We start from the raw sequence: 179810 nt of genomic DNA on the forward strand, positions 1-179810 counted from the left end.
CAGGGTGATGGCGCCCAGCTTGTCGTCATTGAGGCTGACGTTGAGTAGCGCGATGTTGCCGGTGTTCTTGACGGAGTAGCTGTAGACGATGGTGTCGCCGGCATCGGGCCCATTGCCGTCGCCGTCGACCACGCCGGCATTGGTCTTCACCACGTCGATATGCGGCGTGCGGGCGATCGTCACTGTGTTGGTATCGGTGTCGGTCACCGTCGTGCCGTTGGTGCCGGTGCCGGTGCCCGTGGCGATGTTGGTCAGCGACCCCGCATCGACCTGCGCCTGGGTGAGCGTCGCCGTCTTGGTGCCGGTCGCGGTGGCGCCGACGGCGAGGTCGTCGGCCGTGCCGTCGGCATCGAGATCGGTCAGCCCGGTCAGGGCGATGGCGCCCAGCTTGTCGTCGTTGAGGCTGACGTTGAGCAGCGACACATTGCCGGTGTTCTTGACGGAGTAGCTGTAGACGATGGTGTCGCCGGCATCGGGCCCATTGTTGTCGCCGTCGACCACGCCGGCATTCGTCTTGGTCACGTCGATCGCCGGGCTACGGGCGATCGGCACTGTGTTGGTATCGGTGTCGGTCACCGTCGTGCCGTTGGTGCCGGTGCCGGTACCGGTGGCGATGTTGGTCAGCGACCCCGCGTCGACCTGCGCCTGGGTCAGGGTGGCCGTCTTGGTGCCGGTCGCGGTGGCGCCGGCGGCAAGGTCGTCGGCCTGGCCGTCGCCGTCGACGTCGGTCAGCCCGGTTGTCAGGGTGATGCTGCCCAGCTTGTCGTCGCTGACGCTGACGTTGAGCAGCGAGATGTTGCCGGTGTTCTTGACGGAGTAGCTGTAGACGATGGTGTCGCCGGCATCCGGCCCGTTGTTGTCGCCGTCCACCACGCCGGCATTGGTCTTGGTCACGTCGATCGCCGGCGCGCCCAGGAACTTGTCATTGAAGGTCAGCGTCCACTTGTCCGCTTCAGCCAGCGTGACGGTCGTCTGATCCCCCGCGGGATTGCTGATGGTGCCGTTCGTCGTCGCGTTGTTGATGTCGACCCGCTGCGTCCCGATGCTGGTCAGGTCCCAGACGCTCGGAACGATCTCCTTCACGGTGTAGCCGGCGAAATCGGTGAGGCCGCCGAAAGTCTTGGATTGATTGTCAGTGAGAGAGAAGGCTACGACCCCGGTGCCGGTGAGATCGGTGAACTTGTCGAGGCTGGTGACGGCATTGTCGCCGTTGATGTCGAGCTTGCCGCCAACGATGTTGAAGCCGTTGATCTTGCCGTCGCCGGTGCCGGATAGCTTGACGATACTCCCGCCTCCCGTGATCGAGTAGACCTCGCCGTCGCTGGTGTCTGTGAACCGCCCGGTGTCGCTGACGTCGATGACGTTGTCGCCGCTGAGGTCCACCGAACCGGCCACCACGTCCACGGTGTTGGCCGGGCGCGTGAGCTCGAAATTGAAGCTCTGGCTGCTGCCATCGGGGTCGGTCTGCTTGACCAAGGTGATCGAGCCCGGGAAGACCACCGCCGCGCTCGAGAGCGACCGGTCCTGGTTGCCGACGCTCTCCGAGGTGCTCGGGTCGTTGTCGGTGAAGCCGATCAACCGCATGTGGTAGGGCGAGCCGGAGATGGCGGCGGCTGAGAGGCCGTTCCCCCATTCGTCCCGCGCCGCGATGTGGCCGCCCCAGGCGAGAACGGCGGTGCCCGCCTCGTTGTTGTCGGTGCCGTCGCCGTTATACGTGAAGGTCACGGTGATGGCGGTGGAACTGTCCCCGCTGTACGCGCCGGTCAGCGCGTAGCTGCTGACATTCAAGATCGTCGCACCGCCGAGCAGGGTGAACTGGCCCGCAATCTGCGCGATGTCGTCCGCGGTCCCCGCCAAGCCGTCGGGTCCTCTCGCGACCGCGGCGTCGACAGGAATCGCGAAGTTCGTCACGCCCAGCGCATCGCTCTGTATGCCCGTCACGCCGAGCAGCGGGTTGGGAAGGGTCTCGTTGCGGCTACCCGGGAAGCTCGTGTCGTAGCTGCCGATGTAGTCGAGCGCGTGCTTGCCGCCCTTGGTGGTGTCCCACTGGATCGTCAGCGTGTAGACATTGCCTTCGGTCAGCTGGGACAGGACCGCGCGGTAGGGGACGAACTGGTCCTCGGCGTAATGCGCCTGCGATGATCCGAGATTGCCGTTCTGCCACTGGTCCGCCTGCGAGCCGGAGGACACCGGGAGGTCCGGCGCCGCGCCATCGGCCCATTGGTCGAGGTTGACGGCCGGCTTCGGCGCGGAGCCGCCGGTCGGCGCGGCCTGCACGACCGCGCCGGTGCTGAGCGCCGTTGCATCCGCGGTCCCGGTGCTAGCGGTCGCCGTTATCTTTGTCGTGGTGGACGGCGCTGTCGCGGTCGCCGGATCGGCGAAGGTAGCGCCGGACGAGGTGAGCTGGAGGAACGCGCTGTTGAGAGCGGTGTCGTTGCTCGCGTCGAGCAGCGAGAGGTCCGTCGCGCCAGCCGGCGCGCCGGGAACCCGTGACGTGGTGATGGACATTCCATTCTCCCCATGGTTCGTTTGTTTGTTCCGGCATGTGCACGCTCAGTTCGGACGCGATGCGGCACGCATCCGTCGTTCAGGACCGGTGAACCGGTTCTGCTTGGCCAGCGCACGGAACAGCGTTTCCCTTCGGCATGGCCGGCGGGCCGTCCGTCGTAGCTGGGCAGGATGTCGAGGAGCGCTGGCGATAGGTGCCGCGCTTCGGGCGGCATCAAGGCGCAGCGGACAGGATTTCCGGGGTCTAGGCCCCTGCTACCATCAGAGCCTCCTGATCCGACGGGGGTCGGCAGTCACCTCAGAGCGAGGCGCAGCCGCAAGCAACAGCGCCTGCGAAGCTGCAAGTGCACTCAGACTGGAACGGAAACAGGGCCTGCGAGGGCGCGTGCCCGATGGCGTGCCGAAGTCTGGCAAAGGCCGGCGTCATTCGCCAAGCGAATCTGTCACAAACGGGAAGATTTCGGGCGCAACTATTTGCGATAATGGCGGTTACAACTAATCATACCTGCCAAATCTTGCGCTGCAACCATCGCCCAGTAATCGGAGGTGGGCAGACCAGGCAGCGATCGCATTGGTGTCCCTCGCAGGCCGGGCACGCTCGGAAAAGTTTCAAAACCGATGCAAATACAACTGTGTCCTAGCGCGTCTGCTCCGTGTGCCAGAGCAAAGGCTCGAATGCGGTGCTGGCCGTGCCTCAGCCCAGGATCCGCCTCAGCCACGCCCCGCCTTCCGCCGCTGCCTCGCGCGCGGCAGTCACGTGGTTCGCCCCGCGCAGGAAGCCATGCGCGGTGCCGGGGAAGACGCGGCTTTCGACCGCGACCCCGGCTTCGCGCAGCTTCGCGGCCATCGCGTGGTTCTCGGCCGCGAGCACGTCGAGCTCGGCGATGTGCAGTAGCACCGGCGGCAGGCCGCGCAGATCGCCGCGCAGCGGGCTCGCCAGCGGGTTCAGGCGGTCGGCGCCGCGCGGGCAGTAGCAGTCCCAGTAGAAGCGCATCTTCTCCCGCGTCAGGAAGTAGCCGTCGGCGAATTCGCGGTAGCTCGCGGTGTCGAAATCCGCGTCGAAGACGCCGTAGTTCAGCAGCAGGCCGCGCAGCGTCAGGCCCGGATCGGTCTCGCGCAGCAGCAGCGCGACACCCATCGCGAGGTTTGCGCCGGCGCTGTCGCCGCCGATGACGATGCGCCGGGGATCGAGGCCCCATGCCGCGCCGCGCTGCGCGATCCAGCGCACCACGCCGGCGCATTCCTCGAGCGCCTGCGGGAACGGGGCCTCGGGGCTCAGCGCGTAGTCCGGCCCGATGACGGCGCAGCCGCCGCCCGCGGCATAGTCGCGCATCAACCGGTCATGCGTGTCGATGCTGTTCCAGACGAAGCCACCGCCATGGATGTAGACCAGGACGGCGCGCGCGTCGGGCGTCGGGCGATGGAAGCGGCACTGGATGCGGCGGCCGCGGACCGGCAGCCAGCGGTCGCCGGTCTCCGCCATCGCGGGGCCGCCGGCACAGAGGGGGATGTTCATGGCCTCCGTCGTCGCGCGGGACGCGTCCAGGGGCAGCGCCAGCGTCACCGGCGGATGCCGCGTCGCGATCTCCTCCATCATGGCGCTGAAGGCGAGCATCTCGGGGTCCCAGCGCGGGTCTTGGGCGGGCATGGCGGCGTCTCCTCGCTGCGGGCATGGGACGATGGCGCGGGGTGGGGTGCAAGGGGTGGGGGTTCGAGGATCAGGGCTGCGCCGGACGAAGCGCCCCCACCCTGACCCTCCCCCGCGAGCGGGGGAGGGAAAGCAAAGGCGGCGGAGGGAGGTGCTGAAGGGGGGAAAGGGCGGGAGCGAGGGCCGCAATTCACCCCACGCGCGCGATTGCCGCGTTGGTGCCGGCAGGCGCATGCTGCACCGCGTCATGGCGAAGCCGCTGCTCACCCTCGGCTCGCGCGGGAAGATGCGCGAGGACGCGCTGTATCGCCCGCGCCACGTCGTGCTCGTCGCCGATCCCGCCGAGCCCATCGCGGCGCTGCTGGCGCGCAACCTGGCCGCGGGCGGCTTCCACGGCAGGCTGTCCGTCGTCGGCATGGCGCATGAGGGCTTCGTCGAGGCGGCGGGGATCGCCGCGCTGGAGGAGGTGCCCGACCTCGGCGTGCTGGCGCTGCCGGCCGAGCGCGTGGAGGCCGCGATGGCCGAACTTGGCGCGCGGGGCTGCAACGCCGTCGTCGTGCCCGGCGCGGCGCCCGACCTCGCGGCGATCGCGAAGCGCACGGGCGTCAACGCGCTGGGCCAGGGCAGCTTCGGGATCTGCGTGCCGGCGATCGGCCTGAACGCCTCGCTCGCGCACGTCGCGCCTCGCAAGGGCAGGCTCGCGCTGGTCTGCCAGTCCTCGGCGCTGGCGCGCGCGGTGCTGGACTGGGCGGAAAGCCAGGCCGTCGGCTTCAGCCATGTCATCGGGATCGGCGGCAATGCGGATCTCGGATTTGCGCATGCCCTCGACTGGCTGTCGCGCGATCCCGCGACGGGGGCGATCCTGCTGGACCTCAGGCGGATCAAGGACCGCCGCGCCTTCGTCTCGGCGGCGCGGGCGGCGGCGCGCACGCGGCCCGTGGTCGCGGTGCGGGCGGGCGGGCGGCTTGCGGACCCCTCGGGCACCACGGATGCCGTGATGGAGGCCGTGCTGCGCCGCGCCGGCGTGCTGCGGGTGGAGGGGCTGGACGACCTGCTCTCCGCCGCGGAGACGCTGGCGCGGGTGAAGCTCTCGCCTCGCGGCGGCCCGGGCGACCGCATCGCGATCGTGGCGAATGCGACGGGGCTCGGCCAGATGGCCGCCGATGCGGTGCTGGCGGGCGGCGCGCGGCTCGCGCACTTCGGGCCGGAGGTGCTGGCGAGCCTGGCGGTCTGCCTCGGTTCGGTCTGGCATGGCGGCAATCCCATCATCCTCGGGCCGGTGGCGGGGACGGGGCTCGGCGAGGCCGCGGCGATGCTGGCGGGGCTGGGGGAGGTGGACGCGGTCGTCGCGCTGCACGCGCCGGTCGCCGGCGAGAACGCGGAGACCGTGGCGCAGGGCCTGGTCGCGGCGGCGAAGGCCACGCGCGCGGCGCCGGTGCTGGTCTGCTGGGCTGGCCAGGCGACGGCCGGCCCGCAACGCGCCGCGCTCGCGCAGGCCGGGCTCGCGGTCTTCCCGACGCCGGAGGCCGCGGTGCGCGGCGCGCTCCATCTCTGGCAGGACCGGCGCAACCGGCTGGCGGCGGCGGAACTGCCGGGGCGCGAGGTGCTGGCGCTGACGCCGGACCGCGACGCCGTGCGCGCGATCGTGGCGACGCTGCGCGCCGAAGGCCGGCTCGAGCTGACGGAGGACGAGGCGCTGGCGGTGCTGGCGGCCTATGGCATGCCGGTGGTGCAGGGGCGCGTCGCGCCGACGGCAGAGCATGCCGTCGCCGCCGCCGGCGCGCTGGGCTGGCCCGTGGTGCTCAAGCTCCGCAGCCGCGACATCCCGCGCAAGACCGAGGTCGGCGGCGTCGCGTTGGGGCTCCGCAGCGCCGATGCGCTGCGCCAGGCCGCGGCGGCGATGATCGCGACGGCGAAGCGGGTGCGGCCCGATGCAAGGCTCGAGGGCTTCGTCGTGCAGCGCGAGGCCGCGCGGGGCGAGGAGGTGCGGCTGCGCCTGGCGGAGGACCGCATGTTCGGGCCCTTCATCGGCTTCGGCCTCGGCGGCACCGCGGCCGACGTGCTGGGCGACGAGGCCTTCGACCTGCCGCCGCTGAACGACGCGCTGGCGAAGGCGCTGATCGCACGGAGCCGCGCGGCGAAGCTGCTGGGCGGCTACCGCGACCATCCCGCGGCGAACCTGGATGCCGTGGAGGACGCGCTGGTGCGGCTGTCCCAGGTCGCGGTGGATTTCCCGGAATTCGAGGCGTTCCGCGTCAACCCGCTGGTCGCGCGCGCGGACGGCGTGCTGGCGCTCGACGCGCATGCCAGGCTGCGGCCGGTCGGCCAGCGCGCGCTGCTGGCGATCCCGCCCTACCCCGAGGAATGGGTGACGCGCTGGACCGCGCGGTCGGGCGAGGTGCTGACGATCCGCCCGATCCGCCCCGAGGACGCCGAGGCGCATGCCGCCTTCTTCCGGCGCCTGACGCCGGAGGACATACGCTGGCGCTTCTTCAGCCACCTCCGCGAGCTGCCGCCGCAGCAGATCGCGCGGATGACGCAGCTCGACTACGACCGGGAGATGGCCTTCGTCGCGGTGCGCCGATCCGGCACGGCGGAGGAGGAGCTGCTCGGCGTCTCGCGCCTGATCCGCGAGCATGACGGCGTCACCGGCGAGTTCGCGGTGATCGTGGACCGGCAGATGAAGGGGCAGGGGCTCGGGCGGCACCTGATGGAGCGGCTCTTCGACTGGGCGAAGGCGACCGGCATCAAGGTGATCGCGGGGCAGGTGCTGGCGGACAACGCGCCGATGCTCGGCTTCATCAAGGGGCTGGGCTTCACCGCGAGTCGCAGCCCGGAGGACGAGGAGGTCTTCGACGTCCGCCGGCCCGTGTGAGCGCATGGTCGAGCCGGATTGAAGGCGGAACCCGCCGCGCCCGCGCTACCATGGCACCCAACGAGGCGAGGGAGGCCGGGCGCCGGCTCATCCCGGGGCCGGGACCGTTGCGCGCGCAGCGCCGCGCGAACCGGTCCGCACGGGCGTCGTTGGCGGGGGATGGCAGAGCCTCCCCCGCCGCGCCCGCGTGCCCTGTCCAGGACCCGCTCCCTCGGCGCCCCGGCACGACACGGATGCGCGGCGCTGATGGTGGGCGGCATGGCCGCGCTGCCGCTTCTAGGCCTGCCGGTCGCGGCGGACGGGCGGCCCTTCCTGCTGGTGATGCCGATCCTGGCGGCGGCGGTGCTGTTCGGGCGGGCCGCGGCGCTCGTCGCGGCGGTGACGGCGACGGCGGCGATGGCGCCCTTCATGCAGGCGCCCGACGCGGCGATGCGCGCGGGGCTGTCGCTGCTCTCCTTCCTGGTCGTCGGCTTCGGATTCGCCGCGGCGGCGGAGGCGATGCGGTCGGTCTTCGCGCTGATGGACGTCGCGGACGGGCGCCGCGCGGCGGGCGTCGTGGCGCCGGAGCGGGAGAGGGTGCGGCCCGCCGGGCTCAGTCCGCGGCCTTGATGAGTTCGCGCACGCGGGCGGCGGCGGCGGCGCCCTTCAGCGCGTCGCGCCAGGCGGCCTCGGCGACGCGCTGGTGGGCGTTCACCGCTTCCTCCGCCGCGGTGATCGAGGCGACGCCGATGCCGGATTGCGCCGGCGTGTCGGGCGAGAAGGGCGAGGCCACGACATGCGCGCGGTCGCGGCCGCGCAGCACCATGAAGGGCCCGGCGGGCTCGATGCCGGACGCCAGGCCGATCTGCAGCCCGATGGGGACGGATTCCATCATCGCCGCGATCGCCTCGGCTTCCGACCGCGCGGCGGCCAGGCAGCGCTGGCGCGTGCGCTCCGGCACGCCGAGGCCGGGGGCGACGCCCTCGGCCAGCATGCGCGCGATCGCGGCTTCGCCGAGGACGGCGATGATGGTGGGGCGGCGGCCGGCGTGCAGCTTCTTGCGGGCGGTCAGCAGGCCCAGCATCTGGTCGGTGGTGGCGCGCGCGATGCCGCGCTCCGACGCGGCATCGGCGGCCTCGGTCCAGGCCTCGGCCACCGCGCCGTCGAAGGCGTCGGTCGTGGTCTGGTAGACCAGGGCGCCGCCGATGATCAGGATCTGGTCGGCCAGTTCCTCGACCTGGCGCAGGCGTTCCTGGAAGGCGATGGGGCGGGAGAAATACTCGACCCCGATTCCTAGCAGCGACAGCGGCGATATCTTCAGCAGCTCCGCCAGGCGGCGGATGGTGTCGAGCTTGATGACCTCGCCCTTCTCGTAGCGGTAGAGCGCGGCGCGGGAGACGCCGAGGCGGGCGGCGATCTCCTCGGCGCGCAGCCCGCTTTCGAGGCGGTAGGCCCGCAACTGCTGCCCGATATCGGCGAAGCGCATGCAATCCCTCGGCGTGACATGGGCTGAGACAGACGCCCGGCAGGAGACGTTTTCTCACGAGCTGCCGACGCGATCCGAATAACGGGACGCGGGTGCCTTTTGCAAGGCCGTATCGCCGGCGAGGGCGTTTCGCGCCTCCCATGGGATTCCTCCCGCCGGACGGCACCGTTGCTTCAGGCCTGGGGGCGGCAGCGCACCAACAGGGCGGCGCGCAGCCGCGCATAGACCCGCTCCTGCTCGGCCGTCACGGGCGCCAGCACGGGGCTGGCGGACCACGGGACGATCTGGAAGGTGCCGACCTGCTGCCGCGGCATCCAGCCGCGCTGCACCGCCGGGTCATCCAGCGGACCGAGGATGCGGTTCGGGACGGCGGGGCTGGTGCTGCCAAGCGTGAAGCGGACCGCGCTCCCCGACCGCAGGTCCAGGCCGGGCGGGGCGATTGCGTCGGTGACGAAGGGCTCGTCATCGGCCAGCGCGCAGCGCAGCCTTACGGCCCGCCCCTCTCGGACGGCCTGGGCAAAGCCGCTGCTCTCCATGGCGGAGCGTTCGGGCTCGGGCGAGGCCGCGACGTTGCGCGCCATGTCGGCGGAGTCGTGCCGGAACAGCACCTCGGCGCGGAGTTCCTCGCCGGGACGGGGCGGCGGCGTCGCGCAGGCCGCGAGCGCCAGCAGCCCCGCAAGGACGGCGCCCCGCATCAGGCGTCGGGGGCGACCTTGTGGGCCGCCATCGCCTCGAGCGCCTTGACCATGCCGGAGTGGTCCCAGCCCTTGCCGCCGAGTGCCGCGCAGGCCGCGAAGATCTGCTGGGTCGAGGCGGTGTTGGGCAGCGGCACGCCGAGCTCCCTGCCGGATTGCAGCGCCAGGTTCAGGTCCTTCTGGTGCAGCTCGATCCGGAAGCCCGGGTTGAAGGTGCGCTTGATCATGCGCTCGCCATGCAGTTCCAGGATGCGCGACGTCGCGAGGCCGCCCATCAGGGCCTGGCGGACCTTGGCGGGATCGGCGCCGGCCTTGGAGGCGAAGACGAGCGCCTCGGCCACCGCTTCGATCGTCAGGGCCACGATGATCTGGTTGGCGACCTTGCAGGTCTGTCCCGCCCCGTTCTCGGTGCCGACGAGGGTGATGTTCTTGCCCATCTTCTCGAAGACCGGGAGCGCGCGGTCGAAGGCTGCCTGCGGCCCGCCGACCATGATCGTCAGCGCCGCGTTCTTCGCGCCGACCTCGCCGCCCGAGACCGGTGCGTCGAGGTAGTCGCAGCCGAGCGCGTTGATCCGCTTCGCGAAGTCCTTGGTGGCGGTCGGGCTGATCGAGGACATGTCGATGACGAGCTTGCCCTTCGACAGGCCCTCGGCGATGCCGTCCTTGCCGAACAGCACGGCTTCGACGTCGGGGGTGTCGGGCACCATCGTGATGACGATGTCGGCGGCCTCGGCGACGGCCCTGGCCGAGGGGACGACGGCGAAGGCGGCGCGGTCGTCCGCGGTCAGCGAGGCGCGCTCGACCACCGTGACGTCGTGGCCGGCGGCCTTGAGGTGGCCGGCCATGGGGCGGCCCATGATGCCGAGGCCGATGAAGCCGATCTTGGACATGGTTTGCGGGTTCCTCGAGAGGTTTCGCGGGATGGGCCCCCACCCCGACCCTCCCCCGCTTCGCGGGAGAGGGAGTTGTTGCGCGGGATGGGGGAGGAGCGCGCCTACTTGTACGGGGCGAACCAGCCGAGGCCGGCGGTCGTCTCGGCGGCTGGCTTGTATTCGCAGCCGATCCAGCCGCGGAAGCCGAGCTCGTCGATGCGCCTGAAGACGAAGGGCCAGTTGACCTCGCCGGTGCCCGGCTCGTTGCGGCCGGGATTGTCGGCGACCTGCATGTGCGCGATCAGCGGCAGGTGCTTCTCGACGCGCTTGACGATGTCGCCCTCCGTGATCTGGCAGTGATAGAGGTCGAATTGCAGGCCGACGCGCTCCGGCCCGATGGCGTTGATGATCGCGGCGGCCTGGTCGGTGGTGTTGACGAAGAAGCCCGGGATGTCGCGGTGATTGATCGGCTCGATGATCGGCTTCACGCCGACGGGATGCGCCTGCTCGGCGGCCCAGGCCAGGTTCTCGGCGAGCACCGCCGTCATGGTGTCGTGCGGCACGCCGGCGGGCGCGAGCCCGGCCATCACATGGATGCGCGGGCAGGACAGCTCGGCAGCGTAGTGCAGCGCCTTGCGGAAGCCGTCGCGGAACTCTGCCTGGCGGCCGGGCAGGGCGGCCTGCCCGCGCTCGCCCTTCGTCCAGTCGCCCGGCGGCGCGTTGAACAGAACCTGCTGCAGCCCCGCGCCGTTCAGCCGCGCCGCGACCTCCCTGGCCGGGAAGTCGTAGGGAAAGAGGAACTCCACGGCCTTGAAGCCGGCCTTCGCCGCCGCGTCGAATCGGTCGAGGAAAGGCACCTCGTTGAACATCATGGACAGGTTGGCGGCGAAGCGCGGCATGGTCGTTCCCTCCGGGGCGGGCGCAAGCCTTGCCCCGCGGACAGCCCGGCGGCAAGGGCGGCGCCAAGGGAGGCGGATGCGCGTCGGGCCGAGTTCGGCTAAGCCCGCCTGATGGACCAGGATCCGCTCCGCCCCGCCCGCATCCTCGGCCTGGTCGCGCTCGGCCTGTTGGGCGCCGGCTGCTTCCTGGTGCTGCGGCCCTTCGTCTCCGCGCTGCTCTGGGCGGCGATCCTGGCCTACACGACCTGGCCGGCCTTCCGCTTCCTGCGCGAGCGCCTGGGCCTGTCGCCGGGCTGGGCGGCGCTGGCGATGGTGATGGCGGGCTTCCTGCTGATCGGCCTGCCCATCGTGCTGGCGGCCCCGACCAGCCGCGAGGAGGTGGAGGCGCTGCGCCAGGGCGCCGAACGCGTGCTGACCCAGGGCGTGCCCTCCCTCGTGAACCTGCTGACGGGGCTGCCCTTCGTCGGCGGCTATATCGGGACCTGGCTCGAGGGCTGGGACGCCACCCTGGCCGGGCTGTTCGAGCCGCTGAAGCCCTATGCCGGCACCATCGCGCAGAACGGGCTGTCCGTCCTGCTCGCGGTGCTGTCGGGCATCGCGGAGCTGCTGCTGGCGATCGGGCTGGCCTTCTTCTTCTTCCGCGACGGACCCGCCATGGCCGAGAAGGTCCAGGCGATGATGGAGAAGCTCGGCGGGGCGAAGACGCGCCACCTGTTCCAGCTGACGGCCGACGTGACGCAGGGCGTGGTCTATGGGCTGCTCGGCACGGCGGTGGCGCAGGGCGTGCTGACCACGGTCGGCTTCTGGATCGCGGGGGTGCCGCAGCCCGTGCTGCTCGGCGTCATCACCGGGGTGATCTCCATCCTGCCGGTCGGCGCGCCGCTGGTCTGGATCCCGGCCGCGATCTGGCTCTTCGCGCAGGGCAGCTGGGGCTGGGGGCTCTTCATGCTGGCCTATGGCGGGGGCGTCATCTCCTCGGTGGACAACGTGATCCGGCCCTGGCTGATCAGCCGCGGCGCGGACCTGCCGCTGCTGCTGACCCTGCTCGGCGCGATCGGGGGGGTGCTGGCCTTCGGCTTCCTCGGGCTGTTCCTGGGGCCGGTGCTGCTCGCGGTGGGGTTCACGCTGCTCAAGGACTGGGCGGGCGAGGGCGGGACGCGGCCGGAACCGGGGCGTCCGACCTGACTCCGGGCTTTCCCGGGGGGCCGGGACGCGATATTGCGCGCGCCTGCTTGCCACCGCGGACGTGACGAGCCGCGGAACAACCGGGGGTATTCGAGGGATGCGACGGTGGGGATTGGCGGCCGCGGCCGCCGTGATGGCGCTGGGCATGGGCCTGGCCGAGGCGCGCACGGTGCGCTGGTCGGCCTCGGGCGATCCGAACACGATGGATCCGCACAGCCAGAATGTCGGCACGGTCACGATGGTGATCCAGCAGATCTACGATCCGCTGATCCACCGCAACGCCGACCTGTCGCTGCGGCCCGGCCTGGCGCTGTCCTGGACGCAGGTGGAGCCCACGCGCTGGCGCTTCGTGCTGCGCCAGGGCGTGCGCTTCCACGAAGGCGAGGCGTTCAACGCCGACGACGTCGTCTTCTCGATCGGCCGCGCGCTGCAGCCGACTTCGAACTTCGGGATCTACGTGGACACGGTGGACCGCGTGGAGAAGGTGGACGAGTTCACCGTTGATATCGTGACGAAGGTCGCCGACCCGATCCTGCCGAACAAGCTGGCCAGCATCTACATGATGTCGAAGGCCTGGTCGGAGCGCAACAACGCGACGCGCCCGCAGAACACGCGCAACCGCGAGGAGATGGCGACGGTCCGCCAGACCAACGGCACCGGCGCCTTCCGGCTTTCCGTGCGCGAGCCCGACGTCCGCACCGTGTTGGTCCGCAACGACGCCTGGTTCGGCTGGAACGAGCCGGGCCAGACGCCTGGCAACGTGACGGAGATCATCTACCGTCCGATCGCCTCCGACGCGACGCGGGTCGCGGCGCTGCTGTCGGGCGAGGTGGATTTCGTGCTCGATCCGCCGCTGCAGGACCTCAACCGCCTGCGCAGCGCCGGCAACATCCGCGTGCTGGAGGGGCCGGAGGTCCGGACGATCTTCATCGCGATGGACGTCAACCGCGACGAGCTGCTCTACAGCGACGTGCGCGGGCGCAATCCCTTCAAGGATCTGCGCGTGCGCCAGGCGCTGTACCACGCGATCGACATCCAGGCGATCCACCGCACGACGATGCGGAGCCAGTCCGTCGTGACCGGCACCTTCTTCCCCGAGCAGGTCAACGGCTATGTGCGGGAGGAGGATGTGCGCCTTCCCTACGACCCGAACCGCGCCCGCGCGCTGCTGGCGGAAGCGGGCTTCCCCAACGGCTTCTCCGTCACGCTGGACTGCCCGAACAACCGCTACATCAATGACGAGCAGATCTGCCAGGCGATCGCGGCGATGTGGACGCGCGTCGGCGTGCGCACCCAGGTGAAGGCGCAGCCGCTCGCGCCCTTTTTCGCGCAGATCCAGCGCGACGACACCAGCATCTACCTCCTGGGCTGGGGCGTGCCGACGCTGGATGCGCTCTATTCCTTCCAGTCGCTGCTGGCGACGCGCAACGGCGCGCAGGGCGACGGCATCTGGAACTACGGCCGCTATTCCAGCCCGCGCATGGATGCGCTGATCGAGCGGATGAAGACGCAGTCCGGCGGCGACCGCGCCGAGGCGATCCGCGAGGCGCTGCGCCTGTATCGGGAGGACGTGCCGCACATCCCGCTGCACCACCAGATGATCCCCTGGGCGATGCGGTCGAACTTCACCATCCCGCACGCCGCGAACAACCAGCCTTATTTCAGGTGGATGGTGGTGAACTGAGCTAGCGTTCGGAGAAGCAAGAGGCCCCCTCCGAACCCTCTCCCGCAACCGCGGGGGAGGGTCGTCCGCTCCCTCCCCCGCGGTTGCGGGGGAGGGGTGGGGAGGGGGCTTCTTCGAGCCAGGACAACAGAAGACTTGCCAGCCTTCATCATCTCCCGCGTGCTCCAGGCCCTGCCCGTGATGCTCGCGGTCGCGCTGATCTCCTTCGCGATGTTCGCCTATGTCGGCGATCCCGTCGCGATCATGCTCGGCCAGGACTACACCCAGGCGCAGCGCGATGCGCTGATCCGCGACCTCGGGCTCGACCAGCCCTTCGTCGTGCAGTTCGCGAAATTCGTCTGGAATGCCGCGCAGGGCGAGTTCGGCCTGTCCTACCGCCTGTCGCGCCCGGTGATGGACCTCATCGCGGAACGCGCGCCGGCGACGCTGGAGCTTGCGCTGACAGCCGCCTTCCTCGCGCTGCTCGTCGGCGTGCCGATGGGGATCTACACCGGCCTCTACCGCCACTCCTGGCTGAGCCGCTTCTTCCTGACCTTCAGCCTGGTCGGCGTGTCGCTGCCGACCTTCCTGATCGGCATCCTGCTGATCCTCTGCTTCTCCGTCTGGCTGGGCTGGCTGCCGAGCTTCGGCCGCGGCGACACGGTGAAGCTGGGCTGGTGGAGCACCGGCTTCCTGACCTGGTCGGGACTGAAGGCGCTGATCCTCCCCTCCATCACGCTCGGCCTGTTCCAGATGACGCTGATCATGCGCCTGGTGCGCGCCGAGATGCTGGAGGTGCTGCGCACCGACTACATCAAGTTCGCCCGGGCGCGGGGCCTGACCAACCGCGCCGTCCATTTTGGCCATGCGCTGAAGAACACGCTGGTGCCGGTGATCACCATCACCGGGCTGCAGCTCGGCGCGATCATCGCCTTCGCGATCGTCACCGAGACCGTCTTCCAGTGGCCGGGGATGGGGTTGCTCTTCATCCAGTCCGTGGGCGCGGCCGACATCCCCGTCATGGCGGCCTACCTGATGCTGATCGCGGCGCTGTTCGTGACGATCAACCTGGTGGTCGATCTGCTCTACTTCGCCGTGGACCCGCGCCTGCGCATCGGCGGCGGCAAGGGAGGCCACTGAGATGCAGGCCGTCCGCAACTTCTTCGACAGCGACATCTGGTGGAGCTTCACCCGCAACCCGATCACGGTGGTCTCGGCGATCGTGGCCGCGATCTGCATCGGCGGCGCGGTGCTCGCGCCCTGGATCGCGCCGCACAACCCCTTCGACCTGGCGTCGCTGCAGCTGCTCGATGCCTTCAAGCCGCCGGCCTGGGAGGAAGAGGGCGAGCGGCTCTATCTGCTCGGCACCGATGACCAGGGGCGCGACGTGCTGTCGGCCATTATGTACGGGGCGCGGGTGTCGCTGCTGGTCGGCTTCTGCGCGGTGGTGATGTCGGTCGTGCTCGGCGTATCGGCGGGGCTGGCGGCGGGCTACATGGGCGGCACGGTGGATGCCGTGCTGATGCGCATCGCCGACATCAAGCTGACCTTCCCGACCATCCTGATCGCGCTGCTCATCGACGGCGTCGTCCGCGCCGCCCTACCGCGGGAGGTGCATGACCAGATCGCGCTCTACGTCGTGATCTTCGCCATCGGCTTCTCCAACTGGCCGTCCTTCGCGCGGACGGTGCGGGGTTCGACGATGGTGGAGCGCAACAAGGAATACGTGCAGGCCGCGCGCGTCATCGGATTGGGCCGCGGCAAGATCATGGTGAGCCATGTGCTGCCCAACGTGCTGGGGCCGGTGCTGGTGATCGCGACCCTGCAATTGGGCTTCGCGATCCTGGCGGAGGCGACGCTGTCCTTCCTCGGCGTCGGCGTGCCGCCGACGCAGCCCTCGCTCGGCACGCTGATCAGGATCGGCAACGACTTCCTGTTCTCGGGCGAGTGGTGGATCACGATCTTCCCGGGCGTCGCGCTGATCGTGCTGGTGCTGAGCGTGAACCTGCTCGGCGACTGGCTGCGCGATGCGCTGAACCCGAAGCTGCGGTGATGGGCATGGCGTCCTTCAGCTTGCGCACCCCCGCTCTCGGCCGGCGCTGCAGAAGCCCTCTCCCCCCTGTGGGGGGAGAGGGCTTTCCCATCGGCGTGACCATGTCCAACACCCAACCCCTTCTCGAGGTCCGCAATCTCCGCGTCGAATTCCCGACGCGGCGCGGCACGCTCGTGGCCCTGGACGACGTCTCCTTCGACATCTTCCCCGGCGAGGTGCTGGGCGTGGTCGGCGAGTCCGGCGCGGGCAAGTCCATGACGGGTGCCGCGATCATCGGCCTGCTGGAGCCGCCGGGCCGCATCGCAGGCGGCCAGATCCTTCTGAACGGCCGCCGCATCGACAACCTGCCGTACAAGGAGATGCGGACCGTCCGCGGCCGCGAGATCGGCGCGATCTTCCAGGATCCGCTGACCACGCTGAACCCGCTCTACACCGTCGGCCGGCAGCTGGTGGAGACCATGACCACGCATCTGCCGATCGGCCCGGGCGAGGCGCGCCGCAAGGCGATCGAGTGGCTGGAGCTGGTCGGCATCCCCGCCGCCGCGCAGCGCATCGACAGCTACCCCCATGAATTCTCCGGCGGCATGCGCCAGCGCGTCGTCATCGCGCTGGCCCTCTGTGCCGAGCCGAAGCTGATCGTCGCGGACGAGCCGACGACGGCGCTCGACGTCTCGATCCAGGCGCAGGTCATCGCGCTGCTGAAGACGCTGGCGCGGGAGAAGGGCACCTCGATGATGCTCGTGACGCACGACATGGGCGTGATCGCAGAGACCGCGGACCGCGTCGCCGTGATGTATGCCGGGCGCGTCGCGGAGATCGGCGCGGTGCGCCGGGTCGTGAAGCATCCCTCGCACCCCTACACGATCGGGCTGATGGGCTCGATCCCGCCGATCAGCCACCGCATGGAGCGGATGCAGCAGATCGAGGGCGCGATGCCGCGGCTGTCGGCGATCCCGCGGGGCTGCGCCTACAACCCGCGCTGCCCGCAGGTCTTCGACCGCTGCCGCGTGGACCGGCCCGACCTGATCCCTGCCGGGGAGACGCGCGCGGCCTGCTGGCTCTACGACGCCGCGAGCGAACAGGGCGTGCTGAAGGCGGCCCAGGATGCCTGAGGCGCCGATGAACTCGACCATGCTCGAGACGCGCGACGTCGCGCGGTTCTTCGACGTCTCCCGCCCGCTGATCCAGCGCGCGCTGTCCGGCGAGGGCAGGCGGATGCTGCGCGCGGTGGACGGCGTCAGCTTCGCGATCCCGAAGGGCACGACACTGTCCCTCGTCGGCGAGTCCGGCTGCGGCAAGTCCACCGTCGCGCGGCTCGTCGTCGGGCTCTATGGGCCCACGCGGGGCGAAGTGATGTTCGACGGGCGCCCGCTGAAGGAAGCCCGCGCCGATCCCACGCAGCGCCAGCGCATGCAGATGATCTTCCAGGATCCCTATGCCTCGCTGAACCCGCGCTGGCGCGTGCGCGACATCATCGCCGAGCCGATCCGCGCCTTCGGCCTGCTGTCTGAGACCGCGCAGATCGAGGCGCGGGTTGGCGAATTGCTGACCCAGGTCGGGCTGTCGCCGCTGGATGGCCAGAAGTTCCCGCATGAATTCTCGGGCGGCCAGCGCCAGCGCATCTCGATCGCGCGGGCGCTGTCGTCGAACCCCGACTTCCTGGTCTGCGACGAGCCTACCAGCGCGCTCGACGTCTCGGTGCAGGCGCAGATCCTGAACCTGATGAAGGACCTGCAGAAGCAGCTCGGCCTGACCTATCTCTTCATCAGCCACAACCTGGCCGTCGTCCGCCAGGTCAGCGACCGCGTCGGCGTGATGTATCTCGGCCGCCTGGTGGAGGTCGCGCCGGCGGAGACGCTCTTCACCACGCCGCGCCACCCCTATACGCGCGCGCTGATGGACGCGATCCCCGACCTCGAGATGACGGGGCGCCAGCGCATCCCCGTCGGCGGCGAGGTGCCGAGCCCGATCAGCCCGCCCTCGGGCTGTCCCTTCCATCCGCGCTGCCCCCTGGCGAACGATCGCTGCAAGGCGGAGCGGCCGGACCTGGTGGTCGCGCGCGGCACGCCGCAGACCGAGGTCGCCTGCCACGCGGTCGAGGAAGGCCGCGACGGCGGGCCGCAGCGGCAGGAAGCGGTGGCGGCGGGCTGATGCGCGGCGGGATCGGGCGATGCGTTCGCCTGATCGCCGTCCTGCTGCTCGCCATTGGCCCGCTCGCTGCCTGCGACGAGCCGTTCCGGCCGCCCGAGGTGGACCGCGCGGCGGTCGCCGCGGCCTCGCGCGAGATCGCCGCGACCTCCGTCCCGCGCCCCGTCACGCGCCCGCGGGAGGAAGAGGTCGCGATGCTCCGTCGCGTGGCGGAGCGCGTGGCCGCGGCCGCGCAGCCCTTCTGCCGGCAGGAGCTCCGCCGCGACTGCCGCTTCGACGTCGTGCTGGCCGAGGCGGGGCCGGCCAATGCCTATGCCTCGGGGCGCGACCGCATCACCGTCACCGCCGCGATGCTGCGCCTGATCGCCAATGACGACGAGCTGGCCGCGATCATGGCGCACGAGATGGCGCACCATATCCTCGGCCATATCGGCGAGACCGGGACGCGGATGCAGATCGGCGCGCTGATCGGGTCGGTGCTGGGCGGCGTCGTCGCCGACCTCACCGGCGTGGACCTCGGCTTCCGGCGCCTCGGCGCGCAAGCCGGCGCCTATGCCGGCGACATCGGCTTCTCCAAGGCGCAGGAGAGGGAGGCCGACTACCTCGGCGCCTGGATCGCATCGCGGGCGGGCTTCGACCTGGATCGCGCGGGGGCGATCTGGGCGAAGCTGACGCATCTGTCGCGCAGCCGCGAGACCTCGATCCTGGACAGCCACCCCGCGGGGCCGGAGCGGCTGGCGCTGTGGCGGCGCACGATGGACCAGATCGCGCGCGACCCCGCTCGCGGGCCGCGGCGGGGGTGACCTTTCATGGACCTGCGATCCAAGCGCGCGCTGGCGGCGCGCCCGCGAAGGCCGATCGCAGGCTAGCGGATCGGCACCACCGCCACCGCGTTGAACGGGCTGCCATCCACGAGCTTCGTGGACCAGGCGAGATACACCACCGCATTGCGCTGCTCGTCGATGAAGCGGTGCACGCGCGTCTCCTTGAAAAACAGGCTCGTGCTGGCCTCGTAGACCTGCTCGCCGCGCTCGCCGCGGCGGGCGCCGGGGGCGACCTCGACCGGCCCGGTCGCGGCGCAGGCCAGGCCGAAGCGCGCGGGATCCTCGGCCAGGCCCACCATGCCGGTGACGCCGCCGGTGCGCGCCTGGCTGATCCAGCAGGAGACGTTGCGGACCTCCGGGTCGTCGAAACGCTCCACCACGACGCGGTGGCTGCGCGTCAGGCCGAGATTGGTGATGGCGGTGTTGACGTAGCCGACCTCCCGCGCGTCCTGCGCGGAAGCGGGCAGCGTCAGCAGCAGCAGAACAAGGGCGGGGCGTAGGCGGCGCATTGGAACCTCCGGCAATGACAACTCAGGACGGTGGAAGCGCCTTGCGGATGAAGGCGTCCACCTTCGCGAAGGGGCGCGCGATCACATCCCCGTCGCCGGGCGAGCCCAGCCATTCGAACAGCGCCCCGCCATCGTCGGGGTCGTAGCGGCCGGCGGCCTGCTGGAAGCTGTTCGGCGCAAGCGGCTCGCCCTCCGCGACGAAGCCCGCGAGGACGCCGTCGTCCGTCGCGTACCAGCGCCAGGTGCGGCGGTGGATGCGGCCCGAGCGATACCAATCCTCCCAGCGCGGATCGTCGGCGACGGAGGAGAGGTCGAGATAAAGCGTGCGTCCCGCATCGGCGGCGCAGACATGGATCACGCCGTGCTCGTGCTCGACGAACCAGTGGGCGGCGTCGCGTTCCAGCGTGAAGCGGCTTACCTGCCCGCCGGCGAGGGTGGCCTTCAGCGCGGCCGCGGCGCCCTGGCGCGCGCGGGCGGCGCGGATCTCGCCACCGACCGACAGCACCGCCACCGGCACCAGCATCAGCGACGCGCCGATGATGAGCACCAGCCAGCCCGCACGGTCCATGATGCCGAAGAGCAGGTCGAGGAGCCCGATCGCGCCGAAGACGATCGCGACGACGAGGCCGAGGCCCGCGAGGCGCTGCGCCGCGATGCGCCAGGCCGGCATCGCCGCCTGGTCCGCGGCCCGGGCGAGAAGGGCCGCGACCTCCGGCGGCGGCGCGACGCGCTCGACCGTCAGCATCAGTCGCCGAGCGCCACGCCCTCGCGCCGCGGATCGGCGGCGCCGAGCATGCCCTCGGGCGTGACCCGGATCACGGTCAGGCCCGAGAGATTCTCCCTGACCTCGACGCGGTGCCCGCGCGCGCGCAGCGCTTCCTCGAGGTTCGCGGCCGATGTCCCGGCCTCGAGCTCGATGGCGGAGACGCCGGCGACGCCGATGCGGGGCAGCGCCACCGCCTCGGGCGGCGGCAGGTTCCAGTCGAGCAGCCCGACCAGGGTCTGCGCGACATGGCCGATGATGCGCGCGCCGCCCGCCGAGCCCAGCAGGATCTCCGGCCTGCCATCGGCGCCGAGCACGATGGTCGGCGAGGTGGAGCTTCGCGGGCGCTTGCGCGGCTCGACGCGGTTGGCGACCTGGCGCGACTCCACCTCCGGCGCGAAGGCGAAATCGGTCAGCTGGTTGTTCAGCACGAAGCCACGCACGAAGATCCGCGATCCCAGCGTCGCCTCGATCGTCGGCGTCAGCGAGACGGCGTTGCCCGCGGCATCGCGCGCGACGATGTGGCTGGTGCCGGCCTCCGTCTCCTCAGACTGGGGCGCCAGCGCGCCGGACTGGAAGGGCGGGCTGCCGGGCTGCACGGACTGCATCGCGCGCGACGGCTGGATCAGCGCGCCGCGCATCGCGATGTAGCCGGGCTCCATCAGGCCGCGCACGGGCACGCGCACGAAGTCGCTATCGGCGAGGTAGAGGTTGCGGTCGGCGAAGGCGAGCCGCCCGGCCTCGCCGAGCAGATGCGCGGCCTCGCCGCCGCGGGGATCGAGCCGCGCGAGGTCGAAGCGCGCGAGCATGCCGAGGATCTGCGCCACCGCGATGCCGCCCGAGGTCGGCGGGCCCATGCCGCAGACGCGGTGGCCGCGATAGGGCAGGCAGACGACCTCCCGCATGGCGGGCCGATACGCCGCGAGGTCGGCCGCCGTCATCCCGCCGCGATTCGCGTGCCCCTGCACGGCGGCGGCGATGTCGGCGGCGATCGGCCCCTCATGCAGGGCGTCCGCGCCGCCGAACGCGACCTGGCGCAGCGTGTCGGCCAGCGCGGGGTTGCGCAGGATGGTGCCGGGCGGCCAGGGATTGCCCTGCGGGTCGAGGAAATAGGCGCGCGCGGCGGGATTGCGGCGCAGCGCCTCGATCGCGCCGCCTGCGGCCGCGGCCATGCGCTGCGGCACGGGGAAGCCGCCATCCGCGGCGTCGATGCTGGGCTGCATCAGCCGCGCCCAGGGCAGCCTGCCCAGCGCGCGATGCGCGGCTTCCAGCATGCGCAGCAGGCCCGGCACGCCGACACTGCGGCCGCCCTCCACCGCATCGGAGAACGACATCGGCTGGCCGTCCGGGCGAAGGAAGAGACGCGGCGTGGCCGCGGCGGGCGCGACCTCCCGGCCGTCCCAGGCCTCGATCACGCGGGTCGCTTCCGTCCAGGTGAGCATCAATCCGCCGCCGCCGATGCCGCTGGACTGCGGCTCCACCAGGGTCAGCATGACCGCGGCGGCGATGGCGGCGTCGGTGGCGCTGCCGCCTTCGCGCAGCATCGCGAGTCCCGCCTCGGCCGCCATGGGATGCGGGGCGACGATCATGTGCCGGCGCGCCGCCCCTGGGGCCGCCCCCGGGGCGGGCTGCGCCGCGGCGGCGCCGGCGAGCAGCAGCAAGGCGGCGAGCAGGGCGGTCAGGCGCATGTTGCGGTGCTGTCCGGTGTGCGAGGGTGCCACCATGCAGCGCATGCCGGAGTTGCGGAAGGCCGCCGACCGACGCGGCCGCTTCGCCGAGGAGCGGGCCGCCGCGGCGCTGGCCGCGGAAGGCTGGCAGGTCCTCGCGCGGCGCGTACGGACGGCGGGCGGGGAGATCGACCTGGTCGCGGAACGCGAGGGGCTGCTGGCCTTCGTGGAGGTGAAGGCCCGCCCGACGCTGGCCGAGGCGGCGCTGTCGCTCGGCAAGGCGCAGCGGCGGCGCCTGGTAGCGGCAGCGGAGATCTGGATGGCGGGCAACCCCGGCCATGGCGAGGCCGGCGTACGGTTCGACGTCATCGTGGTGGACGCGGAAGGCCAGGTGCGGCGGATCGCGGATGCGTTCCGCCTTGGCGACTAGACCCCGCCTCGCGAACCGGGCGCCGGGCCCGGCACCGCAGGAAGGCTTCGGGACGCGTCCGCAACGGGCGCGGAACTGTGACCAGGGGCGCATCCTGCGTTGTTTGATTGCGCCGCGCGGCGGTGCAGCCTGCCCGCGTGTTCCGCCGTGCCGGCGGCGGCAATGCGGGAGGCCACCATGGTCCAGCGCACATGCCGTTCCGTGCGCGGCAGACTGTTGCCTGCCGTCGCCGCTCTTGTCTTCGCCTTCGGCGCCGCCGCCCAGCCCCCCGGCAGCACCGAGCCCAGCGAGCCCCGTGCCGGTACCTGGCGCACCTGGGTGCTGACCTCCGGCAGCCAGTTCCGCCTGCCGCCGCCACCCGACCAGGACGTGACGCGCGGGGAGATCGGCCAGCTCCGCGCCCTGGCGGCGGACCGCAGTCCGGCGGCGCGCGAGCGCATCGCGTGGTGGGAGACCGTCGCGCCGGCCTATCGCTGGAACCAGGTGATGCTGGAGGAGGCGATCAACGCCGGCCTGCCGGCCAATCTCGGCTGGCGCAACCTCGCGGTGCTGCAGACCGCACTGGCCGATGCGATGGTCGCGGCCTGGGACAGCAAACATGCCTACAACCGGCCGCGGCCCGCGACGGTGGAACCGGGCCTCGAGGTGGTCGGCACGACCCCGCCGAGCCCCTCCTACCCCGAGGAGCACGCGGTGGCCGCCGCGGTCGCGGCGGAGGTGCTGACCTACGTCTTCCCGCAGCGCGCGGCACGCTTCGCGCAGATGGCCGACGAGGCCGCGCGGATGCGCCTGCTCGCCGGCGTCGCCTTCCCGAGCGACGTCGCCGCCGGTGCGGCGCTCGGCCGTCAGGTCGCCGCGGCGGCGATCGAGCGCGCCAGGCGCGACCGGTCCGACCAGCCCTGGACAGGCAGCATCCCGCCAGGACCGGGGCTGTGGAACGGGACCAACCCGGTCTTCCCGCAGGCCGCAACCTGGACGACCTGGATCCTGGCCTCGCCCGACGAGTTCCGCCCCCCGCCGCCGCCCGCGCATGACTCGGCCGAGCATGCCGCGGAGATGGCGGCGCTGCGCGCCTACCAGCGGACGCCGCGCAGCAACGCCGCGGCGATGTACTGGGAGGTCGCGGTGGGCGGGCTGCGCAACTACGAATACTGGAACAACCAGGCCGCCAGGCTGCTGCTGGAATACGGCCAGGCCGCCAACGCCCCGCAGGCCGCGCGCGTGCTCGGGCTGCTCAACGCGTCGCTCGCCGATGCCGGCATCGCCTGCTGGGACGCGAAATACACGTATTGGCGCATCCGCCCCTTCCAGTTCGACAGCGAGTTCCGCACGGTCGTGCCGACACCCAACCACCCGAGCTACCCCGCCGCCCATGCCTGCTATTCCATGACGGCGGCGTTGCTGCTGGCGGATCTCTTCCCGCGCGACGCGGAGCGGCTGCAGGCGCTCGGCCGGGAATCCGGGGATTCGCGGATCTGGGCCGGCATCCACTATCCCAGCGACGTCGCGGCCGGCCAGGCGCTGGCGGCGCGCGTCGCCGCGCGCGCGATCGAGCGGGCGCGGGCGGATGTCGCACCGGTGCAGCGGCAGTAGCCCGCGATCGCTCTGAGTGTGCACGCCACGGGCGGGCATACGAAGAGCGTGAATCGCCGGGCCAGAGCAAGCCAGACCAGGATCGGCCTGACGACAGTCAGGACGATTGAGGTCTGGCTCAGCCGCGTCCGGGCACGCGGTGGCGGAAGGCCAGCGCCTCCGCGACATGGATGCGCGCGACGCGCTCCGACGCCGCGAGGTCGGCGATGGTCCGCGCGACGCGCAGCGCGCGGACCTGGCCGCGGGTGGACAGCCGCAGCCGTGTGGCCGCGGTTTCGAGCAGGGTGAGCGCCTCGGCGTCGAGCATCGACTGCAATTCGTCCCAGCCGGCTTCCGCATTGGCGCGGGCGCCGCCGCGGGCGCGGGCGCGCTCGCGCGCGGCGGCGACGCGGGCGGCGACCACGGCCGATCGCTCGCCTATCGGCGCGCGCGCGAGCTCGGCGGGCGCGATGGGCTGCACCTCGATCACGATGTCCATGCGGTCGAGCAGCGGGCCGGAGAGCTTCATCTGGTAGTCCTGCCCGCAGCCCGGCGCCCGCGCGCATTCGCGGCCGGCATCGCCGAGATGGCCGCAGCGGCAGGGGTTCATCGCGGCGACGCACTGGAAGCGCGCGGGGTAGGAGACATGCGCGTTGGCGCGGCTGATGGTGGTGCGCCCGGTCTCCATGGGCTGGCGCAGCGCCTCCAGCGCGGCGCGGGGAAATTCCGGCCATTCGTCGAGGAACAGCACGCCGAGATGCGACAGGCTGATCTCGCCGGGCCTGGCGCGGTGCCCGCCGCCGACCAGCGCTGGGACGGAGGCGGAGTGGTGCGGGTCGCGGAAGGGCGGGCGGCGGATCAGGCGGCCGCCCTGCAGCATGCCGGCGACGGAATGGACCAGCGAGACATCCAGCGCCTCGGCCGGCGTCAGGTCGGGCAGCAGGCCCGGCAGGCGCGCGGCCAGCATGGACTTGCCCGCGCCGGGCGGGCCGACCATCAGCAGGTTGTGCGCGCCGGCGGCGGCGATCTCGATCGCGCGCTTGGCCGATTCCTGGCCGCGCACCTCGGCCAGGTCGGGGCCGCGCCAGGACTCGGGCTCCATCGGCGGCAGCTGCGGCGGCGACAGCAGCTGACGCCCCGTGAGGTGGTTGATCAGGGACGGCAGGTCGGGGGGGGCGAGGACCTCCACCGTGCCGGCCCAGGCGGCTTCCGGCCCCTGCGCGGCGGGGCAGACCAGGCCGAGCTCCCGCGCGCCGGCGGCGATGGCGGCGGGCAGCACGCCGGCGACGGGCGCGAGCGTGCCGTCGAGCGCGAGTTCGCCGAGGGCGGCGAATTCCGCGACCGCGTCGCGCGGCACGATCTCCATCGCGGCGAGCAGGCCGAGCACGAGCGGCAGGTCGAAATGGCTGCCTTCCTTCAGCAGGTCGGCCGGGGCGAGGTTCACGATGACCCGCTTCGGCGGCAGCGACAGGCCGATCGCGGTGAGCGCCGCGCGCACGCGTTCGCGGGATTCGCCCACGGCCTTGTCGGGAAGCCCGACGATGAGGAAGGCCGGCAGCCCCGGCGCGACCTGGACCTGGACCTCGACCGGCACGGCCTCGATGCCGGAGAAGGCGAAGGTCTGGACGCGGGCGATGGCGCTCATCGAACCAAGGGTTGAGGGTTCGGGAAGGAAGCGCAACCCGGAATCTAGCGTGGGCCGTCCAGGACCATCACGTGGCTCGCCGCCGTCTCCCCCACCGCGCGCAGGAAGCCGCGGGCCTCGTAGAAGGCGAAGGCGGCGGCCGGCGCGCGGACGCGCAGCCGCGGCCAGCCCGCGGCCGCCGCGGCGGCGGCGATCGCCCCGACCAGCGCCCCGCCCACGCCATGCCGGCGGGAGGCGCGGCGGACATAGAGCCGCCGCACGCGCCCCGCACGGTCATCGGCGAGGTAGGGATCGCGCGTGAGGCCGCCGATGCCGACCAGCGCGCCGCCGGCAACCGCGACGAACAGCGCTTCGCCCGCGCCGTCGAAGCGCACCGCGCCGCTCTCCCAATCTTCGCGCAGGACCTCGAGCAGGCGTTGGCCGTCCGCCAGCGCATCGGCCGCCAGTTCCTCGAAGCCCGAGGGCAGCCCGGCGACGCGATGGACCAGGAGGGACGGCACGATGCCCATCAGCCGGTCCGTCGGTTGTCGCCGGGGCGCAGCCGCAGGCCCGGGCGGAGGTGGCGGAAGGGCAGCACGGCGGGATCGGCGACGACGGGGCCCGGGGCGGCGGCGATGACGACGGCGGAGGAGATCGGCTGGAAATCCGCGCGGAAATGCACGGACGACTTCAGCGCGAGGATGCGCTGCGAAGCGGGCTCTATCCCGACATGGCGGAACAGGGCCTGGTCATAGGCCTGGGTCTTGCGCGAGGTCACGATCACCGCGACGCCGCCGATGCCGATCAGCGCGGAGGGGCCGAGGTCGCACCAGTTGCCGCCCACCATCGGCCCCGTGCACATGAAGCGCCCGTCGGTCAGCTTCAGCACGCGCGCCTCGACCGACAGCGGCACGCCGTCGGACTTGCCGCCGAGGCTGAGCGACAGCGTGGCGCCTTCGCCGGCGGCGTGGCAGGCCGCCGCGCTCTCGGCATCGTTGATGAGACCGAGCACCGCGCCTTCCGCGCGCTGCGCGATCAGTTCCTTCAGCAGCCCCGTGGTGTCGCCATGGCCGCCGCCGCCGGGATTGTCCTGGGTGTCGGCGATCAGCACGGGGCCGGCGCCGCCGGCGCGCCGCAGCGCCTCTGCGACCGCCTGGTCCGCCGGCAGGATGGGCTGCGCGAAATCCACCTCGCGCAGCTTGAGCTCGCGCAGCAGCGCGTCGGCGGCGGCATCGGCGGCGTCCTGCGTCACGCCATAGGCCGCGAGCGCGCAGCCGCAATCCGCGAAATCGGCGTAGGGAAAGCCGAAGCAGAGCGCGAGCTCGGTCGCGCCGAGCTTCGCCGAGATGGTCTGGCGCGCCGCCATCACCTCCGACATCGGCGGCACCAGCGTGCACTGGCTGGTCAGCGGGATCAGGAAGTCCAGCTGGCGATAGGCCTTCGCGAAGGGCGCGCCGCGCGCGATGCGCGAGAGCAGCAGTTGCATCGCCCGCGCGCCGGCTTCCTTCATGTCGACATGGGGATAGGCGCGGAAGGGCGTGACGAGGTCCGAGTGCTTCACCATCGCAAGCGTCAGGTTGCAATGCGGATCGAGGCTGACGGCGATCGGGAGATCGGGCCCGACGATGGCGCGCAGGCGGCGCAGCAACTCGCCCTCGGCATCGGGGTGGTGCAGCGTCAGCATCGCGCCATGCAGGTCGAGATAGACGCCGTCGAGCCTGCCACCTTCCATCGCGGCCTGGAGATCGGCCAGGATCAGCGCGGAAAGCCGCTCGAAGGCCTCGGCGCTGACGGGACCGGCGGGGTTGGCGAAGGCCCAGGAGAGCGGCAGCAGCGTGACGCCGACGTCTTCGGCCACCTTGATCGCGCCGGCGGACGGCACTGCGGTGTGGCGCAGTTCCTCGATCAGCGTCGCCGGGCGCTGCAGGCGCGGCCAGCCCGAGGGGTCGACGAATTCCGGCCATTCCGTCGTGCGGGGCGCGAAGGAATGCGTCTCGTGGAACATCCCGGCGATGGCGATTCGCATTGTCTAGTCCCTGACGAGGCCCGCGGAGGCAAGCACCGCGTCAGCCAACACCATCAGCCCCGCCTCTGCCCAGCCCGGGGTGATGCTCTCCTCCTCGTTGTGGCTGAGGCCGCCATGGCAGGGCACGAAGAGCATCGCCGCGGGCAGGTGGCGCGCGACATAGACGGCGTCGTGGCCGATCGCCGTCGGCATGTCCCGGTGCGGGATGCCGCGCGCCTTCGCGGCGTCGCGGAGGTTGCCGACCAGCGTGGCGTCGAAGGGCGTCGCCGGTGATATCCAGAAATCCTCGAAGTGGACCTGCACGCCGCGGCGCGCGCCGATCGCCGCGGCCTCGCCGCGCAGGGTGGCTGCCAGCGCTGCCAGCAGGTCCTCGTGGTCGTGGCGGGTGTCGAGGCTGAACCAGACACGGCCCGGCACGACGTTTCGGCTGTCGGGTGAGAGCGTCATGCGGCCGATGGTGGCGCGCGCTCCGGCGGCGAGCGCCGCACGCTCGATCATGGTGGCGCATTCCGCGGCGGCCATCAGCGCGTCGCGGCGGCCTTCCATGCGGCTGCCGCCATGCGCGTCCTCGCCGGTGACGGTGACGTCGAACCAGTGCTGGGCGAGGGCGTGGGTGACGATGCCGCAGTCCAGGCCCTCGCGTTCGAGGATCGGGCCCTGCTCGATGTGGAGCTCGTAATAGGCGCCGAGGCCTTGCAGCAGCGCGGGGTCGGCATCGCCCTTCCAGCCGATGCGCGCGATCTCGTCCCCGAACACCGCGCCGGCGGCGTCGGTCTTGGCGAGGATCTCGGCCTCCGTGAAGATGCCCATGGCAGCGCCGGAGCCCATCATGGGGGGCGAGAAGCGCGCGCCTTCCTCGTTGGTCCAGTTCACCAGCACGACGGGCGCTTCGGTCTGCACGCCGGCCTCGTGCAGCGCGCGCAGGATCTCAAGGCCGGCAAGCACGCCGAGGACGCCGTCGAATTTGCCGCCCGTGGGCTGCGTGTCGAGGTGGCTGCCGATGGCGACGGGCCTGCGGGATGCGTCGCGGCCGGGCCGCACCAGCATCATGTTGCCGAGCCGGTCGAGGGTCAGCGTGGCGCCCGCGGCCTCGGCATGGCGCTGCAGCAGCGCGCGGGCCTGGCCGTCGAGGTCGGTCAGGGTCTGCCGGTTGCAGCCGCCCTTCGGCGTGCCGCCGATCCGCGCATACTCCATCAGGCTGTCCCAGAGCCGCGCGCCGGAGAGCGGGATGTTCGTGGCGGTCATGCCTTCTCGACCCCGCACCACTCCGCCATGCACAGCGCGATGGACTTCGTGATGTCGTGCATGCTGTCGAGCCCGACGCTCTCGTCGATGCCGTGGATCTCCTGCGCGTCGGGGCCGAAGCAGGCAACCGGCGTGCCTTGGTAGAGCGTGAAGAAGCGCCCGTCCGTCAGCCCCGTCGCGGGATATTTCCGAAGCTCCACGCCCGCGACCTCGGCGTAGCTCCGCATCGCCAGCTTCGCGACAGGCGCTTCCATGTCGAAGACGCAGGGATCGGCGTGGAAGCCGCGGAACTCGACCTTCACCTTCGCTCCCCTCAACGCGGCGTCGTCGCGCGCGGTATCCGCGATGCGCAGGATGTCCGCGCGGACCTGGTCCGCGGTGTTGCCCATCATCACGCCAACGCGTAGGCCCAGCGTGGCCCGCGTCGCGACGGAGCTGTTCCACTCCCCGCCCTGGAAGGTTCCGAGATTGACGTTGACCGGATGGTTAACGCCTCGGAAGGACGCGTGGATGTGTTCCGCGCGGTTCATCTCGCGCTCATAGGCCTCGAAGCGCTGCCAGATGGCCATCGCGGCCTCCACCGCGTTGACGCCGGCCTGCTTGTCGCGGACATGGGCGGGCCGGCCGGTGACGGTGACGAAGGCCCAGACCACGCCGACCTCGGCCGAGTAGATCGCGGGCAGGCCGGGGCCGGGCTCAGGGATGATCACGGCGTCCGCCTTCGGCATCGCGACCATGCAGGCCAGGGCGCCGTTGCCGCTGCATTCCTCCTCGATGACCGAGTGCATCTGCACCTCCGCCGCGGGCTGCAGGCCGGCGGCCTTCAGCGCGCGGAAGGCCGTGACGTAGCTCACGATGCCGGCCTTCATGTCGCCGGCGCCGCGGCCATACAGCCGCCCGCCGCGGATCGCGGGCTCGTAGGGCGGCGTGGTCCATTCGTCCTCTGCGCCCTCGGGCACGACGTCCACATGGCCCTGCAGGACGAGCGACCTGCCGGTGGCGTTGCGCGGGCGGTGGACGGCGACCACGTTGTCGCGGCCGGCATAGGGGATCAGCTGGGGCGAGAGGCCGGGGTGGTCCTTCAGCGCGGCCATGTCCACGGGGATACGGCGCGGCGCGAGGCCGAGGCCCTCGTAGATCCGCGCCATCTCGTCCAGCGCCGAGCCCTCGTTGCCGAGGGTGGAGGGGCAGCGCACCAGGCGTTCCAGCGTGGTCAGGCCGTCGGCGCGCAGCGCGTCGCAAGCCTCGAGGATGGCGCGCTTCGCGCCGGGGTCCACGCCCGCCGTCATGACCTGCCTCAGCCCAGTTGCGGCGGGGTCCAGCCCCGGCCGGGGATGCTGTCGAGAAGCTGCTGCGTATAGGGATGCGCGGGGGAACGGAAGACCTGCCCGGTCGGGCCCTGCTCGACGATCGCGCCCTTCTGCATGACCGCGATGCGGTCGCAGACCTGCGCCGCCACCCGCAGGTCATGCGTGATGAAGAGCATGGTGAGCCCGAGCCGCGCCCGGATCTCCGCCAGCAGCGCCAGGACCTGCGCCTGGACCGAGACGTCGAGTGCGCTGACGGGCTCGTCCGCGATCAGCAGTTCGGGCTCCATGGCGAGCGCGCGGGCGATGCCGATGCGCTGGCGCTGCCCGCCGGAGAACTCGTGCGGGAAGCGGTCCATGGCGCCGGGGTCGAGCTGCACCAGGCGCAGCAGGTCCCGCGCGCGGGCCAGCGCGGCCTCGCGCGGGGTGCCGTGGGTGACCGGGCCTTCCGCGATGATCTCGCCGACCTTCCGGCGCGGGTTCAGGGACGCATAGGGGTCCTGGAAGATCATTTGGATGCGCTTGCGATACGGCTTCCAGGCCCCGCGCGAGAGCGGGCGCAGATCCTCGTCATGGAAGCGGATCTCGCCGGCCTCGGGCTGCACCAGGCGGACGACGCAGCGCGCCAGCGTGGACTTGCCGGAGCCGGACTCGCCGACCAGGCCGAGCGTCTCGCCCTTGCGCAGCACGAAGTCGGCGTCGTGGACGGCGGGGATGGTCCTGGACCCGAACCATCCGCCGCGGCGATAGGTCTTGGCCACGCCCCGGGCTTCCAGGACCGTCTCGGTGGTGAGTTGCGCGCGACCGTCCGGCGCGCCATGCGGGACGGCGGCGATCAGTCCCTTGGTGTAGGGGTGGCGGGGGTCGTTCAGGATCTCGCCGGCCGGGCCCTGCTCCACGATGCGGCCGTGCTGCATCACCGCGACGCGGTCGGCGATCTCCGCCACCACGCCGAAATCATGGGTGATGAACATCACGCCGGTGCCGCGGCGCGACTGGATCTCCCGGATCAGGCGCAGGATCTGCATCTGGGTCGTGACGTCCAGCGCCGTCGTCGGCTCGTCCGCGATCAGCAGCCGGGGCTCGAGCGCGAGGGCCGTGGCGATCATCACGCGCTGGCGCTGGCCGCCGGAGAGGCGGAATGGATGCATACGCGCGATCGCCGGGGGGTCGGGCAGGTTCACGGCTTCCAGCAGTTCCGGCACGCGGTCGCGCGCGCGCCGCGCCTCGCCATGGACGGCGAGCGCCTCCGCGATCTGGTCGCCGACGCGCATCAGCGGGTTCAGCGCGGTCATCGGTTCCTGGAAGATCATCGCCATCCGCGCGCCGCGCAGCTTCCGCAGCGCCTCGGGCGAGAGGGCCGTCAGCTCCGTGCCTTCCAGCGCGATGCGGCCGGCACGGCGGGGCAGACCGGGGGGCAGCAGGCCCATCACGGCATTGGCGGTGATCGACTTTCCCGATCCGGACTCGCCGACGACGCAGAGAATCTCGCCGGGGGCGACATGCAGCGTGACGTCCTCGACGGCGTGGCGGCGATCCGCGCCTTCGGGCAGGGCGACGGTCAGGCCCTCGACGGAGAGCAGCGTCATGGCGCGGCACCCCCGCGCTGGCGGGCGAGGCGCGGGTTCAGCGCGTCGGATAGGCCTTCACCGACCAGGTTCAGCGCGAGCACCGTGAGGAAGATCGCGATGCCGGGAAAGACGCTCATCCACCAGGCCAGGCGGATCACGCTGCGGCCGGCGCCGATCAGGAAGCCCCAGGTCATGAGGTTGGGATCGCCGAGGCCGAGGAAGCTCAGCGCGCTTTCCAGCAGGATCGCGGTCGCGACCATCAGCGACGACAGCACGATGATGGGCGACAGCGCGTTGGGCAGGATGTCGCCGACGACGATGGAGAGGCGCGACTTGCCCAGCACCTCGGCGGCCTGGACGAATTCGCGGGACCGCAGCGAGAGGAACTCCGCGCGCACGACGCGCGCGACCGGCGGCCAGGAGACGATTGCGATGGCGAAGACCACTGACGACAGCGTCGGCGTGAAGATCGCGACCAGCAGGATGGCGAGGACGAAGCTCGGGATGGTCTGGAAGAACTCGGTGAAGCGCATGACGAGGTCGTCGGCGATGCCGCCGAGATAGCCCGCGACCGCGCCGAGGGTGACGCCGAGCAGCAGCGCGGCTGCGGTGGAGACCGCGCCGACCAGCAGCGAGATCCGCGCGCCATGCGCGATGCCCGCCGCGACGTCGCGGCCGAGGCTGTCGGATCCCAGCAGCAGCTCCATCTCGCCCGGCGGCATGAAGGGCGCGGCGACCATGTCCCAGGGGCTGCCGGGGAAGAGGATGGGCGCGGTCGCCGCCATCAGCAGGACAAGCACGAGGATGACGAGCCCGACCACGGCCCCCTTGTTGCGCGCGAACCGCTTCCAGAAATCCTTCACCCCGCGACCTCGACGCGCGGATCCACCACGGCATAGAGCAGGTCGGTCACCAGGTTGAACGCGACCACCATCACCGACGTCACGAAGAACACCCCCATCAGCACGGGATAGTCGCGCGCCAGCAGCGCCTCGAAGGCGAGCCGCCCGATGCCGGGCCAGGCGAAGACCGTCTCGACCAGGATCGCGCCGCCGATCAGCTGGCCCGCCTGGATGCCCGCGAAGGTGATCACCGGCAGTAGCGCGTTGCGCAGCACGTGGCGGCGGACCACCTGGCCTTCCGGCACGCCCTTCGCGCGCGCCGTCTTCACGAAATCCTGGTCGGCGACCTCCAGCATCGTCGCCCGCGTCAGCCGCGCATAGACCGCCATGTAGAACAGGCCGAGCGTGAGGGACGGCAGAAGCAGGTGCTTCCCGATGTCGAGCGCGTAGGAGAGGCCGTGCAGGTCGGCGCCCACGGTCTGCATGCCGAAGACCGGCAGCCATTCCAGCCAGACGCCGAAGAACAGCACCAGCATCAGCCCGACCCAGAACAACGGCGTCGCATAGAAGGTCAGCGCAAGCACGGTGATCAGGCTGTCCGCCCAGCGCCCGACGCGCCGCGCCGCCAGCGTGCCGAGCGAGACGCCGGCGACGACAGCGAAGGCGAAGGCCGTGCCGGTCAGCAGCAGCGTCGCGGGAAGCCTCTCCATGATCAGCTTGGCCACGGGCTGCTGCTGCCGGTGGGAGAAGCCGAGATCGAGCGTGAGGATCCCCTTCACATAGAGCCAGAGCTGCACGTAGAGCGGCTGGTCCAGCCCGAATTGCTGGCGAAGCTGGGCGAGGAAACGCTCATCGGCAGCGCCGGACTGGCCGGCGATGACGCTGGCGGGATCGCCCGGGGCGGCGTGGATCAGGAGGAAGTTGCAGACGACGATCGCCAGGATCACGACCGCCGCCTTCACAGCGCGACGCAGCAGGAAGCCGGGAAGCCGCGAGGGGTCCATGGCCTAGCGGGCCGTGCGCAAACCCTCTCCCCCGCTTATGGGGGAGAGGGTTGGGTGAGGGGGACGAGCCGAACGCGGAACGCTGTGGTCAGCCGGTGCATTCCCCCTCACCCATCCCTCTCCCCCCGTCGGGGGGAGAGCGCTTTCCTTGCGCGCCACCCGCCTCAGCTCGCCAGGAACACGTCGTCGAAGCTGCCGTTGGGCCCCGTACCGCCGGTGATGGCGTTGCGGACGCGGCGGTCGTAGATCGTGGGGAAGGCCAGCTCCATCAGCCAGACCTGCGGCACGTCCTGCACCAGGATCTTCTGCACCTCGAAGAAGGCGGCGCGGCGGTCGGCCTCGCTCGCGGCTTCGCGCGCGCGCAGGAACAGCGCGTCGACCTGCGGGTTGGAATAGCCGCCGGTGTTGGTGAAGGTCACGCGCTGGATGTTGGAGCTGACATAGGTCCGCTCCACGCCCAGCGTCGGATCGCCGAACTGATAAACGAAGTTGACCGTCGTCTCGTATTCCCAGTTGCCGACGCGCCGCGCCCAGGCGCCGGCGTCGGTGCTTTCGAGCTCCAGCGCGATGCCGACCTGGCGCAGCGACTGGCGGAGGTATTCCGACAGCCGTGTCCAGACCTCGCCATAGGGCAGCACGAGGTGCTTGATCGTGGCGCGCACGCCTTGCGCATTGGGGCGCAGCCCCGCGGCGTCCAGCAGCTGCTGCGCGGCGCGGGGGTCGTAGCCCTGCAGCTTCGCGTCGGCGTCGTAGAACTTCGTCGTGCTCGCGATCGGGCCGGTCGCGGGCTTGCCGACGCCGAACCACAGGCGCTGGGCGATGAAGTTGCGGTCGATGGCGTGGCTGATCGCGCGGCGGACGCGCGCATCGCCGAGCGGGCCCGCACGGTGGTTCACCTCGATCCACGAGAGCGGCGAGAAGTATTCCCAGCCATCCGTCCGCACCTCGATGTTCGGGCGCTGGCGCAGGCCGGGCACGGCGAAGGGCTCGATGTCGCCCGACGACGTCAGCTGCACCGCGCCGGTTTCCAGCGCGACCTGGCGGGACTGGCTGTCCGGCACGATGCGCCAGATGATGCTGTCGAGATAGGGCTGGCCCGGCTTCCAGTAGTTGTCGAAGCGGTCCATGCGGATGAAGTTGCCGCGCTGCCACTCCGTGAAGCGAAAGGGGCCGGTCCCGACGGGGCGCTGCACCGCCGGCGCGTTGCGGTAGTCCTGCCCGTCGAAGAGGTGCTTCGCCACGATCGCGCAGGCCGTCGCGTCGAACATCAGCAGGAAGGGCTGGAAGGCCCGCTTCAGCGTGATCCGCACGGTATGCGGGTCGGGCGCCGTGCATTCATCGATGAGCTGGAAGATCGCCCGCGCGCGCGGCGCAAGCTCCATGTGGAACTTCATGATGGAGAAGATCACGTCCTCCGCGCTGAACGGGCGGCCGTCGTGGAAGGTCACGTTCTCCTGCAGGCGGAAAACGTATTCGCGCCCGTCCGGGCTGATGGTCCAGGACTTCGCGAGCTCCGGCCGCGGCTCCAGCGTCTGGGAGAAGGTGAGCAGGCCGTTGAAGATCTTCGGCGCCGCGATCAGGGTCGGGCCCTGCTGGTTGACGCCGATCTGCAGCACCGGCGGCTCCGGCTGCAGGATCGTGGTCAGCGTCCCGCCGCGGCGCGGGGCGACGCCCTGCGCCAGCGCGTCGGAGACGCGCATCAGCTTCTGCCCGGCCACGCCGAGCCCAGCCGCGGCCAGCATGCCGCGTCGCGAGATGGTCATTTTGTCCCAGCCTCCCAGACTGTGAGGGAAGGCTAGAACGAGGCCGGGCGCATGGACAAGCCGCGCCCGGGCTTCCTAGGGTCGCGGGATGAAAGCCTTCGCCCATCCCGACCAGGCCCTGCACCAGCCCCGCTGGTTCGTCATGCGCGGCCGCCTCTGCCAGAACTTCGAGGTGGTGGCGCGCGCCGAGGCGCTGCTCGGCGGTCTCTCGGCGCTCGGCATCGCGCCCGAACTGCCGCCTCCGGCGCCGCGGGCGGCGCTGGAGGCGGTGCATCCCGCGGCCTTCCTCGATTTCCTGCGCGACGCGCCGGCGCAATGGGCGGCGCTGCCCGATCCCGGGCCGGAGCTGGTGCCGAACATCCACCCGACGCCGGAGATGCTGGCGCAGGGCGGCCACGCAGGGCCGCATGTGCTGCAGCGCCTCGGCGACTTCACCGCGGATACCTCCTGCCCGATCGGGCCGGGGACCTGGCAGGCGAGCGTGTCGGCGGCGGCCTGCGCGCTCGCAGCAGCCGGGGAGGCGGCGCAGGGGTGGACGGCCTATGCGCTGTGCCGCCCGCCGGGGCACCACACCTATGCCGCGCGAGCCGGCGGGCATTGCTACCTCAACAACGCGGCGATCGCGGTCGAGGCGCTGCGGCGCGCCGGGGCGGCGCGGGTCGCCGTGCTCGACATCGACAGCCACCACGGCAACGGCACGCAGGGCATCTTCTGGGAGCGCGCCGACGTGCTGACGGTCTCCGTGCATGGCGATCCCGACGGCTATTACCCCTGGTATGTCGGGCGCGCGGCGGAACGCGGCGGCGGGGCAGGGGAGGGGTACAACCTCAACCTGCCGCTCGCGCATCGCAGCGGCGACGCAGCCTGGCTGGCGGCGATCGATACGGGGCTTTCCGCTATCCGGGAGTTCGGGGCGGATGCGCTGGTCGTCTCGCTCGGCTTCGACGCGTCGGAGCACGAACCGCTGAACTACCTCAGCGTGACCGAGGCCGGCTTCGCCCGCGCGGCCGATGCGATCTCGGCGCTGAAGCTGCCCGCCGCGATCATCCAGGAAGGCGGCTACAACACGGAACTGATCGGCGCGTTGCTGCAGGCGTTCCTGGGCGCCTGGAGCCGAGCATGAACCGCCAGGTCCGGTTGCGCGCGCGGCCGACGGGCATTCCCCAGGCCGAGCATTTCGAGATCGTCGAGGCGCCGCTGCCGCCCCTGGCCGACGGGCATTTCCGCCTGCGCAACGCGTTCCTGTCGGTGGATCCCGCGATGCGCGGGTGGGTCTCGGCGGTGGCGAACTACTCGGCGCCGGTCGGCATCGGCGAGGTCATGCGCAGCTTCGCCGTGGGCGAGGTCGTGGAGAGCCGCAACAAGTTCTACGCCGTCGGCGACCGGCTCGTCGGCATGTTCGGCTGGCAGCACTATGCCGACAGCGACGGCGCCGACGTCACGCGCCGCGTGCGGGAGGCCGACATCCCGCTCTCGGCGCAGCTCGGCGTCCTCGGGCTGAACGGCGTCACCGCGCTGCTGGGCCTCACGCGCCTCGGCGATCCCCGCGCGGGCGAGACGGTGGTGGTCTCGACCGCGGCGGGCTCGGTCGGCGCGACGGTCGGGCAGATCGCGAAGATCCTGGGCTGCCGGACCGTCGGCATCACCGGCGGTCCGACGAAGGTCGCGCTGTGCCGGGAGGAGTTCGGCTATGACGAGGCGCTGGACTACCGCGCCGAGACGGACCTGGCCGGTGCGATCGCGCGGGCCTGCCCGAAGGGCGTGGACGTCTACTTCGACAACACGGCGGGGGCGGTGAGCGATGCCGTGATGCAGAACCTCGCGGTCGGCGCGCGCGTGGTGATCTGCGGCACGGCGTCGATCAGCTCGTGGGACCCGCCGCCGATGGGCCCGCGCGTGGAGCGCCACCTGCTGGTGAAGCGCGCGCGCATGCAGGGCTTCCTCTATTTCGACCATCTCGACGGGCAGGAGGACGCGATCGACCGGCTCGCGGGCTGGCTGCGGGAGGGGAAGCTGGTCCATCGCGAGGACGTGCTGGAAGGCCTCGACGCCGCGCCGGATGCGATCGCCGGGCTCTACCGCGGGGAGAACCTCGGCAAGCGGGTCATCCGGCTTTGATCAGCGGGCGGCCATGAAGGCGCGCACCTCCGCCTCGCGCGGGATCGGCGCGACGGCGCCGTAGCCCTGGGTGGAGAGGGCCGCGGCGGCGTTGGCGTAGCGCGCGGCGTCCTCGACCTCCTCGCCGGCCAGGCGGCGCGCGAGGAACGCGCCGGCGAATGTGTCGCCCGCGCCCGTCGCGTCCACGGCCGGCACGGGGAAGCCGGGGACGCGCCTGCGGCCCTCCCGCGTCGCGACCAGCACGCCGTCCTTCCCGAGCTTCAGCAGCACCAGCGGGCACAGCCGGAGATAGTGGTCGGCGATGGCGTCGGCGTCCATGAGGCCGGTCAGCGCCTCGGCATCCTCGAGCGAGGGGAAGACGATGTCGGCCATGCCGATCGCGGCTTCGATGCAGGCGCGGGCGCGCGCCAGAGGCCAGAGGCGGAGGCGGAGGTTCGTGTCGAAGCTGACGGTGACCTGCGCGCCGCGCGCGACCTCCATCGCGCGGAAGGCGGCGTCGCAGGAGGTCTCGGAGATGCCGAGCGTGATGCCCGACAGATGCAGGGCCCTCGCCCGGGTGACCGCGTCCTCCGGCAGGTCGGACGGCGCGTAGCGTGCCGCCGCGCTGCCCTTGCGGTGGAAGGTGAAGTGGTGGCCGCGCTCGTCATGGCTGACGAAGTAGATCCCCGTGGGCGCCTCGCGATGCGTCGGCACCAGGCTGTCGTCCACGCCCTCGGCCTTCCAGAGGCGGCGGAATTCCTCGCCGGCCCTGTCGGCGCCGAGCGCGGTCAGCATGCCGACCTTCGCGCCGCTGCGCCTCGCGGCGATGGCGGCGTTGGACGCATCGCCGCCGTGACCTTCCAGGTACAGGCGGCGCCCGTCGCCACCGTCGGGCTGCTGGTTGAACTCCAGCATGGGCTCCCCAAAGCAAAGCAGGTCGCTCATGCCTGCCTCAGCCCCAGCGCGTCGCGGGCGGCCTGCTCCACCGCCGCGCGGTCGCCCCGCGCGAGCAGGCCCTCGTCCACCAGCCTGCCGCCGATGCCGACGAAGGCCGCACCCGCGGCAAGGTAGTCCGGCGCGTTGCGCGCATCCACGCCGCCCGTCGGGCAGAAGGCGACGCCGGGGAAGACGCTGCGCAGCGCCTTGATGTGCGCGGGACCGCCGGCGGACGACGCCGGGAAGACCTTCACCACGTCCGCCCCCGCCGCGAGCGCCGCGCGCACCTCGGTCGGCGTCATCGCGCCGAGCATCGCCGCCGCGCCGCGCGCGTGCGCGGCGTCGGCGACCGCGGCATCCACCCAGGGTGCCACGAGGAAGCGCGCGCCGGCATCGAGGCAGGCCTCCGCCGCCGCGCGGTCGGGCACGGTGCCGGCGCCGACCAGCAGCGACGGGTCGGCGGCCAGTCGCCGGATCAGGCCGGGGGCGTCGGGCACCGTCATCGTGATCTCGAAGACCGAGATGCCGACCCCGCGGAGCCACTCTACGGCGCGCTCGGCGAGCTCCGCCCTGGTTGTGCGGACCACCGGCACGACGCGCGCGGCCTGTAGCCGGGGGATCAGCTCATGCATGGTCGTCTCCGATCAGGCGTGCCGCGCGGCGCACCGCGTCGAGCCGCGCGGCACGGGCCGGCGCAGGGGGCGCCAGCAGCGCGGCGGTGCTGGCCAGCGACTGCGCCAAGGCGAAGGGCAGAAAGGCGCCGGGGTCGCCTGGCGTTCCCTCCGGCGGGCCCTCGCAGCGCAGAAGCAGGCCCGCGGCGGCGGCGAGCGGCGAGGCGGCACGGGTGACGGCGATGACGGTGGCACCCGCGCCGGCCGCGACGCGCGCGGCGGCGACGAGGTCGCGCTCCGCGCCCGATCGCGACAGGCAGACCACCGCCGCGTCGCTGTCGAGCGAGGCCGCGACCAGCCCCTGCATCGCCCCGTCCAGCCGCGCCGCGACGCCGCGGCAGGTGCCGAGCAGCGCCTGCTCGAGGTGCAGCGCGGCGGGGTTGGCGGTGCTCGCCGCCCAGACCTCGATCCGCGCGGCGCGCAGCAGGACGAGCGCGGCGCGGGCCATCGCCTCGCCATCCAGCGCGCGGCGGGCGGCCTCCAGCGCGGCGATGCCGGAATCGAGGACGGCGGAGGCGGCCTCGGCGGCGGGGATGCCGGCGACCGGGCGGGCGCGGCGCGGCAGCCCGGACTCCGCGCGCACCACGGCCAGGCGCAGCTCGCTGAAGCCATCGAGCCCGATGGCGCGGCAGAAGCGGATGACGGTCGGCTCGGAGACGCCGGCGGCCCGGGCGACGGAGGCGACGGTCGCCCCGGGCATGGCGGCGGCATCGGCCTCGACCAGGGCTGCGACCTTCAGCTCCGCCGGGGTCAGGCGTTGCCGCGCGGCGGCGATGCGGTCCTGCAGCGGAGCCTCCATGGGCGGAGGCTAGCGAATGATGCGCGGCGGCGGTATCGCCGAAGCGGTGAACCGGACACGAACCGGAGCCGGCGAGGTCAACGGCTCGCCAGGCGCTCCATCATCTCGGCGGTGGCGTCCAGTTCCTTCGCTGCGGCCTGCGCGATCCGGGTCTCGGTTGCCGCTGCAGCCAGGCTGCCCTGCAGGGCTTGCGCGGACCCGTCGAGGCCGGCGACGGCGCCGGACAGGGCCTGCACCTCGCGGCGGAAGGCCGCGATGGCGGCGCGCTGCTCCTCCAGCGCCGCGTCGAGGGAGCGCAGCGCGCGGCGCAGGCGCCGGTCGGCATCGTCCGGGAAGGGGATCACCGACGCGGTGGCGGGCTGGGCCAAGGACGCCATGGAACCTCCGGGCGGCTGTTAACCAACCCTTAGCAGACGTCCTGAATTTGAGAAGACGTAATAAAATTGACTACTTTGTTGTCAATCCCAACAGAAGACAGGCCGCTGCGCCGAGCGACAGCACCCATCGCAACCGCAGATAGCTCGCCGGGACCAATCCTGCGCGCGCCGCGACGCTTTCCACCCCCGCCGTGCCGAGGATCGCCGCCGCGAGCAGCCCGAGCCCGGCCGGCAGCGGCAGCAGCAGCGCCACCCAGGCGATGAGCGCGGGCAGGACCCCGAGCCCGAGCCTGGCCCAGTCCGCCCCGCGCTCCGCCGGGCCGGCGCGCAGCGCCAGGCCCCAGTGGACCGCACCGAGGAAGGCCAGGATCGTCGCGCCATAGGCCGCCAGCGCCGGCGCCGCGCCCGGCCAGCCCAGCGAGGCGCCGAGCGCGAGGCCGGCGAAGGGGACCAGCCCGGCGGGGCCGAGCAGGCGGGCGGGGCGGGGCAGGGCGTCATCCATGCCCCCACATCTCTGCGCGGGGCGACGCGCCGCAAGGGGCGGCGTTTCCCTCCGCGGCGGGGTGCCGCTACATCGGGCCTGCGCTTGGCGGTCCTGCGCATTGCCCTGGGGAACAGGCGACCATCATGGCCATCGGCCTCGAACTGCTGCTGATCCTCCTGCTGGTGCTGCTGAACGGCGCCTTCGCGATGAGCGAGCTCGCGATCGTCTCGGCGCGGCGGTCGCGGCTCGGCGCCATGCAGCGCAAGGGCAGCGCGGGTGCGGAGGCCGCGATCGCGCTGGCCGACGACCCGCAGCGCTTCCTGCCGACGGTGCAGGTCGGCATCACGCTGGTCGGCATCCTGGCTGGCGCCTTCGGCGGCGCGCGGCTGTCCGGCGTGATCGCGGCGGGGCTGGCCGAGGTGCCGCCGATCGCGCCCTTCGCGACCGAGATCGCCTTCGCCATGGTCGTCGTGCTGATCACCTATCTCTCGCTGATCATGGGGGAGCTGGTGCCGAAGCAGCTGGCGCTCCGCCACCCCGAGGCGATCGCGGTCGTCGTCGCGCGCCCGCTGAGCTGGCTCTCGCGCGCCACGGCGCCGGTGGTCTGGCTGCTCTCGACCTCCTCCGCGCTCGTGCTGCGGCTGTTCGGCCGGCACGACCCGTCCGACCAGGCGGTGACGGAGGAGGAAGTCAAGGCCGTGGTGGCGGAGGGCGCGACCTCCGGCGCGATCGAGACCGAGGAGCGCCACATGATCGAGCGCGTCCTGCGCCTGGCGGACAAGCCGGTGCGCGCGCTGATGACGCCGCGCACCGAGCTCGAATGGATCGACCGCGGCGCGCCGCCGGAAGACATCTCGGCGCGGCTCCGCGCCTCGCCCGTCACGCGCTTCGTGGTGGCCGACGGGCGCGTGGACAACGTGCTCGGCGTGGTCGCAGTGAAGGACCTGCTGGACCAGCTGCTGGAAGGCGCGCCGCTGTCCATCGCCGCGGTCATGCGCCAGCCGCTGGTGCTGCCCGACACGCTGTCGGCGCTGGATGCGCTGGAGCGCCTGCGCCACGACGCGATCGGCATGGCGCTGGTGATGGACGAGTACGGCAGCTTCGAGGGCGTGGTGACGGCGTCGGACCTGCTGGAGGCGATCGTCGGCGAGCTCGCGACGGCCGAGGTCGCGGGCGCCGAGCCGGTGAAGCGGCATGACGGCAGCCTGCTGCTGGACGGGCTGATGCCGAGCGACGAGCTGAAGGCGCGGCTGGACCTTCCGGACCTGCCGCGGGAGGGGACGTACCACACCGTCGCGGGGCTGATGCTGGCGCTTCTGCAGCGCGTGCCGAAGGAGGGCGACCGCATCGCCTGGGCGGGCTGGCGCTTCGAGATCATCGACATGGACGGCAGGCGCGTGGACAAGGTCCTCGCGACCCGGGAAGAGCAGGCGGGGGTCTAGATGAACCCTCTCCACCCACAGGGGGGAGAGGGCAGGGTGAGGGGGGAGTGAAGGACAAGTAGCCCGCGCTTCGCTGCGCGCGTCCCCCTCACCCAACCCTCTCCCCGATGAGCACGGAGAGGGGCTGTTGCGACGTCCTAGGATGAACCGAGCCGCTTCAGGACGTCCGCCACCACCGCCTCGAACATCTCCGTCGTCAGCCTTCCGGTCTGGGTGTTGTAGCGGCTGACATGGTAGCTGTCGGCGAGCATCACGCCGTCCGGCAGCGCGTGCACCGCGCCATGCGCGAATTTCAGCCGAGCGGCCGGGATGCCGTAGCCCTTCAGCAGCGCGTTGTGCGCGACGAGGCCGAGCGCGAGGACCGCCTTCAGCCCCGGCATCGCCGCGCGCTCCGCGGCCAGGAAGCGGTTGCAGGTCGCGACCTCGGCCGGCGTCGGCAGGTTCTCCGGCGGCACGCAGCGCACGGCGTTGACGATGCGCACGCCGGTCAGCTCCATCCCGTCGCTCGGGTCCTCGCGGTACTCGCCGCGGGCCAGACCGTATTTCAGCAGCGTCGCATAGAGCAGCTTGCCCGCATGGTCGCCGGTGAAGGGACGGCCGGTGCGGTTCGCGCCCTTCACGCCCGGGGCCAGGCCCAGGATCATGATCGGCGCTTCCGGCGGGCCCCAGCACGGCACCGGGCCGTTGTGCCATTCCGGCCATTTCGCGCGGTTGGCCAGCCGGTATTCCACCAGGCGCGGGCAGAGCGGGCAGTCGCGGCCCGGGGACTCGGCAATCGTCATGCCCCGGGCATAGCCGAGCCCGGGCTACTCCGGCAGGTCCACGGGGTCGCGGAAGGGCTCGGCGGGCGTCGCGCGAGGCCGTTCCGGGGCGCGCGGCGTGGGCGCGGGGCGGGGCCGCGGCTCCACCTGGCGGCGGGTGATGTCGGGCGCGAGGTCGGCGAGGTCGATGAACTGGTCGGCCTGGCGGCGCAGCTCGTCGGAGACCATGGCGGGCTGGGTGCGGATGGTGGACAGCACGGTCACGCGCACGCCCTGCTGCTGCGCGGCCTCCACCATCCGCCGGAGGTCGCCGTCGCCGGCGAAGATCACGGCATGGTCGAGCCGGGGCGCGAGCGTCAGCACGTCCACCGTCATCTCGACCTCGATGTTGCCGCGGACGCGGCGGCGGCCGGCGGCATCGGTGTATTCGCGGGCGGGCTTGGTGATGACGGCATAGCCGTTGTAGCCCAGCCAATCCACCAGCGGCCGGAGCGGCGAGTACTCGTCGTTCTCCAGCAGGGCGGTGTAGTAGGCCGCCCGGACCAGCCGGGCCTGCCGGCGGAAGAAGCCGAGCAGGTTCTTGTAGTCCACGTCGAAGCCAAGGTTGCGCGACGCCCCATAGAGATGGGAGCCGTCGATGAAGAGGCCGAGCCTCTCCTGGGGGTCGAAATGCACGGTTGGAACTTTCGCTCTAATGACCGGGAACATAGGTTGCTGGACGCGGAACGTCATCGTCTCGTTTCGTTAGGCGCGCGGTCGTGATTTCTCCGCCAATGCGCGCAGCGCATTCGTCGGACGCCGCGCAATCGAGCCCCTGGGCGTTTGTCGGGCCTGCACTGGTCGCCATCGGCGCCAACCTGCCCGGATCCGACGGCTCCCCCGCGCTGGAGACCTGCCGCCGCGCGGCGGCGGCGCTGGACGGGCTGGCGGGGCTGCGGCTGCGGGCGCTGTCCCGCTGGTTCGCGACCGCGCCGGTCCCGCCCGCGCCGGGGTCGCCGGACTACGTCAACGCCGTCGCGCTGCTGGAGCCCCGGCCAGGCGCGGCACCGCCCGACCCGGCGGCGCTGCTGGCCTCGCTGCAGGCGATCGAGGCGCGGTTCGGCCGCGTCAGGCCCTTTCCCAACGCGCCGAGGACGCTCGACCTGGACCTGATCGCGCTCGGCGGCCTGGTCCGGGTTGCACCCGATCCCGTCCTGCCGCACCCCCGGATGCAGGACCGCACCTTCGTGCTCGCCCCGCTTTGCGACCTGGCACCGGGCTGGGTGCACCCGGTCCTCGGCCGGACCGCGGCCGAGCTTCTGGCCGGCCTGCCGGCCGAGGAGGCCCGGCCGATGGCCTGATGCCCTGGTGCTTGCACGTGGCGCCGCCGATGGCTACATGGCAGGTTCACCTGCACGGGGAGGGGTTGGCCCGGGCGCTCGCGCGCCCAGGTGACGGCCTCGCCCATAGCCGAACTGGAGTTCGCCCATGGCACGCGTCACGGTCGAGGATTGCGTCCTCAAGGTGCCGAACCGCTTCGAGCTGGTCCTGCACGCCGCCCAGCGCGCGCGCAACATCAGCCGCGGCGAGGAACTCACACTCGAGCGCGACAACGACAAGAACCCCGTCGTGGCGCTGCGCGAGATCGCCGAGGACACGGTGGACCTCGACGCGCTTCAGGCCGACCTCATCAAGTCGCTGCAGCGCGCGCCGGAGCCGGAGCCGGCCGAGGAAGAGGTGCTCGACCTCATCGCGACCGACGAGAACATCTTCGGCGTGATGGACGTGAACGAGGAACCCGCCGGCGATGGCGCGGGGCTCGAGGACCTCTCGGCCGACGACATCGAGGCGGCGATCGCCGCCGAGCTCGGCGGGAAGCGCTGACGCGGCAGGGGTGTAGCGGGGGCCACGCCCCCGCATCCCCGTCCACGCGGCTGCCCCGCCGCGGAGCGGCATCGCGCCCACCCTGCGCCGCGACGGTGCGCCCGTGAGCTGGCGCGCCGCGACCTACGCCCCCGAAGGCCTGGCCGCCGGCGTCGCGCCGACCGCGGGCACGGAACTCGCCAAGACCGTCGCCGCCTACGACCAGCGCGCCGACGCCGCCATGATCGAGCGCGCCTTCGCGCTGGCCAACGAGGCCCATGCCGGCCAGACCCGCGAGAACGGCGACCCCTACATCACCCATCCGCTGGCCGTCGCCGAGATCCTGGCGCAGTACCGGCTGGATAGCGCCTCCATCGCCACCGCGCTGCTGCACGACGTCGCCGAGGACACGCGCACCGGCCTGCCGGAGATCGAGAAGCGCTTCGGCAAGGAAGTCGCGCGCCTGGTGGACGGCGTCACCAAGCTCACCCGGCTCGAGCTGCAGTCCGAGCGCACCAAGCAGGCCGAGAACTTCCGGAAGCTTGTTCTCGCGATGTCGGAGGACATCCGCGTGCTGCTGGTGAAGCTCGCCGATCGCCTGCACAACATGCGGACCCTGCACTACGTCCCGCAGGAAGCCCGCCGGCGGAAGACCGCGCGCGAGACCATGGAGATCTTCGCCCCATTGGCCGAGCGCATCGGCATGGACGCGCTGAAGACCGAGCTCGAGACGCTGGCCTTCCGGGAGCTCGACCCTGACGCCTTCCAGACCATCGCCGCGCGCCGCGCCTTCCTCTACGGCCAGGGCGCCGACCTCATCGAGGAGATCAAGGACGAGATCTCGCTGGTGATGAAGGACGCCGGTGTCGAGGTGCAGGAACTCACGGGGCGCGAGAAGTCGCCCTATTCCATCTGGCTCAAGATGCACGGCAAGAAGGTGGAGTTCGAGCAGCTCTCGGACATCATGGCCTTCCGCATCATCGTGCCCGACAAGGCGGCCTGCTATGGCGCGCTCGGCGCCGTGCACTCGGCCTTCCGCGTGGTCCCCGGGCGCTTCAAGGACTACATCTCGACCCCGAAGCCGAATGGCTACCAGTCGCTGCACACCGGCGTCACCGTGCCGGAAAAGCGCAACGCCAAGATCGAGGTGCAGATCCGCACGCGTGACATGCACGAGGTCGCGGAATACGGCGTCGCCGCGCACTGGATCTACAAGCAGGGCGGCCAGATCGCGCGCGACCAGCAGCGCTTCCCCTGGGTGGGCGCGCTGCTGGATATCCTGGAACAGGCCGCCGAGCCGCAGGAATTCCTGGATGCGACGCGGCTCGAGCTGCATCGCGACCAGGTCTTCTGCTTCACGCCGAAGGGCGACCTGATCGCGCTGCCGCGCGGCGCCACCTGCGTGGACTTCGCCTACCAGGTGCACAGCCAGGTCGGCGACCAGTGCGTGGGTGCCAAGATCAATGGCGTCATCAAACCGTTGCGCACGCCATTGGAAAACGGCGACCAGGTCGAGATCATCACCGCGCGCGGCGGCACGCCCAATCCGCAATGGGAACGCTTCGTCGTCACGGGCAAGGCGAAGGCGCGCATCCGCCGCTTCGTCCACGCCCAGCAGCGCGAGACCCAGAAGCAGGAAGGCCGCGCGGCGATGGCGCGGGCCTTCCGGCAGGAGGGCGTCGAGTTCTCGGAGAAGATCGTCGAGTCCGTGCTGAAGACCTTGAAGCAGCCGAGCTTCGAGGAGCTCTGCCTGGTCGTCGCCTCTGGCGGGGTGACGCCGCGGGACGTGGTGCACGCGGTTTATCCCGAGCTGAAGGGTCCGCCGCGGGCCGCCGATCCGCTGCCGATCGCACGCTCCCGGCCGCGCACCGTGCCGCCGACGCCAAAGGGCGGGCGGCGCGATGTAGCGATGGGCATCTCGGGCTTGGTCGCAGGGATGCAGGTGAATTTCGCGGGCTGCTGCCACCCGCTGCCCGGCGACCGCATCGTCGGAATCGTGAGCACGGGCAAAGGGGTGACGGTCCACAAGGCGGACTGCCACAACCTCTCGGCCTTCGGCGACAACCCCGAGCGGTTCCTCGACATCGACTGGGACTACGAGGGCGGCGCAGGCGGCGTGCATGTCGGGCGGATCGAGGTGGTGACCTCGGCCGATCGCGGCGCGCTGTCGGCGGTGACGGATGCGATCGCGCGGCAGGATGGGGCGATCGAGAACCTGCGGATCCACCATCGCGGACCGGACTTCCAGGAGATCGCGATCGACGTGGAGGTGCAGGACCTCCGGCACCTCTCAAACATCATCGCGGCGCTGCGGGCGGTGCAGGGGGTGGCGCAGGCGGAGCGGGCGAAGGGGTGAGGCTGGCCGGCCTTCTTCTCCCGCGCTTTCTTCTCCTCCCCCGCTTGCGGGGGAGGGCGGGTGGGGGTGCTTCGTCAGGGGCGCCCTTATCCTTGCACCCCCACCCTGACCCTCCCCCGCTTGCGGGGGAGGGAACTGCAGGGAGCGGGGAAGGTGTGTCGCGATGATCATCGGCCTCGGCAGCGACATCATGGATATCCGCCGGATCGAGGCGGTGATCGCCAAGCATGGCGACCGCTTCCTCGACCGCGTCTTCACCCCGCTCGAACGCGCCAAGGCGGAGAAGCGGACCGAGCGGATCCGCGCCGCCACCTACGCCAAGCGCTTCGCGGCGAAGGAAGCGGCCTCCAAGGCGCTCGGGACGGGGTTCCGGCAAGGGGTGTTCTGGAAGGACCTCGGGGTGGTGAACCTCTCCTCCGGCCAGCCGACGCTGCGGATGACGGGCGGCGCGGCGGAACGGCTGAAGGCCATCACCCCCGCGGGCTACCTCGCGCATGTCGCGCTGACCATGACGGACGAATATCCCTACGCCCAGGCCATGGTGATCATCTCCGGCGTTCCCCTCCCGGCCGCGCTGGGCGGACGGGGCGGTGTTCCTTGACAGTGCGCGCCCCCCCGCGCTCTATCCCGCCTCGCAGCGACGGACCCGGCACGGCCGGCCATTAGGTATGCCCCCCAAGACACCTTCCCTGGCGAAGCAGAAGACGGGCGGCTGGCTCGAATCGATCAAGACGATCGTCTATGCCGGCCTGATCGCCATCGGCATCCGCACCATCGCCTTCGAGCCCTTCAACATCCCCTCGGGCTCGATGATCCCGACGCTGCTGGTGGGCGACTACCTCTTCGTCTCGAAATTCTCCTACGGCTATTCCCGGCATTCCATGCCGTTCAGCCCGAACGTCTTCTCGGGGCGGATCTTCGGCAGCCTGCCGCAGCGGGGCGACGTCGTGGTGTTCAAGCTGCCGCGCGACAACTCGACGGACTACATCAAGCGCATCATCGGCCTGCCCGGCGACCGCGTGCAGGTCCGTGGCGGCATCCTGCACCTCAACGGCCAGCCCGTGCGGCGCGAATTCCTCGGCAACTACACCGTGGAAGGCGACGGGCCGCGCATGGTCGTGCGCATGTTCCGCGAGATCCTGCCGGCCCAGCCCGGGATCGAGCCGCACGCCCACAACATCCTCGAGATGTCGGACGACCAGCCCTTCGACAACACGCCGGAATTCGTGGTGCCGGCGAACCATGTCTTCGCGATGGGCGACAACCGCGACAACAGCCTCGACAGCCGGGCGCAGAATGCGGTCGGCTTCATCCCGGTCGAGAACCTGGTCGGCCGCGCCGAGTTCATCTTCTTCTCCGTGGACGGCTCCGCGCGCTGGTGGGAGGCCTGGGGCTGGCCCATGGCGATCCGCTGGTCGCGCCTGTTCAGCGCGGTCCGGTGAGCAGCGCGGCGGAGTCCTCCGTCTCGGCGCTCGCCGCGCGCCTGCCGCACCGCTTCTCCCGGCCCGACCTGCTGCTGCATGCGCTGACGCACCGATCCGCCGCCGATCCGCGGCATCGCATGCTGGATTCCAACGAGCGGCTCGAATTCCTCGGCGACCGCGTGCTGGCGCTCGTGATGGCGGAATGGCTGGCGGAACGCTTCCCCGCGGAACGCGAGGGCGACCTCGGCAAGCGCCTCGCGCATCTCGTGGCGCAGGACAGCCTGGCGCAGGTCGCGCTCGGCCTCGGCGTGGCCGAGGCGCTTCGCATGCCCGCGAACGAGGATCGCAGCGGCGTGCGCCGGCGCGCCTCGGTGCTGTCGGACGCGATGGAGGCGATTCTCGGCGCGCTCTATCTCGATGGCGGGCTCGATCCCGCGCGGGTGCTGGTGCGGCGGGAATGGGCGCCGCTGCTGGAGGCCTCGGCCCGACCGCCGGTCTCGGCCAAGACGCGCCTGCAGGAATGGACGCTGGGGCGGGGGCTCGGCCTGCCGGAATACATGACGGTGTCCACGACGGGGCCGTCGCACAGCCCTCTCTTCGTGGTGCGCGTGCTGGCCGCCGGCCATGACGCGGAGGCCGAGGGCATCAGCAAGCGCGCCGCCGAACAGGCGGCGGCGGCGAAGCTGCTGACGGTGCTGGAGGCATGAGCGGGACGGCGCAGACACGCTGCGGGCTGGTGGCCGTCGTGGGCGCGCCGAATGCCGGCAAGTCCACGCTGGTGAACGCGCTGGCGGGGACGAAGGTCACCATCGTATCGCCGAAGCCGCAGACCACGCGCTTCCGCATCCGCGCCGTGGTGATGCGCGGGCAGAGCCAGATCGTGCTGGTGGACACGCCCGGCATCTTCGCTCCGCGCCGGCGGCTGGATCGCGCCATGGTCAGCGCGGCCTGGGGCGGCGCGCAGGATGCCGACCTGACGGTGCTGCTGGTGGATGCGCGGGCCGGGCTGAAGGACGAGGTGCGCCGGATCGTGGAGGGCCTCGCGAAATCCAGGCGCCCGGTCATGCTCGCCCTGACCAAGGCCGACCTGATCCCGCGCGAGCGGCTGCTGCCGCTGGCGAAGGAGCTGAACGACCTGCTGCCGTTCAGCGAGACGTTCATGATCTCCGCGCTCAAGGGCGACGGGCTGGACCGGCTGCTCGACACGCTCGCCGCGGCGATGCCGGAAGGCCCCTACCTGTTCCCCGAGGACGACCTGTCGGACCTGCCGCAGCGGATGCTGGCCGCCGAGATCGTGCGCGAGCAGATCCTGCGCCAGACGCATGAGGAGGTGCCGCACCACGCGACGGTCGAGACCGAGCAGTGGGAGGAGCGGAAGGACGGCAGCGCGCGCATCGACGTCACGGTCTATGTCAGCCGCGCCACCCAGAAGGCGATCCTGATCGGCGACAAGGGATCGCGCATCAGGGAGATCGGCGCGCGCGCCCGGGCGGAGCTCGAGAAGCTGCTGGAGCGCCGGATCCACCTGTTCCTCAACGTCAAGGAACGTGCGGGCTGGGACGAGGAGCGCGGCAGGCTCCGCGCCCTGGGCCTCGACGACCCGGGCTGACGCCCGCGCGGTTCAGGCGATCACGCAATCCGCTGGATGCGGCCCGACATCCGCTGACGCGGATGCGGCGAGTTACCAGCCGGTCGGCAGCCGGGTGTCGATGCGGAGCGGCCGGCCGCCAATTCTTCCGACTCGCCCGTCGACCATGCCGGACCGGCCGGATTGCGGGTTCCAGGCCGAGGCGATGCGCGAAAGTTCCCGGCCGCGCGGCGACATGTCGACCGGAACGCCGTCGCCGCCATCCGTCCAGGTCCGCACGGGCCCGCTGTCGAGATGCACGAAGCCGCGCGTCCGATAGACGCCGACACCGCCCTTGGCGAGCTTCAGCGCCGTCTCCGCCACCGCGGGTAGGCGCCCGGCCGGGACGCCGATATCCATCGCGCCGGCACGCAGATGCTGGCTGTCGCCGGCGCCGTTGACCGCGCGGTTGACCGCCGGCGTGCGGTAGCCCGAATGCACGTCGAGCACTTCGCCGAGGCGCGTGCGGGCCGCGACTTCCCAGACGATCTCGATGGTGTCGGCGTCGAAGGGCAAGGGCGGGTTGCAGCCGGCATCGGCCAGGCAGGCCGACAGGTCGGCCATCGCCTGCGGGTCGGCGCGCCGCCCGTCATGCCAGATGCCGTTGAAGCGGGCGCCTGTGCCCTGGTGCTTCAGCGTGATGCGCTTCGCATCCGCCGCGCGGCCGGCGCGCGGGAGGAGGAGCGTGCAGAAGGCGGCGGTGCCGCCGAGCAGGAAGCTGCGTCGCATGACATTCCCTTACCCGCGGCGGGCGCCCTTGGCGACCCGACCTCGCGGCCTTGCGACGAGGTCAGGCTCAAGATGGCGTCACCGGCCCGGCGCCTTGATCCGCCCCGCGGGACATGGGAAGGCTGTCCCATGGAATGGCAGGCCCCGGCGGTGGTGCTGGATGTGCGCCCGCTCGGCGAATCCGGCGCGGTGGTGACGCTGCTGACGGAGCAGCATGGCCGCCATGCCGGCCTGGCCAAGGGCGGCGCGAGCCGGGCGCAGGCGGCGCTCTGGCAGCCCGGCAACCTGGTCGAGGCGAAATGGGTGGCTCGGCTGGCGGACCAGCTCGGCGCGCTGAGCGGGGAGCTCGTCCACGCCGCGGCCGCGCTGGCGATGGAGGACCCGCTCGCGCTCGCCGTGCTGCGCGCCGCGACAGGCGTCGCCGAGGGCGCGCTGCCCGAGCGCGAGGCGCATCCCCGGATCTTCCGCGGCCTGGTCGCGCTGATCGCCCAGCTCGCCCGCGGCCCGGACCAGGCGGTGCCGGAGCTCGTGCGGTGGGAGGCCGAGCTGCTGGCCGATCTCGGCTACGGGCTCGACCTCGTGCGCTGCGCCGCGAGCGGCACGACGGAGGACCTGGCCTTCGTATCGCCGCGAACGGGCAGGGCGGTGTCGGCCGCGGCGGCCGGGGCATGGCGGGACCGGCTGCTGCCGCTGCCGCCCTTCCTGCTGGGGCAGGGACCGTCCGGGCCGGCGGACTGGCTCGCGGGGCTGCGGCTGACCGGCCATTTCCTCGCGCGCGACGTGTTCGGGACGCATCACCGGCCGCTGCCGGCGGCGCGGGAGATGCTGCTGGACCGGATCGCGGCGCTCGGGGCCTGATACCGCCGTGCCTATTGCCTGACCTCCGGCCTGCGTAGCGGGCCGAGCGGCCGAATGGCCGCCGCCGCTTGTGCGGCGAGCCAAGCCGGCGGATGCCGGCGCCGGCGCTTGAGGGCGTTTGTGTGTCAACACAAACGCAACACGGTACGGAGGCGGGCCTCGGTCTTTTTCCCTTGACCTTTATGGCCTACCAAGCGCGCCGATGCGCGCGGCGGCCGTTCCCGCGCCGAGGGGATGCGCGATGCTGGCTGCGCTGCGGCAGCGACTGGGACATTGGCTTCTCTCGGGGCTTTCCGGTGCCGAGGCGGCGGGCGCGAGGCGGGCGCACGGGCTCGACGCCGGGCCGGACAGCGCTCCGGACCGGGCGGCGGCGATCGAGCGGCGCCTGCACCTGATCGAGGAGCGGCTGCGCATCGCCGAGCATTTCGACCAGGGTGGCCGGGCGACCTATGTCGGGAACGGCCTGGTGCTCGTGAAATGCGTCGTCCGCGGCGTCCAGATCGTCTACCTCGTCCATGGCGACGACCGGCTGCTGAGCCCGTGGTTCATCGCCTCCGGCGCCTACGAAACCGAGCTGACGGAGTTCTTCGTCCGCACGCTGCGGCCGGACGACCGCTGCCTCGATGTCGGGGCGAATTTCGGCTACTTCACCTGCCTCTTCGCGCGCTTCGCGCCGAGCGGGCGCGTCCTCGGCATCGAGCCCGAGCCCGCGACCTTTACGCTGCTGCGCGACAACATCCACGCCAACGGCCTTGCGGGGCTGGCCGAGGCCGTGCATGCCGCCGTGACCGACAGGCGCGGGCCCGTCACGCTGCACAGGCGGGTCAGGCGGGCGGGCAACACCAGCATCACCGCCCCAAACCCCGATTTCGTCCGCAAGCTGGGCGAGCCGCCCTCCGAGAGCTTCGAGATCAAGGGCGTGATCCTGGACCGCCTGGCCGACAAGTTCGAGGGCCGCGTCGACGTCATGAAGGTGGACGTCGAGGGCGCCGAGCCCCTGGTCTTCCGCGGCGCGCGCGAGACGATCGCGCGCAACCCGCGCATCCAGATCGTCATGGAATGGTCGCCCGGCCAGATCCGCGGCGCCGGCTTCGACGCCGGGGTCTTCCTCGGGGAGCTCGAGGCGATGGGGCTCCGCTTCTTCGACCTCGAGGGCGGCACGCCCAAGGCCTTGGGCAGGGAGGCGCTGCTCGCGCTCGACTACCGCGGCGGCGTCCTGCTGGCGCGGGAGCCGCGCTGACCGCCGCAACGACGGCGCCCCATGGTGGCGCCGGGCACGCCGAGGGTGTAGGCCAGAGGCCTTAGGGAACGAACCGCGAATCCATGCCTGACGACATCAAGACGCTCCCCCCCGGAGGTCCCGGGGGCGACCGTGAAACGGGGCTCGCCGACGCGCTGTCGGAGCGCTACCTCGCCTACGCGCTGTCCACCATCGTCAGCCGGTCGCTGCCGGACGTCCGGGACGGGCTGAAGCCGGTCCACCGCCGGCTGCTCTACGCCATGCACCAGCTGAAGCTCGACCCGGCGGCGGGCTTCAAGAAATGCGCCCGCATCGTGGGCGACGTCATGGGCAAGTACCACCCGCATGGCGACAGCAGCATCTACGAGGCGCTGGTCCGCCAGGCCCAGGACTTCGCCGCGCGCTACCCCCTGGTCGAGGGGCAGGGCAATTTCGGCAACATCGACGGCGATAACGCTGCGGCCATGCGCTACACCGAGGCCCGCCTGACCGAAGTCGCGCAGGCCCTCCTCGAGGGGATCGAGGAGAACGCCGTCGATTTCCGCCCGACCTATGACGGCGAGGAGAAGGAGCCGCTGGTCCTGCCGGCGGCCTTCCCCAACCTGCTGGCGAACGGCGCGGCGGGCATCGCGGTGGGCATGGCGACCTCCATTCCGCCGCACAATGCGGGCGAGGTCTGCGCCGCGGCGCTGGAGCTCATCGGCGATCCCGACGTGTCCGTCGATGCGCTGCTGAAGCACATGCCGGGCCCGGACTTCCCTACTGGCGGCATCCTGGTGGAGTCCAAGGACGCGCTGCGCGAGGCGTACGCCACCGGCCGGGGCGGCTTCCGCGTGCGCGCGAAGTGGCAGGTCGAGAAGCTCAAGGGCGGCACCTGGCACGTCGTCGTCACGGAGATCCCCTACCAGGTCCAGAAGTCCCGGCTGATCGAGCAGATCGCGGAGCTGATGGAGGAAAAGAAGTTGCCGCTCCTCGGCGACGTGCGCGACGAGAGCACGGACGTCGTGCGCATGGTGCTGGAGCCGAAGTCGCGCACCGTCGATCCCGCCGTGATGATGGAGACGCTGTTCCGCGCCACCGCGCTGGAAAGCCGCTTCCCGCTGAACATGAACGTGCTCGACGCCGACCGCACCCCGCGCGTGATGGGGCTGAAGGAGGTGCTGCGCGCCTGGCTCGACCACCGGCATGTCGTGCTGGTGCGCCGATCGGAGCACCGCCTCGCCCAGATCGCGCGGCGGCTCGAGATCCTCGACGGCTACCTCATCGTCTACCTCAACCTTGACGAGGTCATCCGCATCGTCCGCGAGGAGGACAAGCCGAAGGAAGCCCTGATGGCAGCCTTCAGCCTGACCGAGGTGCAGGCGAACGCCATCCTGGACATGCGGCTGCGCGCCCTGCGGAAGCTCGAGGAGATGGAGATCCGCAAGGAGCACAAGAAGCTCAGCGCGGAGCAGAAGAAGCTGCAGGGCCTGCTGAAGAGCGAGAAGTCCCGCTGGGACGCGATCGCAGCCGAGATCGAGGCGATCCGCGCCAAGTTCGGCGACGGCGCGCTCGGCAGGCGGCGCACCGAGGTCGGCAAGGCGCTGCCCGAGGTCACGGTGGACGAGGCGGCCTTCGTGGAGAAGGAACCGATCACCGTCATCCTGTCGGAGAAGGGCTGGATCCGCGCGGCGAAGGGGCACCTCCCTGGGGATGCGGAGCTCAAGTTCAAGGAAGGCGATGCGCTGCACGCCGCCGTGCATGCGCAGACCACCGACCGCATCGTGCTCTTTGCCACCAACGGCAAGGCCTACACGCTGAAGGCCGATGCGATCCCGCGCGGCCGGGGCGACGGCCAGCCCGTACGGCTGATGCTGGAGCTGACGAACGAGGACGCGGTCGTCGCGATGTTCGTCCACCAGGACGGCGTGAAGTGGCTGCTGGCCTCGACCGACGGCAAGGGCTTCGTCGCGCGGGGCGAGGAACTGCTGGCGGAGAAGCGCACTGGCAAGCAGGTGCTGCTGGTCGAGGGCGGCAAGGAGGCGCTGGTCTGCACGCCGGTCGAGGGCGACAGCGTCGCCGCGGTCACGGACAACCGCATGCTGGTCTTCCCGCTGGACCAGGTGCCGGAGATGACGCGCGGCCGCGGCGTGCAGCTGATCGCGCTCAAGGACGGGGAGCTCAAGGACGCAAAAACCTTCGCGTCCCGGGAAGGGCTGTCCTGGACCTATGGCAGCGGCGTGCGCGTCGAGACGGACCTCAGGACCTGGCGCGGCCAGCGCGCCCAGGCCGGCAAGGCGCCGCCCAACGGCTTCCCGCGCAGCCGCAAGTTCGGGGTGTGATTATCAGGGTCTGCGCCGCCCTTGTGCACCGCAACGGTTTCGCTTGCGGCGCGCCGCGCGACGTGTCGTAGTACGGTGGTGCGGCGGCGGCCCTCGGTCCGGCGCCCACCCCCGTTCGAGGAAGCAAGCTGCCTGTCATCGCTCCGCCCGCTGGGCGGCGAAGGAGCCTGCCATGTGGATGCAACCCACGATCCGCGACCTGCTCGACACCCTGGCGGCGGCGGCCCCGGATTCGACCGAGGCGCTGCGCCGCGCCCGCGCGGAGACGCTGCAGCTTCTCGTCGCGCTGTTCGGCCCGCGGGAGGGCGAGCCCGATGCGGCGCTGCGCGAGAAGATCGCCCGCGCGCTGGATGCCGTGATGGCGGAACGAATGGCGCGGCGGCCGGCCCTGGTGCCGGCCTGACCTAGCGCCGGGCCGGTTCTCCACCACGAAGGGCTGGCCGAAGGCGGCCTGGTAATGCGGCGCCAGCGCGCGGGCCATCTGGTCGCTGCCGGGGCGCCGCGGCGTCATCACGACGAAGCGCACCGGGCGGTCCGGCCAGGCGGGCTGGGCGCGCACCGCACCGGCGCGAAGCGCCAGCGGCGCGGCGAGCAGCGCCCGGTGGGACCCGGTCAGGGTCATGCGGCTGGTCCCCGGTCGGCGCCGCTCAGCCCGTGACGCTGATCCTGGCGTGGTCGGCCGCGGCAGGCGCGGCGTCGGCATGCTCCGGCAGCACGCGCCACATGCCGCCCGACAGCGTCTCGCTCGGGCGGAAGCGCGCCTTGTAGGCCATCTTCCGGCTCTCCGGGACCCAGTAGCCGAGATAGACATAGGGCAAGCCGAGCGAGCGGGCGCGCGAGACCAGCCAGAGGATCGCATAGGTGCCGAGGCTGCGCTTGTCCGCATCGGGCTCGTAGAAGGAATAGACGGCCGACAGCCCGTCGGAGAGCCAGTCCGTCAGGCAGGCGCCGAGCAGGCGGTTCCGCGCGTCGCGGAACTCCACCATCCCCGTGGTGATCGGCGTGTCCTCCACCATGGCGCGGTAGTCGTAGAAGCCCATCGCCGCCATGTCGCCGTCGCCGTGGCGCGCGGTCTGGTAGCGCTGGAACAGCGCGAACTGCTCGGCGCTGGCGCGCGCCGGCATCTCATAGGCCGCGATGTCGGCATTGGCCTTCATCACCTTCCGCTGCGAGCGGTCGGGCTGGAAGGCGCCGGTGATGATGCGGATCGGGATGCAGGCGCGGCAGCCCGGGCAGACCGGGGAATAGGCGATGTTGTGGCTGCGCCGGAACCCCGCGCGGGACAGCCGGTCGTGCAGCGCCTCGGCCTCGTTCCCCGCGAGCTCGGTGACGATCTTCCGCTCCGTCCGGCCCGCGAGATACGGACAGGGCAGGGGAGCGGTGGTGTAGAAGAACTGCGGGCGGCGGGCGGCGCGGTGGAGCATTCAGCCCCTATCCTCGGCGGAAGGTCGCGGCGAATCAACCATCCCGACGGTCGGCTCCATCACGGTGACAGCCGGATCAGGCCCGCCTCGCGGTCCGGTACGCGGCCGAGGCGGAGAACGTCGCCGTCCCGCCACCGTTCCAGCAGGTCGCCCCAATGATCGGAGAGCGGGTTGCCGGACTGGCCGGTCGCGATCATGGCCAGCGCGCCCTCGGGGTCCGAGAGGTCGAAGACCACGCGAAGCCCCGCGCCGTGGACATGCGCGAAGGGCGTCGCGCCGGCGTCGCGGAAGCCGCCGCGCGAGACCGTCTCGCCATCGCCCGAGGTCTCGATCCGGAGCCCGACCAGGCCGCCGAGGACGGGGACGAAGCGCAGCAGCGGGTGCTCGAAGCGCGCGACATGCGCTGTCCCCCAGCGCCAGGAAGCGGGATCGCGGCCCTGCTGGTCGCGGAGCGACCGCACGGCCTCATCGAGCGAGCGCGAGAGCAGCGCGGCGCAGCGGTCCCGGCCGCACCAGGCCTCGGCGCCCTCGGGACGGAGCAGGGCGGCGAGGAACTCCGCGCCGCCGGGCTCCTGGCCGGGTGCGATGTCCAGCTCCGCCATGGCGAGCGCGCCGCGCCGCAACGCGGCCATCCAGGCGTTGAAGATGAGGGGCTGCGGGAGCCCGGCTTCCATCCGTCCGTCCCAATCGCGCAGCAGCGCATGGGCAGGCGCCGCCTCGGGCGAGGGCGCGACGGTGCGCAGCACCGGCAGGACCTCCTGCGCGAAGCTGGAGACGACGTCCATCTGCATCCGCGCAAAGCCTTCGGCGTCGTGCCGCGGCGGGGCGCGGAGCAGTTCGGCGATGCGGCGCAGGCGCCAGTCGCCGGGGAAGGACCGGCCGAGGAAGACCGGCCCGTCCGGCGGGACCGGGCGGCTGTTGGCGGCGGCGAGGATGCCGGTCGGCGGGTCCTCGGCATGGGGCATCGAGTCGAAGGGGATGAAGCCCGTCCAGTCCGCCGCGCCGTCCCAGCCGGGGCGTGGGACCGACCCGTCGCCGGATCGCCGGATCGGCGTGCGGCCCACCAGGTATTGCGCGATGCGGCCGGAGGCATCCGCTACCGTCAGCGTCTGCGGGGGCGAGGCCAGGCGCGAGGCCGCGTCCCGCGCCTGCGCGACGCCGGTCGCCCGGTTCAGCGCGAGCAGCGCGTCCGCCGCCGTGTCGCGCGGCGCGAGGTTCGCCATCGCGACCGACAGCACCATCCCGCCCTGCCGGTCGGGCCTGCCGTCGAGGTCGCTGACCACGGGCCCGTGCCGCGTCTCGCGCACAATCATCACCTCGTCGGGCTGGCCGCGCACGCGGATCCGCTCCTCCCGCGTCGCGAAGGGGCGCGGGCCGTCGGGCGTGTCGTGGAGGCCCTCGCCCGCCAGCCGTTCCAGGAAGACGTCCTGGGTGTCGGAATGGGTGGTGGTGAAGCCCCAGGCCAGCGCCTCGTTGCGGCCGATGAGCATGAAGGGGGCGCCAGGCACCGTCGCGCCGGCGCGGAAGCGCCCGTCCGGCAGGTCCACCCGGGCGAGATACCACATGATGGGCGCCTGGAAGCCGAGATGCGGGTCGTTCGCCAGCAGCGGCGCGCCGGCGGCGGAGCGGGCGGCGGCCACCGCCCAGGCGTTGGAAGCGGAGGAGGGGTGCGGCGCGTCCACGCCGAAAGCCGGCACCGCGGCGAGCACCCGCCCGGCATGGCCCGGCGGCAACCCCGCGAGATCGGCGCGGAGCGCGCTCAGCCCCTCGGGAAAGAGGACCCGGAGTCGCTCGGGCGGAAGCGCCTGGGCCAGCTCGGCGCGGGCGATGTCGCCGCGCCAGTCCCCAGACAGCCACAGCCCCAGCACCTTCGCCCAGAGCAGCGAATCCTCGGGCTTCCAGGGCGCGGGCTCGCCGAGTGCGATGAACTCCGGCGCGGCGAGTCGGCCGCGGACCTCGAGCAGGGCGTTCACGCCCTGCGCATAGGCGGCGAGCAGGTCGCGCGTCTCCGGCGCGAGGCCGTCCAGGTCGTCGCGGGCGCGCTGTGCCAGGCCCATCAGGCGGGAGAAGCGGTCGAGCCGGAGCGCCGAGGGGCCGGCAAGCTCGGCCAGCCGGCCTTCGGCGCCGCGGCGCATCATCTCCATCTGGAACATCCGGTCGCGGGCATGCAGCCAGCCCATCACGACGGCGGCGTCGCGCTCGGTCGCGGCCTGGATTCGCGGCACGCCGTGGCTGTCCAGCGTCACCGCGACCGGGGCGGAGAGGCCGGGGATGCGGATGTCCTCCCGCGCATCGGGGAGGGAGGTGAACAGCAGGGCGAGGGTAAAAAAGGCGCCGAGCACGGCGAGCGTCAGCAGAAACGCAAGGAGTTTCAGCGAGAAGATGGCGAAACCCCGCATCAGAGGGGGTTGCCCCGGTGCGAGTCGCAGTGGTTCCGGTGGACCGGGCTTACAGGTTCGTTAACAAAGCTCACGATCTGGTGAATTTCATGCCGCGCCGCGAAAGCGCAACTTGGGGTCGTTGGGCAAGTGAACGCATTTGGCAGGGTCGTCGTTGAATGAGCAGGCGGACCACGCCCTACGGTGGCGAATTGAGACGAGGGCCTTCCCCGGTGGAACCCGACGGAATCGCGCGTACACGGCGCGCCATCGCGGAGGCCAGCGCGAACAACGGCCGCGGCGCGCTGTTCGTCGCGATCGCGGCTGGCCTGGCGCTTGGCCTTGGGATCGCGGGGTTCCAGAGCGCGCCGCCTGCGCTGCGGCTGCAGGCCTGGGAAATCTTGGGCGTCGGCGCCCCGCGCAGCTGCGAGGAAGCCCGCGAGCTCGGCATCGCGCCGCAGCGCATGGGTGACCGCTACTACTTCGCGCATCTCGACTTCGACAAGGACGGCGTGTCCTGCACCCCCGTGGGCAACGGCTTCCGCTGACGGCCCGGGGGTGATTTGCGCGGCACGCCGGGATTGGCGGCTGCGCCGGCAAGGGGCGGTCGGGGACCGCCCCTTTTTCATGCCCGAGAGCGGCCAGTGGCCGCCCGTTGTCATGCCATGTTCACCATGATGGTCTTCTTGTGCGTGAAGTGCTCGAGCATCGCCTCGAGCGAGGCCTCCTTCCCGAGACCCGAGGACTTCACGCCGCCGTAGCTCAGATTGGCCTGCACCACGAGGTTCTGGTTGATCTGCACCAGGCCCGCTTCCAGCCGGTGCGCGAGGTCCAGGCCGACCTTGAGGTTGTTGGTCCAGAGGCTCGCGGCCAGGCCGTATTCGCTGTCGTTCGCCTCCGCCAGCACCGCTTCCGGGTCGTCGAAGGGCTGGATGACGGTGACGGGGCCGAAGATCTCCTCCTTCACCAGGCGGCTGTCGCGGGTGAGCCCGGTGAAGATCACGGGCTGGATGAAGAGGCCCTTGCGCAGCGCGGGATCGCTCGGCATGGCGCTGCAGACATGGGCGGTGGCGCCGGCGGTCCGCGCGCCCTCCTCGATATAGGCCTTCACCTTCTCGAACTGGCCGTCGCTGATGATGGTGCCAATATCGGTCTTCTCGTCCAGCGGGTCGCCCATGACCATCTTGTCCACCGCCGACTTCATGGCGGCGACGAAGCGGTCGAGGATCTGGCGCTCGACATAGATGCGGCTCGCCGCGGTGCAGGACTGGCCCTGGCGCGTGAAGCGCATGGAGGTCAGCGCGCCGGAGACCGTCTTGTCGAAGTCGCAGTCCGCGAAGACGATCATCGGCGACTTGCCGCCGAGCTCGAGCGTGACGGGGATCAGCTTCTCGGCCGCCGCTCGGTAGACGATCTTCCCGGTCTCGACGCTGCCGGTGAAGGTCACCTTCTTCACCAGCGGATGGCTGACCAGCGGGGCGCCGCATTCCGGCCCGAAGCCGCTCACCATGTTGAAGACGCCGGGCGGCAGGACGCGGTTCAGGATCTCGCAGATCCGGAGCACCGCGAGCGGCGCCTCCTCGGCCGACTTCACGACGACGGCATTGCCGGCGACCAGCGCCGGCGCGACCTTCAGCGCCATCAGCAGCATCGGCACGTTCCAGGGGATGATCGCGCCGACGACGCCGAGCGGCTCGCGCACGGTCACGCTCAGCACGTTCGGCGCGAAGGGGACGGATTCTCCCTTCAGCTCGCTGCCCAGGCCGCCGAAGAACTCGAAGACGTCGGCGACGACGTTCGCCTCGACGCGGCTTTCCGTGCGCAGCGCCTTGCCGGTCTCGAGCGCGATGAGGCGGCCCAATTCCTCGACATGCTCCTTCAGCGCGGCGGCGCAGGCATGGACCAGCGCGCCGCGCTTGCGCGCCGGCATCTTCGCCCAGGCCTTCTGTGCCTCGGCCGCATTCCGCACGGCGGCGTCCACGTCGGCCGCGTCGCCTTCCGCGGCGCTGCCGATCGTCTCGCCGGTCGCGGGGTTCACCACCGCGAAGCTGCGGCCGGACCGGGCCGGCACGTACCGCCCCCCGATGAAGTGAAGGCCTGAGAGCGCCTTCGCGAGCGCGAAGCAATCGTTCGTCGGCGCTTCCGGCGTAGGATGAGGACGGTCGAGCATGGGTTTCCTCCCGCGGTGTCGGGACCTAATAAGCGGGCCGGACAATGCGTCGGCACGCCCTGGACGGCAATGGTGCGGCTGAGCGTAGAGGGGGGTCGAGGGGATATGGTGGAGAAGGCGCCGAGTGGCCCGCTGAAGGGCCTCAGGGTCCTCGATCTCACGCGCGTGCTGGCCGGACCCACCTGCACGCAGATGCTCGGGGATCTCGGCGCGGAAGTGATCAAGATCGAGCGGCCCGGCGCCGGCGACGACACGCGCGGCTTCGCGCCGCCCTATTGGCCGAACACGACGGAGAGCGCCTATTTCCTCGGGGTGAACCGGAACAAGAAGTCGCTCACCCTCGACATCGCGGCTGAGGAAGGCCAGGCGATCGTCCACCGCCTGCTCGATACGTCCGACATCCTGGTGGAGAACTTCAAGGTCGGCGCGCTCGCGAAATACGGGCTGGCCTACGACCAGCTCCGCGCGAAGTATCCCGGGCTGATCTACTGCTCCATCACGGGCTTCGGGCAGACCGGGCCCTATGCGCCGCGGCCGGGCTACGACAGCCTCGTGCAGGGCATGGGCGGCGTGATGAGCCTGACCGGCGAGCCCGACGGGATGCCGCAGAAGGTGGGCGTGCCGGTCGCCGATCTCTTCGCGGGCCTCTATGGCTGCATCGGCATCCTGGCCGCGCTGCGCCACCGCGAACGCACGGGGCAGGGCCAGCAGGTGGATATCGGCATGCTCGACACCTCGGTCGCCTGGCTCGCGAACCAGGGCATGAACTTCCTGGCCACGGGCGAGAACCCGCCGCGGCTCGGCAACCAGCACCCCAACATCGTGCCCTACCAGGTCTTCCCGACGAAGGACGGGCACATCGTGCTGTCCGTCGGCAACGACCCGACTTTCGAGCGCTTCTGCAAGTCCTTCGGGCAGGAAGCCCTGCTGGCCGATGAGCGCTTCGCCACCAACGCCGCGCGGGTCGCCAACCGCCAGCTCGTCACCGACACGCTGACCCCCGTCATGCGGTCGAGGACCACGGCGGAGTGGGTGGAGGCGCTGGAGGCGCTGAAGATCGGCTGCGGTCCGATCAACACGCTCTCGCAGGTCTTCGAGGATCCGCATGTGCAGGCGCGCGGCGTCGTCGTGCCGCTCGAGCACGCCTCGGGCGAGACGGTGAAGGTGATCGCCAATCCCGTGCGCCTGTCCGGGACACCCGCGGATTACCGTATCCCCCCGCCGCTGCTCGGCGAGCATGCGGAGGAGGTGCTGTCGGGCCTTCTCGGCATGACGGAGGCCGAGGTGGCCGCGCTGAGGGAGAAGGGCGTGGTCTGACGGGCCCCGGGCGCCCTCCCCCCCGAGCGGGGAGGGGACGGCATTGCAACCATCCCGCCCGCCGCTCTTTCCGGGATCACGCGCCCCGGGCATGAGGAGACCCGATGACCCCCCGCCAGAACAGCCTCCGCTACCTCCTCGCCGGCGCCTTCCACCGGCTGGCCTGGACGGAATGGGGGCCGGCGGACGGGCCGGCGGTGGTCTGCGTCCATGGCGTGACGCGTTCCGGCCGGGATTTTGACGCGCTGGCGACCTGCCTCGCGGATCGCGGGTATCGCGTACTCTGCCCCGACCTGCCGGGTCGCGGCGAATCGGGCTGGCTGCGCGATCCCATGCTCTACACGCCCGTCAGCTACGTCGTGGCGCTGGCGCATCTGCTGGCGCGGCTCGATGGGCCGGTGGACTGGGTCGGCACGTCGCTCGGCGGGATCTGCGGCATGATGGTCGCGGCCGGCGACGACAATCCGCTGCGCCGCCTCGTGCTGAACGATGTCGGCAGCCGCGTCCCGGCCGAGGCCTCGGCGCGCATCGGGGCCTACATGCAGCAGAACTTCACCTTCGAGGACATGGCGGCGCTGGAGGCGCATCTGCGCCTGGTGCACGCGCCCTTCGGCGCGCTGACCGACGCGCAGTGGCGGCACCTGGCCGCGCATTCCGCCCGATCCCTCCCGGATGGACGGCTGGCCATGCATTACGACCCCGCCATCGCCGTCCCGATCGCCAAGGCACCGCCGGGCGAGGTGGATCTGACGCCGATCTGGCTGCGCGTCACGGTGCCGACGCTGCTGCTGCGCGGCGGCGACAGCGACATCCTGGACGCCGAGACCGCCGCGGCGATGGCGCAGCGGCCTGCCGTGTCGCTGGTGACCTTCCCCGACATCGGCCATGCGCCGGCGCTGATGGACGCCGCGCAGATCCAGGCCGTCACGAAGTTCCTGGAAGGGCGTTAGGGCATAAGCTGCCGTGGTAATTTGGCTTCAGCGGCGCCGGGCGCGGCCGCGCAGGGGCTTGCTCGACCGCAGCGAGAGCAGCGTCACCCAGGCCACCACCCCCGCACCATAGGCCAGGAGGACCGGCGTCGCGGCGTCCAGCAGGGCGCGGCCGGGCTGCCCCGTCCAGCGGCCGATGACGATGTCGGGCGCCGCCTGCAGCCCGGTCTCGGCGAGCGCGGCGCGGACCGCGGCCGACCGGGCGTCGTCGTGCAGCAGCTTCAGCATGCCGCCGGGCAGGGCCCATGGCGCGGGCTCGGCGCCCTCAGCCAGGTCCTGGACGGCGGCCATGCGGACCGCGCCGCTGCGCGACCAGCCCGCGCCGAAGACCGGGGCGACCATGAACTGCCCGCCCGCGGGGTTGGCGACGCGGCGCTGCCGCCGCTCGTCCGGCGCGGCGCCGGGCAGCACCAGGGCCGCGGCCAGCCACTCGGCCGGCGCTTCCTCAACCGTGGTGGTGGATACCAGGCCAAGCAGCCGGGATTCCGGCATCGTGGCCGCCAGGAAGGGCAGCAGCAGGAGCAGCGCCGCGCCGCAGGCCAGGCGCCAGGTCGCGTCGCTGAGCCAGGACATCGTCACCGCCAGGCCCGGCAGCGGCGCCAGCAGCGACAGCAGCAGCAGCACGACGCCCGCATCCAGCATCGCGGCGAGCACGAGCTGGAGCAGGAAGGACACGGCCAGCGCGGCCGCGCCCGCAATCACGCCGGACAGGAAGCGACGCTCATCCACCCCGGGCAGTCTCCGCCGGGGGCCGCGCGCCGGCCGCGCCGCCCCTTCGGCCTGCAGCATGCGGCGGCCGGGGCCGGCGCGTAAGCCTGCCCGCGCGATTCGAGTCCGGGCCGCGGCCGTGTCGCCGGCCCCATGGCGCTACCCGCGGCTCACGGGATCGTCCCTCACCGGCGCGGCGGCGGCGCTTGACGACGTCCCGCGCCAGCCGCCCAATCGCGGCAATCCACGGGAGGAAAGCGCATGATGATCGCCCGCCGCAGCCTCGGCGTCGCCGCCGGCCTTCTCGCCCTGCCGGGCCTCGCCCGCGCGCAGGCCTGGCAGCCCAGCGGCCCGATCCGCGTCGTCGTGCCGTTTCCCGCGGGCGGCACGACGGACGTGCTGGCCCGGCTCTACGCGCAGCGCCTGACCGAGACGATGGGCGTGTCCGTCGTTGTGGAGAACCGCGGCGGCGCCGGCGGGTCGATCGGCGCCGATGCCGTGGCCAAGGCGGCGCCGGACGGGCAGACCCTGCTATTCCACAACCTCACCTTCTCCACGACGACCGCGGCGCTGGAATTCGCGAACCGCGCGCCGCATTCGATCGAGCGCGACTTCGCGCCACTGACGCTCGGCGCCAATGTGCCGATGATGCTGCTGGTCGGGGCGCAGGTGCCCGCGCGCGACCTGAAGGAGCTGGTGGCCTGGGCCAAGGCACAGAACTCGCCGGCCTTCTACGGCTCCACCGGGCCGGGCAGCACCATCAACCTGATCGGCGAGGTGCTGAAGCGCGACGGCGGCTTCCAGATGGAGCATGTGCCGTTCCGTGGCGCGGCGCCGCTGGTGCAGGACATGCTGGCCGGGCGCATTGCCTTCGGCGGCGACCAGCTCTCGACGGCGCTGCCGCATATCCGGTCGGGCGCGCTTCGACCGGTGGCGACGCTGGCGGCGCAGCGGGCGCGTGCGCTGCCCGATGTGCCGACGGTGCGCGAGCAGGGTTTCCCGAATGCCGAGCTCTATGGCTGGAACGGCTTCTTCGCCCCGGCACGGACGCCGGAGCCGGTGCAGGCCAGGCTGGTCCAGGAGATCACGGCCGCGGCGCATCATCCGCCGCTGGCGGCACGGATCACGGAGCTCGGTGCCGAGCCCGGCGGCAACCCGCAGGCGGAGTTCGCCCAGGCGGTGCACGCGCAGATCGCGGCGGTGCGGCCGCTGGTGCGGGAGCTGAGTATGCAGGTGGAATAGGCGCCGCGCCTCCTCGATCGCGCGCGCCGGCCGTCCAAATACCATCCCAGTGCATGGCGGAGGGATGGAGTGTGGGAGGCCTGCACGAACTTCGCCCCAAGCCGGGCGGAGAGAGCGAGAAGGTCAAGATCAACCTCGGTCACATTGACCTCGGCCATATCGACCTCCTCGTGCAGGACGGCCTCTACGGCAATCGGACCGACTTCATCCGGACGGCCATCTGCAATCAGATCGAACGCCATGCCGAGGCGGAGCGCCAATCCGTCGTCCGGCGGGGCCTCGACCTCGGCCTGCGACACTATGCGCCCGGCGGAGGCTGAGGCGGCGGTGCCGGGGGGCCGGTTCCTCAGCGGCAGCTTCGCCGCCGGCGATGGCCACCGCGACTACCGGCTCTACGTCCCGGCGAGCCTCGGGAAGGATGCGGCGCCGCCGCTGCTGCTGATGCTGCATGGCTGCACGCAGACGCCCGAGGATTTCGCGGCTGGCACGCAGATGAACATGCATGCCGAGGAACACGGGCTTCTCGTCGCCTATCCATCGCAGCCGCGGACGGCGAATGCGCAGCGCTGCTGGAACTGGTTCAACCCCGCCGACCAGCGCCGCGACGCAGGGGAGCCGGCGCTTCTTGCCGGCATTGCGCAGCAGGTCGTGGCGGAATACGGGGTGGACCCGCGCCGCGTCTACGTCGCAGGGCTTTCCGCGGGCGGCGCCGCGGCGGCGGTCATGGGGCAGGCCTATCCCGAGTTGTTCGCCGCGGTGGGCGTGCATTCCGGCCTTGCCTGCGGATCCGCGCGCGACCTGCCCTCGGCGCTGGCCGCGATGCGGGCGGGCTCGCCCGTCGCCGCGCCCGGCGGGCGGGTCGTGCCGACGATCGTGTTCCACACGGATCGCGACGCGACTGTCAACCCCGTGAACGGCGACCAGGTGATCGCGCAGTCCGGCGGCCCCGCGCGGTTGCGCCGATCGGTCGAGCGTGGCGCCGTGCCGGGCGGGCATGCGTGGACGCGGATGCGGCACGAGGATGCGCAAGGCCGCGTCGTGCTCGAACAATCGGTCGTGCATGGCGCGGGCCATGCGTGGTCCGGCGGCAGCCCGGCCGGCAGCTACACCGACCCGCTCGGACCGGACGCGTCGTGGGAGATGCTGCGCTTCTTCCGCGGTGTGTGACGACCCCGCGAAGGGCCGCGTGTCAAAGCCGCCGCGCGATGCCGCGCGGCGGCGCCTCCGCCTCGATCTTCAGCACGCCGGCCCGCAGCTTCACGCCCTGCCACCAGGACAGCGCGGTCGCCGGCGGGCGGGGCAGCGCGGGCAGGGCGGCGCGCTCGGCCTCGGTCATCAGCGGCAGGCGGGCGAGGCGCACGCGCTGCAGGCGCCACCACGCCAGGTTCTCCTCCTCGCCGGGCTCGGCATGCCTTAAGGCGAGCAGCGCCTCGACCTCGGCGCGCTGCAGCCGCAGCGCCGCGACCGCGGGCTCGCCCGGCCTGTCAGAGGCGCCGTGCCAGGGACGGCGCAGCGCATGGACCTCGCCCCTGCTGCTCAGCCGCCGCGCTCCTTCAGGAGACGCGCGGCATCCACGGCGAAATAGGTCAGCACGCCGTCGCAGCCCGCGCGCTTGAAGCCGAGCAGGCTCTCCAGCATCGCCTTGTCGCGATCCGTCCAGCCGCGCTCGACGGCCGCCATGATCATCGCGTACTCGCCCGACACCTGGTAGGCGAAGGTCGGCACGGCGAAGCGGTCCTTCACCCGGCGGACGATGTCGAGATAGGGCATGCCGGGCTTGACCATGACCATGTCAGCGCCTTCCGAGAGATCCAGCGCGACCTCGCGCAGCGCCTCGTCGGAATTCGCGGGGTCCATCTGGTAGGTCTTCTTGTCGCCCTTCAGCGCGCCGCCTGATCCCACGGCGTCGCGGAACGGGCCGTAGAAGGCGGAGGCGTATTTCGCGGCGTAGCTCATGATGCGGGTGTGGATGAGCCCACGCCTATCAAGCGCTGCACGAATACCGCCGATGCGGCCGTCCATCATGTCGGATGGCGCGATGACGTCGATGCCGGCCTCGGCCTGGATGACGGACTGGATCGCCAGGATCTCGAGCGTCTCGTCATTGGCGACGTAGTGCCCGCCCGGACCCTCGCGCAGCACGCCGTCATGGCCGTGGTCGGTGTAGGGATCGAGCGCGACGTCGCCGATGAGGCCGAGCTCCGGGAATTCCTTCTTGAGCAGGCGCGCGGCGCTGCACATGAGGTTCCCCGGGTTCTTCGCCTCCGTCCCCTCGGCGTCCTTCTTCGCCGCCGGCGTCGCGGGGAACAGCGCGACCGCGGGCACGCCGAGCTTCACCGCGGGCTCCACATGCGCGACGAGGCGATCGAGCGTCACGCGTTTCACGCCGGGCATGGAGGCGACGGGCGTTTCCGTCGCCGTGCCCTCGATGACGAAGATCGGCCAGATCAGGTCGTCGGTGGACAGCCGGTTCTCCGCGACCAGGCGTCGCGTGAAGGCATCCACACGGTTGCGGCGCAGGCGCAGCGCGGGGAAGGCGCCGGGTTGCGCCGGCGCCTCCAGACTGACGGCATGCCCCTTCTCGAAGGCATTCATTCGGCGGCGGCCTTCATCGGCGCCGCGGAAGCCAGCGCCTGGTCGAGGTCGGCGATGATGTCGTCGATATGCTCGATGCCGATGGAGAGCCGCACATAGCCCGGCGTCACGCCCGTTGCGGCCTGCTCCTCCGGAGAGAGCTGGCTGTGCGTCGTCGAGGCCGGGTGGATCGCCAGGCTCCGCGCATCGCCGATATTGGCGACGTGGTAGAACATCTTGAGCGCGTCGATGAAGCGCTTGCCAGCCTCCATGCCGCCCTTCAGCTCGAAACCCATCAGGCTGCCATAGCCGCCCTTCAGCGCGGCGTCGGCGCGCCGCCTGGCCTCGCCGCTCATCAGGGAGGGGTGGATGACCTGCGTGACCTCCGGGTGCCTGGCCAGCCAGGCGGCGACCTTGAGCGCGTTAGCGCAGTGCCGCTCCATGCGCAGCGGCAGCGTCTCCATCCCCTGGATGAAAAGGAAGGCGTTCATCGGCGCCATCGGCGCGCCGAGGTCGCGCAGCAGGCAGGTGCGCATGCGGATGATGTAGGCGACCGGCCCCATCGGCTTGACCGCCTGCGTCCAGACCGCGCCGTGATAGCTGGGGTCGGGCGTGTTCAGCGTGGGGAAGCGCTCTGCATGGGCTTCCCAGTCGAAATTGCCGCCATCCACCACGATGCCGCCGATCGAGGTGCCGTGGCCGCCGATGAACTTGGTGGTGGAGTGCATCACCACCGCCGCCCCCATCGCGAGCGGCTTGCAGATCACCGGCGCCGCCGTGTTGTCCATGATCAGCGGCACGCCAAGCTTGCGGCCGATCGCCGCGACTTCCGCGATCGGGAAGACCTGCAGCTTCGGGTTGGGCAGCGTCTCGGCGTAGTAGCAGCGGGTCCGCGCGTCGGTGGCGCGCGCGAAGGCCTCCGGGTCGGCCGGATCGACGAAGCGCACTTCGACACCGAGGCTCTTCAGCGTGTTGCCGAACAGGTTCCAGGTGCCGCCATAGAGGTCGGTCGAGGACACCACGTTGTCGCCGGGCGTGCAGAGGTTCAGCACGGAGAATGCGGTCGCCGCCTGGCCCGAGCCGAGCGCCAGGGCCGCGACGCCGCCTTCGAGCGCGGCGACGCGCTGCTCCAGCACGTCCTGAGTCGGGTTCATCAGGCGGGTGTAGATGAAGCCCATCTCCTCCAGCCCGAACAGCCTTGCGGCGTGGCCGGTGTCCTTGAACTGGTAGGACGTGGTCTGGTGGATCGGCACGGCGACCGAGCCGGTGGTCGGGTCCGCCCGCCACCCCGCATGCAGCGCGATGGTCTCGGGGTTGGTGTAGGTCACGGGCATCCTCCGCTGGTGGCCGGCGTGGCGCGAGTCGTCGCACAGGCGGGGTCGGGAGGGGAAGGGCGGGGAAGCCTTGCTCCGCCCTCGACGGGCCGGGGCACGGCGTTCCGCCCGGCCGGCCCGGCGGGGCGGGAACCCTCTCCGCCCGGGCTGGCAGGGCAGGGATGCACGCAAGCCCTGGTGTCGGAGGTTCCGGGGGGACACAGGGCGTGGTAACCCTCCTCCATGAAACCTGCCGACACCCCCGTCGCGCTCGGCTCCGACCATGCCGGCGTCGCGATGAAGGCCCTGCTGAAGGAAGCACTGGAGGCCGCGGGCCATCCGGCGCTCGACATGGGCACGAACGGGCCCGAGAGCGTGGACTACCCCGATTTCGCCGATGCCGTCGCGCAGGCCGTGACCGGCGGGCGGGCGCGCTTCGGCGTGCTGGTCTGCGGGACGGGGATCGGCATCTCGATCGCCGCCAACCGCCACGCCGGCATCCGCTGCGCCCTGGTCCATGACGTGACCGGCGCCCGCCTTTCCCGCGAGCACAACGACGCCAACGTGCTCGCCCTCGGCGCCCGGGTGACCGGGCCGGAGGTCGCGCTGGATGCGCTACGCGCCTTCCTGGCCACGCCCTTCGGCGGCGGGCGGCACGAGCGCCGCGTGAAGAAACTGACCCCGGAGTGGAGCCCCCGGCCATGAACGAGCAGACCCCGGCGATGACGCCCGCCCGCTTCTTCCAGGCGGGCGTGGCGGAGACCGACCCCGAGCTGGCCCGCGCCATCGGCCTCGAGCTCGGCCGCCAGCAGGACGGCATCGAGCTGATCGCGAGCGAGAACATCGTCTCCCGCGCCGTGCTGGAAGCGCAGGGCAGCGTGCTGACCAACAAATACGCCGAAGGCTATTCGGGTCGCCGCTACTACGGGGGCTGCGAGTTCGTTGATATCGCGGAGACGCTGGCGATCGAGCGCGTGACGAAGCTCTTTGGCTGCGGCTTCGCCAATGTCCAGCCGCACAGCGGCGCGCAGGCCAACCAGGCGGTGTTCCTGGCGTTGCTGCAGCCCGGCGACGCCTTCATGGGCCTCGACCTCGCGGCCGGCGGGCACCTGACGCATGGCTCGCCGGCGAACCTCTCGGGCAAATGGTTCAAGCCGGTGCCCTACACCGTGCGGCGCGAGGACCAGCTGATCGACATGGCCGAGGTCCGGCGGATCGCGCTGGAGAACAGGCCGAAGCTGATCATCGCGGGCGGCTCGGCTTACGCGCGGCACTGGGATTTCGCTGGCTTCCGCGCCATTGCGGCCGAGATCGGCGCGTACTTCATGGTGGACATGGCCCACTTCGCGGGCCTGGTCGCCGGCGGGGCGCATCCCTCGCCGATCCCGCATGCGCATGTCGTCACGACCACCACGCACAAGACGCTGCGCGGGCCGCGCGGCGGGCTGATCCTGACCAACGACGAGGCGCTGGCGAAGAAGTTCAACAGCGCCGTCTTCCCGGGCCTGCAGGGCGGGCCGCTGATGCATGTCATCGCCGCCAAGGCAGTCGCCTTCGGCGAGGCGCTGAAGCCGGAGTTCCGCGCCTATGCGAAGCAGGTCGTCGCCAACGCCGCGGCGCTCGGCGAGGAGCTGAAGGCGCAGGGGCTCGACCTCGTGACGGGCGGCACGGACAACCACCTGGTCCTGGTTGACCTGAGGCCGAAGAAGCTGAACGGGAAGATCGCGGAAGGCGGGCTGAACCGCGCGCACCTCACCTGCAACAAGAACGCGATCCCCTTCGATCCGGAGAAGCCGATGGTGACGTCCGGCGTGCGGCTGGGCTCGCCGGCGGCGACCACGCGCGGCTTCGGCGAGGCGGAGTTCCGCGAGGTCGGCCGGATGATCGGTGAGGTGCTGGACGGGCTCGCAGCGGCGAACTCGCCGGAGGCGAACGCGGCGGTCGAGGAACGCGTGAAGGCGCGCGTGCTGGAGATGTGCCGGCGGTTTCCGATCTATCAGTGAGGTGAGAGGCGTGCATGCTTCGCTCCCCCGCTTCGCGCCTCCCTCCCCCGCAAGCGGGGGAGGGCTGGGGTGGGGGTGCGGAGGTCAGGTGCGCGCTCATCCTCGTACCCCCACCCTGACCCTCCCCCGCTTGCGGGGGAGGGAAGTCGAGATGCGGGGAAGGGGGCTCTAGACCCATGCGCTGCCCCTTCTGCGGGAACGAGGACACGCAGGTGAAGGACAGCCGTCCCGCCGAGGACGGCGCCTCGATCCGGCGGCGGCGCTCCTGCCCGGGCTGCGGCAATCGCTTCACCACCTTCGAGCGCGTCCAGCTGCGCGAGCTGACCGTCATCAAGACCGACGGCCGCCGCGTGCCCTTCGACCGCGACAAGCTCGCGCGGTCCGTGCGCGTCGCGCTGCGCAAACGCCCCTTCGACGACGAACGGATCGAGCGCATCGTCAACGGCATCCAGCGCCGGCTTGAAGTGGAGGCCGACAGCGAGGTCACGTCGCGGCGCATCGGCGACATCGTGCTCGAGACGCTGCGCGACGTGGACCAGGTGGCCTATGTTCGCTTCGCCTCGGTCTACCGGAACTTCCGCGAGGCGAAGGATTTCGGGGCTTTCCTCGGCTTGATGGACGAGGGGTGACTTGCAGGACGTCGAGCACATGCAGGCCGCCCTGGCGCTTGCCAGGCGGGGGCTCGGCAACACGTGGCCGAACCCCTCGGTCGGCTGCGTGCTGGTGCGTGACGGCCAGGTGGTCGGCCGCGGCTGGACCCAGCCCGGCGGCCGCCCGCATGCGGAGACGGAGGCGCTGCGGCGCGCCGGCGGGCTCGCGCGCGGGGCGACGGCCTATGTCACGCTCGAGCCCTGTTCGCATCACGGCCGTACGCCGCCCTGCTGCAACGCGCTGATCGCAGCCGGCATTTCCCGGGTCATCTGCGCCATGCGCGATCCCGATCCCCGCGTGGACGGGCGCGGCTTCGCGCGCCTGCGGGATGCCGGCATCGAGGTCGTGGAGGGCCTGCTCGAGGAGCAGGCGCAGGCGATCAATGCTGGCTTCGCCCGTCGCATCCGCGAAGGCCGGCCCTTCGTGACCCTGAAGCTCGCGACGACGCTGGACGGCCGCATCGCCACCGCGGCGGGAGAGAGCAGATGGATCACCGGCCCGGAGGCGCGGCGCGAGGCGCATGCGATGCGCGCGCGGCACGACGCGATCCTGGTGGGCAGCGGGACCGCGGTCGCCGACGATCCCGACCTGTCCTGCCGGCTGCCCGGCGTGGCGCCCACGAAATCGCTGCGGGTGATCGCCGACGCCAGGCTGCGCACGCCGCCGACCGCGCGGGTCTTCGCGACCGCGCGGGAACATCCGACCCTGCTGGCCACCATCCCCGGCCACAAGCCCGCGACGCTGGCGCCCTATCTCGACGCCGGCGCCGACGTCGCGACCATCGCGCCTTGCGATGAGGGGCTGAGGATGGCGGCCCTCCTCGGCGCGCTTGCCCAGCGCGGCGTGACGCGCGTGCTAGCCGAGGGCGGCGCCGGCATCGCGGCCGCCCTGCTGCGGGAAGGGCTTGTGGACCGGCTCGCTTGGTTCCATGCCCCGGGCGTAATGGGGGGCGACGGCCTGCCCGCCGCCTATCCCCTGCCGGTTGAGGTCCTGGCCGCCATGCCCAGATTCACGCGCGTCGCCGCCCGCCCCCTCGGGCCGGACTGGCTCACCGAGTTCGAGAGGACCTGACCCATGTTCACCGGGATCGTCACCGACCTCGGCACCGTCCGCGAGGTCCTGCCGATCGGCGGCGGGCACGACCACCGTATGATCATCGGCACCTCGCCGGGGTTCCTCGCGAACCCGCCGGTCGCGCTCGGTGCCTCCATCTGCTGCTCGGGGGTCTGCCTGACGGCTGTCGAGCTCGGCGGCGACTGGTTCGCGGTGGAGGCCTCGGCCGAGACGCTGTCCAAGACGATGCTGGGCGGCTGGAAGCCCGGCAGCCGCGTGAACCTGGAGCGCAGCCTGCGCGTCGGCGACGAGCTCGGCGGGCATATCGTCGCGGGCCATGTGGACGGGGTGGCGGAGGTGCTGTCGGCCGCCCCGGAGCACGGCTCGGTCCGCTGGCGCTTCCGCGCGCCGGCCGCCCTTGCGCGCTTCATCGCGCCCAAGGGATCCATCGCGATCGACGGCGTGTCGCTGACGGTCAACGAGGTCGAAGGCGAGGTGTTCGGGGTGAATATCATTCCCCATACCGCCACCGTGACCACATTTGCGACGCTTCAGCCCGGTGGCAGGGTGAACATCGAGATCGACACGGTGGCGCGCTACGTCGCCAGGTTGCGGGAGTTCGAGAAGTGAACGTCGAGGTCGCCAGGACGAGCTTCACGGAGTTCGTCAGCCCCGCCGAGGAACTGCTCGAGGAAGCGCGCCGCGGCCGGATGTTCATCCTGGTGGACGACGAGGACCGGGAGAACGAGGGCGACCTGGTGATCCCCGCGCAGTTCGCGACGCCGGACGCCATCAACTTCATGGCGCGCTACGCCCGCGGGCTGATCTGCCTGGCGATGACGCGCTCGCGCGTCGAGCAGCTCGGCCTGCCGCTGATGGCGCAGTCCAACGGCACGCGGCACCAGACCGCCTTCACCGTCTCCATCGAGGCGCGCGACGGGGTGACGACCGGCATCTCCGCCGCCGACCGCGCGCGTACCGTCGCCGTGGCCATCAACCCCGAGCTGGGGCGCGAGCACATCGTGACGCCCGGCCATGTCTTCCCCCTCGTCGCACGCGACGGCGGCGTGCTGGTGCGCGCGGGGCATACCGAGGCGGCGGTCGATTTCGCGCGGCTCGCCGGCCTCAACCCCGCCGGCGTGATCTGCGAGATCATGAACGACGACGGGACGATGGCGCGCATGCCCGACCTCGTGGCCTTCGCGCAGCATCACGGCCTCAAGCTCGGCACCATCGCCGACCTGATCGCGCATCGGCGCCGGACCGAACGGCTGGTGCAGCGGGTCGAGGAAGGCTCGGTCGAGGGCATCGGCGGAACCTGGCGCGTGGTCGTCTATTCCTCGACGCTCGACGCCGGGGAGCATCTGGCGCTGGTCAAGGGTGACATTGCGCGGCCGGGGCCCGTCACGGTGCGGATGCACGCGGCCTCCATGCTGCGCGACCTTGTCGCCGGCCGGGCGGAGCGCGACCTCCACCAGGCCATGCGCGCGATCGACGCCGAGGGCAGGGGTGTCGTCGTGATGCTGCGGGACTGGCGGCCCGACGGTCTGTCGCAGACGATCCGGTCCCTGCGGTCGCGGCAGGCCGCCTCGGCCGAGATCCGGGACTACGGCATCGGGGCGCAGATTCTGGCCGATCTGGGCTTGCGCGAGATCGTCCGCCTGTCCGACAACCCGCGCCCGGTCGTCGGTCTCGAAGGCTACGGGCTGACCGTGGTCGAGACGCGCCCGATCCCGAAGGACACCGAGTGAGCACGAAAGACAGCCCGGACCGGGCGCCCGCGCATCTCGACGGACCGCCGGCGCGCCTGCTGGTGATCCAGGCGCCCTACTACGCCGATGTCGTGGGCGGCATGCGTGCCGGCGCCGAGGCCGTGCTGGCCGAGGTCGGGGCGCAGGTCGAGGTCGTGGACGTCGCCGGCGCCTATGAGCTGCCAGCCGCGCTGCGCATGGCGATCAAGCGCCAGCTCTGGGACGGCTTCCTGCTGCTGGGCTGCGTGGTGCGCGGCGAGACCGACCATTACACCTTCATCTGCGACGCGGTCTGCCAGGGCGTGATGGCGATCACGGCCGAGACCGGCATCCCGGTGGGCTTCGGGCTGCTCACGGTGGACAATCTCGACCAGGCGATCGCGCGCTCGCGCGACGACCGCATGAACAAGGGCGCGGAGGCGGCGCATGCGCTGCTCGGCCAGGTCGCGCTGGCACGCGCCTGGACGATGAAGTCGGCGGCCCTGCAGGGGGGGCGCCGGTGAAGACGGCCGCGCGCGGCCGGGTCGGCGCCGGCCGCCCGCGCACCGGAGCGCGCGTCGCGGCGGTGCAGGCGCTGTTTCAGTCGGAGCAAGGGGTCGAGAACCCCGAAGTCGTGATCGAGCAGTTCGTGCGGCATCGGCTCGGTCCGAACGAGGCCGAGGAGAGCTTCGGCGAGGGGCGCGTGCCTGAGGCCGATGTGCGGCTGTTTGCGCGCCTGGTGCGTGCCGCGGCGGGCCGGATCGAGGAGATCGACGCGGCGCTCGCGCCGGTGCTGGCGAAGGACTGGCCGCTCGAGAAGCTCGATCCCGTGCTGCGCGCGCTTCTGCGCGCCGCGGCGGCGGAGCTGATGACGCCGAACGACCCGCCGATGCGGGTGGTGATCAACGAGTATCTCGACGTCGCACATGGCTTCTTCGCGGGGGATGAGCCGAAATTCGCGAATGGCGTGCTGGAGGCGCTGGCGAAGCGCTACCGGGGGGACGAGTTCGGGCGGTAGGGGCTTCTGCCTACTCCTTGGTTTGCTCCCCCGGCTGAACACTTCCCTCCCCCACCAGCGGGAGAGGGTCAGGGTGGAGGTGCTTCGTCCAGCGCACCCTACATCCTCTGCACGCCCACCCCCTCCCTCCCCCGCTTGCGGGGGAGGGGAGCGTTGGAGCGGGGGAGGGCAGCTCTGATAGGGGAGGGCCAAGAGTGACCACCGATGACCTCCCCCCCGAATTCTCCCTGATCGCGCGCCATTTCCGCCCGCTCGCGGGCCCGGGTTCGCTCGGGCTCTCCGACGACGCCGCGCTGCTGGACCTGCCGCCCGGCCAACAGCTCGTCCTCGCCGCGGACGCCATCGTCGAGGGCGTGCATTTCCTCGCCGACGACCCGCCGGAGACCATCGGGCGCAAGCTTCTCCGCACCAACCTCTCCGACCTCGCCGCAATGGGCGCGACGCCGCTCGGCTACCTCATGACCTGCGCCTTCCCAAAGGGCACGCCGGACGACTGGATCGCGCGCTTCGCGGCCGGGCTCGCGGAGGACCAGCGGGCATTCCGCCTGCACCTCCTCGGCGGCGACACGGTCGCGACGCCGGGACCGGCGAGCTTCTCGCTGACCATCGTCGGCAGCGTCGAGCCCGGCAGGGCGTTGCGCCGGCAGGGCGCGAAGCCCGGCGACGAGCTCTGGGTGTCGGGGACGATCGGCGACGGGGCGCTCGGCCTGCTGTCGCTGACCGGCGGGCTGCCGCCGGACCCGGAACTGGCGGAGCGCTACCGCCTGCCGCGGCCGCGCCTCGCGCTCGGCCGGGCGCTGGCCGGCATCGCGGCGGCGGCGATGGACGTGTCGGACGGACTGGTGCAGGACCTCGGCCACCTCGCCCGCGCCGGGGGCTGCGCAGCCGTGATCGAGGCGGCGTCGGTTCCGCTCTCGGACCCCGCCCGCGCCGCGCTCGCTGCCGATCCCGGGCTGCTGGCCCGCATCCTGGCCGGCGGCGACGACTATGAATTGCTCTTCGCCGCGCCGCCGGGAGAAGCGGATCGCGTGCTGGAGGCCGCGCGCGCAACGCAGACCCCCGTCTCGCGCATCGGTCGGTTCATGGACGGATCGGGCGTGGTCGTGCTGGATGGCTCGGGGGCAGAGATCCCGCTGCCCCGAGGGGGATGGAGCCACTTCGGGTGACCACTCTACAGCCCGCGCTGCAGGCCGCCGCCGACGAGCGGCGGATGAAGCTCGACGTCCTGCTGCTGTTCTTCTGCCAGGCCACGATGAACGCCTCGGCCGTCGGGCAGATCACCATGTCGGCGCTGATCGGCTTCAGCCTGGCCGAGGACAAGGGCCTGGCGACGCTGCCGCTCGGGCTGCAATGGGTCGCGACCATGGCGGCGTCCATTCCCGCCGGGATCATTTTCGCCCGGCTCGGCCGGCGCGCGGGCTTCCTGATGGGCGCGGCCTGCATGCTGGTCGGCACCCTGGTCTTCGCGGCGGGCATCTGGCGGCACGATTTCTGGCTCTACACCGCCGGCGGCCTGCCGGCGGGCATCGGCTTCGGCATCGCCCAGCACTACCGCTTCGCCGCGTCGGAGGTCGCGACGCCGGCCTACCGCCCGCGCGCCATTGCGCTGGTGATGGCGGGCGGCGTGCTGTCGGCGATCTTCGGGCCGGAGCTGGTGAAGCACACGCGCGACCTGATCGAGCCCTTCTTCTTCCTCGGCACCTACCTGATCCTGGCGATCCTGCCGGTGGCCTGCGCGGCGCTGTTGTCCTTCGTCCGCCTGCCGCCGGCGCCGCCGCGCCAGGCCAGCCCGACGCCGCTGCTGGAGATCATCCGCCGCCCGGCCTTCCTGACGGCGGCGCTGACTGCCGCGATCGCCTACGGCACGATGAACCTGCTGATGGTCTCGACGCCGCTCGAGATGATGGCCTGCGGCTTCGCGCTCGCGGCCTCCGCCACCGTGATCCAGGCGCATGCGCTGGCGATGTTCGCGCCGGGCTTCGTGACGGGGCGGATCATCGCCCGCTTCGGCGCGCGGCCCGTGATCGCCGCCGGCGTGCTGCTCAACATGGCCTGCGTCGCGGTCGCCGTGATGGGCCTGAGCTTCGGCCACTTCGCGGGTGCGCTGGCGCTGCTCGGGCTCGGCTGGAACTTCATGTTCACCGGCGCGACCACGCTGCTGGCCGAGGCGCATTCGCCGGCCGAGAAGGTGCGCGCGCAGGCCGCGAACGACTTCATCGTCTTCGGGACCGTGGCCTGCACGGCGCTCGGCTCGGGCTGGGTGCACGCGGCCTTCGGGTGGAACGCGCAGAACCTGTCGGTGCTGCCCGGCCTCGTGCTGGCGCTGGTGCTGGTGACCGTGCTGCGGCCGGCCCGGGTGGCGCAGCCGGCCTGATGGGCCTCAGCGACCGGTGAAGCGCGGCGGGCGCTTCTCGAGCCAGGCGAGGCGCCCCTCCCGCGCGTCCTCGCCGGCGGCGACGCGCCCGGCGCGCGCGGCGATCTCGGCGTCGTCGGCCTCGCCGCGCGCGATGTCGTCCAGCGCCTTCTTCACCCCCCGCATCACCAGCGGCGCATGGCCGGCCATCCGCTCCGCGAGCTCCGCGACGCGCGGCATCAGGCGGTCTGGCTCCACGAGCTCATTGAGGTAGCCGAGCTTCAGCAGTTCCTCCGCGCCGATCGTCTCGGCCAGCAGGAACATCCGCTTCGCCGTGTTCAGCCCGAGGCGCGAGACATAGCGGCGCAGCCCGCCGGGATAGTAGTGCACGCCGAGGGCTGCCGCCGGCATGCGGAACTGCATCCCCGTCACGCCGATGCGGAAGTCGCAGGCCAGCGCGAGGTCGGTGGAGCCGCCATAGACGCCGCCGTTCAGCGCGCAGATCGTCGGCAGCGGGAAGCGCTCGATGCGGTCCATCACGGCGGCGAAGTCGGGAAATTTCTGCGCGCTCGCCTGGCCGAGCTCGCCGATATGCGCGCCGGAGGAGAAGGACCTGCCGGTGCCGGTGATCACCAGCACGCGCAGGCCCTCCGTCGCCTCGATCCGATCGAGCAGGCGGGTCAGCTCCAGCAGGTCCACAGGCTCGATGCGGTTGTGCTGGCGCGGGCGGTTGAGGCGGATCAGGGCTTGGCTGCCCTCGATCTCCAGGCTGGGCGGCGCGCCGGCGGCATCCTGGGCCATGCTGGTTCCCTGCGGGGCGCCGCGGTCAGCGCGGCGATTGCGTGCCCGGCCCCTGCGTCGACTGCTGGCCGCTGAGGCCCGGGCCGAGGCGCCCGACATTCCCGAAGAGCTGCTGCATGAAGCTGCGCTCGCTGCCCGGGGAAGGGGTCTCGCGCTGCACGACACGGACCTGGCGGCCATCCTCGGCGCCGAGGCGGCGGATGCCCGCGACGGTGCCCTGCGGGTTGAAGGTGACGACGACGACCTGCTGGTCCTCGATCCCCATGGTGCGGGCGGGGCGCGGGCGGCTGATTGCGCCGATGTAGTACCATTCGTTGTCGTCGAAGGTCGCGGTCGTCGTCGGTGAGCCCAGCGCGGCCTGCACGTCGTCGCGGGTGGAGACGCCGGGGGTGACCTGGTCCAGCTGCTCGGCGGTGACCATGTGGCCGCGCACCTGGCTGGGGCTGGCGAAGATCTCGCCGACGCGGGGGATGGGCGGCGCCGCCGGCAGCCAGGAACAGCCGGCGAGGGCCAGCAGGGCGGCCGCGCCGAGCATGAGCGCGTGGCGCGATGCGTTGACCATCGGCGGGGGGCGGACCATGTGGTTCGCATGCCACTGGCGCGCGGCGCGGTCAATTGCGCCCCCGCCCATCCGGGGCGTCCATCGCGCGGGGAGCGCGCGCTGGTCCATCATGCGAGGAGCGCGCTGAAAGCCATGGGCCTTCTCGGCCTTTTCGCCCGCAAGCCGCATGAGCGCGCGGGCTTCGAGCTCTACGCCGCCGCGGTCGGGGCGGCGCGCGATCCCGCGCTGTTCGGATCGCTCGCCGTGCCCGACACGCTGGAGGGGCGCTTCGACCTGGTGTCGTTGCATGCGGGGCTGCTGGTCTGCCGCATCGCGCGCGATCCCGATCCCCGCGCGAAGGACCTGGCGCAGGCCGTGTTCGACGCGATGTTCGCGGACATGGCCGTGAACCTGCGCGAGATGGGGGTGGGCGACCTCGCGGTCGGCAAGCGCGTGAAGCGCATGTGGGAGGCCTTCCACGGCCGCGCCCAGGCCTATGACAAGGCGCTGCGGGCGGGCGACCTGGCGGCGCTGACGGAGGCGCTTGACCGCAATGTCTGGCGCGGCCGCGCGCCGCCCGGCGCGGCCGGGGCGCTGGCCGCGCATGCCGCGGCGGCGGATGCGGCGCTCGCCGCGCAGCCCTTCGACCGGCTAGTCGCCGGCGCGGTGCGGTTTCCGGGGGACGCGGCATGAAGCCCGAATTCTCCCGCTTGGTGCGGCTGTCGGCCGAGCCGCGCGAGGTGACGCTGGAGGCGACGCCGGCGGAATGCGCGGCGCTGGCGCGGCGCTTCGGCATCCTCGGCGTTGCGTCGGTCTCCGCGGGCCTGCGCATCGTGCCGGAGCCCGGCGGGTCCTGGCGGGCCCGGGGCCGGCTGCTGGCGAGGGTCGAGCAGGCCTGCGTGGTGACGCTGGAGCCGGTTTCCCAGGCGGTGGACGCGCCGCTCGACCTGCGCATCCTGGAGGAAGGGGCGGAGCCCGCAGACGACGACCCCGACAGCCCCGACGAGATCGAAAGCCAGGGTGGCCAGGTCGAGCTGGGGGAGGCGGTGGCCGAGCAGCTTTCCCTGGCGCTCGATCCCTATCCCCGGGCGGAGGGCGCCGAACTGCCCCCGATGGACCCGGCGGAGGAGCCCGAAACCCCGGCGGCCCAGCCGAATCCCTTCGCCGCGCTTGCAAAGCTGCGCCAGGGGTGATCAGACCTGTGTCCCGACGGGGTCACGCCGCTTGCGGCCCGGTGGGGGTGGTGGTAGAGCGCGCGGCTCATTGCATCCCCTCAAGCTTGATCGACAGAGAGGCTCGGCGCCATGGCCGTTCCGAAAAAGAAGGTTTCGCCGTCCCGTCGCGGGATGCGTCGCAGCCACCACGCCCTGAGCGCGAATGCGCATCAGGAATGCTCCAACTGCGGCGAGCTGAAGCGCCCGCACCACGTCTGCTCGCATTGCGGGCACTACGACGGGCGCGAGGTGATCGCCGCGGAAAAGGCCGGCGGCGTCGTCCGGAACTGAGGCGACGGGTGGGTCGCCCCTGGGCTCGCCTGATGGGCCTTCGCGAGGAGACGCCCCGTGGCTGACGCGGGACGGGCCGTTCCGGCCTTCTCCCTCGCGATCGACGCCATGGGCGGCGACCACGCGCCAGAGGTCGTGCTGGACGGCCTGGAGCTCGCGGCCGAGCGGCATCCGCATGCCCGCTTCCTGCTCGTCGGCGATGAGGCGCGCGTCGGCGCGCTACTGGCCCTGCGGCCCCGGGCGGCGAAGGCCTGCTCCCTCCGGCACGCGCCCGAGACGATCTCTGGCGACCTGAAGCCGACGGCGGCGCTGCGCATCCGCGGATCGTCCATGCGCGTAGCGATCGACGCGGTGGCGGCCGGCGAGGCCTCGGGCGTCGTGTCGGCCGGCAACACCGGGGCGCTGATGGCGCTGGCCAAGATCGTGGTGAAGACGCTGCCGGAGATCGATCGGCCGGCGCTCGCGGCCATCGGGCCTTCCGCGCGCGGCGACGTCGTGATGCTCGACCTCGGCGCCAACGTGCAGTGCGACGCCCGCAACCTCATCGAATTCGCGGTGATGGGCGATGCCTTCGCGCAATCCGTGCTCGGGCTGACCAGGCCGACCATCGGGTTGCTGAACGTGGGGTCGGAAGAGCTGAAGGGCGACGAGCGCGTGCGGCTGGCTGCCGAGACGCTGCGCGACTCCGTCTATGGCAACAACTTCCGCGGTTTCGTGGAGGGCCACGACATCGCGGCCGGCACGGTGGACGTAATCGTCACCGACGGCTTCACCGGCAACGTCGCGCTCAAGACCGGCGAGGGCGCGCTGAAGCTGATGCGCGACCTGCTGCGCCAGGTCTTCACCAGTTCCATCCCGGCGAGGATCGGCTACCTGCTCGCCAGGCCCGCGCTGGATCGCCTGCGTGAATGGATGGATCCCCGCCGCTACAACGGCGCGGTGCTGATCGGGCTGAACGGCGTCGTGGTGAAGAGCCATGGCGGGACCGACGCGCTGGGCTTCGCGCATGCCGTTGATGTCGCGATGGACATGGTGACGCACCGCTTCAACGACCGCATCCGCGAGGGGCTCGCCCGCCTCGCCGAGACCGCGCCGCGCGCCGCCGCGGCGCGCTGAGGGAGGCTCCCATTTCCGCGTATCGCGCTGTCATCGCGGGGACCGGCGGCTACCTGCCGGAGCGGTCGCTGACCAACGACGAGCTCGCGGCCTGGAAGGGGCTCGAGACCTCCGACGCCTGGATCATCGAGCGCACGGGCATCCGCCGCCGCCACATCGCGGCCGATGGCGAAACGGCGTCGGACCTCGGCGTCAAGGCCGCGCTGGCGGCGCTGGCGCAGGCCGGGGCCGAGGCCGGCGAAGTGGACGCGATCCTGGTCGCGACCTCCACCCCCGACAGCGCCTTCCCCGCGACCGCGGTGCGCATCCAGGGAAAGCTCGGCGTGACGAAGGGCTTCGCCTTCGATGTGGCGGCGGCCTGCACGGGCTTCGTCTATGCGCTCGGCCTCGCCGACGCGCTGGTCCGCACGGGCCAGGCGCGCGGCGTCCTGGTGATCGGGACCGAGGTCTATTCGCGCATCCTGGACTGGACCGACCGCGGGACCTGCGTGCTGTTCGGCGACGGCGCCGGCGCGGTGTTCCTTCGGGCGGAGAAGGGGGACGCCGCCGGGAGCAGGGGCATCCTGTCGTCGCACCTGCATTCGGACGGCCGCCACGGCGACATCCTGCAGATCGAGGGCGGCGCGGGCTCCACCGGCGGCACCGGATTGCTGCGCATGGCAGGCCGCGAGGTCTTCAAGCACGCCGTGACCAAGCTCGCCGCGGTGGTGGACGAGACGCTGGCGGCGAACGGCCTCGGCCATGGCGACGTGAACTGGCTGGTGCCGCACCAGGCCAACATCCGCATCATCGAGGCCATGGGCAAGAAGCTGCACATGTCGATGGACCGGGTGGTGGTCACGGTTGACCGGCACGCGAACACCTCGGCCGCCTCGATCCCGCTGGCGCTGGCCGAGGCGACGCGCGACGGGCGGATCGGCAGGGGCGACCTGGTGCTGATGGAAGCGATCGGCGGCGGGCTGACCTGGGGCGCGACGCTGGCGCGGTTCTAATGCGCTTTTCCAACGGCTTCGCGGGCGATCCTCGGATCGCGTCGAGGCCGAATGCACCGCTTCCGGAATGGCCGGTTGACGTTGCCACCGCATACGGCTTTTCTTGACTGTTGAAGGGGTTGCGGCGCTAGGCTGCGCTCGCGATCCACCGGGCCTGTGCAGGGAAGCCGCCATGAAAACGATCACGCGCGCGAACCTCGCCGAGGCCATCTACGCCCAGGTCGGCCTGTCCCGCAACGAGAGCGCCGCGCTGCTCGAGACCGTGCTGGAGCGCATGTCCGCCACGCTGGAAGCCGGCGAGGCCGTGAAGATCTCCGCCTTCGGGTCCTTCGTCGTGCGCCAGAAGGGCAAGCGCGTCGGGCGTAACCCGAAGACCGGCGTGGAAGTCCCCATCCTCCCACGAAAGGTGCTCTCCTTCCGCCCGTCCCAGGTGCTGAAGGCGAAGCTCAACCCCGGCATGGCGCCGGAACCGGATGACGAGGCATGAGCGACGAGACCGCCGGCGTCGAGCCCCGCCCCAAGCCGCGCAAGGCGCCCACCGCCTTCCGCACGATCAGCGAGGTCGCGGACGAACTTCAGATCCCGCAGCATGTGCTGCGCTTCTGGGAGAGCAAGTTCCCGCAGCTCAAGCCGCTGAAGCGCGGCGGGGGGCGGCGCTACTACCGACCCGAGGATATCGGCCTGCTGAAGCGCATCTCCGACCTGCTCTACACCCAGGGATACACGATCAAGGGCGTGCAGCGCCTGCTGCGCGACGGCGGGCTCGAGGAGGCGATGGGCGAGGGTGGCGCGCCGCCGGATGCCGAGCCCGACGAGCTCGACGATCCCCACACCGCGGCGCTGCGCGAGGCGCTCGCCGTGCTGGAGGGCCTGGCGCATGAGTTGCGCGCCCTGGTGGCGCGGAACTGACGCCAGCGGCCAGGCGGCGTCTGCCCGCTTGACCATCCGACCGGCGAGGCGCTCCGGCGCGCTGCGCTGCCGGGCTTCTGCCGGCGCTCGCCTCGGGCTGACAGCTGGGCAGCGCGGCGGTAGGACAGCCGCCCCCGCCCACCCGGAGACGGCGTGCTCGATCCCGCCCTCATGGCCGATCTGCGCTGGCGCTACGCGGATCCCGCGCGGAGCTGGCACAACTGGGACCGCGTGGCGGCGCTGCTCGGCATGGCGGAGGACCTGTCCCACGCCGTCGCGGAGCGCGCGCCCTTCATCCTGGCCGTGCTCTACCACGCCGCCGTCTTCGACCGCCGCCGGCACGACTGGGACGCTGCGAGCGTAGCGCTTATGCGGTCGACGCTGCGCCTGCCCGCACCGGTGCTGGACCGGGCGGAGGCGCTCATCCTGGCCATGGCGCGCGGGGCGTTGCCGGCCGCGCGCGATCCCTCGCTGCGGGGCGACGCGGCGCTCCTCCTCGACATGGACAACGCCGTGTTGGGGGAGCCTGCCGCCGCCTTCGAGGCGCATGAGGCGGCCTGGCGGCGGGAATACGCGCACCTCAAGGACGAGGCCTATGCGGCGGGCCGCACGGCGGCGCTGGAGATGCTGCTGTGGCGGGAGAGGGTCTACTGGACCGACCGCTTCCACCTGGAGCGCGAGAAGCGGGCCAGGCGCAACATCGAGGGATTGATCGAGCGGCTAAGGCGTTGGTGAGTCGCGGTTTTGCGCGGACCTGCCGGGGCTAGCCTTCCGCCGCGTCCCGGTGCTATCCACCGCGGCGTCGGAGCGTAGCGCAGCCTGGTAGCGCATCAGTCTGGGGGACTGGGGGTCGTGGGTTCAAATCCCGCCGCTCCGACCATTTCTCCCCCGCCGCTCCAAGACTTGCCCGCCCCGGACCCGCGACCCGCTCAGGCGCCCTCCGCGCCGAGGAAGGCGTCGCGCGCGAGCCCATGCTTCTTCAGCAGGCGCCCGAGCCGACTGCGTTCCTTGCCGGACAGCCGCGCGGCCTCGCTGACATTCCCCCGCGTCCGGGTCAGCAGGTCCACGAGGTAGCGTCGCTCGAAGCCCTCGATCGCGGCGGCCTTGGCGGCATGGAAGGGCAGGCCGCCGGACTGCACCTCGCTGGCTTCGTCCTGCCCGTCCTCCGCCGCACCGATCACCGGCCCGTCGGAGAGCAGGAAGGCGCGATGAATGAAGTTCTCGAGCTCCCGCACATTGCCCGGCCACGGCCTGTCGCCCAGCGACGCCCGCAGCCCGGGATCGAGCGCGCGCGGCGCGCCGCGATACTGTTCCGACAGGCGCCGGACGAAGAGATCCGCCAGAAGCGCGGCGTCGCCGGGACGCTCGCGCAGCGGCGGCAGGCGCAGCGCGAGCACATCGAGGCGGAACAGCAGGTCCTGCCGGTATTCGCGTCGCCCGGCCATCGCGGCGAGGTCGGCATTGGTCGCGGCGATGACGCGCAGGTCGGCCCGGCGCATCGCCTGGCCGCCTACGGGGCGGTATTCCCGGTCCTGCAGGAAGCGCAGCAGCGCGACCTGCGAACGCGCGCCGAGGCTGTCCACCTCGTCGAGGAAGAGCGTGCCGCCTTCGGCCTGGGCGATGACGCCCTCGCGCGCTTCCCGCGCATCGGTGAAGGCGCCGCGGGCATGGCCGAAGAGCTCGCTCTCGACGAGCTGCTCGGGGATTGCGCCGCAATTCACGGCGATGAAGGGCGCGCCGCGCCGCGCGCCGAGATAGTGGATCGCGCGGCCCGCTAGCTCCTTACCGGTCCCGGTCTCGCCCTGGATGAGGACGGTTGCGTCGCATCGGGCGATCCGCTCGATCAGCCGCAGTGCCGCTTGGAAGCTGGCGGAGTGCCCCACCAGGTTGAGTCCAGCGAAGCCGTCCGCCACCCCCGCGGGTCCTTGATGGCCCCGACGCGCGCATCCTGCCGCGACTGTCATGTGACCCTCGCCCGAGAGCATACCGGCGGTTGTGAGGCTAATGCGCGGGGGTTCCGGGCCGCAACAGCGGAAGAAGCGGCTCAGGGGTCTGGCGGCTCGCCTTCGCCCTCCTTGCTGCTGTGGTCGCCGCCGCCATTCAGCAGGCTCTTCAGGGTCTCAGCGTTCAGCGGAGGGGGGTTGAAGGTGACCTTCTTCGGGTCGAACACAATGCTGTTATCTCGGCTGTAGTAGTCCACCGGTGCGGTAACGCCGATCGAGAGATTCGTGCCGACCTCCTTCTCCAGCAGCGTCCAGGATTTGCGCCAGAGATTCCAGTAGTGGCCCCAGGCGCCAACGACGATGCCGACGGAGCCGACGACTCCGAACTTCAGCTTGGGCGTGAGCGTCGTGTCGAGCTGGGCATGAAGGTGCAGGCCAGTGGTGGGCGTCCAGTCCACATCCACCTGCGGCGAGGCCTTCGCATCCACCCCGACACCGGCCTTGACGTCGAGATCGGCCTTGAGCTTGAGGCCGACCCCGGCCGACACGGCCGCGTTGAGCTTGGCGTCCACGCCGGCCGCGGCGGGCAATTCGAACCGCGCCTTGCCCGTGATGTGCAGGCTGTCGGGCTGCGCGGGGTCGAAGTCGAGCACGCCGATCTCGGCCTGCGTGAGCTTGCCCGGGCCGACGCTCGCATAGCCTTCGGCACCGGCGCTGACGCTGAGGTCGATGCCCGCGCCGGGCGCGCCGAGCAGCGGGACGACGAAGGGGGGCGTCGAGAAGATCTCGCGCCGGTCGGCAGGCGGCTTCGGGTATTGCTCGAAGATCGTCACCGCCTCGGCGATGCCGACCCTGCCGCTGATCAGCAGGCTGCCGGTCGGCTTCAGCTTGATGCCGACCTTGCCCGCGAGCTGTGGTGCGATCTTCGCGGTGACGTCGCCCTTGCCATACAGGCGCAGATCCGGCCCGGGCTCGGTGCCCGACAGCGTCCCTTCCGGCGTGACAGCGCGGTTGGTCAGCCCGACCTCGACATCGCCGGAGAAGATGCTGCGGCTGAAAGAGGCCGAGACCGTGCCGTCGAAGAGGCCGTCGTTGTAGGCGAGGTTGATCTGCGGCGACATGCCAGGCAGGTCCGGCTTGATCGTGCCGGCGGCCGAGACCTTCCACGCATCGTCCTTCTGGACCAGCGTGACCTTGATGCTGCCGCTCGACAGGCCCGGGATCCCGGCGCCGAGCTGCAGCTCGCCCGCGACGAGGAGCGAATCCGCCCCCGACGCATCGGGGCCGTAGGTTACGGAAAGCCCCGCATTCTGCACGCCGGGCAGGTCGGGCTCCACCGTGCCGTCGGCGTGGAAGACGCCCTTCTCGTATTTCGCGGCGACCTTCGCGCTGCGGACCCCCTTGATCTTCTTCGGGTTGGTGATGGCGAGGTGGCCGGCGCCGCCGAAGCCTTCGTCGCTGCGGTACCAAAGCTTCATGCTGGCTTCGTCGAAGAGCCGCGGATCGGGGCGGAAGCTGCCTTCCAGCGAGAACTTGCGGCTGTCGAGCTCGGCCGTCAGGACGCCCTGGCCGAAATTGCGGATGGTGAAGGCCAGGCTGCCGCCGACGCTGACCGCGACGCCGTCATAGCCGATCGTCACGCTCGCGCCGTCCACCGTCAGGCCCGGGATCTTCATCCGCTCCGCGAGCGACGTGACGTCCACGGTGTGGAAGATGCCGACCTTGCCGTTGTGAATGCGGCCCGGGATCCTCAGCCCGGCGAGCGCCGGATGATCGGGCGTGATGGCCGCGCCGGCGAAGACGCCGTTGCCGACGGTGAGCCCGGTGATCTCCATCGGACTCAGCGGCTCGAAGGTCGCGGGGATCAGGTTCTCCGTGCCGTTGGGGCCCGGCGTCGGCTTGGAGGCGATCTTCACGGCGTAGGGGTTCTTCGCCTTCTGGATCGCCAGCGAGTGGCGGGGGCCCTTCGGGAAGGTCACGGCGGGGCCGAGGTCGAGATCGCCCTCGAGCTGGCCGACCGGCGTGTCGGCGGCGACGCCCGCGGTGCCGCCGAGCTGCGCGATGCCGACCGACAGCGAGGCGCCGGTGATGTTGAACCCCGCGATGCCGCCGAGGCCGTCCTTCGGCACCTTGATCCCGTCGCCCGAGACGGGCAGCCGCGCGACGACCATCAGCCCCGTGGGCGAGAGCAGCGACAGCCTGTCCGCCTTGCCGTCGAGCGGCGTGTTCGACTTCGGCAGCAGCTTCGTCGCGGGTTCGGCAGCCTCGATCTGCTTGATCGACCAGAAGGACGAGTCGCCCTCGTTGCGCCGGGACTGCCGCCCACGCCCCTCCACCGCCTGGAAGACGATATCATAGTTGGTCTTCACGAAGTCCGGCGTCGGCTGGGCCGGCATCGCGACGCCGGGCAGCGCCGGCAGGGAGGCCGGCTTCGCCGCCAGTTCCTGCCGGATGGCGTTGTTGATCTCGTGGCTGAAGGACGAGCCGACGGAGCCGTTATGCGTCTGGTTCAGCAGCTCGAAATTCGACACGGCGTCCTCGCCGCCGAGCTGGAACTCCACCATGTGGTCCACCTGGAAATCCTGCGGCGCGCCGTAGATGTCCCAGTCCGGCCGCTGGAGCTTCTCCTTGATCTCCGCCTCGGTGCCGGTCAGCGGCTTGCCGCCGACGAAGGCGCTGCCGCCTTCCTGCTGCAGCGGCAGGCTCCAGGGGCCGCTGGCGGGCTTGTGCAGGGCCGGGATCTTCGACAGGTCGATCTTGACGCCCTTCTTCCACTCCCCGACCTGGTCGGTCCCGCGCGTCGCCGCGTTGTAGGCGCGCGGCCGGCGAAGCACCTTCTTCAAGGCCCTGGCCGCGTAGGACGGCGAATGGCGCCCCTTGATCGGCGGGATCTGCAAGGAGCCCGTGACGGCGAACTCGGAGGCGCCGGGCGTCGCCGCACCGCCGCCCTTCGGTGCCGCGCCGCCGGCGGGATTGCGCATGACCATGCGCGTCACGCCGCCGGATTGCTGCACCACATGCGTCAGCTCATGCGCGAGCAGCCGGCGGCCTTCCGGCGTCTCCGGCTCGTACTCGCCGCCGGCGAAGGCGATGTTGTCGCCGATGGTGAAGGCGCGCGCGCCGATCCGGCGCGACGCCGCATCGGCCTTGGCGTCGTCATGGATGCGCACGCGGGAGAAGTCGCGGCCGAACTGCCGCTCGAAGGCCGCGCGCGTCGCGGCATCGAGCGGCGTGCCGGTGCCGAGGTCCTTGGCGAAATCCGACGGCACGGTCGGCCGCGAGGGATCGTTCCTGTCGGCGCCCTCGCGCGAGATGGCGGGCGGGTCGTGCCGCGGCGCGACGCCGCGCCCGGCGCCGGCCATGGAGCGCATGACCTTGTCCGCGACCTGGTCGGCCTCGCGCTCCACAGGGTCGCCCGGCGCGCTGACCGCCATCTTGGCGCGCACCGCCATGCGGTCCAGGCGCTGGCCCGCCTCCGCCGCGTCCTTGCCGGCCTGGTTCGCGGCGTCGGGCTTCGCCGCGCCGGGCCGCGCGCCCGCCTGCGTCGCCTGCTGATCCTTGCCGGCCGCGTCCTTGGTGCCGGGCTTGTCGGGCGCCTTCGCCGCGCCTTTCGCCGCGTCCTTCGCCGCGTCCTTCTGGGGCGGTGGCTTTTTCTGCGCCTCGGGCGGGGCGGGGGGCATGGTCAGTTGATCGCGGCGAAGAACAGGATACTGGCGCCGATCGCGCCGTCGCCGAAGGACGCGACCTTCGTGGCGCTGACCTGCGGCGCCGGCGCCGTGCCGAGCTGCTTGCAGACCTGCCGGTGATCGGCGAGCGCGACGGCCGCGGCGCCCGAGGCGGTAGAGGCGAGGGCGAGATGCCCATCGCCCATGAAGGCGCCGTTGGCCGCATTGCGAACGAGCTTCATGTCGTCCGCGTTCGGCGTCCCGGCGGCATCGAGCCGCACGGTCACCGCCGTGCCGAGCTTCGACGTGCGGGCCAGCCAGGCCTCCGTGCCGCCGGTCTTCTTCAGGTCGTCCCGCACGCGCGATCTCAGGCCGGTCTCCACGACGAAGACGCGGTGGACACGCTGGCTCGCCTTGGCGTCCGCGACGGTCGCGATCAGCATCCCGCCATCGAAGGCGGGATCGCCGAGCCCGGCTGGCGGGGCGGCGATGGCCGCCAGTTCACCCGTTGCCGGCGGGGCGACCAGGCCCTCCAGCATCTCCGTCAGGCGCTGCAGCCTGGCGCGGTTCTGCCAGCCCTGTCCGGTCGTCGGCGCCGTTTCCCAGACCCGGCCGAGCAGCGCGCGGGGACCCGGCGAGGCCTGCTGCCAGGCCCGCAGGATCTCGGCCCGGCTTTCCTCGGGCATCTGCGCGGCATCGGCGTAGCGCAGCACCTGCACGCGCGCGATGTCGAACTTTGCCAGCGCGCCGGCATCGTTGCCCGCCAGCGCCGCCTGCAGCGCCTTTGCGGCGCCCTCGTCCGGCAGCTTCGCATGCAGCACGACGAAGCGCTCCGTCACCGGCGCGGCGGCGGCCGCTCCCTGGCAGCCCTGGCGACGGCGCCGGAACAGCACGAAGTCGCGCGTCGCGTTCAGCAGCGCCTGGCCCGCGGGGTTCGCGGCGTCGGCAAAGAGCTTGCGGCGCGCCGCCGCGGCAAAGGCCTCGTCCTCCGTCGCGTCGCCGAGCTTCTGCAGGGCATCGAGCGCCTGCAGGCGCGCGGGGCTTTCCGGCGCGAGCGCCGGGATTTCCGTCAGTTCGACCGGAATGTCGTCATCGTCCTCCGCGGTGAGCGTCGCGTGTCTCGGCGCGCCGCTCCATGACGCGACCAGAGCCTCGTCCCCGGCGGTGCTGTCGCGGCGATGAAGCCGCATGCGCAGCCGCCCATCGGCCGCGTCGCCCCGGCGGCTCAGGGTGAGATCGAAGCGCAGCGCGGCCGGCTCGGGCGGCGCGTCGCTGCCGGTCCGTTGCAGCGTCGCCTGCGCGGCCAGCACGACGCGGATTCCGGTCTCTCCGGGACCCACGGGGAAGGGACCGGTGACCAGCGTGATCCGGCCCTCGCCGGCCAGGATGTCGGCCTCGCTTTCCGTCTCGTCGCCCGCCGTCGCCACGCGCAGCCGCCGCTGCTCGACGCGCGCGGGGATCTCGTCGCCCGGCGTGCCGGCGAAGGGATCGCCGTCGATGCGAAGTTCGAGCCAGCTGGTCTCGTCGATCCGCCGCTTGCCGTCCTGCTTCGCGTCGGGGTCGGTGTGCATCAGCACGACCAGCAGGCCGCCATCCGCGCCGACGATCCGGCTGCGGCCGACGCCGACCAGGTTCACGCGCTGCCGCTGGAAGGAGCCGATGGTGCCCAGGCGGCGCTTCGCGACCGCGCCCGCCAGCGTGTCCTTCAGCTCCGCGGTCGCGCCGGCCAGGGTCTCCTCGGCGGTCGTGCCGTCGCGCGGGGCCGGGGCGCCGGCGATGCCGGCCCGCGCCAGGTTCTCGACCAGGCCGGACAGCATCCGCGCGCTCCACTGGATGCCGCCGGCGCCACCGGCCGCGCCGACGACCTGCCCGTCGGGGACGAAGATCTCGACCTCCTCGCGCCGGGACGGGTCGTCCAGGCCGCGCGTCAGCGAGATGCGGTCCATGTGCTGCGCCTCCTCGAGCAGATGACCGAGGTGATCAAGCGGCACGGCACAGAAGGTCAGCGCGACGCCTTCGCCCATCATGCGGCGGATCTGCGCGTTGACCGGCAGCTGGCCCGCGATGACGGGCAGGTAGCCCGCCGGCGGCAGCTGCACGAAGCCGCCGGCGAGGAGCATGCGGTTCGGCGTCGCCGTGCCCAGGCTGTCCTGCGCGTCGCCGAGCCGCTTCGCCAGCGCCTCGATCCGCTTGAAGGCCGTGGCGAGCGGACCGGCGGCTTCCGCGCCCTCGGCCGATTTCTCGGCGCCGACCATCTTCAGGATTCGCCTGTTGCCCTCGGCGTAGCCGGCGCGCGCGGCCTCCAGGTCCTTCAGCGAGTCCGCGAGCAGCGCGCGCAGCTTCGCGCAATCGTCGTCGGCCTGCGGCGTGAAGACGGGCGAGCCCTTCTGGAACAGGCCGGAGAGCTGGCACTGGAACTGCAGGATCTGGGCGAGGAAGACGTTCCAGGGCCGCATGCGCATCCGGCCCTGCCAGTAGCTTCGGGCCTGCGGCTCCATCCGCTCGCGACGGGCGGACCAGGCATCTAGCACGCGGATCGTGCTGCCCTCGCGCACCAGCAGCCCGATCGGCACCTCGTCGCGGGTGTAGAGGCTGGCGGGCCCGCACCAGATGGAGGAAGCGAGCCCCTGCGCCGACAGCAGCGCGCCGGGGATGCCAGGCTCCTCCGCGAAATAGGCGCTGGCGACGCGGCTGCGCAGATGCGCGGCGCCGAAGGGAACCGCGCTGCTCGTCGGCAAGGTCAGCGTGACCGGGCGCAGCCGCAACACCAGCCCCTCGCGCCAATAGGGGCGCTCGGTGTCGGTGACGCAGGCATCGGCGCAGAGCCGGCCGAACACCTCCTCGCTGCCGCAGAGCGCCTGGGCGGGGCCGACCGTGACCTCGTAGATGCCTTGGCCCGCGGTGTCGGCCGCGGTCGCGGCGGCCGGCACGCAATCCCCGAAAACACCTTTGCCGCCGGCCTCCTGCGCGGATTGCGCGGCGGCGATCAGGTCGGCGATGGCGACCTCCATCCCCTGCGTCAGCAGCGCGACGCGGCCGGTCGGCATGATCGCGTGGCCCGGCGAGACCGCCAGCGCGCCGCCGACCTGGCCCAGCCCGAGCCCATGCACCACGCCCCAGCCGCCAGCGAGGTTCGACAGGCGGAGCGCCTCGCGGTGATAGTCCTGTTCCTGCGTCAGCGCGTCGGCGCGGAGATACTTGCCGTCGAAGAAATGCAGCCTGGTGAGCGGCGAGCCTGCCTCGATCTTCACCACGCCGTCGCCGTCCTTGGTTCCGCTCATCGTCAGCTCCTCGGCAGGGTGAGGGATTGGTCGGTGCCGTCGGCGTCGGGCGTCGGCGCGCCGGCGGGGATGAGGTCGGCGCCGAGCAGCGGCGTCGCGCCGCGGCCGAGCGCGGTCACGCGGAGACGCTGGCCGGACGGGGCGCGGTCCAGCTTCAGGGCGACGGTGGTGTCGGTGACGTCGCCGATGACGAGGGCGAAGGCCTTCCAGCCCGTCGCGCCGTCGAATTCCGTGACGGCGAAGGCATCGGCGGTCACGCTGGCCCCGGCGATCGCGCGGTCGAAGCGGAGCGTCACCTCCTGCGCGCCGAGCGTCGCTTCGGCCAGCACCGGACCGGCCGGCGCGGCGGGCGGCGGCCGCAGCGCCTCCAGCAGCTGCGTCGGCAGCAGCGTGGCGCGGCCATCGATGGAAACCGACGCCACATCCGTCTGCCAACCGGCATCGGTGAGCCGCAGCGAGACGCCGGTCAGGCGCGCGAGGACCATGCAGTCCGTCCGGTCCTCGACCCCGTCGATGTCGGGCGGCGGCAGCCAGACCGGCGGCGCTACGGGATCGGCAGTGGCGGCTGCGGCCCGCGCCGCGACGGCGCGCCACAGCGCAGCCTCGGCCGCCGCGCGTTCCGCGCCGGACAGCGCGCCGAGCGCGGCGATGCCAGCGGCCAGCCAGGCCTCGTCGGCGTCGTTGGCATCGGGCGGCACCAGTCCCGCCAGCCGCCGCAGCAGCCGGTAGGACGGCGCGCCCGGCACCGCATCCGGCGTGCCGGCGGGACGCCGCACCAGGGTCAGTTTCGCGGTCTCGCAGATCCGGGCAAAGGCAATCTCGCCGCCTCCTTCCGCGCAGGGATCGGCGATGGCGGGCACCGGCCGCGACAGGCAGGTGGCGGCGGAGAGCAGCACGTCGGCATCGAAGGTCGCGCTGTCCTTGTCCGGAATGTCGGCGAAGGCGTCCGTGTCGCGGTTCTGCATCCACCAAGCCGGCAGCCCGAGGCATTGCGCGACCTCGATCGAAAGGTCGCGGCCCCTGGCGTCCACGGCGAAGCCGGGCTCGACGCGGATCTCCTGCTTCTCCGCGTCGAAGCCGACGCCCATGCCGTGCACCACGCCCCAGCCATGCAGAAGGCGCTGGTGGCGGCGGTGATGGCCGAGGTGGAAGCCCTGCTCGGCCCGGAAATCCTCGACGCCGAGCAGCAGGCCGAAATGGTAGTTGACTGCGCAATCCGGCTGGTCGGGCAGGGTGCCGCCGCAGCGCGGATCCGCCCCCCCGCAGCCGCATCCGCAATCCGTGGCGCTCGACATGCCGCTCAGGCCTCGGCCACGAAGTGGGAGAGCGCGCGGCGCCGGCGCGGCGCGACCTCCTTGGCGGCCATCGCCGCATCGGTCGCGGCGGCGGATTGCGCGGCGATCGCGATGGCGGCGCGGGCTTCCGCGGCCGCGCCGTCCATGGCGGCGGCGAGCGCGGCTTCCTTCGCCGCAATGTCGGCGGTGAGCGCGGCGGGGCTCGCGGCAGCGACGGCCTCGAGCGTCGCGACCGCGTCGTCCAGCGCGTCGAGCCGCGTCCAGAGCGCGTCGGGGATCGCGATGAACCAGGCCGCGAGCAGCTTGCGATCATCGGCCGTGATGTCGTCGACGGCGTCGTCGAAGGCCTTCTTTGCGTCCGCGACGTCCTTGCGCTTCGCCTTCGGCGGGTCGTTCGCGGCCAGTTCGTCCTCGGTCGCGTCGGGGGTGGTGGCGCGCGCCGCGGCCAGCGCGGCGGCATAGGACCTGCGCTTCGCGTCCAGCGTCGTCGCGGCCTCGTCGGCCAGGGTCAGCCTGGCCAGCGCGTCCTGGCGATCCGATTCCAGCGTCGCATCGAACAGGGCGTCGCGCTGTTCCGCCGTGAGCGGGGAGCCCGGCTGGGCGGCGAGCGCGGCCAGCGCCGCCTCCGCATCCCTGACCTGCGGCGCCGCGTTCAGGAAGGCCGCGAGCTTCGCTACCGAGGCATCCAGCGCGCGGCGCAGGCGCGGCAGCTTCGCGGCATCGCGCGTCGTCGCCTCCTGCCAGGCGGACTCGGCGTCGAGCGTGTCCGCGGCGATGGCGTCCGCCAGGGCGAGTGCGTCGTCGCCGCGCTGGCGCCGGGCGCGGATGCGGTCGAGCAGGCTCTTCTCCGGCGCGGCGGCATCGGCGGGAATGTCGGCTTCCACCTTCGCCTTCGCCGCGGCGAGGGGCGCGCCGAGCCCCGTCGTCGCGGCGGCCTTCAGCGCCGTCGCGGACGGCGCGTTGGCAGCGGTCTTCAGCGCCTCGCGCCGGTCGGTCGCCTTGCGCTCCGCCGCTTCCGCGGCCGCCGCGACGTCGAGCGCGGCCCCCACGGCGGCCGCCTGCGCGGCCAGGCGCGGCGGCGCGGCGCGGGCGAGGCCGCCGGCTTCCTGCGCGGCGACCTGCGCCGCCTCCGCCTCGCGCAGCGCGACCAGCGCGGCAGCAAGCGCGGCGAGCTGCGGCGTCGCGTCGGCCGGGGTCGGGATGGCGGCCAACGCGCGGCGCGCCTTCTCGGCATCCGCGCGGCGATCGTCGATGACCTTGGCGGCCGCGGTCAGCGCGGCCTCGGCCGCCGCCTGCGTCGCGGCGGCGTCGCGCTGCGCCTTCGCGACGGCGGCGAGCGCGGCCTTGAGCCTCGCAGTGTCGGCGATGCGGGCGGCGAGCGGGGTCGTCGAAGCGGGCATCAACGCCTCCTCAATGCGGTGCGGGCAGGGCGGGGTGGGCGGGCGGGCGGCCGGGCCAGGCGCGGCCCGCCTTCTCGAATTCGCGCGCGACGGCGGTCAGCAGGTGGTCCTGCGCGATGCGCGTGCCGGGCGCGGCGGCGGCGAGATAGGCGGCGCCGAGGGCGGCGTTGCGGATCTGGGCGCCGGAGAGCGCGTACCATTCCGCGAGCTCGCCGAGATCCACATCGGGACCGAGCGGCGCGGCGGCGGGGATGTGCAGCTGCCACAGCCTGGCGCGCATCGCGACATCGGGCTCGACGAAGCCCACGATGTCGTCGAAGCGGCGCGTGAAGGCGGGATCGAGGTTGCCGCGCAGGTTGGTCGCGAGGATCGCGACGCCCTGGAAGCGTTCCAGCCGCTGCAGCAGGTAGGCGGTCTCGAGGTTGGCGTAGCGGTCGTGCGAATCCTGCGCCTCGGTCCGGCGGCCGAACAGCGCATCGGCCTCGTCGAAGAAGAGGACGGCGCGCGCGCGCTCCGCGAGCTCGAAGACGGCGGCCAGGTTCTTCTCGGTCTCGCCGATCCATTTCGACACCAGGCCGGCGATGTCCGCCACCAGCAGGTCGAGCCCGAGAGCGTGGGCGATGGCCTCCGCCGCCAGGGTCTTCCCGGTGCCGGGCGGGCCGTGGAAGAGCAGCCGCGTGCCGCGCCGGTCGCCGCGGTCCTGCGCGAAGCCCCAATCGTCGAGCACGGTGAGTTGGGCACGCACGCGCAGCACGGCGTCGGCCAGCTGGGACGCCGCCTGCTGCGGGAGCAGCAGGTCCGACCAGCCGGCGCGCGGCACGACGCGGCGCACGCCGGGGCGCGCATGAGTTGCGGTGCGCGTGCGCAGCGCGTCGGCGATGTCGGCCTGGCCCAGCGGGCCGGCGCCGGTGGCCTGGCGCAGCGCGAGGTCAGCGACGATGCCGCGGGCTTCCTCGGGCTCCACGGGGTAGCGCGCGGCGAGCGTGGCGGGTTCGAGCTGCGGTAGCAGCGCGCCCCACATGCGCCGGCGCGCGGTCGCGGGCAGCGGCGCCAGGCGCAGAGGCAGGACCGGCAGGTCGAAGGGCGGGATCGCGCGCTCCTCCTCCGCCGTCACCACGATCGGTGCGTCCAGGACCAGGCCGCGCGGCAGGGCAGGGGACGGTGCCTCGGCATCGCCGGAGAGGTCGAGCCAGGGGACTGCGCGGTGCAGGAAGGCGACAGAGATGGCGTCGCGCGCGGCGTCGCCGCGTGTCGCGGCGTCGTCGCCCGCATGAAGCGCGGCACGCACGGCGCCAAGGCCGAGCTGGCCGAGCAGCGCGCGGAGGCGCGTGGCGCGCACGGCCTGGGTCTGGCCGGTCAGCGCGATCAGCGCGGGCGTGCCCTGGCCGAGCGCGGCGAGGGCGCGCCGAACGTCGGGCTGGGCGAGCCAGGCCTCGAGGCCCGGCACGCTGCGGAATCCCGGCAGCAATTCGGCCTCCGGCGCGCGGTCGTTGAGCGCGGCCCAGAGGCCGGGGCCGGGACGCAGCGCGCGGCCATGCCAGGGGCCGTCGCCGGCGCAGCGGAGCAGGCCGAGCGGCGCGACGGGCGCGTGCAGCAGCAGGTCCTCGACGCCATCGCGGCAGGCCAGCGCGTCGTCACTTTCGGCTTCGAGCCATTGCAGCGCGAGGGCGACGCTGGCCTCGGGGCGCGCGTCACGGTTGAACAGACGGAGCAGCGCGGCGAAGCCTTCATGCACCTCCGGCAGGCAGGTGAGCAGCGCGAGATCGACGAGCGTCGCGCCGTCGGACGCCAACCCGGCGATGCGATCGAGCGGATGGGTTGCGTCGTCGCGCGCGGCGGCGAGCGCATCCTCGCCCAGGCCGACGAAGGCGGCGAAGCGCGCGGGGAAGGCCAGCGCGTCGGAATCCGCGAAGCCGGCCAGCGCCTCCGCCAGGCGGAGCCCGAGCGCGGCGGCTTCCAGGCGCGTGCGGTGGCGGGTGTCAGGCATAGCGGAACCTCACGACGCAGCCGAGCCAGGGAAGGTGGCCGGGATCGAGGTCGATGGCGCCGCGCCGCAACCGCGCATCGGCGAAGGAGAGCGGGAACGCTGCCTCGATCCAGCCGGGCTCGATGGTGAGCAGCGCGTCGCGGCGGCAGAGATCGGGCAGCCAGGTCTCGCGGTCGTCTGGCGGGCCAAGGCGATCATGCAGCGCGGCTTCCAGCGCGGCGATGGCGAGCGGCGCCAGCTGTTCCGGCAGGTCGCGAGGCTCCGGCCAAGTGCCGCCGCAGAAGGCGCGCAGGCCGTGATCGTCGGGCGGCGCGCCGAGGCCGAGGCCAATTGCGTGCAGCGCCGCCGGCAGCGCCTCGTCCAGCTCCTCGGCCAGGCCTGTCGTGGCCAGCAGCGGCAGCAGGAAGAGCAGCCCGCCCCATTCGGTGGCGAGCGGACCGGCGAGCGGCGGCAGGTCGGGCGCCGGCGGGGCGTCTTCCGCGGCGCCCGGCGTCGTGGCGCGGGTGTGCGCGTGCGGCACGGCGGCCGTCACTGCCGCGACCCCTTCGGTGGGGATGATCGCCTCGACGGTCGCGCTCGCTGCAGCAACCCGTGCCGGCGACGGCACCGCCCCGCGCGCGGTCGCGCGGGCCAGCAGGCGCGCAAGGGCGTCGCGACGATGCACGGCCAGCGCCGGGCGGGCGCCGATCCAGGACAGCAGCGCGGTGGCGACCGGATCGGCCGCGCTGAGCGGGAGCGGCGCGACCGGCGCGGGGTCGTCGGCGCCGAGGGGCAGCAGCGCCTCCCACTGCTGCGCGGACAGCGCGCCGAGCAGCGCGGTCAGGCTGCCGGCCTGCGGCTCGGCCAGGATCAGCCGGGCCAGGATCGGCCAGGCCGATCCGGGCTCCTCCGCGACCAGCGCGACGGCGGCGTCCAGCGCGTCGCGCGCATCCCGCGTCGCGGTTTCCGGCAGCACCGCCGCCTGGCGCCAGGCCCAGGCGCGCGACATGTCGCCGGCGGCGGCGCGGTGCAGCAGGTCCGCGATCGCCTCGCGCCGGTCGCGCCAGAGCACGACGTCCGCGCCCTTGTACGCCGTGGCGTGGTCGCGCAGCGCGGCTGCGATGACGGCGTCCAGCGCCTCCTCCAGCTTCATCCCGAGCCGCGCCGTACCGTCGCTGTCGCGGATTCGGGTGACGAGGTCGAGGCGGCGGATACAGAGGATGACGTCCGTCTCCGCCGCCGCGGGCACAGCCATGCGGCGTGGCGCCTCATCCCAGCCGCGGATCTGTTCCTCCGACAGGGCTTCGTCGGCGCGATACCGGTTGCGCCAGGTCGCGACGGAGAGGCTCATAGCGCGGCGCTCCACCCGTCCGGCGCGGGCCGGTCTAGGGCGGGGCGGCCCAGCAGGTCGCCGCGGCCGAGCGCGGACTCGCCGAGCGTGAGCCGTCCGAAGGCGGCGCCGCGGCCGATGGCGGAGGCGAGCCCGACATGCAGCCCGACGCCGACGCGCGAGCCCGCCTCCACGGTGCAGAGGTCGAAGAGCGTGTGGGCGGGCTTGTGCGTCTCCACCAGACGGCGGGCGCAGGCCAGTTGCTCCTCGGTCAGCCGCGCGACGAGCAGGACAGTGAAGCGGTGCGCCGCTGTCTCCGGCGCCTCGGCGCCGTCCAGCGCCGTCGCCTCCTGCACGCCGATGGCGCCGCCGACGCGCCAGCCCGCGCCGAGCACGCCGCGCGATTCTGCCGGCGCGGCGTTGCCGACAACGCCGCCGCCACGCAGGCGGAACCGCTCGATGATCAGCACCTGGCCGCCGGTCAGGATCTCCAGCATGCGGCAGAGGCCGCGGGGCGTGCCGCGGATGCGGAACAGCGCCGAGGCCTCCGCGATCATCCTGCGGCGCGCGGCTTCCGGCCAGCAGGGGTCCATCGCCAGCCCGACCAGCGAGGCCAGCCAGTCCAGGCTTTCCTTCGGCGCGACGCGCGGGTCGAGGATGCGGTGGCGCAGCGCCTCCGCCTTGCGCCATTCCGCCAGCAGCGCGGCCGGGTTGGCGAGATAGGGGCCGAGGAAGTCACGCGCGCGCGGATCGCGCCACAGCACGCGCGGCAACTGGCGCAGCAGCCCGTGGTCCTGCGTCTCCACCCGGATGCCGCGCAGCCGCGGCGTGCGCGCGCCGTTGCCGCGCAGCGTCACGACCAGCCAGAGGAAGCGGCCGGGCGGCGCGATGACCGGCGCGTCGAAGGTCAGGAAGGGCGGATCGGCGCCCGGCGCCAGCGGCGGCGGGGAGGCATCGCGATGTAGCGCCTGTTCCGGCGGCGGCGCGACGGTGAGCGCGAGGACGGAGGGCAGGGGCGTCAGCCCGGGATCGGGGATCGCGTCGAGCGTCTCGCCCGCCGGCGCGACGCGCGTGGCGGGATCGGGCATGTCGAGGTCGTCGCGCGTGAAGCAGCGCAACGTGACGCGCGTGCCTTCCGGCACGCAGGCCTCCATCAGGATGCGGCCCCAGGGATTGCCGTCGCGCTCGCTGTCCAGCGCGAAGCCGAGCAGCGTCGCCTCGGTCGCGTAGCGCGTGCGGGCCGGTGCGGCATGACGCAAGCCGCGCGCAGTCCAGTAGGCGATGCGGCCATCCGGCGCACGGGCGATTCCCCGCCCGTCATAACCCGGTGCCTGCAGGGCGGCATGTGGAGCAAGGCTGCGGCCGGCGAGGAGGAAGCGCCGGAACTCCTCGCCAGGGCGGCGGGCGACGGTGACGAGAAGGCCGTCCGGCGTCGGATCCGCCAGCAGGTCGGTTGCGAAGGGCACGCGCCGGGGATCGGACCGGCCATCCAGCGCGGCGATCTCCGCCTCGGCCGTCCCCGCTGCGACCAGCACCAGCGCGCGGCCGCGCGCCATGGCGAGGCGGTCGGCGGCGGGAAGGCCGGCGGGCCAGGGCAGGCGGCGCGGCGGATCGCATGGCGAGGCCGCGACCCAGCCGGGCTCGCTGCCGTCGGGCTGCGCGACCAGCACATGCGCGCGGCCATCGTCCATCGCGACGTCGCGCGGCGGGGCGGGCAGCGCAATGCGGCGCGCGACTTCGCGCTGCCAGATGTCGACCAGCCACAGCGCGGGCTCGTCGCCGGCGTCGGCGACGTAGAGGTAATCCGCTTCGTCGCAGGCCAGCGCGATCGGGCGCTTCGGCAGCGCCTGCGCCGGCGCGAAATCCACGCTTTCCGTCGCCGCGCCGGTGATGTCGAAGGGATGCGGCGGGTCGGCGACGACGTTCAGCGCGGTCTGCTTGCCCCAGACCACGTAGTCCAGCGCGCCATCCTCCGGCCGCGGGTGGAAGAAGCGGCCATGGCAGTCGAAGGCCGGACCCGCGAAGCCGCCCGTGAAAGGCGTGTCGCCGAGCGCAGGCGGCGTCGGCGGATCGAGCGGCGCGAGAGTGACGACGTCGCCCTGCAGCGCGGCGGCCGGCTGATCGCCCGACATGGCGAAGCTGCAGCGCTCCCACATTGGGCGGCCGAGGATCGCCAGCTCGGGGCCGCCGGGCAGGCGCATCTCAGCACTCCTCCCGCAGCACGGGGATCGGCACGGGATTGCCGCCGGAGGGCGGCTTCACGCCGTCCGCGGGATCGGGCGGCGTCGGGCCGTCCACGATGGTGACGCCGACGATCTCCGGCACTTCCCAGCGTTCCAGCGGGACGGTCCCCATGCGCTGCCAGGTGCCGTCCACCAGCGCGGCCAGCGCGATCGCCTCGACGAAGGCGACGCCCTCGACCTGCATCGCGACACCTTCCAGCTCGCGGTCCAGGATGCGGCGGCCGAGCGGCCAGCCCTTGCCGTCGGGCCCATAGGGCGGCAGCGGCGCGAGGTAGCGGCGCAGCACCAGCTCCACCCAGTTGCGCACGGCATCCAGCCCGTAGCCGTCCTTCACGCTGAGCGCGACCGACAGCGCAATGGGCCGGTAGCTCGGCGGAATGACGTAGAGCTCCGTCGTCACCAGGCGCCTGGTGTCGAGCCAGCGGCACACCTGGCGGAGCTGCCAGGTGTCAGGCACCGGCGCCTCGGGGTGCTGCGGGTCGCTGGCGGGCCAGACGACGACGCTGACGACGCCCGCGCGGGGATGCGCGCGGTCCGGCGCGTGGAACAGCGGCAGGCATTCCGCCCGGCCGAGCTGCACGCCCGGCGTCTGCAGCGCGAGCTCCGCGAAGTCGTCGCGCGTCACGGCGCGGTTGCGGCGGCGGAGCTCGCCGGCGATGCGGGTCAAGCCTTCCTCGACGGTCTCGGCATCGGCGCCGCCAGCGGCGGGGAAGGGGTTCGCGATGGCCGGCCCGGCGGCGAGCGGGCGAAGCGCATATGGCGCGCCGTCCGGCATCGGCTGGCCGAGCGCGGCGATCGCCTTGGCCGGCACGTTGCCGGCCGCGCCGCCACCATGCCGGTAGGAAAGGACGCGGATGCGCTCGCCGATCTGCGGAGCCCGCCGGCCGAAGCGGATCGTCCCGGCCTCGGCGTCCACGGTGAAGTGGCGATCGGAGCGGCCGCTGGCGTCGAGGTCGTCCCTTGGCTGCCAGTCCGTCCAACTGCCGGCTTCCTCGACCTGCAAGCGGATCGGGTTGCGCGGATCCACCAGCACGGGACGGTTCGCCAGCGCGAAGGCCTGGCTGGGCTGGCCGTTCCCGGTGCCGAGAAGCTCTGGCGCGGTGGCGATGGATTGGGTCGCCGACAGCGCGTTCAGCCAGATGCCCTGGAGCGTGCCGATCCGGCTGCCATCGGCGCGCCAGACGCGCAGCCAGAACCAGAGCCTGGACGCCTGGTCCGGGTTCTCCAGCACGGGCGGGTAGTCACCGGTGCCCTCGAGGCCCGGCGGGGCAGGCGGCGCGCCAACGGTGGCGAGATCCGCCGGCAGCTCGATCCGCGCGACGCCCTCGGCAGTGAAGCCTTCCGTGCCGTCGGCGGCGACGCGCAGGGGCAACAGGCGCGGCTTGCCCGAGGGCGTCGGCTTCGCGGCGGTGGCGCGCCATTCCAGCGCCGGGCGCGCGGAGGGCGCCTCGCCCGGGCAGGCCGGCACCTCGTCAAGCGCCGGCGTCACCCGCGCGGGCGAGACGCCGACGGTCACCGACACCACGCCGCGCATACCCGGATCGAGCGCGAGGGCGGGGTCCTTCAGCACCGCGATCCAGACGCTGCCGTCGATCGTGTCCGAGAAATCGAGCGGCGGCGTGCTGCCATCCGGCGCCAGCGCCACCGGCCGGTAAGTCACGACGGCGCCGAGCCCGGGCGTCGCATCCGCCACCGCGTCGATCTTGCCCTGCACGACCCCGTGCAGCTCGGGTTCCGTCGCGGCGTCGGGCATCGGCGTGGGCTTGCGGGCGATGGTCACGCAATCCAGCGGCCAGCACGGCGCATCGGCGTCCACGGTGAACACCGTCTTGCCGGCGCGCAGCTGGTCCCCGGCATAGAAGATCACGCCACGGGGCGCGAGCGGCCCGGCCTTGGGTTGCACGCGCAGCAGCGCGGTGGCCGGACACGCCGTCCGCAACGGCAGGTCGAGCAGCTTCAGGAAGGCGAGTTGCGTCGCTTCCGGGATCTGGTTGAAGCGGAACTGAAGCCCTTCGCCGAGGAATGCGAAGAGCTCCAGAAGCGTCACCGCGGGATCGCTGCGGCTGTAGTCCGTCCAGTCGGGGTTGTAGACCGGAATCCGGTCCATCAGCTCGCCGCGGATCTGGTCGAAGCTGCGGTCGTCCAGGACGGGGGGCAGGATCGGCATCGCCTACCTCAACGGCAGCGGATAGATCAGCGTGTCGCGCCTGCCGGTCGCGACATGCGCGTAGCGCAGCGTCACCAGGACCAGCGAGGGGTCGTCGGCCGGCGCGGCCTCGACTTCCACGCCGGTGATGCGCTTCTCCCAGTGGCGCAGCGCGTCGGTGATGGCGCGCTCGATACCGGCGCGGGTCGCGACGCTGTTGGGCTGCATCAGGAACCGCCGCAACCCGCAGCCGAACTCCGGCAGCATCACGCGTTCCCCGGGTTCGGTGTCGAGGATGATGAGGATGGATTGCCGCACCTTCTCCGCGCCCTCGGCGCGCGGCAGGCGGCCCTGGTCGGGGGCCAGCGGCAGGCCGGCGCCGCGGCCGAGCAGTTCGGTGAGCAGGCTGCTCATCCCCGTCCCTCCACAAGGCGCCAGGCGGCTTGGCGGCGCGGTTCATAGACCAGGGCGCCAAACCCGGCGGCGGCGGTCGGCGCGTCCTCGGGGTCGTCCACGCCGTCCGCGAGCGCAGCGTTGTCCGCCATGCCGCGATGCATCGTGCCCAGCGCGTTGTTGGAGAAGGCGTCGAGCCTGTCGCCGGGCGCTTCCACGCCATTGGCCTCAATCTTCGCGCGGAGATTGGCGGTCAGCGCGGCCTGCAATTCGCTCGCCGAGGCCAGGGAGACGCCGTCAACCGAGACCTTGAAGTCCAGATCCAGGTCCACGCTCGGCGGCGTCGCGGCGAGCTTGGCGTCCAGAGCGGCGTCGAACTTCACCTGCGGCGGGATGCAGAAGCGGAACAGCAGCAGGAACCAGAGCTGGAAGACGAAGACCACGATCGGCAGGAAGAGGTTGAGCACGAAGAGCGCGACGATGGTGATCAGCGGGATGGAGAAGAAGCAGACCGCCTTGCCGCCCATCGTCCCGCCGCTCGCCGCGCCGTCCTTCACCTTGGGCGAGAGGTGCTGCGGTTGGATCACCCGTACCGGCGAAAGCTTGCCGCGCGGCCTGGCCGCGATCTGGGCCGCTAGCTCGCGCAGATCCGGCATCTTGATGCTGATCGGGCGGTTGGCGCTGCCCACGGGATCGAACGGCGCGGCGACGCGATAGGGCTCGGTCGGCGCGGACCATACGACCTCGCCGTGGCAATCCGGTACGCGGCCCGTCGGCGGGCAGCACGGCTTGTGGCGGCGGACGAAGCAGCGGATTTCGTAGGTGCTGGCATCCTCGAAGCGGCTGTGGCCGTTGGCGTCGTGCTGCAGGCTGGCCGTCGGGATCAGGCCATAGTTGATCGTGCGGCCCGCGGCGTCGTGGCGGGCGTCGCCCGGCGGGGCAATGAGCGGGAACAGCGGCAGCACATGTTCGCCGGTCTTGGCAGGATCCGCCGCCTCATCGGCCAGCGGCGTCCAGGCACCGCGCGTCCCGGGGCCCGACGTCGCCGGGATCCAGGCCTCGACGCGGACGGTGATGCCGTTCGTGTCGAACCAGCCGTTGAGCTCGGCGCGCTCGGACGCGACGGCGGTCTCGGCGGCCAGGATCGCGGGCGCGAGGGTGCCGTCGGCTTCCATCGCCACCAGGCTCGCCTTGCGCGCCGCGGCGAGGTCGTCGCGCAGCGGCGTCTGCTGCTTCAGCTCCGCCAGCCCGGCCTCGGCGCGACGTAGCGACTGCGCGCGTTCGGCGGCTTCCTTCACCAAGGCCGGCGGGACGACGCGCTGGCGGCGGCGGACGACGAAGCCGGCCTGGCAGAACTCCGCCCGCGGCACGGTCGGGAAACCCGGCACGTCGCAATGCAGCTCGCAGACCACGAGGTAATGACGGTCATGCGCAGGCTGGTAGAGCTTGCGCAGCCCGCTCGGCACCAGCCGCGCGCGGTGCAGCTGGGACAGGATCTCGGGCGTCGTCGCCTCGGCCGGCTTCACCGGCGTGCCGTCCGGCTTCGTCGCGAAGAGCGCGGCGAGCTTGCCCACGAGGTTGCCGCCGGAGACCGCGGGCAGCAGGTCCACGGTCGAGACGACGTCCACCTCCGCGTCGAAGACCAGGCTGTGTTGCGGATCGGCGAGGAAGCCCGGGATGAAACCGGCGCCGGCGAACTTCTGGATCGCCGGCGCAGCGAGCCGGCCATCGGCGGGAAAGGCGGCGCGTGGCCAGCGCCACCAGGGACCCACCAGCTTCCACGGATGCTTCGGGGGGTGCGCGGGCAGGGCTACCATATGTTGCCCGCCCCTGGCGTGTAGCTGGAAGACACGACGGAGGTCGCGATCAGCGTCTGGCACTGCACGATGCCGTCGCACATCACGACCGGCGCATGCAGGTTCACGGCGCTGGCCGTCACCTCCACCGTCGAATTCGCGGTCACGCTGACCTGGCCCGCGACGTTGATGACGATAGTGCAGCCGTTGCTGTGCGCAACGCGCACTTCCTGCGCGGCATTGTCCAGCACCAGCTTGTGGCCGGACGGCATGGACACCGTGACCTTCTCCGCGCCCTGCGTGTCGTCGAACTGAAGCAGGCTGCCCGAGCGCGTCTTCAGCGTGCGGAGATTGTTCGCGGCCTGCGGCGTTTCCGGCAGGCTCGCCCGGCCGTTCCAGCAGGCGCCGAGGATGTAGGGGCGCGCGGGATCCCCGGCCTCGAAGGCCACGACGACCTGGCTGTCCACCTCCGGCAGGATCTGCAGGCCCTGGTCGGCATCGGCGTAGGGGCTCAGCAGCGTGGCCCAGGCGGTGACGCCGCTGCCCTCGCCGAAGCTTGGGAAGCGCACCTTGATGCGGCCGAGATCGTCGGGGTCGACGATGTCCTCGACCAGCGCGGGGAACAGGCCGTGGTGGCGCGCGCGGTCCTCGATCGCGATGCCGTCCGTCATGACGGCGATCCCAGGCCGGCGCGCTCCGCCCAGAACAGGGTGCGGTAGCCGTTCACCAGGTCATAGCGATGCAGGCTGCGCGTCACGCGGTAGCCTTCGCCGGCGAAGATGTCGCCGACGCGCTCGAGCTTCAGTCTCGCGCCGGGGCGGAGGTTCGGCGTGCCGTCTGTCACGCCCTCGGCCTGCACGAAGCGGCGCGCGCGGGAGAGCATGGCGGCGCGCGACCAGGCCCGCGCCTCGGCCGCGGAAAGCGGCACGTCGCGCAGCCGGAAGCTGTCGCGCGTGCCGAAGGCGCTCTCCAGCAGGGACGGACCGGTGCGGCGGCCCTCGGACTCGGAGGTCGCGACAGAGGCCTCGCCATCCTCGGCGATCGTCGCCTTGTCGCCGGCGTCGAAGCCGCCGACCGTCACCTTGCTGCGCTGCTCCGCGAGGTCGGCCCGGATCGCGACGCGGATCAGCGTCGCGCCCTGGATCAGCGTAATGGAGGGGCCATCGCGTCTCCCGCGTTCCGCGACATGGATGCTGCGCTCGTCCAGCCAGATCTCGCCGGCGAGCCGAGCCGCCTGGTCGCGCAGGAAGGCCAGGTCCGTCTGGTTCCACTGCTGCAGCATTTTCTGCGCGGGGCCATCGAGGTCCACGCTGGCGGAAAGGCCGTGCTGCGCGGCGATGCCCTGCGCGATGTCCTCGATCGTCGCGTTCTCCCAGGTGCGGAAGCGGCGCGTCATGCGGAGGTCCATCAGTCGGTCCTCGGCGCGGACATGCAGCTGGGGCTCGCGGCCCTGCTCCATCTCCAGCTCGATCGCGCTGATGCGGCCTTCGAAGACGCGGTCCTGCGCGCCGGCGCGGCCCATCCGGACCTCAATGACCTTGCCGAAATCCAGCACCCGGCCATCGAGCCAGAGCAGCGATTCGTCGCGCTCGCCGCGTGTGGGGCCGATGGCGGAGAGGGTGAAGCGCAGGCTCGCCATGCCCTCCGTGCTCTCCTCGACCTCCAGCTCCAGCAGGTCGCGGGAGAGCTCCATCCGGTCCTGCCCGTCCACGCGGAAGCCGGGCTGGGACGAGGCGAAGAGGATGGCCTGGCCGTCGGGCATGGCTCAGTCGTCCTGGTCGCGCGGGGCAAGCCGCGCGCGGTCGCGCGCGAAGGCGGCAAGGCCCAGGCGCCAGCGCAGCATCTCCGGCGCGCTGGGCGGGGCGGGGGTGGGCGTCGGCTCGGGCTGCGAGGTACCGCGCGTGCCTTCGCCCTCGATCTCGACGGTGCTGCTGACCTGGCCAATGGAGACGGGCATGGCTCAGTCTCCGCAGCCGCAGCCGGCGCGGCGTCGCGCCGGGGACAGCGTGACGGGCCGCGGCTGCAGCGCCTGCCAGCCCGGCCGGGTGGGATCGGCCGTGATCGGCGCGCTGCCGCTGCCGCCGACGAGCGGGCGTAGCGGCACGCCGTTGCCATAGCTGCGTCCCGCGGCATCGGCGCCGGGCTGCGGCGCGAGGCCGAAGTCGGCGGCGCTGGACGCCGCCGCGGCGGCATGAGCGCTGCGCTTCGCCGTGGTGGCGGAGCCCGTCACGCCCCCTGCGCGCGCCAGCGCCTGTCCCGCGATGACGGGGTTCGACGCCGACGCGGCGGAGGAGGGCGCCCCGCCGCCCGCGCGCAGGCTGGCGGGCAGCGCGACTTCCTGGCCGGCCGGCAGCGACTGCGGATCCGTCACGCCGTTCGCCAGCGCGCGCCAGGCCGTGGGATCGAGGCCGGCGCGCGCGGCGAGCTGCGCCAGGCTCTCGCCGGGCAGCGCTTCGGCGACCGCGGCGGGCGATCCGCCGCCGCTGGTGCCCGGCGTGCCGGGCGGCAGGCCAGCCTGCGCACCGCCAGGGCCGCCCCCGTTCGCCGCGGGCGGCACCAGCGGATCGTAGCGATAGGCGGGGTCCTGGCCCTTGATCTGCACCGCCACCTTGGCGCGCAGCGGCGTGCCGTCGGCGGCGAAGAGCTCGAGGTCGATATTCGCGCTCTCCATCACGCCCTGGACGAGCACGCTGCCCCATCGGAACTGCACCCGCGGCGGCGACTGGCCGGCGGGCGTCGCATCGCGCGGACGGACGAACTTCTCGACGGTCTGGGTGCGCTTCGTGACCGGGATGGGCTTGTCCGTCTCGCCCTCGTCGGCCGTGTCGAAATAGAGGTCGAAGCTGACGGTCACCTCGCCCGTGCCGGGCTTCTGCTTGGCCTGCGAGCCCGGCTGGTTGCCGCCGGCGGTCCTGTTGGCGATGGCGATGCGCAGCGTCGCAGGGTTGAACTGCACGTCCACGGGCTGCCCGATCTCGCTGCCCTTCGCGTCGCCCGAGATCTCGCAGAGCTGCGCCTTGACGAGCTTCGTCATGCGCGACCCCGCCGTGCCGGGACGCAGCGCAGTCCCTCATGCGCGATGTGCAGCTCCTCGATCGCGACCTCCCCGGACTTGCCGCTGAGGTCCGGGCCCTTGAGCTTGGCGGGCAGGCCGCGTTCGAAGACCCAGGTCGCCCGAACCGTGTTGTCCGGGCTCTTGACGTAGATGATGCCGTCGAAACGCGGCGTGGGGCGCTCGCCGTTCACCACGGCCTGGATCCATTCCCAGAAGGCGGTGTCGGCCTCGGCGTCCTCGTCGGTCTCTCCGGACGGGGTGAAGAACAGGCCGCGCTTCAGGACCAGCGGCGTCGCCTTCACGCGGCCGATGCGGCGCACCACGCCGTTGTTGCGCCCGCCCTCGTTGATATCCTGCATCTCCATCTCGAGCTCGAGCCCCGTCACTTCCTGGAAACCGCCATTGCCGAGGAGGTCGCCCCCAGCCGGCGGTTCGATCGCATCGCCAGCGCCGAGCAGGCGCTGGCTTCCCGCGGTGACCGTGGAGGAGCGGAGCAGCGTGACCTCGAAGCGGAAGGCGGGCAGCAGGCGCGGCTCCATCTATCCCTCCAGGCCGAGCGTGCCGTCGCCGTCGCGGAGCAGCCGCAGCACGATGAATTCCAGCGGCTCGACCGGGGCGACGCCGATCTCGACGACGATCCACCCGCGGTCGGCGAGCACGCGTTCGTTCAGGACGCGGACGAAGAAGGCCTGCTGCTCGTTCGCGCCGGCGAAGGCGCCGGCCCGGAACAGGCTGCGCAGCAGGCCCTCGATGGCGTGGCGCAGGTCGCGGGCGAGCTTCGGGCCGTTCGGCTCGAACACCGCCCACTGCATCTCCTGCAGCAGCGTCCGGCGCAGCATCAGGATCAGCCGCCGCACCGACAGCTGCCGCCATTGCGGATCGCGGGAGAGCGTGCGCGCGCCGGTCAGGCGGATGCCGTCGGGATCGCGGAGGAAGCAGTTGAGCCCCTGCGGGTGGAACGCCTCGGCCAGCGCGAAGGGCACGGGCTCCACCAGGTCCACGATGCCCGCCGCGATCTCGTTGGCGGGGCCGGCCTGCAGGCCCTGCGCGATCTCCTTGCGCGCGACAATGCCGGCCGCGAGCGCGCTCGGCGGCAGCGGGCGCGGCCCGGCGGCGAGCGCCCCGCGCGCGGCGCGCAGCCACGGATGGTAGGCCGCGCACCAGGAGGTGTCGAAGCGCGCGCGCCAGCGCTCGGCCTGGCCGCGTGTCAGGCCTGGCGGCACGTCCACGAGCGCGATCAGCGACTGCGTGGCATCGCAGAAGGCGATCAGGTCTGATTGCAGCCGCGCTATGGTTTCGAGATCGTCGTTACGACGGGGATCGAGGATGAGGCCGGCCAATGCATCGGCGGGAACCGCGTCCGGCGCGGGCGGACGGAGGGTCGTCACGCACGCGCCGAAGGTCGCGCCGGCGTCCGACGGATCGTCAGGCGGCGCGGGCTGCGTGGCGCGGGCCCAGCAGGCCGGTACATAAAGGTCGGGCACGATGAGCTGCGTCGCGTCGGGGATGCGGGCCAGTGCGGCGATGCCCTCGCCGGGGTCCTCCTCGGCCGGGGACCAGGTCGCGTCGAGGAAGTCGGCCGGCGTGATCTCCTCCCAGAAGTCCTTGCCGCCCGTGAAGCCGTCGTGGCGGGAGCGGAGGAGCTCGACGCCGGGCCCGGCGGGCAGCAGACGCTGGTCGGCCCAGCCGAAATCCGGCCAGGCCAGCTCGCTTTCCGCGCAGAGGACGGACGCGATCCAGCGGGGATGCGTGGAGTCCAGCGCCAGGCCGTCGAAGCGTTCCTCCCGCCCCGCGCCGTCGCGCAGGACGAGGGAGGCGGTGATGACATCGGCGGCGTCGGGCTGCGCGGCAGGCGCGGGATCCAGCGTGAGCCGCCAGCGCGTCGCCTTGCCCTCGGGGTCGCGATGTTCCGTCAGGTCGGTGACGAAGGCGAAGCTGCGGGCCGTGCCGAAGGCGAGTTGCAGCAGCGTGCCCGGCGCGATCGCGGGCCGGTCCAGTTCCAGCTTGCCGGCGGCGCCGCCGAAGCGCAGCGGCGCACGGTCGAAGCGGGCTTCCGCGGTCAGCGCATCGCCCCAGCGCCCCTGGTCGCGCGCGCGCAGCAGAAGGCCGGTGTCGAAGGCGCCGGTGAGCGTCGCTGTCGCGCGGCCTTCCGTCGCCGGTGCGCCGCGCGGCGCGACGATGCGGACGATGTGCGCGCGCCGGCCGCCCTGTTCGAAGAAAGTGGCGACGGCCTGCGGCAGCAGGCCCGGGCCTTCGAAGCCGCCGAAGCGGCGGCGGTAGTCGTCGAAGCCGGAGACCGCGACCGCGACGCTGCGGCGCCGCGGCAGGGCGGGATCGCAGAGCCGCCAGGCCTCCGGCCGCTTCGGATCGGGCACGGGCACGTAAGCCGGTCCGCGCGGCGCGACGCCGACGAAGGCCGCGACATCCATGCGCTGCGGCCCGAGCGAGGGCGCCGGCGCCGCCCGCAGTAGATACAGGCCCGGCGCGCCCGGCGGCAGCCGCGTCGTCGCGACCACGCCGTCAAACACGCCGAGCGTGCCCGCATCACTCATAGACGATGCCTTCGTGGACGAGATGGAGCTCCTCCATCGCGACCTCGCCGCCGCCCTTCGCGGCCAGCGTCGGGCCAACCCATTTCTTCGGCTGCGCGTTGCGCAGGCGGAAAACGGCGACGGGGTTGCGCGCCTCGTCCATCAGCGTGATCGCGACGTTGCGCGGCTGGTAGGCGCCCTCACGCACGCGCTTAATCCACTCGAACAGCTTCGTGGACCCGACCAGGCCGCGCTTCAGGGTCACATCGTCCTGCTTGAAGGTATTGGGCACCTTCCGCAGCGTGTTCTCCTTGTCGTTGCCGTTACGGTAGTCCGAGTAGTTGATCTCCACCCCGAGGCCGGAGGCGTCGGAGAAGCCGCCGAACAGCGTCTCCTCGGGGTCGTTCGCGTCCTGCAGGCTGACCAGGAAGTTGAAGGCGCCATACGGGTTGTCGCGTGTGGTGGCCATTGTCGCGCTCCTTCATTCCCTCTCGGTCAGCTCTTCTGGTCGGCCGTCCACTGGCCGACGCGGAAGATGACGAATTCGGCGGGGCGCGAGGGCGCGATGCCGACCAGGCAGATCATCCGACCGTTGTCGAGGTCGTTCTGCGTCATCGTCGTGCGGTCGCAGCGGACGAAATAGGCCTGCTCCGGCTTGTCGCCGATCAGCGCGCCGTCGCGCCACAGCACGAACAGGAAGTCCTCCACGGTCTGGCGGATGTTGCGCCAGAGCCGTTCGTTGTTCGGCTCGAACACCGCCCATTGTGTCGCCTTGTCCAGGCTGTGCTCGACATAGATGAAGAGCCGCCGGACGTTGACGTATTTCCACTCGGGGTCGCTGCTCATCGTGCGCGCGCCCCACACGCGGTTGCCGCGGCCGTCAAAGAAGCGGAGGCAGTTGATGCCTTCGGGGTTCAGCACTTCCTGGCGCGGCGTGTTGATGTTGATCTCGAAGCGCGTCAGGCCGCGCACCACCTCGTTCGCCGGCGCCTTGTGCACGCCGCGCTCGACGTCGTTGCGGGCATAGATGCCGGTGACGAAGCCCGACGGGGGCAGCAGCAGGCGCCGCAGGGGCACGCCGGGCACCTGCGGCGAGAGCGGGTCGAGGATCTCGATCCAGGGGTGGTAGAGCGCGGCGTACTTGCTGTCGAAGCCGCCGCGGAAGTTGCGGATCTCGTTGATCGAGCTACCCTGCTCGCCATCCACCACGGCGATGCGGTAGCGGCAGCGTTCGGCATGGCCGATCAGGCTGCCGGCGATGGCCATGACGACGTCCTTCGCCGTGTTGCCGCCGGCGGCCGGCACGGCGACGATCGCGATGTCGTCGATCTCGCCGAGCGCATTGAGCCCGGTCGCGGTGATCTTCGCATTGTCGGGATCGGCTTCCTTCCCCTCGATGTCGATCTGCTGGGGCGGCGCGGCGCCGTCCGTCCCACCGCCGAGCCGCTTGTTCGGGGTGCCCGTCAGGCCCGCCATCAGCCGCGCCGGCGCGAAGGGGTCGACGCCGAGGTCGGGCGTCCACTCCAACCTGACCACGGCGTCCTCGTCGGCCGGGTCGTCCTGCTCGAGCACCTTGCCGACGTAGCGGCGCTGGTCGGGATGCGCGGCGAGCTCGGTGTAGGTGTCCAGCCGGTCGGGGGTGACGCGGACCTCCACCTGCAGCTCGACGAGATAGACATGCATGTCGCCGATCGCGTCGGGCAGGGCGACGGTCGCGCCCGCGCTGTTGACGAAGCTCTGCTTCCCGTTCGCGTCCACCTGCACGACGAAGAGCCTGGTTTCGTCGAGCGGCGCGTTCTGCTTCGGCAGGTCCTTGGGCAGGGCGGGAAGCGGGTTGATCAGTTCCACCACGGCGCCGGCACGCGCGCGCTGCAGCTGCACCCCCCAGGTGCTTCGCTGCAGGATGTCGTCGGGATCGGCGGCATACTTGATCGCGATGTTCTTGCTGCGCACCGGGCGGACATTCACCAGCACGTTGCCGGCGCGCCCGGGCCAGCGCGCATGCCAGCGCGCCGTGCCGCTGCTCGTCGCGACATCCATCTTCGCGGTCGCGCCGGCCGCGCTGCCGTTGAACGTGCGCGCAATATAGAGCCGCTTGCCGCCATTGGCGAAGAAGGCGCGCACCGCATGGGCGAGGTAGTTCGTCACCTCCGTGCCGTCATCGTAGAGCAGCGGGTCCAGCCCGCCATGCACGCGTTCGTACTCGGTGAAGGAGGTGACGAGCCGCGGCCGCACGCCGTTGGCGCCGGGCAGCGGACCGAAGCGGGTGGGGCCGACGAAGCCCGTGGTGCTGGTGGGCACGCCCTCGATGGATTTCGAGCGGAAGCTGACCTCCTCGACGAACACCCCGGGTGCGAGATACTCGGGCATCTCTGTCTCCTTCGCGCTCAGGGTAGGGTCAGGGTCGCGTCGGCGCCGGACACGACGGTGGAGAAGGGCAGCGCGACGATGCGCGACACGCTGCGGGTGAAGGCGGGCGGGATGGCCTCGCCGCGAAGGACGGGGCCGTCCGCGGTCTCGCCGGCATCCTCGACCGGCAGGCCGGCCAGCGGGTCGGGTCCATCCAGCGGCGGCGGCGTGGCGGGGCCGAAGGCCCAGAGACGGATCTGCGCGGCGGGCGGCAGCTGCGCGCCGGAGACCGCGCGCGGGCCCAGCACCAGCAGGTAGTCGCCGCGGTCGTCCGCCATGCCGCGGCCGACGACGCGGGCCTGCGGCAGGTTCTGCTGGTTGGCCGGCATGGTCGCGATCACGCGCGCCCAGGGCATCGGCGTCGTTGCATCGTGCATCACGCGGCCGCGGAGCGCGGTCGCCGCCCCGATCAGCGGGAAGGTGGCGCCTGGGAACAGCCGGCAGGCCCGCGCATTGGCCCGGCCCGTCACCGGCACGCCGGCCGCCAGCGTCGGGCGCAGCTTCAGCCGGCGGGGCACGTGGCGCCTTGCATCGCGCCGCGCATCCCAGCGCGCGTTTGCGCCGGCGGCGTCCGCATGGAGGCGGACGACCCAGTCGCCGGCGACGCCGCGCTGGACCGCGAGGTCCATCAGCCGCCGCACACGCCCCGCCCAGGCCAGCGCGAAGCGTGTGCCGCCATGCGCATCCAGCCGGCGGTCCGGCGTAAATGCGAAGGGCCCGATGCTCTCGAGCTCCGCCACCAGCGGCCCGCCCGCCGCGAGCCCCGACACGGCGTCGCGGCAATCCAGGCCGAGCGCCAGGCGATGCCGCAGTTCCGACACGACGCGCACGTTCTCGGGCGTCAGCATGCGGGCGGCGTCGCTCATGCCGTCACCCCGATACGAAGATTCGCGTCGGTCACCGGCGGCGCGTTCCGTGCCTCCCGTGTCGCGATGCGCACGACCCGCGCGACATAGGGCACGCTGACGCGGTAGTCCGTCGGCAGGCTGTCGAAGGTGCGCATCAGCGCCTCCGTCGAGACTTCCTCCATCATGAGGTGCACGGCCTCGCCGGCGGGGGGCTGGGGCTCGTCGGCGAAGGGGATGGGCGGCTGGTAGAGCAGGGGGCCGGTCAGCGTCGGCGTCGTCTCGAGCGCCTGCATGGCGCGGCCGAGGATGAGCTGCTCGTGCTCCGCGTTGTCGGCCCAGGGCGTCAGCAGGAAATGCAATGCGACGGCGAGCTGGCCGCGGCCCTCGCCGACGCCGGCGGCGGACCAGGCCGCGCGCATCGTGCGGTCGAAATCCACGCGGTAGAGGAAGATGGACAGCGCGTTGTTGCCGATGGCGCTCGGCACGTTGATCGGCTTGAGGTCGTCCGTGCGGATCAGCACGGCACGAGATTGCTGGCCGTTGACGGGCTGGCGGTCGGCGAATGCGGCGTTCAGCATCCGCTCCAGGCTCTTGCCCACTGCCGCGATGCTGCCGTAACCCGCCATGGCCTAGGCCGTCCCGCCGGGCGGGGCGGCGCCCCAGACCACGCTGCCGTCGCCGAGGCGGCGTGACCGCGCGACGCCCGTAGCCTCCAGCCGCTCCAGCGCGGCCTGCACGATGGCGGGATGGCGTTCGCCGATGCGCGGCGCCAACCACCAGCGACGGATCCCTTCCGCGCTGTCGGCCGCGCGCGGCTGCGCGGCGAGATGATCGGCGATCTCGGCGGCGACCAAGCTGACCTCGTCCTCGATCCCTGGGCTCACCGGCGGACTCCGGCTTACGCGGGGATCAGGGCAAGGGGCGTGCCAAGGGAGTCAGGCCGTTGAAATCGCGGGATTCCGGTGTGATTCCGGCGTGTGCCTGAGGCGCCGGCGCCGCAGCCGCGCGGGGCCAGGCCGTTGGCGGCGCGAGAGAAAGGGGGTGGGGCGCCGGCGCCTCACCCCTCAGCGCGGCGGGCGCCGGTTCGGCGGCGGCGGGCCCCGGCGCGGCGCGTCGCGCGGTGTGTCTCGCGGAGCGCCGCGCGGGCTGTCCTGCGCCGCGCCGCGCGCTACATGCCGCGGCGCGCGCCCGGCCTGCATCGGCGCGATCGCGATGTCCTCGTCGTCCGCGTCGCTGTGGCGCGCGGCGGCGGCGAAGCGCGCGGCGGCCCAGGGCGCGATCTCCACCAGCGTCTCGCGGTCGCCGACCTGGATGCGCCCGACCTCCTGCCGCGTGACATGGCCGCGGCGGCAGAGGAAGGGCAGCAGCCAGCGCGGATCGGCGTTGCGGTTGCGCCCGACCGACAGGCGGAACCACAGGCCCTCGGCGCCGCCGACCGGCCTCTCCTCGCGCCGCGGCGGGGCGGGGGCGGGCTCGGGCTCCAATTCCTCAGGCGCGGGCAGGGCAGAGCCCAGCGCGCGCACCAGCGCGGCGGCGACGGCCTCCGGCGAATGGGCGGCCAGCACGGCGCGGCCGAGGTCGAGCGCCTCGGGCTCCACCGCGCCGGCGGCGGCGATGGCGTCCTGCACCAGGCGCTCGGCGTCGCGGGCGCGGATGGCGTCTGCGTCGGGCGGGGCGGACCATTCGGCGGCGATGCGCGCGGCCGTCAGCAGTCGTTCCACGATGCGCCGGCGGGGATGCGGGACGAGCAGCACGGAGACGCCCTTCTTCCCCGCACGGCCGGTCCGGCCGGAGCGGTGCAGCAGTGTTTCCTTGTCGCGCGGCAGGTCGGCGTGCACGACCAGGCCGAGATCGGGCAGGTCTATCCCGCGTGCCGCGACGTCCGTCGCGACGCAGATCTGCGCTCGGCGGTCGCGCAGCGCCTGCAGCGCGCGGTTCCGCTCGGCCTGGGTGAGCTCGCCGGACATGGCCACCGCGTTGAAGCCGCGCTCCGTCAGGTTGCCATGCAGGCGGGCGACGGCGGCGCGGGTGGCGCAGAAGACGATCGCGCGTTCCTCCTGCCAGCGCAGGATGTTCACCAGCGCGCGCTCGGCCTCTCGCGGGGCGACGACATAGCAGCGATAGGCGATGTCGCGATGCGCGCCCTCGGCGGTCGCGGCGATGCGCAGCGCGTCGCGCTGGTACTGCTTCGCCAAGGCGGCGATCTCGCGCGGGATGGTCGCGGAAAACAGCAGCGTGCGGCGCGTTTCGGGCGTGACGTCGAGGATGGCCTCGAGCTCCTCCCTGAAGCCCATGTCGAGCATCTCGTCGGCCTCGTCGAGGACTGCGACGCGCAGGTCGGAGAGGTCGAGGTTGTTGCGCTCGAGATGGTCGCGGAGACGTCCGGGCGTGCCGACCACGATATGGGCGCCCATGTCGAGCGCGCGGCGCTCGGCGCGGGGATCGGTGCCGCCAACGCAGGCAACGACCCGCGCGCCGGTGGGCGCGTAGAGCCAGGCAAGCTCGGCCTGGACCTGCAGGGCGAGTTCGCGGGTCGGGGCGATGGCGAGCGCGAGCGGGTTGCGGGCAGGCGGAAGGCGTTCGGCATCGCCCAGCAGGTCCGGGGCGAAGGCCAGGCCAAAAGCGACGGTCTTGCCGGAGCCGGTCTGCGCAGAGACGAGCAGGTCGCGGGATGCTGTCTCCGGCGCCAGGATTGCGGCCTGAACGGGGGTGGGATCGGCATAGCCGCGGGCGGCAAGCGCCTGGGCGAGGGGGGCCGGGAGGGTGGGGAAGGGCATGGTGGGCGGGGGTATAGCGCTTGCGAGAGGCGACGACCTCCCCCGGTCAACGCTTCCCTCCCCCGCGCTGGCGGCTCCCTCGCCCGCAAGCGGGGGAGGGATGGGGCGGGGGTGCGGAGGATCAGAACGACGCGTTGACGAAGCACCCCCACCCTGACCCTCCCCCGCCTGCGGGGGAGGGAAGATCAAGAAGCGAGGGCGGCTCGGCTAATTCACCCGCCCCAGCAGCCCCCGCGCGATGATATGCGCCTGGATCTCCGCCGCACCTTCGAAGATGGACAGCACCCGCGCGTCGCACAGCACGCGGCTGATCGGATACTCCAGCGCGAAGCCGTTGCCGCCATGAATCTGCAGCGCGGCGTCGGCATTGGCGAAGGCGACGCGCGCGGCCAGCAGCTTCGCCATCCCGGCCTCCACGTCGCAGCGTCGACCCGCGTCCTTCTCACGCGCAGCGAAGTAGGTGAGCTGCCGCGCCAGCATCGTCTCCACCGCCATCATGACGAGCTTCCCGTGCACGCGCGGGAAGTCCAGGATCGGCTTGCCGAACTGGATGCGCGTCCGCGCATAGCCCAACCCAAGCGTGATGGCGTTCTGCGCGACGCCGAGCGCCCGCGCGGCGGTCTGGATGCGTGCGCTCTCGAAGGTTTCCATGAGCTGGCGGAAGCCCTGGCCCTCTACCCCGCCGAGCAGGTTCTCCGCCGCGATCTCGAAGCCGTCGAAGCCGATCTCGTATTCCCGCATGCCGCGATAGCCCAGGACGTGGATCTCCGTCCCGCTCATGCCGGGTGCGGGGAAGGGGTTGTCCTCGGTCCCGCGCGGCTTGGGCGCGATGAACATGGACAGGCCCTTGTGCGCCGGCGCGTCGCCGGTCCGCGCCAGCAGCGTCATGACGTCGCTGCGGCTGGCATGGGTGATCCAGGTCTTCGCGCCATACACGCGATAGATGTCACCCTCCCGCACCGCGCGGGTGCGGAGGTTCGCGAGATCGCTGCCCGTGTTGGGCTCGGTGAAGACGGCGGTCGGCAGGATCGCGCCCGAGGCGATCCCGGGCAGCCAGCGCGCCTTCTGCTGTTCCGTGCCGTTCAGCGCGATCAGCTCGCCCGCGATCTCGCTGCGGGTGCCGAGGGAGCCCACGCCGATATAGCCCTCGGACAGCATCTCGCTGACCAGCACCATCGCGACCTTGCCAAGGCCCAGGCCCCCATGCGCCTCCGGGATCGTCACGCCGAAAGTGCCGAGCTCGGCGAGCCTGCCGATCAGCTCGATCGGAATGAGGGCGTTCGCCATGTGCCAGGCATGGGCATGCGGCGTGACCTCGGCGGCGGTGAAGCGGGCGAACTGGTCGCGCAGCAGCGCCATGTCGGGGTCGTCCAGCCCGACCGCGCCGAAGCCGTCGGCGCGCAGCGCCGCCAGGACCGCCAGCCGCGCTTCCGCCAGGCGCATCGGCGCGGCGAGCGGCGCGACGGCGTCGCGCAGCGCGGCCTCCGCCGCGGGCGGGACGCCCAGATCCGACGGCCGCGCGAATTCCACCTGGCTCATCGGGATGCCGCCGGCGAGTTGCGCCCCGTATTCCGCGAAGCCGAGCAGCAGGATACCGCGCTCCGTCGCGCCGAGCTCCCCGGCCGCGTCCAGCCGCTCCGCCCAGCGCAGGGCCTGGCGCAGCGCCTCGACATAGGTCGCGACCCAGGCGAGCCCATGCGCGCCGAGCTGCGCGGCCTCCAGCGCGGCGGGGTCGAGCTTCCCGGCCGGTGCGACCTCCCGCGACAGGGCCGCGCGCGCGGCGTCCTGCAGCGATTCCGCGGTCGACAGGACGGCGCGGCATTCCTTCAGTAGATCGTTCATCAGTCGGCTCGCGGGAGGATTCCCGCCTCGCGATATGACGCGACGCGCGCCTGCGGCAACCCCAGCACCTCGGCCAGCACGGCATCCGTGTCCGCCCCGAGGCGCGGCGCCGGCCGTGGCGGGATGGCGGGCTGCAGCGGCGAGGAAGGCGCGAGCACGCGCCCGACGCCCTGCTGCTCGATCTCGGCGAAGAGCGGGTTGGCGGCGGAGCAGCGCGGATCCTCGCGCACCATCTGGCCGAAATCCTGGTAGGGGCCCCAGAGTACGCCCGACCCGTCCAGCGCCGCGCGGACCTCCGCCAGCGTGCGCGCGGCGAACCAGGGCGCGAGCACCGCCGCGATCGCCTCCCGCGCGGCATAGCGGCCGCCCTCGTCGCCGAGGTCCACCTCCATTGCCTGGCCGACCAGCGCGAGCTTCTCCGCCAGGCCCGTCGCCTTCCCGATCGCGCGCCACTGCCGGTTGGAGATCGCGGCGAGCATCACACGCCTTCCGTTCTTCGTCGCGAAGTCCCGCCCGAAGGCGCCGTACAGCCAGTTGCCGAGCGGCGGGCGCACCGTGCCGTTCACCTGCACCTCCGCGACGTAGCCGAGGTTGGCGACAGTCGCGAGGGCGACGTCCTGCAGCGCCAGCGTGACCTCGCCGCCTTCCCCCGTCCGGTTGCGCCGGCGCTCCGCCGCCAGCAGGCCGGTCGCGAGGTAAAGGCCCGCGGCGACGTCCCAGGCCGGCAGGACGTGGTTGACTGGCCGCTCGCCCTCGCCGGTCGCGACGGGGAAGCCGACGGCGGCGTTGACGGTGTAGTCGATGGCATTGCCGCCATCATGCGTTCCGGTCAGGCGCAACATGATCAGGTCGCGCCGCCGCGCGGAGAGCGAGGCATAGGACATCCAGCCCTCGGCGGCCGGCAGGTTGGTCAGCAGGATGCCCGCCTCGGCAATCAGCGACGCCGCGATCTCCCGCCCTTCCGGCCTGTCCAGCGCCAGCGCGACGGACCGTTTCCCCTTGTTCAGCCCGGTCCAGTAGAGGCTGGTCCCCGAGGGCGCCAGCGGCCAGCGGCCGATGTCGATATTGCCGCCGAGCGGGTCGATGCGGATGACCTCCGCGCCGAGCTGCGCCAGCGTCATCCCGCCGATCGGCGCGGCGACGAAGGCCGAGACCTCGACGACGCGAAGCCCTTCGAGCGGTGCATCCATGCTGGCGTCCTCCCGGCTTGTGGCCCCGTCGGGGCGGCGCCTACCCTAGCTGCCCGCAGCCGGCCGGACGAGCCGGGCCGTCCCCTCTGGAGTTCCTCGATGCGCGGCGCGATCGAAGGCGTCACCCGCAACCGCATCCATGGCTGGATCGTCTCGCCCGACGCGCCGCTGGCCGGGCGGACGGTGCTGGCCTTCCTGGACGAGGCCTGCATCGGCGCGGGCAAGGTCGAGGGCGTCCGCAGGGACCTGCAGGAAGCCGGGCTGGGCGACGGGATTGCCGGCTTCGACTTCGAGATCGCCTACCCCAACCCCGCCGACGCCGCGCGGGTGACCATCCGGCTGGAGGGCTCCGACGCCGCGATCCTGCTGCCGCGGGCGCGCGTAATGCCGCCGGGCAGCAGCAACGCCCTGAAGCCTGCGCGCTACCGGCCGAGCCTGACATCGCTGCAATGGATGCGCGCCCGGGGGTGGCTGACCAGGGCGGAGTTCGAGTTCCTGCGCGTCTTCCGCCAGGTCGGCGCCTGCCAGCGGGCGCTGCCGCCCGGCCTGTCCTCCTCCGACGCCGCGGACGCCGCGCGCAGCCTGCTGCTGCTGGAGCGGATGGACGAGGGCGCGTTGCGCCGCGACACCGTCATGACGCCGCGGGAATGGCGCAACCTCGCGGAGGACCAGGAACTCGCGGACGGGCCAGGCGCGGTGATCGCCCTGTGGTCGGCCACCGGCGCGATGCTGCCGATTATCGAAGGCTCGCACTTGAAGCCGCCGGTGCTCGGGGTGGACAGCAACCCGCCGACGGTTCCTCATGCCGTCGGGCCGGACCGGCTGCTCTTCATGGATGCCCGCACCCTGCTGGGGCCGGAGACGCGCTTTCCCGAAGGCGGGCTCGACGCCTTCTACCTCGCGACGTGAGAGACATGGACGCACCGCACGGCCGCAACGCCACGATCGAGGACGCGCTGGCGGAAGCCCGCGAGCTCTATGGCCGTCGCCGGCCCGAAAGCCTGGCGCGGCACCGGGCGGCGACCGAGGTCATGCCCGGCGGGAACACGCGCACCGTGCTGTTTCACGGCCCCTTTCCCTTCACCGCCCTGCGGGGCGAGGGCAGCCGGATTGAGGACGCCGACGGACTGAGCTACGTCAACCTGGCCGGCGAATACACCGCCGGCCTCTTCGGCGCGTCGCATCCGGCGATCCGCGCGGCGGTGCTGCGCGCGCTGGATGGCGGGCTGAACCTGACCGCGCATAACCGGTTCGAGGCTGCGTTCGCGCGCCTGGTCTGTGACCGCTTCCCCTCGATCGAGCGCGTGCGCTTCACCAATTCCGGCACCGAGGCCAACCTGATGGCGCTGGCCTGCGCCACCATCGCGACGAAGCGCCGGACGATCCTGGCTTTCGAGGGCGGCTACCACGGCAGCCTGCTGACCTTCGCGAAAGGGGGCTCGGCGGTGAACGTGCCGCACCAGGTCGTGCTGGCGCCCTACAATGACCTCGACGTGGCACGCCGGATCGTGCGGGAGAACGCGGCCGACCTGGCTGCCATTATCCTGGAGCCGATGCTGGGCGGCGGCGGCTGCATCCCGGCGGAGCAGGCATTCCTGGAAGGGCTGCGCGCCCTGGCCGATGAGGCCGGCGCACTGCTCGTCTTCGACGAGGTGATGACCAGCCGCCTGTCGCCCGGCGGGCTGCAGGAAGCGACCGGCGTGACGCCGGACCTGACGAGCCTCGGGAAGTATGTCGGCGGCGGCATGTCCTTCGGCGCCTTCGGCGGCCGCGCCGACCTCATGGAGATCTTCGATCCGCGACGGGCGGACGCCGTGCCGCATGCCGGAACCTTCAACAACAACACGCTGACCATGTCGGCGGGCATCGCGGCCTTGTCGGAGATCTATACGCCGGAGGTCGCCGTCGCGCACAATGCGCGCGGCGACGCGCTTCGGGAGTCGCTGCGTGCGATAGCCGCCGCTCAGGGCCTGCCGCTGCAGGTCATGGGGCGCGGCAGCATGATGTGCTTCCACGTCGCGGCGACGCCGCCGCGCAACGCCTCGGACGCCGCGGCGTCGAACCAACCGCTGAAGGAACTGCTGTTCCTCGACCTGCTGGAACGCGGCTTCTACGTCGCGCGCCGCGGCATGATCGCGCTGTCGCTCGCGGTCAGCGAGGAGGAGCTCGCCGGCTTGCGCGACGCCTTCGCGGAAGTGCTGGCGCTGCGTGCGCCGCTGTACCGCGAGCTCGCCTGATCAGTTCTGCGTCTTGAGGTAGGCGATCAGGTCGTTCAGCTGCTGCTCGTTACGGATGCCTGCGAAGGCCATCGAGCCCTGCGGCACCAGATCCTTCGGGTTGGCGATGTAGCGGCGCAGCGTCGCCTCGTCCCAGGTCAGGCCGCCCTCGGCGAGCTGGCGCATGTTGGCGGAGTAGCGGAAGTTCTCGATGGACGCCGCCTTGCGCCCGACGACGCCGTGCAGGTTCGGGCCGACGCCGTTGCGGCCGTTGTTCTCGATGACATGGCAGGCGCGGCACTGGTTGAAGACGCGCTGGCCGGCGGCGACGTCCTGCGCGGCGGCGGGCGCGGCGAGGCCCGCGAGCAGCAGGGCGGGCATGGCGAAACGAGCGATCACTGGCAGCGACTCCCGGCTGGTTTTCTTGACACCCGTCATAAGTTGCCGCCGGCGCGATGCGCAAGGGGAGCGCCCACGCGGGATTGCACGGCCTAAGGTGTCGTGTAGCTTCGCGGCATGACCGCTGCGATCCTGCAGGTGCGCGGCCTCGTCCGGCGCTTCGGCGGGGTGGTGGCGCTGGACGGGCTGGACCTGTCGGTCCGGCGCGGCACGGTGACGGCCCTGATCGGGCCGAACGGCGCGGGCAAGTCCACGGCCTTCCAGTGCATCTCCGGCGTGATCCGCCCCGATGCCGGCCGCGTCGTCTTCGACGGCCAGGACATCACCGGCGCCAGGCCGGACCGCGTCACGCGCGCGGGGCTGGTGCGCAGCTTCCAGATCGCGCGCGGGATCCCGCGCCTGACCGTGTTCGAGAACCTGCTGCTCTATGGCCCATCCCAGCCCGGGGAGGGCGTCGGGCATGCCATCCTGCGCGGCCCCGCGGCCCGGCGGCGGGAGCAGGAACTGAGCGAGCGCGCCATCGCCATCGCCGGCCGGCTCAACCTGGCCCGCGTGCTGGACAACCAGGCCGCGGCGCTGTCGGGCGGCCAGAAGAAGCTGATGGAGATCGGCCGCGCGCTGATGGCGGAGCCGAAGCTGCTGCTGCTCGACGAGCCCGTCGCCGGCGTGAACCCGACGCTCGCGGCCGAGATCGCGGAGCACATCGCGCATCTCCGCGACGAGGGCATGACGGTGCTGGTGGTGGAGCACCACATGGATTTCGTGGCCTCGCTCTGCGATCCCGTGATCGTCATGGCGGAAGGCAGGCTGCTGGCCGAGGGCGGCTTCCAGGCCATCGCCGACGATCCCCGCGTGCAGGAAGCCTATATGGGCCGGCGGGTCCACGCATGACCGCGCTGCTCGAGGTCGAGGCGGTGGTCGGCGGCTACGGCGCGGCCGACGAGATCCTGAAGAGCATCTCCGTCGCGCTGGCGCCGGCGCGCATGGCCGCAATCGTCGGGCCGAACGGAGCGGGCAAGTCCACGCTGCTGAAGGCGATCGCCGGAATCCTGAAGCTGAAATCCGGCAGCATCCGGCTGGACGGCCAGGTTCTGTCGGGCCTGCCGCCGCGCGGCATCGCGGCCCGCGGCGTCGCCTTCGTGCCGCAGGAGGCCAATGTCTTCGCCTCGCTGAGCGTGCGCGAGAACCTGGAGATGGGCGGCTACCTCGAGCCCCGCGCGAAGGTGGAGCAGCGCGTCGAGAAGCTGTTTGGCCGCTTCCCGATCCTGGCGGAGAAGCGACGGAAGGCCGCGCGGACGCTGTCGGGCGGGCAGCGGCAGATCCTGGCCATGGCGATGGCGCTGATGGTGGAGCCGCGCCTGCTGCTGCTCGACGAGCCGAGCGCGGGCCTCAGCCCCAAGGCCGCGGGATTTCTGTTCGACAGCATCGCCGCCATCCATGCCGAGGGCACCGCGATCCTGATGGTCGAGCAGAATGCGCTGGAGGCGCTGGCGATCGCCGAAGAGGGCATCGTACTGGTGGACGGGCGCGTCGCGCGCACCGGCGAGGCCCGTGCGCTGGCCGAGGATCCGGAGGTGCGCCGCCTGTTCCTCGGCGGCTAGGTGCGGGTAGAATGAGCCTGGGAGACGGGAGACAAGCATGACCCAGTTCACGATGGGCCGCCGCGCGGCCCTGCTCGGCGCCGCGGGCGCGGTGACCAGCTTCTCGATCGGCGGCAAGGCCTTCGGCCAAGGCGCGCCGGTCACCTTCGGCGCGCTGCCGCCGCTGACCGGCGCCGGCGGCCCCTATGGCCCGGCCATGCTGCGCGCCATCCAGGGCGTGGTGGAAGAGGCGAACGCCGCCGGCGGCATCCCGACACGCCAGGGGGGGCGCCAGATCCGCGTTGTCGCGGAGGACGACCAGACCAATCCGGACGCCGGCGTGCGCGGCGCGCGCAAGCTGATCGACGTGGACCGCGTCTCCGCGGTGATGGGGACCTGGGCGTCGGCCGTGACGACCGCCGTCGCGCCGCTCTGCTGGGAGAACCGGGTGCCGCTCTTCACGGTGTCGGGCGCTGACTCCATCACGCTGCTGCCGCACCAGGGCTACATCTTCCGCACCCAGCCCAACAGCCGACTGCAGATCGAGACCGCGAGTTCCTGGCTGCTCGGTAAGGGCGCGCGCCGCGTCTTCCACCTCGCGGCGCAATCGCCCTTCGCGCAGTCCAGCCAGGACGTGATGAGCGAGCGGATGCGCGCCGCCGGCGGCCAGGTCACGGGCTTCATCATCTACGAGCGCGACAAGACCAATTTCCGGTCGGAGATCGACCAGCTCATGCGCTCGCGGTCGGACACGGTGATGCTGAACGGCTACCTGCCCGACGTGACGATCCTGCTGCGCGAGCTGTTCCGCGCGGGGTTCGACGGGCGGAAGTTCACCTTCGCCTATGCCGCGCCGCCCTCGATCTTCCAGTCCCTGCCGAACGAGGTGACGAATGGGCTGGTCACCTTCCAGCCCAGCGCGGACGTGGACAGCGGCGCCTTCCGGCGGCTGCAGGCGCGCTTCGGCAACACCGAGGTCGATCCCTATTCCGCCCAGACCAACGACCACGCCTCGCTCGCGATCCTGGCCGCGGCGGCGGCAGGCGACGCTTCCGGCACTGCGATCCGCGACAATGTCCGCAAGATCAGCCAGGGCGATGGCGAGAAGGTAGACAACGTGACGGACGGGCTGCGGCTGATCGCGGCCGGCCGGCCCGTGAACTTCGAGGGCGCGTCGGGTCCCGTCGACTTCGACGAGCGCGGCGACATCCGCGGCACCAAGTTCCGCTTCGAGCAGGCGGAGGGCGGGCGCTTCCGGGTCCTGGAGATCGCTTGATCGAAGATTGGCGGGACCTCGTCCAGGTTCTCCTCAACGGCGTGATGGCGGGCAGCGTGCTGATGCTGCCCGCCATCGGCTTCAACTGCATCTTCGCGGTGCTGCGCTATCCCAATTTCGCCGTGGCGGGCTATGCGACGATCGGCGCCTTCGCGGGCTGGGTGGGCAATGTCCAGCTCGGCCTGCCGCCGGGGCCGTCGCTGCTCGGGGCTTTCCTCGTCGCAGGGCTGGCCGGGCTGCTCTGCGAGGAAGTGGCGCTGAAGCCGCTCCGGCCCTCGGGCGCGCTGACCGTCGCGATCGCCTCCGTGGCGCTGACCATCCTGCTCGAGAACATCGTCCGCTTCTTCTTCGGCAATGGCTTGCGCGGCTACGACATCGCGGTGCTCCGCGACCTCCGCTTCGATGGGATCCGGGTCAATCCGCAGCAGCTCGCCAATACGGGCTATGCGATTGCGGCCGCGGCGGTGCTGTTCGCGCTGCTGGCCTTCACCCGGCTCGGCCGCGCGATGCGAGCGGTGGCGGACAACCCGCAGCTTGCCGACATCAAGGGCGTCGATCCCGACCGCATCGCGCGCGTCGCGGTGCTGATCGGCGCGGGGCTCGCCGGCTTCGGGGGCATGCTGATCGGGCTCGATACATCGATCGATCCGCTGACCGGCTTTCGCGTGGTGCTGTCGGTCTTCGCGGCCGCTGTCGTCGGCGGGCTCGGATCCATCCCCGGGGCGGCGCTCGGCGCCATGGTGGTCGGCATCGGCGAGGAACTCGCCGGCGTCATCCTGGAGCCGGCCTATCGGACCGTTACCGCCTTCCTCGCGATCCTCGTCGTGCTGTCTATCCGGCCCGAGGGCCTGTTGGGGAGGCGCGGCTGATGGACGCCTACATCGTCGCGATGCTGGTCTTCGCCGGCGTCTATGCGCTGATGGCGCTGGGGCTGAACGTGATCTGGGGCCTGGCCGGGATGGTCAACCTCGGCCTGGTCGGGTTCTTCGGGCTCGGCGCCTATGCGTCGGCGCTGCTGACGACGAAGCTGTTCTGGCCGATGCCGCTGGGCTGGGCCGCCGGCGCCGCCCTGGCCGCGGTCGCGGGCGGCTTCATGGCGCTGATCGTGGCGAGACTCCGCGGCGACTACCTCGCCATCGTCACGCTCGGCTTCGCCGAGGTGATGCGCCTGGTCGCGTCGAACGAGATCTGGCTGACCAACGGCACGGACGGGATCAGCGGCATCCCCGGCCCGTGGCGCGGCCAGGTCACGCCGCAGGAATTCAACCTGGTCTTCCTCGGCATTGTCTGGATTGCCGTCGCAATCGCCTTCGTCGTGCTGTCGCGCGTCTCGCATTCGCCCTTCGGCCGCGTGCTGCGCGCCGTGCGCGAGGACGAGGACGTCGCCGCGGTCGCGGGCAAGCCGGTGCTGTGGTTCAAGATCCGCGCCTTCTGCCTCGGCGCCGCGGTCATTGGCTTCGCCGGCGCGCTCTATGCCCATTACAACGCCTATATCGCGCCCGAGGGCTTCGCCCCGCTGCTGACGATCTACATCGTACTGGCGCTGACGGCGGGCGGGGTGGGGTCCATGCGGGGGGCGGTGCTGGGCGCCGTGCTGGTGCTGGCGCTGCTGGAAGGCACGCGCTTCATCGCCCAGGCCATTCCGGGGGTGACGCCGGTGCAGAAGGCCGCGCTGCGGGAGGGCATCATCGCGCTCTCGCTCATCCTGCTGCTACGCTTCAGGCCGCAGGGCCTCATTCCCGAACGAACCAGGACGAAGGCTGCGCCATGACCCGCCCGAACCCCACGCCCCATCTCGCCGAGGCCGTCACCGCGTCCGGTGCGGCGGGCCAGCCCGGCACGATCTTCGCTGCGCTGGACCAGGCGATGGGCCAGGCGATCGGCCACCGCCTGTTCACCATCCTTGTCGTGCATCCCGGCGCGAATGAGAGCCAGCGCTACTATTCCAACATGCCACAGGCCTATCCCGTGGGCGGGCGAAAGCCGATCAATCCCACGCACTGGTTCCGCAGCGTGCTGGACGAGGGACGCTGCTACATCGGCCGGGACTACGGCGACATCAAGGACGTGTTCTTCGACCACGAGCTCATCCTCAGCCTGGGCTGCGAGAGCGTGCTGAACGTGCCGGTACGCTGGAACGGGCGGAGCCTCGGCACGATCAACCTGCTCCACCAGGCCGGCTGGTACGACGAGGCCGACATCCCCGTGGCGCAGCACTTCGCCGCGCTCGCGGTGCCGGGGCTGCTGGAGGTGATCGCGAGGGGCTGAAGCCCTCTCCCCCCGCGAGGGGGGAGAGGGATGGGTGAGGGGGGCGTGCCGATCCGGACGCGTCTTCCTTGTCCTGCGCGTCCCCCTCACCCAACCCTTTCCCCCATCAGTGGGGGAAAGGGTTGGGTGAGGCTGGAGAGACGGCTACGCCGGCTCTGCCTCGCGCAGTGCCATGATCTTCTTCCAGGCCGGACGCGCATGGCAGGCCGCGATCCACTGCTTCACCCGCGGCGCGCCGTCCAGCGCCTCGGGCGCGGGCAGGCTGTAGCGGATCGTCTCGGCAAGGTTGATGTCGGCCACCGTGAAGCGGCCGCCGACGGGATGCCCGCTCTCCTCCAGCGCGGCGTCCAGGATGGACAGCGGACGCTTCAGCGCGGCGACGGCTTCCTGCACCCGCGCCTCGCTGCGCTGGTCGGCCGGCAGCTGAACGCGGTTGTAGAGGATCTGGATGCTGTGCGGCTCGATCTCGGTCGCCGCGAAGAAGGACCACTGCGCGAAGCGCGCTGATTCCGCGAGGTCGTCGGTGCCGACCGGCCCGCCCGCCTTGCGCGAGAGATAGAGGTTGATGGCGAGCGATTCCGCCAGCACGACGTCGCCATCCGTCATCACCGGGATCAGCGCCGCCGGATTGAGCTTCAGGAAATCCGGCGAGCGCGTGTTGAACGGCGCGTCCGGCGCATGCGGGTCTTTCAGACGGAAAGCCTGGATGACCGGAACATGCTCGTAGGGCAGTCCGGCCTCCTCGCAGAACCAGACGTTGCGCAGGGTGCGGGAACGCAGGACGCCGTAGATCTTGATCACGCTCAGGTCTCCAGTCCGAAGGGATCGTCCACGGAACGGGCGGGCGGCGTCAACCATCCCGCGCCGGCTTCCGTGACGACGATGTGGTCCTCGAGCCGGATGCCGAACTCGCCATAGATGGCGATGGTGGGCTCGATGCTGCCGGTGTTGCCGATGGCGAGCGGCGCGCGGTTGCCGCCGACGAAATAGGGCGCCTCGTGCACGTCCATGCCGATCCCGTGTCCCGTGCGGTGCGGCAGGCCCGGCACCTTGTAGCCCGGGCCGAAGCCGGCGGCAGTGACGACGCCGCGGCAGGCGTCGTCGATCGCCGCGCAGGGAGCGCCGGGACGCGCGGCGGCGAAGCCGGCGGCCTGGGCGCGCTTGGTCAGGTCCCAGATTTCGCGCTGGCGCGACGTCGGCGTGCCGAAGACATAGCTGCGCGTGATGTCGGAGACGTAGCCGTGCAACGGGGCGCCGACATCCACCAGCACGACGTCGCCCTGCTTCAGCGTCTGGGGATAGGGCACGCCATGCGGATAGGCCGTGGGCTCGCCGAACAGCACGATGCCGAAGGCCGGCCCGCCATCGAAGCCGGCCTTGCGGTGCGCGGCGGTCAGGAAGTCCATCACCTCGGTCGTCGTGACGCCTTCGCGCAGCGCGCGCGCCGTCGCGGCCTGAATCGCCAGCGTCATGCCCATGGCCTGGCGCAGGATCGCGACTTCCTGCTCCGTCTTGCGTTCGCGCAGATAGGACGTGACCGGGTTGGACGCGACGAAGCGGTGATTGGGCAGCGCGGCGCGCATCCCCTCGGCGACGAAGACGCGGGCGAGATCGTCCAGCGCAACGGTGCCGCCGGCCACGTCGGCCTCCCGCAGCATCTCCGCGAAGAGGGCGTAGGGATCCTCGTCCTCCTCCCATCCGCGGACCTCGCCTGGCAGCGCCAGCATCGTGCGGATGCGCTCCACCTCGAAGGCGGGCGAGAGGTAGGAGACGGGTCCGCTGGCCGGCAGGATGGCGCCGACCGGGCGTTCCGACTGGCCGTGCTTCAGGCCGGTCAGCCAGGCCAGGTTGGTCGTGCCGTCGAGCCAGAGCGCGGCGATGCCGAGGTCCCGCATGCGCTTCTGCGCGCGTTCCACCCGCGCGGCATGCTCCTCGACGGAGACCGGCGGCACGGCGTCGCGCGCGTTGCGGATGGCGGCGAGTTCGGTCACGAAGTCGGATCCGCCGACGCCGATCGTCATGCTGTTCTCCCGTTCCAGGCTGCGCCCTGTGTGCCACGTCCTGCGCGCGGCGTCAGCCGCGGCCGGGACCGCGCGCGACGCCGGTTCGGCTATCCTTCCAGCTCATCCCGTAGCAGCTCGAGGCGCAGCCACTCCTCCTCGGCTGCCTCGCGCTCCGCCTGCTTCTTGCCCATCAGCGAGGTGCGCGCGGCGAAGCCGGCGGGGTCGCGGGTGTAGAGGCCGGGATCGGCGAGCTGGCCCTGCAGCGCCGCGATCTCGCGTTCGAGCTGCGCGATGCGAGCGGGCAGCGTTTCCAGCGCGTGCTTGTCCTTGAAGGACATCCTAGGCTTTGCAGACTCCCGCGCCGTCGGGTCGGCGGCCTCGCGCGGTGCCGCGGCGGTCACGGCCGCCGCCTTGGCCTGCACGCCGGCACCGCGCTGGGCGACCATGTCGCTGTACCCGCCGGCGTAGTCCTGCCAGCGTCCGTCGCCCTCCGCCACGATGACGTTCGTTGCCACGCGGTCGAGGAAGTCGCGGTCGTGGCTGACCACGATCACCGTCCCCGCATACTCCGCGACGAGCTCCTGCAGCAGGTCCAGCGTCTCGAGGTCGAGGTCGTTCGTCGGCTCGTCCAGCACCAGCAGGTTGGAAGGACGCGCCAGAGCGCGCGCCAGCATTAGCCGCCCGCGCTCGCCACCGGACAGCATGCCGACCGGCGTGCGCGCCTGTTCCGCAACGAAGAGGAAGTCCTTCATGTAGCCCACGACGTGCCTGGCCTCGCCGCCGACGCGCACCTGGTCGCCGCGTCCGCCCGTCAGCGCATCCGCCAGCGTCGCCGCGGGATCGAGCCCAGCGCGCATCTGGTCGAGCGGCACCATCTCGAGGTTCGTCCCCAGCGTGACAGTGCCGGCATCGGGCGCCAGCGCGCCTGTCAGCAGCCTCAGCAGCGTCGTCTTTCCCGCGCCGTTCGGGCCGACGATGCCGACACGGTCGCCGCGCATGATGCGGGTGGAGAAGTCCTGCACCACCGGCTGACTGCCGAAGGATTTCGCGATGCGGTCGGCGGCCACGACGAGCGTGCCGGAGCCCTCGGCCTCCGCCGCCGCCATCCTGACCGTGCCGGGCGCGGCAACGCGTTCCTTGCGGCGCTTTCGCAGCGCCTGAAGGTCCGCCAGGCGCTTCACGTTGCGCTTGCGCCGCGCGGTGACGCCATAGCGCAGCCAATGCTCCTCCCGCACGATCTTGCGGGAGAGCTTGTGCGCCTCGGTCTCCTCCTCCTCCAGCACGCGGTCCCGCCAGGCCTCGAAGCCGGCGAAGCCCTGCTCCAGCCGGCGCGTCGCGCCGCGGTCGAGCCAGACCATGGTGCGCGACAGGCGCTCCAGGAAGCGGCGGTCGTGGCTGATCAGGACCAGCGCGCCGCGGGTCTGGGCGAGTTCGCCTTCCAGCCATTCGATGGCGGGCAGGTCCAGATGGTTGGTCGGCTCATCGAGCAGCAGGATGTCCGGCCGCGGCGCCAGCACGCGGGCCAGCGCCGCGCGGCGGGTCTCGCCTCCGGATAAAGTCGCTGGCGCCTCCTCCCCGGTCAGGCCGAGGCCCTCCAGCAGCCGCCGCGCGCGGTGGGCGTCGTCGCCGGGCGCGAGGCCCGCCTCCACGAAGGCGCCGGTCGTCGCGAATCCCGAGAGGTCGGGCTCCTGCGGGAGGTATCGCAGCGTCGCGCCTGGCTGCAGGAAGCGCGTGCCGGCATCGGCCTCGATCATGCCGGCGGCAGTTTTCAGCAGCGTGGACTTGCCGGACCCGTTCCGCCCGACGAGCGCCACGCGCTCGCCGGCGCCCACGGCAAGCTCCGCCCCTTCCAGCAGCCAGGTCGAGCCGAGGCGAAGGCGGATGTCGCGCAGATGCAGGAGCGGCGGGGCCATGGCGCCGGCATGGCGGCGCCCGGCGGGCGCGTCAACCGCGCCGGCCGGAAGGCCGTCGCAGCGGATCGAAGCGGCGTTCCGGGGCGCGAGCGGCCTTCAGGCACTCCGCGGCGTTGCCGGGCTCGGGCGGACGCTGGCCGCGGCGCAGCGCCTCCCAGTCCTGGCGGGGCTGGCGGCCGCGAAGGGCAGGGCCCATGCGGCGGGCGAGGTCGGTGCCGTCCATCCATGATCCTCCGGTGTTCGGGCCGCCCGAGTTGGGCAAGGCAGGGCGCTGGATCAATCCCGCATCAACCGGCCTTGATCCCCGGGGGATACCGTGTCGGACTGGCGGCCTGCTCCCCGGAGATCGCCCATGCGTCGTCGATTGCTGCTGGCCTCGGTCGTTGCCCTGCCGACGCCGGCACTGGCGCAGGACCGGTGGCCGAGCCGCTCCGTGCGGATGGTGTCATCCTCGCCGCCAGCCGGTGCGTCCGACATCCTGACCCGCACCATCGCACAGGCCCTGCAGGACCAGACCGGCCAGGCCTTCGTGGTCGAGAACCGCGCCGGTGCCGGCGGCGTCGTGGGGTCGGACTTCGTCGCGAAGGCGGCGCCCGATGGATACACCTGGCTCACCACCAATGTCGGCCCGCAGGCGATCTTCCGTGAGTTGATCCGGAACCTGCCCTACGACACCCGGACTGATTTCCGGCCGGTGACGATCCTCGGCACCCTGCCGCTGGTGCTGATCGTTGGGCCCGGCCAGCCGCAGACACTCGCGGCCTATCTGGACGCGGCGCAGGCGCGACCGGGTCAGATGAATTTCGGATCGGGCGGCAACGGCACACTGCATCACCTGACCGGCGAGCTGGTGAACAGCGCGGCGGGCGTGCGCATCACGCATGTGCCCTATCGCGGCGCGCAGGCCGCGACGACGGATGTGCTGGGTGGGCGGATCGAGGGCATGTGGGACAGCCTGCCTTCCGCCGCGCCGCACATCCGAAGCGGCTCGGTGAAGGCGCTGGCGGTGTCGTCCGCGAACCGCAGCCCGGCTTTCCCCGACGTGCCGACACTGAAGGAGCAGGGTGTCGACGTCGTCACCACCAACTGGTTCGGCCTGGCCGGCCCCGCCCACCTGCCGGAGGAGATCGTCCAGGCGATGTATGCGCAGCTTCGTCGCGCGCTGGCCTCCCAGCCCGTGCGGGACCGCTTCGGGTCCATCGGCGTCGAGATCGTGGGCGAGCCGCCCGACGCCACGCAGCGCTACGTCCTCGCCGAGATCGAGCGATGGTCCGCCGTCGTGCGTGCCACCGGCGTGACGATGGACTGACCGCCATGCTGACCGAGACCGAGGCCGCGCTGACCGCCGCCGCCCGCATCGACCACGCCTGGTCACTGGTGGAGCGCTTCTCCACCATGCGGCGCCAGGACCCGCATGAAGCCGTGGCCGCCGGCGAGGAGATCGGCCGGCGCCTTGCCGCGCTCGGCCTGCCCGTCACGCTGCATCGGCCGCGGCTGTACCTGGCGGTGCCGAAGGCCGCGCATGTCGAACTGGATGGCCATCGTTTCGCGGCGCGGCCCGCGCAGTTGGCGGCGACAGCGCCGGAGGGACTGACGGCGCCGCTGGTCTTCGTGGAGGACCCGATCGGCCCGCCGCCGGGCTGGACACCGAACACCGCGCCGCTGTTCGGGCCGGGCTACGATCCCGCGCCGGGCATGCCGGACCTGCGGGGGAAGATCGTGCTGTTCCGGGGCATGATCCTGGCCGAGAAGATCCTGTCCTTTGCGGCCCTCGGCGCCGCCGCCGTGATCGCGGTGAACCCCGGCCCCGACATGCATTGGGGCAGCGGCAGCGCGATCTGGGGCACGCCCGACCTGGATGACCTGCCCTGGCGCACGCCGATCCCAGGCTGCGCGGTGGCGAAGCCCGATGGCGACGCGCTGATCGAGGCCGCGCGGCGCGGCGCTTCCGCCACGTTGACCACTGTCGTGGAGGAAGGCTGGTTCGACCAGGTCCTGCCGGAGGTCCGCATCCCGGGCCTCGAGGAATCCGACCGCTTCGTCCTGCTGCACGGCCACTACGACAGCTGGGACGTCGGCATCGGCGACAATGCCACCGGCGACGCCTGCATGCTGGAAGCCGCGCGCGTGCTGTACGAGCACCGCGCAAGCCTGCGTCGCGGCGTGCGCATCTGCTGGTGGCCCGGCCATTCCACCGGCAAGTTCGCGGGCAGCACCTGGTACGCCGATGCCTTCGCCCGCGACCTCGCGCGAGGCTGCGTCGCGCATCTCAACTGCGACAGTCCGGGCTGCCGCGACGCGACAGACTATCCGACGATCCCCTGGATGGCGGAGAACAGGGCGTTCGTCACGGAAGCCGTTGCGGACGTCACGGGGAAGAAGGCGGGGGGCAAGCGGCCGTCGCAATCCTCGGACTACAGCTTCAACAACCTCGGCATCTCCGGCTGCTTCAGCGCGTCTTCCCGCATCCCGAAGCAGGAGGTCGAGCGGCGCGGCTGGTACTTCGTGATGGGCAATGGCGGCAACACCGCCTGGCACACCGACCGCGATCAACTCGACGTCGCCGACCCGGAGGTGCTGCTGACGGACATCAGGCTCTATGCGCTGGCGGTCTTCCGGCTGGCCACGCATGCCGCCATCCCGCTCGATCCCGGCGCGCTGGTCGGGGAATTGCAGGGCCATCTCGACCGCTACGCCAGCGCGGCGGGCGACCGCTTTGACCTCGCGCCGTCGCGCGCGGCGATGCAGGCGCTGGCGGCGAAGCTCGCGGCGTTCGAAGCCTCGAAGCCCGATCCGGCAACCGCGACCGCGACGCGGCTTGCCGTGCTGCGTCGGCTCGTGCCGCTGGACTACACTCGCGGTACGCGCTTCCGCCGCGACATCGGCCTGCCCGCGCCGCCGCTGACGCATCTCGCGGTCGCCGCGGAACTCGACCGCTACCCGCCGGCCGCGCTCGGTTTCGCCATCGCGACGCTGACGCGCGGCCAGAACCATGTCGTCGCTTCCCTAGAGGCCGCTGCCGAGGCCATCCGGTGAGGCGGCGTCAGGGCGCCCGGCCTTCCATCGCGTCGCGCAGCCAGCCCGGCGGCATGGCGGCGATGAAGGCGGCGCGCAGGGAAGCGTAGCGTTCGCTGCCGAGCCCCGCCGTGCCAGGGGTGAAGAACCGCTCGTCGGGGGTGTGGAACAGGAAGGCCTGCGCCTCGTTCGCCATCACCTCGTCGATCGCGGGATCGTAGTTGGCGTTGGCGAGCAGCGCACGAAGCCGAACGCGCTCCGGCTCGGTCAGCATCTCGCGCCACAGGCGCCAGACCGCGGCGGCGTAGGCGGGGTTGGTGAAGAACTCCCCATGGGAAAGCTCGTGCCGCAGCATCGCCGCGCGCGCGCGCTGATCGAGCCAGGGCTCGGCGCCGGCATGCGGGATCGAGACCAGCGCGCCGTTCGACGCCACGCCAAGCCAGCCGGCATCGCGCGCCATCGCCCGCAGCCGCTCCTCTGCGGCGTTGAGCCGGATGCCGTCGCGGTCGGCCAGCACGAAGAAGCGCGCGATGTCGGCGGCGCGGTAGTTGTGGCCGTAGTAGAAGGTCTCGGCGGAACTGCCATCGGCGCGCACCGCCTGGTCGAGCGCGGCGTCGTCCAGCACGCGGTCGCGCGGCAGCCCGGTCTTCTCCACCAGCGCCGCCAGGCGGTTCAGCATGAGCGCCTGCTCGGCCAGCGTCGGGAAATCCAGCACGAGGATCGAGGGGTTCGCCGCCAGGCGCCAGGCCCGCAGCTGCGGCGCGGCGCTGGCCAGGATCGCGGCCTCGCTCGCCTCGGGGAAAGGATCGGGCGCCGGCGCCACGACGACCGCGACGGCCGGCGCCAGCGTGGCCGGCCGCGCGCCGAGAAACTGCCAGGCCAGCCAGGCGCCGGCGAACAGCGCCGCGACCACGATCCCGCCCGCGACGGCAAGGCCGGAGGTGCGCCGGACGGGCGCCGCGGACGCGGCGGTCAGGCGGACGGTTTCCTCCTCGTGCCGCGCCACGCGGTGACGCGGATCAGGTGCCGAGGTTCACGACCTGGACGCGGCGGTTGCGCGGTTCCGACACCTCGTCGCCGGTCGGGACGAGAGGCGCGCTCTCGCCCATGCCGACGGCCTGCAGCCGGGATGGCGCGATGCCGAACTTGGCGGTGAGGTACTGCACCACCGCCGCCGCGCGGCGTTCGGACAGGGACTGGTTCGCCATGGGATTGCCGACGGTGTCGGTGTGGCCTTCGACCCGGAAGCGGAAGCCCGAAAGATCGGCGCTTGCCAGCGCGCGGCCGAGTTCGTCGAGCGTGCGGATCGCCTGCGGCGTGAGTTCGGCGGAGCCGGAGGCGAAGTTCACGGTGAGGTTGACGGAGGGGGCGGACGGCGCGACGGCGGCCACGGGCGGGCGCGCCGCCGCGGGGACCGGTGCCGACGAGCCGGTCGGCGCCGGCGTCGCGGCGGCCGCGGGCTGCGTGCCCGTATCGGCCGGGGCCGCGGGCGAGACGGGGCGGATGCCGCGCGTCGGGCCGCCGAGGATGTTGCCGCCCGGCCGCAGTTGGTCGATGATCTGTTGCGAGCTCGGGTTGGATTGCGCATCGGCGCCCTGGGGCAGGGCAAGGCCACCGACCAGCAGCGCTGTGGTCAGGACAAGACGCATCGGTCGAACCTCCGGGCGATACTCGATCTCGCGAGAAAAGCACATCCTGCTTCGCCTGTCAGGCGTGGCATCCTTCATGCCGGCGCGCATCCCAAAGCGCGAAGCCGCGGCAGGGAGCTGTTCCGCACCTCGTTGAAGGCGGCCTCGATCTTGCCCTGGTCCTCGGCCGACAGATGGCCGACCAGCGCCTGGGTCCAGCCCGCGGTGTCCACCTCCGTCTCGCCCTCCAGCAGGCGGCCGGCGGCATAGAGGTCGAGCATGCTGCAGTTCACGCCGGCGCCGACCATGGCGCTGGCCAGGGTGAAGCCGCGGTTGAGGTTCTCCAGCTGGGCGAAGCGGCGCGCGAAGACGGTGTTGAGCCGCCGGACGGCGTCCTCGCATCCGGCTTCCGGACGGACCGCCACCACCACCTGGCGCATGCCGACGAGCAGCCCGGTGAGTTCGGCCGGGTTCTCCCGTTGAGCGACCGAGCCAGGCAGATGCAGCAGGTCTCCGACGCGCGCCGGGCCGCGGGCGAGGCGTTCGATGACCGGCCCGTAGAACTCCCGGGACAGCTCGGCCTTGATGCTGCCGATCTGCACTTCCAGTGCCACCTTGTCCGGCGGCATGAGCAGCGCAACGTGCAGCTCGCGCAGCGCCGCATCCCGCTGCGCCACGCCAAGCCGTCGCCCGCCGCGCACATAGATGTCGTGCCGCAGCGTCCGCGCGAGGCAGAGATCCTTGACCAGCTCCTGCATGATCGGATCCTCGAAGCGGTCCCAAACCGCGCGCTGCTGCGCGGTCATCGCCAGTTCGGGGAAGTTCTCGATCAGCGTCGCCGCACCCACGAAGTCGAGCCGCGCCCCGGACAGGGCGGCGGCGACGTCGGACTGCCAGCAGGGCTTCCAGTGGCCGTTCATGAATTCATGGGCGAGGTAGGCGGGCGAGTAGACCGTGCTCTCGGTGATCCACATCGACGTCCGCGGGTCGGCGCGCAGCGCGGTCGCTTCGGCGTTGGCAAGGTCCCGCAGCACCTCGAGGCCGCGCTGCGCCTGGCGGTCGCTGCGCGTGGCCATCCGCAGCCCGGCTTCCCGGATCGTGCGCTGCACCGCCAGCATGCCCTGCCAGCCCGGCAGCGCGTTGTAGCTGAGATGCATGATCCCGCCGGGGCGCAGCTTGGCCTGGAGCAGCCGCACGATGCCGGCCTGCACCTCCTCCGACACCCAGCTCCAGACGCCATGCGCGGTCACGATGTCGGCGTCCGGCAGCGCGGCGCAGGCCGGGGTTTCGGCGAAATGCGCGAGGTCGGCTTCCAGGAAGGTGACGTTCCCGAGCCCGGCTTCGCGCGCCATCGCGCGAGCCGAGGCGATATGCGCGGGGTTGAAGTCGAGCGCGGTGACGCGCCAGCCCGGATTGGCTGCGGCGACGATCAGCGCGCCGAGGCCGAGCCCGCAGCCGAGCTCGACGTAATGCGCGCCCTCCGCCGGGACGTCCCAGTCCACGCCGCAGAGCAGGCAGGCCAGTTGCAGCTGGCCCGGCGACTGCTCCCGGTAGTAGCCGCCATCGTAGCCGATGTCGGTGACGTAGCCGTCTCCCCAGCCACTGGTCATGAAGTCACAGTCTCCAAGTCGGCGATGTTGTCGGGCCGGGGCGCGGCCCCGGGCGCGCCGCGGCGGTGGAAGAACTCCACCACCTCGGCCTCGAAGATCGCCTCCGTGCCGTGCGCGTCGCGCGACGGGGCGGGCAGCCAGGTGTTCCAGCCGAGCCGGGGCGCGGGATCCGCGTCGGCCTGCAGACGGAGCGGCGGGATCTCAGCGGCGTCCAGAACGGGGTTCACGGCGAAGCCGGTCTCGAGCCCGAGGAAGGCGCGGACGAGGGAGACGAGCCGCGCCAGTGCGGCCTTGTCGGGCAGCAGGGCATCGAAGGCCGGGCCCGACAGCGGGCCGAGCCGAAGCACCACGCGCGCGGCCGGGTCCCAGGCGCGCAGGCCGATCGTCGCGTCCACGCCCAGCCGGGCGAAGCGGCCGCTGCCGATCCCGACCGGCAGGCGCGTCCTCTGCGCGGGCGGCAGGGCGAGCCAGGCGCCGGCGAACTGGACCACCTCGACGGGCTGGCCGAGCCAGTCGGACACCAGCGCCTGCAGCCGCTCCGCCGAGCGGGGACGGGTGGCGAAGAGGCCGGCGTAGTGGATCAGCGGCTCCGCCCCGGCGGTCACGCGATCCGCAAGATGGGACGTGCCGTGGCCGCCAAGCGCCAGCAGGATCGCCGCGATCCTGTCGCCCCCGGCGTCCCCCGCGATCACGGCGGCGTCGGCGGCGCGGTGCTCGCGGTACTTGATCCCTGCGGCGGCGAAATGCGCGACCAGGCGCTGCGCGATGGTGTCGAGGAAAGCCGGCAGTCCGCGGGCGCGGCCGCGGACCTGCTGCACCACGGCTTCGGAGTAGTGGCGCGGCAAGACGCCCGATGGGCCGGTCAGGCCGATGAGCGCCGGCGTCAGCGAGGCTGGGCCCGTGCCCGTCCCGGGGTCGTAGCGCAGCACGTCGCCGGCGGGGTAGGCAAGGCCGTGCGGCGCGTGGAAGCGCGCTGCCTCCGACGGGTCCGCGGTGCCGCGGTCGGCGCAGATTAGACGGATCGCCGCGTCGAAGGAGAAGCTTTCCGGTTCCTTCGCGAGGCGCTCGAGCGGGGAGCGCGCGGTCACAGCAGCGTCCGCCACCCCGCCCGGGCCGGCCACGCTGCGGCATCGCCTGGGGCGCCGCGCAGCACGGCGCGCGTGCGCACGAAGGAATTCACGCTCGCATGCAGCGCGAGGAAGCGGTCCAGCACGGAGGCCAGGAGATAGAGCCCGCCGGTCTGCCAGCCCCGCTGGTCGAAGGTGAGCCGGATATCCAGCCCGCGGCAGAAGGACCCGCCGACGCCATGCCCGCCGCCCGGCAGCCGCGCCACGCCCGGCACGGCCGAGACTTCGAGGAGGGAGGCGATGGCGGAGCGCGTCTCGGCGCTGTCGCGCAGGTCGTGCAGGCGCAGCACTTCCCGCAGCGCCGCCGCGCCCTCGCCGTCGCCGACGATCGAGAGATGCGCCAGCGAAAGCTGGGAGATGAGGCGCCAGGCCATGCGCTCCCGCAGTGCGCGGCGGAGGGTGGGCGTCGGCGCGGTCATCGCCTGGATCGACGCGATCGAGGGCTGGCCCTCCACCAGGCGAAGCCCGGGACGCCCGCCGCCGAATGGCAGGTCGGCCGGCAGGTCGCGGTTGCTGCACAGCGCGTCAACCGACAGCACACGATCCGATGACTGGCGCGGCGCGAGTTCAGGGTCATGGGGCGCGAGGAAGACCTCCGTGCCTTCCGCCGGCGCCGGCGCCGCGCGGCGGACCGCCGCGTAGAAGCCGCCGGCCACGCCGGGTTCCGGATCGGCATGGGTCATGCGGTGGAAGGGACGCCAGGGCCGCGTGCTGCCATCGGGCTGCGGCTCCCGCACGCGGGTGACGGACCACACCTCGGTGGCGGCGGGCCGGCGCGAATCCGGCACGACGCGATACTCGGTCGCGGTGTCGTCGAGGCGGATCGGCTCGCAGCGCTGCGGGAAGATGTTGACCAGGGGCGTGCAGCCCAGGGCAAAGCTCTCGGCATCGACCGAACGCTCCATCTCCGGCATCGAGCGGGAGAGCCAGATGAAGACGTCGAGCCGGTTGCCCGCCTGCGCCGCCCGCGCGCGCATCCCGCAGAGGTCCAGGAACAGGAACTTCTCGGGCAGGGCGAAGTATTCGGTCAGCAGGCGGAACCCGGCGAAGGCGCGGGCGGGATAGGGAAGCAGCGCTTCCTCCGGTGCGAAGCCGACCGGCTCGATCGCCTCGGGCCCGAGAATGGCCGGCCGCGCGTCGCCAGGCCCTTCGGCGTAGGCGACGCTCACGGCATGGCAGCGCAGCAGTTCGTTCAGCGCGGCAGCATTGGCGCCCCGGAGAAAAAGCCGCAGCCGGTCCAGGCCGAGCTTGGCAATGCTGACCTCGGGCGAGAGGCCCTTCAGGGTCAGCCGGAGGCAGGCGACGGAGCCGGTGGCGAGAGGATTGGCCGGCGCCGCAACCGGCATGCCCGACAGCCGCGCCGCCTCGATCTCCACCGGCCAGATCTTCAGGGGATAGGCGCTGCGGTAGCGGCAGCGCTCGCCGCGCACGGGCTCGGTGTCGACCAGCAGGCCGGCCGGCAGGGTGGCCGGAGCCTGCAGCCCGACCTGCGGCGCGAAGCGCGCGACGAAGCAGGACGGGAAGGGCGCGAGATAGTGGGGATAGAGGACCTCGAGCAGCGTATCCGTCAGTTCGGGGAATTCGTCGTCGAGGCGGTGATGGACGCGGGCGGCAAGGAACGCGACGCCCTCGAGCAGCCGCGCGACATGCGGGTCGTCCACCGAATCCGGGGACAGCCGCAGCCGCCCGGCGATCTTGGGATGCGCGAGCGCGAACTCCGCCGCAAGCCGGCGCAGCGCATCGAGTTCCCGGTTGTAGTAGGGCAGCAGGGCGTCGGTCACCTCAGGCCCCCGAGGTTTCGCGTACCACGACCTCGTCGCGCGCGGCGTCGAGCACGGTGTCGAAACCCACCGGCTCCGGCGCCGGGTCGGCATCCAGCAGCGCGTCGATCCTCAGTCGGAGCGTGCCGGTCAGCGGGTCCGTCGAATCGAGGAGTTGCACCTTGAGCGAGATGAAACGCGGCTCGAATCGCCGGATCGTCTCCTCCACTTCGCGTCGGAGCATGTCGCGCCGCGAGGCCTCGCCGAAGGCGCCGGAGGAGAAGTCGGGCAGGCCATAGCCGATCGGGGAGAGCGAGAGCTCCTTCAGCGCGGCGGGCCAGGACCGCCAGCGCCGGCGCGCATTGAGCAGCGACTGCAGGTCGCGGCGGACGGCAGCGCGCAGCTGCTCCAGCACCTCGGCATTCGACCGCACGCGGTCGCGCTCCTGGTCCGGGGCGTCGTCCATCAGCCGGTCGAGCAGCGGCAGCTGCGCGCGAAGCTCGCCTCGGTCGCGTCGCCCGGACATTCCCGTCAACCCGCCTCCTGCGCGATCTCGATCTCGATCTCGGTCAGTTCCATCACCGTCGCCGCGTCCTCGCCGACGAGGAAGGTCCTGAGGCCAAGCCCCCTGACCGGTCCGCCCTCGGGGCCCGCCCAGTCGGTGGAGCGCCCGAGCAGAAGGCTGTCGTCCACGCCGGGCTCCGCCGCGTAGATCGCGGGGATGTAGACGTCGCCGTCCGGCCCGCTGGCGACCGACATGGTGGCGCGCCGCCACAGGAGGTCGCGCGGGCGCCGCGGCGGATGGAACAGCAGCGCCTGCACGCGCTCGACCGGAATCCAGAAATACTTGCCGGTCGTCGTCAGCACCTCGAAGGTGCCGGCGAGGAGGTCGTCGGCGTCGCGCAGGTCGGCGAATTCCTGCCCGCCATGGCGGCCCCGCACCGCCGGCCGCACCGATTCGGCCTCGGCCGACAGGCGTGCGGCCTCGGCCGCGTTGCCATCGCGCAGCGCAACCAGCGCGGCCAGCGCGTGCCGCTGCCAGGCGCTCGGCTCGCCGATGAACTCCGGCACGCGGCCATCGCGGAAGAGCTGACGCCGCGCGACCTCGGCCCGCAGCAGCTGGCGGAACTCGGCCACCGCGACCGCGGCGGTGGGATCCACGTCGGAGGCGGCGTCGAGGATGACGTCCGCGCGTTCAGCGTTGCCCGAGAAGGCCAGCATCTCGGCGAGCAGGATCCGCGCACCGAGATCCGTCGGCGCGCGCTTCAGCGCCGCCGACGCCGCTGCGAGGGCATCCTGCAGGTGGCCGGAATGAAACAGGGCTCCGGCCTGGCCGGGCGTCGGTGCGGCGTCACTCATGAACCGGCGGCTCCTCTTCGGCCCGGGGCGGAAATCTCGGTCATCAGCATGAAGGTGGCCGACACGTCGTCAAGCTGGTGGTAGGGGCGAAGATGCGCGACGCAGCCGAACACGCCAGGCTTGCCGGGCTTTTCCTGCACCGTGATCCGACCTTCGAACAGCGGATAGCGCGCGCGCGTTTCGCTGCCGGACTTCGTGTTCGGATTGACGTAGCCCTGCAGCCACGAATTGAGCCGCACGTCGATCTCGTCGGCCGTCTGGAAGCTGCCGACCATGTCGCGCCCCATGACCTTGACGTAGTGCGCGAAGCGCGAGGCGCAGAGCAGCGCGTTGAGCTGCGCGGAGATGCGGGCGGAGGCATCCGCGGCGGCTGCGTTGGCGCCCATGTGGCGGGCCGGCGCCTGCAGGCTGCGCGCCGCACCGAACAGAAGTTCCGCGGCATAGGGCATGGCGCTGACCGGCATCAGCCCCGCATCCACCAATGCTCGCTCCTGCGGGTCGGTCAGCACGATCTCGGTGGGCGCGCGCTGCCAGGCCTCCGGCGGGCCGGATGCGAAGGGCTCGTCGGGCAGACCGTCGATCAGGCCGCCGCCGATACGGTCGGGCTCCACGCCGCGCACGTCGGCAGGCCAGCCATGTTCCTGGAAAGCCCGGCAGGCCGCCGCGGCGAAGCCGTAGGAGGCCGCCATCCAGACGCGATCCGCCGCGCTGGCCGACCTTTCGGCATAGCGGAACCGGTCCACCCGCGCGGGATCGTCGCGCCAGGGCGGACGGGCGAGTAGCCGGGGCAGCGTCACGCCCACGAAGCGCAGATCGGCCCGGCTGGACAGGCTGCGCCAGCGCGCGTGCTCGGCCCCGCCGAGCGGCGCCGTCACGTCGAGCACCGATTGCAGCCCGCGCCAGTCGTCCACGTCGAGCAGGGCGGGATGGGCCGATAGGATGACAGGGGCGAAGGCGGCGGCCGCGACCTCGGCCAGCGAGGCGAGGGCGGAGACGTCGTCGGTCGGCGAGCCTGGACCGGGCCGATGGCGCACCTCGTGGTCGACGACGAGCAGCCCGAAGGGCTCGCCGCCCGCGATGCCGAACTCATCCTCGTAGACCAGGCGGAAGAGGTGGCTGCGGTCGAACTCCGCTGCGCGCTCGAGGTCGCGACAGATCTCGGGCCAGGCGACCGGCAGTACGCGGAGCTTGACGCGCCGGCCCGGCTCGACGCGGTCCACGAGCCAGGAGAGGCCGCGCCAGCGTCCCTCGAACCGGGTCATGCGGGGATGATGGAGGATGGCGTCGAGCTGCCGCCCGATCGCCTCGTCAAGCGCGGCGATGTCGCGGTCGAGCGCGGCGCGCAGGCGGTCGGCGTCGCCGGCGATGCCGGCCGCGGCCGCGCCGAACCAGGTGTCGAGTGCCGCCCTGGTGGCCGGCGAGGCCAGGAAGGCAGCGAGGCGCTCCGCCCCGTCGCGGTGCGCCTCGCCGAGGAATGCCCCTGCCAGGACCGCGTCGCGGAGCGGCGGGGCGGCGGGAGGGCGCGGTCGGAGGACGAGCGTCTCGTCCACCTGCATGCTTCCTCCCGCCAGGCTTGCCTCAGGCCTTCTGCGGGATGCGCGCGACCATGCGCATGGAGGTCGTCAGTTCCTCCATCTGCAGCCAGGGGCGCATGTAGGCGACCGCGTTGTAGGAGCCGGGCTTGCCCGGGATCTCCTTCACCTCGACGCGGGCTTCGCGCAGGGGATAGCGCGCCTTGCTCTCCTGGCCGGCCTTCTCGTTCGGATTGACGTAGTTCTGGATCCAGCGGTTGAGCCAGGACTCGACGTCGGACGACTCCATGAAGGAGCCGATCTTGTCGCGCGCCATGACCTTGAGGAAGTGCGCGAACCGGCCGGTCGCCATGATGTAGGGCAGGCGGGCGGAGATCGCCGCGTTGGCCGTCGCCTCCGGCCGGTCGTACTTCTTCGGCTTCTGCGTGGACTGCCCGCCGAAGAACACGGCGTAGTCCGTGTTCTTGTAGTGGCAGAGAGGCAGGAAGCCGAGGTTCGACAGTTCGAACTCGCGGCGATCAGTGATGCCGATCTCCGTCGGGCACTTCGCGTCGGCGTCGCCGTCGTCCGAGGTGAAGGTGTGCGTCGGCAGGTTCTCGACCTTGCCGCCGCCTTCGGCGCCGCGAATGGCGACGCAGAAGCCGTACTGGGCGAAGGCGTCGGTCAGCCGCGCGCCCATCACATAGGCCGCGTTCATCCAGCAATAGTCATGATGGCCCATCGCCTTGGCCGCGCCGGTGACGGGATCGGCGGGCGCTTCCTCGTAGGCGAACTCGTCGATCGGCTTGGTCGCGGCGCCATAGGGCGAGCGCGCAATGACGCGCGGCATCACCAGGCTGACGAAGCGGCTGTCCTCGCTGTCGCGGAAGCTGCGCCATTTCGCATATTCCGTGGTGTCGAAGATCTTCGCGAGGTCGCGCGGCTTCGAAAGCTCGGTCCAGTCGTTGAAGCCGAACATCCCGGCGCCGACGCCGGAGACGAAGGGCGAGAAGCCGGCAGCCGCGATGTTCGACATCAGGCGCAGCGTCTCGACGTCGTCGGGATGGTTCGTCCATTCGTAGTCGCCGACCAGCGCGCCATAGGGCTCGCCGCCGGGCGTGCCGAACTCGTTCTCGTAGAGCTTCTTGAACAGCTGGCTCTGGTCGAACTCCACCGCCTTCGTGAGGTCGCGCGTCATCTCGCGCTTCGGCAGGTTCAGCACGCGGATCTTCAGCGAGGTGCCGGTCTCGCTGTTCATGACGAGGTAGTTCAGCCCGCGCCAGCTGCCCTCGAGCTTGAGGAACTTCGGGTCGTGCATGATCGCGTTCAGCTGCGCCGACAGCTTGGCGTCGATCGCCGCGATGGCGCGGTCGAAGGTGCGCGTCAGGTTCTTGTCGAAGGTAATGGTCCCGGCGAGCGCCTGCTCCACCAGGTTCTTGACTAGGTCCTGCGCGCGGTCGGGTTCGGTCTGCTTGGTGGCGGAGACGACCTGGTCGAGCAGGCCGAGGCTTTCCGTCGTCGTCGCGCCCGTGGCGCCAGAGGCGGTCTGTGACATCGGATCAGCCCTCCTTGTTTTCTAGGCCGAGCTCGGACGAGAGCTTCTTCATCTCTGCCTCGTTGCTCAGCACCTGCTCGAGCAGGCCTTCGAGCTCTTCCGAACGGTCCACCTTGCTCATGAGGTCGCGCAGCTTCGCGCGGGTTTCCATCAGCGCGGCCAGGGCGGGAACCTGCGCGGCGACCCGCGCCGGCTCGAAATCGTCCATCGACTTGAACTTGAGGTCCACGGACATCTGGCTGCCGTCGCCGGCCAGCGTGTTGTCGACCTTGAGCTTCAGGCCAGGCGTGAAGGACGCCATCACGTCGTTGAAGTTGTCGCGGTCAATCTGCACGAACTTGCGGTCGGCGAGCGGCTTCAGCGGCGCCGTCGGATCGCCGGAGAAATCGCCCATCACGCCGACGACGAAGGGCAGTTCGCGCACGACCTGCGCGCCCTCGGTCTCGACCTCATAGGTGATGTGCACGCGTGGCTTGCGCACACGGTTGAGCTTGTCATGGATGCTGGCACTCATCGCGCGGAACCCTCTCTCCCTGGAGCTTGCTGCTGCCCGCCGTTCCGGCCCCGGGAAGTCCGGTCCTGCCCAAGGGCGCTCGCGATCTCGATGCTATGGTTCCGTCCACCGCAGGTCAAGAAATCGCGCGCCATGACGGAAAGCGACGCGCCATCCTGTATCAGCGACGGGATCAGCCCTCCTCCGGCGGCTTGATACCGAGCTGCGTGATGATCTGCGTGCGGGTCTGAAAGTCCGGCACCAGTTCCGCCATGAGTTCGGGCCAGGTGAGGCGCGCGCGGCGCGCGGCGTCGTCGAGCGTGTAGGACAGCGGGGAATTGGGTTCGGTGCGGCGGAAATACTCCGCTATCTCCGACAGCATGCGGAGGTAGTCCTCGCGCGTGCGCATCGGGCGCCCGCCGCCGCCGGTGCTGCCGCCGGTGCCGGCGACCTCCTCGCCGCCCGCGTCGCCTCCGGCGGCCGCACCCTCCGTGCCCGGGGCGTCCTCGGGCGGCGCGAAGTTGCGGACGAAGGCGAGCATCTCGGCGAGGATGTCGCGCACCCTTCCGGTGGACGGGCTGTCGGCGCCGGCCAGTTCGTCGAGCTTCGCACCCATCTCGGCCCAGGCCGTGGAGGCGTCGATGAGCTGGCGTCGCAGCGTCGCGAAATGTCCCGCGCCGGCCACGCGCGCTTCCGCCTCCACCGTCTCCAGCGGCAGCGCCCCGGCCTCAAGACGCTGCTTCTTGCGCTCCGCGTCGAGGGTCGCGAGATCGCGTGCCGCCTCGACCATGTACCAGGCCAGGCCGCTTCCATCGGGGCGACGGAAAAGCGTCATGCGTCGCAATGGCGGCAGGAGCAGTCCTTCCCTGTCGGATCCCGCCAGCCCGCCGACGCCGGCCACGCGGGCCGCGACGCCGTCATACTCGTCAGGCAGCGGGAAGACGGCGTCCCAGTAGCGCTCCGCGAGGCCCTTGATCAGCAGCGTCCCCGCTGTCAGTCCGGGCAGACCGTTCATCCGCAGCATCGCCTCGGTGAGCATCGCTGCGACGTCAAGATCCTTGCTTTTCTCCAGAAGCGCGCTGCGCGCGAGGCTGCTAATGATGCGCCAGGGCGGCGCGACGGCCGTCTCCTCGCCGCCTTCGGTTTCGGCACGGCGCTCGATCTCGCGCGCTTCGGCGCGCTGGTCGCGCAGACGGAACCAGGGCGATTGCGCGGAGGTGTCCTCCCGCAGGTCCACGCCTTGAGGCAACTCGCCCGGTATCGGCGCGAGCAGCGCCTCGAGGTCGAAGTCTTCCGGCAGTGCAGGAGCAGATGCGGCCATCGTCCGACGTTCCCCGTCCGCTGTCGCCTGATGCGCGATTGCGCGCCGTCATCGCTGGACGCACGGTGGAATTATCACATAGAATTGCCGCGCCATAGGGGGCGTGTTGATGGCCGCTGTCGATCTCAAATCTCTCGTCGGTCGGATGAACGACCCTTGCCGGAGGGCGCTTGAAGCCGCCGCCGGCCTGACGCTGTCGCGCAGCCACTACAACGTCGAGATCGAGCATCTGCTGCTCGCGCTGGCCGACCGAACCGACAACGACTGCGCCGCGATCCTGAAGCACTACGAGGTGGATCCCGCGCGCTTCGCCGCCGATCTCGGCCGCGCACTCGACCGGATGAAGACGGGCAACGCCCGCGCGCCGAGCCTCTCGCCGGAGATCGTGGAAGTCGCCAAGCAGGCCTGGCTGATCGGCTCGGTCGAGCTTGGTGCGGCACGGATCCGCACGGGCCACATGATCCTCGCCCTTGTCGCGGACGAAGCGCTGGCGCGCCGCGCGCGCGAGGCATCGGCACAATTCGCGAAGATCCCGGCCGAGGCGCTGCGCCGCGACTATCACGCGATCTGCGGCAACACGCCCGAAGCGCAGGCCGCCTCGGCTTCCGCCGCCGCGGGGTCCGAGGCGGTCGCCACCGGCGATGCCGGCGCGCCGCGCGCGGGCAGCGGCGCGCTCGACCAGTTCACCACCGACCTCACCGCGCGCGCCAAGGCCGGCAAGATCGACCCGATCCTCGGCCGCGATTCGGAGATCCGCCAGGTCATCGACATCCTGACGCGGCGGCGACAGAACAATCCGATCCTCACCGGCGAGGCCGGCGTCGGGAAGACGGCCGTGGTGGAAGGCCTCGCTCTCAAGATCGCGGCCGGTGACGTGCCGCCCGCGCTTCAGGGCGTGGTGCTGCGCACGCTCGACCTCGGCCTCCTGCAGGCCGGCGCCGGCGTGAAGGGCGAGTTCGAGAACCGTCTCAAATCCGTCATCGACGAGGTGAAGGGCAGCCCGAAGCCGATCATCCTCTTCATCGACGAGGCGCACACCCTGATCGGCGCCGGCGGCCAGCAGGGCCAGAACGACGCGGCCAACCTGCTGAAGCCCGCGCTGGCGCGTGGCGAACTGCGCACCGTCGCGGCGACCACCTGGGCCGAGTACAAGAAATACTTCGAGAAGGACGCCGCGCTGACGCGCCGCTTCCAGACCGTGAAGGTCGAGGAGCCCTCGATCCCGATCGCGATCGCCATGATCCGCGGCCTGGTCGGCACGCTCGAGAAGCACCACGCCGTGCGCATCCTGGACGAGGCTGTGAGCGAGGCTGTGCGGCTTTCCGCGCGCTACATCCCGTCCCGCCAGCTGCCGGACAAGGCGGTCAGCCTGATCGACACCGCCTGCGCCCGGGTCGCGATGAGCCAGGCGGCGATTCCGGCGGCGATCGAGGACCGTCGGCGGCGCATCGAGCTGATCGCGACCGAGCTCGGTATCGTCGCGCGCGAGATGGCCTCCGGTGCCGATTTCGCCGCGCGGCGCGATGAGCTCGCGGCAGAGAAGACCAGCACCGAGGGCGAACTCGCCGAGCTCGAGGCCCGGTGGGAGACGGAGAAGAAGCTTGCCGCCGAGATCGCCGAGATCCGCGCCGCGGTCGAGAACCCCGACGACGGCAGCGACAAGGACGCGCTGCGCGGCCGGCTCGGCGCGCTGGCGACGGAGCTGCGCGAGCTGCAGGGCGAGCATCCGCTGGTGCATCCCGTGGTGGACGGCCAGGCCGTGGCCGAGATCGTGGAAAGCTGGACCGGCATTCCGGCCGGGCGCATGCGCGGCGACGAGATCCGCACCGTGCTGAACCTGCGCGACGCGATGGAAGCCCGCGTCGTCGGCCAGCCGCACGCCCTCGAAGCGGTGGCGCAGGCGATCCGCACCTCCCGCGCGGGGCTCACCGATCCACGCAAGCCGATCGGCGTCTTCCTGATGGTCGGCACCTCCGGCGTCGGCAAGACGGAAACCGCGCTGACGCTGGCCGAGCTGCTCTATGGCGGCGAGCAGAACCTGACGGTCATCAACATGACCGAGTTTAAGGAGGAGCATAAGGTCTCGCTCCTCATGGGCAGCCCACCCGGCTATGTCGGCTATGGCGAGGGCGGCATCCTGACGGAGGCCGTGCGCCGCCGCCCGTATTCCGTCGTGCTCCTAGACGAGATGGAAAAGGCGCATCCCGGCGTCCAGGACATCTTCTTCCAGGTGTTCGACAAGGGGAACATGAAGGACGGCGAAGGCCGCGACATCGACTTCAAGAACACCGTCATCATCATGACGTCGAATGCGGGCACGGATCTCATCACCAAGCTGATGGCCGACCCCGAGACCGCGCCCGACGCCGAAGGCCTGGCCGCCGCGCTGCGGCCGGAACTGATGAAGTCGTTCAAGCCGGCCTTCCTCGGCCGCGTGACGGTAGTTCCCTATTTCCCGCTGCCCGACGAGATCATCCGCCGCATCGTGGAGATGCAGCTGCGCAAGATCGGTCGCCGGGTGAAGGAAAGCTATCGCGCGGGGTTCGAATGGGACCCCGCGCTGGTCGAGGCGATCGCGGCGCGCTGCACGGAGGCATCCTCCGGCGCCCGCAACGTCGAGAATATCCTCTCGCGCACCCTCCTGCCCGAACTCTCGGCGGAGGTGCTAGCCCACCTGGCGGAAGGCCGACAGGTCGGGGGCATCCGGGTCGGCCTCGCCCCGGATGGCGGCTTCACCTACGCGGTCGAGGCGGCGTGAGGATCACGAGGGCAGGCAGCAAAGGAGCGATGACATGCCAATCTACATGAAGTTCGGCGACACCATTAAAGGCAACGTGTCGGAAGCAGGCCACAAGGAGTGGATCGAGCTGGGCAGTTGCCAGTTCGGCGCCGGCCGCGCGATCGCGATGAACGTCGGTGCCGCGCTGAAGGACCGGGAGGCCAGCGCGCCCAACCTTTCCGAGATCGTCGTGACCAAGGAGTGGGACTCCGGCTCCTCCTCCTCGCTCTTCCAGGAAGCGCTGCAGAGCGACATGGACACGAAGGTGCAGATCGACTTCGTGCGCACGGTGAAGGCCAAGCTGGACATCTACCTGACGATCAAGCTCGATAATGTGGCGATCTCCGGCTACTCGCTCTCCAGCGGCGGCGACAAGCCGAGTGAGTCCATCAGCCTCAGCTACACGAAGATCGAGTACTCGCCGTTCAAGGTGGCCGACGACGCGAGCCCGGCGGCCGGCAGCAAGGTGACCTACGACCTCGCGCAGGCGAAGACCGTCTGATCAGGCGCAACGACGCGCCAGCGCGGGCCGGGTGGAAAGCCGGCCCGCGCGTGCATCGCCGCAGCCCGAAGGCGGGCGCGGACTCGTTGCCCGGACATTGAGGAGATGGGACATGTCCTTCGCGACGCTGATGAAGTCCATCCAGGCCGATAGCCTCAAGAACAATGGCGGCTATGTGCACTACTCACAGAGCATCGAGCCGACGCGTACGCTGATCAACATGCTCCCCTACACCTCGGGCGGCATCTGCAACGCTCTGTCGGCGAAGTGGATCGAGCAGCACGCGAATGGCGGCAGCCTGTGGAACTGGCTTTTCACGCCGGGCACGACGAACGTGCAGCAGGCGAAGATCGCCAACCTCATGATCAACTTCACGGAAAGCGTGGTTTCCGGCGCCAGCGACATCGACAAGTCGCAGGGCAACCACGGCATGCGGCAGCGCATCGCGAACCGGATCGTCAACAAGTCCGCCAAGAAGGCTTTCGCCGGCGGCGATTACCAGGAATTCGTCACCGACAAGTACCTGGCCCTGTATGGCATCCGGCGCCGGCGCGTTGCGCAGGACATCATCTCCGGCTCCATCGAGAACTGCCTGTCCTACGGGTATGGCCCGAAGACCGCGATCCAGCTCGCCGTTCGCATGGATCCGAAATACATGGTCACGCGCAGCGGCACCTACGCCATCATCAACATCCTCGGCAAAGCCGGCGGGCACGCCATGGCCGCCTGGGTCGGAGAGGACGTTGCGTTCTTCGACCCCAACTTCGGCGAGTTCTATTTTCCAAAGAATGCCGACTTCCAGAAATTCTTCCCGACTTTCTGGCGCAAGAGCGGCTACGAAAGCTCGTTCGACCGCTTCTGCTTCTTCCTCTACGCCAAGGCGGTAAACTGACCGTCACGCCTCCGGACCGGCTTGCGCCGGTCCGGACGGCCTACCTTGCGACCGTCTCCAGCACCCACGCATCGGACGCCAGCCGCCCGCCGCGGCGCCGCGCGTTGTCCAGCGCCGTCCGCAGGTCGCGCAGGTAGGCCGCGATATCCTCGTCGTCCGGCCTCGGCTTCTCGAACAGCGGCACCGACGACGCCACGGCGATGATCATGTCGGTGCCATAGGGCGCGCCGACCGCCCAGGCCGGCCCGCCGATCGCGGGATCGCCAAGCCGGAGCGCCGCGCCGGCCGGCAGGAGCCGCGAGGGATCCGTCGGCGTGGGATGGAGATGCGCCAGCGTCCCGTCATGCACGAGGAACGAGACGTAGACATAGGATGGGAAATCCGGCGTGTTGACGACCGGCGTGATCAGCTCGCCGTCGCGCAGCCTGGTGGCGTTCCCTGCCAGCGCGACGGATAGCGGCGCGACCGTGCCGAAGGCCTGGGCGGCCGGGCGCAGCACGTCGAGCGCATTGCAGTACGGGCCTTCGAAGCTGTTCACCCGCCAGTCCCGCTGCAGGCCGGAGGCCGCGCCCTGCACCGCTTCGCGCAGCGCGGCGTCCGGCGCGCCACGCCCGACCACACCCCGCAGCGTCACCCGGTCGGTGCTGGTGGTGCCCGAAACCAGCGAGCAGGAGACGCGCGGGAGTGCCGCCGAAAGCGCGTTGCGCGCAGACGCTGCCGAGGGCAGCGCCGCCGGCTGGGCGGGCTGCGGCGCCGGAGGCGGCACGGGCGTCGGGCCGAGGGCGATCTGCGGCTGCGCCGCGGGCGCCTGCGGCTGCGGCACGGGCGGCGCGACGGGGGCCTGCTGCGGCTGTGCGAAGGGCGTCGGCGGCAGGGGCGGCTGCGCCGGTGGCAGGGCCGTGGCGACGGGGCCCGGCGCCGGTGCCTGGACAGGCGCCTGGACGGGCGCCGCAGGCTGCACCGAAAGGGTTGGCGGCGGCAGGACCGGGGCGGCGGGCTGTGCCGGCGGCCCGACCGGTTGCGCCATTGCAGTGGGCGCGGGTGCTGCGGGCTGAACCGGGACGGTCGGGGGCGTGACGGCAGGCGTCGGTGCGGCAGGCTGCACGGGCAGGGGCGGCGCCACCGTCGCGGGTACGGGGGGTGAGGTGGGCGGCAGCGTGACCGCCGCCTGCGGCGCGGGCGCGGGCGGCGCCTGCGCAGCGGGCGGAACGGGCGGCTCGCCGCGTCCGAGCAGGAAGAAGGCGCCGCCGCCCGCCGCGGCGAGCACCAGGCCGACACCGGCGGCGATCGCCGCAACCGGCGCCCCCTTCTTCGCCGCCGGGGCCGATGCCCTCGGCGCCGGCGGCGGCGGAGCAGGCGCGGCCGAGCGCGGCGCCGCCACCATCGTGGCCTCGGTGTCCTCCATCTGCCGCGTCGGGACGGCCGCCGCGCCGGACGGCGCGGCGATCGCGGCGCGCAGCGCCTGGGCGAAGGCGTCGGCGCTTTGCCAGCGGCCTTCCGGGCGCTTGGCCATGGCGCGCGCCACCACGGCATCGAGCGCGGGCGGCGCCGTCACCGAAAGCTCCGACGGCCGCGGCGGGTCGGTGTGCAGCGCCTTGTGCATGATCGCGGTCATGCCGCCCTCGAAGGGGCGCTCGCCGGTCAGCAGCTGATAGAGCAGCACGCCCGTGGAGTAGATGTCGGTGCGCGCATCCACGGTCTGGCCCATGAACTGCTCGGGCGACATGTAGGCCGGCGTGCCCATTACCGTGCCGGCCTGGGTCATGGAGCTGCTCTCGATGCGCGCGATGCCGAAATCCGCGATCTTCGCCCGACCCTCGGAGGTGATCATGACGTTGGCGGGCTTGATGTCGCGATGGACGATGCCGCGCGCATGGCTGAAGGACAGCCCGGTCAGGACGTCGTCCATCACCCGCGCGACCTCGGGCAGCGCCATGCGCTGCTGCTTCTCGATCAGCGACTTCAGCGTCGGGCCGTCCACGAACTCCATCACGATGTAGGCGATGCCGTCGGCCTCGCCGTAGTCGTAGACGCCGACGATGTTGGGGTGCGTCAGCCGCCCGGCCGCCTGCGCCTCGCGCCGGAAGCGGGCGAGCTCTTCCATCGCCTCCTCGTCGGAGGGGTCGGGGATCTTCACCGTCTTGATCGCGACGCGGCGGGCGATGATCGGATCCCAGCCGTCATAGACGACGCCCATGGCCCCGCGCCCGAGCGTGCCGCGCAGTTCGTACTTGCCGAGCCGGCCGGTAGGCTCCGTCACGCCAATCCCCCTGCGCCGCCGATCACCAAGCCTCCGCCGCCGGCGCAGGCCGGGCTGATCATAGGCGAGCAGCGACCTGCGAAACAGGGGCGGCCGCGCCGCCTTCGCCGATCACCGCGAAGGGCGCCCAGAAGAAGGGATGCGCGACCTCGACCGGCAGCCCGCGCCCCGCGTCGTCCAGCACCGAAAGCTGTGCCGCGCGCAGCGAAGCGGCGATGCCGAGGCCCTGGGTGCGCTCCGCCAGCGTCTTGGCGACGAGGAAGGCGGCCATGCGGTCGTCCACCGCCCAGTGCGTGACGAGCAGCGCGCGGGCCCCGGCATAGAAGAAGGACCGCGCCAGGCCCGACAGGCTCTCGCCCGCCGTGGTGCCGCCCGGCCCGCCCGAGTTGCAGGCCGAGAGGATGACGAGATCGGCGTCGAGGTCGAGCCCGGCGACCGCCGAGGCCGGCAGCATCGCCCCCGCGGCGTCGGCCGCGTTCGGCGCAGTCGAGGTCAGGATCGCCGGCTCCGGCTGGCAGGCGAGCTCGGCCGGCAGCACGGCATGGGTCGCGAAATGCAGCACCCGGTAGTCCTTCAGCGCGCTGCGCCGCACCGCATCGGCGGTGAAGGCCGCGCCGAGGAGCGTGTCGCCCTGCCGGGCATTCAGGATCTGCCGCGCCGCGTCCAGCTCGCGCGTGGCGAAGGGCAGGGGGGGCAGCCCGGCAAAGAGCGCGGCGCTCTCGGTGCAGGCCTGGCCAGGGAAGCTGCGCGCGGCCTGGGCCCGGCTCGGCGGCCGGAAGTCGCCGAAGCCGAACCAGGGCCGCGCGGCGCGCGAGGGCCCGAGCCGGCGCAGCCCCACGAAATTGGCCGCCGCCGGCACATGGGCGATGGCCAGCCGGCGGACCAGGAAGGGCGCCTCGGCCAGGCGCTGCGGATCGCCAGGCCCGCTCAGCAGAAGCTCGAAGGGCAGGGCGAGCAGGGGGCCCGAGGGCGCGACGGACAGCGCCGTCGCGCCATCCAGCGCCGACCCCAGGGCGCCGAGCGTCGCGGCGTAGATTTCCTGCGCGCCGGCGGTGTCGAAGGTCGGCAGGCCGGGACCGGTGCGTTCGATGCTGGCGCGCACCCGGCGGACCAGCTGCGCCATCCGCGCCTCGCCGCCGGCGACCGGCGCGGCGGCGATGCGACCGTCGCGCAGCACGAAGGTCCAGCCGCCCTCGCCGGTCAGCACGATCGCCGCGAAGGCCTCGTTCGGGCGGAGCGCGGCCAGAACCTCGCGCGCGTTCACCGCCTGCTGCACCAGCTGGCCGTATTGCGGCGCGGCGGCCTGCAGCGCGTCGTCGGCCTCCGACAGGCCGGCCCGCGCTGCCTCGATCCGGCCGTCCAGCGCGTCCGCCGCGCCCGTGCGGCCTTCGGCGACCAGCGTGTCGCGCTCCCGCAGCAGGTCCGCCAGGCGGTTCTGGGCGTCCTGGTAGCGGCGGATGGAATCGCCCGCCGCCGGGTTGCGCCCGGCATCGGCCAGCCGGACCGTCGCCTGGTCGATCTGCCTCGCCGTCACGCCGGACTGGGCGAGCTGCGCGGCGCCGAACATCTCGGCCAGCAGTTCCTGCGCGCCGGAGGGGCTGCGCCGCGCCTCGGCATGCCAGGCCGCCAGGCAGGGCTGCAACAGCGCGCCGTCGATGCCGGACCGCAGCGCCGTCAGCACCCCGACCGCGTTGCGGCAGGCCGCGATCACCTCGGCGGTCCGGCCGAGCCGGGCGAGGGTCTGGGCGCGCAGCAGCTCCGTGCGCGCCACCGGGCGCGTGTTGGGCACGCCGCGGGCGAAGGTCGCGGCCGCGACGGTGAGGCCCTCGGCCGCCTCCGAATGCGCGCCGCGCTCGGAGAAGGCGATCGCCTCGCTCCGGGCCAGGCGGGCCGACACGACGGGCAGCGCGACGCGGTTCCCGCGCGCGAGCAGGCTGGCGGAGCGCAGCGCCTCCTCGGCTTCCTCCGGCCGGTTCGCCCCGCGCAGCGCCAGCGCGCGATAGCGCCGCACCTCGATCAGGCCGAGCAGCGCGGAGCGCGTCTGCGGGCTGGTCAGCAGGTCGCCCGCGGCCAGCACGTCCTGCCCGCGCGGGCTCGGCCGCGCCTGAAGGACCGAGGCCGGCAGCATCCGCGCATAGTCATCTGCCGCGCGGTCCAGCTGCGCCAGGCTCTCCGCGTCCTTGCCCTGGTTCAGCAGGTGCAGGCCGCGGTAATGCGCGAGCCGCGCGGGCAGCATCTCGTCGGCGCCGCGGCGGCGGCCCAGCGCCTCGGCGCGTTCGAGCGACGCCTCGGCGGCGGGGAAGCGGCCCTGGTTCGACTGCTGGAGCGAGAGCAGCAGCAGCGTCGTCGCCAGTGCCGGGTTGTCGGCGCCGAGCGCGCGTTCCTGCAGGCCGAGGGCGGCGCGATAGGCGGTCTCGGCCGCGGCCGCGTTCTCCGCCTGGTTCGCGCGGCTGCCCGCCGCCATCAGCCCTTCGTAGTTGCCGATATCGTTGGAGCCGAAGGCACGCGCGGCGAGACGGTCGGCCAGCAGCTGCTCCGCGCCGGAGGAGGACGAGGCCACGGCGGCGTCGGCCCGCGCGCGGCCCGTCGAGATGCCGATCGTGCGCTCGATCGCGGGAAGGGAGGGCAGCACGCCGTCGGCCAGCCAGGCCGTGCCGCCGACCGAGGCGGCGAGAGCGAGGTGCGGCCAGCCGCCGGCGCGTCGCGTGCATTCCAGCAGCAGAGCGGGCTCGCCGTTCAGGATGGTCGTGGAGCGCGGCGCGCCGCAGGCGAAGCGGCCGTCGAGCGCGGTGCGCCACGGGCTCGCCGTGGCAAGCGTCTGCAGTTCCGCAGGGCCCGCCGGCCCGCCCGGGCGCACCCGCGCGCTTGCCTGGGTCCAGGTGCCGCAGAAGATCTCCGAAGCGCCGTCGCCGCCGCGCTGCCGCGTGCAGGCCTCGCCGACCGTGTTGTTGCCGACGGGCTCGCCCTCGGCCCCGGCGAGGCCGCCGACATAGACCGAGGCCGGCGGCGTCTGGCACGCCGCGAGGCCAAGCAGCAGCAGGACCGGCAGAAGCCTGCGCATCGCGTCAGAAATCCTTCTCGGCGACGTTGGGGACGAAGGTGTCCGCGTCGTCGCGGTCCTCCTGCGCCACGATCGTGGTCAGCGCGGCGAGCGGGTTCGTGCTGACCGGCAGCGTGACGACGATCTGCACGCAGTTCACCGAAGCGAGCGGGCAGTCGTTGATCCGGTACTCCGAGGAGGCGCGCGGGCCGAGCCCGGCGACCGAGGCGGCCGACTGCCCGGCGAAGCCGCGCACCGTGCCGCGCAGCTCCGTTCCGCCGCCGCCGCCCAGCACGGTGAGGTTGCGGATCTCGATGTTGGCGGTTGCCCGCCCGCCGGTGCCGAGGTCGAGCGTCACGTCGGCCTGCGGCGCCTTCAGCTGGCCGATGGTTATCGTCCCGCCGCTCGTCGGCAGCCGCAGCGCCAGCGTCGCATTCGGCGTGCCGAGCGGCGTGACGTTGATGGCCTGGGCCGTCAGGGGGCCGCTGCCGGTCTCGAGCACGGCGCCGGGCGTGCCGGGGATCGGCTCGGGCAGGCGGGGCACGAAGACGATGCCCGGCGGCTTCTCGACATAGGTCACGCCGCCCGTCGCGATGTTGATGCTCGACATCGTCAGCGGGCCGGCGGCGTAGAGGATGATGGAGGGCGCGGAGAAGCCGCCCTGCAGCACCATGCCGCCGGTCGTCGTCTCGACGTCGAGGATCCGCCCGGCGGTGACGTCGGAAAGCGTGCCGATCTGCACCGGCGCCCCGGTGATGATGAAGTCCTGCCCGGCGCTGCCCGTCACCGTGCCGGCGCTGAAGGCGCCGAGGAAGCGCGCGCTGCCGCCGGCCCTGACGGAGAGGGCCGCGGTCGAGAGCGAGCCCGTCGTGGCCTGCGCGATGTCGCCGCCGGCGACCAGCGTCATCGGGCTGCCCGAGACGAACCCGTTCAGCGTCATGTCGCGGCCGGCCGATAGGTTCAGCCTGCCACCCGACGCCAGCGTGCCGCTCGCGGCCTGGGAGAGGTCGAGCCCGGCCGCGACGTCGATCGTGCCCGCCGTGACGGAGCCGTTCAGCGCCGCGCTGCCGCCGGTCGACAGCGAGAGCGGCCCGGACAGGGCGAGGCTCGCGCCCGCGGCCTGCGAGAGGCTGCCGCCGGCGATGGCGGCCGACGCCGCGGCGTTCGCGCCGTCGAGCCGGATGGCGCCGCCGGCCTGAATGGAGAGCGGCGAGCCGCCGAGCGAGAGGAAGGCGCCCTTGAGCTGCTGGAGATCGCCGCCCGCCTTCAGCGTCGCGCCAGTCGCCGTGACCCCGCCGTTCAGCGCGATGGCCTGCGCCGCGGTCAGCTCGAGCGCGCCGCCGAGCACGAGGCTCGCGCCGCCGGGCTGCCCGATGGAGCCGCCGGAATTCACGACCAGGCCGCTGCCTGTGATCGCGCCGTTGAGCGCGACGTCGCCGCCCGCGGCGAGGGTCATCGGCCCGGCGATGGCGAAGCTGCCGGCTGCGCCGCCGCCCGCCGGCGGCTGGCCGGGCGCGGGCGGCAGCGCGCCGGCGAGCGAGATCGCCCCCCCGGCCGCCAGGCTGGCCGAGGCGGCCCCGACCTGGCCCGCGAAGAGCACGTCGCCGCCCGCCGAGGCCACGAGATCGCCCGCCGTCGTCAGCGTCCCGCCGACGGTCTGCGCGATGTCGCCGCCGGTCGCCGTGAGCGACACGGAGCTGCCGGTCAGCGGGACGGCGTCCAGCGACAGCGCGCCGCCGGACGCCAGCGACAGTGCGCCCGACCCGGCCTCGAGCTTGCCGACGACGGCGAGGTCCGTGGTGCTCGACAGCGACAGCCCTGCCGTCGCGGTGATCGGGCCGGCCTTGGCGAAGGTGTTGCCGGGCTGCGCGAGCAGGAAGGCGCCGCCCGCGCTGCCGGTAACGAGCGAACCGGTGCCGCCGGTCACCGTGCCGGCGGTCTGCCGCAGGCTGCCCGCGGCGGTCAGCGTCAGGGCGGAATCCGCCTGCGTCGTGCCCCAGTTCAGCACCCCGCCGGACAGCACGATATCGCCGCCCCGCGCGGTGAGGAACATGCCCTTGCCTGACGTCGCGGTGCTGCCGCCCGGGATGGTCAGGGAGCCGTTCGCGCTGATGCTGAGCGTGCCCGTCGCGTTCACCGCGCCGAACAGCGTCAGGTCGGACGCTGAGGCGATGATGATGTCGTCGCTGGAATTCGCCGTCACGAAGGAGATGACGTTGTACTTCGAGGTCAGCGACGCCTCCTGGCCCGCCTGGATCGTCAGCACGGAGGTGAAGATCGGGGCGTTCGCGTCCTGCTCGATCGAGCCGGGATTGAGGACCAGGCTCGGCGCCTTCAGGGAGTAGACCGTCGGCACCGGGGAGGTCTGGCCCGCTGCCGGCAGCAGCCTCAAGGTGCCGGTGAGATCGAGCTGCAGCGTGTCCGCCGCCCTGACGGGCCCGGTGACCGTGAGGTCGCCCTTGTTGGCGAGGACGAAGTTCTTGCCCGCGGCGAAGGACGCGAGCGTCCCGACCTCGTTGTTGAAGCTGGTCCCGCCGCCCGGTGCGGCGGTCGCGCCGTCCAGCACCGCGCTGACCGCGACGTTGCCCGTCAGCGTCGCCGCCTTCAGCGTGCCCGTCCCGCCGGCGCTGACCCCGCCCACCGAGGTCAGCGTGAGAGTCGTCCCGGCCGTCACCGTCCCGGGGATCTTGATGTCGAAGGGCGCGGGCAGGAGCGGGTCCGGCGCCGCCGTCCCGGTCCTGAGCGTCGCCTGGCCGTTCGTCGCCGTCGCGCTGCCGCTGACGGTCAGCGTGCCCGCCTCGGCCGTCAGCGACAGGTCGCGGGTCGCCGTCAGCGTGCCGGAGGCGGACAGCGCGCCGGTCGCGGTGGCCCTGATGTCGCGCCCGGCGCTCGCCGTCCCGGACACCGTGACGCCGACGCCGGTGATCTCCAGGTCCCGCCCGGCGGAGAGACCGGCGCCGAGCGTCGTCGTCGCGCCGCGCAGCACGAGGTCGCCTGTCGCCGAGGTCGAGGTGACGGTGCCGCTGGTCTGCTCGACCGTGCCGGTGGCAATGAAGGTCACGTCGCCGCCCTTGAGGGCACCGGTCAGCGTCATGCCGGAGGCGAACGGCGCAAGCAGGCTGCGCGTGGCGGTCACGCTGCCGCCGAGCTCGTACAGGCCGCCGCCCTTGAAGAAGATGTCGCGGTCCGAGGTCAGCGTGCCGGCGATCTTCGTGCCGGCGCTGGTGATCAGCAGGTCGTTCGCCGCCCCGGTCGAGGCGATGCTGCCCGCGGCCTGGTCGAACAGGCCGCCTGCCTCGAGCGCGATGCCCGTGCCCTTCAGCGTGCCGCCGGTCTGGCTGATGGCGCCCGTGGACTTCAGCGTCACTTCCGCGCCCTGGAGCACGCCCTTCAGCGTCAGCGCCGAGGCGCCGCTGGCCGAGAGCGCGCCCGTCGCGGTCACGGTGCCGCCGAGCGCGTAGGCGCCGCTGCCGGTGAAGGCGATCGCCCCGGCGGATTGCAGGACGCCGGCGACCGTGATGCCGGCGCCCGCGATGGAGAGCGTGTTCGCCGCGCCGCTGGAGGTGATCTTGCTGCCCGCGCCCGACAGCTGCTCGAAGGCGCCGGTCGCGGAGAGCGTCACGCCCGCGCCCTCGAGCGTGCCGCTGGTGGTCAGTGTGGTGGCCGCGGTCGCGGAGAGCAGGCCGACGGCGGTCGCGTTGCCGGCGACCGACACCGCGCCTGACGTGCCGGCAAGGGTGATCGCCCCCTGCGAATCCAGCGTGCCGCCGATCGTCACGCTGCCGCCGGAGATCGCCAGGGTCCCGCTGGTGGTGGTCGCGGTGCCGCCGGTCTGGTTCACCAGGCCGGTCGCCTGCAGCGTCATGGACGCGCCCTGGAGCGCGCCGCCGCTCGCGATCCCGCCGCCCGTCGCGTCCACGGAAAGCAGCCCCGCCGCCTTGATCGTGCCGTTCAGCGTCGCGTCGCCCGCGGTCGCCTTGAGGGTGATGGCGCGGCCGGAGTTCAGCGGCCCGGAGAGGCCGAGGCTCGCGCCCGAGATGCCGAGGTCGCGGTCGGTTGCCGTTGCGGTGATGCTCCCGGCCGTCTGCGTCAACGCGCCGTCGGCCGTGAGCGTCACGCCCGCGCCCTGCAGCACGCCGGACGCGGACGTCACCTTGATGGCCCCCGCCTTGGTCGAGGCGGAGAGCAGGCCGGCGGCGGTGATGCCGCCGTTCAGCGTCGCATCGCCCGCCGTCGTGGCCAGCACGATGTCGCGGGCGGAATCAAGCGTGCCTGCGATCGAGAGGCTGGCGCCGGTGAGCGAGAGGTCGGCATCCGTCGCCGTCGTCGTGATGCTGCCCGCTGCGATCTGCGACAGCGCGCCCTTGACGACGACGCTGGCCGAGGCCGCCTCGAGCGTGCCCGGGACAGCGAGGTCGCCGGCGGCATCCACCGACAGCAGGCGGCCGGCCGTGATGGTCCCGCCGAGGCTGCTCGCACCCGCGCCGGCCGTGACGAAGAGGTCGCGCTCCGACGTCACCGTCGAGCCCAGCGTCACGGTCGCGCCCGAGAGCGTCACGTCGGTCGCCTTGGAGGTGACGCTGCTGCCGGCCAGGTCGAGCGTGCCGGCGCCGGCCTGCATCACCACCGCGCCGCCCTGGACGTCGCCGCTGGCGTGCGTCAGCCCGCCGGCGGCCAGCAGCGACACGGTGCTGGTGTCGCCGGCCGTGACGGGGCCCTTCAGCGTCAGCGCGCCGACACTGGCCTTGAGCAGCACCGGCCCGGTCGCCGCGGTCACGGATCCCGTCAGCGACAGCGCGGCCGCCCCCGCCGCGCCGGAGACGACCTCGACGCCGTTCGGGGCGGAGAGCGTGCCGGCGATGGTGGTGCCGACGGAGGAGGCGAGGGCGATCGTCGTGTCCGCGGTGACGTTCCCGATCGCCGCGATCTCGTTCGCCGCGTTGTTCAGCGTGACGGCGCCGCCGGTGGCCGTCGCGCTGGCCTTCAGGGTGCCGGCCGCGACGATCCCGTCGGTGCCGGTGATGCTGCCCGCCGTCGCGATGAGCGACACCTGCTCGCCCGCGGCGGCTATGGCGCCGCCGGCGACGATGGTCAGGGAGCCGGCCTTCAGCGCCACCGTGCCGGTGGACGCGACCTTGCCGGCGACCGAAAGGTCGCCCGGCGTGGTCAGGCTGAGCCCCCCATCGCCGGCCGACAGGTCGAGCAGGCGGGAGACGGTCAGCGGCCCCGTCGTGAGGTCCACCGATGCGGTGGAGCCGGCGATCGCCTCGACCGCGATCGTCCCGCTGCCCGACACCGCCGCGCCCCCGGTGAGCGTCAGCGTCGTCGCCGCGGGGCCCGTCGTGGCGCCCGTGATCCCGCCATTGATGGTGATGGTGTCCGGCGCGGAGAGCGTCACCGCCCCGCCGCTGGTCGAGATCTCGCTGCCCGCCTTCAGCAGGATGTCGCCGCCGGCGCCGGTCGCCGTCAGGCTCGCGCCGGTCGCCGCCTTCAGCGCGCCGGTGCCGCCGACGGTGATGCCCCCGCCCGACAGGGTGATGGCAGAGCCGTTCGCCGTCAGCGTCCCGTCGACGCTGAGCGCCTGCTTGGCGATGATCGCCAGCGGCGCCTGGTTCGACGTGACGCTGCCGTCCACGGTAACCGCGCCGGCGGTCGCGGCGAGGCTCACCTGGCCGCCGTTCAGGAACAGGGTGCCGCGCGCCGCGGACGCCGCCCCGGCCGTGGCGACGGTCAGGTCGCCCGATGTGGCCTTGAGCTCCAGGTTCCCGCCGATGATGCTCGGGGCACCCGTGACGTCCACACCGGCCTTGACCGTGCCGTCGACCGAGATCCCGGCCGCGTTGGTGATCTTGAGGTTCACGCCGGCCGACAGGGGCCCGTTGATCGCCAGCGTCCGGCCGTTGACGAGGGTGAAGTTCCCGCTGGTCCTGAAGCCCTCGATGGCGCCGATCGCGTTCGCCGTATTCGTCAGGTCGAGCTGGCCGGCATTGTAGAGGCCCGTCGTCAGCCCGCCGAGCGTGCCCACGGTGAGGCTGCCGCCCGCCGCGTCGCTCACCTTGCCGGTCACGAGGAAGGTGAGCCGATCCACCAGGGACTTCGCGCTGTCGAGCGGGTCCGTCAGGTCGATGGCGCTCGCGACGGAGACGTCGGACGCCACCGCGCCGGCCTTGGTGCCGCCGCCGATCCGCAGCGTGCCCGTCCTGACCTGCGAGAGGCTCGCCTGCGACAGCCCGAGCCCCGTGACAGGGCTGCCCAGCGTGATGGCCAGGCCGGACGTCGCCGGCATCAGCTCGACGGCGCCCCCGGCGCCAGGCGCGACGACCGCGCCCGCGAAGCTCATGGCATTCGCGGCCAGGCTGACGGTGCCGTTCGTGCCGGCCGTGATCGAGCCGGCGGAGGCGACGTCGAGCGACTGTCCCGCGGCGACCGAGAGATTGACCGAGCCGGCGGAAACCGGGCCGGCGATCTTGAGGCTGGTGGCGTTGGTCAGCGTGAGCGCGCCGACCGCCGACAGGCCGCCATTGATCCCGGCGGCGCCGAGATTGCCGATGGAATGCGCCGCGCTTCCGAGATCGAGGTTGCCGCCGGCGCTGCCGGTCAGCGTGCCGATCGTCAGGGTCGATGCGTTGATGGCGCTGATGTCCGCGCCGGCGCCGCTCAGCAGCCGCAAGGTCGTTGCGCCCGCGGGGGAGGCGATGCTGCTCGTGACGGTCACCGCGCCGCCGTCAAGCCGGCCGACCTCCAGCGTGCCGCCCGTCGCGGTGATCGGGGCCAGCAGGTTGCCGTTCAACAGGAGGCCGGCGCCGGTCTCGCCGAGCGACACGGGCGCGCCTGCATTCTGCGATGCGAGCGCCACGGTGCCGTTGGCGGCGGCCACGCGCGTGACCAGCACGGGTATGAGGAAGGTCCCGGGCGGCTGCCCGAAGGCTGCCGAAAAGTCCTGCAGCTGCGGCGGCAGCGCGATGCTGTCGGCGCTGATCGAGATCCGTCCGCCCGGCGCCGTCAGCGCGACGTCGTTGTTCACCGCCAACTCGCCGACCGTCACGCTGTTCGCGAGCACCGAGATGCTGCCGGCGTCGCTCGCCGTCACGCTGCCCGTCACGTTGACCGTGCCGCCCGGCGCCAGGAAGGATATCGCGCCGCCGCCAGAAGTGCCGAGGGCGCTCTTGACGTTGATGGTCCCGCCCGCCGCCTTGAACGAGAAGCCGCCGCCGGCAGGGGCGGAGAGGCTGGCCGTGACATTGATCGTCCCGCCCGGCGCCTGGAAGCCGAGCTGGCCGCCCTGGCCGCCGACCACCGTCGTGGTGAGGCCGGACGTGGCGTTCAGCGTGATGGTCGCCGGAACATCCGGGTCGCCCGGGATCGCGGCCGGGGTCGGGTTGGCGATCAGCGTGATGTTGCCGGCGACCGCCGGCGTGCCGGACCCGCCGGCCTGGCCCGCCGTGATGCTGCCCGTCCCGAGCGCGCCGGAGCCGACCGAGGTGATCGTGACATCCACGGGCGGTGCGGTAGGTGCCGGGCCGGCGGGCTCCTGGCCCGCCTTGACGGTGCCGTAGCTCGCCAGCGCCTGGGTGTTGACGACGGTGATGCTGCCAGGCGCCGTCAGCGTGCCGAGCGCGCCGAACCTGTTCTGGCCCGCCAGGCTGATCGAGCGGCCGGAGGCCGTGACGGTGGCGTCCACCATCGGGGCGCTGAAATAGCCGCCTGTCTGCGTGATGCCCTGCGCGCCCTTCAGCGTCAGCAGCCCGGCGCTCCCGGCCGCGACGCTGCCGTCGGACTGCGTGACCTGGCCGGAAGCGATGATCGCGACATTGCCTTCGCCAGCGCCGCTGCCGACGGCGGTCACCGTCCCCTGCAGGTTCACGTTGCCCGCGCTGTTCAGCGTAACGGCGCCGCTGCCCGTGCCGGCCTTGCCCGCCGTGATCGAGGCCCCGGCGCCGAGCCCGATATCGCCTGCCGTGCTGGTGATCGTGACGTTGCCGCTGGCGCTGGTGCCGGCCTGCACGCCCCCGGTGATCTGCACTGCCCCCTCGACCTTCAGGCCGATGTCGAGGGTGGCGGATAGGCCGACGATCCCGGCGATCTGCGCGGCTTGCGTTCCGCCGAGATCGAGACCCGCGCCCCGCGCCGAGGCGCTCAGCACGCCGGCCTTGACCAGGCCCGCGCCGGCGATGCCGGCCTGCGCGTCGAGGGTCAGCGTGCCCGTGGCCGTCACCCCGCCGTCCAGCACGATCCCGGCCCCGCCGCCGAGCGTCTTCAGCACGATGTCGGCGCCCGCCGCACTGCCGCCCGGGCCGACGCCGAGCGCCCCGAAGGACGACAGGTCGAGCGTGCCCTGCGCGCTCACCGCGCCGGCGACGGAGAGGTTCCCGCCGGTCTGCAGCACCAGGTCGCCGGTCGTCGCGGCGATCGCGCCGAGGGTCGGGATGACGTTGCCGAGGGTGGTCAGGGAGACCGACGCGGCGCTGCCGGTCAGAGTGATCCCGGTCAGATTGACGGGCTGGGTCTGCGTGATCGCGCCGGAGGTCCGGATGTCGAGCGTCGCGAAGCCCGTCGGGGCGACCGGCGGGGAGCCCGGCGGCGGCGGGGGCGGCACGGCGAGGTCCACCGATGTCGCGACGGTGGCGACGCTCCCGCCGGGCTGGGTGATCGCCCCGAGCCGCAGAGTGCCCGTGGACACGTTCGGGAAGGCCGTCAGGACGAAGTCGGCTGCCGGGCCGGTCGTCGAATAGGGCGCGAGTTCGACGACGCCCGTCGCCGTCGTCGTCAGCGGCTGGTCGCCGAGATCCCTCGTGTCGCCCTGGATGCTGATGCGGCCCGGCGCGCCGGTGGCGCTGCCGATCGCGTTGCCATTGGTGATGGTGACCGTCGGCGCGGCGAGCGACACGGCCCCGCCATCCGTCTTGATGTCGGCCTTGACGGTGACGCCGGTCGCGGCCCTGAGGTCGAGGCTCGTTGTGCCGAGGTCGAGCGCGCCTTTCACCGTCACGGTGGTCGCCGTCGGCACGCCGGGCGTGGCGCCGGCCGAGGCCGCGCCGATGCGCAGCAGGCCCGCGGTACCGAGCCAGCCCAGCGACGCGATGGAGATGTCGCCGCCGGCGCCCGCGCCGATCTCGATGGATTTCGACCCGAAGGGCGCGATCTCGACGGTGCCGGCCGAGATCTTGTTGTTGCCTCCCGGCACGGTGACGCTGTTCGCCACCATTGCGATGGTGCCGGCGCTGGCCGTCAGCGCCCCCTTGTTGCCGAAGGCGATGCTGCCGCTCGTCCCTTGCGACAGCAGGGTGATGCTGCCCGCGTCGCTCGTCACCGCCTTGTTCACTGTCACCGCGCCGGCCTGGGTCCGGCCGGCGATCGAGGCGGCGGAGGCGTTGAGCGTGATGTTGCCGCTCAGCGTCAGAGGGGCGCTGATGGTGATGCTGTTCCCGGCAGCCAGCGTCAGCGGGTTCGTGTTCCCCGTGAAGCTGTAGGTGCTCAGCAGCTCGATGTCCCTCGTCGCCTCGAGCCGGACGGCGTTCTTGACGAGCAGGCCGCTCAGCGTGTCGGTCGAGATGTAGGCATCGGTGTTCGTACCGCCGGCGCCGGCGCCGACCTGGGGCGGCGGCGTGTTGACGTTCGGCGACAGCTCGTTGGCGTTGTTCGGGATGTCGGCCGCATCGGCGATGTAGAGATCGCGCGGGTCGATCAGCAGCGTCCCGGTCAGCCCGCGCGGCGCGCTGGTGTCCACCGTTCCCGTCAGCGAGAAGCCGGTCGCGCCGGAGACCTCGACCTGGCCGCCATTGCCGCCCTGCGGCCCGCCGCGCGCGGCGATGCTGCCGGCCATGACCGTGCTGTCGAGCGAGAGCAGGGCGATGCGCCCACCATCGCCCCGCATGGTGGCGTTCGCCTCGATCACCGCGCCGGCGGCCACGTCGACGCGGGAGGCGCTGGCGGCCGGCACGCCGCCGCCCTGGGCGCGCGCGCGCGCCGCCGTCGTGCCGATCGCGACCGTGCCGCCGCCGGCCTGGCCGCTGGTGCTGACGCGCGCGGTCTCCGACAGCGCGACACGGCCCGTCGCGTTCGCGACGACGGTGCCGCCGCGCTCGTTCGTGCGCGCGCCTTCCGCAGCGACGGTGCCGTGGATGCGGATGCCGCCGCCGACGCCCGCGATCTCGACCGTGCCGCCGCGCGCGCCCGCGCTGTCCGCCCTGATCGTCCCGCCGGCCGTGACGAGGTCCTGCACGATGCCGTCCGCGGCGCGCGCCGTCAGCAGGACGGTGCCGCCCTCGGCCACCACGGTGCCGGTGTTGGTGACGAGGGAGCGCACCGGCCGCCCGTCCGGCCCGCTCGGGGCAGTGCGCACCTGGCCCGTGATGTCGAAGCTGACCAGGCCGTCGCCATGCAGGTCGATGGTGTGGGTCTCGGCGCCTGCCAGGACCACGGTGCCGAGCCGGGCGTTGATGCGGCCCGAATTGACGACGTTCGGCGCCACAAGTGCGGCGAGGCCGGCCTCGCGCACCGTGATCTCGCCGCGGTTCTCGATCCGCGCGCCGGGCCGGCCGGGCCGGTCGAACTGCAGCCGCCCCGCCATGAAGGCGGCATTGGTCGTGTCGGCGGTCGAGGCGATGAAGCTCTGCGCCTCCACCACCGCGCCGCGGTGGACGAGCACGCCGTTCGGGTTGACCAGCACCACCTGGCCGTTGGCCTGGATGCGGCCCGCGATCTCCGACACGTTGGCGCCCGTCACGCGGTTCAGCGCCACCGCGGCGGCGCCGGGCTGCTGGTAGATCACCGCCTGGTTCGCGCCGACGTCGTAGGTCCGCCACTCGATCGCCGCGCGCTGGCTCTGCTGCGTCACGACCGTCGCGTTGGGCTGCTGCGCGATGGAGGCCTGGCCGGCCACGACGGCGCCGCCCTGCGGGCGCGCATTGGGCGCGGGCTGGGCCGCCGCCTGCGGCAGGAAGCTCAGCGCGAAGCAGGCCTGCAGCGCGGTGCTGGCCAGCAGGGCGCGGCGGGCAAGGCGGAAGGTCCGCACCTCGCTGCCGGGCTTCGAACGGGTCGTGCGGCGCATGGTGGCCATTTCCTCAGAACCGCTGCAGCACGCGCCAGTAGAAGGCATTGGTGGAGAGGGGATCGACCGTGAGCTCGCCTTGCGGCCGCGTCACCAGGCGCGAGACGCCCTCGAGCTGGATCTCGGTGTTCCGGGCGCCGATGAAGCGGACCCCGGCACCGACCGAGGAAAGCCGCCGCGTCTGCGCATCCACGCCGTTGTCCCAGGCCTGGCCCCAGTCCCAGAAGGCGTAGTACTGGGCGGTCAGGTCCACGGTCGCGCCGAATGCGCGGATGCTGTAGACATCGTCCAGCCGCAGCTCCACCGTCGTTGAGAGCGCGCTGTCGCCGCTGACCTCGCCGGCGTAGTAGCCGCGGTTCATGCGCAGGCCGCCGAGATAGAACTTCTCGATCGGCGGCAGGATGTCGCCGCTGTACTGGCCGGCGACCATGCCGAACACGCCGAAGGTCGCGCCTTCCCAGGGCGAGAAGATGGCCTGGTTGCGCGTGATCTCGCCATTGGCCTTGCGGAAATCCACGACCTGGTTGACCCGCCCGGCCAGCGCCGCGCCGTTGCTGCTGGCGCCGAGCGCGGCGGTGGCCTGGGTCAGGCGGATATTCGCGGTGCTGAGCGCCGGCCGGTCGTCGCCCACCCAGAAGTCGCGCCTCGCCCAGTCCGCGCCGACGCGAAAGGGACGCAGGCTGTCGGTGCTCAGCAGCGAGGAGACGCCGCTCGGCCCGCCGACGCTGACGTCGTTCTGCAACGCTTCGGCCAGCGCGAAGAGCGTGACCGACTGGTCGCGGCGGCGGACCAGGGGATAGGTCACGCCGATGGAAAAGTTCGTCGTGGTGCCCTCGTAGCCGATGGCGCGCAGGCTGCCGGAGGGCATCGAATTGCCGGCGCCGGCCTGGACGCGCAGCTTGAGGCCGGAGGCGCCGATGAAGGCCTCTACGCCGACCTGGCCGAAGGTCTGCGTGCCGTTGATGCTGCGGAACAGCACGAAATCCGTCCGCTCGCCGAACTGCGTCAGGCTGTTGAGGCTCATCAGCGCCACCGCCTGCTCCGGCCCGACCAGCTCGAAGCCGCGGTTGTCCGCGGCGACGAGGCCCGACAGGAGCTCCCGCGAGACCTGGGCGATGAGCTGGAGCGTTCCAGGCTCTGCCCCCGGCATCGGCCGCAGCACGGCGCGCAGCGTGACGCCCGGCACTTCCTGCGCCAGCAGCAACTGCCGCTCGAGCGTGGCCTGGTCGAGCGGACCTTCGGTGACCAACCGCTGAAGGAACAGCAGGACCTGCGTCGCGGCGGGGCCGATGTCGCCATCGAGCTTGACCTCGGCGATCCGGCCCTCGGCGACGACGAAGCGGAGCCGGCCGCCCGGCTCGATCTCCGCCGACACGGCGGTCAGCGGGTAGCCACCGTCGCGATAGCGGCGGAGCAGGGCCGTCCGCGCCTCCTCGATCCGCTCGAGCGGCACGGCGGGACCGACCAGGCCGGCCACGAGCGGAGCGAGTTCGACGGGCGAGAACGCCGTGGCGCCGTCGATGCGCACGGCCGCGACGGCGACCGAGACGTCGGGCATCTGCCCGGGCGAGACCGGCGTGGGAGAAGGCACGGCAGGGGTGAGCGGCGGCGCGGGACGCGGCAGCACGCGCGGGATCGGCGAGCCCTGTGGGACGGGGCCAGGCACGCCCACGCGCGGGGCAGGCTGCGCGATCGCCCACGACGGCAGCGCCATCGTGGCGGCCAGGGCCACCAGACTCCGTTGGAAGAAGCGCATGTCCCCCTTTGCCGCTCACGAAGCGCCAATGAATCGGTAGGGCCACGCGCCTCGAATCGCAATGGCGGTTTCAACTTTCTCGACAGTCAGAGCGAACTGGCGCGCGCGTCGCGGGAACGCTAGCATGCGAAGGGCTGCCGCGCCGGGCGCGCCGCCGATGGGACGGGACAAAGACAGTTGCAGCTTCCCAACCGGGATACGGCGGTACTGGCGATGACGCTGGACGGCGATCCGGCGGCGCTCGCGCCCATCCGCATGGTGGCGCGGGAGGCGATCTCGCAGGCCTATGAAGTCGACATCACGGCAGTGCATGTCGGGCCCGACTTCGCGCCCGAGGAGATCCTGCAAAAGAAGGTTGTGCTGACGCTGCGCTGGGCGGACAAGGAGCGCACCTTCGCCGGCTACGTCCAGGAATACGCGCCGGTCGTGGGCGGCTTCCGGGAATACGCGGCCTGCCGGATCAAGGTCGTGCCGAAGCTTTGGGGACTGTCGATCGCGACGGACTGCCGCATCTTCCAGGAGAAGACCGCGGAGGACATCCTGTCCCTGGTCTTCGCGCTGGCCGGCGTGGAGTCCAGCTTCAAGATCACGGGCGCCAAGCCGACGCTGCCCTACCGCACCCAATACAACGAGTCATGCCTCGACTTCGCCCGGCGAATCATGGAGGAGAGCGGCTGGTTCTTTTTCTTCTCCCATGGCGACTCGGGCGAGGAAGTGGTGGTGGCGGACAGCAACACCGCCTTTGATTCGCTCGGCGCGATCGAGAAGGACAGCGGCCTGATCGGCAGCATGCTCCCGGTCCACGGCATCGCCACGGCCAAGGAAACCACCTCGGACTACGACCCGGTCTCGCCGACGACCGATCTCAGCGCCGAGATGGAAACCAAGCTCGCCCAGACCGGCCTGCTCAGCATCAAGAGCTTCGCCTGGCCCGCGCGCGCGACCCAGGCCGATGCCGCTACCGAGCGGGTCAAGGCGCGGATGGAAGCAGCCGAGGCAATGTCCGCCCTGCTGCAGGGCGAGGGCCGTTGGCCGGAGATGGTTCCGGGCTGCCTTTTCGAGGTGCCGGACGGCACGCGCGGCTTGCCTTCCGGCACCTTCGGCATCCGCAGCGTCCGGCACGAGGCCGTTGACGAAACCTGGCTGACGGGAACGGGCGCGGCCAGCTACGCCAACACCTTCGAGGCCTTCCCCGAGGCGCAGCCCTGGCGCGAGCCCATGGACACGCCGCGCCCCCGCATGGATGGCGTGCACGCCGCCGTCGTGATCGGGGAGGACGATCCAGGGGGCGTGTTCACCGACGACCTTGGCCGCGTGAAGATCCGCTTCTTCTGGGACCACCGGCAGGAAGCAACGACGGGCGACGGCATCTGGGCCCGCGTGGTGCAGCCATGGGCCGGCAAGGGCTGGGGCGCGCAGTTCATCCCGCGCATCGGCACAGAGGTCGCCTGCGCCTTCATGAATGGCGATCCCGACTACCCCGTGGTGCTGGGCGGCCTCTACAACGGCCAGGACACGCCGATCTTCCTCAAGGCGGACAAGGACAAGTCGGGGTTCCGCAGCCGCTCCTTCGAGACGGCGGCCGGCGGCGGCGAGGAATTCTCCGAGTTCACCTTCAACGACAAGAAGGGGCACGAGGAGGTCTTCCTCCATGCCCAGAAGGACTACAAGGTCAACGTCGAGAACGACCTCAAGCTCAAGGTCGACAACTGCCGCATCGTCGAGATCACGAAGGACGACACCGTCGGGATCAAGGGCAAGCAGGACTACACGGTGAAGGGCAACCAGACCCTGGTCATCGAGGAAGGCCACCGCAAGATCGACGTCAAGAAGGGCGACCAAATCACGACGCTCGGCAAGGGCGACTATAAGGTCACCACCGATCTCGGCGACATGAAGTTCAAGGCGGCGGCGGGTGAGGTGATGATCGAGGCGATGAAATCCATCACGCTCAAGGTCGGCGCCAACACGGTGATCATCGACATGAAGGGCGTGAAGATCAACGGGATGATGCTGAAGTTCAAGGCCGAGATGATCGCCCAGATAGACTCCGGCCTGATGACCAAGATGAAGGCCGGCATCATGACGAAGGTGGAAAGCGGCGTCGTCACGATGGTGAAGGGTGGCGTCGCCACCTTGGCCGAAGGCGGCACGGCGACCGTCGTGAAGGGTGGTGCAGCGACGCTCGTCAAGGGCGGCGTCGTGATGATCAACTGATATGTCGCAATCACTCCCGCCCCGTCTGAAATTCGCCGGCGCGCTGCCCGACGTCATCGCCCGTGCCGACCTGCCGCCCGAAGCCGCGCCCTTGGTCGAGGGCGTGGCAGGTCCGGCCGAAGCGATGGACTGCCTGGCGGCTGCCGGCTTCCTTTCCGAGGCCGTGAAGATCGCCGCGCATGCCCTGCCGAAGCGCGAGGCGGTCTGGTGGGCCTGCATGTGCGCCCGCCATACCGCGCCGAAGGACGTCCCGAGCCTCGAGGCGATCTGCCAGGCGGCGGAGGCCTGGGTCCGCAGCCAGACCGAAGACGCCCGCTACGCCGCCTTTCGCCTGGCGGAAGCGAACGGCCTCGATACGCCCGAGGCCTGGGCCGCGGTCGGCGCCTTCTGGTCCGGCGATTCGATGTCCGCGCCGGAGGCGCCGAAGGTGCCGCCCGCGCCGCATCTTGCCGGATTGGCCGTGGCGGGTTCAGTGAACCTCTCGTCAATCCGCGGCGATGTGCTGTTGCGCGATGCGCGCGTGGCCCGCTTCCTCGACAGCGCGCGGGACATCGCGCGCGGCGGCGCCGGCCGCCTGCCACCGGAGGGCTGATCCGATGCCGATGCCTGCCGCACGGCTGACCGACATGCAGGTCTGCCCGATGTTCACCGGGCCGGTGCCGCATGTCGGCGGCATCATTGCCATGGGCTTCCCGACGGTGCTGATCTCCTTCCTGCCGGCGGCGCGGATGGGCGACCCGACGATCTGCGTTGGCCCGCCCGGCACCATCGTGAAGGGATCGCCGACCGTTCTCATCGGCAACCAGCCTGCGGCGCGCATGACCGACCAGACCGCCCATGGCGGCACGATCGTCCTCGGTGCGCCCACCGTCCTGATCGGACCCTGACCTTGCGCTTGACGCTCTCGACGCTCCGCTGCCCCGACACCGTGCCGCCGGAGACGCGGTCCACCGGCGGGGGTGAGTTCAGCCTCGGCCGCGCGCCGGACAACGCGTGGGTGCTGGCCGATCCCGATCGCCACCTGTCCAAGCGACATTGTATCCTGGCCTTCCGTAATGGCGGGTGGCAGATCGCCGACACCAGCACCAACGGCACCTTCCTGAACCGCGAGGCCGAGCCGATCGGCCAGGGGCAGATCCGCGACCTGCGCGACGGCGACCGCATCCGCCTCGGCGCCTACGAGATCGAGGTGCGGATCGAGGAAGCGGCGATGCCCGCGGGCGGGACCGGCGGAGGCGTCGGCGCCGGGGCGCCGGCCTCGCGCTTCGGCGGCGGCAATCCCTTCGACGAGGATGTCTTCGCCCCCACCCCGCCGCCCCGCCCGGCCTTCGGCGAGGCGCCGACGCCGAGCGCCTTCGGCAATGATTCGCCGCTCCTGCCCGCGGACTTCGACCCGCTCGGCCCGGCCGAGCCCGACCCGTTCCGCGGGCCGAGCGTCGCCGACCACTCGCCTTCCGTCAGCGACGCCTTCCGCCCGCCGCCGGTGATCCCCGGCACAGGCGGCGGCGGGCTGCCGGACGACTGGGACCTCGACGAGCCGCTGATCCCGCCCGCCGCGCCGGCGCCCGCCGCTGCGCCGCCCATGCCGCGCGCGGCGCCGCCGCCGCCACCGCCGATCGCGCCCGAGGCGATGCCCTTCGCCGAGGAGCCCTTCGCGCCCGCGCCGCAGCCGGTCTTCGCCCCGCCGCCGCCCGCGCCGCCGCCCGCCGCCGTCGTGCCGCCGCCGGCGGCCGTGCCGATTGCGCCGCCCGCCGCGATGGCACCGCCCGTGCTGCAACCCGCCGCACCGCCAGCCGCACCGCCAGCCGCGCCGCCCGCGGCGGCGCCCGTCGCCGAACCCGTCCGGTCGCCGCCCGCTGCGCCCCCCGCGGCCCCTGTGGCCGATGACGGCGCGGCGCTGGCCGCGTTCCTGCGCGGCGCGGGCATGCCCAAGGCGCGCATGGACGACCCCATCGCCACGATGGAGGAACTCGGCCGCGCTTTCCGCCAGATCGTCTCCGGCCTCCGCGCCGTGCTGATCGCGCGCGCCTCGATCAAGGGCGAGTTCCGGATCGAGCAGACGATGATCCGCGCCAAGGGCAACAATCCCCTGAAGTTCTCGGCCGACGACGACGACGCGCTGTCGGCCATCCTCGGCACCGGGCGGCGCACCAACATGGGCCCCTCCGACGCCATCGCCGAGGCGCTGCGCGACATCACCCTGCACGAGCTCGCCACCATCGCCGCCATGCAGGCGGCGACGCGGGAGGTGCTGAAATGGCTCTCGCCGGAGGAAGCGATGGCCTCCTCCGGCGGCGGCCTGCTGCCCATGCAGCGCAAGGCCAAGGCCTTCGACGTCTTCGAGGACACGCACCGCGCGCTCGTCGCCGCGCTCTCCGACGATTTCGAGCGCGTCTTCGGCAAGGCCTTTGCCACCGCCTACGAACAGGCGCTGCACGAGGCGTCGGCGAAACAGGAGAGACCATGAGCATCACCCGTCGCGCGAGCCTGATCCTGCCGCTCGCCGCCGCTTCCTGCGCGAGCCCGCCGCCGCCGCCGCCCTCCGTCACCCTCTCGATCCAGGGCGGGGCGGACCAGAACCCCGACCCGACCGGCCGTCCCTCGCCGGTCGCGCTGTCCGTCTTCTACCTCACCCAGACCGCGAAGTTCGAACGCGCCGACGTCTTCGCCCTGACCGAGCGCGAGCGCGACACGCTCGGCCAGGACAGCACGGGGTCCGAGCAGTTCGTCATCGCGCCCGGCGAGAGCCGGTCGGTGACGCGGGAGCTGCGCCAGGGCGTGCAGGCGATCGGCGTCGTCGCGCTGTTCCGCGACGTGGACAGCGGCGCGCAGTGGCGCGCGGTGCGCAGCATCGCACCCAGCGGCTCGACATCGCTGACCATCCGGCTGGCCCGCAACGCGGTCACGCTCGCAGCCGCGGGTTGAACAGGCTTACCTGCCACTCGCGATGCTGTTAGCCTCGCGCGACGAGGTCAGGGGGATACGAGGAATGGGCACGCCGGCATGAGCTGGTCCAGCCGCGTGATCTGGCAGGAAGGGATGTTCCTGCGCGCGCAGCATTTCCAGCAGCAGGACCGCTGGCTCGACGGGCTGGTGCGCGGCGCGTTCCGGCCGCTGCGGCCGCATCCCTGGGGCGTGACGGAGCTCACGCTGGACCGCGACCTGCTCGCGACCGGGCGCTTCGCCGTCGTCTCGGCCGCCGGCCTGTTCGAGGACGGGACGCCCTTCGCCATTCCCGCCGAGGCCGACCACCCCGCGCCGCTCGAGCTGCAGGAATCCGCGCGCAACACGCTCGTTCATCTCTGCCTGCCCATACGACAGCCCGGCGCCCCTGAGGTAGCAGGGCCCGACGGGGACGGGCGGCTTGGCGCGCACGCCTTCGGTGCCTACGACACGCATTCCGCCTCGCCGCAGCCGGCCGAGCTGCAGGTCGGCAAGCTGCGCCTGCGCTACATGCTCGAAACCGAGGACCGCACGGGCTACCTCTCGATCGGCCTCGCCCGCGTCATCGAGGTGTCATCGAACCGCCAGGTGCAGCTCGACGAGCGCTGGATCGCCCCCGCGCTCGCCTGCGGCGCGGTCACGCCGCTGGCCGGGCTGATCGCCGAGCTCGCGGGTATGCTGAACCAGCGCGGCGACGCGCTCGCCGGGCGGCTGACGGCGCCGGGCTCCCGCGGGGTGGCGGAGGTCGCGGACTTCCTGCTGCTGCAATCCGTCAACCGCTGGCAGAAGCTGCTGGAGCATTGGGGCGCGAACGGCGCCGTCCACCCCGAGGAGCTCTACGCGACGCTCGTGCAGATGGCGGGCGAGTTCGCGACCTTCACCGAAGCGACGCGCCGCCCGAGCACCTATCCCGCCTACCGGCACGAGGACCTGCAGCGCAGCTTCGCGCCCGTGGTGGCGGACCTGCGCCGCTCGCTCTCGGCCGTCATCGAATCCACCGCCGTCGCGATCCCGCTGCAGGAACGGCGTCACGGCGTGCGCGTCGGGCCGCTGACGGACCGCGCGATCCTGCGCGCCTCCTCCTTCGTGCTGTCGGTGCAGGCCGACATGCCGGCCGAGAACCTCCGCCGCCTGTTCCCCGCGCAGGTGAAGATCGGCGCCGCCGAGCACATCCGCGAGCTCGTCAATGTCGCCATGCCCGGCATCGCGGTGCGCCCGCTGCCGGTCGCGCCGCGGCAGATCCCGTTCTACGCCGGCGCCGTCTATTTCGAGCTCGATCGCGGCAGCCAGCACTGGCAGTACATGCAGAATTCCGGCGGCTTCGCCATCCATGTCTCCGGCGATTTCCCGAACCTGCGGCTCGAACTCTGGGCGATCCGCGGGTGACGCAACCAGGCTGAGGGGAGGGCGGGGTGAGCGACAATCCGTTCAACGAGCCCGATGACGACCGCACCGTGATCCGCCCCGCGCCGGGCGGCCGCGCGGCGCGCCAGGCGCCGCCGCCGCCGGCGCAGCCCGCCGGCTTCGGCGGGGGCCAGGATCCCTTCGCCGGCGCGGCGCCGCCCGTCGCCGCCGCGCCGCTCGATGCCGCGATCGAGCTGCCGAAGGTCGGCGCCTCGGCGCTCGTCGCCGCGGCCCAGCCGCTGCTGCAGCTCATGGGCCGGCTGCGCAACACTGTGGCGGTCCCCGATCCCGGCGACCTGCGCGAACGCGCCGTCGCCGCGATGCGGCGCTTCGAAGCGGATTGTCGCGCCGGTGGCGTGCCGATGGAGCAGCTGCGCCCCGCGCATTACGCGCTCTGCGCCGCGCTCGACGACGTCGTGCTGAACACGCCCTGGGGCAGCCAGGGCGCCTGGGCCGGGCGCAGCTTGATCAGCACCTTTCACCAGGAGGTCCAGTCGGGCGAGCGCTTCTTCGCGCTGGTCCAGCAGCTGCAACAGGTGCCCGGCACCAACCTGCCGGTGCTGGAGCTGATGTATCTCTGCATCGCGCTCGGCATGCAGGGGCGCTACCGCCTGTCGCCGCGCGGCCCGGCGGAGCTCGACCGCGTCAGGGAAGAGCTGCACGCCATCATCGTCCGCCAGCGGGCGGCGCAGCCCGATCCCGAATTCTCGCCGCGCTGGCGCGGCGTCGCGGCGCCCTACCGGCCGGCGAAGCCGCGCCTGCCGATATGGGTGATGGCGAGCTTCGTCGCCGCCGTGCTCGGTGGCATGTTCCTCTGGATGACGAACGGCCTGGCGGACCAGACCGACGCGCTGCTGGATCGCGCGCAGAAGGCGCCGCCGGCGAGCATGCCGCAGATCGCGCGCGCCGCGCCAGTGCGCCCGCCGCCACCGCCGCCCCCGCCGCCGCCCGATGCGCCGCCCGCGCCCAGCACCCTCGACAAGCTGCGCCAGTTCCTGGCGCCCGAGATCCAGCAGGGCCTGGTGACCGTGGACGGCACCGATGCCGCGCCGCTGGTGCGCATCCGCAACCGCGGCATGTTCCCCTCCGGCAGCGCGACACTCAACACGGCCTTCCTGCCGCTGATGGCCCGCATCGGCGAGGCGCTGCGCGACGAGCGCGGCCCCGTCCTCGTCATCGGGCATTCCGACAACCAGCCGATCCGCACCGTGGCATTCCCGTCCAACTTCCACCTCTCCGCCGCCCGCGCCGAGGCGGCGCGCCAGGCGATCCTCCGCAGCCTCGGCGATCCCGGGCGCATCACCAGCGAAGGCCGCGCCGACACCGAGCCCGTGGCGGACAACGCGACGCCGGACGGGCGCGAGGCGAACCGCCGCATCGAAGTCCTTCTGCGGCGGGAGGCCCGCTGATGCCCTGGCGCTGGATCCTTACCGGCATCGGCGTGCTGCTGATCTGCGGGCTCGTCTGGTTCTTCGGGCCGCTGCTGTCCTTCATGGAGGACTGGATCCCGCGGGTCGCGGTGATCGCGCTCATCGTCCTGGTCTGGGCGGGGATCAATTTCTGGCTCTCCCGCAAGGCCTCGAGGAAGGAAAAGGACCTCGTCCAGGGCGCGGCGGCGGGGCCCGACCCCACGAAGCTCGCGGCCGACGAGGAGAGCGAGAAGCTGCGCGAGCGGCTGACCACCGCGCTCGGCACGCTGGCCAAGGCGCGCGGCAGCCGCGGCTACCTCTACGAGCAGCCGTGGTACGCGATCATCGGCCCGCCGGGCTCGGGCAAGACGACGGCGCTGCTGAATGCGGGGCTGAAATTCCCGCTCGCGGCCGAGATGGGGCAGGGCGCGGTCGCCGGCGCGGGCGGGACGCGCATGTGCGACTGGTGGTTCACCGACGAGGCCGTGCTGATCGACACGGCCGGCCGCTACACCACGCAGGATTCCGACGCCAATGTGGACCGGGCGGGCTGGGACGCCTTCCTCGAGCTTCTCAAGAAGAGCCGGCCGCGCCAGCCGCTGAACGGCGTCCTCGTCGCGATCGGCGTGCCGGAGATCGCCTCGGCGCCGCAGCCCGAGCGGCTCGCGCATGCCCGCGCGATCCGGCGCCGCATCAAGGAGCTCAACGACAAGCTCGGCGTGAAGGTGCCGGTCTACCTGCTGCTGACCAAGGCCGACCTGCTGCGCGGCTTCACCGAGTATTTCGACGACCTCGACCGCGACCGCCGCGCCCAGGTCTGGGGCACGACCTTCCCGGCCAAGGGCGACCCGCTGCCGACCGTGGCGGAGGAGTTCAAGGCTTTGGTGGAGCGCGTGGATGCGCGCGTCCTCGATCGGCTGCAGGCCGAGCGCAACCCCGACCGCCGCGCGCTGATCGCGGGCTTCCCGACGCAGCTCGCCAGCCTCGAGCAGCCGCTGAACGAGTTCCTCGCCGAAGCCTTCGCGGGCTCGCGCCTGGATCCCGCGCCCTTTCTGCGCGGCATCTACCTGACATCCGGCACCCAGGAAGGCACGCCGATAGATCGGCTGACCGGCGTGCTCGCGCGCGGCTTCGGCATCGACCAGCGCCGCGCGCCCTCGCTGCGGCCGGAAGCCGGCCGCTCCTACTTCCTCGAGCGTCTGCTGAAGGAGGTGATCTTCGGCGAGGCGATGCTCGGCTCCGCCAACCCCGCCGGCGTGCGGCGCGACCGCGCGATCCGCATCGCGGCCTGGGCGGCGAGCCTGGTGCTGCTGCTCGGTGGCGGCGCCTGGCTCTGGACCGCGAAGAGCGGCGCCGAGGGCGGCACGGCGAGCTTCGCCGATGCGCTCGCGGCCTATGAACGGCTCGCGCAGCCCGTGCTGACCGATCCCGTCAACGACGGCGACCTCATGCGCATCCTGCCGGTGCTCGACGCCGCGCGGGCGCTGCCGCGGGCCGCGCAGGCGGCCGACGCCTCGCTCGGCATGTCGCAATCCGCCAAGCTCGAGGCGGCGGGCGGCGTGGTCTACCGCCATGCGCTGCAGCGCGCGCTGCTGCCGCGGCTGCTCTGGCGGCTCGAGGCGCAGATGCGCGGCGCCTTCAACCGCCCCGACCTTCTCTACGAGGCGACGCGCATCTACCTCATGCTGGGCTCGGCGGGCCCGCTCGACCGCGACCTCGTGCGTGAATGGATGAACCTGGACTGGTCGCAGACCTGGCCGGGCGCCCCCAACCAGCCGATGCGCGAGGCGATGCAGGTGCATCTCGCCACCTTGCTCGGTGCGCCGTTGCCGCAGATACCGCTGGACGGGGCCCTGGTCGAGGAAGCGCAGCGCGCCTTCAGCCGCATCCCGCTGGCCGAGCGCGTCTATTCCCGCATCCGCCCCTCGGCCGCCGCGACGCAGCTGCCGCCATGGACGCCGGCGCAGGCCGCGGGCGCGGCGGGGACGCGGCTCTTCGTCCGCGGCTCCGGCAGGCCGCTGACCGAGGGCATTCCCGGCTTCTACACCGTCGAAGGGTTCCACCGCGTCCTGCTGCCCTCGCTGCCCGGCGCGGTGCGCGAGGTCGCGAGCGAATCCTGGGTGCTCGGCACGCGCGCCGAGATCGACCCGCGCAGCGCCGCCGTGCAGACGCTGGAGCGCGACGTCGTGGCGCTCTACGTCAACGAATACGTCCGGTACTGGGACGGGCTGATGGCCGACCTCAACGTCGTGCCGCTACGCGCCCTGCCGCAGGCCGTGCAGGACCTCTTCATCCTGGGCGCACCGCAATCCCCGATGCGCGACCTGCTCGTCGCCATCTCGCGCCAGCTCACGCTGAGCCAGGCGCCGCCGGCCCCCGCGACCGCAGCGGGCCTGGCGCAGGCCGCGGCCGGCGCCGCCCAGGCCGCCGTGCAGGGTGCCGCGGGCAGCGCGGCCGCGCGGCTCGGCGCGGCGCTCGGCCAGGCCGCGGGGCCGCCGCCGGAGC

General features: G+C 72.0%; 149 protein-coding genes, 1 tRNA gene and 1 pseudogene. 71 read left to right on the forward strand and 80 right to left on the reverse strand.

The window, feature by feature from the left end:
• Together ACLF3M_RS18440 and ACLF3M_RS18445 are read right to left on the reverse strand one after the other, a co-directional pair.
• The coding region (locus tag ACLF3M_RS18440; RefSeq protein ID WP_430658434.1) for a DUF7507 domain-containing protein at nucleotides 1-2508 on the reverse strand (2508 nt) is incomplete at its 3' end.
• A gap of 694 nt (nucleotides 2509-3202) precedes the next feature.
• On the reverse strand, nucleotides 3203-4156 hold the full coding sequence (locus tag ACLF3M_RS18445; protein WP_430658435.1) for an alpha/beta hydrolase: 954 nt from the start codon (nucleotides 4154-4156) through the stop codon (nucleotides 3203-3205).
• A 232-nt stretch (nucleotides 4157-4388) separates the two neighbouring features.
• Between ACLF3M_RS18445 and ACLF3M_RS18450 the strand changes: the two genes are divergently transcribed.
• Both ACLF3M_RS18450 and ACLF3M_RS18455 read left to right on the forward strand, forming a co-directional pair.
• Entirely contained in the window at nucleotides 4389-7031 is a 2643-nt protein-coding gene (locus ACLF3M_RS18450; protein WP_430658436.1) for a GNAT family N-acetyltransferase, read from the forward strand.
• A 258-nt stretch (nucleotides 7032-7289) separates the two neighbouring features.
• Complete coding sequence (locus ACLF3M_RS18455) at nucleotides 7290-7640, forward strand: hypothetical protein (RefSeq protein WP_430658437.1); 351 nt, start codon at nucleotides 7290-7292, stop codon at nucleotides 7638-7640.
• Here the strand turns inward: ACLF3M_RS18455 and ACLF3M_RS18460 are convergent.
• From ACLF3M_RS18460 to otnI, 4 genes are all read right to left on the reverse strand, one after another.
• On the reverse strand, nucleotides 7624-8496 hold the full coding sequence (locus ACLF3M_RS18460; protein ID WP_430658438.1) for a helix-turn-helix domain-containing protein: 873 nt from the start codon (nucleotides 8494-8496) through the stop codon (nucleotides 7624-7626). The genes ACLF3M_RS18455 and ACLF3M_RS18460 overlap by 17 nt on opposite strands.
• Before the next feature lie 173 nt (nucleotides 8497-8669).
• Nucleotides 8670-9191 carry a hypothetical protein gene (locus ACLF3M_RS18465; protein WP_430658439.1) on the reverse strand — a complete coding sequence of 174 codons (522 nt, stop codon included), beginning with the start codon at nucleotides 9189-9191 and terminating at the stop codon, nucleotides 8670-8672.
• Nucleotides 9191-10081 carry a 2-hydroxy-3-oxopropionate reductase gene (locus tag ACLF3M_RS18470; RefSeq protein ID WP_430658440.1) on the reverse strand — a complete coding sequence of 297 codons (891 nt, stop codon included), beginning with the start codon at nucleotides 10079-10081 and terminating at the stop codon, nucleotides 9191-9193. The genes ACLF3M_RS18465 and ACLF3M_RS18470 overlap by 1 nt, the downstream gene beginning before the upstream one ends.
• Before the next feature lie 104 nt (nucleotides 10082-10185).
• A complete protein-coding gene (gene otnI, locus ACLF3M_RS18475) occupies nucleotides 10186-10962 on the reverse strand; it encodes a 2-oxo-tetronate isomerase (RefSeq protein WP_430658441.1) in 777 nt (258 codons plus the stop codon).
• Nucleotides 10963-11073: 111 nt separating this feature from the next.
• On the opposite strand from otnI, the gene ACLF3M_RS18480 reads away from it, so the two are divergent.
• The 7 genes from ACLF3M_RS18480 (at nucleotide 11074) to ACLF3M_RS18510 (ending at nucleotide 18814) form a co-directional block, all read left to right on the forward strand.
• Complete coding sequence (locus tag ACLF3M_RS18480; RefSeq protein ID WP_430658442.1) at nucleotides 11074-12147, forward strand: AI-2E family transporter; 1074 nt, start codon at nucleotides 11074-11076, stop codon at nucleotides 12145-12147.
• A 97-nt stretch (nucleotides 12148-12244) separates the two neighbouring features.
• Nucleotides 12245-13831 carry an ABC transporter substrate-binding protein gene (locus ACLF3M_RS18485; protein WP_430658443.1) on the forward strand — a complete coding sequence of 529 codons (1587 nt, stop codon included), beginning with the start codon at nucleotides 12245-12247 and terminating at the stop codon, nucleotides 13829-13831.
• Between the two features lie 135 nt (nucleotides 13832-13966).
• Complete coding sequence (locus ACLF3M_RS18490; protein ID WP_430658444.1) at nucleotides 13967-14950, forward strand: ABC transporter permease; 984 nt, start codon at nucleotides 13967-13969, stop codon at nucleotides 14948-14950.
• A gap of 1 nt (nucleotide 14951) precedes the next feature.
• Entirely contained in the window at nucleotides 14952-15863 is a 912-nt protein-coding gene (locus tag ACLF3M_RS18495; RefSeq protein ID WP_430658445.1) for an ABC transporter permease, read from the forward strand.
• A gap of 101 nt (nucleotides 15864-15964) precedes the next feature.
• Nucleotides 15965-16975 carry an ABC transporter ATP-binding protein gene (locus ACLF3M_RS18500; RefSeq protein WP_430658446.1) on the forward strand — a complete coding sequence of 337 codons (1011 nt, stop codon included), beginning with the start codon at nucleotides 15965-15967 and terminating at the stop codon, nucleotides 16973-16975.
• Nucleotides 16968-18014 carry an ABC transporter ATP-binding protein gene (locus ACLF3M_RS18505; RefSeq protein WP_430658447.1) on the forward strand — a complete coding sequence of 349 codons (1047 nt, stop codon included), beginning with the start codon at nucleotides 16968-16970 and terminating at the stop codon, nucleotides 18012-18014. Before ACLF3M_RS18500 ends, ACLF3M_RS18505 begins: the two co-directional genes overlap by 8 nt.
• Nucleotides 18014-18814 carry a M48 family metalloprotease gene (locus ACLF3M_RS18510; protein WP_430658448.1) on the forward strand — a complete coding sequence of 267 codons (801 nt, stop codon included), beginning with the start codon at nucleotides 18014-18016 and terminating at the stop codon, nucleotides 18812-18814. The genes ACLF3M_RS18505 and ACLF3M_RS18510 overlap by 1 nt, the downstream gene beginning before the upstream one ends.
• 62 nt (nucleotides 18815-18876) lie before the next feature.
• Here the strand turns inward: ACLF3M_RS18510 and ACLF3M_RS18515 are convergent, their stop codons facing one another.
• Genes ACLF3M_RS18515 through ggt form a run of 3 tightly spaced genes read right to left on the reverse strand, consistent with a single transcriptional unit; the run spans nucleotide 18877 to nucleotide 21795 of the window.
• Nucleotides 18877-19344: a CreA family protein gene (locus ACLF3M_RS18515; protein WP_430658449.1), complete on the reverse strand. Its 468-nt coding sequence runs from the start codon at nucleotides 19342-19344 to the stop codon at nucleotides 18877-18879.
• A gap of 22 nt (nucleotides 19345-19366) precedes the next feature.
• Entirely contained in the window at nucleotides 19367-20089 is a 723-nt protein-coding gene (locus ACLF3M_RS18520; RefSeq protein WP_430658450.1) for a hypothetical protein, read from the reverse strand.
• A complete protein-coding gene (gene ggt, locus ACLF3M_RS18525; RefSeq protein ID WP_430658451.1) occupies nucleotides 20089-21795 on the reverse strand; it encodes a gamma-glutamyltransferase in 1707 nt (568 codons plus the stop codon). Before ggt ends, ACLF3M_RS18520 begins: the two co-directional genes overlap by 1 nt.
• Nucleotides 21796-21829: 34 nt before the next feature.
• Here ggt and ACLF3M_RS18530 point away from each other — a divergent pair, with 34 nt between their 5' ends.
• Nucleotides 21830-22204 carry a YraN family protein gene (locus ACLF3M_RS18530; RefSeq protein WP_430658452.1) on the forward strand — a complete coding sequence of 125 codons (375 nt, stop codon included), beginning with the start codon at nucleotides 21830-21832 and terminating at the stop codon, nucleotides 22202-22204.
• A gap of 201 nt (nucleotides 22205-22405) precedes the next feature.
• Entirely contained in the window at nucleotides 22406-23797 is a 1392-nt protein-coding gene (locus tag ACLF3M_RS18535) for a phosphatase PAP2 family protein (RefSeq protein WP_430658453.1), read from the forward strand.
• Nucleotides 23798-23915: 118 nt separating this feature from the next.
• On the opposite strand, the gene ACLF3M_RS18540 is transcribed toward ACLF3M_RS18535, so the two are convergent.
• The 9 genes from ACLF3M_RS18540 to ACLF3M_RS18580 all read right to left on the reverse strand — a co-directional run bounded on the left by ACLF3M_RS18540 (nucleotide 23916) and on the right by ACLF3M_RS18580 (nucleotide 35158).
• Nucleotides 23916-25421, reverse strand: coding sequence for a YifB family Mg chelatase-like AAA ATPase (locus ACLF3M_RS18540; protein WP_430658454.1), 1506 nt, complete (start codon nucleotides 25419-25421; stop codon nucleotides 23916-23918).
• 44 nt (nucleotides 25422-25465) lie between these two features.
• On the reverse strand, nucleotides 25466-25930 hold the full coding sequence (locus ACLF3M_RS18545) for a GNAT family N-acetyltransferase (RefSeq protein ID WP_430658455.1): 465 nt from the start codon (nucleotides 25928-25930) through the stop codon (nucleotides 25466-25468).
• Nucleotides 25930-27426: a M81 family metallopeptidase gene (locus ACLF3M_RS18550; protein ID WP_430658456.1), complete on the reverse strand. Its 1497-nt coding sequence runs from the start codon at nucleotides 27424-27426 to the stop codon at nucleotides 25930-25932. The genes ACLF3M_RS18545 and ACLF3M_RS18550 overlap by 1 nt, the downstream gene beginning before the upstream one ends.
• A gap of 3 nt (nucleotides 27427-27429) precedes the next feature.
• On the reverse strand, nucleotides 27430-28671 hold the full coding sequence (locus ACLF3M_RS18555) for a Zn-dependent hydrolase (protein WP_430658457.1): 1242 nt from the start codon (nucleotides 28669-28671) through the stop codon (nucleotides 27430-27432).
• A complete protein-coding gene (locus tag ACLF3M_RS18560; RefSeq protein ID WP_430658458.1) occupies nucleotides 28668-29960 on the reverse strand; it encodes an ArgE/DapE family deacylase in 1293 nt (430 codons plus the stop codon). Before ACLF3M_RS18560 ends, ACLF3M_RS18555 begins: the two co-directional genes overlap by 4 nt.
• An 8-nt stretch (nucleotides 29961-29968) precedes the next feature.
• Nucleotides 29969-31567, reverse strand: a complete 1599-nt coding sequence (locus tag ACLF3M_RS18565) for an ABC transporter ATP-binding protein (protein ID WP_430658459.1) — start codon at nucleotides 31565-31567, stop codon at nucleotides 29969-29971.
• Nucleotides 31564-32412, reverse strand: coding sequence for an ABC transporter permease (locus tag ACLF3M_RS18570; RefSeq protein ID WP_430658460.1), 849 nt, complete (start codon nucleotides 32410-32412; stop codon nucleotides 31564-31566). Before ACLF3M_RS18570 ends, ACLF3M_RS18565 begins: the two co-directional genes overlap by 4 nt.
• On the reverse strand, nucleotides 32409-33395 hold the full coding sequence (locus ACLF3M_RS18575; protein ID WP_430658461.1) for an ABC transporter permease: 987 nt from the start codon (nucleotides 33393-33395) through the stop codon (nucleotides 32409-32411). Before ACLF3M_RS18575 ends, ACLF3M_RS18570 begins: the two co-directional genes overlap by 4 nt.
• Before the next feature lie 164 nt (nucleotides 33396-33559).
• Nucleotides 33560-35158 (reverse strand): ABC transporter substrate-binding protein, encoded by a 1599-nt coding sequence (locus ACLF3M_RS18580; protein WP_430658462.1) that lies wholly within the window; start codon nucleotides 35156-35158, stop codon nucleotides 33560-33562.
• A gap of 88 nt (nucleotides 35159-35246) precedes the next feature.
• Here ACLF3M_RS18580 and ACLF3M_RS18585 point away from each other — a divergent pair, with 88 nt between their 5' ends.
• Both ACLF3M_RS18585 and ACLF3M_RS18590 read left to right on the forward strand, forming a co-directional pair.
• Entirely contained in the window at nucleotides 35247-36281 is a 1035-nt protein-coding gene (locus ACLF3M_RS18585) for a histone deacetylase family protein (RefSeq protein ID WP_430658463.1), read from the forward strand.
• Nucleotides 36278-37276 carry an NADP-dependent oxidoreductase gene (locus ACLF3M_RS18590; RefSeq protein ID WP_430658464.1) on the forward strand — a complete coding sequence of 333 codons (999 nt, stop codon included), beginning with the start codon at nucleotides 36278-36280 and terminating at the stop codon, nucleotides 37274-37276. The genes ACLF3M_RS18585 and ACLF3M_RS18590 overlap by 4 nt, the downstream gene beginning before the upstream one ends.
• Here ACLF3M_RS18590 and ACLF3M_RS18595 read toward each other — a convergent pair whose 3' ends face one another.
• The 5 genes from ACLF3M_RS18595 to ACLF3M_RS18615 all read right to left on the reverse strand — a co-directional run bounded on the left by ACLF3M_RS18595 (nucleotide 37277) and on the right by ACLF3M_RS18615 (nucleotide 40540).
• On the reverse strand, nucleotides 37277-38200 hold the full coding sequence (locus tag ACLF3M_RS18595) for a sugar kinase (RefSeq protein WP_430658465.1): 924 nt from the start codon (nucleotides 38198-38200) through the stop codon (nucleotides 37277-37279).
• On the reverse strand, nucleotides 38197-38823 hold the full coding sequence (locus ACLF3M_RS18600) for a bifunctional 4-hydroxy-2-oxoglutarate aldolase/2-dehydro-3-deoxy-phosphogluconate aldolase (RefSeq protein WP_430658466.1): 627 nt from the start codon (nucleotides 38821-38823) through the stop codon (nucleotides 38197-38199). Before ACLF3M_RS18600 ends, ACLF3M_RS18595 begins: the two co-directional genes overlap by 4 nt.
• The gene (locus tag ACLF3M_RS18605; RefSeq protein WP_430658467.1) at nucleotides 38816-39661 is read right to left on the reverse strand and encodes a MurR/RpiR family transcriptional regulator; all 846 of its coding nucleotides are present in this window, start codon (nucleotides 39659-39661) and stop codon (nucleotides 38816-38818) included. The genes ACLF3M_RS18600 and ACLF3M_RS18605 overlap by 8 nt, the downstream gene beginning before the upstream one ends.
• A gap of 77 nt (nucleotides 39662-39738) precedes the next feature.
• Nucleotides 39739-40038 (reverse strand): hypothetical protein, encoded by a 300-nt coding sequence (locus ACLF3M_RS18610; RefSeq protein WP_430658468.1) that lies wholly within the window; start codon nucleotides 40036-40038, stop codon nucleotides 39739-39741.
• Between the two features lie 70 nt (nucleotides 40039-40108).
• Complete coding sequence (locus ACLF3M_RS18615) at nucleotides 40109-40540, reverse strand: DUF3429 domain-containing protein (RefSeq protein ID WP_430658469.1); 432 nt, start codon at nucleotides 40538-40540, stop codon at nucleotides 40109-40111.
• A 125-nt stretch (nucleotides 40541-40665) separates the two neighbouring features.
• Here ACLF3M_RS18615 and ACLF3M_RS18620 point away from each other — a divergent pair, with 125 nt between their 5' ends.
• Nucleotides 40666-41964 carry a hemolysin family protein gene (locus ACLF3M_RS18620; protein ID WP_430658470.1) on the forward strand — a complete coding sequence of 433 codons (1299 nt, stop codon included), beginning with the start codon at nucleotides 40666-40668 and terminating at the stop codon, nucleotides 41962-41964.
• A 137-nt stretch (nucleotides 41965-42101) separates the two neighbouring features.
• Here the strand turns inward: ACLF3M_RS18620 and ACLF3M_RS18625 are convergent, their stop codons facing one another.
• Both ACLF3M_RS18625 and ACLF3M_RS18630 read right to left on the reverse strand, forming a co-directional pair.
• Nucleotides 42102-42746 carry a uracil-DNA glycosylase gene (locus ACLF3M_RS18625; protein WP_430658471.1) on the reverse strand — a complete coding sequence of 215 codons (645 nt, stop codon included), beginning with the start codon at nucleotides 42744-42746 and terminating at the stop codon, nucleotides 42102-42104.
• Between the two features lie 24 nt (nucleotides 42747-42770).
• Complete coding sequence (locus ACLF3M_RS18630) at nucleotides 42771-43400, reverse strand: NYN domain-containing protein (RefSeq protein WP_430658472.1); 630 nt, start codon at nucleotides 43398-43400, stop codon at nucleotides 42771-42773.
• Nucleotides 43401-43498: 98 nt separating this feature from the next.
• Between ACLF3M_RS18630 and folK the strand changes: the two genes are divergently transcribed.
• The 7 genes from folK to era all read left to right on the forward strand — a co-directional run bounded on the left by folK (nucleotide 43499) and on the right by era (nucleotide 49956).
• Nucleotides 43499-44065, forward strand: a complete 567-nt coding sequence (folK, locus tag ACLF3M_RS18635; RefSeq protein WP_430658473.1) for a 2-amino-4-hydroxy-6-hydroxymethyldihydropteridine diphosphokinase — start codon at nucleotides 43499-43501, stop codon at nucleotides 44063-44065.
• A gap of 127 nt (nucleotides 44066-44192) precedes the next feature.
• The gene (gene rpoZ / locus ACLF3M_RS18640) at nucleotides 44193-44588 is read left to right on the forward strand and encodes a DNA-directed RNA polymerase subunit omega (RefSeq protein ID WP_430658474.1); all 396 of its coding nucleotides are present in this window, start codon (nucleotides 44193-44195) and stop codon (nucleotides 44586-44588) included.
• An 82-nt stretch (nucleotides 44589-44670) separates the two neighbouring features.
• Nucleotides 44671-46923, forward strand: coding sequence for a RelA/SpoT family protein (locus tag ACLF3M_RS18645; RefSeq protein WP_430658581.1), 2253 nt, complete (start codon nucleotides 44671-44673; stop codon nucleotides 46921-46923).
• A 163-nt stretch (nucleotides 46924-47086) separates the two neighbouring features.
• On the forward strand, nucleotides 47087-47524 hold the full coding sequence (gene acpS / locus ACLF3M_RS18650) for a holo-ACP synthase (RefSeq protein WP_430658475.1): 438 nt from the start codon (nucleotides 47087-47089) through the stop codon (nucleotides 47522-47524).
• A 67-nt stretch (nucleotides 47525-47591) separates the two neighbouring features.
• On the forward strand, nucleotides 47592-48365 hold the full coding sequence (gene lepB / locus ACLF3M_RS18655) for a signal peptidase I (RefSeq protein WP_430658476.1): 774 nt from the start codon (nucleotides 47592-47594) through the stop codon (nucleotides 48363-48365).
• Nucleotides 48362-49054, forward strand: a complete 693-nt coding sequence (gene rnc / locus ACLF3M_RS18660; protein WP_430658477.1) for a ribonuclease III — start codon at nucleotides 48362-48364, stop codon at nucleotides 49052-49054. The genes lepB and rnc overlap by 4 nt, the downstream gene beginning before the upstream one ends.
• Complete coding sequence (gene era, locus ACLF3M_RS18665) at nucleotides 49051-49956, forward strand: GTPase Era (protein ID WP_430658478.1); 906 nt, start codon at nucleotides 49051-49053, stop codon at nucleotides 49954-49956. The genes rnc and era overlap by 4 nt, the downstream gene beginning before the upstream one ends.
• Before the next feature lie 72 nt (nucleotides 49957-50028).
• Here era and ACLF3M_RS18670 read toward each other — a convergent pair whose 3' ends face one another.
• Entirely contained in the window at nucleotides 50029-50703 is a 675-nt protein-coding gene (locus tag ACLF3M_RS18670; RefSeq protein WP_430658479.1) for a YcbK family protein, read from the reverse strand.
• Between the two features lie 129 nt (nucleotides 50704-50832).
• Here ACLF3M_RS18670 and recO point away from each other — a divergent pair, with 129 nt between their 5' ends.
• The 4 genes from recO (at nucleotide 50833) to ACLF3M_RS18690 (ending at nucleotide 55525) form a co-directional block, all read left to right on the forward strand.
• Nucleotides 50833-51561, forward strand: coding sequence for a DNA repair protein RecO (recO, locus tag ACLF3M_RS18675; RefSeq protein WP_430658480.1), 729 nt, complete (start codon nucleotides 50833-50835; stop codon nucleotides 51559-51561).
• 241 nt (nucleotides 51562-51802) lie between these two features.
• Nucleotides 51803-52801: an FkbM family methyltransferase gene (locus ACLF3M_RS18680; RefSeq protein WP_430658481.1), complete on the forward strand. Its 999-nt coding sequence runs from the start codon at nucleotides 51803-51805 to the stop codon at nucleotides 52799-52801.
• Between the two features lie 83 nt (nucleotides 52802-52884).
• On the forward strand, nucleotides 52885-55122 hold the full coding sequence (gene parC / locus ACLF3M_RS18685) for a DNA topoisomerase IV subunit A (protein ID WP_430658482.1): 2238 nt from the start codon (nucleotides 52885-52887) through the stop codon (nucleotides 55120-55122).
• Nucleotides 55123-55294: 172 nt separating this feature from the next.
• Nucleotides 55295-55525, forward strand: coding sequence for a hypothetical protein (locus tag ACLF3M_RS18690; RefSeq protein ID WP_430658483.1), 231 nt, complete (start codon nucleotides 55295-55297; stop codon nucleotides 55523-55525).
• Between the two features lie 244 nt (nucleotides 55526-55769).
• Here ACLF3M_RS18690 and ACLF3M_RS18695 read toward each other — a convergent pair whose 3' ends face one another.
• Both ACLF3M_RS18695 and ACLF3M_RS18700 read right to left on the reverse strand, forming a co-directional pair.
• Nucleotides 55770-56546 (reverse strand): arginyltransferase, encoded by a 777-nt coding sequence (locus ACLF3M_RS18695; protein ID WP_430658484.1) that lies wholly within the window; start codon nucleotides 56544-56546, stop codon nucleotides 55770-55772.
• A 59-nt stretch (nucleotides 56547-56605) separates the two neighbouring features.
• A complete protein-coding gene (locus ACLF3M_RS18700; RefSeq protein ID WP_430658485.1) occupies nucleotides 56606-58945 on the reverse strand; it encodes a penicillin acylase family protein in 2340 nt (779 codons plus the stop codon).
• Nucleotides 58946-59157: 212 nt separating this feature from the next.
• Between ACLF3M_RS18700 and ACLF3M_RS18705 the strand changes: the two genes are divergently transcribed.
• Complete coding sequence (locus ACLF3M_RS18705; RefSeq protein ID WP_430658486.1) at nucleotides 59158-59472, forward strand: excalibur calcium-binding domain-containing protein; 315 nt, start codon at nucleotides 59158-59160, stop codon at nucleotides 59470-59472.
• 110 nt (nucleotides 59473-59582) lie between these two features.
• On the opposite strand, the gene ACLF3M_RS18710 is transcribed toward ACLF3M_RS18705, so the two are convergent.
• Nucleotides 59583-61094, reverse strand: a complete 1512-nt coding sequence (locus ACLF3M_RS18710; RefSeq protein WP_430658487.1) for an aldehyde dehydrogenase family protein — start codon at nucleotides 61092-61094, stop codon at nucleotides 59583-59585.
• A 105-nt stretch (nucleotides 61095-61199) separates the two neighbouring features.
• On the opposite strand from ACLF3M_RS18710, the gene ACLF3M_RS18715 reads away from it, so the two are divergent.
• Nucleotides 61200-62411: a CaiB/BaiF CoA transferase family protein gene (locus ACLF3M_RS18715; protein ID WP_430658488.1), complete on the forward strand. Its 1212-nt coding sequence runs from the start codon at nucleotides 61200-61202 to the stop codon at nucleotides 62409-62411.
• Nucleotides 62412-62515: 104 nt separating this feature from the next.
• On the forward strand, nucleotides 62516-63361 hold the full coding sequence (locus ACLF3M_RS18720) for an alpha/beta fold hydrolase (RefSeq protein WP_430658489.1): 846 nt from the start codon (nucleotides 62516-62518) through the stop codon (nucleotides 63359-63361).
• 27 nt (nucleotides 63362-63388) lie between these two features.
• Here the strand turns inward: ACLF3M_RS18720 and ACLF3M_RS18725 are convergent, their stop codons facing one another.
• The gene (locus ACLF3M_RS18725; RefSeq protein ID WP_430658490.1) at nucleotides 63389-64129 is read right to left on the reverse strand and encodes a hypothetical protein; all 741 of its coding nucleotides are present in this window, start codon (nucleotides 64127-64129) and stop codon (nucleotides 63389-63391) included.
• Nucleotides 64130-64369: 240 nt separating this feature from the next.
• Here ACLF3M_RS18725 and ACLF3M_RS18730 point away from each other — a divergent pair, with 240 nt between their 5' ends.
• From ACLF3M_RS18730 to ACLF3M_RS18740, 3 genes are read left to right on the forward strand one after another with little or no spacing between them, the layout of a single operon-like run.
• On the forward strand, nucleotides 64370-65350 hold the full coding sequence (locus tag ACLF3M_RS18730; protein WP_430658491.1) for a Bug family tripartite tricarboxylate transporter substrate binding protein: 981 nt from the start codon (nucleotides 64370-64372) through the stop codon (nucleotides 65348-65350).
• 53 nt (nucleotides 65351-65403) lie between these two features.
• Complete coding sequence (locus ACLF3M_RS18735) at nucleotides 65404-65670, forward strand: hypothetical protein (protein ID WP_430658492.1); 267 nt, start codon at nucleotides 65404-65406, stop codon at nucleotides 65668-65670.
• A gap of 7 nt (nucleotides 65671-65677) precedes the next feature.
• Nucleotides 65678-66517, forward strand: a complete 840-nt coding sequence (locus tag ACLF3M_RS18740; RefSeq protein ID WP_430658493.1) for an extracellular catalytic domain type 1 short-chain-length polyhydroxyalkanoate depolymerase — start codon at nucleotides 65678-65680, stop codon at nucleotides 66515-66517.
• A gap of 22 nt (nucleotides 66518-66539) precedes the next feature.
• Here ACLF3M_RS18740 and ACLF3M_RS18745 read toward each other — a convergent pair whose 3' ends face one another.
• From ACLF3M_RS18745 to ACLF3M_RS18755, 3 genes are all read right to left on the reverse strand, one after another.
• Entirely contained in the window at nucleotides 66540-66710 is a 171-nt protein-coding gene (locus ACLF3M_RS18745; RefSeq protein ID WP_430658494.1) for a hypothetical protein, read from the reverse strand.
• 176 nt (nucleotides 66711-66886) lie between these two features.
• Nucleotides 66887-67945, reverse strand: coding sequence for a porphobilinogen synthase (hemB, locus tag ACLF3M_RS18750; RefSeq protein WP_430658495.1), 1059 nt, complete (start codon nucleotides 67943-67945; stop codon nucleotides 66887-66889).
• Nucleotides 67942-69258 (reverse strand): O-acetylhomoserine aminocarboxypropyltransferase/cysteine synthase family protein, encoded by a 1317-nt coding sequence (locus ACLF3M_RS18755; protein WP_430658496.1) that lies wholly within the window; start codon nucleotides 69256-69258, stop codon nucleotides 67942-67944. The genes hemB and ACLF3M_RS18755 overlap by 4 nt, the downstream gene beginning before the upstream one ends.
• 222 nt (nucleotides 69259-69480) lie before the next feature.
• Here ACLF3M_RS18755 and rpiB point away from each other — a divergent pair, with 222 nt between their 5' ends.
• The 10 genes from rpiB (at nucleotide 69481) to ACLF3M_RS18805 (ending at nucleotide 78066) form a co-directional block, all read left to right on the forward strand.
• Complete coding sequence (rpiB, locus tag ACLF3M_RS18760) at nucleotides 69481-69942, forward strand: ribose 5-phosphate isomerase B (protein ID WP_430658497.1); 462 nt, start codon at nucleotides 69481-69483, stop codon at nucleotides 69940-69942.
• Nucleotides 69939-71240, forward strand: coding sequence for a serine hydroxymethyltransferase (glyA, locus tag ACLF3M_RS18765; protein ID WP_430658498.1), 1302 nt, complete (start codon nucleotides 69939-69941; stop codon nucleotides 71238-71240). Before rpiB ends, glyA begins: the two co-directional genes overlap by 4 nt.
• 176 nt (nucleotides 71241-71416) lie before the next feature.
• The gene (gene nrdR, locus ACLF3M_RS18770; RefSeq protein ID WP_430658499.1) at nucleotides 71417-71869 is read left to right on the forward strand and encodes a transcriptional regulator NrdR; all 453 of its coding nucleotides are present in this window, start codon (nucleotides 71417-71419) and stop codon (nucleotides 71867-71869) included.
• Between the two features lies 1 nt (nucleotide 71870).
• Entirely contained in the window at nucleotides 71871-72962 is a 1092-nt protein-coding gene (gene ribD / locus ACLF3M_RS18775; RefSeq protein WP_430658500.1) for a bifunctional diaminohydroxyphosphoribosylaminopyrimidine deaminase/5-amino-6-(5-phosphoribosylamino)uracil reductase RibD, read from the forward strand.
• A gap of 3 nt (nucleotides 72963-72965) precedes the next feature.
• Nucleotides 72966-73574: a riboflavin synthase gene (locus ACLF3M_RS18780; RefSeq protein ID WP_430658501.1), complete on the forward strand. Its 609-nt coding sequence runs from the start codon at nucleotides 72966-72968 to the stop codon at nucleotides 73572-73574.
• A complete protein-coding gene (ribB, locus tag ACLF3M_RS18785) occupies nucleotides 73571-74695 on the forward strand; it encodes a 3,4-dihydroxy-2-butanone-4-phosphate synthase (RefSeq protein ID WP_430658502.1) in 1125 nt (374 codons plus the stop codon). The genes ACLF3M_RS18780 and ribB overlap by 4 nt, the downstream gene beginning before the upstream one ends.
• Nucleotides 74692-75198 carry a 6,7-dimethyl-8-ribityllumazine synthase gene (gene ribH, locus ACLF3M_RS18790; protein ID WP_430658503.1) on the forward strand — a complete coding sequence of 169 codons (507 nt, stop codon included), beginning with the start codon at nucleotides 74692-74694 and terminating at the stop codon, nucleotides 75196-75198. The genes ribB and ribH overlap by 4 nt, the downstream gene beginning before the upstream one ends.
• Entirely contained in the window at nucleotides 75195-75692 is a 498-nt protein-coding gene (gene nusB, locus ACLF3M_RS18795; protein WP_430658504.1) for a transcription antitermination factor NusB, read from the forward strand. The genes ribH and nusB overlap by 4 nt, the downstream gene beginning before the upstream one ends.
• Nucleotides 75693-75886: 194 nt before the next feature.
• A complete protein-coding gene (gene thiL / locus ACLF3M_RS18800; RefSeq protein WP_430658505.1) occupies nucleotides 75887-76858 on the forward strand; it encodes a thiamine-phosphate kinase in 972 nt (323 codons plus the stop codon).
• The gene (locus ACLF3M_RS18805; protein WP_430658506.1) at nucleotides 76855-78066 is read left to right on the forward strand and encodes an MFS transporter; all 1212 of its coding nucleotides are present in this window, start codon (nucleotides 76855-76857) and stop codon (nucleotides 78064-78066) included. Before thiL ends, ACLF3M_RS18805 begins: the two co-directional genes overlap by 4 nt.
• A 6-nt stretch (nucleotides 78067-78072) precedes the next feature.
• Here the strand turns inward: ACLF3M_RS18805 and ACLF3M_RS18810 are convergent, their stop codons facing one another.
• Nucleotides 78073-78846, reverse strand: coding sequence for an enoyl-CoA hydratase/isomerase family protein (locus ACLF3M_RS18810; RefSeq protein ID WP_430658507.1), 774 nt, complete (start codon nucleotides 78844-78846; stop codon nucleotides 78073-78075).
• A 25-nt stretch (nucleotides 78847-78871) separates the two neighbouring features.
• Nucleotides 78872-79426 (reverse strand): outer membrane protein assembly factor BamE, encoded by a 555-nt coding sequence (locus ACLF3M_RS18815; RefSeq protein ID WP_430658508.1) that lies wholly within the window; start codon nucleotides 79424-79426, stop codon nucleotides 78872-78874.
• 114 nt (nucleotides 79427-79540) lie between these two features.
• Between ACLF3M_RS18815 and ACLF3M_RS18820 the strand changes: the two genes are divergently transcribed.
• The 9 genes and pseudogenes from ACLF3M_RS18820 (at nucleotide 79541) to ACLF3M_RS18860 (ending at nucleotide 84789) form a co-directional block, all read left to right on the forward strand.
• The gene (locus tag ACLF3M_RS18820; protein WP_430658509.1) at nucleotides 79541-80080 is read left to right on the forward strand and encodes a ubiquinol-cytochrome C chaperone family protein; all 540 of its coding nucleotides are present in this window, start codon (nucleotides 79541-79543) and stop codon (nucleotides 80078-80080) included.
• Nucleotides 80077-80580 carry a YceD family protein gene (locus ACLF3M_RS18825; protein WP_430658510.1) on the forward strand — a complete coding sequence of 168 codons (504 nt, stop codon included), beginning with the start codon at nucleotides 80077-80079 and terminating at the stop codon, nucleotides 80578-80580. The genes ACLF3M_RS18820 and ACLF3M_RS18825 overlap by 4 nt, the downstream gene beginning before the upstream one ends.
• Nucleotides 80581-80691: 111 nt before the next feature.
• Nucleotides 80692-80892 carry a 50S ribosomal protein L32 gene (gene rpmF / locus ACLF3M_RS18830; protein WP_430658511.1) on the forward strand — a complete coding sequence of 67 codons (201 nt, stop codon included), beginning with the start codon at nucleotides 80692-80694 and terminating at the stop codon, nucleotides 80890-80892.
• Nucleotides 80893-80949: 57 nt separating this feature from the next.
• Nucleotides 80950-82008: a phosphate acyltransferase PlsX gene (gene plsX, locus ACLF3M_RS18835; protein ID WP_430658512.1), complete on the forward strand. Its 1059-nt coding sequence runs from the start codon at nucleotides 80950-80952 to the stop codon at nucleotides 82006-82008.
• An 11-nt stretch (nucleotides 82009-82019) separates the two neighbouring features.
• Nucleotides 82020-83000: a beta-ketoacyl-ACP synthase III gene (locus ACLF3M_RS18840; protein ID WP_430658582.1), complete on the forward strand. Its 981-nt coding sequence runs from the start codon at nucleotides 82020-82022 to the stop codon at nucleotides 82998-83000.
• Between the two features lie 172 nt (nucleotides 83001-83172).
• Entirely contained in the window at nucleotides 83173-83487 is a 315-nt protein-coding gene (locus ACLF3M_RS18845) for an integration host factor subunit alpha (protein WP_430658513.1), read from the forward strand.
• Nucleotides 83484-83837 (forward strand): annotated as a pseudogene (locus ACLF3M_RS18850) (MerR family transcriptional regulator); the annotation flags it as partial. The gene ACLF3M_RS18845 and the pseudogene ACLF3M_RS18850, both read left to right, overlap by 4 nt.
• A gap of 225 nt (nucleotides 83838-84062) precedes the next feature.
• On the forward strand, nucleotides 84063-84644 hold the full coding sequence (locus ACLF3M_RS18855; protein ID WP_430658514.1) for an HD domain-containing protein: 582 nt from the start codon (nucleotides 84063-84065) through the stop codon (nucleotides 84642-84644).
• A 68-nt stretch (nucleotides 84645-84712) separates the two neighbouring features.
• Nucleotides 84713-84789: transfer RNA gene (locus ACLF3M_RS18860), tRNA-Pro, on the forward strand.
• 49 nt (nucleotides 84790-84838) lie between these two features.
• Here ACLF3M_RS18860 and ACLF3M_RS18865 read toward each other — a convergent pair.
• The 25 genes from ACLF3M_RS18865 to ACLF3M_RS18985 form a co-directional block, all read right to left on the reverse strand.
• Nucleotides 84839-85822: a sigma 54-interacting transcriptional regulator gene (locus tag ACLF3M_RS18865; protein ID WP_430658515.1), complete on the reverse strand. Its 984-nt coding sequence runs from the start codon at nucleotides 85820-85822 to the stop codon at nucleotides 84839-84841.
• Between the two features lie 131 nt (nucleotides 85823-85953).
• Nucleotides 85954-89532 (reverse strand): eCIS core domain-containing protein, encoded by a 3579-nt coding sequence (locus ACLF3M_RS18870; protein WP_430658516.1) that lies wholly within the window; start codon nucleotides 89530-89532, stop codon nucleotides 85954-85956.
• Between the two features lie 2 nt (nucleotides 89533-89534).
• Entirely contained in the window at nucleotides 89535-92798 is a 3264-nt protein-coding gene (locus ACLF3M_RS18875) for a hypothetical protein (RefSeq protein WP_430658517.1), read from the reverse strand.
• Nucleotides 92799-92800: 2 nt separating this feature from the next.
• Nucleotides 92801-94093 (reverse strand): hypothetical protein, encoded by a 1293-nt coding sequence (locus ACLF3M_RS18880; protein WP_430658518.1) that lies wholly within the window; start codon nucleotides 94091-94093, stop codon nucleotides 92801-92803.
• A 5-nt stretch (nucleotides 94094-94098) separates the two neighbouring features.
• Complete coding sequence (locus ACLF3M_RS18885) at nucleotides 94099-95493, reverse strand: hypothetical protein (protein ID WP_430658519.1); 1395 nt, start codon at nucleotides 95491-95493, stop codon at nucleotides 94099-94101.
• 10 nt (nucleotides 95494-95503) lie between these two features.
• Nucleotides 95504-97480 carry an AAA family ATPase gene (locus tag ACLF3M_RS18890; RefSeq protein ID WP_430658520.1) on the reverse strand — a complete coding sequence of 659 codons (1977 nt, stop codon included), beginning with the start codon at nucleotides 97478-97480 and terminating at the stop codon, nucleotides 95504-95506.
• Nucleotides 97473-98810, reverse strand: a complete 1338-nt coding sequence (locus tag ACLF3M_RS18895) for a hypothetical protein (RefSeq protein WP_430658521.1) — start codon at nucleotides 98808-98810, stop codon at nucleotides 97473-97475. The genes ACLF3M_RS18890 and ACLF3M_RS18895 overlap by 8 nt, the downstream gene beginning before the upstream one ends.
• On the reverse strand, nucleotides 98807-100990 hold the full coding sequence (locus ACLF3M_RS18900; protein WP_430658522.1) for a phage tail protein: 2184 nt from the start codon (nucleotides 100988-100990) through the stop codon (nucleotides 98807-98809). Before ACLF3M_RS18900 ends, ACLF3M_RS18895 begins: the two co-directional genes overlap by 4 nt.
• 1 nt (nucleotide 100991) lies before the next feature.
• Nucleotides 100992-103199 carry a putative baseplate assembly protein gene (locus tag ACLF3M_RS18905; RefSeq protein ID WP_430658523.1) on the reverse strand — a complete coding sequence of 736 codons (2208 nt, stop codon included), beginning with the start codon at nucleotides 103197-103199 and terminating at the stop codon, nucleotides 100992-100994.
• Between the two features lie 3 nt (nucleotides 103200-103202).
• The gene (locus ACLF3M_RS18910) at nucleotides 103203-103592 is read right to left on the reverse strand and encodes a GPW/gp25 family protein (RefSeq protein WP_430658524.1); all 390 of its coding nucleotides are present in this window, start codon (nucleotides 103590-103592) and stop codon (nucleotides 103203-103205) included.
• Nucleotides 103589-105388, reverse strand: a complete 1800-nt coding sequence (locus ACLF3M_RS18915; RefSeq protein WP_430658525.1) for a hypothetical protein — start codon at nucleotides 105386-105388, stop codon at nucleotides 103589-103591. The genes ACLF3M_RS18910 and ACLF3M_RS18915 overlap by 4 nt, the downstream gene beginning before the upstream one ends.
• A complete protein-coding gene (locus ACLF3M_RS18920; RefSeq protein WP_430658526.1) occupies nucleotides 105382-106038 on the reverse strand; it encodes a phage baseplate assembly protein V in 657 nt (218 codons plus the stop codon). The genes ACLF3M_RS18915 and ACLF3M_RS18920 overlap by 7 nt, the downstream gene beginning before the upstream one ends.
• Nucleotides 106035-107129 (reverse strand): phage late control D family protein, encoded by a 1095-nt coding sequence (locus tag ACLF3M_RS18925; protein WP_430658527.1) that lies wholly within the window; start codon nucleotides 107127-107129, stop codon nucleotides 106035-106037. Before ACLF3M_RS18925 ends, ACLF3M_RS18920 begins: the two co-directional genes overlap by 4 nt.
• A gap of 3 nt (nucleotides 107130-107132) precedes the next feature.
• Complete coding sequence (locus ACLF3M_RS18930) at nucleotides 107133-107324, reverse strand: hypothetical protein (RefSeq protein WP_430658528.1); 192 nt, start codon at nucleotides 107322-107324, stop codon at nucleotides 107133-107135.
• A gap of 3 nt (nucleotides 107325-107327) precedes the next feature.
• Nucleotides 107328-108401 carry a hypothetical protein gene (locus ACLF3M_RS18935; RefSeq protein ID WP_430658529.1) on the reverse strand — a complete coding sequence of 358 codons (1074 nt, stop codon included), beginning with the start codon at nucleotides 108399-108401 and terminating at the stop codon, nucleotides 107328-107330.
• The gene (locus ACLF3M_RS18940; protein WP_430658530.1) at nucleotides 108398-108961 is read right to left on the reverse strand and encodes a phage tail protein; all 564 of its coding nucleotides are present in this window, start codon (nucleotides 108959-108961) and stop codon (nucleotides 108398-108400) included. The genes ACLF3M_RS18935 and ACLF3M_RS18940 overlap by 4 nt, the downstream gene beginning before the upstream one ends.
• The gene (locus tag ACLF3M_RS18945) at nucleotides 108962-110974 is read right to left on the reverse strand and encodes a phage tail sheath family protein (protein ID WP_430658531.1); all 2013 of its coding nucleotides are present in this window, start codon (nucleotides 110972-110974) and stop codon (nucleotides 108962-108964) included.
• Nucleotides 110967-111422 carry a phage tail protein gene (locus ACLF3M_RS18950; protein WP_430658532.1) on the reverse strand — a complete coding sequence of 152 codons (456 nt, stop codon included), beginning with the start codon at nucleotides 111420-111422 and terminating at the stop codon, nucleotides 110967-110969. The genes ACLF3M_RS18945 and ACLF3M_RS18950 overlap by 8 nt, the downstream gene beginning before the upstream one ends.
• A 26-nt stretch (nucleotides 111423-111448) precedes the next feature.
• Nucleotides 111449-113323 carry a phage tail sheath family protein gene (locus ACLF3M_RS18955; protein WP_430658533.1) on the reverse strand — a complete coding sequence of 625 codons (1875 nt, stop codon included), beginning with the start codon at nucleotides 113321-113323 and terminating at the stop codon, nucleotides 111449-111451.
• Nucleotides 113324-113340: 17 nt separating this feature from the next.
• Nucleotides 113341-114228: a hypothetical protein gene (locus tag ACLF3M_RS18960; protein ID WP_430658534.1), complete on the reverse strand. Its 888-nt coding sequence runs from the start codon at nucleotides 114226-114228 to the stop codon at nucleotides 113341-113343.
• Nucleotides 114225-114836: a DUF4255 domain-containing protein gene (locus ACLF3M_RS18965; protein ID WP_430658535.1), complete on the reverse strand. Its 612-nt coding sequence runs from the start codon at nucleotides 114834-114836 to the stop codon at nucleotides 114225-114227. The genes ACLF3M_RS18960 and ACLF3M_RS18965 overlap by 4 nt, the downstream gene beginning before the upstream one ends.
• A gap of 3 nt (nucleotides 114837-114839) precedes the next feature.
• Nucleotides 114840-115094 (reverse strand): hypothetical protein, encoded by a 255-nt coding sequence (locus ACLF3M_RS18970; protein WP_430658536.1) that lies wholly within the window; start codon nucleotides 115092-115094, stop codon nucleotides 114840-114842.
• Between the two features lie 180 nt (nucleotides 115095-115274).
• Nucleotides 115275-116987, reverse strand: a complete 1713-nt coding sequence (locus tag ACLF3M_RS18975) for a DEAD/DEAH box helicase (RefSeq protein ID WP_430658537.1) — start codon at nucleotides 116985-116987, stop codon at nucleotides 115275-115277.
• A 207-nt stretch (nucleotides 116988-117194) separates the two neighbouring features.
• The gene (locus ACLF3M_RS18980; protein WP_430658538.1) at nucleotides 117195-118829 is read right to left on the reverse strand and encodes an acyl-CoA dehydrogenase family protein; all 1635 of its coding nucleotides are present in this window, start codon (nucleotides 118827-118829) and stop codon (nucleotides 117195-117197) included.
• The gene (locus ACLF3M_RS18985; protein ID WP_430658539.1) at nucleotides 118829-120019 is read right to left on the reverse strand and encodes a CoA transferase; all 1191 of its coding nucleotides are present in this window, start codon (nucleotides 120017-120019) and stop codon (nucleotides 118829-118831) included. The genes ACLF3M_RS18980 and ACLF3M_RS18985 overlap by 1 nt, the downstream gene beginning before the upstream one ends.
• Nucleotides 120020-120118: 99 nt before the next feature.
• On the opposite strand from ACLF3M_RS18985, the gene ACLF3M_RS18990 reads away from it, so the two are divergent.
• Together ACLF3M_RS18990 and ACLF3M_RS18995 are read left to right on the forward strand one after the other, a co-directional pair.
• Entirely contained in the window at nucleotides 120119-120928 is an 810-nt protein-coding gene (locus ACLF3M_RS18990; protein ID WP_430658540.1) for a hypothetical protein, read from the forward strand.
• Between the two features lie 5 nt (nucleotides 120929-120933).
• The gene (locus tag ACLF3M_RS18995; RefSeq protein WP_430658541.1) at nucleotides 120934-122256 is read left to right on the forward strand and encodes an aspartate aminotransferase family protein; all 1323 of its coding nucleotides are present in this window, start codon (nucleotides 120934-120936) and stop codon (nucleotides 122254-122256) included.
• Here the strand turns inward: ACLF3M_RS18995 and ACLF3M_RS19000 are convergent, their stop codons facing one another.
• Complete coding sequence (locus tag ACLF3M_RS19000; protein ID WP_430658542.1) at nucleotides 122257-122634, reverse strand: c-type cytochrome; 378 nt, start codon at nucleotides 122632-122634, stop codon at nucleotides 122257-122259.
• Between the two features lie 117 nt (nucleotides 122635-122751).
• On the opposite strand from ACLF3M_RS19000, the gene ACLF3M_RS19005 reads away from it, so the two are divergent.
• Genes ACLF3M_RS19005 through ACLF3M_RS19030 form a run of 6 tightly spaced genes read left to right on the forward strand, consistent with a single transcriptional unit; the run spans nucleotide 122752 to nucleotide 127758 of the window.
• The gene (locus ACLF3M_RS19005; RefSeq protein ID WP_430658543.1) at nucleotides 122752-123525 is read left to right on the forward strand and encodes an ABC transporter ATP-binding protein; all 774 of its coding nucleotides are present in this window, start codon (nucleotides 122752-122754) and stop codon (nucleotides 123523-123525) included.
• A complete protein-coding gene (locus tag ACLF3M_RS19010; protein WP_430658544.1) occupies nucleotides 123522-124235 on the forward strand; it encodes an ABC transporter ATP-binding protein in 714 nt (237 codons plus the stop codon). The genes ACLF3M_RS19005 and ACLF3M_RS19010 overlap by 4 nt, the downstream gene beginning before the upstream one ends.
• Before the next feature lie 37 nt (nucleotides 124236-124272).
• Nucleotides 124273-125490 carry an ABC transporter substrate-binding protein gene (locus tag ACLF3M_RS19015; RefSeq protein WP_430658545.1) on the forward strand — a complete coding sequence of 406 codons (1218 nt, stop codon included), beginning with the start codon at nucleotides 124273-124275 and terminating at the stop codon, nucleotides 125488-125490.
• On the forward strand, nucleotides 125487-126359 hold the full coding sequence (locus tag ACLF3M_RS19020) for a branched-chain amino acid ABC transporter permease (RefSeq protein ID WP_430658546.1): 873 nt from the start codon (nucleotides 125487-125489) through the stop codon (nucleotides 126357-126359). The genes ACLF3M_RS19015 and ACLF3M_RS19020 overlap by 4 nt, the downstream gene beginning before the upstream one ends.
• Nucleotides 126359-127261: a branched-chain amino acid ABC transporter permease gene (locus ACLF3M_RS19025; RefSeq protein WP_430658547.1), complete on the forward strand. Its 903-nt coding sequence runs from the start codon at nucleotides 126359-126361 to the stop codon at nucleotides 127259-127261. The genes ACLF3M_RS19020 and ACLF3M_RS19025 overlap by 1 nt, the downstream gene beginning before the upstream one ends.
• On the forward strand, nucleotides 127258-127758 hold the full coding sequence (locus ACLF3M_RS19030) for a GAF domain-containing protein (protein ID WP_430658548.1): 501 nt from the start codon (nucleotides 127258-127260) through the stop codon (nucleotides 127756-127758). Before ACLF3M_RS19025 ends, ACLF3M_RS19030 begins: the two co-directional genes overlap by 4 nt.
• Before the next feature lie 144 nt (nucleotides 127759-127902).
• Here ACLF3M_RS19030 and ACLF3M_RS19035 read toward each other — a convergent pair whose 3' ends face one another.
• The 4 genes from ACLF3M_RS19035 to ACLF3M_RS19050 form a co-directional block, all read right to left on the reverse strand.
• Nucleotides 127903-128559, reverse strand: a complete 657-nt coding sequence (locus tag ACLF3M_RS19035) for a glutathione S-transferase family protein (protein WP_430658549.1) — start codon at nucleotides 128557-128559, stop codon at nucleotides 127903-127905.
• A gap of 2 nt (nucleotides 128560-128561) precedes the next feature.
• Entirely contained in the window at nucleotides 128562-129779 is a 1218-nt protein-coding gene (locus tag ACLF3M_RS19040; protein ID WP_430658550.1) for a M24 family metallopeptidase, read from the reverse strand.
• Nucleotides 129780-129868: 89 nt separating this feature from the next.
• A complete protein-coding gene (locus tag ACLF3M_RS19045) occupies nucleotides 129869-131674 on the reverse strand; it encodes an ABC-F family ATP-binding cassette domain-containing protein (protein ID WP_430658551.1) in 1806 nt (601 codons plus the stop codon).
• A 31-nt stretch (nucleotides 131675-131705) separates the two neighbouring features.
• Nucleotides 131706-131897, reverse strand: coding sequence for a hypothetical protein (locus ACLF3M_RS19050; RefSeq protein WP_430658552.1), 192 nt, complete (start codon nucleotides 131895-131897; stop codon nucleotides 131706-131708).
• Nucleotides 131898-132026: 129 nt separating this feature from the next.
• Here ACLF3M_RS19050 and ACLF3M_RS19055 point away from each other — a divergent pair, with 129 nt between their 5' ends.
• Nucleotides 132027-132983, forward strand: coding sequence for a Bug family tripartite tricarboxylate transporter substrate binding protein (locus tag ACLF3M_RS19055; RefSeq protein ID WP_430658553.1), 957 nt, complete (start codon nucleotides 132027-132029; stop codon nucleotides 132981-132983).
• Nucleotides 132984-132988: 5 nt separating this feature from the next.
• Nucleotides 132989-134710 carry a M28 family metallopeptidase gene (locus ACLF3M_RS19060; protein ID WP_430658554.1) on the forward strand — a complete coding sequence of 574 codons (1722 nt, stop codon included), beginning with the start codon at nucleotides 132989-132991 and terminating at the stop codon, nucleotides 134708-134710.
• A 7-nt stretch (nucleotides 134711-134717) separates the two neighbouring features.
• Here the strand turns inward: ACLF3M_RS19060 and ACLF3M_RS19065 are convergent, their stop codons facing one another.
• The 11 genes from ACLF3M_RS19065 to tssA all read right to left on the reverse strand — a co-directional run bounded on the left by ACLF3M_RS19065 (nucleotide 134718) and on the right by tssA (nucleotide 147053).
• Nucleotides 134718-135695, reverse strand: coding sequence for a hypothetical protein (locus ACLF3M_RS19065; RefSeq protein ID WP_430658555.1), 978 nt, complete (start codon nucleotides 135693-135695; stop codon nucleotides 134718-134720).
• A gap of 13 nt (nucleotides 135696-135708) precedes the next feature.
• Nucleotides 135709-136338 carry an OmpA family protein gene (locus tag ACLF3M_RS19070; RefSeq protein ID WP_430658556.1) on the reverse strand — a complete coding sequence of 210 codons (630 nt, stop codon included), beginning with the start codon at nucleotides 136336-136338 and terminating at the stop codon, nucleotides 135709-135711.
• A 74-nt stretch (nucleotides 136339-136412) separates the two neighbouring features.
• Entirely contained in the window at nucleotides 136413-137927 is a 1515-nt protein-coding gene (locus tag ACLF3M_RS19075; protein ID WP_430658557.1) for a class I SAM-dependent methyltransferase, read from the reverse strand.
• A complete protein-coding gene (gene tssG, locus ACLF3M_RS19080; RefSeq protein ID WP_430658558.1) occupies nucleotides 137924-139015 on the reverse strand; it encodes a type VI secretion system baseplate subunit TssG in 1092 nt (363 codons plus the stop codon). The genes ACLF3M_RS19075 and tssG overlap by 4 nt, the downstream gene beginning before the upstream one ends.
• Nucleotides 139012-140835 carry a type VI secretion system baseplate subunit TssF gene (gene tssF, locus ACLF3M_RS19085; RefSeq protein WP_430658559.1) on the reverse strand — a complete coding sequence of 608 codons (1824 nt, stop codon included), beginning with the start codon at nucleotides 140833-140835 and terminating at the stop codon, nucleotides 139012-139014. Before tssF ends, tssG begins: the two co-directional genes overlap by 4 nt.
• A gap of 1 nt (nucleotide 140836) precedes the next feature.
• Entirely contained in the window at nucleotides 140837-141340 is a 504-nt protein-coding gene (tssE, locus tag ACLF3M_RS19090) for a type VI secretion system baseplate subunit TssE (RefSeq protein ID WP_430658560.1), read from the reverse strand.
• Between the two features lie 5 nt (nucleotides 141341-141345).
• Complete coding sequence (locus tag ACLF3M_RS19095; RefSeq protein ID WP_430658561.1) at nucleotides 141346-142173, reverse strand: type VI secretion system accessory protein TagJ; 828 nt, start codon at nucleotides 142171-142173, stop codon at nucleotides 141346-141348.
• Nucleotides 142170-143723 carry a type VI secretion system contractile sheath large subunit gene (gene tssC, locus ACLF3M_RS19100; RefSeq protein WP_430658562.1) on the reverse strand — a complete coding sequence of 518 codons (1554 nt, stop codon included), beginning with the start codon at nucleotides 143721-143723 and terminating at the stop codon, nucleotides 142170-142172. Before tssC (ACLF3M_RS19100) ends, ACLF3M_RS19095 begins: the two co-directional genes overlap by 4 nt.
• A 28-nt stretch (nucleotides 143724-143751) precedes the next feature.
• Nucleotides 143752-145239, reverse strand: coding sequence for a type VI secretion system contractile sheath large subunit (tssC, locus tag ACLF3M_RS19105; RefSeq protein WP_430658563.1), 1488 nt, complete (start codon nucleotides 145237-145239; stop codon nucleotides 143752-143754).
• A gap of 4 nt (nucleotides 145240-145243) precedes the next feature.
• On the reverse strand, nucleotides 145244-145753 hold the full coding sequence (gene tssB, locus ACLF3M_RS19110; protein WP_430658564.1) for a type VI secretion system contractile sheath small subunit: 510 nt from the start codon (nucleotides 145751-145753) through the stop codon (nucleotides 145244-145246).
• A gap of 172 nt (nucleotides 145754-145925) precedes the next feature.
• On the reverse strand, nucleotides 145926-147053 hold the full coding sequence (tssA, locus tag ACLF3M_RS19115; RefSeq protein WP_430658565.1) for a type VI secretion system protein TssA: 1128 nt from the start codon (nucleotides 147051-147053) through the stop codon (nucleotides 145926-145928).
• A gap of 109 nt (nucleotides 147054-147162) precedes the next feature.
• Between tssA and tssH the strand changes: the two genes are divergently transcribed.
• The 3 genes from tssH (at nucleotide 147163) to ACLF3M_RS19130 (ending at nucleotide 151226) form a co-directional block, all read left to right on the forward strand.
• Entirely contained in the window at nucleotides 147163-149811 is a 2649-nt protein-coding gene (gene tssH, locus ACLF3M_RS19120; RefSeq protein ID WP_430658566.1) for a type VI secretion system ATPase TssH, read from the forward strand.
• A gap of 34 nt (nucleotides 149812-149845) precedes the next feature.
• Nucleotides 149846-150334: an Hcp family type VI secretion system effector gene (locus ACLF3M_RS19125; RefSeq protein WP_430658567.1), complete on the forward strand. Its 489-nt coding sequence runs from the start codon at nucleotides 149846-149848 to the stop codon at nucleotides 150332-150334.
• A 112-nt stretch (nucleotides 150335-150446) separates the two neighbouring features.
• Nucleotides 150447-151226 (forward strand): YopT-type cysteine protease domain-containing protein, encoded by a 780-nt coding sequence (locus tag ACLF3M_RS19130; protein ID WP_430658568.1) that lies wholly within the window; start codon nucleotides 150447-150449, stop codon nucleotides 151224-151226.
• Between the two features lie 40 nt (nucleotides 151227-151266).
• On the opposite strand, the gene ACLF3M_RS19135 is transcribed toward ACLF3M_RS19130, so the two are convergent.
• The 4 genes from ACLF3M_RS19135 to ACLF3M_RS19150 are packed head-to-tail and all read right to left on the reverse strand — an operon-like array spanning nucleotide 151267 to nucleotide 169308.
• A complete protein-coding gene (locus ACLF3M_RS19135; RefSeq protein ID WP_430658569.1) occupies nucleotides 151267-153486 on the reverse strand; it encodes a protein kinase domain-containing protein in 2220 nt (739 codons plus the stop codon).
• 58 nt (nucleotides 153487-153544) lie between these two features.
• Entirely contained in the window at nucleotides 153545-156547 is a 3003-nt protein-coding gene (locus ACLF3M_RS19140; protein ID WP_430658570.1) for a CHAT domain-containing protein, read from the reverse strand.
• Nucleotides 156548-156551: 4 nt separating this feature from the next.
• Complete coding sequence (locus tag ACLF3M_RS19145) at nucleotides 156552-167576, reverse strand: filamentous hemagglutinin N-terminal domain-containing protein (RefSeq protein WP_430658571.1); 11025 nt, start codon at nucleotides 167574-167576, stop codon at nucleotides 156552-156554.
• 13 nt (nucleotides 167577-167589) lie between these two features.
• Nucleotides 167590-169308 (reverse strand): ShlB/FhaC/HecB family hemolysin secretion/activation protein, encoded by a 1719-nt coding sequence (locus ACLF3M_RS19150; RefSeq protein WP_430658572.1) that lies wholly within the window; start codon nucleotides 169306-169308, stop codon nucleotides 167590-167592.
• A gap of 201 nt (nucleotides 169309-169509) precedes the next feature.
• On the opposite strand from ACLF3M_RS19150, the gene ACLF3M_RS19155 reads away from it, so the two are divergent.
• From ACLF3M_RS19155 to tssM, 8 genes are all read left to right on the forward strand, one after another.
• Entirely contained in the window at nucleotides 169510-171549 is a 2040-nt protein-coding gene (locus ACLF3M_RS19155) for a type VI secretion system Vgr family protein (protein ID WP_430658573.1), read from the forward strand.
• A gap of 1 nt (nucleotide 171550) precedes the next feature.
• The gene (locus tag ACLF3M_RS19160) at nucleotides 171551-172141 is read left to right on the forward strand and encodes a DUF6931 family protein (RefSeq protein WP_430658574.1); all 591 of its coding nucleotides are present in this window, start codon (nucleotides 171551-171553) and stop codon (nucleotides 172139-172141) included.
• Between the two features lie 4 nt (nucleotides 172142-172145).
• Nucleotides 172146-172436 carry a PAAR domain-containing protein gene (locus ACLF3M_RS19165; protein WP_430658575.1) on the forward strand — a complete coding sequence of 97 codons (291 nt, stop codon included), beginning with the start codon at nucleotides 172146-172148 and terminating at the stop codon, nucleotides 172434-172436.
• A gap of 8 nt (nucleotides 172437-172444) precedes the next feature.
• Complete coding sequence (tagH, locus tag ACLF3M_RS19170) at nucleotides 172445-174016, forward strand: type VI secretion system-associated FHA domain protein TagH (RefSeq protein ID WP_430658576.1); 1572 nt, start codon at nucleotides 172445-172447, stop codon at nucleotides 174014-174016.
• A complete protein-coding gene (gene tssJ, locus ACLF3M_RS19175; protein ID WP_430658577.1) occupies nucleotides 174013-174474 on the forward strand; it encodes a type VI secretion system lipoprotein TssJ in 462 nt (153 codons plus the stop codon). The genes tagH and tssJ overlap by 4 nt, the downstream gene beginning before the upstream one ends.
• A 78-nt stretch (nucleotides 174475-174552) precedes the next feature.
• A complete protein-coding gene (gene tssK / locus ACLF3M_RS19180; RefSeq protein WP_430658578.1) occupies nucleotides 174553-175878 on the forward strand; it encodes a type VI secretion system baseplate subunit TssK in 1326 nt (441 codons plus the stop codon).
• 26 nt (nucleotides 175879-175904) lie between these two features.
• Nucleotides 175905-177305: a type VI secretion system protein TssL, long form gene (gene tssL / locus ACLF3M_RS19185; protein WP_430658579.1), complete on the forward strand. Its 1401-nt coding sequence runs from the start codon at nucleotides 175905-175907 to the stop codon at nucleotides 177303-177305.
• A partial coding sequence (gene tssM / locus ACLF3M_RS19190) for a type VI secretion system membrane subunit TssM (RefSeq protein WP_430658580.1) occupies nucleotides 177305-179810 on the forward strand: 2506 nt, incomplete at its 3' end. The genes tssL and tssM, both read left to right, overlap by 1 nt.

It is taken from the genome of Falsiroseomonas sp. HW251, assembly GCF_050563545.1.
GTDB lineage: Bacteria > Pseudomonadota > Alphaproteobacteria > Acetobacterales > Acetobacteraceae > Falsiroseomonas.

Bases quoted from the DNA above. Each gene is read 5' to 3' on its own strand.
- ACLF3M_RS18445 (WP_430658435.1), bottom strand. From the start codon at position 4,156: ATGCCCGCCCAAGACCCGCGCTGGGACCCCGAGATGCTCGCCTTCAGC.
- ACLF3M_RS18450 (WP_430658436.1), top strand. From the start codon at position 4,389: ATGCTGCACCGCGTCATGGCGAAGCCGCTGCTCACCCTCGGCTCGCGC.
- ACLF3M_RS18455 (WP_430658437.1), top strand. From the start codon at position 7,290: ATGGCCGCGCTGCCGCTTCTAGGCCTGCCGGTCGCGGCGGACGGGCGG.
- ACLF3M_RS18460 (WP_430658438.1), bottom strand. From the start codon at position 8,496: ATGCGCTTCGCCGATATCGGGCAGCAGTTGCGGGCCTACCGCCTCGAA.
- ACLF3M_RS18465 (WP_430658439.1), bottom strand. From the start codon at position 9,191: ATGCGGGGCGCCGTCCTTGCGGGGCTGCTGGCGCTCGCGGCCTGCGCG.
- ACLF3M_RS18470 (WP_430658440.1), bottom strand. From the start codon at position 10,081: ATGTCCAAGATCGGCTTCATCGGCCTCGGCATCATGGGCCGCCCCATG.
- otnI (WP_430658441.1), bottom strand. From the start codon at position 10,962: ATGCCGCGCTTCGCCGCCAACCTGTCCATGATGTTCAACGAGGTGCCT.
- ACLF3M_RS18480 (WP_430658442.1), top strand. From the start codon at position 11,074: ATGGACCAGGATCCGCTCCGCCCCGCCCGCATCCTCGGCCTGGTCGCG.
- ACLF3M_RS18485 (WP_430658443.1), top strand. From the start codon at position 12,245: ATGCGACGGTGGGGATTGGCGGCCGCGGCCGCCGTGATGGCGCTGGGC.
- ACLF3M_RS18495 (WP_430658445.1), top strand. From the start codon at position 14,952: ATGCAGGCCGTCCGCAACTTCTTCGACAGCGACATCTGGTGGAGCTTC.
- ACLF3M_RS18500 (WP_430658446.1), top strand. From the start codon at position 15,965: ATGTCCAACACCCAACCCCTTCTCGAGGTCCGCAATCTCCGCGTCGAA.
- ACLF3M_RS18505 (WP_430658447.1), top strand. From the start codon at position 16,968: ATGCCTGAGGCGCCGATGAACTCGACCATGCTCGAGACGCGCGACGTC.
- ACLF3M_RS18510 (WP_430658448.1), top strand. From the start codon at position 18,014: ATGCGCGGCGGGATCGGGCGATGCGTTCGCCTGATCGCCGTCCTGCTG.
- ACLF3M_RS18515 (WP_430658449.1), bottom strand. From the start codon at position 19,344: ATGCGCCGCCTACGCCCCGCCCTTGTTCTGCTGCTGCTGACGCTGCCC.
- ACLF3M_RS18520 (WP_430658450.1), bottom strand. From the start codon at position 20,089: ATGCTGACGGTCGAGCGCGTCGCGCCGCCGCCGGAGGTCGCGGCCCTT.
- ggt (WP_430658451.1), bottom strand. From the start codon at position 21,795: ATGCGCCTGACCGCCCTGCTCGCCGCCTTGCTGCTGCTCGCCGGCGCC.
- ACLF3M_RS18530 (WP_430658452.1), top strand. From the start codon at position 21,830: ATGCAGCGCATGCCGGAGTTGCGGAAGGCCGCCGACCGACGCGGCCGC.
- ACLF3M_RS18540 (WP_430658454.1), bottom strand. From the start codon at position 25,421: ATGAGCGCCATCGCCCGCGTCCAGACCTTCGCCTTCTCCGGCATCGAG.
- ACLF3M_RS18545 (WP_430658455.1), bottom strand. From the start codon at position 25,930: ATGGGCATCGTGCCGTCCCTCCTGGTCCATCGCGTCGCCGGGCTGCCC.
- ACLF3M_RS18550 (WP_430658456.1), bottom strand. From the start codon at position 27,426: ATGCGAATCGCCATCGCCGGGATGTTCCACGAGACGCATTCCTTCGCG.
- ACLF3M_RS18555 (WP_430658457.1), bottom strand. From the start codon at position 28,671: ATGACCGCCACGAACATCCCGCTCTCCGGCGCGCGGCTCTGGGACAGC.
- ACLF3M_RS18560 (WP_430658458.1), bottom strand. From the start codon at position 29,960: ATGACGGCGGGCGTGGACCCCGGCGCGAAGCGCGCCATCCTCGAGGCT.
- ACLF3M_RS18565 (WP_430658459.1), bottom strand. From the start codon at position 31,567: ATGACGCTGCTCTCCGTCGAGGGCCTGACCGTCGCCCTGCCCGAAGGC.
- ACLF3M_RS18575 (WP_430658461.1), bottom strand. From the start codon at position 33,395: ATGGACCCCTCGCGGCTTCCCGGCTTCCTGCTGCGTCGCGCTGTGAAG.
- ACLF3M_RS18580 (WP_430658462.1), bottom strand. From the start codon at position 35,158: ATGACCATCTCGCGACGCGGCATGCTGGCCGCGGCTGGGCTCGGCGTG.
- ACLF3M_RS18585 (WP_430658463.1), top strand. From the start codon at position 35,247: ATGAAAGCCTTCGCCCATCCCGACCAGGCCCTGCACCAGCCCCGCTGG.
- ACLF3M_RS18590 (WP_430658464.1), top strand. From the start codon at position 36,278: ATGAACCGCCAGGTCCGGTTGCGCGCGCGGCCGACGGGCATTCCCCAG.
- ACLF3M_RS18595 (WP_430658465.1), bottom strand. From the start codon at position 38,200: ATGAGCGACCTGCTTTGCTTTGGGGAGCCCATGCTGGAGTTCAACCAG.
- ACLF3M_RS18600 (WP_430658466.1), bottom strand. From the start codon at position 38,823: ATGCATGAGCTGATCCCCCGGCTACAGGCCGCGCGCGTCGTGCCGGTG.
- ACLF3M_RS18605 (WP_430658467.1), bottom strand. From the start codon at position 39,661: ATGGAGGCTCCGCTGCAGGACCGCATCGCCGCCGCGCGGCAACGCCTG.
- ACLF3M_RS18610 (WP_430658468.1), bottom strand. From the start codon at position 40,038: ATGGCGTCCTTGGCCCAGCCCGCCACCGCGTCGGTGATCCCCTTCCCG.
- ACLF3M_RS18615 (WP_430658469.1), bottom strand. From the start codon at position 40,540: ATGGATGACGCCCTGCCCCGCCCCGCCCGCCTGCTCGGCCCCGCCGGG.
- ACLF3M_RS18620 (WP_430658470.1), top strand. From the start codon at position 40,666: ATGGCCATCGGCCTCGAACTGCTGCTGATCCTCCTGCTGGTGCTGCTG.
- ACLF3M_RS18625 (WP_430658471.1), bottom strand. From the start codon at position 42,746: ATGACGATTGCCGAGTCCCCGGGCCGCGACTGCCCGCTCTGCCCGCGC.
- folK (WP_430658473.1), top strand. From the start codon at position 43,499: ATGCGCGCAGCGCATTCGTCGGACGCCGCGCAATCGAGCCCCTGGGCG.
- rpoZ (WP_430658474.1), top strand. From the start codon at position 44,193: ATGGCACGCGTCACGGTCGAGGATTGCGTCCTCAAGGTGCCGAACCGC.
- acpS (WP_430658475.1), top strand. From the start codon at position 47,087: ATGATCATCGGCCTCGGCAGCGACATCATGGATATCCGCCGGATCGAG.
- lepB (WP_430658476.1), top strand. From the start codon at position 47,592: ATGCCCCCCAAGACACCTTCCCTGGCGAAGCAGAAGACGGGCGGCTGG.
- era (WP_430658478.1), top strand. From the start codon at position 49,051: ATGAGCGGGACGGCGCAGACACGCTGCGGGCTGGTGGCCGTCGTGGGC.
- ACLF3M_RS18670 (WP_430658479.1), bottom strand. From the start codon at position 50,703: ATGCGACGCAGCTTCCTGCTCGGCGGCACCGCCGCCTTCTGCACGCTC.
- recO (WP_430658480.1), top strand. From the start codon at position 50,833: ATGGAATGGCAGGCCCCGGCGGTGGTGCTGGATGTGCGCCCGCTCGGC.
- ACLF3M_RS18680 (WP_430658481.1), top strand. From the start codon at position 51,803: ATGCTGGCTGCGCTGCGGCAGCGACTGGGACATTGGCTTCTCTCGGGG.
- parC (WP_430658482.1), top strand. From the start codon at position 52,885: ATGCCTGACGACATCAAGACGCTCCCCCCCGGAGGTCCCGGGGGCGAC.
- ACLF3M_RS18690 (WP_430658483.1), top strand. From the start codon at position 55,295: ATGTGGATGCAACCCACGATCCGCGACCTGCTCGACACCCTGGCGGCG.
- ACLF3M_RS18695 (WP_430658484.1), bottom strand. From the start codon at position 56,546: ATGCTCCACCGCGCCGCCCGCCGCCCGCAGTTCTTCTACACCACCGCT.
- ACLF3M_RS18700 (WP_430658485.1), bottom strand. From the start codon at position 58,945: ATGCGGGGTTTCGCCATCTTCTCGCTGAAACTCCTTGCGTTTCTGCTG.
- ACLF3M_RS18710 (WP_430658487.1), bottom strand. From the start codon at position 61,094: ATGCTCGACCGTCCTCATCCTACGCCGGAAGCGCCGACGAACGATTGC.
- ACLF3M_RS18715 (WP_430658488.1), top strand. From the start codon at position 61,200: ATGGTGGAGAAGGCGCCGAGTGGCCCGCTGAAGGGCCTCAGGGTCCTC.
- ACLF3M_RS18720 (WP_430658489.1), top strand. From the start codon at position 62,516: ATGACCCCCCGCCAGAACAGCCTCCGCTACCTCCTCGCCGGCGCCTTC.
- ACLF3M_RS18730 (WP_430658491.1), top strand. From the start codon at position 64,370: ATGATGATCGCCCGCCGCAGCCTCGGCGTCGCCGCCGGCCTTCTCGCC.
- ACLF3M_RS18735 (WP_430658492.1), top strand. From the start codon at position 65,404: ATGGCGGAGGGATGGAGTGTGGGAGGCCTGCACGAACTTCGCCCCAAG.
- hemB (WP_430658495.1), bottom strand. From the start codon at position 67,945: ATGAATGCCTTCGAGAAGGGGCATGCCGTCAGTCTGGAGGCGCCGGCG.
- ACLF3M_RS18755 (WP_430658496.1), bottom strand. From the start codon at position 69,258: ATGCCCGTGACCTACACCAACCCCGAGACCATCGCGCTGCATGCGGGG.
- rpiB (WP_430658497.1), top strand. From the start codon at position 69,481: ATGAAACCTGCCGACACCCCCGTCGCGCTCGGCTCCGACCATGCCGGC.
- glyA (WP_430658498.1), top strand. From the start codon at position 69,939: ATGAACGAGCAGACCCCGGCGATGACGCCCGCCCGCTTCTTCCAGGCG.
- nrdR (WP_430658499.1), top strand. From the start codon at position 71,417: ATGCGCTGCCCCTTCTGCGGGAACGAGGACACGCAGGTGAAGGACAGC.
- ACLF3M_RS18780 (WP_430658501.1), top strand. From the start codon at position 72,966: ATGTTCACCGGGATCGTCACCGACCTCGGCACCGTCCGCGAGGTCCTG.
- ACLF3M_RS18810 (WP_430658507.1), bottom strand. From the start codon at position 78,846: ATGGCCCAGGATGCCGCCGGCGCGCCGCCCAGCCTGGAGATCGAGGGC.
- ACLF3M_RS18815 (WP_430658508.1), bottom strand. From the start codon at position 79,426: ATGGTCCGCCCCCCGCCGATGGTCAACGCATCGCGCCACGCGCTCATG.
- ACLF3M_RS18820 (WP_430658509.1), top strand. From the start codon at position 79,541: ATGGGCCTTCTCGGCCTTTTCGCCCGCAAGCCGCATGAGCGCGCGGGC.
- ACLF3M_RS18825 (WP_430658510.1), top strand. From the start codon at position 80,077: ATGAAGCCCGAATTCTCCCGCTTGGTGCGGCTGTCGGCCGAGCCGCGC.
- rpmF (WP_430658511.1), top strand. From the start codon at position 80,692: ATGGCCGTTCCGAAAAAGAAGGTTTCGCCGTCCCGTCGCGGGATGCGT.
- ACLF3M_RS18845 (WP_430658513.1), top strand. From the start codon at position 83,173: ATGAAAACGATCACGCGCGCGAACCTCGCCGAGGCCATCTACGCCCAG.
- ACLF3M_RS18870 (WP_430658516.1), bottom strand. From the start codon at position 89,532: ATGCCCCCCGCCCCGCCCGAGGCGCAGAAAAAGCCACCGCCCCAGAAG.
- ACLF3M_RS18875 (WP_430658517.1), bottom strand. From the start codon at position 92,798: ATGAGCGGAACCAAGGACGGCGACGGCGTGGTGAAGATCGAGGCAGGC.
- ACLF3M_RS18880 (WP_430658518.1), bottom strand. From the start codon at position 94,093: ATGTCGAGCGCCACGGATTGCGGATGCGGCTGCGGGGGGGCGGATCCG.
- ACLF3M_RS18885 (WP_430658519.1), bottom strand. From the start codon at position 95,493: ATGCCCGCTTCGACGACCCCGCTCGCCGCCCGCATCGCCGACACTGCG.
- ACLF3M_RS18890 (WP_430658520.1), bottom strand. From the start codon at position 97,480: ATGCCTGACACCCGCCACCGCACGCGCCTGGAAGCCGCCGCGCTCGGG.
- ACLF3M_RS18895 (WP_430658521.1), bottom strand. From the start codon at position 98,810: ATGAGCCTCTCCGTCGCGACCTGGCGCAACCGGTATCGCGCCGACGAA.
- ACLF3M_RS18900 (WP_430658522.1), bottom strand. From the start codon at position 100,990: ATGCGCCTGCCCGGCGGCCCCGAGCTGGCGATCCTCGGCCGCCCAATG.
- ACLF3M_RS18905 (WP_430658523.1), bottom strand. From the start codon at position 103,199: ATGCCGATCCTGCCCCCCGTCCTGGACGACCGCAGCTTCGACCAGATC.
- ACLF3M_RS18910 (WP_430658524.1), bottom strand. From the start codon at position 103,592: ATGAGCAGCCTGCTCACCGAACTGCTCGGCCGCGGCGCCGGCCTGCCG.
- ACLF3M_RS18915 (WP_430658525.1), bottom strand. From the start codon at position 105,388: ATGGTAGCCCTGCCCGCGCACCCCCCGAAGCATCCGTGGAAGCTGGTG.
- ACLF3M_RS18920 (WP_430658526.1), bottom strand. From the start codon at position 106,038: ATGACGGACGGCATCGCGATCGAGGACCGCGCGCGCCACCACGGCCTG.
- ACLF3M_RS18925 (WP_430658527.1), bottom strand. From the start codon at position 107,129: ATGCCCGACGGCCAGGCCATCCTCTTCGCCTCGTCCCAGCCCGGCTTC.
- ACLF3M_RS18930 (WP_430658528.1), bottom strand. From the start codon at position 107,324: ATGCCCGTCTCCATTGGCCAGGTCAGCAGCACCGTCGAGATCGAGGGC.
- ACLF3M_RS18935 (WP_430658529.1), bottom strand. From the start codon at position 108,401: ATGACGAAGCTCGTCAAGGCGCAGCTCTGCGAGATCTCGGGCGACGCG.
- ACLF3M_RS18940 (WP_430658530.1), bottom strand. From the start codon at position 108,961: ATGGAGCCGCGCCTGCTGCCCGCCTTCCGCTTCGAGGTCACGCTGCTC.
- ACLF3M_RS18945 (WP_430658531.1), bottom strand. From the start codon at position 110,974: ATGAGTGATGCGGGCACGCTCGGCGTGTTTGACGGCGTGGTCGCGACG.
- ACLF3M_RS18950 (WP_430658532.1), bottom strand. From the start codon at position 111,422: ATGGCCACCACACGCGACAACCCGTATGGCGCCTTCAACTTCCTGGTC.
- ACLF3M_RS18955 (WP_430658533.1), bottom strand. From the start codon at position 113,323: ATGCCCGAGTATCTCGCACCCGGGGTGTTCGTCGAGGAGGTCAGCTTC.
- ACLF3M_RS18960 (WP_430658534.1), bottom strand. From the start codon at position 114,228: ATGAGCGACGCCGCCCGCATGCTGACGCCCGAGAACGTGCGCGTCGTG.
- ACLF3M_RS18965 (WP_430658535.1), bottom strand. From the start codon at position 114,836: ATGGCGGGTTACGGCAGCATCGCGGCAGTGGGCAAGAGCCTGGAGCGG.
- ACLF3M_RS18975 (WP_430658537.1), bottom strand. From the start codon at position 116,987: ATGCCCTTCCCCACCCTCCCGGCCCCCCTCGCCCAGGCGCTTGCCGCC.
- ACLF3M_RS18980 (WP_430658538.1), bottom strand. From the start codon at position 118,829: ATGAACGATCTACTGAAGGAATGCCGCGCCGTCCTGTCGACCGCGGAA.
- ACLF3M_RS18985 (WP_430658539.1), bottom strand. From the start codon at position 120,019: ATGGATGCACCGCTCGAAGGGCTTCGCGTCGTCGAGGTCTCGGCCTTC.
- ACLF3M_RS18990 (WP_430658540.1), top strand. From the start codon at position 120,119: ATGCGCGGCGCGATCGAAGGCGTCACCCGCAACCGCATCCATGGCTGG.
- ACLF3M_RS18995 (WP_430658541.1), top strand. From the start codon at position 120,934: ATGGACGCACCGCACGGCCGCAACGCCACGATCGAGGACGCGCTGGCG.
- ACLF3M_RS19005 (WP_430658543.1), top strand. From the start codon at position 122,752: ATGACCGCTGCGATCCTGCAGGTGCGCGGCCTCGTCCGGCGCTTCGGC.
- ACLF3M_RS19010 (WP_430658544.1), top strand. From the start codon at position 123,522: ATGACCGCGCTGCTCGAGGTCGAGGCGGTGGTCGGCGGCTACGGCGCG.
- ACLF3M_RS19015 (WP_430658545.1), top strand. From the start codon at position 124,273: ATGACCCAGTTCACGATGGGCCGCCGCGCGGCCCTGCTCGGCGCCGCG.
- ACLF3M_RS19025 (WP_430658547.1), top strand. From the start codon at position 126,359: ATGGACGCCTACATCGTCGCGATGCTGGTCTTCGCCGGCGTCTATGCG.
- ACLF3M_RS19030 (WP_430658548.1), top strand. From the start codon at position 127,258: ATGACCCGCCCGAACCCCACGCCCCATCTCGCCGAGGCCGTCACCGCG.
- ACLF3M_RS19040 (WP_430658550.1), bottom strand. From the start codon at position 129,779: ATGACGATCGGCGTCGGCGGATCCGACTTCGTGACCGAACTCGCCGCC.
- ACLF3M_RS19045 (WP_430658551.1), bottom strand. From the start codon at position 131,674: ATGGCCCCGCCGCTCCTGCATCTGCGCGACATCCGCCTTCGCCTCGGC.
- ACLF3M_RS19050 (WP_430658552.1), bottom strand. From the start codon at position 131,897: ATGGACGGCACCGACCTCGCCCGCCGCATGGGCCCTGCCCTTCGCGGC.
- ACLF3M_RS19055 (WP_430658553.1), top strand. From the start codon at position 132,027: ATGCGTCGTCGATTGCTGCTGGCCTCGGTCGTTGCCCTGCCGACGCCG.
- ACLF3M_RS19060 (WP_430658554.1), top strand. From the start codon at position 132,989: ATGCTGACCGAGACCGAGGCCGCGCTGACCGCCGCCGCCCGCATCGAC.
- ACLF3M_RS19070 (WP_430658556.1), bottom strand. From the start codon at position 136,338: ATGCGTCTTGTCCTGACCACAGCGCTGCTGGTCGGTGGCCTTGCCCTG.
- ACLF3M_RS19075 (WP_430658557.1), bottom strand. From the start codon at position 137,927: ATGACCAGTGGCTGGGGAGACGGCTACGTCACCGACATCGGCTACGAT.
- tssE (WP_430658560.1), bottom strand. From the start codon at position 141,340: ATGTCCGGGCGACGCGACCGAGGCGAGCTTCGCGCGCAGCTGCCGCTG.
- ACLF3M_RS19095 (WP_430658561.1), bottom strand. From the start codon at position 142,173: ATGAGTGACGCCGCACCGACGCCCGGCCAGGCCGGAGCCCTGTTTCAT.
- tssC (WP_430658563.1), bottom strand. From the start codon at position 145,239: ATGTCACAGACCGCCTCTGGCGCCACGGGCGCGACGACGACGGAAAGC.
- tssB (WP_430658564.1), bottom strand. From the start codon at position 145,753: ATGAGTGCCAGCATCCATGACAAGCTCAACCGTGTGCGCAAGCCACGC.
- tssA (WP_430658565.1), bottom strand. From the start codon at position 147,053: ATGGCCGCATCTGCTCCTGCACTGCCGGAAGACTTCGACCTCGAGGCG.
- tssH (WP_430658566.1), top strand. From the start codon at position 147,163: ATGGCCGCTGTCGATCTCAAATCTCTCGTCGGTCGGATGAACGACCCT.
- ACLF3M_RS19125 (WP_430658567.1), top strand. From the start codon at position 149,846: ATGCCAATCTACATGAAGTTCGGCGACACCATTAAAGGCAACGTGTCG.
- ACLF3M_RS19130 (WP_430658568.1), top strand. From the start codon at position 150,447: ATGTCCTTCGCGACGCTGATGAAGTCCATCCAGGCCGATAGCCTCAAG.
- ACLF3M_RS19140 (WP_430658570.1), bottom strand. From the start codon at position 156,547: ATGCGCAGGCTTCTGCCGGTCCTGCTGCTGCTTGGCCTCGCGGCGTGC.
- ACLF3M_RS19145 (WP_430658571.1), bottom strand. From the start codon at position 167,576: ATGCGCCGCACGACCCGTTCGAAGCCCGGCAGCGAGGTGCGGACCTTC.
- ACLF3M_RS19160 (WP_430658574.1), top strand. From the start codon at position 171,551: ATGTCGCAATCACTCCCGCCCCGTCTGAAATTCGCCGGCGCGCTGCCC.
- ACLF3M_RS19165 (WP_430658575.1), top strand. From the start codon at position 172,146: ATGCCGATGCCTGCCGCACGGCTGACCGACATGCAGGTCTGCCCGATG.
- tssJ (WP_430658577.1), top strand. From the start codon at position 174,013: ATGAGCATCACCCGTCGCGCGAGCCTGATCCTGCCGCTCGCCGCCGCT.
- tssK (WP_430658578.1), top strand. From the start codon at position 174,553: ATGAGCTGGTCCAGCCGCGTGATCTGGCAGGAAGGGATGTTCCTGCGC.